This window comes from Streptomyces sp. NPDC002888, assembly GCF_042888465.1.
Taxonomy (GTDB): domain Bacteria; phylum Actinomycetota; class Actinomycetes; order Streptomycetales; family Streptomycetaceae; genus Streptomyces.
The window spans coordinates 114663-337953 of record NZ_JBIAPU010000008.1; the positions used below are offsets into that span (position 1 = coordinate 114663).

Here is a 223291-nt window from a genome sequence, read left to right on the forward strand (position 1 = left end):
GCCGGGGCCGGGGTACGGGGCGGCAGGGCCTCCCGAGCGGGCCCGGCTGCCTCGGCGTCCACGTTCCCCGCCGGGTCGCCGGGCGCCTCCAGGACCACGACCTCGTGCGGGATCAGCACGATCGCCGTGGTCCCGCCGTACGGCGAGGAGCGCAGCGTGACCGCGATGCGGTGCCGGTGGGCGAGCCGGGAGATCACGAACATGCCCAGCCGCAGGTCGTCCGCGAGCCCCACCACGTCGAACTGGGGAGGCTCCGCCAACTGGGCGTTGAGCGAGGCGTAGTCGTCCTCGGACATGCCCAGGCCCCGGTCCTCGATCTCGATGGCGAGGCCCTTGGCCACCATCGCGGCCCGCACCCAGACCGGGCTGGGCGATGGGGAGTACACGGTCGCGTTGTCGATGAGCTCGGCCAGCAGATGGATCACGTCCGCGACCGCCGGCGGCGCCAGGCACACCTCCTCCTGGGTGTGCACCTCCACCCGCCGGTACTCGGCGACCTCGCCGACCGCGCCGCGCAGGATGTCGATCAGCGCGACCGGTTCGCTCCAGTTGCGCCCCGGCCGCTCGCCGCTGATGATGACGAGGTTCTCCTCGTAGCGGCGCAACTGGCTGGCCGTGGAGTCCAGTTCGTACAGGCCCTTGAGCACGTCGGGGTCCTGATGCCGGCGTTCCAGCGCGTCGAGCTTGCTGAGCTGGAGGTTGACCAGGTTCTGGCTCTGCCGGGCGATGCCGAGGATCACCTTCTGGAAGCCGCGCCGGGTGTCGGCGAGTTCGACCGCGGTGTGCACGGCGGTGCGCTGCGCGGTGTTGAACGCCTGAGCCACCTGACCCAGTTCGTCGTTGCCGTAGTCGAGCGGGGGCGTCGCCGAGTTCACGTCGACCTTCTCCCCACGGTCGAGCCGCGCAACCACATCGGGCAGCCGTTCCTGCGCCAGGCTCAGCGTGGCCTCCCGCAGACCGCGCAGCCGCCGGGACAGGGACCGGGTGATCCGCCAGGACATGCCGACGCACAGCAGCAGGGCCACCAGGCCGGCGGTGCTCAGCGACGCGGCCTTGAACAGCAGTCCGTCGGCCCGGTCCGAACTGCGTTCGAGGAGTGCGGTCGTCTCCTGCTGGATCAGGTTCGAGTAGTTCTGGGAGAGCTTCGTCATCGCGGTGCTCCACCGCTTCTGCGCGTCCGGCAGAACGATCGTGCGACCGTCGCCGCTCGAGGTGCGGGCGGCGAGCACCTGGTCCTCCACGGACTCCAGGGTCTGCCACTCGGGGCTCCGCAGTATCCGCTCGGTCTCCGCCTTCGCTCCGCCGGTCAGCGCGGGGACGACCTGGTCCTGGACCAGCCAGCGGCGCGCTTCCACGAGCTGCGCGTAGGTGGTCCACGTCTTGCCGTCCATCTGCCCGGACGGCCAGGCCAGGGTGAGCTGGGCGTCCTCCTGGGAGACCAGCTCCGCCGCGTGCTCCAGCGCGACGAGCGGACCGGCCTGCGAGGTGAGGTCGCCGTCGTCGACCTGGGAGAGCTCCTGGAAGGCGTGGACCTGGTCGTCGATGATCGACGTGTACTGGCCCAGCGCCTGCTCGGCGGTGATGTCGCTGGGGTGGTCCACCTGCCCCCGGTAGTACTCCAGGCTGCCCACCGACGCGACGACCGAGTACATCCGGTCCGCGACCCGGGCGGGAGCCTTCTGGATGGCCTCGGACTGGCTCACCAGCTTGGCGACCGCCTCGTCGGTCTGCTTGCGAGCGGCGTCCAGGGCGGCCCGTGAGCCCTTCGGCGAGGCCAGCCACGCCGCCGACAGACTGCGTTCCGCCTGCAGGGCGAGCGTGGCGTCGGTGCCCATGGCGCCGGTCGATCTGCTCAGTTCGGTCTGCGCGCGCAGCCGCATCCCCTCCGAGAACATCTGGATCGTCGTCACGCCCCACATGGCGGCGAGGGTGACGCTGGGTACCAGAGCCAGCAGGATCAGGGAGAGACGGATGGAGCCGAGACGGCGGCGCCGGGCACCTTTCCGTGGAGACATCGTCATCCTTGGGCGATCAGCGGGGAGCTGGGGGAGGGGACAGGGAGAGGGGACGGGGGAGGGGGAACCGCCAGGTCAGCGGGTTCCGTTGGCGGCGAATCCGGCTACCGCGGCGACGTTCGCCTTGGTGACGAACGCGGGGCCGGTGAGCACCGGCGCCACACTGCCGCCACTGATGTTGCCGTTGGTTCTGTACAGCCACAGCGCGTCCACGGCGAGGTAGCCCTGGAGGTACGGCTGCTGGTCCACGGCGAACTGCACGTCACCGTCACGGACCGCCTCGACGAGGTCCTTGTTCAGGTCGAAGGTCGCCACGCGCGCCCGGCTGCCCGCCTTCTTCACCGACTTCACCGCGGCGAGCGCGAACTGCGCGCCCATCGTGACGACCTCGTCGATGCTCGGGTCCTGCTCCAGGCTCGAGGTGACCGCGGCGGACATCGCGTCCATGTCGCTGCCGTCCACGTAGAGCATGTCGGTCTCGCCGCCGAACGTCTTCTTCACGCCCGCGCAGCGCGCCTCCAGGCTGATGTTGCCCCGCTCGTGGATGACGCACAGGGCGTGCTTGGCCTTGAGCGCGTTCAGCTTGTCGCCCACGGCCCGGCCCGCGACGCTCTCGTCCTGGCCGAAGTACTCGAGCACCCCCGCGGACTGCCAGGCGTTGACACCGGAGTTCAGGCCGACCACCGGAATGCCCGCCGCCTTCGCCTCGGTGACCGGTGCCTTCATCGCCTGCGGCTTGGCCAGGGTCAGGGCGATGCCGTCGACCCGGTCGTGGACCGCCTCCCGTACCAGCTCCGCCTGCCCCGCCGCGTCGGAGTCGCTCGCGTACGTCAGGTCGATGTCGTCCTTCGCGGCCGCCGCCTCGGCGCCCTTGCGCACCAGCTCCCAGAAGTCGTCGCCACGCCCGCCGTGGGTGACCAGGGCGATCTTCAGCCGCCCGGTGTCCGCCCGGCCCGCCGCGTCCGCGTTCGCGTCGGACGGCGTGTCGCCGAAGGCGGAGCAGCCGGCGAGGAGGAGGCACACAGCGGCGGCGAGAGCCGTGACGCGCACGGATCTGCGGGGGGAGGGAGGTGGGAGGGGAGTGTTCATCGGGGGGTGCACCTCGCTGTGCGGCAGAGCAGGAGGAAGGAGTGAGCACGGTCGGAGCCACCGGAAGGGCGCCGTCCGAGACACATTCGCTGGCTCGGAGCCAACCGTGTGTGACCGCCGGTAGTCAAGTGAGCAACCACGTGCAGTGAGTTGCCGCTGCCGCATCGTGATCTGCGGTGCGGGATCAAATATCCTTTTCTCGGGGCGAGTTCGTGCATCCACTCGATATCCGGACGCGAGTTTTCCTCCCCACGGTCGCCCCCGGCGCAGGAAGTTCTCCACAACTGAGCCCTGGCCGAAACCAGTCGGTGTCCCGCGCTGGTCTCGCCGGTGGGGCAGGAGACGGGCACCCAGACCGTTCCGGATCCGCGACGGGACGCGGACCGGGCGCAGGAGGCATGAGGCGGTGGCGGTCGGCAGGAGCGGCAAGGGCGGCGGGAGCTTCGAGGATCCGTCCGCCGACGTGCTCGCGCGGGCGGCCGAGACCTTCTGCTCAAGGCCGCCACCACCCGCTGAGCCGATCACCCCGAGCGGCCGAAGACGCCGCCGCGCCGACCCCCGTCACGGGGGTCGGCGCGGGCATACGACGGTCAGGCGGGTCCGCCTGCCTGCTGCTCGAACGACGTCGGCACGGCGGCGGCCTTGGCGTCCCGCGCGGCATCGTCCTTGCGTCGGCGGCGGCTGCGGCGCGGCTCCTGGTCGGGCAGCCATCCGAAGGCCAGGCAGCTGCCCACGACTCCGAGGAGCAGGCCGATGAGGAAGCCCCCGAGGTTCGAGGTGGGCCACGTGCCCAGGGAGACCAGGACGCCGATGATCGAGTAGAACAGGCGCTGCGACGGGTTGAACAGGATCAGCAGCCCGATCAGCAGCATCAGGGTCGGCAGGAGGTAACCGGCCAGGCCCTGCATGCCGATGTGCAGGATGACCGGCAGCGGTGCCTTCATGGTCACCAGTATCTCCGTGCCGCCCAGAACGAGCAGCAGCCCGCCCGGAAAGGGGCGGCGCGCGCTCCACTGCCGGAAGCGGTTCACTTCGAGCAACCCTCGCTGCTGAAACTCATGTGCAGGTCGGGAAGCTTGAAGACGGCCGCGGTGGCGGCGTAGTTGTGCTGGTACAGGTCGGTGATGACGACCTTCTCGGCCTGCTGGCCGTAGACGCCGGGCATGCCCCGGGTGTCGACCTTGTCGAAGGTGCTGGCGTCGCGGCCGATCTCGATGTTGTTGAACGTGGCGTTGCCGGTGATCTCGTCGGAGTCGATGGCCAGGTTCTTCACGCCCACCTTGGTGCCCTTGTTGCCGGCGGTGAGGACGAGCTGGATGCCGCCGAGGTCGACGCTCTGGCAGAGGTTGGTGAGCTTGCCGTCCTTCACCACCGAGGTGACGACCAGCACATCACCGCCGGTGTCGCCCTGGTTGGGGCTGTTCTCGATCATGTGGTCGAGCGAGCCGAACTGCGCGAAGCCGTTGCCCTCGAGCTTGTCGGCGGTGACGACGAACGGCATCCCGGAGATCGAGAACTGCACCCCCAGGGCGCCCTGCGAGGTGAGGATCGCGAGCCCTGCGACGACGCAGGTGGCGGGCACCGCCATCACGGCGGCCCGGCGCGCCCGGACCCGGCCGCGTCTCGCTGCGGAACCGCTTACGGGGCTCTCGGGGGTGTTATCGGCGGACGACGTGACGTCCGAGGACGAGGCCATGTCTGCTCCCATGGGCATAGTCATGCGGGTTGGGCTTCAAATGGCACGTTGTCCTGGCGCGGACAGCGGCTGTCGCGCACACCTCCTCACAACTCCCGGAAATCGCAAGGGCTTTCTCGGTTACGCGTCAGTAGCCATCTCGGAAGTTACCGATGGTTACACTCAGGGGTCAAGGGCATTGTGAAAAAAGGGTGTCCATTGTGTGTCACCTGTCGGCCGGATGCCAAACAAAGATCGACAAGGCCTCACTCTTCGCACAACTTCCCTACTACTCCTTGACGCTGACTGATCCTCAGGTCTACAACTCTCCCTGGCTCACCGGATCCGTGGCGCCGGATCCGCAGCGCGCCGACCACAGGCGCGCACTTCCCGGACTTACTTTCCTCACGGGCATTTCCTGCCCCCGAGTCCGCACGTTCCAGCACCTCCTGGCACCGGCACGGCCGCCCTTCCCTTCCAGGGAACCGTGTCCGGTCGCCCCTCCTGCCCGGCCCGGCCGGAGGCCACCCCCAGCGCCTCCGGCCGGTCACCGGCCGCCGCCGCTGCCGGTCCGTCACGTACGGAGAAGGCGTCACGGACCGGCGGCGGCGGACACCGAGCCGCGCCGTCCCCACCAGCTCCTTCGGGAACGCACGCCCCCACCCCGAAGCCCCCCCCACGCGCACGACCATCCCCCACTCCCGCACGCCCAAGTCCACCCCCACCCCCACGAGTTCAGCCCCCCACTCCCAGAAATGAGGCACCCGCATGCGTACGCGTTCTCTCCTCACCCTCGTCGGCACCGTCGCCGCCCTCTCGCTGCCCGCCGTCACCCCCGCCTCCGCCGCCGACACCGCGGTGCTGACCGCGGGCGGCGAGGCCGTGGCGGTCGGTGACGTCCTCACCGCGTCCCTGGCCAGTGGCACGGCAGCCACGCTCTACTCCAGCGCCACCGGCACCAGCGGAGTCTCCTGCTCGTCCTCGCAGTTCACCGCCAAGGTCACCGACAACCCGACCGCACCGGGCACGGCCACCGAGTCGCTCACCGCGCACACGTTCGGCAACTGTTCCGCGAACGTCGTCGGCGTGCTCGGCGTCACCAGCATCGCGGTCAACAACCTGTCGTACACGACCAGCGTGTCCTCCGACGGCACCGTCGCGGTGACCCCGGCGGCCGGCTCCACCATCCAGACCACGGTCGTGCTGCGCACCCTGCTGGGCAGCATCTCCTGCGTCTACCAGGCGCCCAAGCTGACCGGCGCGGCGAGCAACGCCGACAACAGCATCACCTTCACCGCCCAGGAGTTCACGAAGGTGTCCGGCTCGTCCCTGTGCTTCGCCAAGGGCTACTTCACCGCCAAGTACGCCCCGGTGACCGACGGGACCACGGCGGTCACCGTCAACTGACCCTCGTAGAGGACGAGTTCAGCGCCGACGCAGGCGCAGGACCAGGGCGGCGCCGCCGGTGAGCACCAACACCGCCGCGGCGCCGCCCGCCAGCGTGGGGGCCGACGGACCGGAGTCGGCGTCGCCGGTGGAGGCCACCGGCGCGCTGTCGGGTGCGGTGCTGCGGGCCTGAGCGGCGGTGGTCGCCGGGGCCGGCGCGGAGGGCGTCGGCGTCGGCGAGGTGGCCTTCGCGGACGCGGGCGGCTTGCTCGCGGCCGGGGTCTTCGTCGCCGGAGGCGCGGCCGGTGCCTTCGCCTCCGGGAACACCACGTCGGAGCACGAGTAGTACGTGTCCGGCGTACTGCTGTTCTGCCAGACCGTGTAGAGGACGTGACGCCCCGTCCGGTCGGAGGGCAGCTTCGCGCTCAGGCGGTACGCGCCGTCCTTCAGCGCCGGGTCCGTCACCTCGGCGAACGGCCGCTCCGGCAGGTCGGACCAGGTCAGCGGCTTTGTCGGGTCGTAGCCGGATGTCGTCAGGTAGAACCTGAAGGTGCCGGTGTGCGGGATCGTCGAGACGTATTTCATGTTCAGCGTGGAGCCCGGCGTGAGGCGTGTCGACGGCCAGTCCGAGCGGGCGAGGTCGAGGCCCTTGTAGGCGGGCAGGCCGCCGCTGCACAGCTCGCCGTCGGGGATCGTCTGCCGGTCCCGGCCGTTCACGTTCGCGACGCGCAGGTTGTCCCAGGCCGTGAAGGGCGCGCCGTTGGCGGCGACGGCCGCTTTGCAGGCCGCCGTCCCGGTCCGCTCGCCGCCTTCGGGGGAGCAGGCCACCACCCGGCTGACCGGATTCGTGGGGGCGCCGTGCGCCTGGGCGGGCCCGGCCGCCCACACCCCGAGCAGAAGCGGGCTCGCGGCGGCGGCCGTCAGGACAGCGGTGCGGTGTGCGGTCATCCGGGGCATCCGGAACGTCTCCTCGGCCGGCACGGGAACGGTCTGCTCCCCTGGAGTACGGGCGACCGGCCCGGCGCGTTCAGTACGCATCGGCGCGTCCCTCACGTGTCCACCCTCCGCCCGTCGCGCGGGCGAAGCGGGGCATTCGCTGTCAACCGGCCGATGTCGAGGGTGGGTTTCCGGCCGGATCGAGGGTTTCCCCTGTATCCCTATGACCTCCGCTTTGCCTATCGTTCCAGCACAGCTGACCCACAGGTAACCCCTGGTCCGGTCGGCTCCCGTGCCTGGCCGGCCACCGCTCCGCTTTTCGACGCACCCCCCTGCGCTTCGACGACGAAGCGAATCGAACCGCGCCACTCCGCGCTGCCCGGAGTACGGCCACGAAAGGCAAAGCCCTTGCGTACCTCTCCCTCCCTCAGACGGAAGCTGATATCCGTCGCCGCCCTCTCCGCGGCCCTGCTGACGACCGGCACCGCCTCCGTCGCCGTCGCCCAGGAATCCGCTCCCCGGGACGCCTCCGCCGTCCCCGCCGCGCAGACCGAGGCCGCCCCCGGCACCCCCGCCGAGCGCCTCATCGTCGGCTACAAGTCCGGCGCCGATGAGGCGAAGTCGAACCAGGCCGCCGAGGCCGACGCCGCCGCCAAGGGCAAGGAGGCGGGCGAGGACGTCGACTTCCAGCGCCGCCTCGGCACCGGTGCCGCCCTCGTCGACCTGGGCTCGGACCTCACCCGGGCCGACGTCGCCGACGTCGTCGCCGAGTACCGGGCCGACCCGCAGGTCGCCTACGTCGTACCGGACCGCCTGAACAAGCCCAAGGCCGACCCGAACGACACCGAGTACGGCAAGCAGTGGGACCTGTTCGAGGCCACCGCCGGCATGAACGTGCCGGGCGCCTGGAACACCACCACCGGCACCGGCGTCACGGTCGCCGTCATCGACACCGGCTACGTCACCCACTCCGACGTCGCCGCGAACATCGTCGCCGGCTACGACTTCATCGGCGACACCGCCGTCTCGGTGGACGGCGACGGCCGTGACAGCAACCCGGCCGACCCGGGCGACTGGTACAACGCGAACGACTGCGGCTCCGGCATCCCGGCCAGCAACTCCTCCTGGCACGGCACCCACGTGGCCGGCACCATCGCCGCCGTCACGAACAACAACAAGGGTGTCGCGGGCATCGCCTACGGCGCGAAGATCTCCCCGGTCCGCGTGCTCGGCAAGTGCGGCGGCTACGACTCCGACATCATCGACGCCATCACCTGGGCGTCCGGCGGCACCGTCTCCGGTGTGCCCGCCAACTCCAACGTCGCCAAGGTCATCAACATGAGCCTGGGCGGCGACGGCGCCTGCACCTCGGCGACCCAGAGCGCCATCACCGCCGCCGTGAACCGCGGTACGACCGTCGTCGTGGCCGCCGGCAACGAGAACGACAACGTGGCGAACCACTCGCCGGGCAACTGCAACAACGTCATCTCGGTCGCCGCGACGAACCGCTCCGGCGCGAAGGCGTCCTACTCCAACTACGGCTCCCTCGTGGACATCTCGGCGCCCGGCGGCCAGACCAGCACCGGCACCGCGAACGGCATCCTCTCCACGCTGAACTCCGGCACCAAGACGCCGTCCACGGAGTCGTACGCGTACTACCAGGGCACCAGCATGGCCACCCCGCACATCGCGGGCCTGGTCGCGCTGCTGAAGTCGGCGAACTCCTCGCTGACCCCGGCCCAGATCGAGTCGGCCATCAAGGCCAACGCCCGTGCGCTGCCCGGCTCCTGCTCCGGCGGCTGCGGCGCGGGTCTGGCGGACGCGGCGAAGACGGTGCAGGCGGTGACCGGGGGCTCCGGCGGCTCCACGGGGGGCACCACCTTCACCAACACCACCGCGGTCTCCATCCCGGACAACGGCTCGGCGATCGAGTCCTCCATCGCCGTCAGCGGCCGCAGCGGCAACGCGCCCTCGACCCTCCAGGTCGGCGTGGACATCACCCACACGTACCGCGGTGACCTGGTCGTCGACCTGGTCGCGCCCGATGGGACCAGCTATCGCCTGAAGTCCTCCAGCACCTCGGACTCCGCGGACAACGTCAACACCACCTACTCGGTGAACGCCTCCAGCGAGGTCGCAAACGGCACCTGGAAGCTGCGCGTCCAGGACGTGGCCGCGCAGGACACGGGCCGGCTCAACAGCTGGAAGCTGACGTTCTGACCTCGAGGTCGACGACGGCGACGCCATGAACGGGCGGGCCGACCGGTGCGGATGGGCGCCGGCCGGCCCGTCTTGCGTTCTGCGCCTTCCTGGGCGTCACGCGGGCGTGGGCTCGCGCTCCTCCGCGTCCACCGGGTCGAGCGAGGCCAGGACCCGGGCGCCGCGGTCGGCCGCGCTGTCCAGATGCTGCAGCAGACCCGGCACGGCGATGCTCGGCAGGATGTGGGACCACAGCACCGACAGCCGCTCACCCAGGTCAGCGCGGCCGGCCAGCGCCCGTGACATCAACTGGATGCCGGTGAACGAGCCGACGAGCATCTCCACCGTCTCCCGCGGCCGCACCGTCGGCAGCAACTCGCCCCGCTCCCGTGCCAGTTCCAGCAGTCCCGTCAGCCGCTCGGCCCACTGTCGGAACGGCTCGCCATGATCGACCCCCGACGGGGTCTCCTGGTCCACCGCGAGCCGGACGCTGCCCCGCAGCAGGGAGTTGCTCAACAGCCGCTGGCCGACCACGAACGTCATGTCGATGATCTCCTGCACCTTGCAGGTCTGCGGCGGTACGGCGCCGAACGGCACCTGTTCGTCCAGCACCGCCTGGGCGAGGGACTCCTTCGACGGGAAGTGGAAGTACAGGGCGCCCTTGGTGACTTCGGCGCGCTCGAGGACCATGGAGATGGTCGTGGACGTGTAGCCGTGCTCGTCGAAGACCGCACCGGCGGCTTCCAGGATCGCCCTGCGCGTCCTGATGGCGCGCTCCTGTTTCGCCATAAGGCCCCTCCACGGCGCCGAGCCAGTCTGTTTTTGCCGTCGTCTGCCGGAACGGCCCGATCATAGAGGGTCTTCGACTGATCTCCATTGAAAACAAACCGGTCGCCTCGTACTCTAACGCTCACCGGAGTGGACGGCCCACCGTCCGCCATGGCCTTCGGGGACCGTAGGGAGCGAGATGACTCGACCGCGGCAGGTTGCCGATGCCCCGCACATGACGGCGACCGTCCCCCGTCAACTCGTACACCGCGCGGCGGTCGCGGAAACCTATCTGACCGGCTGGAACAGAACCGGGGCCGACCGGTTCGCCGTGTCGGCACAATGGCCGCGAGCGCACGGGTTACACGTGTCGTCCGACTGGTCGGCCTACGATCCGCTGCTCGTCGTGGAGACCGTCCGGCAGAGCGGCACGCTCCTCATGCACACCGGCTACGACGTCCCGCTGGATCACCAGTTCGTGCTCCAGGAATTTCAGGTCGACACGTTCCCGGCGCACTTGGCCGTCGGCCCGCGGCCGGCGGAGCTCGTCGTCGAGATCGACTTCACGGAGGTGCGCTACCGCGGCACCCGCCCCGTGTCCGCCCGCTACAAGGCAAGCGTCCTACGGGCCGGCGCCCTGGTCGCGACCGCCGACGTCGCCTTCACATGTGTCGGGGCGGCGGTCTTCCGCCGACTGCGCGGCGGACGCACCCCGGATACGGTCCAGGCCGTGCCCGTCCCGCCCGGGCTGTTCGCCGCCGCCGTCGACCGCGTCCAGCCCGGGGACGTCGTCCTCGCGCCCGGCGACCGCTCCGACCGCTGGCAACTCCGCGTTCATACCGGACACCCCGTTTTCTTTGATCACCCCCTCGACCACGTCCCCGGCATGCTGCTCCTGGAGGCCGCCCGCCAGGCCACCCACCTGCGTATATCCGACGGCGAAACGCCCGTGTCGTACCACGCGACCTTCCACCGCTTCGCCGAACTGGATCAACCCGCCTGGATCGAGGTGAGCGGAGGGAACGGCGCGAAGGTGCAAGTCGTGGGAACACAGGGGGAGTCGACGGTCTTCGAATGTGTGGTCGCCACCACCGCAGGGTGAGTTATGGTGTGCGGGGGGTAAGAAACAAACGGCATGACCCGTTCTTTACGTCCCCAGGAGTGTCCAGCCGATGGCGAGGCAACTACGCGCCGAGCAGACCCGAGCGACGATCCTCAAGGCGGCCGCCGACTTGTTCGACCGTCATGGGTTCGAGTCGACCAGTCTGAGCGACATCGTTGAGCACGCCAACGTCACCAAGGGCGCGCTCTACTTCCACTTCGCGGCCAAGGAGGACCTGGCCCACGCCATCATGGAGCTGCAGTCCCAGGCCTCCCGGCGACTGGCGGGCGAAGTGGACGAGCGGGCCTGCTCCTCCCTCGAAGCGTTGATGCGCCTGACGTTCGGCCTCGCCCGGCTGTCCGTCGAGGGCCCCATCACCCGGGCCGGCCTCCGGCTCGCCACCGGGGGAGTCGAGATGCGCGCGCCGCTGCGGCACCCCTTCACGGAGTTGCTCGACCTGATCTCGCGCCGGCTCGTCGGCGCGGTCAAGGAGGCCGACCTCCACCCGGACATCGACGTCGACGCCGTCGCCCACTCCCTCGTCAGCTTCTTCGTCGGCACCCGGGTCGTGGGCCGCACCACCGAACCTCCCACCCGACTCCCGCGCAGGGTGGCCGAGATGTGGCACGTCCTGATCCGCGGCCTGGTACCCGTGACCCGCCGCCCGCGCTATCTGACCCTGGCGACGCGGCTGGAGCGGGAGATCAGGGTGTACGAGATGCAGTGAAGGGCCGGGGCGAAACCTCGGGGTCTCACGGGCCGGGGCGGGTCCTCGGAGTGTCCCTGTCCGGGCGGTACGGTGAGGCGCATGCCCCACACCCCCTCCGCACCCGTGATCCTCGGCGACGAGCCCGGCTCCTTCCCGCACAGCGTGCTGGCCGAGCGGCACCCCGCGATCATCCACCAGGTGCGGGAGGCCTTCCCGTACGGGCCGGAGCAGCACCGCGCCCTTGACGCACTGCTGGAGAACTGCGTCAAGGGCGTGATCGAACCGCTGCCCGCCGACGCACACGACGGGGAACGATGGCGGGCCTGGGGCCTCGATGAATACGCGGGCCGGCCCTGGTTCGACGTGCCGTGGCTGTGGTCGGAAAGCTACTTCTACCGCCAACTCCTGGATGCCGTCGGCTACTTCGATCCCGGCGCCTGGCAGGGCATCGACCCCTTCCGGCCTTCCAAGCTCGCCGAACTCGACGCCCCCGAGACGGACGAGGAGCTGGCCGCACTCGACGACCTTCAGGCCCGCCCGGCCGAGGAACGGGCCAAGGCCCTCCTGCACGGCTCCCTGTGGGGCAACCGCGCCGACCTCGGCTTCCGTCTCTCCGCCGGTGGCGCCGACACCCCGGCCCCCGCGCCCGCCCTGGTCGCCGACCACAGCGACGCCCTCTGGTCGCTGCTCCCCGCCTCCGGCACGGGCACCCTCTGCCTGATCGCCGACAACGCCGGCCGCGAGCTCATCCCCGACCTGCTCCTCGTCGCCCACCTCCTGGACGAAGGACGCGTCGGCCGGGCGGTCCTGCACGTCAAGCCGTACCCGTACTACGTCTCCGACGCCACGACCGCCGACCTGGTCGACGCACTGCGCCGGCTGACGGCGGCCCCGGGCGCGGCGGCCGCGTACGGCAGGCGTCTGTGGTCCGCCATGGCCGACGGCAGCCTCACGGTACGGGCCCACCCCTTCGCCGCCGCCCCGCTGCCGTTCGAGGCGATGCCCGCCGACCTGCGCGCGGAGTTGGGCGCGGCGACGCTGACGATCGTCAAGGGCGACCTCAACTACCGCCGCCTCGTGGGCGACCGCCGTTGGCCCCCGACCACCCCCTTCGCCGATGTGACCGCCCACTTCCCGGGCCCGGTCGCCGCCCTGCGCACCCTGAAGTCCGACGTGATCACCGGACTCGACGCCGCGGCCGAGGCCGCGCTGGTGGCCGCCGAGGGGCAGCGCTGGCGCACGGGCGGGACACATGCGCTGATCCAGGCCCGGGGGTAGTTCAAGTCGAGCGCCGTGCTCTCATGAATCCCGGGCCGGTTCACGCGATGGTGTGATCATGTGTCGCCCGGCGGATGGCCGTCCAGGGCCACGGGTAGGGCCCGGCCATGACGCAGCCGTTCGAACTCCCGCACTTCTACATGCCGCACCCCGCGCGGTTGAACCCGCATGTCGACGAGGCCCGCGCTCACTCGACGCGGTGGGCGCGCGACATGGGCATGCTGGAAGGGTCCGGGATCTGGGAGCAGGCCGACCTCGACGCGCACGACTACGGGCTGCTCTGCGCCTACACCCACCCCGACTGCGACGGCCCCGCCCTCTCCCTCATCACCGACTGGTACGTGTGGGTGTTCTTCTTCGACGACCACTTCCTCGACATGTACAAGCGCACCCAGGACCGCGTCGCGGGCAAGGACCACCTGGACCGGCTGCCGCTGTTCATGCCGCTGGACCTGTCGACGCCGGTGCCCGAGCCGCAGAACCCGGTCGAGGCGGGGCTCGCCGACCTGTGGGCGCGCACGGTGCCGTCGATGTCGGCCGACTGGCGCCGCCGCTTCGCCGTGGCGACCGAGCACCTGCTGAACGAGTCCCTGTGGGAGCTGTCCAACATCAACGAGGGGCGGATCGCCAACCCCGTCGAGTACATCGAGATGCGCCGCAAGGTGGGCGGCGCCCCCTGGTCGTCGGGGCTGGTCGAGTACGCGACCGCCGAAGTGCCCGCGGCCGTCGCCGGGACACGGCCCCTCAGGGTCCTCATGGAGACGTTCTCCGACGCCGTGCACCTGCGCAACGACCTCTTCTCCTACCAGCGCGAGGTCGAGGACGAGGGCGAGAACAGCAATGGCGTGCTCGTCCTGGAGACCTTCTTCGGCTGCACCACCCAGCAGGCCGCCGACACCGTCAACGACATCCTCACCTCGCGCCTCCACCAGTTCGAGCACACCGCGTTCACCGAAGTGCCCGCCGTGGCCCTGGAGAAGGGGCTCGCACCGGACGAGGTCGCGGCCGTCGCCGCGTACACGAAGGGCCTGCAGGACTGGCAGTCCGGCGGCCACGAATGGCACCTGCGCTCCAGCCGCTACATGAACGAGGGCGCCACCTCCACCACCCCCTGGCAGAGCCTGACCGGCCCCGGCAGCTCCGCCGCCGACGTCGGCGCCCTGCTCGCCTCGGCCGCCGCCGAACGCCTGCGCGCCTACCGCCACGTGCCCTTCCAGAAGGTCGGCCCGTCCCTGCTCCCCGACTTCCACATGCCGTTCGAGGTGGAGCTGAGCCCGCACCTGGAGGGTGCCCGCCAACGCCTCACGGGCTGGATGCATCGCACGGGCATGCTGGAGGAGGGTGTCTGGGACGAGGACAAGCTCGCCGCGGCCGACCTCCCGCTCTGTTCCGCAGGCCTCGACCCCGACGCGACACCGGAGGCCCTCGACCTCAGCTCCCACTGGCTCGCCTGGGGCACCTACGGCGACGACTACTACCCGCTCGTCTTCGGCGCCCGCCGCGACCTCGCCGCCGCCCGGCTGACCACGGCCCGTCTGTCCGCCTGCATGCCCGTCGACGGCGAGGAGACCGTCGTCCCCGTCAACGGCATGGAGCGCGGCCTCATCGACCTGTGGGCGCGCACGACGGCGGAGATGACCCCCGACCAGCGGCGCACCCTGCGGGACTCGGTCGACGTGATGACCGAGAGCTGGGTCTGGGAGGTGTCCAACCAGATCCAGAACCGCGTCCCCGACCCGGTCGACTACCTGGAGATGCGACGCGCCACCTTCGGCTCCGACCTCACCCTCAGCCTGTGCCGGATGGGCCAGGGCCCCGCCATCCCGCCGGAGGTGTACCGCAGCGGCCCCGTCCGCTCCCTGGAGAACGCGGCCATCGACTACGCCTGCCTCGTCAACGACGTCTTCTCGTACCAGAAGGAGATCGAGTACGAGGGCGAGATCCACAACGCGATCCTCGTCGTGCAGAACTTCTTCGGCTGCGACTACCCGACCGCGCTCGGCATCATCCACGACCTGATGACCCAGCGCATGCAACAGTTCGAGCACGTGATCGCGCACGAACTCCCCATTCTCTACGAGGACTTCGAGCTGTCGGACGAGGCCCGTGACGCCATGCGCCACTATGTGGCCGACCTTCAGAACTGGCTGGCGGGCATCCTGAACTGGCACCGTACGGTGGACCGCTACAAGGCCGACTTCTTGGCGCGCCGCACCCACGGCTTCACCCCGGACCGCCCACCCGCCCCGGCGCTGCCCGCCCGCCCCTGACACCCCGGCTCACACGGGCTGACCCGCTCGCCGTGCGGCGTGCTCGACCGCGGCTCGCGCCAGCCCCCGCACGGCGGGGTGCGGGCGCGAGCCGTCGCCGTACAGCTCCGGCTGGAACAGCGTCGCCAGGAAGAAGGGGTGGCCGGGGAGTTCGGCGATCCGGACCTGCCCGGCCGCGTCCCGGCCGGAAAAGCGCAGACCGTGCGCGCGCAGGGTGTCGAGGTGGCGGGACGGCCCGTACCGGCAGGAGTAGCACTCGACCGTCCGCTCCACACCGAACACGGAGTGGGCGAGCGAGCCCGGTTCGACGAGGACGACGTCCTCGTGGCCGGCCAGCGAACACGCCAGCGGCTCGATGAGGAAGTCCTCGGCGTCGGGGTCGTTCTCGGCGTGCGCCACCCCCGTCAGTCCGCAGACCCCCCGGGCGAACTCCAGCAGTGCGTGCTGGAACCCGCCGCAGGTGCCGAGGAAGGGGATGCCCTCCTCGCGCGCGGTGCGGATCGCGGCCAGCACGCCGGCCTCGCTGCGGTACGGGCTGCCCGGTACGACCCACACCGCGTCGAATCCGCGTACCGCGCCCTCGGCCTCGGCGTCCTCGGACGGGATCCAGTAGGCGTCGAGGACGAGCCGGTCGCGCGAGGCGAGCGCGTCGAGCAGCAGAGGGACGCGGGTGTGCGAGACGACGTTGGGGGAGCGGTCGCCGACGAGGGCGACCTTGGCGATCTGAACGGCGCTGTCGGTCATGGCCTCATCCTCGGCGCGACCCGTGTTCACGTCCAACGATGATTCCTGCACTCCCGATAAGCAGAACTGATGCCGGTGCGATCCTGGTGCGCATGGACCCGCACCTCCTGCGCACCTATGTCACCGTGGCCCGCCTGGCCTCCTTCTCCGAGGCCGCCCGCGAGTTGGGCTACACCCAGTCCGCGGTGTCCCAGCACATCGCGGCCCTCGAACAGGACCTCGGCGCCCCGCTGCTCACCCGCCGACCCGTCGCCCCCACGGCGGCCGGCGAACGGCTGCTCGAACACGCGGGTCCGCTGCTGCTGCGCCTGGACGCGGCCCGTGCCGACGTCGCCCGGATGGCGACCGCCCCCGAGCACGGGCTGAGCCTCGCGGCGACACCGACCGCGCTCGGCCCCCGCGTCCTCGCCGCGCTGCCCGCGGCCGGCGTGACGCTGCGCGTCCTGGCCCGCGAGGAGATCCCCGGCGCCGTCGCCACCGGCACGGCCGACCTGGGCCTGGTCGACGGCCTGGCCGCACCCAGCGACCCGCTCCGACTGCCGGACGTGGCGCCGCTGACCACGCACGCGGTGGCGGAGGAGCCGGTCTGCGTCCTGCTGCCGGGCACCCATCCGCTGGCCCGGTGCCCCGCGCTGCGCCTCGGCGACCTCGCCGACGCCCGCTGGCTCGACGCCCCCGACGTGGGCCTGCCGCTGGCCCAACTGCGCGCCGCGAACGGCGGTCGCGGCTTCCGCCCTGCCCTGCGCTACGACGGCATCGACCTGCGCACCCTGACCGCCCTGTCCGCCGCCGGCCACGGCCTGACCCTGCTGCCGACCTCGACGGCCACGGGAATCCCGGGCACGGTCGCCGTCCCCATCACCGAGCCGCGCGTCGTCCACCGCGTCGAACTCGTCCACACGGCCACTTTGAGGGGAGCGGCCGCGCGTCTGGCGGAGGCGCTGTGACCGCTATGGCTTCCCGCTCCTGAGCCCGCGTCAGTCTCACTCGTTCGTGGTACGTCGCGCGCCGGTGCGCCGGGTAGTGCACCCTCCGGCGGCGATCCGCATCCGCCGGAGGCGGCCCGCACCAGCCGGAGGCGATCCATGGAACAGACAGCGCTGCGCCCCAAGCCGATGCCGGGCGGGGAGCCGGGCGGCGGCACGAATGCGGGCCCCGCCCGGCGCCCGCATGCCGCGCGCCGTCGAGGCGGACGGCCGGCGACCCTGCTGTGCGGCCTGCTCGTCGGGTCCGTGCTGGTCCTGTCCGGCGTCGGACTCGGCGGCGCGGGCGCCATGGTGATCGGCATGAGCAAGCTCGCGGAACTGCAACGACAGGCCGGTCGGATGGCGCCGGGGAGTGCTTCCGCATCGGCCGGTTCGAGCGGGCCGTCGGCGGCGCAGTCCCCCTCGCCGGCGCCCGTCCGCGCGACCCTGGGCCTGGAGGCCGTGGACGCCGAGAAGGTGGGCGCCGTGGTCGTGGGCGTTCACGTGCCCGGCCCCGGCTACGCGGCCGGGCTGGTCCGGGGCGACGTACTCCTCGCCCTCGGCAGAACCCGTATCGACTCCGCCGCCGACCTCGCACGCGCGGTCGCCCGGGCCCGACCGGGGGCCGAGGTCGTCCTGACGGTGCGCCACCGCAGCGGCGGCTACCAGCAGCTGAAAGCCGTCCCCGGCGTCGTCATCTGAGTCAGTTGAGCGGCCCGAGTCATCCGAGCCCGGGCGCCACCTGAGGCCCCTCACACGGTCCGGAAGTGGCTCGTGAGCCGACCCTCGGTGTCCAGGACGTGGAAGGCCAGCCCCACCGGAGCCTCCCGGTCCGCCACCTGCTCGCCCTCCCACGGCAGCCGCAGCGTCCAGGTCACCCCGGGGCCGACCACCAGCGGTCGCCCGGCGAAGGAGGTGGCGGCGGGGGTGTGCGCGTGTCCGGTGACCAGCCCGGCGATCTCGGGGCGCCGCTCCAGCAGCGCGGCCAGCCGGTCCGGCGCGCCCAGCCGGTAGGCGTCGGGGAGCGGGTGGTGGAGTGCCACGGGCGGGTGGTGGAAGGCGAGCAGCGCCGGAACGCTCCCGTCGAGCTCGTCGAGCGTCGCCTCGATCCAGTCGTACGTCTCCTCCTCCAGGGCCCCCTCGTCCCCGCCGGGAATGCTGGAGTCGCACATCAGCACCGCGCCGCCGTCGAAGACCTGCACGCTGTTGACCGGCCCGTCGGCCGTGGGCAGGCCGAGCAGGGCCTTGCGGTACGGGGCTCGGCTGTCGTGGTTGCCCGGGCAGGTGAGCACCGGGAACGGGGTGTCGCCGTCGCGCAGCCCCAGGATGCGGGCCGCCTCCTCGTACTCCGCCTCGGTGCCGTGGTCCGCGATGTCCCCGGTCACGAGCAGCGCGTCCACCTGCCCCGGAAGCTCCCACAACCGGTCGCGCACCCGCTCGGCACGCTCCGTCGCCCGCGGGCTTCCGTCCAGATGCAGATCGCTGATGTGTGCGAGTACGAGCACGGCGGTCGGCCCTCCCTTGATCGTCGTTCGGACATCGTTGAGTAATGCCTGATCCGCATCAAACCATTAGTGCTAATGGATTGGCAATCATCAGCCGTTAGTTCGCCTCGCTCGACCGTCAGGACTCCGGAAACCCCGTTCAACCGGCTCGCGCAGGCCCCTCCGTCCGGGCAGGATGCTGCCCGTAGTCCCATACATCCGCTCAGGGAGGCCCGGATGACCGGCAGTACGCCCGCGCACTTCACCGCCGACGACTACCGGGCCCGCATGGAGCGCGCCGCGCGGGCGGCCGCCGACGCCGGACTCGCCGGCCTGCTCGTGGCGCCGGGCCCGGACCTGGTGTGGCTCACCGGCTACACGCCCACCGCCGTCACCGAACGGCTCACCGTCCTCGTCCTCGTCCCCGGCCACGACCCCGTCCTCGTCGTCCCCGCCCTGGAGGCCCCCGACGCCGCCCAGGCATCCGGAGCCGGCGCCCTCACCCTGCGAGACTGGACCGACGGCAAGGACCCCTACGCCGCCACCGCCGCCCTCCTCGGCGGCACCGGCCGCTTCGGCGTCAGCGACAACGCCTGGGCGATGCACCTGCTGCGACTGCAGAAGGCGCTGCCCGGCACCTCCTACGCCTCCCTCACCGACGCCCTGCCCATGCTGCGCGCCGTCAAGGACGCGGCGGAGCTGGAGCTGATGACGGCCGCCGGCGCCGCCGCCGACGCGACGTTCGAGGAGATCCGCACCGTTCGCTTCGCGGGCCGCAGGGAGTCGGAGGTGGCGGCGGACCTCGGTCGTCTGTTGCTGGAGCACGGACACGCGGTCGTCGACTTCACGATCGTCGCCTCCGGTCCGAACGGCGCCAACCCGCACCACGAGGTCGGCGACCGCGTCATCGAACGCGGCGACATGGTCGTCCTCGACTTCGGCGGCCTCAAGGACGGCTACGGCTCCGACACCTCCCGCACGGTCCACGTCGGCGAACCGACCGACGAGGAGCGCCGGGTCCACGACATCGTGCGCGAGGCCCAGGAGGCGGGCTTTTGCGCGGTACGGCCGGGCGTCGCCTGCCAGGAGGTCGACCGGGCCGCCCGCGCGGTCATCGCCGACGCCGGATACGGCGCGTACTTCATCCACCGCACCGGGCACGGCATCGGCGTCACCACGCACGAACCGCCGTACATGATCGAGGGCGAGGAACAGCCCCTCTTGCCCGGCATGTGCTTCTCCGTGGAACCCGGCATCTATCTGCCCGGGCGCTTCGGCGTGCGCATCGAGGACATCGTCACCGTGACCGAGGACGGCGGCCGCCGCCTCAACGACACCACCCGCGAGATGGTCATAGTGGACTGAGCGACCCAGGAGCCCCCGCACACCCCCGAGCGACAACGGCGCGACCATGACCCAGGCACCGACACCCACCGCGGACACCGTCCACCGGCTGGTCCGTTCCCTGCTCAAGGACACCAAGAACACCAAGGAGGGCAACGAGGGCAAGGAGGGCAAGGAGGCGAAGGCCGGCACGGCAGTCAGCAACGGCAACGGCAACAGTGGCGTGAGCGCCGCCGCCGGGCCCGATGTCCGCCCCGTCGCCGAGGGCGCCGAGCACTCCACCTGGTGGGTCGGCACCCGCCACGTCCTGCGCCTCGCCCCCGACCGTGACGCCGCCGTCCGCCAGCGCCGCGAACTGCGCCTGCGCGACGTCGTCCGCCCGCACGTCCCGGTCGCGGTGCCGACCAGCGTGGCGCACGGCGAGTGGGCGCCCGGCCTGACCTACACGCTGGACACCAAGGTGCCCGGCGGTACGGCGGAGCAGTACGACGTGTCCGCGGTCGGCGAGGCCGACCTGGCCGGACTGCTCACGGGGCTGCGCGAGGTGCCGGCCCGCCAGGCCGAGACGCTCGGCGTCCCCCGGGCCGCCCCGCGCTCCCTGGAGGCGCTGCGCCGGATGGCCGTGCCCGCCGCCGCGGCCCTCGCGGAGGCCGACGAGTTCGATGCCGCGCGCCTGACCCAGCTGACCCCGCCCGGCGCGGCCCAGCTCGCCGCCCAGCCGGCCGGCGCCGTCCTCGTCCATCACGCGCTCCGGGGCGAGCACCTCGTGGTCAGCGCCGACGGCCGGATGCGCGGCGTCCTCGACTGGACCGACGCCGTCCTCGGCGACCCCGCCGAGGACATCGCCGGACTCGCCCTCGCCGTCGGGTCCGGCGCCGCCGTGCGCGCCGCCACCCTCGCCGGGTACGGTGCCCGTCCCTGCCTGCGCGGTCTGTGGCTCGCCCGCTGCGACGCCCTCATCCGCCTCGCCGCCCGCGTCGAGGGCCGCGACACCGGGTCGCTGCCCCTGCTGCGGACCCAGCTGCGGCGTGCCTGGGAGGCGATCCTGCTGGAACGCGTGAGCGAATTCCGCGAGGACGACACGGGCGAAGAGCTGTAGGCGGCGCTCCGGGGGAGGGACGTAAACGATCGCGCAAACGCTTACGCCGTCACTCCCTCCACCGGCCCGTCACTCCTGCACCAGAACCACGCACGACTCCCCGGGCAGCCGCAGCACCCCGTCCGCCCCCGGCGCCTCCACCGGCTCCCACGCGGCCAGGACCTCGATCGGGCGGGTGCCCAGGGGGATCTTCGCCGGCTCCTTGCCGAGGTTCACGGCCACGCGCACGTCGCCGCGCCGGAAGCCGAACCAACGGGCGGCCGCGTCGTAGGCCACCTTGGTGTCGGCGAGGTCGGGATCGGTGAGGTCCGCCTGCGCGTGCCGCAGGGCGATGAGCCGGCGGTACCAGTCGAGCACGCGCGCGTGGGGCTCGCGCTCCGGTTCGGACCAGTCCAGGCAGGAGCGGTCGCGGGTCGCCGGGTCCTGCGGGTCCGGTACGTCCTCCTCGGCCCAGCCGTGCGCGGCGAACTCCCGCCGCCTGCCCCGGCGTACGGCCTGAGCCAGCTCCGGGTCGGTGTGGTCGGTGAAGAACTGCCAGGGTGTGCCGGCCGCCCACTCCTCGCCCATGAACAGCATCGGGGTGAACGGCGCCGTCAGCGTCAGTGCGGCCGCGCAGGCCAGCAGTCCCGGCGACAGCGTCGCCGAGAGACGGTCACCCTGTGCCCGGTTGCCGACCTGGTCGTGGGTCTGGCTGTAGCCGAGCAGCCGGTGCGCCGCCACCCGCGCGCGGTCCAGGGGGCGTCCGTGGCCGCGGCCCCGGAAGCTGGAGTACGTGCCGTCGTGGAAGTAGCCGCCCGTGAGCGTCTTGGCGAGCGCCGCGAGAGGAGTGCGCGCGAAGTCGGCGTAGTAGCCCTGGGACTCGTCGGTCAGCGCGGTGTGCAGGGCGTGGTGGAAGTCGTCGTTCCACTGTGCCTGGAGGCCGAGGCCGCCCTCCTCGCGCGGGGTGACGAGACGCGGGTCGTTCAGGTCGGACTCGGCGATGAGGAACAGCGGTCGGTCCACCTCGGCGGACAGGGCGTCCACGGCCGTCGACAGCTCCTCCAGGAAGTGGCACGCGCGCGTGTCCTTCAGCGCGTGCACCGCGTCCAGCCGCAGCCCGTCGATCCGGTAGTCGCGCAGCCACGCCAGCGCGCTGCCGATCAGGTAGGCGCGCACCTCGTCCGAGCCGGGCGCGTCGAGGTTCACGGCGGAGCCCCACGGGGTCTGGTGCCGGTCGGTGAAGTACGGCCCGAAGGCGGGCAGGTGGTTGCCGGACGGGCCCAGGTGGTTGTGCACCACGTCGAGGACCACGCCCAGGCCGAGTCCGTGCGCCCGGTCCACGAAGCGCTTCAGCGCCTCGGGTCCGCCGTACGGCTCGTGCACCGCCCACAGCGAGACGCCCTCGTACCCCCAGCCGTGCCGTCCCGGGAACGGGCACAGCGGCATCAACTCGACGTGGGTCACGCCCAGTTCGGCGAGGTGGTCGAGCCGCTCGGCGGCGGCGTCCAGGGTGCCCTCGGGCGTGTAGGTGCCCACGTGCAGCTCGTACAGGACCCCGCCCTGCAGCGGCCGCCCGGCCCACTGGGCGCGCCACGCGTGGCGACCTTGGTCGACGACCGCGCTCAGCCCGTCAGGACCGTCCGGCTGCCGGCGCGAGCGCGGGTCGGGCAGGACGGGGCCGTCGTCCACCGCGAAGCCGTACCGCGTGCCGTCCCGCGCCTCCGCCTCGCCGGTCCACCACCCCGCCCGCTCCGGAGCGCGCTCCAACGCGCGCGTGGCGCCGTCGCACTGGAGCGTCACACGATCGGCCTGCGGTGCCCACACCTCGAACTGCACGGACGGTTCCCCTTCGTCTGCTCACCGTGATGTAGCCCGTCCATCGTCCTTCAAACGAGATCAAACCGCTTTCGAATCACCCCTTTACCGGCGGGTCACGTCGGCCACGCGCGTGTGGCCGACGTTTCTCCGTTTTCTGGACACCCAAGGTTTACTGACCGACAATCACCAACGTGACGTCGTCCTTCGAGTTCAACACGTACCCCGCGCGGCTGTCCGACGCGGAGCGCGACAAGGCGCTGAAGGTTCTGCGTGACGGCGTCGCCATGGGCCGCCTGTCGCACGACACGTTCATCCGGCGCATGGAGCTGGCCCTCGTGGCCCGACGCTCCGACGAACTCGTGGCGCTGACCGCCGACCTCCCTCAGGAGAAGCGCCTGGCACGCCTGGTGTTCGGCACCGTCGAGGCGGTCTCCGGTTTCACCGTGCGGCTGCGCCGGGCCTGGCAGGCCGAGCGGCTGCCCAAGCTGCTGCTGCCCCACCCCGGCCACGGCCACCCGCTGCGCATCGGCCGCGACCCCGCCAGCGGACTGCGCCTGAACCACGAGACGGTCTCGCGCGTGCACGCCGAACTCAGCCGGCAGGGCGGCATGTGGGTCCTGCGGGACCTCGGCTCGACCAACGGCACGACCGTCAACGGGCGCCGGGTGATCGGCGCGGCCGTCGTCCGGGAGGGCGACCAGGTCTCCTTCGGGCACATGGCGTTCCGGCTCTCGACGGACTGAGCCGCCCCCGACCCCCCAGCGCTGGCCAAGGCTTCACGCCTCGAATTGGGTCAAGTGCCGTCCCGTACGGCGGTGTTGACGTAGTTCGCGAGCCGTGACTCACTGTGCGTACACCATGTACATCAGGTGAACCGACGGCACCACAGTGTGGAGGTGTGTTCGCTGCCGCCACTCCTCCGCTATCCGACCGTCGACGAGCTGGGCGCCCGGGCTGCCGCACTCGTCGCCCGCCGCCCGCGGGACGCCCGACTGCGCCGTATCGGCACCTCCCGCGCGGGCACCCCCTTGTGGCTGCTCTCCGTGGGCCACGGCAGCCGTCACGTGCTCGTGGTCGCCGGACCGCACGCCAACGAGCCGGTGGGTGGCGCCACCGCCCTGCGGCTCGCCGAACGGGCCCTGGCCGACCCCCGGCTCACCGAGGGCGCCGACGCCACCTGGAACCTGCTGCTGTGCGTCGACCCCGACGGTCTGCGCCGCAACGAGGGCTGGCTGCCGGGCCCGTACACCCTCGGCCACTACTTCCGGAACTTCTTCCGGCCCGGCTTCCTCGAGCAGCCCGAGTGGCTGCCCGACGGCGCGGCCGGCGCGGCGCTGCCCGAGACCCGCGCGCTGCTGGAACTCCAGGACGAACTGCGGCCCTTCCTCCAGTGCTCCCTGCACGGCGTCGACGTCGGCGGCGGCTTCGTCGAGCTCACCCACGACCTGCCGGGCCTCGCTCAGCGCGTCGCGCACACCGCGGCCCGCCTCGGCATACCGCGCGAACTCGGCCCGTACGACACCCTGTACTGGCCCGGCCTCGGGCCCGCCGTCTACCGGATACCGCCGCCGCGGCGGGGCGACCTGGCCGCGGCCATCACCGAGGCGGCCGTCGAGTCGACGTGGTTCCACCCGCACCGGCACGGCACGGTCACCGCGGTCGTCGAGGCACCCATGTGGGGCGTGGCCGCGGTGGAGGACGGCTCACCGCCCGCCGACCGGGACGCGGTGCTGCGCACCGTCAGCAACACCCTGCGCCATGACACCAGCGCCCTGGAGCGCATCCTGGCCCGCCTGAGGCCCCACCTGGCAGATGCCCCGGACGCGGCGCGCCTGCTCGCACCGGTCGACGACTACATCCTCGTCTGCCCCGGGCTCGCCGACGCCTGGGACCCCGACGCCGGCGACCGGGAGCGTCCGCTGCCGCCGCTCAGTACCGCCCACCTGGCCGCCCTGCGCATCGCCGGGCGGCGGCTCGCCCTGCGGACGGCGGGCCTGCTGCACCAGCTCGTGACCGGCCCCGGCCGCGACCCGTCCGGGGTGCTGCCGGAGCTGGACCGGCTCGTCGACGCGTGGTGCGCCGACTACAGCGACGGCTGCGGGGCGCGCTGGATACCGGTCGCACGCCAGGTCGAGTACCAGTCCCGGGTGGTGCTCGCGACGTTCGAACTGGCCGCGCGGTACGCGCCCGCGTGCTCCCGTTCGGGTGAGCCGGGCTGGGGGAGCGGGGCCGCCGTGCCGATGCATCGGGAATGACGCACACCGCTACCGCGAAGACGACAGCCGTACGGGGTGGGCTGCTGACGGCGGCCGCCCTTCTGCTCGCCACCGCCGCCCCGGCCCGGGCCGCGGACCTCCCCGCCGACTGGCTCTACCTCACGGTCACCCGGGGCGACGCCCGGGTCGACGACACGCGCGGCACCCTGCTGCTGTGCGACCCGCCCCAGGGCCACGCGCGTGCCGCCGACGCCTGCGCGGAACTGAGGGCGGCGGGCGGGGACATCGGCCACATCCCGCCCAAGGACGCCATCTGCACCATGCTGTACGCCCCGGTGACCGTCCACGCGCGCGGTGAGTGGGGCGGGCGGCAGGTCGCGTACGAGCGGACCTTCTCGAACAAGTGCGTGCTGGCGGCGCGCACGGGGGCGGTCTTCGCACTGGACGAGTGAACCGACGAGTGAACCGGACGAGTGAGGGCCGGCCTTCCGGCTCATGTCTCCCTCTCGCGCGCGTGCAGCGCCGCCGCGACGACCGTGCGGGACTGGTGCTCGACCTGGTGCTCCAAGGGCACCCAGCGGGCCCGGAAGCGCTCTGCGAAGGCGTCGCTCCAGGTCGCCACGAGCCGCTCCATGCGCGGCGCCACGTGGTCGTCGCTCTCCCGCAGGACCCGCAGCAGCATCGCCGCGGCCCGCAGCGGCAACCGCCGGCCGAACGCGTCCACGCTGCCGACGTACGCCATCGTGGCGTCGGCGGGCGGCGTGTGCATCCAGTCCGCGGCCAATCCCGGTATCAGCTCCAGCCCCCACATCGCGGACCGCAGCAGCGGCCCGTCGACGCCCTCCAGACGCGGCCGCGCCTCGGCGAGCACCCGCTCCACCGCCAGCGCGTCCCGCAGCAGCCGGTGCGCCAGCCGCCGCATCGCCGCGGCCGGCGCGGGATGCGGCGCCGGGTCGTCCACCAGGTCGCTCGCCCACATCGGCACCTCGACCACCGCCGTCAGACCGCCGTAGCGGTGCGTGTGGTACCAGGTGCTGCGCCGGGCGTCGTCCGGCATGCTCGGGTACACCGCGCCCGCGTCGGGCTCGGGCATCACGTGCACGCCGGGCCCCGAGGCGGGCCAGCCCGCGGCGTCCGAGGCACCGGTCTCCACCGGGATGTGCAGCTCGGCCGCCGACTTCGCGAACGGCTCCGCGAGACCGGGAATGTCCTTGGTCAACTGCACCCAGCTGCCGCCCAGATCGGTCCCGTGCAGAGTCACCTGGAGGTAGGGCCGCAGCTCGTCGATGACAGCGGTGAGGGCGCGCGTCTCCGGGGGCAGCCGGTCAGGCGGCAGCACGGCGGGCGACCACTCCGGCTGCTCGGGACCCGCCGGGCGGAAGAACCCGAGGTGGTACTCCAGCAGGCTGCGCGGCGCCGGCGTCACATGCAGGATCGCCCCGTCGGGGTCCGCGCAGAGCAGGAAGTGCCAGGACATGCCGTCCCGCAACTCCCGCTCGTCCAGCACCCGTTCCGCGAGGGTGAGGAGCGTGCGGCCCCCGGTCGGCTCGTTCGCGTGGGCACCCGCCACGACGAGCACGGCACGCCGGGCGTGGCCCACGGACAGCAGCTGCAGGGGTCTGCCCGCGCGGGAGACGCCCACCTGTCTGAGGGTGCACAGGGCAGGCCGACGTGCGGCCAACGCCCGTGCGCAGGAGACCAGTTCGGCGAGCGTGGGGTAGCGCAGCTCCGGCAGTGGACTCACCCCCGTCATGTGTCCGCCCGGCTTCGCAATCCGCAGTACCCCACGGTCTCTGTGAACTGTCAAGGACACGAACGGGGAGGCTCCAGGGGGCGCCCGGAAGCATTCGCCGGCCGCTGAGCGGCCCTGACCAAGTCCGCGGCGGTTCGGCAGCGCCCTGAAGGGGCGCGGGGCTCTGTCCATCTGCGGCTGCGCCGCGGGGCGCGACGAGCCGCGACAGGTCGGAAGACGATCGACGGCCCGTCGCGGCACTTCCCGCCAAGCGCTCAGTCCCCCGTCCGCTCCAGCAGCGCCACCGGCAGTGGCGCGAACAGCTCCGCCACGCGCGGGTGCCCCGTGAACTCCCGCTCCGGAGCGAGCGCGTCGACCCACCGCCCCGGCGGCAGCGCCAGCCGGGTCTCCCGCCAACCGCCCGCCTCCGCCAGCCGCAGCGACAGCCGCGTCATGGCCGCGACCACCTCACCGGAGCGCGCGAACGCCAGGCAGTGGGCCCCCGCCGGGCCCTCGGCGCTCAGCGGCGCATACGTCGCCGACTCCCCGAAGACACCGGGCCGCCGCCGGCGCAGCCGCAGCGCGGCCGTGGTCACCGCGCCCTTGTCGCCGGCGTCCTGGGGCGGGAAGTCCACGGCCCGCCGGTTGTCGGGGTCCACCAGGGCGCGGTACTCGCCCTCCGTGCCTTGGTAGACGTCCGGTACGCCCGGCATCGTCAGATGGAGCAGCGCCGCGCCGAGCACGTTCGCCCGGACATGCGGCTCCAGGGCGTCCCGGAAGGCGGCCACATGGGCGCCTGGCGGCCCGCACGGGCCCGCCGCGAGGAACGCGGCCACCGCCTCCTCGTACGGCGGCTCCTGCTCCGTCCAGCTCGTGTACAGGCCCGCCTCGCGCACATGCTTCAGCAGCGCCTGTCCCACCCGGTCCGCCGTGGCGGGCCCGAGCCCGAACACCGTCTGCCAGGCCGCCCACGCCAGCTGCGCGTCCGGCACGCCCTCGCCGGTGCGGGTCACCTCGGCCAGGACGTCCGCCCAGCGCTGCGGGCACTCGGTGAGCACGGCCAGCGCCGCCCGCACATCGGCGCTGCGCTTGGTGTCGTGGGTCGACACGACGGTGCCGGTGGCTGGCCAGTCGCGCTGCACGCGCGCGCAGTACGCGTGGAACTCCTCCGGCGAGAGGGCCGGCCGCCCGGGGTTCTGGCCGACCTCGGTGGCCGACAACAGCGGCACGTACCGGTAGAACGCCGTGTCCTCCACCGACTTGGCCCGCAGCGCGGAGGCGGTCTGCGCGAACCGCGTGCGGAACTCCACCTGCTCCGGACCGTCGCCGCCCGCCCGCCCGAGCAGCAGATCCCGTACGACGTCGACGGCACCGCCCTCCTCCGGCACGACGAAGGCCAGCCGGGCCTGAGTGGCAGCCTCCTCGGTGACGACCGAGGCCGCGTCCTGGGAGGCGTACGGGCGGTAGACCTCCAGCCGCACCAGCAGCTCCTCCAGCGCGGTACGCAGCGTCCAGGGCGCGCGATCGCGCAGCGCCGGATCCGGCGACGTCTCGCACAGGCGGTGCGCGACCCGGGTCAGCCGGTCCACCTCGGCGGCCAGCTCGTGCGACAGCACCCGGTACGCGGCACGCCGTACCGTCGCCTCCCACTGGCCGCCCCGGTCCGTCTGCGGGGCCGCGAACCGCCGGTACTGGCCGAGCAGTTCGCCGGCGCCCGCCGGGTCCGTGAGGACGCCGTCGACATGCCGCAGGGCGTCGTAGCCGGTGGTGCCCGCGACGGGCCAGGAGGCCGGCAGGTGCTCGCCGTCCGCGAGGATCTTCTCCACGACCGTCCAGCGGCCGCCGGTCGCCTCGTGCAGCCGCTGGAGGTAGGCGTCGGGGTCGGCGAGCCCGTCGGGATGGTCGACGCGCAGCCCGTCGACCACGCCCTCGTGCAGCAGCTGGAGGATCTTGGCATGCGTGGCCTCGAACACCTCGGGGTCCTCGACCCGCACCCCGATCAGCTCCGAGATGCTGAAGAACCGCCGGTAGTTCAGCTCGGTACGGGCCAGCCGCCACCACACCGGCCGGTACCACTGCGCGTCCAGGAGCTGCGGCAGCGGCAGCCCCTTCGTGCCGTCGCGCAAGGGGAACGCCTGGTCGTAATAGCGCAGCACGTCCCCGTCGACCCGCAGGTTCCCGACCTCCGCGCCCAGGGGTCCGCCGAGCACCGGCAGCAGTACCTGGCCGTCCTGCGCCTCCCAGTCGATGTCGAACCACCGCGCGTACGGCGACTCCGAGCCCTCACGCAGCACCTCCCACAGGGCGTGGTTGTGCCGAGGAGCCATGGCCATGTGGTTCGGCACGATGTCCACCACCAGACCGAGACCGTGCTCCCGCGCGGTGCGCGACAGCGCCCGCAGCCCCTCCTCGCCGCCGAGCTCGTCACGCACGCGCGCGTGGTCCACGACGTCGTAGCCGTGCGCCGACCCGGGAACGGCCTGAAGGACGGGGGACAGGTGCAGGTGCGAGACGCCGAGCGAGGCCAGGTACGGCGCGGCAGCCGCCGCGGCCGCGAAAGGGAACTCGGGCTGCAGCTGCAGCCGGTAGGTGGCCGTCGGCACCGCCGTGTCCGGTCGCTCAGATGTCATGCAGACCTACGTACCCGCCCCACCGCCTTTTGTGTCATGGACCCCGCCACCTGCCCCGCCACCTGCCCCGGCACTGGCCCGCACGAGGGACGTGCGCGGTCAGACCCCCTAGTCCGGCCGCTGCAGCACCACCATGCTCCGGTCCACCAGCGTCAGTCCGTCCCCGGCCTGCACCTTCGCCCCCGTGCCCGGCGCCAGGCCCTCCGGAAGCGCGGTGTCCACCACGACCTGCCACTGCCGGCCGTGGTTGACCGGGACCACGAACTCCAGGGTCTTCGGCGAGGCGTTGAACATCAGCACGAAGGAGTCGTCGGAGATGCGCTCCCCGCGCGCGCCGGGCTCGGAGATCGCGTTGCCGTTGAGGAACACCGTCAGCGCCGAGGCCTGCGCCGAGTCCCAGTCCCGCTGGGTCATCTCCTTGCCCTCTGGAGTGAACCAGGCGATGTCCGACAGCTCGTCGTGGGTGCCCTCCACCGGCCGGCCGTGGAAGAAGCGCCGCCTGCGGAAGACGGGGTGTTCCTTGCGCAGCCACACCAGCGCGCGCGTGAAGTCGAGCAGCTCGCTGCCGTCCTCGGGCCACTGCACCCAGGCCAGCTCGCTGTCCTGGCAGTAGGCATTGTTGTTGCCGTGCTGGGTGCGCCCGAACTCGTCGCCGTGGCTGAGCATGGGCACGCCCTGGGAGAGCATCAGCGTGGCGATGAAGTTGCGCATCTGGCGCCCGCGCAGCTCCAGCACGCCCGGGTCGTCGGTCTCGCCCTCGGCCCCGCAGTTCCAGGACCGGTTGTGGCTCTCCCCGTCCCGGTTGTCCTCGCCGTTGGCGTCGTTGCGCTTGTGGTCGTACGCCACCAGATCGTGCAGCGTGAACCCGTCGTGGCAGGTCACGAAGTTGATCGAGGCCAGCGGACGGCGGCCGTCGTCCTGGTACAGGTCCGACGAGCCCGTCAGCCGGGACGCGAACTCCGCGAGCGTGCGCTGCTCTCCCCGCCACATGTCCCGCACGGTGTCGCGGTACTTGCCGTTCCACTCGGTCCACAGCGGCGGGAAGTTGCCCACCTGGTAGCCGCCCTCGCCGACGTCCCAGGGCTCGGCGATCAGCTTCACCTGGGAGACCACCGGATCCTGCTGCACCAGGTCGAAGAACGACGACAGCCGGTCCACCTCGTGGAACTGCCGCGCCAGCGTCGCCGCGAGGTCGAAGCGGAACCCGTCGACGTGCATCTCGGTGACCCAGTACCGCAGCGAGTCCATGATCAGCTGGAGGACGTGCGGGGACCGCATCAGCAGGGAGTTGCCGGTCCCCGTGGTGTCCATGTAGTAGCGGGGGTCGTCCGCGAGCCGGTAGTACGACGCGTTGTCCAGGCCCCGGAAGGACAGCGTCGGGCCCAGGTGGTTGCCCTCGGCGGTGTGGTTGTAGACGACGTCCAGGATGACCTCGATGCCGGCCTCGTGCAGCGCCCGCACCGCCGACTTGAACTCCAGGACCTGCTGCCCGCGGTCGCCCCAGGAGGCGTACGCGTTGTGCGGGGCGAAGAAACCGATCGTGTTGTAGCCCCAGTAGTTGTTCAGGCCCATGTCGACCAGCCGGTGGTCGTTCACGAACTGGTGCACCGGCATCAGCTCCAGCGCGGTGACGCCCAGCTCCACCAGATGCTCGATGAACGCCGGATGCGCGAGCCCCGCGTAGGTGCCGCGCAGCTCCTCCGGCAGCCCCGGGTGACGCATCGTGAGGCCCTTCACATGGGCCTCGTAGATCACCGTGTGGTGGTATTCGGTGCGCGGCCGCCGGTCGTCGCCCCAGTCGAAGTACGGGTTGACCACGACCGACGACATCGTGTGCGGCGCCGAGTCGAGGTCGTTGCGCCGCTCGGGCGAGCCGAAGTGGTAGCCGTACACCTCCTCGCCCCAGCGGACCGAGCCGCTGATCGCACGCGCGTACGGGTCGAGCAGCAGTTTCGCCGAGTTGCAGCGCTGCCCGTGTTCGGGGGCGTACGGCCCGTGCACCCGGAACCCGTACCGCTGCCCCGGCATCACGCCCGGCAGATACGCGTGCCGCACGAACGCGTCGCTCTCCCGCAGTTCCACCGCCGTCTCCGAGCCGTCGTCGTGCAACAGACACAGCTCTACTCGGTCCGCGGCCTCCGTGAAGACCGCGAAGTTCGTGCCGGCGCCGTCGTACGTGGCGCCGAGTGGATACGCCTCTCCAGGCCAGACCTGCATGGACACGACTCTTCCAGGTGTGTGGCGCGCCCGGTGGCGCCTTGCTCCGAGTCTCCCCAAAAGTGAGGGAACCACCTATGACTTACACCCCTCTTACCGGCCGACCAGTGCATACGCGGTATGCCGAAGATGTGGGGCAGAAACGAATACTCCCAAGGGACACAGGGGGAGTAGGGAGAAAACGTGCGCAAGACAGTGCACCGCCATCTGGGCAAGGTGGTGGCCGGTGCGGCCATAGCGGTGGCGGGGACCGCCGTGATGGTCGGGATCACCCTGCCGGGCACGGCGGGCGCCCGGGAAACGGGAGGGACCAGCGGCAGCCCGACCTCCGAGCAGGCGGCGCAGCAGCAGGGCGGCCCCGCCGCCGCGCCGCAGGCCGGCGTCGTCGAGGAGGCGCCCGCCGAGGGGACGAAGGGCAAGGGTCTCGACCCGCTGACCGACGACGAGACCGAACGCGTCGAACAGCTCGCGGTGAACCGGCAGCTGCTCAACTCCAGCGAGAACGTCGAGGGGGCCCGCGGCCCGCAGCGCCTCACCGTCGACATCGCCGAGCCGGAGGCCGGCGAACTCGACGCCACGAACGCGCCCCGGCGCGCGGTGGTGACGTTCTACGACTACAAGAGCGACGAACTCGTCACCAAGACCGTCAACCTCGACACCGGCAAGGTCGAGCAGACGACCACGCAGCACGGCGTCCAGCCGCCGCTCAGCCGCGCGGAGAACGTCGAGGCGGCACAGCTGCTGATCGCCGACCCGCTGGGCGCGGACCTCAAGGCGGACTACAAGGACGCCACCGGCAAGGAGCTCACCTCGCCGGACCAGCTCCAGCTCAACGCCGCGATCTACCGCGCAACGCCGGGCGCCCAGTCCGCCGCGCTCGACAAGTGCGGCGAACACCGCTGCCTGCGGCTGTTCCCGAAGGTGAAGAACGGGCCGTGGATCGACGCCCGCCACCTCGTCGTCGACCTGAGCGCCCGCAAGGTCGCCGAGCTCGACCGCGGCTGAGCCCGCACTCCGTCCACTTTTCCAACTTTCCCTCCTGCAAGGGAGTCACTTCTTCATGCGCGTGAACAGCAACAGCCGTGCCCGCGGGCGCACGGCGCTCGGTCTCTCCCTGGCCGCGGTGGCCGCCGGTGTGACGACGGGCGCCGCCGGACCGGCCACCGCCCAGCCGAAGGCGGCCCCCGCGCCCGCCGCCGAGTGCAGCGCGGCCTACCGCATCGAGCAGAAGCTCTCCACCGGCACGACCTGGCGGATGTGCTGGCGTTACGACAGCAAGGCCGGCCTCGTCCTGGACAACATCTCCTACCAGCCCAAGGGCGAGACCAAGCCCATCAAGGTCCTGGAGAGCGCCAGGCTCGGCCAGATCGACGTCCCCTACGACGACGGAAGCGTCGAGTACGACGACCTGACGGGCTTCGGCTTCGCCCAGGGCCTGGTGAACCTGGCGGGGGCCGAGTGCCCCGGCGGCACCATCAAGACCATCAAGGTCCCGGACGCCGTGTACTCGAACACCCCCAACATCAAGGGCCTGTGCACCACCACCCGCGCGCGCGGGCACGCCTACCGCATGCAGGCCGACAACAACAGGGACGTGTACCAGGCCCAGGGCAAGGACCTGCTCCTCTACACCGTCAACAAGGTCGGCTGGTACGAGTACATGACCGAGTGGCGCTTCCAGGACGATGGCACGATCAACATGAACGTCGGCGCGACCGGCAGCCTCTCGCCCGAGGACTACGACGCCGGCGACGGCCGCGGCTGGCCCATCGGCAAGGGGTCGCGGTCGAAGGCCACCAGCCACAGCCACAACGTCTTCTGGAAGCTCAACTTCGCCCTCGACGGCTCCTCCAAGAACACCGTCGAGCAGTACGACTCGGTCGTCAGCGCGCCCGCCCGCGGCCAGGAGGCGCCCACCAACAAGACGACCCGCACCAAGGTCACGAAGGAACTCGCGGGCGACGCCAAGAACATGCGCTGGTGGCGCGTGGTCAGCGCCACCGGCAAGAACAAGGACGGCCACGCGCGGTCGTACGAGATCGTCCCGGGCGCCACCAGCAAGTACCCGGGCCGCAGCTTCACCAAGCACGACGTCTACTTCACCGAGTACAACAAGTGCGAGCTGTTCGCCAGCAACAACCCGGGCTGCGCGAACGGCCATCCGCGGTTCGTCGACAAGTGGGTGAACGGGCAGGCCCTCACCCGACCCGTGGCCTGGGTGAACGTCGGCTTCCACCACATCGCGCGGGACGAGGACCAGCAGCCGATGCCGGTGCACTGGCAGGGCTTCTCCATCGCTCCCCGGGACGTGACCGCTATGAATCCGCTCACTCCGGCCGCCCTCGCTGATCAGAACGGCCAGTCCAGCAACAGGTAGTTGGGAAACTACCGTGCCCATCCGGCTGCACCGCCGACCGCTCGCGGAGTACCCTTCCTTGATCGTTGGGACGGGGAGTGCTCGGGGGAGCGGAAGGCGGTGCGCGGGTGGGCTCGGGAGGGCTGGAGCTGCCCCCTGGTGACGAGGGTCACGAGGGGAGCTCCACAGAGGTCCCGCCCGGCACGGTGTCCCTGGCACGGCCGATGGACGCGGGTGCCATCGGGCCGGAGCTGGACTGGGACGCCGACGCCTGGCGCGAGGTGCGCACGCGCGCTCAGCGGGCCGGCCGGGCCTACATCTGGCTGAACCTCGTCGAACAGCGGCTGCGCGCGGTCGTGGCCGCCGTGCTGCGCCCCATCTACGAGCCCGTCCACGGCGAGGAGTGGGTCGTCGCAGCGGCCGGCCCCGCCGGACAGGAGTGGGTGCAGCGCGCGGTCGCCGTCCGCGAGGTCAGCCGCCGCAAGGGCTATCTGCTCGATCCGGCCGACGACAACGTGATCAGCTTCCTCACGCTGCCGCAGCTGCGCGAGCTGATGGTGCAGCACTGGCCCTGCTTCGAGCCCTACTTCGACGAGCGCCGCGACCTCGAACTCGCCCTGGACGAACTCGAAGTCACCCGCAATGTCGTCTCGCGCAACCGGGCCCTGTCCGAGGCCGTCCTGAACCAGGCCGAACGGGCCTCCGCGCGCCTGCTGGAGATGCTCGGCACGGGCGGCGACGTACCCTCCGCCCGCCGGCTCCCCGTCGACGCCGTCGAGGATCTCGTCGGCGACCGGTACGCCGACGTGGTCGCCGTGCACTCCGACCGGGTGCGGCTGATGCGCCGGTTCCCCGCCGAGGACATCTTCGGCGGCGCCCGCCGCCTCGACGCCATCGGTATCGGCCTCAACCTGCTCGTGCAGAACTTCTCCGGGCGCCGGCTGGTCCGGATGGCCGAGACGGGCGCCCGCGTCCGGCTGCTGTTCCTCAACCCCGCCTCCAGCGCGGTGAAGCGGCGCGAGCGGGAGCTGGGACTGAAGCGGGGCGAGCTGAGCCGCTCCGTCGAGATGAACATCCTCCACATGCGCCGGGTGCGCTCCCGGCTGCGGGACCCGGGCGCCTTCCAGATCCAGGTCTACGACGAGACACCGCGCTTCACCGCCTACCTCGTCGACGGCGACGGCACCGACGGCGTCGCGGTCGTGCAGTCCTATCTGCGGCGGGCGCGGGGCATGGAGGCGCCGGTGCTGGTGCTGCGCAACGGCCACCGGGTGCTCAAGTCGGACGAGATCGACGAAGGCGGGCTGTTCTCCGCCTACCGCGAGGAGTTCGAGACGGCTTGGGTGGATTCGCGTCCGGTGTCCTGAACCGCCCCTGAGGTTCGAGGCGCCGGTGGCCGGGCAAGCGGAACGCGGACCTCTGATTGTCAGTGGCGCATGCGATGGTGGAGGCCACTGGGGGAAAGCACCACCGAGAAGGGGGGCCGGTATGGCCTGGCACCGGGAGCTGATCGTCGGCTTCGACCTGGAGACCACCGGGACGGATCCGCGGGAGGCACGCATCGTCACGGGCGCCGTGATCGAAGTCAGGGGCGGGCAGGTGCTGGGGCACCGGGAGTGGCTCGCGGACCCGGGCGTGGAGATCCCGGCGGACGCGGTCGCGGTGCACGGCATCAGCAACGAGCGCGCGGCCACTCAGGGGCGTCCGGCCGACCAGGTCGCGGACGCCATCGCCGAGGTCCTCGCCACGTACTGGAAGTCGGGCGTCCCGGTCGTCGCCTACAACGCCGCCTTCGACCTCACCCTGCTCTCCGCCGAACTCCGGCGGTACGCACTGCCGTCCCTGAGCGACCGCCTCGGCGGCCTCGACCCCGCGCCGGTCGTCGACCCCTACACCATCGACCGCTGGGCCGACCGCTACCGCCGCGGCAAGCGCAACCTCGAAGCGGTCTGCGCGGAGTACGGCGTCGCCCTCGACACCGCCCACGACGCCACCGCCGACGCCCTCGCCGCGGCGCGCCTGGCCTGCGCGATAGCCGACCGCCACCCCAAGATCGCCGCCCTCGGCCCCGCCGAACTCCACCGCCGCCAGATCGACTGGTATGCCGACTGGGCAGCCGACTTCCAGGATTTCCTGCGCCGCAAGGGCAACGCGGAAGCGGTGGTGGACGGGACGTGGCCCCTGCGCGAGCCGGCGGACAGCCCCTCCGTGTGAGCCCCGCTCAGAACGGATACCACCGCACCGACTCGTCACCCTCCCGCAGTGACGCCACCCGTCGCTCGAACTCGGCCAGCGCCTTGGGGTTGCTCGGTGCGTGCTGTGCCACCCAGGCGCAGCTCGCCGTCTCCCGGGCCCCGCGCAGCACGCCGCAGCCCTCCCAGGCACGCACGTCCCACCCGTAGGCCTCGACGAAGGAGTCGTACGCCTCGACGGGCAACGCGTAGCGGTCGCGGGAGAGGGCCATGACCACCAGGTCGTGCTCGCGCAGGTCGGCGGAGAAGGTCTCCAGGTCCACCAGGACGGGGCCGTCCGCGCCGACGTGCACATTGCGGGGCAGCGCGTCGCCGTGGATCGGCCCGGGCGCCAGCTGCGGGGTGAGTGCCGCCGCGGCCGCCGCGAAGCCGTCGCGGCGCTCCCGCAGATACGCCGCGTCCGCCGGATCGATCGCGTCACCCGCGAGCCGCAGCCAGCGTTCCACACCGCCCAGCAGATCGCGGGGCGGCAGCTCGAAGGAGGGGGAGGGCAGTGCGTGGACGACCCGTAGCAGTTCGGCCAAATCCCGCGGCTCGGCGGGCCGTACGGGATCCGGCAGCCGATGCCACACCGTCACCGGGTGCCCCTCCACGAGCCGCGCCTTCGGCTCCGCCGCCCGCACCGCCGGGACACCCGCTTCGGCGAGCCAGCCCGCGACGGCCAGTTCGCGCCGCGCCCGGTCGAGGAGTTCGGCGTCGCGGCCCACCTTGACGACCAGCTCACCGGCGGCGAACACCGCGTTCTCGCCCAGGGCGAGGAGCCGCGCGTCCCGCGCCGGACCGGGCAGCACCCCTGCCGCGTCCAGTACGTCCCGCGCCCGTGCCTCGTCCATCGTCCGCCTCCGTCCTCGCCGCCACACTGGCTGCCCCACCGGGCACAGGTCTCCCGACCCGCACGGCACGGGGCGCTCGACGCCGCCCATGCGCCCGCGCGCACGCCGTCGCGTTCTCGCCATTCGTCGGCCAGTGTCGCATCCGCACAGGTCGGGCGGTGTGCACGGTGCCTTGACGCGGCACATGACCTTCACGACCATGACCAGGCCCGTCCGAGCCGTGCAAAGGGGCTGATTCCGTGACATCCGTGAGCGAGGTGAGCGAGGTGAGGCGGCCGGCGCGCGGTGCGCCGAGCCAGGGCCGACGGCGGGGTGTCAACGGTCGCGGCGCCTGGTTCCTCGTCCTGCCCGCGCTGCTGCCCATCCTCGTCCTGAGCGTCGGACCGCTGCTGTACGGGATCCTGCTGGCCTTCACCGACGCCCAGTCGGGCCGTACCGAACCCACCCAGTGGATCGGCGGACTCAACTTCCGGGACCTGCTGCACGACACGCTGTTCTGGGAGTCGTTCCGGATCGGCCTGGTCTGGGCGGTCGGGGTGACGGTCCCGCAGTTCGTGCTCGCCCTCGGCCTCGCCCTCCTGCTGAACCAGGAGTTACGGCTGCGCTGGCTGGCGCGCGTCCTCGCCATCGTCCCCTGGGCGATGCCCGAGGTCGTGGTCGGCATCATGTGGCGCCTCGTCTACAACCCGGACGCGGGCATCCTCAACGAGAGCCTGCGCGACGTGGGTCTCGGCGACGGCCGGGACTGGCTCAGCGGTCTGGCCACCGCCCTGCCCGCGGTGATCGTCGTCGGGGTGTGGGCGGGCATGCCGCAGACGACGGTCACCCTGCTCGCCGGGCTCCAGAACACCCCGCGCGAACTGCACGAGGCGGCCGCGGTGGACGGCGCGGGCGCCTGGCGCCGGTTCCGCACGGTCACCTGGCCCGCCCTCAGACCCATCGCCCTCGCCATCACGGCCCTCAACTTCATCTGGAACTTCAACAGCTTCGCCCTGGTCTACGTCCTGACGAACGGCGGACCGGGCGGCCGCACCCGGCTGCCGATGCTCTTCGCCTACGAAGAGGCCTTCCGCTACGGGCAGTTCGGGTATGCGGCGGCGATGGGCTGCGTGATGGTCGCGGTGATCGCGCTGTTCCTCGCCCTCTTCCTGGTGGGCCGGCTCAAAGGAGGCGATGACACATGAGGACCGGTCCGGCGGCCCGCGCGGGCCAGTACGCCGCCCTGCTCGCGTATCTCGTCTTCCTCGCGTTCCCCTTCCTCTGGCTGGTCTCCACCGCGTTCAAGCCGCCCCGCGAACTGGGCAGCCTGCACCCCACGTGGATACCGAAGAACGCGACTCTCGCCAACTTCAGGCAGGCCTTCGACGAACAGCCCCTGCTGCACGCCGCGTTCAACTCCCTCCTCGCCGCCCTGGGCGCCGCCCTGATCGCCGTGGCCGTCGCGACGCCGATGGCGTACGTCATGGCCCGGCACCGCACACGGCTCGCACGGGCGGCGAGCGGGTGGGTGGTGGTGAGCCAGGCTTTCCCGTTCGTGCTGGTGATCATCCCGCTGTTCCTGGTGCTGAAGAACCTGCGGCTGATCGACTCCGTGCCGGGGCTGGTGATGGTGTACGTGGTGTGGGCGCTGCCGTTCGCGCTGTGGATGCTCGTCGGATACGTCCGGGCCGTCCCCGTGGAGCTGGAGGAGGCGGCCGCGGTCGACGGCGCGGGGCGGCTGCGGACGCTGGTGTCGGTGACGGCGCCGCTGCTCGCGCCGGGGATCGTGGCGACGGCGCTGTTCGCGTTCATCACCGCGTGGAACGAGTTCTTCTTCGCGCTGGTGCTGCTCAAGACCCCGGAGAAACAGACCCTGCCGGTCGTCCTGACCCACTTCATCGGGGCGGAGGGCGCGGCGGACCTCGGGCCGCTGGCCGCCGCCGCGTTCCTCGCCACGCTCCCCTCGCTGGTCGTCTTCGCCGTCATCCAGCGGCGGATCACAAGTGACCTGCTCTCCGGGGCGGTGAAGAGCTGATGCGGACCCGATGGATCCTGGTGCTGGTCGTGACGCTGCTGCTCGCGGGCTGCTCGTCCGGCGGCGGGCGCGACGACGGCCGGATCACCCTGCGCTTCCAGTCCCTCGCCTGGCAGGAGGAGTCCGTAGAGGCCAACAAGGAACTGGTGAAGGAGTGGAACGCCACCCACCCGGACGTCAAGGTGAAGTACGTCCAGGGGAGTTGGGACAGTGTCCACGACCAGCTCCTCACCTCCTTCGAGGGCGGCGAGGCACCGGACATCATCCACGACGCCTCCGACGACCTCGCCGACTTCGCCTACGGCGGCTACCTCGCCGATCTGACCGACCTGCTGACCGAGCGGCTGAAGTCCGACATCCCGCAGCGCAGTTGGGAGACGACGACCTTCGGTGACGGCGTCTACGGCGTGCCGTTCCTCCAGGAGCCACGGGTGCTCGTCGCCAACGCGGCCTGGCTGAAGGAGTCCGGCGTACGAATCCCGACGCCCGAGAGGCCCTGGAGCTGGGACGAGTTCCGGCAGGTCACCGACCGGCTCAGCGGCAAGGGACGATACGGCGTCGCCTGGCCGCTGAAGGAGCCCGTCTCCGCCACGCTCAACCTTTCGCTGTCGGCGGGCGGACAGCTCTTCCACCGGGGCGCCGACGGCCGGGTGACCGTCCGTTTCGAGGCCGGCGACGAGGTCGTACCGCGCACGGTCCACGACCAGGTGAAGACCGACCGCAGCGCCTCACCCACGACGCTGGGCAGCGGCGGCTCGGACACGCTGCCCGGGTTCTTCGGCGGCAAGTACGCGATGGTCCCGCTCGGGTTCTCCTACCGCCAGCAGATCGCCCAGCAGGCGCCCAAGGGCTTCGACTGGCAGGTGCTGCCCGCCCCGGCGGGCGCCGACGGGCTCGCCCAGGGCGTCAGCCCGCAGACGCTGTCCGTCGCGGAGGACAGCCCGCACAAGAAGGAGGCCGTCGCGTTCCTCGACTTCCTGCTGCGGCCCGAGAACATGGTGCGACTGGCGCTCGGCGACTGGATGCTGCCCACCGGCACCCAGGCGCTGAAGGACCCCGCCCTGCACACCACGAAGGACGACTGGGCCACCGGCACCGCCCTCGCCGCCCACCTCCGCCCGGCACCCGCGCAGTCGGTCCGCGGCTACCCGGAGTGGAAGGACAAGGTGGCGACACCCGCCTTCCAGGAGTACTACAGCGGCGCCATCGGCCTCGACGAGCTGCGCGGACGTCTGGAGAAGGACGGCAACCTGGTCCTCGCCCGCTATCAGCGCTGAGCGGCACGCAACGCCAAAGCCTCCTGGAAGTCCGCGTGGGCGTCGGCGAACCGCTTGTCCGTGATCCATGCGCTCGCCCGGTCGAAGAGGGCCCGGGCGAGTGCGGCGGCCCCGACCGCGGGGTCGAACGTGTGCGGGTCACGGGCCAGGGCGACGCCCTCGTCGAAGAGGGGACCGACCAGGTCCAGGTACCGGTAGCCCCGCCGGTGCACGGCGTCCAACGTGGCGCGGACCCGCAGCCTGCGGTGCAGCCGGACCCGCGCGACGGGGTCGGACGACGCGTCGAAGGCCTCCCGCAGGGCGGGCACTTCGCCGAAGTGGGCGTCGCGCACGTCGCGTGTCCATCGCTCGACGCTCGCGCCGAACGGCGGTCCCGGACAGCCCGGCACCGCCACCTCGTCACACACGCCGGACAGCCCGAACAGCACCGCCCAGTACGAGTAGAGGTACGAGCCCTGGTTGCCCCGGCTCGTTCCCCCGGCGAGCCCGCCGAGCAGTTCGGCGGCCTCGTCGTACGCGGCCGTGGCGTGCGTGAACTCCCCGTACTCGTCGCGGAGTTCCCCGAGCCGGACCAGGGCGAACAGCAGGAGCTCCGGCGACATGTCCCGCTCGGCGATCTCCCCCCGCTCCATCTCGACCAGCTCGCGGGTCGCGGCCACCGCCGTGTCCCGCAGCCCCGCCGCCTCCGCCTCGGCCATCCACTCCAGCAGGCTCCAGGCGAAGGCGCCGCACTGCGCCCCGTGCGGCCGGCCGATCCGCACCGACTCCTCGTGCAGCTCGGCCGCCTCCCGGTGCCGGCCCTCCTCGGCCAGGGCGCGCGCCCACGGGCCCAGCCAGCGCCGGACGGGAGCGTCCGGGTCGGTGCCCAACGCCCGGCGGCTCACGGCCGCCATCTCCTCACGGACCGCCAGCGCCTCCGGTCGCCGCCCCAGTTCGAGCAACGCGTACTGCCGCGATTCCAGCGCACTCAGCAGGGTCTCCGCACGCATCGGATCGGCCTCGTCCATCGCGTATGCGGCCTCGCTCGCCTCCTCGTACAGCGCCAGCTGCACACCGGGCTTCTCGCGCAGTTCCATCGCGCCACCGAGATGCGTCAACGCCCGTGACAGCCGCGGCAGATACGTCGCCGGACTCACCTTGGCCAGCACCCGGCAGGCGTCCACCTCCTGACGCGGGCTCGGCCGCCCCGAGCCCAGCAGCACGTTCCGCGCCCACAGGACCGTGTCCTGGTCGACGTCCTCAGTCATGAGCCCCCCGTCCACGCTTTTGACCGAACGTTTATACGCCATGGGGTGGAGTTCGCGTGCGGCGACAATCGAGTTGCACGAGACGTATCGTCTCGCCTAGGGTCCGGTCATGACCACCCCCGCGCACATCGCCATGTTCTCCATCGCCGCCCACGGCCACGTGAACCCCAGCCTGGAGGTGATCCGCGAACTCGTCGCACGCGGGCACCGGGTCACCTACGCGATCCCGCCCCTGTTCGCGGACAAGGTCGCGGCCACCGGCGCCGAGGTGAAGCCCTGGCATTCCACGCTGCCGGGGCCCGACGACGACCCGTCGGCCTGGGGAACCACACTCCTCGACAACGTCGAGCCCTTCCTGAACGACGCCATCCAGGCGCTGCCCCAGCTGATCGAGGCCTACGAGGGTGACGAACCCGACCTCGTCCTGCACGACATCACCGCTTACCCGGCCCGCGTCCTCGCCCACCGCTGGGGCGTGCCCGCGATCTCCCTCTCGCCCAACCTCGTCGCCTGGGAGGGCTACGAGAAGGAGATCGCCGAGCCGATGTGGGCGGAGCCGAAGAAGACCGAGCGGTGGCAGGCCTACTACGCCCGCTTCCAGGCGTGGCTGGAGGAGAACGGGCTCACCCTCCACCCCGACGACTTCGGGGGCCGCCCCACCCGCTCCCTGGTCCTCGTCCCGAAGGCGCTGCAGCCGAACGCCGACCGCGTCGACGAGAGCGTCTACACCTTCGTCGGCGCCTGCCAGGGCGACCGCACCGCCGAGGGCGACTGGGAGCGCCCCGCCGGTGCCGAGAAGGTCGTGCTCGTGTCGCTCGGCTCGACCTTCACCAACCAGCCCGGCTTCTACCGGGAGTGTGTCGAGGCCTTCCGCGACCTGCCCGGCTGGCACCTGGTGCTCCAGGTCGGCAGGCACGTGGACCCCGCAGAGCTGGGCGACGTACCGGCGAATGTCGAAGTGCGGTCCTGGGTGCCGCAGTTGGCGGTCCTCAAGCAGGCCGATCTGTTCGTCACGCACGCCGGGGCCGGTGGCAGCCAGGAGGGGCTGGCCACCGCCACCCCGATGATCGCCGTACCGCAGGCCGTCGACCAGTTCGGCAACGCCGACATGCTCCAGGCGCTCGGCGTCGCCCGCCACGTTCCGACCGAGGAGGCCACCGCAGAGACCCTGCGCGCGGCCGCCCTGGCCCTCGTAGACGATCCGGAGGTCGCCCGCCGCGCGAAGGACGTCCAGGCCCGGATGGCCGAGGAGGGCGGCACGCGCCGGGCGGCCGACCTCGTCGAGGCCGAACTGCGCGCCCGCCAGGCATGAGCGAGGGCCCGTCGGTCTCCCTCCCCAACGGGAGACCGACGGGCCCTCTGTCCAAGGCGAGGGATCAGACCCTCAGCGGCTCGCCCTCGTCGTCCCGGGCCGGCAGCGCCACGGCCTCGGGCGACTCGTCGTGCGTGAAGTCGGGCAGCCGGTGCAGCCACTTCGGCAGGTACCAGTTGCGCTCGCCGAGCAGCGCCATCACCGCCGGGAGCAGCACACCCCGGATGACCGTCGCGTCGATCAGGACCGCGGCCGCCAGGCCCACACCCATCTGCTTCATGGACTGCATGGACAGCGTCCCGAAGATCGCGAAGACGGCGACCATGATGACAGCGGCGCTGGTGACGACACCGGCCGTGGTGACCACACCGTGCTTGATCGCCTCGTTCGTGGTACGGCCCCGCATCCTCGCCTCACGGATCCGCGAGACCACGAACACGTGGTAGTCCATCGACAGGCCGAACAGGATCACGAAGAGGAACAGCGGCAGCCAGGTGACGATGGCGCCCACGCCCTCCGCGCCCACCAGCGACGCGCCCCAGCCGTGCTGGAAGACGGCGACGAGGATGCCGTACGCGGCGCCCACCGACAGCAGGTTCAGCACGATCGAGGTGATCGCCACCGTCAGCGAGCGGAACGACAGCAGCATCAGCAGGAAGGCGAAGACCACGACGAACGCGAAGACCGGGGCGACGGCTCCGGCCAGCTGGTCGTTGAAGTCCTTCGAGCCGGCGACCTGTCCCGTGATCGGCGCCTCGACGCCGTCGACCTTGCCGAGCGTGGCCGGCCGCACCTCGTCGCGCAGCTTGTCCAGGCTCGCGCCCGCCTTGTCCAGGTCGGAGCCGCCGACCAGCGGAACGTACACGTAGGCGAGGTTCTGCGCGTCGTGCAGCTTGATCTCGACCGGGCCGCGCGAGGCACCCGAACTGATTGCCTGTTCCCGGAAGTCGGCGAGTGCGGACTTCACTTCGGGAGCGTTGATGTCCTTCGCCTTGACGACGACCTCGGCGGGCTCGGAGCCGCCCGGGAACGCCTCGTTGAGCCGGTTGTACGTCTGGACGATGGGCAGCGAGTCGCCGAACTCCTGGTCCAGGGTGAGCTGCTGGGTCTTCATGCCGAGCGCGGGCGCCGCGATGGCGAGCAGCGCGCCGGCCGCGACGACCAGTGAGACGGCGGGCTTGGCGAGCACGACCTTCAGGACGGCGCTCCAGAACCGGCTGCCCTCGCCGGTGGCTCGGCCGTTTCCGTTCTTGCGGCGCTTGTCGGGGTGCAGGAACGGAATCCGCCCCTTCTCCACCCGCTCGCCGAGCAGCGACAGCAGCGCGGGAAGCACGGTCACCGAGCCGACCATGGCGACCGCCACCACCATCAGGGAGGCCAGGCCCATGGCCTCGAACGTGGTGAGCCCGGTGAACAGCATGCCCGCCATCGCGACGCACACGGTGACCCCGGAGACGATCACGGCACGGCCGCTGGTCGCCGCGGCGATCCGCAGCGCGGTCTGCGCATCCCGGCCGGCCGCCCGCTCCTCGCGCTCACGGCGCAGGTAGAACAGGCAGTAGTCGACGCCCACGGCCAGACCGACCAGCAGCATCACGGAGCTGGCGGTGTCGTCCATCGGCTGGAAGTGGCTGGCGATGCCCATCAGACCCATCGTCGCCATGATCGCGGTGATCGCGAGCGCCACCGGCAGCAGCGCCGCCACCAGCGCGCCGAACGCGATCAGCAGAATGCCCAGGGCCACCGGCACCGCGGAGTACTCGGCCTTCTGGAAGTCGTCGCCGAACGCGTCGTCGAACGTCTTCATCATGCTGGCGCCACCGATCTCCTCGATCCGCAGCGAGGAGTGGTCCTTCTGGACGCCTTCGACGGCCTTGAGCACGGGCTCGACCCGCTCGCCCGCGGTGTCGGAGTCGCCGCGCATGTCGAACTGCACGAGCGCGCTGCGGCCGTCCTTCGAGATCGTGTTCGCGTCGTACGGCGAGGTCACGTCGGTGACCTTGCCGGTCCCCTCGACGGCCTCGACCACGGCGGCGACGGCGTCCTTGAACTCCGCGTCCGGGGCCTTGATCGAGCCGTCCTTCGCCTGGATGAGGACGGTCTCACTGGCCGGCTCGTCGATGCCGGCGTCCTCGATGATCCGGGCGGCCGTATGGGTCTCGCCCCCGAGCTGATCGCTCTCCTTGACCTTGACCGTGCCCGCCGCCGAGCCGATCCCCATGGCCAGGACGACGAACAGTACCCAGATACCGACGGCCGCCCATCGGTGCCGGGCGCTCCAGCCGCCGGCCCGGGCGGCGATCCCCCGCACCCGCGTATCTGTGTTCCCCATGACGGGCCTGCCCCCTTGTGCACGGTGACAGCCCCCTGCCGCCACCTTTCAGTTCGAAGGTATGGGTCGGATAAAGCCATCTCCTCGTGCTGACCGGTGAAGTGCGACGGGCGCGGGTCCTCCCGACGGACCCCGTCTCCTCCCCACTGGGGAGGACCGTGGCCCCTTACATCTATATGACGGATTCAGGGGTCGTGATCAGGGGCGGGGCGCGAGGGCCGCCCTATGGTGTGCGGATGACGACGAAGACGTATGCGGCGCTGCTGCGCGGAATCAACGTGGGCGGCAGCAAGAAGGTCCCGATGGCCGAGCTGCGCACCCTCATGGAGGGCCTCGGCCACGAGTCCGTCCGCACCTACCTCCAGAGCGGCCAGGCCGTGTTCACCTCCGCCCACGGCGACGAGGAGTCCCTCGCCGCCGAGCTCACCGGGGCGGTCGAGAAGCGCTTCGGCTTCTCGGCCGACGTGATCGTGCGCGACCACGCCTACCTGCGGGCGATCGCCGACGCCTGCCCGTTCCCGGCCGCCGAGCTGGAGGCCAAGCAGCTCCACGTCACGTACTTCTCCGCGGCCGTCGACGAGGAGCGCTTCGCGGAGATCGACCGGGCCGCCTACCTCCCCGAGGAGTTCCGCCTGGGCGACCGCGCGCTGTATCTGTACGCCCCCGACGGCCTGGGCCGCTCCAAGCTCGCCGAGCACCTGTCCAAGCCCCGCATCAACAAGGGCCTGATCGCCACGAGCCGCAACTGGAACACGGTCGTCAAGCTGGTGGAGCTGACGGAGCAGCCCTGACCGCGAGAGCCTCCAGGTCGGACTCCGACAGTCGTACGGCGGCCGCGTCGAGGTTCTCCTCCAGGTGGACGAGCGACCCGGTGCCCGGGGTCGGACAGAGCACGGGCGAGCGGTGCAGCAGCCAGGCCAGGGCGACCTGGCCCGGAGTGACCCCGTGCGCGGCGGCGACCGACGCGCACGCCGGGTCCGCCGTCAACGTCCCGTTGCCCAGCGGGAACCACGGCAGGAACGCGATCCCGCGCGCCTCGCACAGCGCCAGCAGGGACTCGGAGGCGCGGTCGAGGAGGTTGTAGCGGTTCTGGACGGCCGCGACGTCCGTCGACTCCAGTGCGGCTTCGAGCTGTTCGACGGTGACGGTGTCGAGGCCGAGGTGCCGGATCTTGCCCTCGTCGCGCAACTCATCGAGCACCCCCAGCTGTTCGGCCATCGGCACCCCGGGATCGAGCCTGTGGAGCTGATACAGGTCGATGGTCTCCAACCGCAGCCTGCGCAGACTCGCCTCGCACATCGCCCGCAGCCGCTCCGGCCGCCCGTCGACGTGCCAGGCGCGGTCGCTCGTGCGTACGACCCCGCCCTTGGTGGCGATCAACAGCCCCGCCGGGTAGGGGTGCAGGGCCTCGGCGACCAGCTCCTCGGCGACCGACGGCCCGTAGTTGTCCGCGGTGTCGATCAACGTCACCCCCCGCTCGACCGCCCGCCGCAGCACCGCCACCGCGTCCCGGGCGTCGCCGCGCGGGCCCCAGTAACCGGGCCCGGTGAGCTGTGCGGTCCCGTAACCAAGGCGACGGACGGTCAAGTCCCCGCCGAACGTGAAGGTTTCCTCGATCATCTGACGGAGCGTACACACGCCTGTGCGAAGCTCGTCCCATGCGTTACATCATCATCGGGGCAGGAGCGGTAGGCGGCACGATCGGCGGCCGGCTGGCGGGTGCCGGACACGAGGTCGTCCTGGTCGCGCGCGGCGCGCACCACACGGCGCTGCGCGAGGGCGGACTGCGGCTCAGGGTGCCGGAGGGCGAGCTGACGTACCGGCTGCCGACGGTCGACGGCCCCGGCGCGCTGGGCGAGCTGCGCGCCGACGACGTCCTGGTCCTGGCCGTCAAGACGCAGGACAGCGAGGCCGCCCTCCAGACATGGGCCCCGGTCCCGGTCGAGGGCGGGGGCAGCGCGGCCGAGCGACTGCCGCTCGTCTGCGCCCAGAACGGCGTGGAGAGCCAGCGGCTCGCCCTGCGCCGCTTCCGGCACGTGTACGGCGTCTGCGTCTGGCTGCCCGCGACCTACGTCGAACCCGGCGTCGTCTCCGCCGCCGGCACCCCCCTCACCGGCGTCCTCCACCTCGGCCGCCACCCGCACGGCACCGACGAGACCGCCCGGCTGATCGCCGCCGACCTCGAGAAGTCCAAGTTCGAGGCCCCGGTCGTACCGGACGTGGCCCGCTGGCAGTACGCCAAGCTCCTGGGCAACCTCGGCAACGCCCTGGAGGCCGTCGCCGGCCCCGTCGACAGCGACGAGGCCACGTCCTTCTACGCCAGGGTCCGCGCCGAGGGCGAGGCGGTGCTGGATGCGGCGGACATCCCGTACACGAGCGTCGAGGAGCAGCAAGCGGTCCGCGGCGACAAGATCACCCTCGTACCCCTGCCCGGCACCCCCCGCGGCGGGGGCTCCTCCTGGCAGTCCCTCACCCGCGGCACCGGCACGATCGAGGCCGACTACCTCAACGGCGAGATCGCCTTCCTGGGCCGCACCCACGGTGTTCCGACCCCGCTGAACGAGCTGCTCCAGCACCTCGCCAACACCTTCGCGCGGGAGCGGCGCGCGGCCGGCTCGATGCCCCTGTCGGAACTGGTGAGCCTGGCCGAGCGGGTCAGTGGGTGAGGAGGGCGCCGGTGACGGTGGGGTGCTTGAGGTAGTCGAGCACGCTGTGCGGCCACAGGGGCGCGATGCTGATCTCCGGCAGTTCCTCCACGTCCGGGAAGACCCGGGCGAGTTCACCCTTCGGTACGGCGACGAAGTCCCCGACGTCGGCGACGTTCACCCAGCGCCGCACTCCCGGCGGCCCGCTGCCCAGGCCCTCCCGGGGCGCGGGGTCGAGTCGGTGGAAGACCGCGTGCGGCAGGGCTAGCGGTGACCCGAGGGTGAGGAACAGCCGCACGTCGAGTGCGCCGGCCAGGTCGTGCAGCGCCTCGTAGGCGACGACGCTGCCGAGGGAGTGCGCCACGACGACGTCGGGGCGGTGGCGGAGGAGGGCGGTGCGGACCCGGTCGCGTACGACCGCACGCCGACCGGCGAAGTAGCGGGTCACCTCCGGGAAGAACAACCTCACCGTCCTCTCGACGAGAGCGGGCCGCTGCCCGGTCCGCCGCGCGACCTCCCCGCAGATCCAGCGGAGCCAGCCGGTGGCCCGGCCCTGGACTCCGGAGGGGGTGACGCCGTGGGACAGGGCCCACTGCTCGATCAGCGTGAGTTCGGCCTCGGCGAGTTCCTCGCTCTGGCGTTCGCTGCGCAGAAGGTCGGCGTAGTAGGCGGTCTCCAGGTCGAGGGCGGGGATCGTGCTGCCCAGGGCGGTGAGCCAGTCGGCGGTGAGGCGTTTGGCGCCGAGGGCGGGGGCGGAGTCGGTTGCCTTGTAGTTGCGGACGCCGTGGACGCCGAGGATGCGGGTCATGCGGAGGGTGCCTCCGGGTCCGGGAGGGTGAGGCCGTAGGTGCCGATGGCGCCGTTCACGACGGCGTGGATCCGGTCGGGGCCCGCGAATCCGAAGGAGCGTGGGGATCCGGCCAGCGGAATCCTCGCGCAGAGCCGTAGGGTCTCGGCCTCCCAGACCATGAGGACGTAGGTGTTGCTGCGTTCCTCCAGGGCCATCCCGATGAGTCTGCTGTCGGGGGAGAAGACCAGCGAGGGCTCGGCTGTGCGGTAGCCGTCGCAGCGGACGGTCCCGGCCTTCGAGAGCGGACCGGAGCCGGTCCGGAAGACATCCAGGCGTCCGTGCGCGACCGCCGCCAGCATGCGGCCGTCCGGGGAGAAGAAGAGCCCGGACGCCGCGGCCGTCAGAGGATGGTCGGCGACTTTCTCGCCGGTGGCCGGATCCCGGAGTGTCAGCAGCCTGTTCTCGCCGTCGTGCACCGCGATGAACCGACCCGTCGGCGACCCCACGACCCGTCCCGCGCCGAACTGGGCCAGGGAGGGGGTCTCCGCCTTCTGTGTGAAGTCCTTCCACAGACGCAGTTGCCCATCGCCGTCACCGCTCACGAGAACCGGCGATGTGGGGTGCACGCCGACGGCCGTGAGCCGTCGCCCACTGACCGGGAGCCGGTTGACCACGGTCGCCGAGGACACGTCGACGATGGTCAGGGACCCCAGCGAACCGACGATCAGAAGGGACCCGTCCGGTGTGAAGGCAAGGGTCCTGCCGTTGGCGTACTCCAGATCGACGTTCCTCACGGTCGTGAGCTTCTCCACGGAGTGGAGGGCGACGCCGTCAAGGCCGGTCACCGCGAGGAGGAGGCCGTCGGGGGAGAATTCGACGGCCACGACGCTGTTCTCGCTCAGCGACGTCCACCGGTCGTGCTCCGGTTCCCACAGCGTCACCCCGGCCGTGCCGCACACGGCCAGGAGGCGACCGTCGGGGCTGAACGCCACGTCGGAGACCTTCTCGATGTCCCGCACGTGCTCGCCGGGTTCGCGCCGCGCCCGCTCCACCGGACGGTCCCCGGTGACGTCCCAGACGGAGACACCGTGTTCCCTGCTTCCCACCGCGAGCCACCGGCTGTCGGGGGAGAAGGCCATCGCCGTGGGGGTGCCGGTCCTGCCGGGCCAGGGCGGTCCGCAGAGCACGCGGTGGTGGACGTCCCACAGTTGGACGCTTCGCGTGAAGGTTTCCCTTCCGAACGCGAGCAGACGACCGTCCGGGGAGAAGGCCACCGTGGTGATCCCGTCCCAGACGCGTCCGAAGGGAGGGGCGACCGACCGCCAGGTCTCCGTCTCGACCAGCTGGACCCCCCTGACGGTGGCGGCGGCCAGCAGGGTGCCGTCCGGCGAGAACGAGAGGTCCATGACCTGGGAGCCGCTCGTACTCTCGATGAAGCGACTGCCCGCGGCCACCTGACCGCCCTCCGACCAGAGCAGGCTGTACGTGGCCTCCTCCGGCCGGACCGCCACCTGCCGGGCGATGCGGCCGAAGCTCTCGCGCAACTCGCGCAGGCTCAGACGGTCGGCGTCGAAGGAGAACACGGATGCCCGGTCCGACGCGCTGCGCAGCCGGGCGTGTGTCGTCCAGGAGGCGGTGAGAAGACGCAGACACTCCCGGGCTCGCTCGGACCGGACCAGGTCCATCGCGCGATGGTCCTCCCGCAGGTCGAAGCGGATGAGGAAGTACGGATCGGTGAGCAGGGACTCGGCGTGCGGCACCGAGTCGGCCCGCGCGGCGTGCCCCAGGGCGTGACGCAGTACGTAGGGCTCGTCCTCGGCGGCCTCCCAGGGATCCTCGTCCGAGTCCGAGGTGAACGGGCCGACGAGCTCCGACAGCAGCCTGCGTTCGACGTCCAGGCTCTCCGCCCCGTCCAACGGATCCTCACTGACCGGATGCTCACGCAGATAGTCGGCCAGGCCCTGGTGGAAGAGCCGGTACAGGGTCTCCCCGCTCTGCGGGTCGGCGCCGTAGCGAAGGAACGGCGAGGCCTCCCACAGGGTGTCCCGGAACTGCTCGTCGTCGATGCCGTCGGCGTCCAGGGCCTTCAGGCAGCGCCGCAGCACCGTGCGCGGCATGCCCTCGCCGCGCGACCGGGCCAGCACCGCCAGCACCGCACGGAGGGCCGGGAAGTCGTGCCGCCGGGTCTTGAGGATCGACTCCAGCAGCGCGGGCAGGTCCGCCGACGCCGACTTCGCGTAGGCGTCGGCGCCCGCCTCGTCCTGGGGCGGGTGCTTCAGGGTCAGCAGGTAGTGGACGTACAGGCCGGCGAGGAGGAACGGACCCCAGGGGCCGTTCGGACGTGGATCGCGCGCGATGCGCTGGGCACCTCGCTTCGCCAGGAGGTCGACGAACTCGGCGGGCGGGCCGGTGGCGTAGGGCTCGCGCGTGGTCAGCATGCGCTGGACGTAGTGGCGTACGTCCTGCTCGACCGTGCGGCGCTCCGCGGTGTCCAGGTCGATGTGGGCGGCCTCGATGTCGGCGACGTGCTCCAGGGCGGACAGCGCGGTGACCACTTCCCGGCGGCCGCCGAGGAGGATCCTGCACGGCGGCGGGACGGATCCGTCGGTCTCGCGTGGCGGCGCGAGCAGGTCGGCGACCACCCGCAGCACCGCCTGGGGCTCGGTGCTCTCGTCCACCGCGTCGAGGACGACGAGGCGCTGTCTCTGCTCGCGCTCGAGTGCCGCGCGCAGTTCGGTGGTGCCCCAGGAACGCGGTGGCGAGCCACCGGTGCGGCCGTCGACGCCCGCCGACGGTCCTGCCACCCCTGCCAGCCCGGCGATCGCGTCGATCACCTGCTGCGCCGACCGCTGCCGGGCATGCACGGCGATGATCCCGGGCACCTCGGGCAGCTCGATCCCGGCCGACTCCCACAGCTCCCGGAACCGGCGCCGCAATCCCGGATCCGCCGAGCAGACGATCACCCCCAGGAGCCCGGACTTGCCCGCCCCCGCCGCCCCGGTGACCGTCAGCAGACGCCCGGCACCCGACACCCACTCCACGTACCGCCCCAACTCCGCGGCACGCCCCGAGAAGAAGCCGACCCCGGTGTCGGTGGGGACGAGGCCCCGCCCCGACGCGCGGTCGGCGAAGTAGCGGGCGTCGTCGACATGGTGGGCCGAGCCGGGCTGCACCGCGAGGTCGCCCTCGCCCGGCACATGTCCCAGCGAACGCCGCCGCAGCTGGATCTCCTCGGAGGTGAGCGTGACCGTCCGTGGATTCGGCAGGAACGGCCAGTCCGCGTCGCCCTGTTCGACGCTGAAGCCGAGTGACACACGGCGGTCGGCCGGATCGCTGCGGCTGACCCTGATGAGTTCCCGTACGAAGCGGCTGAACGTGATCGCCTCCTCGTCCAGGTTGAAGTCCCGGTCCGCCAGGCGGTGCAGGGCCGCCGCGACCCAGCTGCTGAACTTCCCCTGTTCCGTGGGCGAGTCACTGACGCACGCTCCCAGGGCCCACACGCCCCGGTCGACGTCGAGTTCGGTGAACGGCTGGCGTCCCGTCGCCGCGCCGGCCGAGCAGGTGTCCACCAGGAAGACGACGCGGCGACCGTGCCCGCCGCGTTCGACCTCCCGCTGCGCCCGCGAGATCCAGTGGTCCACGTCGACCTCGCGGTTGTCGCGGGCGACGAAGGAGAGCCGGTGCCCCCGGTCGACCTTGCCGTGTCCGATCAGATGGACGACGAGCACGTCGAGGGAACCCGGTTCGTCGACGAGCCGCTCGCGCAGCAGCGCCTCGATCTCGCGCTCGGTCGGGTCCAGCGAGCGCTCGACCTCGGCTCCCAGCCTCACGAACGCCCTGGTCATCTCGTCCAGGCGGGCCGGGACAAAACCGAGATCCTCCACGTCCGAGCCCTCGTCGAAGCTCCCCACCCCGATCGACAGCACGGCCACGCCGGGAGCGCGCCGGCGCTCGGTCGACTCTTCCAACGGGTCTCCTGGGCAGATCAGTTGGCACGGCGCCGAGGCACGTTGCCGTCCTCGGTGTGACCCACTGACGCTACCGGACCAGGTGACCGATCAGCCCCCCGACCTCCGGTCGGCACCGTCAGGCCGTCCGGCCTCCGGTCGGCACCGTCAGGCCGTCCGGGAGAGTGCTCCCGCTGCCGCCGCCGAGTCCGCTCGCTCCAGCAGCACCTCGGCCACCTCCCAGGCCGCGCCCAGCACCTCGCTCAGGGCGTCCGCCTCGGCTGCCCCCCGCGCGATGCGGTCCGGCAGGAAGCCGGGGGCGAGGACGTACGGGGCGACGGCGACCTTCTCGCAGCCCAGGGCGCGGAGTTCGCGCACGGCGTCCTCGGTGCGGGGGAACCCCGCGGGAGAACCAGCGGAGGCGAACGCAGGTCGCACGGCGCACCAACCGGTGTGCCGCCACTCCCGCGCGATATCTGCGATCACTGCGATCGCCTCCGGGTCGGTGGACCCCGCCGAGGCCAGCACGACCCCGGTCGAGGGCTTGTCGGCGGGGGTCAACCCCGCCTCGTACAGACGTCGTTCGAGGGCGGCCAGGAGCAGCGGGGACGGGCCCAGCACCTCGGCCTGCCGGATCCGCAGCTGCGGCGGCGCGTCCCGCAGGACCGCCGGGATGTCGGCCTTCGCATGGAAGGCGCGGGTCAGCAGCAGGGGGAGCGCCACGACGTCACGCACGCCCTGTGCCGCCAGGGACTCCAGCACTCCCTGCACGGACGGGATGTTGAAGTCCAGGAAGCCGGTCTCCACGCGCAGCCCCGGCCGCAGCGACCGTACGCGCCGCACGAGGGCGTGCACGGTCGCGGCGTGCCGTGGGTCACGGCTGCCGTGGGCGATGACGAGGAGAACCGGCTTGTGGAACACGGGACGTCAGCTTTTCACCAGCAGGCCGCGGTTGCGCAGCACCCAGCGCTCCAGCGGGCTGAAGATCAGCAGGTCGATCGCGATACCGACGAACAGGATCAGGAGGATGGCCTCGAACACCATCGCCATGGAGCTGGCGTTGCGGCCGTTCTCCAGCAGCGCGCCCAGACCGATGCCCAGGTCGGGCGAGGAGGCGATGATCTCCGCGGCCATCAGCGAGCGCCAGGAGAACGCCCAGCCCTGCTTCAGACCCGCCAGGTAGCCGGGCAGCGCCGCCGGCATGACGATGTGCCTGGCGCCCTTGAGGCCGGTCGCGCCCATCGTGCGGCCCGCCCGCAGGAACAGCGGCGGCACCTGGTCGATGCCGGAGACGAGGCCGTTGGCGATGGACGGCACGGCGCCGAGCAGGATCACCGCGTACATCATCGAGTTGTTCAGGCCCAGCCAGATCACGGCCGGCGGCACCCACGCCACCGACGGCAGCGACTGCAGACCGGACAGGATCGGACCGATCGCCGCGCGCACGAACTTCACCCGGGCCACCAGCAGCCCCAGCGGGGTGCCGATGGCGAGCGCCAGCAGGAAGCCCAGCAGACCGCGCGAGACGCTGGTCCAGATGTACCCGAGGAGCTTGCCCTCCAGCCAGGCGTCCTTGAACTCGCCCCCGACGTCGGAGGGCGAGGGCAGTTTCGTCGGATCGTCGACGATCTTCAGCGAGACCAGCAGCTGCCAGACCACCAGAACCACGACGACGGCGACGATCGGCGGCAGGATCTTCTGGGTGAACGTCTGCCGGAAGGGGGTACGGCTTGTCGCCGAGGTCTCCAGGGCGTCGAGGCCGGCCTCCAGACCGCCGAGTCCGTTGTTGCCCTTGGCGCTGTCTTCGGCGCTGTCCTTGACGGCGGCGTCCGCCGCCGTGCCGGTGGTCTCAGTGCTGGCCATGACGGCGGATCTCCCCACGCAGTACTTCGGTGATCTCCAGGGACAGTTCGGCCACGGGCGCGTCCTCGATGCGGCGCGGCTGCGGGATGTCCACGGTCCATTCGCGCGCCACCCGCCCCGGCCGCGACGACAGCAGAACGACGCGCTGTGCCAGCCGTACCGCCTCGCGCACGTTGTGCGTCACGAACAGGACGGACACTCCGGTCTCTGCCCAGATCCGGGTGAGCTCGTCGTGCAGCACGTCCCGGGTGATCGCGTCCAGCGCCGCGAACGGCTCGTCCATCAGCAGCAGGCGGCTGTCCTGAGCGAGCGCACGGGCCAGCGCCACGCGCTGGCGCATACCACCGGACAGCTCGTGCACCCGCTTGCCGTAGGCGCCCTTCAGCCGGACCAGTTCGAGCAGCTCCTCGGTCCGGCCGCGCCGCTCGCTCTTCGCGACTCCGCCCAGCTTCAGGGCGAGTTCGATGTTCTTGCCCGCGGTCAGCCACGGGAACAGGGCGTGCTCCTGGAACATCAGAGCGGGGCGCCCGTCGGTCGTGATGCTGCCGGCGGTGGGCCGGTCGAGGCCCGCCACCAGGTTCAGCAGGGTGGACTTGCCGCAGCCCGAGGCACCCAGGAGGGTGACGAACTCGCCCGGTGCGACATCAAGGGTGATGTCGTCGAGGACGAGCTGCTGCCCGGTGGGCCCGGCGAACGACTTCGATACGTGCTCGATACGGGCGGCGTGCTCCACCGTCTGTGAGCCTTCGGCGGCCTTGGCGAGGGCGGTTGCCATGGTCGTCACCTCCTGGGAACTCTCGGGATTCGGGGCTTACTTGGCGCCGAGACCGGCGTCGTCGACAGTGCTCGCGCCCTCGGCCTTGAGGACCTTGTTCAGCGGCGTGAGGTCATAGATGCCGTCCAGCTTCGGGTTCTCCAGCAGACCGGCCTTGACCGCGTGCTCCGCCTCGGTGTTGAGGGTGGCGGCCAGCGGGTCGTCGGTGAACTGGATGGACTTCCACGCCGGGTCCAGGACCTCGGCGGGCAGGGCCTTGCCGGAGTCCGTCTTGAGCTGCGCGTTCGCCGCGGTCTTCGCCGCGTCCGGGTTGGCGTTGATCCACTTGTTGGTGTCGACGGACGCCTTCAGCACGGCCTCGACGGCCTTCGGGTGCTCCTTGAGGAAGGCCTGGCGCACGATGATGTTCGTGATCACGAACTTCTTGTCCGGCCACAGGTCGCCCTCGTCGAGCAGCACCTTCGCGCCCTCGGCGACCAGCTTGGACGCGGTCGGCTCCGGAACCCAGGCGCCGTCGATGGAACCGGACTTGTAGGCGTCGGGGGTGACCTTGTTGTCGGTGCGGACGACCGACACGTCGCCCTTGCCGCTCTCCGCGTCGACCTTCCAGCCCTGCTCGGCGATCCAGTTGAGGAACGCCACGTCCTGCGTGTTGCCGAGCTGCGGCGTCGCGATCTTCTTGCCCTTGACGTCCTTCAGGGACTTGATCTTCTTCGGGTTGACGACGAGCTTCACACCGCCGGACGCCGATCCGCCGATGATGCGCAGGTTGTTGCCGGCGGACTTGGTGTAGCCGTTGATCGCGGGGGACGGGCCGATCCAGCCGATGTCGATGGCCCCGGAGTTCAGGGCCTCGATCTCGGACGGACCCGCGTTGAAGACCTGGTACTTGGCCTCCGTGGCGCCGAGCGCCTTCTGGAAGTTCCCCTTGTTCCGGCCGACGAGCGCGGTCCCGTGGGTCAGGTTGCCGAAGTAGCCGATCTTGACGGAGTCGAGACCGTCGATCTTCTTCGCCCCGGCGGCGACCTTCTGCGCGGACGAGTCGTCGTCGGCCTCGGAGCCGTAGCCGCAGGCGGCGAGGGTCAGCAGGGGAAGCGCGGCGATCACCGCGAGGCCGCGGCGGAATGCGGTTGTGGCAGGCACGGGAGGTGTTCCTCTCGTTGGCCCGGCGGTCACGGTCTCTCAGGTCGTGGCCGGGAGGTCGGCAGGTCTTCGCTTGCGGTGGGGGGTGAGGGCGCGCAGGCAGTGCGCGTACGTCACCGCACACATCGCGCGACCCCGCCCTGCCCGCTGCCGAGGGCGCCGCTGCCGACGCGGCCGCCCTCCTTCGCGAAGGTCGAGTAGTAGTCGGTGGTGTTCATGCTCAGAAGTCCCACCCGTCGTCGTCGGCCTCGTCCTTGACCGGCTCCGGGGAGGCGAACGACTCTCCGACCATGCCCGCCGTGAGCGTGGTGCCGTCGGACGGGTCGATCAGGATGAACGAGCCGGTGCGGCGCGAGTCGGAGTAGGAGTCGACCGGCAGCGGCTCGGCGGTACGGATCTTCACCCGGCCGATGTCGTTGGCGACGAGCTGTCCCGGGTGCGGGTGCAGGGACAGGTCGTCGAGCGTGAGACGGGACGGGATGTCCTTGACGATGGCCTTGACCGTGCGGGTGCCGTGCTTGAGCAGCACGCGGTGGCCGACGGTCAGCGGGGCGTCGGCGACGTGGCACACGGTGGCCTCGACGTCCTGCGTGGTCGCCGGCGCGTCCTTGCTGGGCACGATCAGGTCGCCGCGCGAGACGTCGATGTCGTCCTCGAGGAGCACGGTCACCGACTGCGTGGTCCAGGCGACGTCGACCGGCTCGCCGAGCAGGTCGATGCCCGAGATCCGCGTCGCACGACCGGAGGGCAGCACCGTGACCGGCTCGCCCACCCGGAACGAGCCGGCGGCGATCTGGCCCGCGTAGCCCCGGTAGTCCGGGTGCTCCGCGGTCTGCGGGCGGATCACGTACTGCACGGGCAGGCGGGCGTGGCAGTGCGCCAGGTCGTGGGCGACCGGGACCGTCTCCAGGTGCTCGAGCACCGTCGGACCGCCGTACCAGTCCATGTTCCCTGACGCGTCCACGACGTTGTCACCGGCGAGCGCCGAGATCGGGATCGCGGTCACCTCCGGGACGCCCAGCTCGGTCGCGTACGCCGTGAACTCCTCGGCGATCGCGGCGAACACGGACTCCTTGTACTCGACGAGGTCCATCTTGTTGACGGCGAGGACGACGTGCGGGACGCGCAGCAGCGCGGCGATGGCGGCGTGCCGGCGGGTCTGCTCGACGACGCCGTTGCGGGCGTCGACGAGGATCACCGTCAGCTCGGCGGTCGACGCGCCCGTGACCATGTTCCGCGTGTACTGAACGTGGCCCGGCGTGTCCGCGAGGATGAACCGGCGGCGCGGGGTGGCGAAGTAGCGGTAGGCCACGTCGATGGTGATGCCCTGCTCGCGCTCGGCGCGCAGACCGTCCGTGAGCAGCGCGAGGTCCGGGCCCTCGGCGCCACGGCTCGCCGAGGCACGCTCCACGGCCTCCAACTGGTCCGTGAGGATCGACTTGGAGTCGTGCAGCAGCCGGCCGACGAGCGTGGACTTGCCGTCGTCGACGGAGCCCGCGGTGGCGAACCGCAGCAGGGTGGTGGCCGAGAGCGCCTCGGTCGTGATCGTGCTCATGCTTAGAAGTACCCCTCGCGCTTGCGGTCTTCCATCGCGGCCTCGGAGAGCTTGTCGTCGGCGCGGGTGGCGCCGCGCTCGGTGAGCCGGGAGGCGGCGATCTCGGTGATGACCTGCTCCAGGGTCAGGGCGTCGGAGTCGACGGCACCCGTGCAGGACATGTCACCGACGGTCCGGTAGCGCACGAGGCGCTTGACGACGGTCTCGTTGTCGCGGGCCCCGCCCCACTCACCGGCGGTCAGCCACATCCCGGCCCGCTGGAACACCTCCCGCTCGTGCGCGAAGTAGATCCCCGGCAGCTCGATGCCCTCACGGGCGATGTACTGCCAGACGTCCAGCTCGGTCCAGTTGCTGAGCGGGAAGACCCGCACGTGCTCGCCGGGCGCGTGCCGCCCGTTGTACAGGTTCCACAGCTCGGGCCGCTGCCGGCGCGGGTCCCACTGCGAGAACTCGTCGCGCAGCGAGAACACCCGCTCCTTGGCCCGGGCCTTCTCCTCGTCACGGCGCCCACCGCCGAAGACCGCGTCGAACTTCTCCGACTGGATCCTCTCCGTCAGCGGGAGCGTCTGGAGCGGGTTGCGGACCCCGTCGGGACGTTCGCGCAGCACACCCCGGTCGATGTAGTCCTGCACCGACGCGACGTGCAGCCGCAGCCCGTGCCGGGCGACCGTACGGTCCCGGTACTCGATGACCTCCGGGAAGTTGTGCCCGGTGTCCACGTGCAGCAGCGAGAAGGGAACCGACGCCGGCGCGAACGCCTTCAGCGCCAGGTGCAGCATGACGATGGAGTCCTTGCCGCCGGAGAACAGGATCACCGGGTTCTCGAACTCGCCCGCCACCTCGCGGAAGATGTGCACCGCCTCGGACTCGAGCGCGTCCAGGTGGCTGAGGGCGTACGAGCTGTCCGTGCCCTCGTCGCCCTCGTTGACCTTCGCGACGGTCGTCATGCCAGTCCCCTTTCGCTGAGCAGGGCGTACACCGACGCCGCGGACTCCTGCACCGTCTGGTTCTGGGACTCGATCCGCAGATCGGGTGACTCGGGCTCCTCGTACGGGTCGTCGACCCCGGTGAGCCCCTTCAGCTCGCCCGAGGCCTGCTTGGCGTACAGGCCCTTCACATCGCGCACGGAGCACACCTCGACCGGGGTCGCCACATGCACCTCGAGGTACGGCGTCCCGCCGGTCTGGTGCCGCTTGCGCACGGCGTCCCGGCTGTCGGTGTACGGCGCGATGACCGGGACGAGCACCTTGACGCCGTTACGGGCCAGGAGCTCGGCGACGAAGCCGATGCGCTGCACGTTGGTGTGCCGGTCCTCGCGGGTGAAGCCGAGGCCCGCCGAGATGAACTCGCGGATCTCGTCGCCGTCGAGCACCTCGACGAGGTGGCCCTCCTCGCGCAGCCGGCCGGCCAGCTCGTACGCGATGGTGGTCTTGCCGGCACTCGGCAGACCCGTGAGCCAGACGGTGGCTCCGGTCGTCACGTGTGACTCCTGGTTCGTAGAAGGCTTCGGGGACGGAACGGTCATGGTCAGCCGTGCAGTCCGCACTCGGTCTTGGAGCGTCCGGCCCAGCGGCCGGCCCGCGCGTCCTCGCCCTCCAGGACGCGGCGGGTGCAGGGGGCGCAGCCGACGGACGCGTAGCCGTCCATCAGCAGCGGGTTCGTCAGCACCCCGTGCTCGGCGACGTAGGCGTCCACGTCGTCCTGGGTCCAGCGGGCGATCGGCGAGACCTTGACCTTGCCCCGCTTCTCGTCCCAGCCGACGACCGGGGTGTTCGCCCGGGTCGGGGACTCGTCGCGGCGCAGACCGGTCGCCCAGGCCCGGTACCCCTTGAGCCCTTCTTCGAGCGGCTGCACCTTGCGCAGCTTGCAGCACAGGTCGGGGTCGCGGTCGTGCAGCTTCGGCCCGTACTCCGCGTCCTGCTCGGCGACCGTCTGGCGCGGGGTGAGGGTGATGACGTTGACGTCCATCACGGCCTCGACCGCGTCCCGGGTGCCGATGGTCTCGGGGAAGTGGTAGCCGGTGTCGAGGAAGACGACGTCCACGCCCTTGAGGACACGGGACGCCAGATGCGCCACCACCGCGTCCTCCATCGAGGAGGTCACGCAGAAACGCGTGCCGAAGGTGTCCACCGCCCACTGGAGGATCTCCAGCGCGGAGGCGTCCTCTAGGTCGCGGCCGGCCTGCTCGGCCAGCGCCTTCAACTCCTCGGCGGTGCGCTCTTCCTGAGAAGCCGTGGTCATATTCGATCCCCTCCGGTCTCGGCTCGCTGAACACCCCGGGCCAGCAGCCCGAGGAACTTCAGCTGGAATGCGCGGTTGCACGCCGCGCATTCCCAGGCGCCGTGGCTCTGCTCACTCGGACGCAGGTCCTCGTCGCCGCAGTAGGGGCAGTAGAAGGGGGCGGCCCGCTCGCTCACGACAGCGCCTCCTCGGAGGCCCGGGTGGCCCAGGTCGCGAACCGCTCGCCGTCCTCGCGCTCCGCCTGGAACCGCTTCAGGACACGCTCGACGTAGTCCGGCAGCTCCTCCGCGGTCACCTTCAGACCGCGGACCTTGCGGCCGAACCCGGCCTCCAGGCCGAGGGCGCCGCCCAGGTGCACCTGGTAGCCCTCGACCTGCTCACCCCGGTCGTCGAGCATGAGCTGGCCCTTGAGACCGATGTCCGCCACCTGGATACGGGCGCAGGCGTTCGGGCAGCCGTTGAGGTTGATGGTGATCGGCTCGTCGAAGTCCGGGATGCGGCGCTCCAGTTCGTCGATCAGCGAGGCGCCGCGCGCCTTCGTCTCGACGATGGCGAGCTTGCAGTACTCGATGCCGGTGCAGGCCATGGTGCCGCGCCGGAAGGGGGAGGGCTTGGCCGTGAGGTCCAGCGCCTCCAGGGCCTCGACGAGGGGCTCGACCTGCGCCTCCTCGACGTCGAGGACGATCATCTTCTGCTCGACGGTCGTACGGACCCGGCCCGAGCCGTGGGCCTCCGCGACCTCGGCGATCTTCGTGAGCGTGGCGCCGTCGACGCGGCCGACGCGCGGGGCGAAACCGACGTAGAAGCGGCCGTCCTGCTGCCGGTGCACACCGATGTGGTCGCGCCAGCGGCCCACGGGATCGGTGGGCGCGGGACCGTCGACCAGCTTGCGCTTGAGGTAGTCGTCCTCGAGGACCTGACGGAACTTCTCCGCACCCCAGTCGGCGACGAGGAACTTCAGGCGGGCGCGGGTGCGCAGGCGCCGGTAGCCCCAGTCGCGGAAGATGCCGACCACACCGGCCCACACCTCGGGCACCTCGTCCAGCGGCACCCAGGCGCCGAGCCGGACGCCGAGCTTCGGGTTGGTGGACAGGCCGCCGCCGACCCACAGGTCGAAGCCGGGGCCGTGCTCGGGGTGCTCGACGCCGACGAACGCCACGTCGTTGATCTCGTGCACGACGTCCAGCAGCGGGGAGCCGGAGATGGCCGTCTTGAACTTGCGGGGCAGGTTGGAGAATTCCTTGCTGCCGATGTAGCGGTCGTGGATCTCCTCGATCGCCCAGGAGCCGTCGATGATCTCGTCCTCGGCGATACCGGCGACCGGCGAGCCGATGACGACGCGCGGGCAGTCGCCGCAGGCCTCGGTGGTGGACAGGCCGACGGCCTCCAGGCGCTGCCAGATCTCCGGCACGTCCTCGATGCGGATCCAGTGCAGCTGGATGTTCTGCCGGTCGGTGATGTCGGCGCTGCCGCGGGCGAACTCCTGCGAGATCTCACCGATCACGCGCAGCTGCTGCGTGGTGAGACGGCCGCCGTCGACGCGGACGCGCAGCATGAAGTACCTGTCGTCCAGCTCCTCCGGCTCCAGGATCGCGGTCTTGCCGCCGTCGATCCCGGGCTTGCGCTGGGTGTACAGGCCCCACCAGCGCATCCGGCCGCGCAGGTCGGTGGGGTCGATCGAGTCGAAGCCCCGCTTGGAGTAGATCGTCTCAATACGTGTCCGTACGTTGAGACTGTCGTCGTCCTTCTTGAACTGCTCGTTGCCGTTGAGCGGGGTGAAGTGGCCTGCGGCCCACTGACCCTCACCGCGGTGACGGCTCACCTTGCGGCGGGGCGCGGAGGCGGCAGGGTTCTGCGGGGTGGCGGCCATGGTTGTTACGTCCTTCGGGACAGGCGGAAAGCGGCTCTGACCTGCGCGTGCGGGCGCGTGCGGGCATAGGTGCGCGTCATTGCGCAGCGGGATGCCGGATCAGGGGATGTCTGCGGGGCTGGAGCTGTCAGCTCGCCCGACAGATGGCGCTGGACATGCGGCCGAGGTCGACGTGCCGCCGACTCACCAAGGCAATTCCAGTTCCAGACATGACGGAAGCGTGTCATGGCGATCTGGACACAGTCCAGCTTCGTCCACCATGCGGACACCCTTGTCTCGACATGCAAGACAAGGGTGTTGTCGGTCACACGGCGCGACCGCGGTCTTGTCCCCGCAGGTCAGGCGGGGTAGGCACCGGACCAGGGGCCTGGCGCGGGTACTTCCCGCTCCTCCTCGACCTTGGTGTCGAACAGCTTGAACCCTCGGCGCTGGTAGTTGTCCATCGCGTGCTCGCCGTCCTTGCTGCAGGTGTGCAGCCACACCCGCTTCGTCTGCGCGAGCCCCGGCCAGCGGTCCGCGAGGTCCCAGGCGCGGGCGGTGCCGTACGACAGCAGGTGGCCGCCGATCCGCCGCCCGCGGAACGCCGGAATCAGCCCGAAGTACGCGATCTCCACGACCCCGTCGTCCTGTGGCTCGAACTCCACGTACCCGGCCGGGGTGCCGTGGTCGTAGGCCACCCAGGTCTCCACGCCCGGCCGGTCCAGGTGCTCCCGCCAGCGCGCGTACGTCCAGCCGAGCCGGTCGATCCAGCGGATGTCGCCGCCCACGGAGGCGTACAGGAAGCGGCTGAACTCGGGCGAGGGCACCTCGGAGCGGACGATGCGGACGTCGCCCTCCGGCGCGGCGGCCGGGAGGAGGTCGCTCGGCGCGGTCTGCTCCAGGGACCAGGTGGTGACGGCGATGTTGGTCATGCCCGTCAGAGAACCATCCCGCTCACCGATCTGTCGATCGGCCCCTACTCCAGAGCCTTCTCGATCGACGCCAGCGGCAGCGCGAACAGCGTCTGTCCCGACTGCGTCCAGACCTCGCCGGTCGACTCCCAGTAGGACAGGGACTCCGTCTGCCCGCTCCAGCAGCGGTGCGTCTCGTCGGCCCCGCACTTCGCGGCCTTCGCGCCGTCGCCGTCCTGCCGCCACAGTGTCCCGTGCCCGTCCCGCGCGCCGTCCGTCGTACGGCTGACGTACCAGGTGGAGCGGTACGACAGCACGCCCCGGACCTCGTCCGCCTTCGTCCCGTACACCTCGTCGGCGTCCGCGTGACCGGCGGCGTCGGTGGCGAGGAGCCCGGCGCGGTCGTCGCCCGGGCTGCCCGGGCTGAACGAGTAGCGCCACAGCCGGGCCCGCCGGTCGCCGTCGTCGAGGGTCCACTCGCTCGCGACCAGGCTGTCCGGCGCGGTGCTGCGGTCGAGGGAGACGGATCCGGGATGCGGGGCGTCCTCGCCGCCGGCCACCCGGTAGGAGCCGACGGCCGGCATGGCGTACCGGTATCCGTGCGCCGACCAGCCTCCGCGCACCCGGCCGACGGCCTCGTCGGTCGCGGTGGCGCGCTGGATGCGGGCCATGTCGTAGACGTACAGCGCGTTGCCGTCCCCGTCGTCGGCGGTGACCAGCAGCTTGCCCTGGTACCAGACCATGCCGGAGACGTGCGAGGTCAGCGGACGGTAGTCGCGTCCGCCGTCGACCGGGACGACGAGCAGTACCCAGGTGTAGGTGAGGTGGCCGGGGTCGTCGGCGTCCACGAAGGCGACCCGGGCGAGGCCCTTGTCGGCGGCCGGGCCGCCGCTGTGGGTCCAGCCGGAGAGGATGACGCGGTTCGCACCCCAGCGGCCGTCGTCGTCCGCGTCCCCGGAGGTGGTGATCGCGCCGGCCTGCCAGCCGCGGGTGTCGTCGGCGTCCCAGCAGTACGCGCTCGTGGCCACCGGGGCGACGGGCAGCGCCCTGCGCTCGGCGTCCGTACAGTCGATCGCGTCGCGCAGGCTGCGGTCGGTGCTCTCCAGGACGGTGGTGACACCGACGGGCCGGCCCATCTCCTCGGCGAGCCGGTCCAGGGAGGCCTGCGGCACGGGCTCCTCCGTCAGCCGCAACGGGCGGATGTCGGCGGACGAGGTGAGCTGCTTCAACGCCCCGGGGCTGCCGCTGACCGTGGCCTGGGACGCGCTGATCATGGTGGCGGCGGCGGTGAGTGCGAGGGCGGTCCCGGCGAGGAAGGCGCGCAGTGCCCTGCCCCGTCGGCGTCGGCGGTGTCTGCCACGATGCTTCATCGATCCTCCCGAGGCGGGCCAACTGCGCCTCATGATCCGTACGTTGACCGAGGAACAGGTGGGGTGACCCGTAGGGGGATGCTACGGCAGTCGGGAGCCCCCTCGGAGGAAGACTGCGCAAATATGCGGAAGATGCCACCGGGTGACCCATTTACCGGGTCCGACCCGCGGAACTGCCCTAGGGTGCTGCCCTAGGCCCGGGGTGTCGCGGAACGGGAGACCGACACCCGTCCTTCCCGCACTCTCGGCGCCGTCGAGTGCGGCAACAGGTCGCGCGGGTCGGCCGGGAGGCGCACCTCGACCTCCGCGCCCTCGCAGAAACGATACGGCCGGTGTTCCAGCAAACCCCCCAGATACCGCCGTACCCGCGACATCTCGGCCCGCACCGTCACCGTACGGCCCGGATCGCCGAACACCTCCTCGGCCAGCCGCGCGGCCCCGAGCCCCGGGCGGTGCGTCGCCAGCAGGAACAGCAACTCGGCGTGCCGGGGACTCAGTTCGTGCGACCAGGCGCCCGCCTCCCCCGACACCGTCACCGACCAGCGGCGCGGCTGCGTCAGATCCATCACGATCCGGGTCGCACCGCGCGCCACCGGCTCGTCGGTGGTCCGCACCAGCCAGCCCCCCGCCAGCGGCTCCACCGAGCACGCCCCGAGTGCCGGCAGCCACCTGCGGCCCGCCGCCAGCGACTTGGGCAGCGCCACCCGGCTCGTGTACGGCATCCCCGTCACCGCCGCCGTCCAGCCGTCCCGGTCCACCACCACCGCCCGGCCGCCCAGCCGCGCCAGCACCGGCGCCGCCACCGCCCGCAGCCGCTCCAGGGAGGACAGATGCACCTCGCGCAGCCGGGCCTCCGCGAGCTTCGCCACCGAGGAGACCCAGGCGAGCGTGGCCGGATGCATCGTCTCCAGGGGGCCGCTCACGTCCACGACACCGATCAGCCGCCCGTCCCGGGGATCGGTGATCGGCGCACCCGTACACGTCCAGGTCGTCTGCGTGCGCACGAAGTGCTCGCCGGCGAACACCTGCACGGGCCGGCGTACCACCGCCGGAGTTCCCACACCATTGGTGCCCACCACGTCCTCGCGCCAGTCGGCGCCGAGCTCGAACCCGATGCCGTCGGCCTTGCGCAGCACGGGGGAGGAGCCCTCCCGCCACAGCACCCGGCCCTCCGCGTCGGCGACGACCATGATGTGGTGGGTGACGTCCGCGACCGCCAGCAGCCCCTCCCGCAGCACCGGCAGCACATGCCGCAGCGGGGTCTCCTCCCGGCGCCGCCGCACCTCGTCGGAGGCGAGCAGCCCCGGTGTGAAGCCGTGGTCCGGATCGACGCCGCTGCGCAGCACACGCTGCCAGGACTGCTCGATCACCGGGCGGACGGGAATGCGCGCGCGCTGCCCGGCGAGCTTGGCGGCGCGCACCTCGCTGAGCATCCGCGCCGCCCGCGTCGCGTCCACGGCGGCGAGTTGCGTCACGTTGATCGGCGGGTTCGCCACTGGTCCTCCCCAGGCAGGTACGGACAACCGGTTGTTCAGCCATCCGGACGACGGTTTCCGGCCCTGGCTGTGCGTCTCATACTGCCGTCCTGCGGTGACGGAGGGACACACTCCGGACACAGAGACCAGAAAGTTGCAACCCCCTGCAACCCTGGTGAACGTTCATACGGTGGCAGAGACTTGAACCACGCCGTCCCGAGCGGCGTTCAGGCCTCGCAGGGCCTATGCGGCGGGGGTGGTGCCGTGTCGGCGCAGCACCACCCCCGCTTTCTGTTCTCGCAGCTCAGGACACCGGGCGTGCCCGTTCCACCAGCGCCGCCAGGTCAAGGGTGTGCGGCAGCGTCCCGAAGGCCGCGCCCCCGTCGCCGCCCAGCCGCGACGCACAGAACGCGTCGGCGACCTGCGGCGGCGCGTACCGCACGAGCAGTGTCCCCTGGAGCACCAGTGCGAGCCGCTCCGTCAGCCGCCGGGCCCGGCCCTCCACCCCCTCCAGATCGGCCAGTTCCGTCAACAGGTTCTTGATCGCCCCGTCCAGCCGGTGATCGGCACCACGCGCCTGCCCGATCTCCTTCAAACAGGCGTTCAGCGCGAGCGGCTCACGGCGCAGCGCCCGCAGCACGTCCAGCGCCTGCACATTGCCCGCGCCCTCCCAGACCGAGTTCAGCGGCGACTCGCGCACCAGCCGCGGCATCCCCGACTCCTCGACGTACCCGTTGCCGCCCAGGCACTCCGCCGCCTCCACCGTCACCGGCGCACACCGCTTGGTCACCCAGTACTTGGCCGCCGGCACCGCGATCCGCAGGAACGCCCGCTCCTCCTCCCCGCCGTCGTCGTACGCGGCCGCGAGCCGCAGCGCCAGGGTCGTCGCCGCCTCCGACTCCAGCGCGAGATCGGCCAGGACGTTGCGCATCAGCGGCTTGTCGATGAGTTTTCCGCCGAACGCCTCCCGGTACGCGCAGTGGTGGACCGCCTGCGCCACGGCCTGCCGCATCAGCCCCGCCGAGCCCAGCACACAGTCGAGGCGGGTCGCCGCGACCATCTCGATGATGGTCCGTACCCCGCGCCCCTCCTCACCGACCCGGCGCGCCCACGTCCCGTCGAACTCGACCTCGGCCGAGGCGTTCGACCGGTTGCCCAGCTTTTCCTTCAGCCGCTGGATGAGAAACGTGTTGCGGGTGCCGTCCTCCAGCACGCGCGGCACGAGGAAACAGGTGAGCCCGTCCGGTGCCTGGGCCAGCACCAGGAACCCGTCCGACATGGGCGCGGAGCAGAACCACTTGTGCCCGGTCAGCTCGTACGCCCCGTCCTCGGCGAGCGGCACGGCCATCGTCGCGTTGGCCCGTACGTCGCTGCCGCCCTGCTTCTCCGTCATCCCCATCCCGAACAGCACCCCCGCCTTCCGGTGGGCGGGCCGCAGCTCACGGTCGTAGATCGTGGACGTCAGGAGGGGCTCCCACGCGGCGGCGAGAGCGGGATCCGTGCGCAGGGCGGGCACGGCCGCGTGGGTCATCGACAGCGGGCAGCCGTTGCCCGCCTCGACCTGCGTCCAGACCAGGAACCCGGCAGCCCTGCGCACATGCCCGCCCGGACGTGTCCAGGCCGCGGTCAGACCCGCCGCGACGCCCTTGCCGAGCACACGGTGCCAGGCCGGATGGAAGTCGACCTCGTCCAGGCGCCGGCCCTGGCGGTCGTGCGTACGCAACCGGGGCGGGAACTCGTTCGCCTGCGCCCCCCACTCCTGCACCTGCGCCGACCCGGCCGACTGCCCGAGCCCCGACAGGGCGCTCAGTGCCTCGTCTCGCAGCCCCGGATCGAGATGTCGTTCGACCGCCTCCGTCAGCGCACGGTCGGCCGAGAAGACGTCGTACCCGACCAGCGGTGGCGGCTGGTTGCTCACCGTGTGCGTGCTGCGTGCCATGTCAGCGAACCTACCGTTTGTAAGGACTGAGCGGGAGCGAGTCCTGTTTCCATGACTCGTGCTCAGCCGAGCGCCCCGAACGGTGTTGGGCGTTCTGGTCCCCCGCGTTCGCTCCGCATCCGGCGCGCACGGATCGTGTCCGTGGTCCGGGGATGTGGGGGCGGGTTCCCTCACGCCCAGGGGCCTCCGATCGGGCCTGGACGGTCCGATGCCGCGCACGATCGCTCTGGTCGTGCGGGGGCGGTGCCGTCCGTCGCCGGATCGGGTGTCCCTGGGCGCGTCTTCCGATCGCCACGGCGGCCGCGTCGCGGCGAGTGGTCTTACGGGTGTTGCTGGTGAGGGGTTTCTGCCAGTGCTGGGCGCCCCAGCGGCTGGTGTAGGCCGGGTCCACGGCAATGACCGCGATACCGGTCTGGTCGGCCATCGGAGTGAGCCGAGCGCGGAGCCTGGCGGTGGGCATGCCGGAGATCAGCCGCCGGAACCTCTTGTTGCGTCCGTGCTTCTCACGGGTCTTCTCCGCGCCGAAGTCCAGGTCTTCGATCGCGATCGCCTTCACCCCGCAGGCCCGGGCCCAGTGCAGCAGGCGTTTGAGGGTGTGGCGGACCTGGGCGTCGCGGTGCTGCGCGGTGCCGGACAGGTCGTAGAAGAAGCGGCGGGGGCTTCCGACCGGGTTGCCGTGGACATCGAGGTGCCAGGCGGCGAGGTGGTCGGCGTTGGCGTCGACACCGATCACGCCCTGGGCTAGCGCGGCATCGAGGGGGATGGCCGGGGTGGGTGGGATCTGCCAGGAGGCGGTCAGGTACCAACGGTTCCGGTCTGTGTCGTAGTGGATGCGGTAGGCCACGGCCCGGTTGGCTGCGACGCGGTCGGCCCACTCGGTGCCCCGGTGTGGAAGGTGACGCGGCAGGCGAGGACGTACCGGCCGTGCGGGGCATTCGCCAGATGCGCGAGCGGTGCGGGAAGCTTGACGCTCACCTCGCCCTCGGGGCTGACGCGGATGGTCTCGTTGCCGTGGCGCTTGCCGGACTCCCCGTCGGCGGCGAGGAACCACCGTTCGGCCTCCCATCGCTTGCGCCACTCCGGCTCGGTGAGCCGGGCAGCGTCCAGGTGGTGCCGAGTGCGGGCCAGGCGCCTGCCGCCGCGAATGACGCGCACAATCCCGGCATCGCGGTCGGCCCTCTCCCGCTCCAGCCGGTGCTCCAGCACGTGCAGGCGGCGTTTCTCGGCGTGCTACTCCTGCCGGGACCGGTAGCCTCCGGGCGCCCTTTTGGAGCGTTTCTCGCCGACCGGGAGGGACAGTCGGTGCGCGATGGTACGAATGCCCGCTTCCAGGTTCAGGATGTGCGCCCACTGGCCACGGCGGGCCAGCGCCCACTGATCATGAGTGGCCTTGGTGATGCTGCCCGCCCAGCGCGACGACGACAGGGGCGTCAGTTCCCGCTTGCGGGCCGCCCACGTGTCCGTGGAGTGCTCCAGGCCGTCCCGGCATCGCGCCTTGAGGTCCCTCGAGGCCAGCGCGCCCAGATGCGCACCGACCAGGCACAGCACCTTCTCATCCGCCGGCGTCGGCTGCTTGAGCCGGGTGCGGACGGCCACGCCACTCGGGCCCAACGCGACGAACGGCTCCGCCAGTGTCCTCAGCCCGCCCACCCCGTCACCCCCGTACGGCTCCACACGAAAACCTGTCACCGCATCCAACGAGGCCCGCCTGTGAAAGTCACGCATTCGACGCACGCATGTCTGTTCCCTCCTGAGGAATCGACGTCGCGGCCGACCGCAGGCATCAGCAAAGCCACCGCTACGCGCTCTCACGCCCGGCCGTCCGACCGGGTTGGGAGCCGACACCACTGGATACCCGGCCGGGCAGGCAGCCCGGTGGCCGGGATGAGTGAGGGCTCGCGTGGCGGATACCTTTAGGGCGTGCAGTCAGCAAGCCAGTCACCCGAGCAACCCGAGAGCGCCCCGGGGCGTCTCCATCGGGCGCGAGTCCTCTACCGCAACGTCTCCAAGCGCAGGACCACCTGGCTGCTCCTGAAGGACACCGTCAATTCCTGCATCGAGTACCGCATCCTCGGTCTCGCCGCCGAGGCCGCCTTCTTCACCCTGCTGTCCGTGCCGCCGCTGCTGCTCAGCCTCATCGGCCTGCTCGGCTACGTCGACGACTGGAGCGGCACCGACTCCATCAGCAGCCTGGAGAGCAACCTCCTGGAAGCCTCCCGCACCGTCCTGTCCGACAAGGGCGTACGCCAGATCGCCCAGCCGATCCTGGACGACGTGATGAAGGGCGGCCGTCCCGACGTCATCTCCATAGGCTTCCTCTTCGCCCTGTGGTCCGGCTCGCGCGCGGTAAACGTCTTCATCGACACCATCACGGTGATGTACGGCCTCGACGGCGTCCGGGGCATCGTCAAAACCCGGCTGGTGGCGTTTCTGCTGTTCATCGCGGCCCTGCTGATCGGCTCGGTCGCGTTGCCGCTGATGGTCGCGGGCCCGGACGCGGTGGTGCGGATCGTGCCGTGGTCGACGACGGTGGTCCAGGTCCTGTACTGGCCCGTGGTGATCGTCCTGTCCATCGCCTTCCTGACCACCCTGTACCACGTCTCCGTCCCCGTGCGCTCCCCCTGGATCGAGGACGTGCCCGGCGCCCTCGTGGCCCTCGGCATGTGGGTCCTCGGCAGCTTCCTGCTCCGGATCTACCTCCAGAGCACCATCGAGGGCGCCACGATCTACGGCTCTCTGGCCGCCGCCGTCGCCGTCCTGCTGTGGATCGGCGTGTCCGCGTTCGCCGTCCTCGTCGGCGCCGCCGTCAACGCGGCGATCGACCGCGTCTGGCCGGCCGCCGCGACGGCCGCGGCCCGCGCGGCCAACGAACGCGCGCGCGAGGAGGAGGCCGCCGAGTACGTCGCCCGCATCGCCGCGGCCCGCGCCCACGACGACCCCGACGACCCCGACATGCCGTCCGAGTTCCCCGAGCGATGGTCCCGGTTCCTGCCCCCGGAGGACGTCACGGGCCGCCTACGGACGCATGCGAAGAGTTCACCCAAGGGGAACGGGGAGCAGGAGAAGCCCCCGGAGAAGTGATCGGCACCCACCTGATGCGGGCGAGATCAGCGGCCGCTTGCTGCAGGCGCTGCCCACCCTCCTGACGCCGGCCTCCGAGGCGCCTTCTCGACCTGCTGGTGACCCCCGCGCTCAGGGCCTGGTTCTCCCGCCCCGGGGCGGAGACGTCCGCCTGGTACCGGCCCCTCGCCGACCCGGTCGGGGGCCGCGCCCTGCGCCTCCTCCAGGCCGACCCGGCCGACCCCTGGACGGTCGCCGCCCTCACCGCCGACCGCCCTCCGCGGCGGACGGGGGGATGGGCTTCGCCGTTGTTCGCCGGGGCGGCGGCGTAGCCTGGCGTACGTGTATGTGGAGCGGCCGTCCCGGCTGGCCGGTGCCGTGGTGTGGACGAACAGCCCGTCGGCGCCCGGCGCGCGTCCCGTGCTGCCCGACGGCTGTATGGACCTGCTGTGGAGCGAGGGGCGGCTGCTGGTCGCCGGCCCGGACACCCGCGCGTACGCCCCGAAAGGCCCCGTCGCGCAATGGGCGGGCGTCCGCTTCTACCCGGGCGCGGCGCCGGCCCTCCTCGGCGTACCGGCCCACGAGCTGCGGGACAGCCGCGTGGAGTTGGCCGACCTGTGGCCGGCGGCGGAGGTGCGACGCCTGCGCGACCGTGTCGAGTCGGCGCCGGACCCCGCGACGGGCCTGGAGGAGGCGGCGCTGCGGCGCGCGGCCGAGGCGATCCCACCCGACCCCCTGCTACGACGGCTCGTCACCGCCCTGGACGCGGGCCGCCCCGTCGCCGCGACCGCCGACGAGCTCGGCCTGGGAGCACGCCAGTTGCATCGCCGGGCCCTGACCGCCTTCGGCTACGGCCCCAAGACGCTGGCCCGCATCCTGCGCCTGCAACGGGCCCTCGCCCTCGCCCGCGGAGGCACCCCGTTCGCGGCGACGGCGACCGGCGCCGGCTACGCGGACCAGGCCCACCTGGCGCGGGACGTACGGCAGTTGACGGGCATGACGCTGACGGACCTACTGGGCTGAGAGACCTACAGGGCCGAGAGACCTATCGGACTGAGAGACCTATGGGGCTGACGGCGCGAACAGGTCCACGCCGTTGCCGTCCGGGTCGAGCACGACGGCGTACCGCTGCCCCCAGAAGGCGTCCCACGGCTTCAGCTCCCCGCGGTAGCCGGCCCCCACCAGCTCCTCGTACACCGTGTCGACCTCACCCGCCCCCGCGCACCGCAAGGCCAGGGAGGCCCGCCCGCCCCCGGCCGGCGCCTGCCATTCCGGGTGGAAGGACCGCACGGTCTCCTCGGTGTCCAACAGCAACCGCACCCCGCCCGGCAGCTCGGCCTCGGCGTGCGGCGCGGTCTCGGAGCCCTCGGGGAAGGCGAACCCGAGGCGACGGTAGAAGGTGACGGAGGCGGCCATGTCGGAGACGACCAGGCCGATGGCATCGAATCGTGGAGTCATGAGGCCACCGTAGGCAGCGCCCCGACCGCCGGTCTTGAAGGAATCGGACACCTTGCGAGCCGGTCCGTCGGCCTTTGTGGGGCATGATGATCGGATGCTTCCGACCTTCGCCGGCACCGCGGATCTGCCCGGGACCCCTGCCGTCGCCGTCGTCGTCGACGTGATGCGTGCCTTCACCGTGGCGGCCGGGGCGTTCGCGCAGGGGGCCGAGAAGATAGTCCTCGCCGAAAGCCGTGACGAGGCACTGCAGTTGAAGGACCGTCACCCGGGGTGGCTCGCCTTCCAGGACGGTCCGCCCCTGCCGGGGTTCGACCTGGCGAACTCGCCCGCCCAGCTGCGCTCGCTCGACGTACGGGGGCGCACGGTGGTGCAGAAGACCACCGCGGGGACGGTGGGCGCGCTGGCGGTCGCCGACGCGGAGTTGGTGCTGTGCGCGAGCTTCGTCGTCGCGGAGTCCACCGCGCGCGTGCTGCGGAGGCGGCGTCCGCAGGAGGTGACGTTCGTGATCACCGGGGAGGACGGACGGGCCGACGAGGACCTGGCGTGCGCCCAGTACATCGCCGGGGCTGCCGTCGCGCCGGGCGTGGAGGCGGGCCCGTTCCTGGAGCGGGCGCGGAACTCGAACGGCGCCGCGCGACTCGCCGACGGCGTACGGCGCGGGTATCGCGGGGTGCATCCGGACGACGTGGAGCTCTGCCTGGAGGTGGACGCGTACCCGTTCGCGATGGTGGCGGCGCGGGAGGACGGCCATGTGGTGGTGCGTCCGGTACGGGCGTGACGACCGGCGGACGGCGGACGGCGATGAGTGGGACGCGATGACGGACGGCCGGGTGTCACCTGTCCGTCGGTGACGCCCGGCCTCCGCGCTCGTTCGCCTCAGTCCCTCAGTCCCTCAGTCCCTCAGTCGTCTCCCTGGTCCGGGCCGCCGACCAGTGCCTCCATCATGTCGACGGCGCTGCCGTCGTGGTCGCTGCCCGCGGTGCCGCTGCTGCCCTGCTGGACGTTGGCCGACCGGTCGACCTCGAGGATCGAGTCGGCCTGGGAGTTGTCGATCACGGTGATCAGACTCTCCGTGGCGACCGCGGGTGCCGCGGCGGCGCCGAGCAGCGCCGCCGTCAGGGCCGCGGCCGTACGCAGCCGGGGCGGGGCCGGGCTCACGCGCTCACGCCCTCGGGCTCGGTGCGCAGCCGGGCGATGTTCCGCTCCAGCAGCTCGGTGGCGGCGCGGACGCCGACACCGCCCGCCGCGTCCACCTCGGGCAGCCGGCCGTCGGCCCGCTTGAGCCCGGCGAGCGCGGAGTGCATCGCCTCGTGGGCGGCGAAGAGACAGGGTGTGCTGTAGATCGCGACGTTCACGCCGAGGTCGGACAGCTCGCCCAGGGAGAGCCGGGGGGACTTGCCGCCGGCGATCTGGTTGAACAGCAGTGGTTTGTCGCCCACGACCTCCCGGATCCGGCGGATCCACTCCACGCTGCGCACCCCGTCGACCAGGACGACGTCCGCCTCGGTGGCGGCGAGCGCCTTGGCGCGGTGCAGGATGTCGTCCTCGTCGGTGGCGTCCGTACGGGCCACCACGACCAGGTCGCGCCGGGTGGCCAGCACCATCTCCAGTTTCGCGAGGTACTCGTTCAGCGGCAGCACCTGCTTGCCGTCGGCGTGCCCACAGCGGCGCGGCCGCTTCTGGTCCTCCAGGATCACGCCGGAGGCCCCGATCCGCTCCAGGCCCTCCACCACGTGGCAGGCGACCTCCGGATCGACGTACCCGTCGTCGATGTCCACCAGCAGGTGGTGCCGCGGGAAGGCGCCCCGCAGCCGCTGGACGAACGCCACCATGTCCGGCCAGGCGATGAAACCGATGTCCGGCAGTCCGTAGTACGAGGCCGCGAAGCCGAAGCCGGAGACGAACATGCCGTCGTAGTGCTCCGCGGCGATCGACGCCGAGTACATGTCGTACACGCCGATCAGCGGGGTTGTCTCCGGGCTGGCGATCTGCTCCCGCAGCTTGTTGCCGTAAGTCACCGTCCGGCTCCTCCCATGGAGTCGAGGGGTCAACACACCAGACGCAAGAAAGCCGCCGCGACACGACAGCTCTTTGCCAAGACAAAAGCATCTCTTTGTCGACGGACGACTTTCTCGTTACGAGGACTTTGCTCACCCCAATGGCGCAACCGGTTCACCGGAGAAACGTCACTGGTCAGTCACTTCTCGAGTCGCGCCGACCAGTCGATGCCGCCGCGCAGGTGGGCGCGGAAGTCAGGGTCGAGGTAGGCCTCGGAGGCGTGCCCCAGCGCTGTGTAGAAGACACGGCCCGCGCCCTGCTCGCGGCACCACACCAGCGGGTGGTTGGCGCCCATGCCGCCACCGTCGTACGAGGTCTCGTCGGCGACGGCGAGGACCCGCACGCGTCCGCGCGGGTTGGCCCGGAAGTCGTACCACTCGTCGGTGAAGTCCCAGACGCCGGGCAGGTGCCGGGTGGCGGGGTGTCCGGGGTCCTCGATCACGGCCTTGCCCGGCTGGTACGCGGGGTGCCGGTCGAAGCGGGCGCCGAGCAGGTCGCCGTAGTACGGCCAGTCGTACTCCGTGCAGGTCGCCGCGTGGACGCCGACGAAGCCGCCGCCCGACTCGACGTACGCGGCGAGACGTTCGCGTCCGGCGGGGGTCAGCACCTCGCCGCTGGTGGAGAGGAAGACGACCGCCGCGTACCCGTCGAGCGGGGTCTCCAGGGCCGCCGGGTCCTCGGTGTGGTCGACGTCGTACTCCGCGAGCGTGCGGACGGCGGCGACGGCGTCCGGGATGGAGTCGTGGCGGTAGGCGGTGGTGCGGGTGTAGACGAGGAGGCGGGCAGTCATGGGAGCGAGCGTAGGGCTCCGCGGTGTGTCCCTCCCAGCGAAATGATCAAGCCGAAAATTTCGAGCGGGCGACCGCTGCCTCCGGGGCGCTCAACCGCCCACGTCCACGTTGTTGTTCGGGGCTCCGTCGCCGACCGGGGGCAGGTCGCCGCGCTCGACGGGTTCGGTCTGCTGTGCGGCGGCCTCGGGCAGGAGGGTGTCGAGTTCGTCGGCGGAGGGGCGGTGGACCTCGCGGGCGGCCTCGCTCAGCACCTCGCGCGGTACGCCCTCGCCGCGGAGCCGGATGACGTGGCCCTCCTTCGGTATCGCGTACTCCTTCTGCTGCCCGTTGCTGCGGTACCAGGCCTCGCCGTCGCGGGTGCAGGTGGTGTGCGCGCCGCCCGCGTCGCCGACCGGCTGCTGGGGGCAGTTCTCGGCGGTCAGTGTGCCGCGGTCGACGGAGAGTTGGAGTTGGGTGTTGGTCTTCTGCGACCAGTAGACGGCGGAGAAGCCGTCGTCGCCGAGTACGCCGACGGACTGCTGGGCGAGGGTGTATCCGGGGGCCCCGGTGATGTAGACGAACTCCGGGGCGATGCCCAACGCCTGTGCGCGGGCGGCGAGTTCCGCCGAGTCCGCGGGGCTCGCGTCCGCGCTCCCGGTGCCGCTGCCCGCCGTCCCGGTGCCCGCCGCCCCTGTGCCGGTGTCCGACTTCTCCGTGCCGCAGCCGGTGAGGAGGGCGGGGAGCAGCAGGGTCAGCGACAGGGCTCGCGCGGCACGGATCATGGCCTCATCCTGCCGCACAGGTGTTCCAAAGGCGGCGTCTTTTCGCGGAGAGGGCGCGTAATGTCACCCGCGATGAACACGATTCCCGCACTGCTCGATCACTTCGTCTTCGCGACCCCCGATCTGGCGGCGACGGTCGCCGAGTTCACCCGGCGTACCGGTGTGGTCCCCGCCCCCGGTGGCGCGCACGTCGACCTCGGCACCCGCAATCACCTGGTCGGCCTGGGCGGCACCGCCTACCTGGAGATCATCGGCCCGGACCCGGAGCAGACCGGATCCGACGGTCCCCGCCCCTTCGGCGTCGACGGGCTCACCGTCGCGCGGACGATCACGTGGGCGATCAGCCCACCCGACCTGGACGCCACGGTCGCGGCCGCCCGCGCCCGGGGCTACGACCCCGGTGACGTACGGGCGATGAGCCGCCGCCGTCCCGACGGCACCCTGTTGGAGTGGCGCCTGACGGACGGGTCCGCACACCCCTCCGGCCTCGTCCCGTTCCTCATCGACTGGGGCGGCTCGGTACACCCGTCGGCGTCGGGCCTGCCCGTCACCCCTCTGCTCCGGGTGTCGGCGACGGCCCCCGACCCCGACGAGATCCGCCCCGCACTCGCGGCGCTCGGCACGGAACTCGCCCTCAGCACGGGGCCGGTGGGGATGTCGTTCACGGTGCAGACGCCTCGCGGGGCGGTGACGTTCGACTGAGAGGCGCTCCACTCGTGCTCGGCCGTGGCCGTTCCCGGAGGACCGCGGGCACACTGGCCCCCATGCCTGTCTCACTGCATCACATCGTCATCGACGCGCACGACCTGCCCGGCCTGGCGCGGTTCTGGGCCGAGGTGCTGGGCTGGCGGATCCTGTCCGAGCGGGAGCGGGAGGTCGTGATCGGGCCGGACGTGACCGCACCGGTGGGTATCTGCTTCATGCCCGTGACGGACCGCAAGGTGGTCAAGAACCGCCTGCACCTCGGTCTGACGTCCCCTGCTCAGGACCGGGAGGCCGAGATCGAGCGCATCCTCGCACTCGGCGCCCGCCGCGCGGACGTCGGGCAGACCGGCAGCGAGTCGTGGACCGTGCTGACCGATCCGGAGGGGAACGAGTTCTGCGTGGTCCGCCCGAAGGAGACTCTCATCGGCTAGGGCCTGCCCTTGGACCCGCCCTGGGTTCAGTCCAAGAAATCGGCGACGAGGGTGGCGAATTCGTCGGGGGTGGACAGACGGACGCCGAGGGTTTCGGCCTTGGCGCGCTTGGAGCCGGCGCCTTCTCCGGCGACGACCAGGGTGGTCTTCTTGGAGACGCTGGAGGAGGAGCGGCCGCCGGCGCGTTCGATGAGCTCGTTCATCTGGTTGCGGCTGAGCTTCTCCAGGGGGCCGGTCATGGCGCCGGTGACCACCACGGTCATTCCGGCGAGCGGCCCGCCGACCGGTTCCGCGGTCGCCGTGGTGGCGTCGGTGTCGCCGTCCGTGGTGGCGGCGGGTGGGGTGGCGCCGGGCTCGGTCATGTTGACCCCTGCCGCGGCGAGTTTGTCGATGAGCGGGGCGAGTTCGGCGAGTTCGGCGACGATGGACGGAGCCTTCTCCGTGCCGATGCCGTCGACCCGCTGGATCGATTCGGCGTCGGCGGCGCGGAGGTTGTCCATGGTGGCGAAGTACCGGGCGATACGGCGGGACATGGAGCGGCCGGTGCCGCGCACGCCGAGCGCGCACAGCACCCGGGACAGCGGCTGGTCCTTGGCGGCGGCCAGCGCGGCGAGGAGGTTGTCCGTGCTGGTCTCGCCCATCCGCTCCAGGCCGAGGAGCTGGTCGCGGGTGAGGGTGAACAGGCCGGCGAGATCCGTGACGAGGCCGGCCTCGACGAGCTGGACGACGCGGGTGTGGCCGAGGCCTTCGATGTCGAGCTGGTCGCGGCCGGCGGCGTAGGAGAGGGAGGCGACGAGGTGGCAGTTGCGGCCGTTCTCGCAGCGCCAGCGCTGCTCGCTGGTGTCGATGCCGGATCCGCAGCGCGGGCACACCTCGGGGAAGGTGATCGGCTGTTCGTCGCCGGTGCGCAGGTGGGCGACGGGGGCTTCGACGCGGGGGATGACGTCGCCGGCCCGGTGCACCATGACGTGGTCGCCCAGGCGCAGGTCGCGGCGGGTGATGTCGGCCGGGTTGTGCAGGGTGGCGTAGGTGATGGTGGAGCCGTCGATCTCGACCGGCTCCAGGACGGCGCGGGGGGCGATGATGCCGGTGCGGCCCACGTTCCACTCCACCTCCAGCAGCCGGGTGATCTTCTCGACGGCCGGCAGCTTGTAGGCGATCGCCCAGCGCGGGGCCCGGGAACCCGATCCGGCGGCCCGCTGGTCGGCGGCCAGGTCGGCCTTGATGACGATGCCGTCGATCCCGAACGGCAGTGAGGCGCGCAGCGCGGCGATCTCGGCCACGCGGGCCAGGACCTCCTCGACGGTGGCGGCGGTGATGCCGGGCACGGCGGTGGAATCGGTGGTGTTCACGCCGAGCTCGGCGGCCCGCGCCATGAGGTCGCTGTGCGCGCTGTCGTCCAGCCGGGCGGCGAGCGCCGGCGCGGTGTCGGCCAGGGGGAGCAGGCCGTAGCCGAAGAACGTCATCGGCACGGTGTAGGCGCGCTCCCTGGCGCGCAGCGTGCCGGCCGCGGCGTTGCGGGGGTTTGCGAACGGCTGCCCGCCGTGCGCGGTGCGCACCTCGTTGGCGTGCTCGAACTGGGCTGTGGTCATCAGGACTTCGCCGCGCACCTCGACCGTGACCGGCTCGGCCAGCTGCGCCGGGAGGCCCTCGATGGTGCCGATCGCGTGCGAGACGTCCTCCCCGGCCGTCCCGTCGCCCCGCGTGATCAGCCGCGTCAGGCGGCCCTGGGTGTAGCGGGCCGCGATCGCCAGGCCGTCCAGCTTCGGCTCGACGCTGAACCGCTCCGCTTCGTGGCCGATGCGCCGGGCCAGCGAGGCGGTCCACGTGGTGAACTCCTCGGCGGAGAACACGTTGTCCAGGCTCAGCATCGCCACCGTGTGCGGGACGTCCCCCTCCACGGCTCCGCCGGCGACCTTCCCGGTCGGCGAGTCCGGCAGCACCTGCTCGGGATGCTCGGCCTCCCACACCGCGATGCCGCGCACCAGCCGGTCGTAGGCGTCGTCGTCCAGTACCGACGTGCCCCCCGAGTAGTAGGCGGCCGACGCCTTCACCGCGTCCTCGACCGCCTGCGCGTAGGCGGCGGCATCCACGATCACTGCAACAGATGTGGTCATGGACGTCATCCTGCCGGGCACCACTGACAATGCCGTCGCAGCGCCTCGTACGCAGCGCTCCATCCGTGGGAAGACCCGGCACGCGACGTCACGTTCCCCGAGCGGTCGGCCCCTCGACGCACCTCAAGAGCGCGTCCGCCCCCGCACGGGCGCAGTGCTCTCCCGTTCCACCAGGCGGGTCGACAGCTCCGTCCGGGTCCCCTCCGGTCGCTCCCCGTCCATCATCCGCACGAGCAGCCGCAGCGCCGTCGCCGCCATCTCGGCGAGAGGCTGGCGGACGGTGGTCAGGGCGGGGGCGGCCCAGCGGGACTCGGGGAGGTCGTCGAAGCCGACGACGCTGATGTCGTCGGGGACGCGCAGGCCACGCTCGGCCAGGGCCTCGTAGACGCCGAGGGCCATGCGGTCCGAGCAGACGAAGACGGCCGTGGGAGGCTCGGGCAGGTCGAGGAGTTCGCGCATCCGGTGCCGGGCGACGCTCTCGTCGAAACCGCCGTAGCGGACGTACTCGGGGCGGTGGGCGACCCCGGCCGAGGCGAGGGCCGAGCGGTAGCCGGCGATCCGGGCGCTGCTGCACATCTTGCGCCGCTGGCCGGCGACGACGGCGATGCGCTCGTGGCCGAGCGACAGCAGATGCTCGGTCGCCGTCACCCCGCCCTGCCAGTTCGCCGCGCCCACCGACACCACACCCGGCGGCGGTTCGAGCACCGGGTCGATCATCACGAACGGGATGCGGTGCTGGTCGAGCCAGGCGAACTGGGACTCCGTGAGCTCGGCCAGGTTGAACAGGACGCCGGCCGAGCCGCGCACGGTGAGCTTGTCCAGCCAGCCCCGCTGCGGGCGGGCGGCCCGGGTGCGGGAGAGGGCTGCCGAGACGACCACGTCCAGACCGGCGTCGTGTGCCGCCTCCTCCACCCCGTGCAGCACCGCGCCCGACCAGGAACTGTCCAGCGAGTGCACCACCAGGTCGACGAGCCGGGGCGGCCTGGCCGCGTCGAAGCGGGGTCTGCGGACGTAGCCGAGCCGGTCGAGCGCCTCCGTGACCCGACGGCGGGTCTCGGGTGCGACGTCCTCCCGGCCGTTGACCACCTTGGAGGCGGTCGGTACGGACACTCCCGCCTCGCGGGCCACGACCGCGAGCGTCGGCCCGGCCGTCGCCACGCTCGGACTCCCCGTACGGACCATCGGGAACCACCTCTCCGGCCCGCCCGAGGGCCAGCGAACGCCCGACCGGCACCGTGGGGGAAGCCGCTCGGGACACCGACGCGCAGAAAGCGCTTGCTATCCTATGTGCGCGTCAACGCGACGTGAAGACACCGGGAATGACGGGATCTTGCCGGTCACCACTCGGGATCTTGCCGGTCGCCCCTTACGGCACCGCGACACGGCACATATCCGGGCGATCGACCCGTCACGACCCCGGGCGACCGACGCGTTCCCGACCCCGGGCGACCGACGCGTTCCCGAACCCGGGCGATCGACAAGGCCCCAGGCCCCCACGGCCGATCGACCCCGTCGCTCACTCCGCCGCGCACTTCAGCCCGAAGTCCCTGAAATCCGCCGTGAACCCCGCCTCGACCAGATCCCACGCGTGGATCCCGGCCATCGCCCCCGTGAACCGCAGCCGCCCACCGTGGTCGTCGGACAGCCGGCTGAAGTCCAGTGCCGGACCGAGCAACGTCCGTACGCCCTCCCGCACGTACCAGAACTGCGCCTGCGCCCCCTCGACGGTCACGCCCAGCCTCACCGGCGCCCCCGCCGGCACCTCCGCGACGGCCACCCGTCGCGGGCCCTGCTCGTCGCGGTCCACCAGGCTGAGCACCGTACGCCCGCCGCCCCGCCACTGCTGCCCGCGCTGCTCCTCGCCCTCCGGCTCGGCCCAGGTCAGGTCCAGGGCGAGATACGCCTCGGCGTCGTAGCGCAGGACCAGGCCGGCACCGTGGGTGAAGGTCGACGGACGGGCCTGCACGGTGACCGCGGCCTCGGCCCGGTGCTCGGTGATGCGCTGGGCCAGCAGGCTGTACGCCCACCGCGACTCCGGACCGTGCCGCCCGCGCAGCCTGATCCAGCCGGGCCGGCTCAGGGCGTCGGCCCAGGAGGGATCGGGCGCGGCACGCAGGGTGCTCCAGGGCCACCCCAGCGGGTCGGGGGAGGCGAGGGGGCGGACGAGAGGCCGGGCCTGTGTCGGTACCTCGACCTCGACCGCCGGATGCCAACCCCCCTGCGCCAGCCGCGGCCACCCCTCCGCGTCCCACGTCACCGACTGGATCGCCGTCTCCCGGCCGAGCGTGCAGCGTGGGCCGTGCGGGGTGTCCAGCGGGCGGGCCGCGAGATGACCGAGCACCCACTCCCCGCCCGGCGTCTCGACCAGTTCCGCGTGCCCGGCCTTCTGCAACGGCAGCGAAGGATCGTCCCGTGAGGTGAGCAGGGGACGGTCGTCGAGCTCGTACGGGCCATGGATCGCGCGGCTGCGCGCGGTCAGCGCACCGTGCTCGAAACCGGTACCCCCCTCGGCCAGGACCAGCACGAACCAGCCGTCGCGGTGCAGCAGCTTCGGGCCCTCGACCAGCCGTTCGTGCTGCAGCAGCAGGTGTGTGTCGCCGACCCGGGCGAGGGTGTCGCGGTCCAGCTCGGTCAGGACGATCCCGGCGAAGCGCCGGCCGCCGGGGCGGTGGTCGTTCTGGAGGTTGAGCAGCCACAGCCGGCCGTCGTGGTGGAAGAGAGCCGGATCGAAGCCGTGGCTCGCGAGGCGGCGCGGGGAGGTCCAGGGCCCGGCCACCTCGGGGGCGGTGGAGACGTACGTGTCCACGTCGAAGTACGGCGTACCCACCGACCGTACGACGGAGTACACCACCCAGAACCGGTTCCCGTCCCAGCTCAGCGACGGCGCCCAGACGCCACCGGAGTCGGGGACGCCGGCCAGCGAGCCGCCGGGGGCCGCGCCGCGGACGTGACCGGCGTACTCCCAGTGCGCGAGGTCCCGGGAGCGGTGGATCGGGATGGTGGGGAACCACTCGAAGGAGCTGGTCGCCACGTAGTACCAGTCGCCGGCCCGGACCAGGGAGGGGTCCGGGGCGAAGCCGCGGATCACCGGGTTGCGCAGCACGGTCACTTGAGCGCCCCCAGCGTCACTCCGGAACGCCAGTAGCGGCGCATCGCGACCATCATGATCGCCATCGGCACGATGGACAGCAGCGCGCCGGTCAGGACCAGGCTCGTCAGGTCGACGCCCGACTCCAGACGCTTGCCGGACCAGTTGTACAGGCCCAGGTTGAGCGTCCAGTTCTCCTCGCCGCGCAGCACCGTGAGGGGGAGGAAGAAGGCGTTCCAGGTGTTGACGAAGGCCAGCAGGAACACCGTGGCACCGCCCGTCGTCATCATCCGCAGCACGATGCTGAAGAAGATCCGCAGCTCACCGGCGCCGTCCAGGCGGGCCGCCTCCAGGAGTTCGAAGGGGATCGTGGCCTCGGTGTACACCTTGGCCAGGTACACGCTGAACGGGTTGATCAGGCAGGGGATCAGCATCGCCCAGGGGGTGTCGACCATGCCGATCGCCGAGAACAGCAGGTACAGCGGGAGCGTGAGCAGGGCGATCGGGATCAGGAACGAGCCCACCACGCACGCGAACACCAGGTTGCGGCCCGGGAATTCGAAGCGCGCCAGGCCGTACCCCGTGGCGAGCGCGATCAGCGTGCCGCCGAGGGAGCCGACGCCCGCGTACAGCAGCGAGTTCGCCGTCCAGCGCAGGAAGATGCCGTCCTCGTAGGTGAACAGCTGGTGCAGGTTGTCCCACAGGTGCCAGCCGGAGAACCACAGCCCGTTGCTCTGGTAGAGGCCCGTGCGGTCCTTGGTCGCGGCGACGATCAGCCACCACACCGGGAACAGGCTGTAGGCGCTCGCCAGCACCAGCCCGACGAGCAGGAACCGCTGCCCGCCGCGCGAACGTGCGGCGGGATCCGGGGCGGTGAGGCGGCGCACTGTACGGTCCGGAACCTTCTCCGCGCGGTGTTCGGTGAGCGTCATCAGTCGGCCTCCCTCGAAGTCAGCCGGTAGAAGAGGAAGGAGGCCACGCCGAGGATCAGCGCGAGCAGCACCGACAGGGCCGCGGCGTAGTGGTAGTTGCCGGCGTTGAACGCCTGGTTGTAAATGATCATGATCGGGGTGAAGCTGTCGTTCACCGTCTGCGGGGTGACGTTCCTGAACAGCGCGGGCTCGTTGAAGATCTGCAGCATCTGGATGATGGAGAGCAGCCCGGTCAGCACGAGCGCCCCACGTACGAACGGCACCTTGATACTGCGCGCGATCCGGATCTCCGAGGCCCCGTCCAGCCGCGCCGCCTCGAACAGCTCACGCGGCACGGCCTGCAGAGCCGAGTAGATGATCACCATGTTGTAGCCGATGCCGTGCCAGGTCAGCAGGTTGCCGATGGACGACCAGACCATGGAGGGCGAGAAGAAGTTCCAGTGGAACCCGAGCACCTCACCCATCGGCGTCAGCGGACCGACGTCGGGGCTGTAGAGGTTGATCCACACGATCGCCGCCACGACGCCCGGGATCATGTACGGCACCAGCAGCAGGATCCGGAACCGGCCCGCGATCCGTGAGGTGACCGCGTCCAGGAGCAGCGCCAGCACCAGGCTGATGGACAGCATCACCGGGATCTGCACACAGGCGAACAGCACCACCCGCAGGATGGAGCTCAGGAACGCCGAGTCGGTCAGCCCCTGCTGGTAGTTGTCGAGGCCCGAGAACTTCTCCGTCGCGCCGCCGAGACCCAGCCCGGACTGCTGCGCGCGGAAGAGGGACTGGTAGACGGCGTAACCGATCGGGACCAGGTACAGGAAGACGAAGCCGAGCTGGAAGGGCACCGTGAACGCGGCACCCTTCCAGCGCAGGGAACGAATCATCTGTTCTGCCTCAGCCCTTGACGCTGATGCCGCGGGACTTCAGGTCCTTGACCGTCCACTCCTGCATGTGCGCGAGCAGGTCGGTCACCTTCTCCTCCTTGTTGATCACCTTCGCCCAGCCCGCCTGCATCTCCGTGAACATCGCGGTCCAGTCCGGCCCGAAGGTCCAGTCGGTGGTGACGGTGTTGAGGCTGTCCTTCACGACCTGCTGGGCGGGCTGGTAGTTGCTGCCGAGCAGCTTGTCGGAGATCGCCTCGGGCACGTAGGTGTCGCTGTCGGCCAACGCCGGCATCACCCCGTTGCCGGTGGTCGGGCTGGCCATCGTCTTCACCGCGCCCGAGTCCGTGGACATCCACAGCGCGGCCTGAGCGGCCTGCTGCTGGTGCTCGCACTGCTTGGTCACCAGCGTCACGCTGCCGGTCAGGTTGGTACCGGCCGGCGTCTTGGCCGCCTCACCGGCGTACGTCGGCCAGGGCGACAGCGCCCACTTCCCGAACGACTTGGTGAAGTTCTGCACCATGCCCGCCATCTGCCAGGTGGAGATCTGCCGGGTCGCGGTGCCGCCGTTGTCGTAGTTGCGCTGCACGGCCGCGTAGTCGGCGAAGGACAGCTTGGAGTTCAGGTCGTTGTCGATGATCTCCTGGATCACCTTGGCGGCCTTGAGGGTGCCCTCGTCCTGGAAGTCCACCTTCCAGGCGTTGCCGTCGATGGCGTACCAGTGCGCCCCCGCCTGCATGGCGAGCACCTCCAGCGTGCTGGGGTCCTCACCGGCGAAGTTGGTGATCTTCACGCCGTGCTTCTTCAGCTCCTTGCCCGCGGCGACGAAGTCGTCCCAGGTGGCAGGCGGCTTGATGCCGTACTTCTTGAAGATGTCGGTGCGGTAGATCGTGAAGTTGGGTGCCGAGCTGGTCGGAACCCCGTAGAGCTTGCCCTGCACCTGCGCGCCGGCCCAGGAACCGGCGTTGAACTTGTCCTTGCTGGGCTCCACGTACTTCGTGATGTCGGCGAGCGCGCCCTGCGAGACCCAGCTGGTCACGTACTCGGCGGTGTTCTGCACCAGGCACGGCGCGTTGTTCGCCTTGACCGCGTTCGTCAGCTGCTTCTGCATCGTCAGCTGGTCGGTCACCTTGGTGTACTTCAGCTGGATGTCCTTGTGGGAGGCGTTGAACGCCTTGACGACGGCCTCCTGGCCGTTGGCCCAGCCCCAGAAGGGGAGGGTGACCGGGCCCGAGGACTTCGAGGACGAGTCGTCCCCGGACCCACCGCAGGCGGAGAGCAGACCTGTGAGCGCAAGACCCGCGACAGCGGCGCGGGCGAACCTTCTCCGGGGGCTGAGGGAGTTCATCTGACCGTGATCCTTCGGAAGTAGGCGTCTCGGAAGAGGGACGGCGGCTCGGTACTGGCCAGGAACGGCGGCCGGAGAACATCGGCTCGCGGTTGCGGGGGGTTCGGCCAAGCGGAAGCTGTAGAAACCGGTTGCTGGGAAGGTAGGCCGTGAGGTCCGGCCATATCAAGAGGTGTGCGGGAAATTTGTTACGGCGGGTTGTCCGGCGGGCGGGCGCAGGCCGGCCCAGGATTGTTGCGGCGCAGATCGAATCAGCACAGGTCAAACCGCATGTCGACGGATCGCTGCGCGACGGTCAGGAACCCGTCGAAGGGCGCCCCACGCCTCGAAAAACTCTAGGAAACCGTTTACGAAACGAGATCAGCCACGCCGCGCGGGCGGACGCACGGAATCCCGTACGACGACATGGGTGCCCAGCACCAGATGCTCCCCGTCGCTGCCCTTGCGCCGCCCCGCCCCGGCCTCACGCCGGTCGGCCACGGCACGCAGCGCGACCCGCCCCATCTCCTCGTACGGGACGTGCACGGTGGTCAGTTGGGGGGTCAGCTGCGAGGACAGGGGGATGTCGTCGTACCCGGTGATGGACACGTCCTCCGGCACCCTCAACCCCGCCGCACGCAGCGCCTGCAGGGCACCCGCGGCCACCACGTCCGTGCCGGCCAGCACCGCCGTGAACCGCAGTCCCTCCCGCAGCGCCGACTCGACCGCCCGATACCCGTGCTCGTCGTCGTACGGCCCGTGCCGCACCGCCTCCGGATCGAACGGCACCCCGTACGTCTCGAAGGCCCGCTGCGCCCCCCGCAACCGCCCCTGGGCGGTGGTGAGTCCGGCGGGCCCCGGCAGCACCAGGATCTCCCGATGCCCGGCCGACAGCAGATGGCTGGCCATGGCATAGGCCCCGGACTCGTTGTCGTAGTCGATGGTCGTGGCGGGCACATCACCCTCCAACGGCGGCCTGCCCACCAGCACGAGATGCGAGCCCGCCGCGTCCAGGGAGCGGGCGAACCGCGCCATGCGCAGCTGGTACTCCTCGTAGTCGTAGGCACCGCCGAGCAGCACCACCGCGGCGACGCCCTGCTGGCGCATCATGTTGACCAGCGCCAACTCGCGCTCCGGGTCGTCGCCCGTCGTCCCCACCAGCGAGAGCCAGCCCCGCAGGGTGGCCGCGCCCTCGACTCCCTTGGCCACATGGGCGAAGGCCGCACCGGTGATGTTGTTGATGAGGATCGCCACCGTCGGAGTGCCGCCCCCCGCCAGCGAGCGGGCGTGCGCGTTCGTGACGTAGTCCAGGTCCCGGACCACCTTCATCACACGCCGGCGCAGCTCCTCGGAGACCGGATAGTTGCCCGACAGCACCCGCGACACACTCGCCACGGACACGCCCGCGCGCTCCGCCACGTCCCGGATGGTCGCCCGTCCGGCGTCCACGGGCGCCTTGCGCTGACTCACCGTTGCGGCTCCTTCACCGTCGTGGGCCGATCACCGGGAAGGCGGCCGGTGCGGCGCCTCTCGCCGGTGCGGAAACCGTATCCCATGGTTCCTCCAGGTGGGGGTGGTGTGGAGGGCGGATGGTGAGGGGGAGTGCGGGGTGGTCTTTTCCGGCCGGTGGGTGACTGAGGGCGGCGGGTGGCTCAAGGGGTGTGGGGGCGGGGCGCCATTCCGGCGGGCGGGAGTGTCTGAGGGACAGGCGGACGGTGAGAGCCGTACAAGGGCACGTGTCCCCACGCCCCGGCCGGGAGTGAGCCGAAGGGGTGCGCCGGTGTCGAGACCACGACCACGCGCAGGCCCGAAGGGTTGAGCACGGTCGTGGTCTCGACACCGGCACAAAGCGCCCCGTAGGCGAACGATCCATGATCACGCAACTCGAGCAAGGTCGGCATGGCGCACCTCATGAGCAAGCGCCGCCCCCGCCGCCAGCCGCTCCAGCTCCTCCACCACGATCTGCCCCAACCGCTCCAGCTCGTTCCCCAGTGACCCCGCGATGTGGGGCGTCAGGAACACGTTCGGCAGGGTGTACAGCGGCGAGTCCGCCGGCAGCGGCTCGGGCTCGGTCACGTCCAGTACGGCGTGCAGGCGTCCGGAGACGAGTTCCTCGGTCAGCGCCTCGTGGTCGATCAGGGCTCCCCTGGACGTGTTGATGAGCACGCCCCCGTCCCGAATCAGACCGAGCCGCTCCCGGTCCAGCATGTGATGGGTCTCGGGAATGTCGGGAGCATGCAGGCTGACGATGTCGCTGCGCCCCAGCAACTCCTCCAGCGACACCGGTTCGGCGCCGAGCGCCGCGGCCTCGGCGGGGTCGACGTAGGGGTCGTAGAGCAGGACCTGGAAGTCGTACGGCCGCAGTAGTTCGAGGAGGCGGCGGCCGACGCGCGAGGCGCCGATCACGCCGATCCGGCGGCCGACGTTGCCGATGGCGGCGGTCTCGGCCTGGGTCGGCTGGGCGTGGGTGGCGCGGAAGCGCTCGCGGTGGGTGAAGGCGTCCTTGCCGGCCAGCAGGATCATCGCGAGCGTGTATTCGGCGACCGGCAGGGCGTTGCCCGTGACCGCGCTGGAGACGGTGGTCCCGTGCTTCCACAGGGCCTCGCCGACCAGGGAGCGGACGGAGCCCGCGGCGTGCAGGACCGCGCGCAGCCGGGGTGTGGCGGCCAGGGTGTCCGCGTCGAGGTGGGGGCAGCCCCAGCCGGTGATCAGGATCTCGGCGTCGGCCAGCACGTGGGCGGTGGCGGGGTCGCTGAAGTCCCGTACGACGAGCGCGGGGTCGATGCGGGCCGTCCGCTGGAGCCGGGCCAACAGGGGCGCCGGGAAGAGCAGCGGGAGGTGCACCGGATCCATGGCGAACACGGCCCTGGGCAACTGGGCGCTGGGCATGACTCTCCTGAGGGGGGCTGGGAAACGTTTTCTGAAAGCGTCTTCTACCGTAGATCTGTCCCCGAGGCAGGGTCAATCACCGGAACGGGCCACTGTCCCGGGAAATTTTTCGACCGAGGTCGGGAGCAAACACCCACGTCACAGCGGGGTTTGGCGGGTGGAAGGGTGCCGCCCGCCGCATCTGCGCCCGGATCAGGGCGCCGTAACGCGTTTCCGAGAAGCAATTCCTCGGCAGGCCGGCAGGGTGTACCGCGGTCGCGGTCACAACCGGTTGCCGTCCCGTTCGTGGCGACCGTGGCAGGTTGCCCGAGCATGCCGACCGCTCGTCCCGTGCGTCGACGGCGATGACGACGCGCGCCGGAGCAGCTGAATAACCCCAGCTCAGTGGCCATCCGCTGGATCTCGTCGCGCCCTCCCGCCCCGCGATCCACCCGCCCGCGCCCCCTGTGCAGAGTTTTCGAAAGTCTGCGAAGACCCTTGACGTGCCCCCTCGACAGCAAGAAGCTCTGCCCACTCGGTCGTAGCAACCGGTTGCTACTTGTTACTGCGGCCGATCGAGCCGCATTCCCCGAACAGAACGTGAGGCCTCCATGCGCTCCTACGCCGGTGCTCCTCCCAGTCGCCGCCGATTCCTCGCCCTGTCGGCCGGCGGCGCAGTGGCCGGTGCGGCGGCGCTCAGCGGGTGCGCGATGCAGGTGTCCACCGGGGTCAGTGGCCCGGGCGACACCGTCACCGTGATGGTCAACTCCGGGGACATCCTCCCGGAGCAGATCCAGCAGGCCAGGAAAGACCTCGGCATCAAGATCGTCCTGGTGAAGTACGACATCACCAAGCTGATCGCGATGCTCACCAGCGGCAACCCGCCCGACCTGGTGCGCGGCGTCGGCGCCGTGGACCTGCCGTTCTTCGCCGCGCGGGACGTGGCCGAGGAGCTGGACCCCTACTTCGCCCGGAGCAGCGTCCTCAAGCTGGACGATCTGGACCCCGTCAACGACCTGTGGCGGTATGACGGCCGCACCCAGGGCAAGGGCGCGCGCTACGGCATGGCGAAGGACTTCTCCCAGGACTCCATGTACTGGTACAACACCGCGGCCTTCGACAAGGGCGGTGTCGACTATCCGCCGGAGACCGAACCGGCCACGTACGAGGAGTGGCTGGAGCGGGCCAAGCGTCTCGTGCAGCGCAAGAAGGGCCAGATCACTGTCTTCGGCGGCAGCTACGGCGGACTGACCCGGTCCACGCTCCTGACGACCATGACGGCGTCCGCCGGCGGCAGTCTCTTCAGCGACGACTTCTCCCGGGTCGACTTCACCACCCCCGAGGCCCGCAAGGCCCTGACCTGGTACATCGACTACTGCAAGACCAAGGTCGGGACGAGCCTCATTCAGCCGGACCCCAACGGCTGGGACGGACCCACCTACCAGGCCGGGCGACTGGCCATGTCGAACTCCGGCTACTGGCTGGGCGGCATGATCGGCACCGACAAGAAACTGGCGGAGGTGTCCCGGCTGGCACCCGCCCCCGTCTTCGCCGGCGGCCCCCGGATCAGCGCCTGCCAGGGCGGCACCGGCCTGTGGATGCCGAAGAAAGCGAAGAACAAGGACGCCGCGTGGCGGGTCTTCGAGTGGTTCTTCGGTGAGGAGCCGGCCAAGGCGCGTGCCTCCGGCGGCTGGGGCATCCCCACCCTGAAGTCGCTGCGGTCGCTGATGCCGGCCAAGGAGGACTACCAGAAACGGGTGCTGAAGGTACAGGAGAACGAGCTGAAGCACTTCTCGGTGGTCTCCTTCACCCCCTACACCAGGGCGGACGCGCTCGACGCCCTCTTCAACCAGATCGCCCCCGCCGCGATGAACGGCCAGATCTCCGTCGACACCCTCGCCGGGCGCCTGAACTCGGCCATCAACGAGCAGCTGAAGCGCGGTAAGGAGCAAGTGGGATGACGGTCGACCAGATCTCCTCCGTCGCGGACCGGCCCGGCGCCGCCGCGAGCACCTCACGCGCACCGGCCGCCGACAGGCCACGGACCTCCATGACCGCGCGCAGGCACCGGGCGTTCTACATGTTCACCTCGCCCTGGATCATCGGGTTCCTGCTGCTGACCATCACGCCGATGGTGTACGCGCTGTGGCTGAGCTTCACCACGTTCGACGGCATCTCGCCCAACTGGCGCTACGTCGGACTCGGCAACTACCGCGAGCTGCTGAACGATCCGGTCACCTGGGACGCGCTGGGCCGCGCGGGCCTGTTCGCGGTGACCTCGGTGCCGCTGTCGATCATCGCGGGGCTCGGTCTCGCCGTACTGGTCAACCGGCCGATCAAGGCGCGCGGCCTGTTCCGCACCCTGCTCTATCTGCCCGCCGTGGTGCCGCCGGTGGGCGCGGGCCTTGCCTTCAAGTTGCTCTTCGACCAGAACTCCGGTGCCGCCAACGGCGCTCTGACCTTCTTCGGCATCGACGCCGTGGGCTGGCTCGCCGACCCCTACGCCCGTTACGTGCTGCTGATGACGGTGCTCTGGGGCGCCGGAAACGTCATGATCATCTCGCTGGCCGGGCTCCAGGACGTACCCCGGGAACTCCACGAGGCGGCCCGTATCGACGGGGCGAGCGCCTGGCGCACCTTCCGCAGCATCACCGTGCCGCTGCTGTCGCCGGTCCTGCTCTTCCAGACGGTGACCGGCATGATCGCCTCGGTGCAGACCATCATGCCGCTGCTGCTGGCCCCGCTCGGCGACACGAGCGGCATCACCACGGTCCCGCAGTCCAACTACCTCTACATGATGCACGTGTTCGCGCAGTACTTCGCGCTCGGCCGTTACGGCTACGCCTCAGCGCTGCTGTGGGTGCTCTTCGTCCTGATCCTCGTCGTGACCGGACTCATCTTCAAGTTCACGTCCGGCGCGGTGTTCTACAACGTCGACCCGGAGGCGAAGAAGTGACCGCGACCACCCTGCCGCCCAAGTCATCGACGCCCGAGGTGCGCGTGCGGCTGCGCGCCAAGCGCCTCGTCCTCTACACGGTCCTCGTCTCCGTCACCGGGCTGTTCCTCGGCCCCTTCGGCTGGCTGATCCTCTCCGGCCTGAAGACCCAGGGCGAACTGGCCGCCTCGCCGGTGCACTGGCTGCCCGACGTCTTCCAGTGGCACAACTTCGCCGACGCCTTCGACCAGATCGACTTCCTCGGCTACGCCCGCAACTCCTTGGCCATCGCCCTCATCTACGCCACGCTCGTCACCCTCAGCTCCGCCTGGGTCGGCTTCGGTTTCGCCCGCCTCGACGCACCCGGCAAGAAGGTGCTGTTCGGCGTCCTCCTCGGCTCGATGATGCTCCCCCAGATGGTCACGCTGCTGCCGACCTACCTGATCTTCGCCAAGCTCGGCATGGTCGACACGTACTGGCCGTGGGTGCTGTGGGGCCTGTCCGCGGCGCCGTATCTCGTCTTCCTCTTCCGGCAGTTCTTCGCGGGCATGCCGCGCGAGCTGGAGGAGGCCGCGATCGTCGACGGCTGCGGATACGCGTCGGTCTTCTGGCGGATCTTCCTGCCGCAGTCCTGGCCCGTGCTGTCCGCGAGCTTCATCATCGCCTTCACCTGGACCTGGGGCGACTACATCGCCCCGCAGCTGCTGCTGTCCACCGACCGCACCACGCTCGCCGTCGCCGTGATGACCACCTACGTCAGCGAGGCCGGCACACCCGTCCCCGAGCTCCAGGCCGCGGCCTCCGTGATGTACGTCGTACCGATCCTGCTGATCTTCCTCGTCGCCCAGCGCGGCTTCGTCGCCGGGATGTCGACGTCCGGGCTCAAGTGACCTCCCCGTCCTCCCCGTATCTCTCATCTCTCTCTTGCCGAAGGAACGCTCCATGAACGACGCCCAGAGCACCGGACTGTCCCGGCGCACCCTTCTCCAGGCCGCCGGTGCCACCGCCGCGGCGTACTCACTGATCGGCGCGACGGCCGGTACCGCGAGAGCCGCCGGCACGTCCGGAGCGCCCGACAAGCTGGTGGTGTACCCCATCCCGAGCGGGGTCCCGACCAACTCGAGCTACTCCGTCAAGGCCCGCACGGCGGGCGGCGAATGGCAGACGGTGCCCGTCTACCGCGCCCGGGCGAAGATGATCGACGCGAACACGGGCAGCGGTCCGGTCTTCAACTCCTCCGTCGCCATGTTCGACTTCGACGGCACCGTGGAGGTCGCCGTCACCTCGGCCAAGGGCGCCATCGGCACCGCGCGGATCCGCCCCCTGTCGTACGACGTCGACTTCACGGTGGACGGCGCGACGGTGAGCTTCACCCTCACCGAGCCGCGCAACCTCTCCATCGAGGTCGACGGCGACATCTTCAACAACCTCCAGCTGCACGCCAACCCGATCGAGTCGCACGTACCGGACCCCGATGACGAGGACGTCATCTACTTCGGCCCGGGCCTGCACAAGACCACCGACGGCGTGGTGAAGGTGCCCAGCGGCAAGACGGTCTACCTGGCCGGTGGCGCGGTGCTCACGTCCCGGGTGGAGTTCCACGAGGTGGAGAACGCCCGGCTGCGCGGCCGCGGCGTGATCTACAACTCGGCGAACGGTGTCCTTGTCGAGTACTCCGAGAACATCGAGATCGACGGCGTCACGGTGCTCAACCCGAGCAGCGGCTACGCGGCCACCATCGGCCAGTCCAAGCAGGTCACCATCCGCAACTTCCACTCCTACAGCCACGGCCAGTGGGGCGATGGCATCGACGTCTTCTCCAGCGAGGACGTCCTCATCGACAACGTCTGGATGCGCAACGCCGACGACTGCATCGCGATCTACGCCCACCGCTGGGACTACTACGGCGACTGTCGCAACATCACCGTCCGCAACTCCACCCTCTGGGCAGACGTCGCGCACCCGATCAACGTCGGCACGCACGGCAACACCGACAAGCCGGAGACCATCGAGAACCTCGTCTTCAGCAACATCGACATCCTCGACCACCGCGAACCGCAGATGAACTACCAGGGCTGCATCGCGCTCAACCCGGGCGACAGCAACCTGGTGCGCAACGTCCGCGCCCAGGACATCCGGGTGGACGACTTCCGCTGGGGTCAGCTGATCAACATGCGGGTCATGTTCAACAAGAGCTACAACACCTCTGTCGGACGAGGCATCGACGGGGTCTTCATCCGGAACCTGACGTACACCGGCACCCACGCCAATCCGTCGATCATGGTCGGCTACGACGCGGACCACGCCATCAACAACGTCACGTTCCAGAACCTCGTCATCAACGGCAAGTTCATCGGCAACGGGATGAAGAAGCCCGGCTGGTACACGTTCACCGACATGATGCCGGCGTACGCCAACGAGCACGTGCTGAACACCCGGTGGCTGAACTCCACGGAGGCCACCTCCAGCGACGCGCCCGAGCTCACCAGCCCGGACACGGCCACGGCCACCAAGAACCAGATCTTCAACCACCTGATCACGGCCAGCGGGCTGCCGACCTCGTTCAACGCCGACGGCCTGCCGAAGGGGCTGGCGATCGACACCGCCACCGGTCTGATCTCCGGGACCGCCAGGGACAACGTCGGCACCTTCACGGTCGCCGTCTCGGCCACCAACAGCGTGGGCACCGCGACGAAGAACGTCACGCTCACCATCGCGCACGCGTGACGCGGCACCACTGAACCAGGAGACACCCGTGCATTCCCTCAGCCGACGGTCGTTCCTCGGCGCGGCGGGGCTCACGGCCGTGGCCGCGGGCGGACTGCTGTCCGCCTCCGCCACGGCCGCGTGGGCCCAGACGGCCGCCGAAGCGGCGTTCTCGTTCAGACACCCCGGTCTTCTCCACTCCCAGGAGGACCTGGACCGGATGAAGGCCGCGGTCGCCGCGCAGGAGTCCCCGGTCTACGACGGCTACCTCACGTTCGCCGCCCACGCCCGGTCGAAGCCCACGTACGCGATCCAGAACACCGGCCAGATCACCTCCTGGGGCCGCGGCCCCACCAACTTCCAGAACCAGGCGGTCGCCGACTCGGCCGCCGCCTACCAGAACGCGCTGATGTGGTGTGTCACCGGCAACCGCGCCAACGCGGACAAGGCGCGGGACATCCTCAACGTCTGGTCGAGGTCGCTCACCGCGATCACCGGGGCCGACGGTCCGCTCGGCGCCGGGCTCCAGGCGTTCAAGTTCGTCAACGCGGCCGAGCTGCTGCGGCACAGCGGCTACGACGGATGGGCGGACTCCGACATCGCCCGCTGCGAGCGCTCCTTCCTGGACGTCTGGTATCCGGCGGTGTCCGGCTACATGCTCTACGCCAACGGCAACTGGGACCTGACGTCCGTCCAGTCGATCCTCGCCATCGGCGTGTTCTGCGAGGAGCCCACGCTCTTCGAGGACGCCCTGCGGTTCGCCGCCGCCGGCGCGGGCAACGGCAGCGTCCGCAACCGCGTCGTCACCGACGCAGGCCAGGGCCAGGAGAGCGGCCGCGACCAGGGCCACGAGCAGCTCGCCGTCGGCCTGATGGGCGACGCCGCGCAGGTCGCCTGGAACCAGGGCGTCGACCTGTGGGGCTTCGACGACAACCGCATCCTCGCGAACGCCGAGTACGCCGCCCGCTACAACCTCGGCGGCGACGTCCCCTTCACCCCCGACCTCGACCGCACCGGCAAGTACATCAAGAAGACCGTCTCCGCCACCGGACGCGGCAACCTGCCCCCGATCTACGAGATGTACTACGCCCACTACGCCGGCGTCCGCGGCCGGGACACCCCGTACACGAAGGCCGCCGTCTTCCGCGGCACAGGCGGCGCCCGGGTCGTCGAGGGCAGCAACGATGACCTGCCGAGCTTCGGCACCTTCGCCTACGCCGGCGCGAAGGCGTCCGCACCGACCGTGCCCGCGACTCCGGCAGGCGTCACGGCGGTCGGGGAGGACAGGGCCGTCACCGTCGGCTGGCTGCCGTCCGCCTGGGCGAGCGCGTACACCGTCCAGCGGGCCACCGGCCCCGACGGGCCGTACGAGGAGATCGCCTCCGGTATCGACAAGCCCACGTACACCGACACCGGCGCACGCACGGGACGGACCTACTACTACCAGGTCGCCGCCTCCAACTCCCAGGGAGCAAGTGCCAGTTCGGGATGGGTGGCGGCCACTGCCGGCCTGCCCGAGCCGTGGGCGACCCGGGACGTCGGTGACGTGGGGCGTGCCGGTTCCACCCACTTCGACGGTGAGCGGTTCGTGCTGGAGGCGGGCGGCACCGCGGACTCGTACCGCGTGGTGCATCTGCCGCTTCCCGGCGACGGTTCGGTCACCGCGCGCGTCGTGTTCCCGCTCAGCTCCCAGTACTCCAGGATCGGGGTCACCCTCCGCGGCTCCCTCGACGCGGACGCCGCGCACGCGTCGATGCTGATCCAGGGGCTGCCGCTGCACACGTGGAGCGGTGTGTGGGCCGTACGCCCGAAGGCCGGGGCATCCGTCTCCGGCACGGGCAGCACCCCCGTGCCGCCCAGCCAGCAGGCGGCCATCACCACCAGCGCGTCCTTCCCGATCTCCAGCCTGGGGGAGCTGCCCGAGTCGGCGACCCCGTTGGAGGCCCCGTACGTCGAAGGCGCGGGCGACGGCTACCGGCTGCGCATGCCGTACTGGGTGCGCGTCACCCGCAAGGGCCGGCGCTGCACCGGGGCCATCTCCCCGGACGGCGTCCGCTGGACCGAGGTCGGCTCCACCGAGGTCGACCTCGGCCGCACCGCGTACGCCGGACTCTCCCTCAGCTCCTGCCTGGGCGTCGACCAGGAGTACGCCGAGACCGGCACCGGCGCCTTCGACAGCGTCACCGTGACGTCGTCGGCCAGGGGCGAGGTGTGGGGCACCCCGTGCCCCGGACGTGCCGCCACCGACCTGCGGGCGACCACCGGCGCGGACGCGGTGGAGCTGGCCTGGACCGACCCGGACCTCTCGGCCCGGTACAAGGTGCTGCGGGCCACCGACGCGGACGGCCGGTACGAGACGATCGCGACCGGCGTCGGACCGGTCGGGTTCGGCACCCGCATCCAGTACGCGGACGCGACGGGGACGCCCGGCACGACGTACCACTACGCCGTAGCCAAGTCCAACGGCGGCGCGCGCGGCCCCCTGTCGAAGTCCGCCGCCGCGCCGATGCCGACCCCGTCGCTGCCGGAACTCACCTCCGCGACCACCGCGTTCGCGAACAGGGGGGTCCCCTTCCGGCACGTGCTGCGGGCCTCGCACGAGCCCGTGCGGTTCACCGCCGACGGACTGCCCGACGGCCTGCGCCTCGACAAGCGCACCGGTGTCGTCTGCGGAACACCCACCGAGACGGGCGAGTTCACCGTCACCACCACCGCGGGCAACGCCGCCGGTGACGGCACCGGCACGCTGAAGCTCACCGTCGGCACACCCCCGCCCGACCCGTGGACGTACGGCGACCTCGGCGACGTGGTCCTCGACGACCGGCCCTTCGGGACGTTCGGCGTGGTCGCGATCATGACTCCCGGCAGCACGGCGTACGAGGACGGGACCCTCGTCGTCCGCGGTGCCGGAGTCGACCTGAACGTCAACGGCCAGGGCATGACAGGGCAGTTCGTACGACAGCCGGTCACCGGTGACTGCGAGATCACCACCCGGCTCGTCTCCCGCGACGGGGCGAGCGGCGACCGGGTCGGGCTGCTCATGGCCAAGTCCCTGTCACCGTTCGACCAGGCCGCCGGAGCCGTCGTCACCGGCGGCACCACCGCGCAGCTCATGCTGCGCAAGACCGTGGCCGGCGCCTCCGCCTTCTCCGGCGGCGGCACGGTCACCCAGCCCACCCTGCTGCGGCTGAAGCGCACCGGCACCACCTTCACCGCGTCCTTCTCCACCGATGACGGCGTCAGCTGGACCCCCCTCGCCGCGGGAGACATCCCCGGCTTCGGCGACGCCCCCTACTACGTGGGCCTCGTGGTCTGCTCCCGCAGCCCCCTGGTCCGCAGCACCACGCGATTCAGCGAGGTGAGCATCACCCCCATGTAGACCCATCTGATGGGAGCCGCACTGCCATGAGCCGCATTTCCCCCCACGAGCACCTCCAGCGCGGCGAGGTGAGCCGCCGCGGTCTGCTGAAGACCGCCGGCGGCGTCACCGCCGCCCTCGCACTCGGCGCCACGGCCACCGCCACCACGGCGGACGCCGCACCGGCGACCTTCACCCACCCCGGCATGCTGCACAACTGGGGTGACATCAACCGGGCCAAGGTCAGGGTCGCCGCGGGCGACGACCCCTGGCTGTCCGGCTGGAACAAGCTGACCGCCAACTCCCACTCCCAGTCCACCTGGACGCCCCGGGCGACCGCGACGATCATCCGCGGCGGCACCGGGGAGAACTACAGCCTCCTCTACAACGACATCGCCGCCGCCTACCAGAACGCCCTGCGCTGGCAGGTCGCCGGCACCGCCGCCAACGGGGACTGCGCGGTCCGCATCCTCAACGCCTGGGCGAACACCCTCACGTCCGTCACGGGCAACGCCGACCGGTTCCTCGCCGCGGGGATCTACGGCTGGGAGTTCGCCCAGGCCGCCGAACTCATGCGCGGGTACGCCGGGTTCGACCTCGGCGCGTTCCAGGACATGATGGTCAACGTCTTCTACCCGCTCAACAACCAGTTCCTGAATAACCACAACGACGCCTGCATCACCAACTACTGGGCCAACTGGGACCTGTGCAACATGGCCTCGATCATGGCCATCGGGATCCTCACCGACAACGCCGCGAAGTACGACCAGGCCGTCAACTACTTCAAGACCGGCGCCGGCAACGGCTCCATCCAGCACGCGGTGCCGTTCCTCTACGGCAACGTCGACGGCTACGACCTCGGCCAGTGGCAGGAGTCGGGCCGCGACCAGGGCCACACCGTCATGGGCATGGGCCAGATGGGCGCGATCTGCGAGATGGCCTGGAACCAGGGCGACGACCTGTACTCCTACGACGGCCGACGGTTCATGAAGGGCGCCCAGTACGTCGCCAAGTACAACCTGGGCATGGACGTGCCCTACACCACCTACACGTGGGGCAGCGGCCAGAACTGCAGCCAGCAGTCGCAGACGGTGATCGGCTCCGGGTCCCGCGGCCAGGTCCGTCCCGTGTGGGCCATGCTCCACTTCCACTACAACCGGCGCCTGTCCCTGGACGACAAGTACATCTCGCAGATGTACTACGACCTCGTCGCCCCGGAGGGCGGCGGCGGGGACTACGACTCCACCAGCGGCGGCTACGACCAGCTCGGCTTCGGCACCCTGATGTACGCCAAATAGCCCCCTCGCAGGCTCGTGCACCGGAATACCACGCGTCGATGTGGTGCTCTGGAGTTACCGGTGCACGAGCACGGCGAAGGGCTGGTGGGCGTATGACGGCAGAGCAGGAGAACCCCGTGGCCGCCACGCCCTACGGGGCGGTACGCGGCAGATACGAGCACGGTGTCGCGGTGTTCCGCGGCATCCCGTACGCCGCCCCGCCCTTCGGCCCCCGCCGTTTCCGGCCCCCCGTCCCGCCAGAGCCGTGGGACGGGGTGCGGGACGCGGGCTCCTTCGGTCCGACGCCGCCGAAACCGCCGTACTCGGAGGCGTTCGCGCAGTACCTGTCCGACCCGGTGGTGCCCGGGGACGACTGCCTCAATCTCAACGTGTGGACACCGGAGCCGGGCCCTGGGGCCCGGCTCCCTGTCATGGTGTGGCTGCACGGCGGCGCCCTGACCAGGGGCTCCTCGGCCGTGCCGGTCTACGACGGGTACCCCTTCGCGCGCGACGGGATCGTCCTGGTCTCGGTGAACTACCGGCTGGGCGTCGAGGGCTACGGACTGTTCCCGGACACCCCCGCCAATCCCGGACTGCGCGACCAGCTCGCCGCCCTGCGCTGGGTCCACGAGTCCATCGAGGCCTTCGGCGGCGACCCCGATCGGGTGACCCTGTGCGGCCAGTCGGCCGGCGCCATCAGCATCGGCGCCCTGATCGCCGCCCCGCAGGCGCAGGGCCTTTTCCGGCGGGCCGTGCTGCAGAGCGGGTCGCCCGAGGCGAGCGACCGCGACAAGGTACGGCGCCTGGTGCGCCGGATGGCGACCCGGCTGAAGATCCCCGCCACCGCCGAGGCCTTCGCCGCCGTCGACCGCGACCTGCTGCTGCGCGCCCAGGCCGAGGTCGGCCGCCTCAGCAGCCCCGTCCTCGGCGGGCCCGCCTTCGGCGTCGTCGTCGACGGCGACCTCGTGCCCCGCGACCCGCTGGAGGCCCTGGTCGACGGGGACGCGGCCCGCGGCATCGACCTGATGATGGGCTGGACGCGGGACGAGTACCGGCTGTGGCTGGTCCCGGGCGGCCTCCTGGAGCGCGTCGACCGGCTCGGCGCGGTCGCCCTGGCCGGTGCCATGGCCCGCTGTCACTGCGGCCACGAGGTGGTGCGCGGCTACCGCACCCTGCACCCGCAGGCCGGGACCGCCGAGACCGTCGGCCAGCTCGTCACCGACCACCTGCTGCGGCTGCCGCTGCAGCGTCTGGCCGACGCCCGGTCCGGATCCTCGTACGTCTACGAGTTCGTCTGGTCCTCGCTGCTGCCCGGCCTCGGCGCCTGCCACGCCCTGGAGCTGGGCTTCGTCTTCGACACCGGTGACGTACCCGAGTCCGCCAGGCTGGCCGGCGAGGGCGCCCCGCAGGCGCTCGCGGACGCCATGCACGGGGCGTGGGTGCGGTTCGTCGCCGAGGGGGATCCCGGGTGGGAGCCGTGGGACGCCTCGCATCCGGTGCGGGTCTTCGGCGACGGTGGACCGGATACCGTAGACGATCCCTATACCGCATACGGTCTACGGGATCCGGAACGCGTTCTGTGGGCCGCGGCCGACGCCACCCGCGCCCTCACGTCTGAGGAATCCACACCCGCATCGGACCCGGTCGACGGTTCGCCCACGCGCAGTACGGAACTGCGGTCAGTGGTACGGCGGCTCCGTCGCTCCGGCGCCGTCCGTCGGCAGTGATCACGCTCACCCCGCCCAGCAGCTCCGGCGCGGGCGTCACCGTCAGATGCCCGCCGTCCGGCAGCGTCAGGTCGTCGAAGCGGGTGCCCGGCTCCTGGTCCACCCCCTCCAGGCAGTACACGAGCGGCCCGCGCTCGATCGCGACACAGCCGCGGACGGCGTCCACACAGGGGTCGGGGCGGGTCAGCCGGGCGCCCAGGTCCAGATCGAGGGAGAGGGTGTCGCCGGGGCGCCAGCGGCGGCGCAGACGCAGCCAGCCCGGGCTGGTCTCGGCGGGCGGGTCCCCGTCCGGGGCCGCCGCGGTGAAGGCCGTGCACCAGGACGGGATGCGCAGGCTCAGTGTCCAGTCGGTGTCCTCGGGCGCCTCCTCCACCGTGACCGCGATCCGCCCGTCCCACGGGTACTCCGTCGCCACGCGCACCCGGCCGCCGCCCGCCGCGTACACGCCCGTCGCGTACTGGTGCAGCTGCAGCCCCTCCTCGTCACCGCTCGCCAGATAGTGGGGGAGCGAGGCGAGCAGCCGCATCACGTTCGGCGGGCAGCAGGCGCAGCGGAACCACGGGGTGCGGCGGGCCGCCTTGTCGTCCTCGTTGGCCCCCTCGTACTCTTCCCGCACCTGGAGCGGGTTGACGTACAGCCAGCTGTCGCCGTCCAGGCCGACACCGGACAGGAAGCCGTTGTAGAGGGTACGTTCGACCAGGTCGGAGTACTTCGCCTCGCCGGTCAGCAGCGCCATCCGCCACGACCACTGGACGGAGGCGATCGCCGCGCAGGTCTCCGCGTACGCCCGGTCCGGCGGCAGCTCGTACGCCTCCCCGAAGGACTCGCCCTCGTGCCGGGCGCCGACACCGCCGGTGAGGTACGTCTTCGTGGACACCATCGCGTCCCACAGCCGCTCGGAGACGGCACGCAGTTCCAAGTCCCCCGTCTCGGCGGCCAGATCGGCCACGCCGGCCAGCAGGTACAGCTGCCGTACGGCGTGACCGGCCACCGTCGTGGCCGCGCGCACCGGGGTGTGGTCCTGCCAATAGGCCTGCCCCAGGTGGGGGTTGGCGTCGGCGTCGAGGAGGCCCTGGCCGCGCCGGTCGACGAAGTACGCGGAGAGGTCGAGCCAGCGGCGCTCGTCGGTCTCCCGGTACAACTCCACCAGCGCGGTCTCGATCTCGGGGTGGCCGCACACCCCGTCGACCATCCTGCCCGCGCCGAACGTCGCGTCGACGTGTTCCGCGAACCGCACGGCGACCGTGAGGAGTTCGGGCCGTCCGGTCGCCCGGTGGTGCGCCACGGCGGCCTGGATCAGATGGCCCGCGCAGTACAACTCGTGCCCCCAGGCCAGTTCCTGCCAGCGCCGGTCGGGGTGGGCGACCTGGTAGTAGGTCTGGAGATAGCCGTCCGGTCGCTGCGCGGCGGCGAGGAGGGCCGTCAACTCGTCCACTTGCGCGGCCAGTTCCGCTCGATCCGGTGCCTCCGCGAGCTGCCAGGACGCCGCCTCCAGCCACTTGTGCACGTCGGAGTCCTGGAACGGGAAGTCACCGTTGTAGGCACCGTCACCGCCCGCGGCGGCCCGCAGGTTGGCCAGGTTGCCGGCCTGCTCCAGTCTCCCGGGGCCCTGAGGGACACTCACCTCGGCGTTGGTCCGCCGCCGCCCCGCCCAGAACCCGCCGGTGACGCGCGCGTCGGTCGCGGGGCGCAGGGCGGTGTGGGCGCGGCGGGTGGGACGGATCGGGCCGGAGGTCATGGGGCGCACTTCCCTGTCTGCCGTGCGGACGTGCGCGCGCCGGCACGGACGCGTAGAAACCGGTTGCTGTCCTGGTCGAGGATAGGAACGCGTCGTGAGGTGGGGCAAGATCCCGAACGGGTCGGTTGCGGGCGCGCGGTGGCTCGGCCCCGGCTCGCGATCACGGAGTACTGGCGCCGTAGTGGACCGTCCCGGGGGTGAGGGGGCCGCGCGACCAGCCACCCACCCACCCAGCCGCACGCGGCCTGCGACCATGACCCCGCGACGCTCAACGCCCGGCGTCACCCACGGCCGCCACCGAGTTCCGCACCACCACATGCGTGCCCAGCAGCAGGTGTTCGGCCGGCGCGTCCGCGCTCCTGCCCAGGGCCGTGCGGACGGCGAGGCGGCCCAACTCCTCGTAGGGGACGTGGACCGTGGTGAGCGCGGGGTGCAGGTCGCGCGCGAACGGGATGTCGTCGTAGCCCGCCAACGACACGTCGCCCGGCACGTTCAGGCCCGCCTCGTGCAGGGCGGTGAGCGCGCCCGCGGCGACCATGTCGGTGGCGGCGACGACCGCCGTGAACTCCAGCCCCTCCCGCAGGGCGTGGCGCATCAGACGGTGGCCCGCGTCCCGGGTGAAGTCGCCGTGCAGCAGCAGGGCCGGGTCGGGCTCCAGACCGCGGGCACGGTGGGCGGCCAGGTAGCCGCGCTCGCGGCCCTGCGCCGTGGTGTGGTCCGCCCTGCCGCCCAGGAACAGGATCCGCCGGTGACCCTGGGCCAGGACATGGGCGACGAGGGCGTACGCGCCGCCCTCGTTGTCGTACTCGATGACCGTCACCGGCGCCCCGGGGCCCAGCGGCGGACGGCCGCACAGCACCAGGCGGGAGCCGACCGCCGCGAGCGAGTCGGCGATGCGGCGCGTGCGGTCGCGGTACTCCGGGGTGTCGGCGGCGCCGCCGACCAGGATCACGGCGGCGGCCCGCTGGGCCCGCATCATCTCGACGAACTCCAGTTCGTGCCGGACGTCGCCCTCCGTGCCGCACACCAGGCACAGATGGCCGAGCCGGCTCGCCTCCCGCTCCACGCCGTGCGCCATGTGCGCGAACGACGGACCGGTGATGTCCTCCAGGACGAACGCGAGCGTCGGCGTCCCCACGCCCGCTATCGCCTTGGCGCGTGCGTCGGCGACGTAGTCCAGCTCCCGCACCGCCCGCATCACACGCGTCCGGGCCGCCGAACTCACCGGATACGCCCCGCCGAGCACCCGTGACACCGTCGACGCCGACACGCCCGCCCGGGCGGCCACGTCCCGGATGGTGCTGCGCCCCGCGTCCCCGTTCTTCCTGGTCATTCCCCCCGGCCCCTCTCCCCGTGGGAACAACGGCCGCGCCAGGGCAACCGGTTCCCGCTGCGGAGGCTAGCAGTGGGGGGCGGGAAGCGGCATGTGTTGCGTCGGTGTGGGTGTGGGTGTGGGTGTCAGCGTCACGGCGGGGTCCGCATCAGGCCGACGGGGCCGGTGTCGGCGTCCGCATCAGGCCGAGGGCGCCGGTGTCAGCGTCCGTGCGATCGCCCCGATCGCCTCCGGCCCCACCCGGCAGCAGCCGCCGATCAGCCGCGCCCCGGCCGCCTGCCAGCCCCGGACCTGCTCGGCCGTGAACGTGGAGCGGCCGTTCCAGGCGCGGGTCTCGGCGTCCCAGGCCTCGCCGCTGTTCGGATAGACCACCACCGGCTTCCCGGTCACCCGCGCGGCGATCGCGGCGGCGCCGTCCACGTCCTCGGGGGCGCAGCAGTTCACGCCGACCGCGATCACCTCGTCGGCGTCGGCGGCCAGGGCGAAGGCCTCCTCCAGCGGCTGCCCGGCCCGCGTACGGTCGCCGGACACCGTGTACGACAGCCAGGCCGGCACCCCGAGACCGCGCGCCGCCCGCAGCAGCGCCCGCGCCTCGTCGGCGTCGGGGACCGTCTCCAGGGCCAGCACGTCGGGACCCGCGTCGGCCAGTACTTCCAGGCGGGGCCGGTGGAAGCGCTCCAGCTCGTCGACGCTTCTCCCGTAGCGCCCCCGGTACTCGGAGCCGTCGGCCAGCATCGCCCCGTACGGGCCGACCGACGCGGCCACCCACAGCGGACGCGCCACGCCCTTGGCCCGGGCCTGCTCGGCCGCCTCGCGGGCCAGCTCCACGCTCAGCCCGAGCAGCCGGACCGCCTCCTGGTGTTCGATGCCGCGCTGTGCGAAGCCCTCGAAGGTGGCCTGGTAGCTGGAGGTGATCGCCACGTTCGCGCCCGCCTCGAAGTAGGCGAGGTGCGCCTCGGTGATCGCCTCGGGCCGCTCGGCGAGCAGCCGCGCGGACCACAGCGCGTCGCTCAGGTCGTGCCCGGCGGACTCGAGCTGGTTGGACATGCCGCCGTCGAGGACGACGGCCCCGGCGGCGAGCGCTTCGGCGAGGGACGGTGAGGCGGGCCGGGGTGCGGAGGAAGGGGTCTGGCTGGTCATGTCACGACGCTAGTCGAACGGCCCGGCGGCAGGTCGGATGTGTCCAGTACATGAACAGATCGCCCACGATGTGGGATGCCGGGTTACGATCACGCCCTCCCCGCCACCCCCCGAAGAAACCTCCCCCGGACCGCCAGGAACCGCCATGACAGCCCCCAGCCCCACCGAAGCCACGGAACCGTCGGAACCGGCGGACCCCGAGGCGAAGCCGCTCCCCACGCGTCGCCGCACCTTCGGTCTGGCCGCCGCCACCGCCCTCGTCATGGGCAACATCATCGGCGGCGGCATCTTCGCGCTGCCCGCCGCCGTCGCCCCGTACGGCACGCTCAGCCTGCTCGCCTTCGGCGTCCTCTCGGTCGCCGCCGTACTGCTCGCCCTGCTCTTCGGCACCCTCGCCCGACGCAGTCCTGTGACCGGCGGCCTGTACGTCTACCCCCGCGACGCGTTCGGCCCGTTCGCCGGCTTCCTGTCGGCGTGGTCGTACTGGACGATGTGCTGGGTCAGCATCGCCGCGCTCGCCGTCGCGGTCGTCGGCTACGTCGACGTCCTCATACCGCTGCACGGCAACCACGCCCTCGAAGCGGTCGTCGCGCTCGGCGCGCTGTGGCTGCCGGCCGTCGCGAACTTCGCGGGCACCCGCTGGGTCGGCACGGTGCAGATCGTCTCCACGGTGCTGAAGTTCGTCCCCCTGCTGCTGGTCGCCACCGTCGGCCTGTTCTTCGTCGACACCGACAACTTCGGCCCGTTCAACGCCACCGGCGACAGCGTCCCCGGCGCCCTCGCGGCCTCCGCCGCGCTGCTCCTGTACAGCTTCCTGGGTGTCGAGTCGGCCGCGGTCAGCGCGGGTGAGGTCGAGGACCCCGAGCGCACGGTGGGCCGCGCGAGCGTCCTCGGCACGCTGGCCTCCGCCCTCGTCTACCTCCTCGGCACCGTCGCCGTCTTCGGTCTCGTCCCGCACGACAAGCTGGTCGACTCCGGCGCGCCCTTCGCCGACGCGGTCAACGCGATCACCGGTGGCTCCTGGGGCGGCACCGCCATCGCGCTGGTCGCCGTGGCCTCCATCACCGGCTGCCTCAACGGCTGGATCCTGCTCGCCGCGCAGATGCCGTACGCCGCCGCCCGCGACGGACTCTTCCCGGCGCCCTTCGCCAAGGTGAACAAGGGCGGGGTGCCAAGCTTCGGCGTGTGGGCCGTCGCGCTCCTCGGCACGGCCCTCATCGGCCTCAACTACACGGCGGGCCCGGACACCACGTTCCGCGTCCTCGTCCTCATCACCACGTTCACCGGCTGCGTGCCGTACCTCCTGTCGGCGGCGGCCCAGTTGTACTGGCTGGCCAAGGGCACGCGGGAGCAGGTCCGCCCCGCCGGTCTCGTCCGCGACCTGATCGTCGCCGCCCTCTCCTTCGCCTTCTCCTTCTGGCTGATCGCGGGCGCCGGCTACGCGGCCGTGTACCAGGGCGTGCTGTTCCTGTTCGCGGGCATTCCGGTGTACGTGTGGCTGCGCGGGCGTGCGGAACCGGCTCAGACATCGGCCTGAAGCCCGGCCGTCGCCGTCGCCGTCGTACGAACCCGGCGGCGGCCAGGGCGCTGACCATGTGGAGAGAACGCGGGAGCCAGAACGCCTGCTGACCTCGATGCCAGGACTCTGTCGTCTGGTGGGCCGCTAGTCGTCGTCCGGCTCAGTCGGCAGGGCGGGCCGGGGGCCCTCGTCGGGCACAACTACCAGGCGTACGGCCATGTGCCGTGAGTCGGGTGGGTGGTCACCGGGCTCCGTCAGGTATTTGCGTAGAAGCGCCTGGTACTCCTCGACGAACGTGGCGACCTGCTCCTTCGTCATCCGCAATCCGGCGCGGTAGATCTGGTTCCAGCCTGCGGAGGAGTCGTACCCGGCGTATGCGCTCACGACCAGGTTCAGGTCATGGGTCATCTTGAGGGCGCCGATCTTCACCGCGGCCTCGCGTTCGTCGGCCGTCAACTCCAGGCCCGGCGGCGTGAAGATGTCCGTCATGAGTGACTTCCACCAGCGTTCCCGGCCGGTGGACCGCTCCTCGATCTCGGCAATCAGCTTGAGGTCGGCGAGTTTGCGCAGGTGGTAGCTGGTGGTGCCGGTGCTTTCTCCGAGGGCCTTGGCGACGCTGGTGGAGTTCGCCTCGCCGTGCTCGCCGAGGTAGCTCAGGATGTCGCGGCGCACCGGGTTGGACAGTGCCTTGTAGAAGGCTTTGAGGTCCGGGCCGGTGAGCACTCTCTTCTCGGGGCGCTCGACCATGCCGACCAGCGTACTGCAGAGACTCTCTGCAGTTATTGCAGAGATTGTTTGCAGAATAGCTCTGCAATCGCTACTTTGGTGCGGGAGGCGCCGGCGGGCGCCGGGACGCTCGGGGGTCGAGATGCGAAAGAACCTGGTCAGTAGGCTGTTACTAGCTGCGGGGCTGGCGCTGGTGCCATGGCTTGCGGTGCTGTGGACGACACTGCCGGACATCTATCCAGCGCGGCACTGGCGGGCCGCCTGGGTCGGCTTCGATGCGTTGGAGATCGCCGGTCTGCTGACGTCGGCGGTCCTGGTCCGGCGCAGTGACCGCCGGGCGCCGCTGGCGTCGATCGCGACAGCCGTGTTGTTACTGGTCGACGCCTGGTTCGATGTCATGACGGCTGGACACGACGTCGTCATCTCGCTGGCTCTGGCCTGCGCGCTGGAACTGCCCCTGGCGGCATTGTGCGCTGTCGTCGCGCTGCGGCCGCCGGCGGTGGCTTCCGTTCGGGCGACTGCGGTGCAGCGGGTGGCCGTCCATGTCTGAATCACTGGATGCGCAGATGCGGGACGAGATCGACGATCAGGTCGCGGAGGCGTTCGACGCCTACCTGGCCGACAGGCTGGCCGCGCCGGGGCCACTGCGCGCATCACTGACATCGAGGCGCAGCGCCGCGGTAGTGCTGGGCACGGTCGGGTCGGGTGCCCTCGCCACAGCGTTGGCGCCGGACGAAAGCGCCGTCACCTGCTGGATCTGGGGGGCGATCACGGTGATCGATCTGGCCTGGTTGCTGACCGCACGCCGCCGTTGACGGTCCGTGGACCAAGTCCTCGCCCACCAGCCGACCGCACTTGGACGGTTGGCGCCCGCCCGCCCGCCTCGTCGCCGCCCGGAGTCGTCGTCATGGCGGGCAACGCCGGCCAGGCGTGGATCGTGGTCAATCCAATATCGACGCGAGCAGCTCCCCGAGCTTGCCGAGACCCTGAGTCCAGCCCTCCTCGTGGAGAGCCCGCCGCCGCTCCGTGGCGAAGTCACCCTGGTCGACGATCAACTCGGCCCGTGTGTCGTCGATGTCGCGAAGCGACAGCGTCACCACCGTCTCCCGGTCCTCGGGGTCGGGATCCTCCCAGCGGAAGGTGTACGACAGGCGTACTGGGGGCTCGACCTCGAGGAATTCGCCCACCAGGTAGAACAACTCGCCTTCCGGCGGCTGCATCGCGATCCGGTAGCCACCACCTGGCCTCAGGTCGCTTTCCACACTCGGGACGGTGAACCCGTCCGGGCCCCACCAGCGGGCCAGTTCCCGCGGGTCGGTCAGCTCGCGGAACACGACCGGGCACAATGCGTCCAGGACGCGCCGCAGGTGCAGTCTCAGCTCGCCGTCGTGCGTCATCACGCACCTCCTTCGGCCCAACGCGCCGAAAGCGACCACCATGCTCATCGTACGTTTCCCGGCCGTAGATCACGACCTCACCGGGCAGCGCAGGACCCGCGGTCGGCGGCCCTAGTGCCCCGACAGGCAACGTTCGCCCCGTCGCGACGCCCGGCACGCCCTCTCGCCGCACCGGCCGAAAACCCAAGTACATCCAGTACGAGGGCTTCCGGCCGGCACGCCGAGAGCACGCTCCCCCACTCTCGGCTTCGCTCGAGCGGGAGGGACCCCCACGACGCCGCTCCTTGACGGGCAAACGTTGCCTGCCGGGGCCCTAGCCTTGGGGAATGCTGCCTGACACCGATGTCGCGTACGCCGAAGTCAAGGAAGTGCTCGGCCCGTTCAGCGGGCCGGCCCGCTTCGAGCTGCTCACCCACAACCCCAGGAACGGCGTCACGCGCGGGGTGTGGAGGGCCCGCGCCGGGGACCGGTCCGCCGTGCTGAAGGTGCTCACCCGCACCAAGGAGACCGACGAGCGCTGGGCGGCCTCGGACGACCCGCGGCACTGGAACCACTGGCGGCGCGAGGCGCACGTCTACGAGTCCGGGCTCGCCCGGCTCTGGCAGCCGTACGGCATCCGCGCGCCCCGGCTGCTGGCCTGTGCCGAACGGGCCGACGGGGACGTGGCGTTGTGGCTGGAGGACGTGCCGGGGGAGCCCGCGACGGAGTGGACGCTCGACCGGCACGTCGAGCACGCCCGTCGGCGCGGCGCAGGCGGCCGTCGGCGAGGTGGACCGGCCGTGGCTCAGCCACCGCTTCCTGCGCGAGTACGTCGGCACCAACCTCCTCGGTCAGGAGCTCCTCGACGACGACGAAGCGTGGCAACAGCCCCTCGTCCGTGACCACTTCCCGCCCGGCCTGCGACGGGACATGGTCCGGCTCCACCACGACCGCGAGTGGTTCCTCCAGGTGATGGAGACCCTGCCTCGCGCCTTCTGCCACCTCGACATGTGGCCCGCGAACGTCCGCTCCGACGGCCCCGACTCCGTCGCCCTCGACTGGGCGTTCGCCGGCGACGGCGCGCTCGGCGAGGACCTCGGCAACCACCTCCCCGACTCCGTCTTCGACCTGTTCCTCCCGGCCGCCCGCCTGCCCGAGTACGCGGACAGGGCCTACGACGCCTACCTCCACGGCCTGCGGAGCACCGGCTGGCGCGGCGACGAACAGTTCGTACGTCTCGCGGTCTGCGCCTCGGCCGTCAAGTACGACTGGCTCACCGCCCTGATGCTGGCCCGCGCGAGCGAGGAACAACTCGACTACGGCGGCGCCCGCACGGTCTCCGCCGAACTCCGTTACCGCGAGCGAGGGTTGACGCTGGCCTTCCTGGCGGAGTGGGCTTCGAAGGCACGCGAACTGGCTCCACGGCTGGGGTTCCCGGCGGCACCGAGCGGGCGGACAGGGACCTAGGTGTGCTGTGGTTGGTGCTGGTCACGATCCGATCGCTGCGGTGTTTTCGGACCGCTCCTCAGCTGATCCGCCAGGGACGGAGCTTCTCGGGGTTTCGCACCGCCCAGATATGCCTGATCCGGTCGCCCGCGATCTCGAACGCGAACACGGTCACGATGGTGCCGTCCTGCCGCGCCACCAAGCCGGGCAGGCCGTTGACCGTGCACTCCAGAAACGTCGTGCGGCCGTCCCACAGACGGGCGATCTCGGCGTAGGCATGTGCGATCCGCTGACCGCCCACGATCGGGTGCAGGTGGGTGGCGGCCAGCCCGCCGCCGTCGGCGGTCGCGGTGGCGTCGGGGTCGAGCAGGCTGATCAGGGCGTCGATGTCCTTGGCCTCCCACGCCGTTCTGAACTGCCTGACGATGCCGGCCTGTCCGGCACCCGGGCCCGCCGGGGTCTGCGCGGTGCGGATGCGACGGCGGGCGGACGAGGCCAGTTGGCGGCACGCCGCCGGAGTGCGGCCGACGATCTCGGCGACCTCGCCGAAGGGGTAGCGGAAGACGTCGTGCAGGACGAACGCGACGCGCTCGGCCGGGGTCATCGAATCGAGGACGACCAGGAAGGCCATCGTCACCGACTCGTCGAGGGTGACACGGTCGGCCGGGTCGGTCCCGTCGGCGCCGGAGCGCCCGGTGATCCACTCCGTGGGCTCGGGCAGCGGTTCCGGGATCCATTCGCCCACGTACGTCTCCCGCCTGGCCCGCGCCGAGCCGAGCAGGTTCAGGCAGATGCGGCCGGCGACCGTCATCAGCCAGGCGCCGGGCGACTCGATGGCCTGCTGCTCCCGTGCGGACATGGCGTACCAGCGGGCGTAGGTCTCCTGCACGACGTCCTCGGCGTCGGCAAGGGACCCGAGGAGTCGATAGCCGAGGTTGAGCAGTTGGCGCCGCTCGCTCATGATCGCGCTGACGCCCGGATCGCTCTGATCGTTGCCGGGCTCGGCTCTGGTGGTCATGGTCAGGCGTCTCCCTCGCTCGCTTCTGTGCCTCTGCCCGTTACGACAAGACAGCGCACCGGAATGTGACGCCGACGCGCCGCCTCACATTCCGAAGGGCTGCGTTGTCGTACTGGTGAGGACGACAACGAGACGGAGAGGGGAGTCCCATGAATGACTTCCAGGCCATTGCGGACCGCGTCGAGATCGAGGCACTGCGGGGGGAGTTCACCGACGCGGCGATGATGCGCGACCGACCCCGCCTGGCGTCGCTGTTCACACCGGACGGTGCCCTGCGCATGCCCAACATCCCCGTCGAGCAGGTCGGCCGCGAGGAGATCCGTGCCGGGGGCGAGCGGCTGCAGAGCCAGTGGGACTTCTTCGTACAGAACACACACCCCGGCACGATCATGCTCGACGGCGACACCGCGACCGGCCGCGCCTACATCCAGGAACTCGCACGCACCCTCGACGGACGCCAGGGTCTGAACTACGCCGTCTACCACGACCGCTACCAGCGCACCGCGGAGGGCTGGAAGTTCGCCGAGCGGGTCTACGAGGTCAGGTATCTCGACACCTCCCCGCTTGCGGGCACGGCGCCCCGCGCGGCGCAGGGCTCCGGGACCAACCCGGCAGACGCCACGGCCACCCCGGCTCCGGCCGCGTCCTTCGCCCACCCGGCATCGGACGAACGACTGGAGCGGGCAGCCGCAGCGCTGCGTGCGGGCGGCTTCGCCGCCGAGATCCTCGACGACGCCGCGGCCGCGCGCGCCCGCATCAAGGACCTGCTCCCCGAGGGCGCCAGCGTGCTCACCGGAGCCAGCGAGACCCTCCGACTGTCCGGCATCGACGAGGACATCAACACCGGCGGCCGGTACGACGCCATCAGGCCGCGCGTCCTGGCCATCGACCGTGCCACCGGCGCCGACGAGATCCGAAGGCTGGTCGCAGTCCCCGAATTCGTCGTCAACAGCGTCGCCGCGGTCACCGAGACCGGCTCGCTCGTCCTTGCCTCGGGCAGCGGCAGCCAACTCCCTGCCAACGCGGGCGGCGCCGCCCACGCGGTCTGGATCGTCGGCGCGCAGAAGGTGGTGCCTGACCTGAGCACAGCGCTGCGCCGCGTCGAGGAGCACGCCCTCCCGCTGGAGAACGCCCGCGCCCAGGCCGTGTACGGGATGCCCAGCGCAGTCAACCGCCTGCTCATCCTCAACGCGGAACCCCGCCCAGGGCGCGGCACCGTGCTGCTTCTCCGAGAGACCATCGGATACTGACCCGGCCCAGGGTCTGTTTGACTCACGGGCTCAGAAACAGTCATTGATGTCAGGAGGTGCCGTTCGGATCACGAGTGGAGCGTGGCGTTGGCCGGCGCGAGGATGATCCCGTCGCTGTTGCACTCGCCCTCGGACGAGATGACGAGCTTGACGACACTTGTCACGTCCACGGTCACGGACTGCGGCCGGTTGATCTCCGCTCCCACGGTCACCCCGTTCTGGCCGTCTCCCTCGACCTTCGCCTTGATCAGGTCGGCTGTGCCGTTGTCGTCCAGCCCGAGGGTGAAGGCGAGCGACTTGTAGCGCTCGTGATGCTGTATCTGACGACCGGCCCATCACAGGGGTCGGCCAACACCATGGCCTGCTCGTAGGACTTCGCCCCCATGGTCACCGACCTGAGGCTGATCACGTCGCCGCCATCGAGGGGCGACAGGTTGGTCAGCGGCACAGTGCCCGACGGCAGCGGTGCTGGGCTCGACGGCTTCGCCGAGGTCGTCGGCGGTACCGGACGGGCTCGGGGCGGGCGCGGTCACCGTGGCCGTCGCCGTCGCGGTGAACGTCACGGTCTGCGCCGTGGGCGAGTTGACCACGGTCGGCAGACCGAAGAAACCGAGGCTACCCGCGCGCCGCGTGCCGCCCGCCCCCGCGCCGTCCCCCGCCCCGCCGCTTCGTCACCGGCAGGACCAGCCCGATCAGCAGCCCCACCGCGAGCGCATAGGGCCACCAACCCAGCCCACTGCTCGCGGTGTTCGCCGTACGCGTCGTCTCGGCCGCCACCGGGCCGGCAGTCGCCTTGCCCCGCGCCGACGGTGTCGGACTCCCGGCGACGGCGGTGAGGACGACGTCATTCCCGTCGCCACCCCGGTAACTGATCCGGTAGACCATGTCCGCGAGCTTCACCTCACCGCCCTCGCGCAACCCGCTGAACATCCCTGTGGTCTTCGCGGATCCCGTGTGGTCGAGGACGCGGATCTCCCGCGCGGGCGCGGTCCCGGCCGCCGACAGGTCGAGCTCCCCGGCCAGCCGCACCGCACCGCCCACCTTCAGCGGCTTGTCCCGCAGGACCAGTTCGCCCTTCCCGCGCTGGGTGAAGTCGCCCGTGACCGTGACACCGCCCGCGACCACGCCCTCGTTCGACACCGCCCCCTTCACCGTGCCCTTGCCGGTGAGCGCCCCGGTCACGAGCAGCGCGGAAGACCCGGCGTCCAGTCGCGCCCCCGCCGAGGTGAGCCGGATCGCCTTGCTCCTCGCGAGGGTCGCCCCGTCCCGCAGGGCCAGCGTGCCCTTGGAGACGGTCGTCGTGCCGGTGTACGTCACCCCGCTCCCGGTCAGCGTGGTCGTCGCGGCGCCGGACTGGACGAGGGAGCCGCGGCCGCTGACGCGGGACAGGGAGATCGCGGTCTTCCCGTTCTGCACGACGAGCGTCCCGTCGTTCACGACCGAGCGCCGCGCGCTGCCCGTCAGCAGCGAGCCGTCCCCCTGCGCCGACCCCAGCCGCAGGACCGCCCCCTGCTCGACGGTGGTCGACCCGTCGTAGTGCTGCCCGGCCGCGAAGGTCACGTCGTTGCCCCGGGTCCCGGCGATGACGACGTCCCCGGCGCCGGGCGCGGCCAGCGTGTCGTGGTACCTGCCGCCGCCGATCGGCGCGCCCAGGGTGACCGGCCCGTTGTAGTCGAAGGTCAGCCTGGACCGTCGCCCGCTCTTCTCGTGCAGGTTGATGTACACGGTGTCCGCCGTACCCGGCATGAAGATCCGGTGCGTGCTTCCGTCACCCCACTGCACGTCCGCACCCTCGATGTTGGTGCCCCGCTTGTTCAACTGGTGAGGGATCGCACGCCAGTTGATTCCGGCGTCGCTCAGTGACGGGTTGGTGTCGCCACCGCGGTCGCTGTAGCTGTACTGCCCCGTGAGCACCACCTTGCTGCCGGGCCGCGTGTGGACGTTGACGTCGCTGCCGTACTCGCGCTGGTAGAAGTCCTGCCGCAGTGTGATCGTCTGGTACAGCGGGGTGTCGATGATCCAGGATCCCTGGTTGAGGATCGCGCGGACGTCGGGCAGGGCGACCGGGTACTCGGGGCGGCCGACGGCCATCCCCGTGCCGTTGTCGATGACCCCGGAGAAGGGGTGGGTGCCGGCCAGGTCGAGGGTGCCCCACATGTTGCGGGGCTGGGTGACCAGGCCGAAGCCGCTGATGGTGCCGATGTTGAAGGTGCGGGTCAGGGAGAGCCTGAGAGTGCCGTCGACGCGGATGTTGAGCTGGTTGAGCTGATATCCGGGCGTGTTGTACGGGAAGTGCCCGATCAGCCCCGTTCCGCCGCCCGTGCCGTACTGCAGGGTCGCCCCGCGCTCGACGGTGATCGCCGGCGGGTCGGGCCGGGTGACCGTGGTGTACGGGTGGTGGCCGCCCTGGGTGCGCACCACCTGCCGCTGCCGGGACTTCGGCAGCGTGAAGTCGCTGTCCTTGGTCAGGACCAGCGTCCCGCTGCCGCGCACGGTCAGCGTGCCCTCGCCGCGCAGGACACCGTCGTACGTCGTCGTCCCCGACGGCACGGTGACCACGGTGTCGCCGGTGAGGGTCACGTCCCGGTCCGCGAGCACGTCGGAGGTGACGTCCCGCGAGCCCGCGGCCACGGCCGGGGGAGCCGTGGTCAGGAGGGCGGCGACCGCCGCGAGGGCGCCGACGGCCGCTGCTGTGGTGTGGGTATGGCTGCGCACACCGGTGGAGACGGGGCGGGGCCCGGACGATAACAGAAAGTTGGCTCCGGGCAGGGTTCTGAAAGGGCTTTCCCCTTCGTCTCGCCCGACCCGTTGACCTGGCCGTAACGCGCCCTTACCTTTTCGGCGTTCGGAATGACAGAAGTTGTGCGATATGCCGAACATTTCTGTTCTCTTTTGTGTTTCCTGTGTCCCCCCACTCCGAGAGGCAGTGCGCATGAGCCGCGACGAATCCCCGAACCGAAGACTGCTGCTGAAGGGCGCCCTGGCCGCCGGCGCCCTCACCGCGATGCCGGGCGTGGCGCAGGCCGCGAGCTCCCCGGCGGGCGCGGGCGCGGCCGCCCCGTACGCCAACCCGCTGGTCCGCAACCGTGCCGACCCCCACATCCACCGCCACACCGACCGCCGTTACTACTTCACGGCCACGGCCCCCGAGTACGACCGGATCATCCTGCGCCGCTCCCGCACCCTGCGTGGACTCGCGACCGCCGACGAGGCCGTCATCTGGCGCAAGCACGCGACCGGTGCCATGGGCGCCCACATCTGGGCACCGGAGATCCACCACATCGACGGCAAGTGGTACGTCTACTTCGCCTCCGCGCCCGCCGAGGACATCTGGGCGATCCGCATCTGGGTCCTGGAGAACTCCCACCCCGACCCGTTCAAGGGCACGTGGGTCGAGCGCGGGCAGCTGAAGACGGCCTGGGAGACCTTCTCCCTGGACGCCACCACCTTCACCCACCGCGGCAGCCGCTACCTCGCCTGGGCGCAGCACGAGCCCGGCATGGACAACAACACCGCGGTCTGGCTGTCGAAGATGGCCGACCCGGTGACTCTGACGGGTCCTCAAGTACGGCTCACCACACCGGAGTACGACTGGGAGACCATCGGCTTCAAGGTCAACGAGGGCCCCTCGGTCATCAAGCGGGGCGGCCGCCTGTTCATGTCGTATTCGGCCAGCGCGACCGACTACCACTACTGCCTCGGGCTGCTCTCCGTCGACGCCGACGCCGACCTCATGGACCCGGCGAACTGGACCAAGTCGCCGACGCCGGTCTTCACCAGCAACGACACCACCAAGCAGTACGGCCCCGGCCACAACTGCTTCACGGTCGCCGAGGACGGCCGCACCGACGTCCTCGTGTACCACGCCCGCCAGTACAAGGAGATCGTCGGCGACCCGCTGAACGATCCCAACCGCCACACCCGCATCCAGCGGCTGGGCTGGAAGGCCGACGGAACGCCGGACTTCGGCATCCCCGTCGCCGACACCCCCACTCGCGGCGTCCAGGGAGAGTGACCGAGATGAGACGTGCGTACGCGATCCTCCTCGCCGTCTGTATGGCGGTGGCCGGAGCGCTCGTGACGGCCGGCCCCGCCCAGGCGGCCCCGCAGACCGTCGCCAACGGCATACAGTTCACCGACACCTCCGGCGCCGCCCTGCACGCCCACGGCGGCGGTGTCATCAAGGTCGGCAGCTACTACTACTGGTTCGGCGAGGACCGCAACGCCGACAACACCTTCCGCTCCGTGGACGTCTACCGCTCCACCGACCTGAAGAACTGGGAGTTCAGGAACCGCGTCCTGACCCAGTCCAGCGCCGCCGAGCTGAACACCGCCTACATCGAGCGGCCCAAGGTCATCTACAACGCGTCCACCGGCAAGTTCGTGATGTGGATGCACAAGGAGAACGGCACCGACTACAGCGAGGCCCGCGCGGCCGTCGCCGTCTCCAGCACGGTCGACGGGAACTACACCTACCAGGGCAGCTTCCGCCCGCTCGGCCAGCACATGTCCCGGGACATCACCACGTTCGTCGACACCGACGGCACCGGCTACATGATCTCCGCCGCCCGCGAGAACTACGACCTGCAGATCTACCGGCTCACCGCCGACTACACCGGCATCGCGAGCCTGGTCGCCAACCCCTGGCCGGGCGGCCACCGCGAGGCGCCGGCGCTGTTCAAGCGGGGCAACGTCTACTTCATGCTCACCTCGGGCGCGACCGGCTGGAACCCCAACCAGCAGCAGTACGCGACGGCGACCTCCCTGTCCGGCCCCTGGTCGTCGATGACCGACGTCGGCGACTCGACGGCGTACGGCTCGCAGACCGCGTACGTCCTTCCCGTGCAGGGCACTTCGGGCACCTCGTACCTCTACATGGGCGACCGCTGGGGCAACTCCTTCAGCGGCACGGTGAACGACTCGCGTTACGTGTGGCTGCCGTTGACCTTCCCGAGTTCGACCACGATGTCCATGTCCTGGTCCCCGGAGGTCACCATCGACGCGGCAGCCGGCACGATCGGCGGCACGAGCGCCACGTACAACACGCTGATCGCCCGGCACTCCTCCAAGTGCGCCGACGTCACCAGTCAGTCGCTGTGGCAGGGGGCGCAGCTCAAGCAGTACGACTGCAACGGCGGCAACAACCAGAAGTACTGGTTCAAGTCCGTCGGCAGCGGCTACTACCAACTGGTGGTCCGCAACAGCTCGTTGTGCGTGCAGGAGAACACGAACACGGTCACGCAGGAGAACTGCAACGGCTCGGCGACCAGCCAGCAGTGGTCGCTGACCACCACGGGCTCCTACGTGAACGTCAAGTCCCGTGCGAGCGGTGAGTGCCTGGACGTGAACGGCGCGTCCACCGCCAACGCCGCCGCGATCATCACGTACACGTGCAACGGAGGGGCCAACCAGCAGTGGACGCGCGGAACCTGACGTCAGGTCAGGCGAGCAGGTCGATCGCGTCGATCGAGGTGCCCGCGCTGAGGTAGGAGGTCGTCCCCGAACCGCTCACCACGTTGATCTTCAGCACGTTGTACTGGCCGGTGTCCGTCAACCAGGCACTCGCCGGGACGCTGTAGGTGAACGTGTGGTTGTTGCCCCGGTAGGACCCGTTGGTCAGGGACCGGGTGCTCGGCTGGGTGGGCGGGGAGGGGATGGCCGACGTCCAGTCGTTGACCGCGATCTGCGGCCGGCCGTTGGCGTAGGCCGTCGTCACGCCGATGCGCAGGGTGTGCGCGGCGGCGGCCTGGGCCGCGGTCAGCTTGAAGTACACGAGCAGACCGCTGTTGACGTCCTTCCAGATGTAGCAGGGGAACGCCGAGGTCTCGCTGCCACTGCCGATCACCACGTTGCCGGTCCAGGCGGCGGCCCGGGAGTCCGACGGATGCGCGTACGTCATCAGGTCGGCGTTCTTGAAGCCGCTCGGCGTGCCGGTCCAGTCGCCGATCCGCCAGATCGCGCTCGCGTTGCCCGGGTCGTTGGAGGACGGGATCGCGATCGAGTTGAGGGTCGTGGCCGACCCGGCGGACACGGTCACCTGTGTGCTGTACACCGCCAGCTCGCTCTTGAACACGGTCAGCGTGTACGTCCCCGGAAGGACACCCGCGATCGAGTAGTAGCCGTCCGAGGACCGTGCCGAACCCCAGTACTGCGCGGCCGAGTTGGCGAGCCCCACCGTGTACGCGTGCGCCGTGTTGCGCCCGGTGATCCCGACGCCCGCGACGCGGCCCCGGCCGCTCGCGCCGACGTACCCGGAGATGCCGAGGGAGTCCGCCCACGAGGTGGTCAGCGTGCCCGGGAACAGCGACGAGGAGGGCGCGCCGCCGTCCGTGAAGGCGATGACGTAGGGGCCCTGGAGGCCGAAGCGCTGGTCCTCGGTCTGGTTCTGGCCGTAGTAGAGGATCTCGTACAGGCCGCCGCCGTCGGCGCTCTGGTGGCGCAGCAGGGAGCGGTAGAAGGGGCCGCCCGAGGCCTTCTCGTGGTTGCTGCGCACGATCCACAGACCGACGCCGCCGGCGCTCCAGCCGAGGTAGTCGTAGTCGATCACGCGTCTCTTGGAGAAGTGCTTGGAGCGGGTCTGGCCGTCGGACTTCGCGAACACGTCCGAGGCCTCGATGGTGGAGGTCGTGTACGTGTAGGAGTCCGGCTCGTCGTTGAGGAAGAGGCCCTTCTTCACGCGGACGATGTAGCGGGTGGCGGAGACGGACGTGTCGGCCTTGTTGGTCCACAAGTAGACGTTGTTCTCGCCGCTGCGGGCCGCGTAGTAGTGCTTCAGGGTGCCGTGCGTGACGGAGATCAGGATCGTCGAGCCGGACTGCTTGATCGACACGGTGGAGGAGCCGAGGCCGGACTCGATGTGCGAGTTCATGCCGCCGTAGCCCTGGTACTCCGTGCCCTTGTACACCAGCGAGGACAGGTCGCCGTTGGACTTGTTGACCTTGAAAACCAGACTGGCGCCGGTGTCGACGACGTAGTTGGTGCCGTCGTCGCTGTAGCCGAAGCCCGCGGCGGACGCGGCGGTGGCGTGGGGGCCCGCGAGCGCGGCGGAGCCGACGGCGGCCGCGGAGCCGAGGACGAAGGTGCGGCGTCGGACCGGTCTGTTCACGGATCCGGACATGTGGGGGTGCCTCCTTCGGGAGGGTGGGGGGTGCGGGTGGTTGGTCAGAGTGGCAGTTGAATCGATTTCGCGAAAGGGCTTTCGCGAGCAAGGGGTTGGCAATCTTGTGAAATCACTCCAGGGTCTAGAAAGCGCTTGCCAACAGCGGTACGGTCCAGCCGCCAGGTCTTGCCCCCTGCCCGAGGAGCCGCGAATGAGACGTTTCAACCTCGCCGTACTGGCGGCGGTGACGCTGAGCACCGGCCTGACCGCCGTACCGGCCCAGGCACACGGGGGCCAGCGGCCCCTCGGCCTCGAGAACTGCACCGCCACCGCCTGCCACTTCGACGTCCCGCCCGGCACGTACGACGTGAAGGTCCTCCTCGGCGGCGACGCCGCGTCCAGCACGAGCGTCTCCGGCGAGACCCGGCGCTCCCTGCTCCCCGAGACGGCCGCCGTGGCCGGGATGGGGGTCCCCCCGCTCGAGCGAAGTCGAGAGTGGGGGAGGGTCGCCCGCAGCTTCACCGTGAACGTTCGCACCCCCGAGGGCGAGCCCACCGGCCCCGACGGCACTCCCGGTCTGGACCTCGTCCTCGGCGGCTCGGCGCCCGCGCTCGCGGACATCCGCGTCAGCCCCGCCCGGCGCGCCCGTCAGATCTTCCTCGTCGGCGACTCCACGGTCTGCGACCAGCCCGGCGACCCGTACTCCGGCTGGGGCCAGCAGCTGCCCCAGTACCTGCGCAAGGGCGTCTCCGTCGCGAACTACGCCGACTCCGGCGAGAGCACGGTCACCTACCTGTCGAACCCGCAGCTCTGGGCCACCGTCCAGCCGCAGATCCACCGCGGTGACCTGGTCCTGATCCAGCTGGCCCACAATGACAAGACCACCGACGAGGCGACCTACCGGGCGAACCTGGAGGCGCTGGTGGCGGGCGTGCGGGACAAGGGCGGCAGGCCCGTCCTCGTCACCCCCATCGTGCGGCGCTGGTTCAACGCCGACGGCACCCTGAACAACAACACCGCGCTCCTCGTCAACGGCCTCGGCGTCGACCACCCGGCCGTCATCCGCTCGGTCGCCGCCGCCGAGAACGTGCCCCTGATCGACCTCACCGCGAAGACGAAGGCACTGGTGGAGTCCCTGGGCGTCGAGGGCTCCAAGGCGCTCTACCTGTACAACGAGAAGCGCGACAACACCCACACCTCCGTCCACGGCGCCACCGCCTACGCGGGCCTGGTCCGCGACGAACTCCTCGCCCTGCATCTGGTGCCGGAGGGCCAGGTCCGGGTGGGATGAACTCCTGGGGCGCCTCGACCGGAACCGGGGCGTCCCAGGGCTCTCACCCGAGGGCGAACGAAGCGTTCCGGGCGTACCGCGCTCTCTGAGCGTTCCGAGCAGGGAAAGAGAACCATGCAGCTGCCTCCCGAAGACCGCACCCTCAGCCCGCGCACCGGCTACACCCGCGCCCACTGGGAGGCCGCCGCCGACGCCCTGCTCGCCGCGACCGAGCCGTACGCCACCGCCGACCGCGCCCTCTATCACTTCCCCGGTGACCACCAGAGCTGGTCGGGCCGCCTCTCCGACGGCCTGGAAGGCTACGCCCGGACGCTGCTGCTCGCAGCGTTCCGCCGCGACGAGACCGCCCTGGAGCGCTACGCCGACGGCCTCGCGGCGGGCGTCGCGGGCGTCTGGCCCCGCATCGAGGACCGGAGCCAGCCCCTGGTCGAGGCCGCGTCGATCGCCCTCGCGCTGCGGCTGACCCGGCCCCTCCTCTGGGACCGCCTGGACGACGCCGTACGGCAGCGCGCCGCCGCCTGGCTCGGCGACGCCCTCACCGCCGAACCCTGGCCCTGCAACTGGGAGTTGTTCCCCGTCACGGTCGGCGGCTTCCTCCAGGAGATCGGCTACGAGACCGAGGCGTCCGGCAAGGCGGTCGACCACCACCTGGAACGCATCGAGCAGTGGTACGTCGGCGACGGCTGGTACACGGACGGCGACGGCCGCAAGTTCGACTACTACAACGGCTGGGCCATGCACCTCTACCCGGTGCTGCACGCCTGGCTCGCGGACGACGCCCGCCTCCTCGACCTGTACGGCGGCCGCCTGGAGGCCCATCTCGCGGACTACGCCCGCCTGTTCGGAGGCGACGGCGCCCCCATGCACCAGGGCCGCTCCCTGACGTACCGCTTCGCGACGACCTCCCCGCTGTGGCTCGGCGCGCTGACCGGCCGTACGCCGCTGTCGCCGGGGCAGACCCGCCGGCTGGCGTCGGGCGCGCTGAAGTACTTCCTGGACCGGGGCGCCGTGGACGATCACGGCCTGCTCACGCTGGGCTGGCACGGCCCCGACGAGTCCGTGCTCCAGGGCTACTCGGGCCCGGCGTCCCCCTACTGGGCGAGCAAGGCCTTCCTCGGCCTGCTCCTGCCGCCGGACCACGAGGTGTGGACGGCGAGGGAGGAAGCCGGCCCGGTGGAGCGGGAGGACGAGGTGCGGCCGGTCGGCCCGCCCAACTGGCTGCTCCAGTCGACGAGTTCGGACGGCCTGGTCCGCCTCCACAACCACGGCAGCGAGGACGTCCGCTACGACCCGTACTACACGCGGCTCGCATACTCGACGGTGACGGCGCCCTCCACTGCGCACGACGTGTCGTACGACAACAGTGTGATCGTCGGCGGGGATCCGCGCCGGACGGACATCGAGCCGCTGGGCGTGGGCGAGGGGTGGGTCGCGTCCCGTCACACGGCCTGCGGCGGAGCGCGGGTGACCAGCCTCGTGCTCGCGCGCGGGGCCGTGGAGGTGCGAGCCCATCTCGTGGCGGGAGCGGCGCCCGGGACCCCGGTGCGCGTGACCGGCTGGGCGGCGCCGGAGGGCGCCCGGGCCGAACTGCGGCCCGCCGTCGGTCTCACCGACGAGCTCACCGGAGTCACGTCCGAGGACGCCACGCTCTTCGTCGCCCTCGCCCGCCTCACCGCCGAGCCGGACCCCGTACCCCTGGAGGAGTCGGTGTCCGTGCGGGTGGAGGGGACGGGCGAGCTCCACGTCCGCTGGAACGGCGGGCCCGAGGTGCGGGCCCGGCTGACGGACGGAGCGGTCGCGTCCGCGGACCTCGTACCGGTCAGCGTTCCCCGCGCGGAGGCAGCCGGGTGACCGCGACGAACGTCGTCAGGGCCACCAGGGTCACGACGGCGAAGAGGGCGTACGAGTTCCAGGCCTCGTTGGGGCCGGGTGCGATGTCCGGGGCGAGCCACAGCAGGGCATAGAGGAGCGCCAGGGACCCGACGAAGGCCGGCCAGCGGTGCCGTACGCCGTTGGTCACGTCGTCGAGCATGGACCAGATGGCCACGAGCAGGATCACGGTAGGCGCCTCCTCCCAGCCGAGGGCGGTGGCGCCGGCCCCCACGGCCAGGCCGAACAGCCAGACCCGAAGCATCGGCACGGGCGGGGAGGCGCTGCGTGGCGTTCCCGGCGGGATCCCGAACAACCGCCGCATGCTTCCCCCTACGCCGTGCTTCTCCTCGCCGGACATCGACCGACTCCCCCCCCCCCGTCAGCGCGCACCGCAGAAAATGAGAAGCGCGGACGGGGGCATGTGGTTGTACGGCGGCGGGGTGAACGTCAGGGTGTGAGGCGGGCGATCCGCAGAGTCGTCGTGGTCGGGGAGGCTCCCGTGAGGGGAGTGCCGTAGGACGGCGTGACGGGCGCGTACGCCCAGGTCAGGGTGCCGTCCTTGAGGACCGCGATGTCACCGCCGACACGGGCGTTGACCACCTTGTCCGCGCTCTGGAACTTGCCGCTCCAGTCGATGAGACGCAGGTGGGTGCCCGTGAAGGTGCCGGTGCAGGTGCCGTTGGCGCACTTGGCGTTCTTCAGGGACTCCCAGGACAGCAGGAGCCGGTCCTTGCCGTACGGGGCGAGGTGGACGTTGACGTGTTCCGTGCCCGGCGTGTTGGAGAGGCGGATCGCCTTCCCCGGGCCGGAGTTGCGGTTCTTGAGGAAGGCGACGGCCACCTGGTGGGTGCCCGTCTGTGGCTTGACGGTCCAGCCGCGTCCGCTGGAGTCGTCCGGGTTCTTCTTCGCGGAGGCGGCGCCGCGCGAGGCGAAGGCGGTGGCGTAACGGCCGCTCGCCGACTTCACCAGGTCGCCGGTACGGCCGGGGAAGGTACCGCCGCAGTACCCTGCCCAGCACTGCTCGCGCTGCACGACCGGGGCGTTGTCCGGGGCCCCGATCCCGGTGGAGACGAAGAGGCCCGAGCGCCAGTCGTCGAAGCAGAGGGAGGTGAAGGCACCGGTCTTCTCGGGGTGCAGGGCGATGCCCTCGTTGTGGCTGCACCCCCAGCTCCAGCCGCCGCTGAGCCCCGCGCCCTTGGCGCTGACGTACGACAGCTTGTCGCCGTAGTGGCCGTCGGCGAACCCGCCCGCGCCGTGGACGACGAAGTAGGCGCCGTACTTGCTGCCGTTCCAGGTGAGCTGGCCGTCCAGCAGCGGGGCGGTGTCGTGGGAGGAGGTGCCGGTGAGCTTGGTCCGCCAGGTCTGCTTGCCGCCCGTGTAGCGGACGATCGCGGCCGCCGTCTCCTTCCACTTGTTCGTGTCGGAGACGCGGGTGAGCAGCGCGAAGCCGTCGTTGTGCGCGACCAGGCCGCCGACCTCCTTGGCGCCCTTGACGACGGTGTCCGCGCCGGAGCGCTTGCCGGCGGCGGTGAGCGGGGTGACGTGGATGCCGTCGGAGGCGGGCCAGGCCACGCGCAGCGTGCCGTTGGGGGCGACGGCGGTCGTGGTGCGCGTCCACTCGCGGGTGTTGTTGTAACCCGCCGAGAGGTACGGGAACTTGGCGGTCAGGCTGACGGCGGTGGTGCTGACCGTGAGGCCGCCGGCGGGGGCCGGTGCGGCACCCGCGGTCGCGTACCACGCGCCGACCAGGGCGGCGGTGGCGGCGAGGCCGGCGATGAGGGGCTTGCGAGCTCCCCGTACACGGCGATGTCTTGTGGTGCCCGTGTCGCTTGTGGTGCGTGAGGTCATGGCCTGTAGTGGCCGCCAAGGCCGGAAAGGTTGCCTCCCTTGGCCGGAAGAGTTGCTTCCCGTTGCCCGATGATCACTCGTGCACAAGAATCCGCGCATGACTTCCGCCATCCGTCACATGACGATCGACAGCGCCGACGCCTATGCCCTTGCCACGTTCTGGTCCCAGGTCCTGGGCATGCCCCTGTCCGACGACGACGAGCCGGGCGACGAGGAGGCGCTCATCGAGGGTGCCGGCCTGCTCTTCGTCACCGTGCCGGAGCCCAAGACCATCAAGAACCGCATCCACGTCGACCTCCAGCCCCAGGACCGCACCCGCGACGAGGAGGTCACCCGCCTCCTCGCCCTCGGCGCGACCCTGTTCTCCGACCATCGCAGGCCGGACGGCACGGGCTGGGTGACGCTCGCGGATCCGGAGGGGAACGAGTTCTGCGTGGAGCGCAGTGCGGGAGAGCGAGAAGGCGGGGCCTGAGCCTTCCGGCCGCTCGCACACTTCGGCCGGCGCCGAAACGAGTGGGCCATAGCGTGCCGGTATGACCGAGCACCCGCAGGAGACCCCCGCTCAGGCCGTCACCGGCATGGTGGACCACGTCCTCGCTCTCGCCGCCACCTGGACCGCCTGGGACGGCAAGCCCGCGCACGTGGACGACCGTGTGTACACCCCGCACAAGGCGATCCGCCGGGTCGCCGATCATCTGGTCGACCACTTGGCGGAGTTGGAGGACCGGCTGGTGGGGGAGGAGCCACAACCGGACCACTGGCACGCGTCCGCCGTGACGAGTGAGGCTGACCTCGCACCCTTCACCGGGGAGGACCTCGACGAGGCCCGCAGCCGCCTCGCCCGGCTTGCCCGCATCTGGGTGAACCGCCTGGACGCGCTGACCGACGAACAGCTCGACGCCTCGCCCGGCGAGGGCTGGAGCTTCCGTGAACTGGCCCTGCACCTCAAGGAGTCGACGTACTACGCCGACGCCGTGGGAGACCTCTCATGACCCCCTTCGCCGCCCTCCATCACGCCGCCGAGCCCCTCCTCCTGCCCAACGCCTGGGACCACGCCTCCGCGCTGGCCCTGGCGGGGCAGGGCTTCCGGGCGGTCGGCACGACGAGCCTCGGTGTCGCGGCGGCCGCGGGCCTGCCCGACGGGGCGTCCGCGGCCCGCGACGAGACCCTGAGGCTGGCCCTCGCTCTCGGTACGGCGCCCTTCCTGCTCTCCGTCGACGCCGAGGGCGGCTTCAGCGAAGACCCCGACGAGGTGGGCGAGTTGGCGCGCGAGCTGTGGGCAGCCGGGGCCGTCGGCATCAACCTGGAGGATGCTCTCGGCCCCACCGAGCGCCACGCCGCGAAGATCGCCGCGGTGAAGTCCGCGGCACCCGGCCTCTTCGTCAACGCCCGTACGGACACGTACTGGTTGGGCGAAGCCGAGGAAAAGGAAACCCGGACCCGCCTGGACGCCTACCAACAGGCGGGCGCCGACGGTGTGTTCGTCCCCGGCCTCACCGACCCGCGCCGGATCGCCATCCTGGTCGAGCACCTCGACGGCACCCCGCTCAACATCCTCCACTCACCCACCGGCCCCACCCTCACCCACCTCACCGACCTCGGCGTACGACGCGTCAGCCTCGGCTCGCTGCTGTACCGGCGGGCCCTGGGCGCGGCACTGGAGGCGGTCGCCGACATCCGGGCGGGGCGAGCACCTCGGGGCACGACGCCGACATACGACGAGGTTCAGCAGCTTGTCACGGGATCTGGCTGATCTTGTGGGATGCCGGTCGGCTGACGGTGACATCGTCCCGATCGGGCCGGTCGAACTTCGGTGGCAGAAGGTGTCACGGGACCCTGCCGAGGTCAAAAGGCAAGATGAGTGCCTGTTCCTGCTCCCTGATCGCCGGACCAGCGGGTCCGCTCCGCGACCAGCCTGCCATCGCCCGTACACCGAGGCCGATGGCTCGCTCGTCCGGGGCGAAGTCGGAGTAGTGCGGGTAGCTGGTGGTGATGGGGGCGCTGGGAGCACGGACGCCGAGGAAGGTGAACGTGCCGGGGATGCGGTCCAGGTAGAGGGCGAAGTCCTCGCCGCTGAAGGGCGGGAACGCGGCTCGGAGCAAGGTCGGAGCCGTTTCGGGTGGCGGGCGAGGAGGTCGAGGGCGGCGATGGCGCCGGAGCTGGTGCCGAGGACGAAGGCGGAGTCGTCGTCGGCGAGTACGGCGTTCAGGACGCGGTGCGCACCCTCGCTCCAGTCCTCGACGCGCTGGTCGGCGACCGGCTCGCCGAGGCGGCCGTGGGCGAGGCCGAGGGGGTCGTGGGTGACGACGGTGAAGCGGTCGGCGAGGGCGTCCGTCAGGGGGTCGAGGCCCATGGGGTGGCCTGCGCCGCCGGGGATGATCAGGAGCACGGGGCCGCTGCCGCGTACGTCGTAGTGATCGGCGGGCTCAGCCATCGTTCTTCTCCTCGTGCGGCCAGTGGGTGAGCGCCACGTGCAGGGCCTCGATGGCCCGGTCCCAGGATCTGCGTACGTCGCGGGGGGCGCCGAAGCCGCCGGTGGCCTCCAGGGCGCAGTAGCCGTGGAAGGTGCTGCGCAGCAGGCGGACGGCGTCGGTGAGGTCGGGTTCGGTGAGGCCGTAGGCGCGGAGCATGCCGTAGGTGATCTCGGCGGTGCGGCGCAGGGCGGGGGACTCGGCGACGAGGGCCTGGTCGACGCGGATCTGGGTCGCCGCGTAACGGCCGGGGTGCTCGAGTGCGTACGCGCGGTACGCGCCCGCGAACGCCGCCAGCGCGTCCTTGCCGGCCCGTCCGGCGACGGCGGTGGCGATCCGGTCGATCATCTCGCCGCCGGCGAGGAACGCCATGCGGGTACGGAGGTCGTTGAGATTCCTGACGTGCGAGTACAGGCTCGCGTCCTTCACGCCGAAGCGGCGCGCCAGCGCGGACACCGTGACGTTCTCGAAGCCGACCTCGTCGGCGAGATCGGCGGCCGCCGCGACGACCCGGTCGGTCGTGAGGCCGGCTCTGGGCATGGAGTCACCACCCTGCGTGCACTGAAACCTAGGGGCTCTAGGAAATAGCCTAGCCGGTCCGTCGGCGGGACCTCGAGGTGGAGGGGCGCGCGCCGAGCCGCTTCCCCGACTCGGCGCGCTGAAGGGTCATACGTTCACGTCCGCCGCATTGTTCGACGGAGACGGGGTTGTGTCAGCTGATCGGCGCGTACAGCACGCCCAGCTTGTCGAGCTCGTCACCCGCGCGGCCCGTGAAGCCGACGATCTGCCAACCCGTGGGGGCCGCGAAGGTCTTCGTGTCGGACGTCGCCGTCCCGGTGGAAAGAGTGCGGCCCTTGTCCGTGGCGAACGTGGCGGAGAAGAGGCGGGTACGGCCGTCCTTCTGGCCCTGCGTCAGTTTCAGCGAGGTCAGGTGTTCGCCGGTGGCCAGGGTCAGTGACGTCGCCGTGCCGCCCGTGCCGCCGTGCGGCACTGCCGTACCGCCGTCGTGCGTGAGCGACACCGCGTCGAGGCGGGAGCCGCCTCGGAGGGTGAGGGTGCGGGGGGACACGCTCGACGGCAGGTCGTCCGCGTCGGTGAAGGCCGTGCCATGGGGGCCGCCGAAGAAGTCGCTCGCCCGGAGGGCCGGGTTGAGGGTGTAGGAGAAGCCGGTCGTGTGCGGGAAGTGGTCGGAGAGGTTGCCGCCCGCGGAGTCCAGGAAGGACGCCCACTCGTTGTTGTAGCTGGTCGCCGTCAGGGAGAGCAGTGTGCTGCCGCGGTAGAGAATCTTGTCGACGACCTCGCAGCCGTTGGTCGGGGCCGACGTGGGGCACAGGAGCGGGTCGGCGCCCGACGGCGGCGGTGTGCCGCCCTTCGCCAGCTTCACCCAGGCGTCCGTGAGACCGTTCTCGTCGACGAGGGTGCGGATGTTGTCGCCGGTCCGCGTGTACCGCGTGTTCGTGTCGCCCATCACGATCACCGCGTTGCCCGCGGAGTTCGCCTGGATGAAGTCCGACAGCTGCTCGACGTTGGCGCGGCGGGCGGCGAGGGCGTCGTCCGTGTCGTCCGCGTTGGTGTGGACGTTGTAGAGGTCGACGAACACGCCCTCGGCGAGGCGGACCCGGGCGAGGGTGAAGCCCTTGGGGGTCAGGCAGTTGGTACCCGTGCAGGTCTTCCACTTGACTCGCTCGAAGTCCTCGAACGGCAGGTCGGAGAGGGTGTTGAGGCCGTCGCCGAAGGGCACCCCGCCGCTGGTCGCCGTGCGGTACGGGTGGTCGTCGCCCGCGTACAGCGCCGCGTGGTAGTTGAAGTCCTCCTGGACGTTCACGATGTCGTACGGCGCCAACCTCGGTGAGATCAGCGGGGTGTTGGTCGCCGGATGGCCGGAGCTCAGGCCCTCCGGCAGGCCCGCGACGTTGTACGTCAGGACGTTGAAGGTGCCGGACGCGGGGGCGGCGGCCGCCTGCGCCGAAGCGGCGGTGGTGGCGGTGGCGGCCGTGGCGGTGGTCGCGGCGGTGAGGCCGGCCAGCGTCAGCGTGCCGGCCACGACGGTGCCGAGGAGTCTTCTCATGGTGGGGGAGTCTCCGGTCAAAGGAACGGGGGGACGAGCGGCGATCCCCCCAGGGTCCCCGGCAACTGGCGTGACATACAAGGGCTGTTGGGAAAACAGTGGCCGACGGTGAGCCGCTCGCCCTGCCGGACGCTCCTCACCCCACGCGGATCCCCACGATGCACGTGTCGTCGTCGGTGTCCGACCTGCTGTAGGTCAGCAGGCGGTCGAGTTGCTGGTCGAGCGTGCTGGGGTCGGTGCGGGCGGTGCGGGCGGTGGTGAGGAGGTGGGTCAGGGACTCCTCCACGGAACGGTCGCGGCGCTCGATCAGACCGTCCGTGTACATCAACAGGGTGTCCTCGGCGTTCAGTTGGATCTCGTCCTCCTCGTACGCCACCTCGGGAAGCACTCCGAGGAGCATCCCCTTGAGCAGGGGCAGGGGAGTCGCCTCGGTGCCCCGGACGAGCACGGGCGGCAGGTGGCCCGCCCTGGCCCAGCGGAGCGTGCGCCGGGCCGGGTCGTACAGACCGCACACCGCCGTCGCGGTGATGCCCCCGGTCAGGTTGTGCGCCACGATGTTGAGCCACGACAGCAGCTGGCCCGGCCCGGCGCCGGTCACCGCCAGGCCGCGCAGCGCGTTGCGCAGGACCACCATGCTGGTCGCGGCCTCGATGCCGTGTCCGGCCACGTCGCCCACGCACAGCAGCACCATCCGGGACGGCAGCACGACGGCGTCGTACCAGTCGCCGCCCACCAACTGCTCGGTCTCCGCAGGCCGGTAGCGGACGGCCACCTGGAGGTCGGGCACCCGCAACGGTGCCTGGGTGGGCGGCATGATGGCGTGCTGCAACTGGAGGGTCAGCCGGTTGCGTTCGGTGGCCTGCTGTTCGGTGTGCGCCAGTTGGTCGCGGGTGGCGGCGAGCGCCACCTCGGTCCAGTGCTGGGCCGAGATGTCCTGGCAGGCGCCGCGGACGAGGAGGAGCCGGCTGTCGGTGTCGAGGACCGGTTCGGCGACGACCCGGATGTGGCGGGTCACCCCGTCCGGCCGCTGGAGCCGGAAGGCCGCGGACGCCGGCCGCCGGTGGTGCAGCAGCGTACGCAGGAAGTGGCGGATGGACGTGCCGTCGTCCGGGTGGGCGTGGGCCGGCAGCTCCTCCAGGGCCACCGGCGTACTCGACTGCGGGCGCCCGAAGAGGTCGAACAGCTGCCCGTTCCAGGTGATCTCGCCGGTCAGCACGTGCTGCTCGAAGCCGCCGATGCGGCCCAGGCGCTGGGCGTGCTGGAGCAGGCTCGCCAGTCGAGCCGTCTCGTCCTCGATGCGCCAGATGAACAGGACGGCGGTGCCGTGCCGGCTGACGCTGATGTCCGCGACCGCCGCGAGCGGGACCTGGTCGACGAGGGCGGTGAGGTTCATCCGGCGCGCCCTGAAGGGCTCACCGGTGGCGTACACGCGCTCGATGCGCTGGAACAGCTCGCTGTCCCCGGCGGCCATCGGGTAGGCCTCGAGCAGCAGCGCCCCGCTGACGACGGCACGCGGCCGGCCCGCCGGATCCAGGAAGCGGTTGTTCACGTGCTGGATGCGGAAGTCCACCAGGTGGCCCGCGCCGTCGAGGTGCGGAACCAGGACGAGGGCGGGGTCGTGCAAACCATCGGCCAGGTCGATCAGTTCCGCGGCGTCGGGCAGGAGGCGCGGCTCCTGGGTGGGACCGAGCGGCAGCGTGTACGTCTCCAGCGTGTGGGCGCACAGTTCGGCCAGCGCCTCCACCTGGCGAACGATCTGCGGCGGCTGCGGGGGCAGGGGCGTCGGCCAGGCGATCTCCAGCACACCGTGGATACGCCCTCCGACCCCGGCGGGTACGGCCGCTCTGCCGCCGTCCGGATGGTGGTGCAGGCCGATGCTGGGCAGTCCGGTCTCCGCGAGGGACGCGATCCACTGGCCCGCGCGTTCGGTGAGGCCGCACCGCGCCACCGTCGCCACGTCCGGGGGGACGTAACGCCAGCGCGTGGCCTCGGCCGGGGAGAACCCGGCGCTGCCCGCCAGGGTGAGCGAACCGTCGGAACCCGCGGCCCAGATCGCCACGGCCACCGCGCCGAGCGGGCGCAGCGCCTGCTCCAGCAGGGCGTCGGCGACCGCCTGCGTGTCGTCCGCGGCCAGCGCGCCGCTCTCGGCCGCGCGCAGGCGTACGGCGGCCGAGTCGGACTCCGTGTCGTCGGCGGCCCTGGTGGCGGCGAGGAACGCGTCCGCCACCTCCGACATCCGGTCCCGGGCGGCCTGGTTGATGACGTCGACCGCGAATTCCAGGGAAGTGAGCTGGGCCTGTTCGGCCAGTTCGGTGAGCTGCCGGGCCGCCTGGGCGGGCCCGCACCCCAGCCGTTCGACCAGGATGCCCTTGGCGAGTTCGATCAGGGCACGCCCCTCGGCCTCCGCCTGGGCGGCCCGCACCTCCCGGCTGAGCCGTTCCACGGTGGCCGCCAGCCGGCCCACCGGTGAGGCGGCCGCGGCGCCACCGAAGCCCGCGGGCGGCCCGTCGGCGCCCACCGACCGGGAGGACGCCCCCGAGGCAGTGGCGGACTCGAGTGTCGGCTCACCGCCCCGACCCGGTTCAGCCGGTTGCTCGGACATGCTCACGATGTTGAGGCTCCTCGGCTTGAGCGCCGGGCGGCGCGGAACGGGAGACACTGCGCGGCGCCCGACCCCGCGGACGCACGGGGCGGGATGCGCCGCGTGGCACCAGGCCCTGCTGATGCGGGGGTCGGCGGGCGCTGGGGAGTGCCCGGTTCGGCCGGTGTGCGGGGCGGGATACGCCGCGTGGCGCCTGACCCTGCGGATGCGGGAGTCGGCGGGCGCTGGGCAGCGCCTGTTCCCGCCGGTGTGCGGGACGGGATGCGCTGCGCGGCGCCTGGCCCCGCGGATGCCCGAGACGGCGGGCGCCGGGGAGTGCCCGGTTTCGCCGGTGGGCGGGAGGACGGCACGCGTTGCGTGACGCCCGGTCGCGGCGGTTTGCCGTACGGGAGGCGACGCGGGGCGTCCGGGCAGACGGGGCGCGGGAGGGGAGTCGGTGTGTTCACGCGGGCAACCAGCGGCGGACGCAGGCGATGAGGTCGCGTGTGTCGACGGGCTTGGTGACGTAGTCGCTGGCGCCCGAGGCGAGGCTCTTCTCTCGGTCGCCGGGCATGGCCTTCGCCGTCACGGCGATGATGGGCAGCTCGGCGTACTGCGGCATCCTGCGGATCTCGGCCGTCGCGGTGTAGCCGTCCATCTCCGGCATCATCACGTCCATCAGTACGAGCGCGACGTCCGGGTTGTCCACCAGCGCCTCGATGCCCTTGCGCCCGTTCTCCGCGTGCAGCACCCGGAATCCGTGCAGCTCCAGGATCCCGCTGAGCGCGAAGAGGTTGCGGGCGTCGTCGTCGACGACGAGGACGGTGAGGCCGGCCGACGGCTCGTCGACGGGCACCGGACTCCGCGGTTCCTCGGGCCGGACCAGGGACAGCACCTCGCCGGGCTCCTCCGCCGACAGGTGCAGGGCGATGCGCTCGCGCAGTTCGTCGAGACTGGACAGGAACTCCAGTGCCCCGCCCGCCGAGCGGGACCGCAGCGTCTCCTCCAGGGCCGCGTCCGTGGGGTGACCGCTGTGCACCAGCACCGGAACACTCGCCAGCGCCGAGTCACCCTCCAGGGCCTGCAGGAACCGCGACGCCTCGCCGTCCCGCAGGCCCAGCTCCACCACGACGCAGTGGCACGGCTCGGCCGCGAGCGCGCCCGCCGCCTCCTGCGCCCCGACGGCGGTGATGACGTCGACCGCGGGCCGCTGCCCGCCGTCCTCACGGCCGTGCGTCAGATCCGTCACGACGCTCTCCGCGACGAGCGTCAGCAGCCCGCGCGGCCGCTCCTCCACGACCAGCAGGCGCCTGGGACGCGGGCCCGGCCCGATCTGGGCGACCGGCACCGGCCGGGCCGACCCCTCCGCGAGGATCTCGGCCGAGGAACGCTCCGGGATCCTGTCCTGGCCGAGCAGATCCTCGAAGTCGGCACGGGCCACGGGCAGGAAGAGCGTGAACGTGCTGCCCTGCCCGGGTGTGCTGTCCACCGTGACGGCACCGCCGAGCAGATGGGCGATCTCCCGGGTGATGGACAGACCGAGACCCGTGCCGCCGTACTTGCGGCTCGTCGTGCCGTCCGCCTGCTGGAACGCGCCGAAGATCGTCTCCAGGTGCTGCTCCGGGATGCCGATGCCGGTGTCCTTCACCCGGAAGGCCACCACGGCACCGCCCCGGATCACGCCCTCGGGCACCTCGTCGTCCGCCGCCGGCTCGATGCTCAGCTCCACGCTGCCCCGCTCGGTGAACTTCACGGCGTTCGACAGGAGGTTGCGCAGCACCTGGCGCAGCCGGGAGTCGTCCGTGAGCAGGTCGGCGGGCGCGCCGGGAGCGGTCGTCACCGTGAAGTCGAGGCTCTTCTGCGTCGTCATCGGCCGGAACGTGGCCTCGACGTACTCGATGAGCTGCCGCAGCGCCACCCGCTCGGGCGCGACGTCCATCTTCCCGGCCTCGACCTTCGACAGGTCGAGGATGTCGTTGATCAGCTGGAGCAGGTCCGAGCCGGCGGAGTGGATGATCTGCGCGTACTCGACCTGCTTCTGGGTGAGGTTGCGGGAGGGGTTCTGGGCCAGCAACTGGGCCAGGATGAGCAGGCTGTTGAGCGGGGTGCGCAGCTCGTGGCTCATGTTCGCCAGGAACTCCGACTTGTACTTCGAGGCCAGCGACAGCTGCTGGGCCCGTGTCTCCAGCTCCTGCCGCGCCTGCTCGATCTGCAGGTTCTTCGCCTCGATGTCCCGGTTCTGGTCCGCGAGCAGCGAGGCCTTCTCCTCCAGTTCCGCGTTGGAGCGCTGAAGCTCCTCCTGCTGCACCTGCAACTCGGCCGAACGGGACTGGAGTTCACCGGTCAGACGCTGCGACTCGACCAGCAGCTCGTCGGTGCGGGCGTTGGCCACGATGGTGTTGACGTTGACGCCGATGGTCTCCATCAACTGGGCCAGGAAGTCCTGGTGGATCTGTGTGAAGGCGGTGACCGACGCCAGCTCGATGACACCGAGGACCTGGCCCTCGACCACGATGGGCAGCAACACCAGCGCGGTCGGCACCACCTGGCCGAGCCCCGAGGAGATCGTCACGTAGTCGGGCGGCAGCTCGTCCACCGTGATGGTGCGCCGGCTGCGTGCGGCCTGGCCGACCAGGGTGCGGCCGAAGGCGATCCGGGCGGGCCGGGTGTCGTCGTCGGGGTAGCCGTAGGAGCCGACGAGCCGCAGCTCGGGCCCGCCGTCGCCCTCCTCGGCCAGGTAGAAGGCGCCGTACTGGGCCGACACCAGGGGCACCAGCTCGTCCATGATCAGCTCGGCGACGACGGGCAGGTCACGATGGCCCTGCATCAGGCCCGAGATCCGGGCGAGGTTCGTCTTGAGCCAGTCCTGCTCCTGGTTGGCGCGGGTGGTCTCGCGCAGGGACTCCACCATGGAGTTGATGTTGTCCTTGAGCTCGGCGACCTCGCCGGACGCGTCCACGGTGATCGAACGCGTCAGATCGCCCTCGGCGACGGCGCTGGCCACCTCGGCGATCGCGCGGACCTGCCGGGTCAGGTTGCCCGCCAGCTCGTTCACGTTCTCCGTCAGGCGCTTCCAGGTGCCCGACACGCCCTCCACCTCGGCCTGGCCGCCGAGGCGTCCCTCGGTGCCGACCTCGCGGGCGACGCGGGTGACCTCGTCGGCGAAGGCGGAGAGCTGGTCGACCATCGTGTTGATCGTCGTCTTGAGTTCGAGGATCTCGCCGCGCGCGTCCACGTCGATCTTCTTCGACAGGTCGCCCTTGGCCACCGCGGTCGTCACGAGCGCGATGTTGCGCACCTGACCGGTGAGGTTGTTGGCCATCGAGTTGACGTTGTCGGTGAGGTCCTTCCAGGTGCCCGCGACGTTCGGCACGTGCGCCTGGCCGCCGAGGCGTCCCTCGGTGCCGACCTCGCGGGCGACACGGGTGACCTCGTCGGCGAACGCCGACAGCGTGTCCACCATCGTGTTGATGACGTCCGCCAGCGCGGCGACCTCGCCCTTCGCCTCGACCGTGATCCGCTGCGACAGGTCGCCGCGCGCCACCGCGGTGGCGACCTGGGCGATGGAGCGGACCTGGCCGGTCAGGTTCGACGCCATCACGTTGACGTTGTCGGTGAGGTCCTTCCAGGTCCCCGACACGCCCCGCACCTGGGCCTGGCCGCCGAGGCGTCCCTCGGTGCCGACCTCGCGGGCGACGCGGGTGACCTCGTCGGCGAAGGCGGAGAGCTGGTCGACCATCGTGTTGATGGTGTTCTTCAGTTCGAGGATCTCGCCGCGCGCGTCGACGGTGATCTTCTGCGAGAGGTCGCCCTTGGCCACCGCGGTCGCCACCAGCGCGATGTTGCGGACCTGGCCGGTGAGGTTGCCCGCCATGAAGTTCACGGAGTCGGTGAGGTCGCGCCAGGTCCCCTTGACGCCCTTGACGTCCGCCTGTCCGCCGAGGCGTCCCTCGGTGCCGACCTCGCGGGCGACGCGGGTGACCTCGTCGGCGAAGGCGGAGAGCTGGTCGACCATCGTGTTGATGGTGCTCTTGAGTTCGAGGATCTCGCCGCGCGCGTCGACGGTGATCTTCTGCGACAGGTCGCCCTGCGCGACCGCCGTCGTCACCTGGGCGATGGAGCGGACCTGGCTCGTGAGGTTGCCCGCCATGTGGTTCACGGAGTCGGTGAGGTCGCGCCAGACGCCGGCCACGCCCGGCACCTGGGCCTGTCCGCCGAGGCGTCCCTCGCTGCCGACCTCGCGGGCGACGCGGGTGACCTCGTCGGCGAACGCCGACAGCTGGTCGACCATCGTGTTGACGGTCTCCTTCAGCTGAAGGATCTCGCCGCGGGCCGGCACGTCGATCTTCTGGGAGAGGTCGCCCTTGGCCACCGCCGTGGCCACCTGGGCGATGTCGCGGACCTGGGTGGTCAGGTTGCCCGCCATGGCGTTGACCGAGTCCGTCAGGTCGGCCCAGGTGCCCGAGACGCCCGGCACCTCCGCCTGACCGCCGAGCGTCCCCTCGGTGCCGACCTCGCGGGCCACCCTGGTGACTTCGGAGGTGAACACGGACAACTGGTCCACCATGCCGTTGAAGACCTTGGCGATGTCGCCCATCAGGCCGTCGGCGTCGTCCGGCAGTCGGGTGCCGAAGTCGCCGTCCCGGACGGCCGTCAGGCCCGCCAGGAGCTGGCGCAACTCCTGATCACCCCAGGCGGCGTCGACGACTCCGGTGCTGTTGCTGGTCATGCGCACCCTCGTTCCGCTCCCCAAGAGTCCTCACCGTCGAGAACTCGGAACCCCTCCGGACCGATCCGCGGCCCGGCAGTCGTGCATGCATTTTCGCAGTTCACGGATCTGCGCGATGAGAAAATACGCCGCAGGCTAACCCACCTTCCGGACCCGTCACCAAGTTTGGGGGAAGGTCGTCAGCCAGGGCGACGAAGACGGGGAGAATCGTGCATGGCACCGCGAAACAGGGGTACTGGCACAAGTTTTGGGCAGCGGAAGGCAGCGAAAGGGGGAACCCACTGATGGGTGGTCACGGGTCCGACGGCATAGCGCCGCTCTTGTCCCGGATCGCGTACGGGAACGAGGACAGCGCCCGGCTCGCCGTCGACGAACTCGGTGACGCGATCTGTGCGTTGGGGTTCGTGGTCAACGAGACTACGGCCCCGACGGTCCCGCGCCTCCTCGACCTGCTCGCGGCACCGCACGTGCCGTGCAAGGCCGAGCTGCTGGACCTGCTGGAGAGCATCTGCCGCACCGAGCAGTGGCACGCGGCCGCGGCGGCGAGACGCGGCAGGCACGGCGCGGGCTACCGGGAGCAGCCCGGCTGGGAGGCAGCCGCCAGGGCGGCCGTGCTGGCGGGCCGCCCGGTCGTCGAAGGGCTGGCCTCGTCGGTGCGGCCGGAGGAGGCCGAACCCGCACGGAGACTCCTGCGGGCGATGGACGAGGTGCCGCCGTTCCCGCATGTCTGAGCGGCCTCAGGCGGGTGCCCGGCCGCGCCGCAGATACCGCAGCGCGGACGCCGCCGCGTGCGCTCCGCACATGCCGTGGGCGCCCGCGCCCGGCGGTGTGGCGGCGGAGCAGAGGTACATGCCCGCAACACCCGTGCTGTACGGGTCCAGGGCCAGGCGCGGGCGGGACAGGAGCTGGCGGACGGTGTTGGCGCCGGTGACGATGTCGCCGCCGACGTAGTTCGGGTCGTACGCCTCGAGCGCGGCCGGTCCGCGCACCGCCCTGCCGACGACCCGCTCGCTGAAGCCGGGGGCGAACCGCTCGATCTGGCGGACGATCGCCCCGGTCGCGTCACCGGCGTAGCCGTACGGCACGTGCGCGTACGTCCACACGGGGTGCACGTCGCCGTTCGAGCGGCCGGGGTCGGCCAGGTACTGCTGGCCGACCAGCATGAACGGCCGCTCCGGCATGCGCCCGGCGTGGACCGCGCGTTCGGTGGCAGCGACCTCCTCGAAGGTGCCGCCGAGGTGCACGGTGCCCGCCCGCCGGGCCGCCTCGTTGGTCCACGGCACACCGCCCTCGACGGCGAAATCCACCTTGAACGCGGCGGGCCCGTGCCGGTACCGGCGGTAGGCGCGGGCGACCCGGGGCGGCAGCCGGTCGCCGAGGATGTCCGCGACCGCGCCCGGCGCGAGGTCGAACAGGACGACGTCCGCCGGGGGCAGCTGGGCCGGGGACCGCACGCGTACGCCGGTCTCGATCCGGCCCCCGAGCTCACCCAGCAGGGCCGCCAGCGCGTCCGTGATCGCCCGCGAGCCGCCCGCCGCGACCGGCCAGCCGTGACGGTGCCCCGCCGCGATGATCGACACCCCGATGGCGGCGGTCACCGGCCGGTCCAGCGGCCGGAAGGCGTGCGCGGCGGCCCCGCCGTAGAGCGCCCGGGCGGTGTCCGAGCGCCATACGCGGGCCACGGCGGTCGCGGGCAGCAGGGCCGCCGTGCCGAAGCGCGCCATGAGGAGGGGGTGGTGCGGAACGCGTGTGAGCGGGCCCAGGAAGTCCTCCGCCAGCGCGTCGAACCCCTCGGCGAGCGGCCCGAACAGCCGCCGCCACCGCCGCCCGTCGACCGGGCCCAGGCCGTCCGCCGTCTCCCGCACCGACCGGCGCAGCACCCCGGCCTCACCCGAGTCGAGGGGATGCACGCAGTCGATCTCCGGCAGGCACCAGCGCAGCCCGTGGCGGCCCAGGTCCAGCGTGCGCAGGAACGGGGAGCCCACCGCCATGGGGTGCGTGGCCGAGCAGTGGTCGTGCCGCAGGCCCGGCGTCAGTTCGCTGGTGCGGGTGCCGCCACCGATCGTCGCGGCCGCCTCCAGGACGGTGACCGCCACACCCGCGCGGGCGAGGCGGACGGCCGCCGCGAGCCCGTTGGGCCCGCTGCCGACGACGACGGCTGTGCTCATCGGGGCTCCTCGTCGAGAGTCGAGAAGGTGCCGTGTCTCCGATGCTAGGTCACGCGTTCGAGTTGAGCCCGTTCGACAGCCCGGTGTACGCCGGCTTCGCCGCATAGCTCTCGTTGTAGGGGAGCGCGGCCCCGTACCCGCTGAACGTCCCCGGCACCCACGAGTACTTGTCGGTGATCCCCCACACCGTCACCCCGGCGCACCGCGGCACACCCAGGCAGTTCTCGCTCGCCGTCTTGTAGTCCGTGGACTGCTGGGCGAGTTCGGCGGAGGAGGCGGGCAGCGGGATGCGGATGTCGAGCTCGGTGACGGAGACCTCCAGGCCGAGGTCGGAGAACCGCTTCAGGTTCGCCTTCATCGACGACGGCACCTGCCCGACGACGAAGTGCGACTGGAAGCCGATGCCGTGCAACGGCACTCCCTGCGCGAGGAGTTGCTTCGCCAGCGCGTACAGGGCGTCGCTCTTGGCGTTGTCCGCCTCGATGTTGTAGTCGTTGATGTACAGCTTCGCCGAAGGATCCGCCGCGTGCGCCCAGCGCAGGGCGTTCGCGATGTAGCCGGTGCCGAGCTTGTCCTGCCACAGCGAACCGCGCATCGAACCGTCGTCGTTGAACGCCTCGTTGACCACGTCCCAGGCGTAGATCTTCCCCTTGTAGCGGCCGACGGTCGTGTCGATGTGGTTCTTGAGGATCGTGTTCAGCTGGGACCCCGAGAAGTTGCCGTTCTTCAGCCAGGAGGGCAGCTGCGAGTACCAGACGAGCGTGTGACCGCGTACCCCCTGGTTGTGCGCGGCCGCGTGGGAGACGAGACGGTCCGCCGCCGCCCAGTTGTAGCTGCCACGGCTCGGCTCCAGGGCGTCCCACTTCATCGCGTTCTCCGCCGTCACCGAGTTGAACTCCCGGTCCAGGGCGGCTGTGTACGACCCGTCGGACGTCAGCGGGGTGTCACCGACCGCCGCGCCGATCTTCACGCCGCGCCCGTCGGCGTAGCCGCGCAGGGTCGTCGCGGCCGAGGCGTCCGGCGTGAAGTGGGGCAGCGCGAGGGCCGCCGTGGCGACCAGCGCGCCCGCGACGGCGAGCGGAAGGGGGCGGAAGAGACCGCGGCGGCGGTGCGTAGCTGGTGCGTGCGGCATGACAATTCCTCGCAGGGGTGGGTGTGCGGGTGCTTCCGCCGTGTGTCGTCGCCGGGCGGCATAAGGTTGCCGGGGTTTCGGGGAGGGGAGGGGCCTGCGTGACGCACGCGGCGAGCAAAGCGGACGAGCCGCTCGATGGTACCCGGGGCACCGACCCCGCATCGCCCCAACCCCTGTGGCGACAAAGGGACTTCGGCGTCTTCTGGGCCGCGCAGACCCTCTCCTTCCTCGGTGACTCCTTCGCCCTGATCGCGCTTCCCCTGCTGGTGCTCCAGGCCACGGGTTCGCTCGCGCGCATGGGCCTGCTCACGGCCGTCGGCGGAGCGGCCTCGGTCGTGGCGGCGGTGTTCGCCGGGGCCGTGGTGGACCGGGTCGACCGGCGCAGGCTGCTCATCGGCTGCGATCTCGTGCGCATGGTGCTGTACGGGGTGATCCCGCTGGTGTGGCTCTTCGGCCCGCGGGTCTGGCTGCTGTACGTGATCCTGCCGCTGGGCGAGGCCGTCGGCATGCTGTTCGCCGTCGGCTACGTCACCGTCGTACGGGGCCTGGTCGGCACCGCACGCCTCACCGAGGCCAATGGGCGGCTCAACGCGACCGCCGCCGCGGCGGGCGTCCTCGGACCGCTGGGCGCGGGACTGGTCGCCGCCTGGACGGGCCCGGCCGCGGCCATCGGCGTGGACGCGGCCAGCTTCGGCGTCTCGGCGGCCTGCCTGGCCGCCGTACGGCTGCGTCGACGCCCCGCGGACGACGAGCGCCCCGCGGACGACAAGCGGCCTGCCGAGCGGACCGGACTGTGGCGGGACCTGCGGGTCGGGGTGACGTTCTTGTACGGGCATCCGGTGCTGCGCACGCTGACCGTCCTGCTGTTCTTCTTCAGCTTTCTCACCCTCGGCCTGACCGACCTGGTCATCTACCACCTCAAGCACGACCTCGGCCACGACGACGGCACCGTCGGCACCGTCATGGCGGCCGGCGCGCTCGGCACCGTCGCCGGCTCGCTGCTGGTGGCCCGGATCCGCCGTCGGCTCGGCTTCGGCACGACCTGGAGCGGTTCGACCGCGGTGTGCGGGCTGGCCTTCGCCGGGCTGGGCTGGGCGCGTGAGGTGCCCGTCGTTGCGGCCCTGAGCGCGGCCTTCCTGGCGTGCGTCGCCATGGCGGGCACCTGCTCCATGTCCCTGCGCCAGGAAGTGACTCCCGAGCCGCTGCTCGGGCGGGTCACCTCGGCGTTCTGGACCCTCCAGTACTCGGCGGCCCCGATCGGCGCGGCCGTCCTCACCTGGGCGGCCGAGCACCACGGCACCGCCCCCATCGCCCTCCTCGCCGGCGCCTCCTGCGTACTGATCGCCCTCACCGCCCAGTTCACCCCCATCCGCCGCTCGCCCGCACCTTGACGTGTCCCCGTACGCCGGGATCGGGAGTTTCACGAGATCGCGGTTAAGGTGGACGGCGTCGGAGGGTGGGTGGACAGGTGGATGCGTCGGGCAAGCGGCCCACGATGGCGGACGTCGCCCAGAAGGCCGGCGTCTCCCGGGCGCTCGTGTCGATCGTCTTCCGCCGTCAGCCGGGGGCGAGCGAGGAGACCCGGGAGCGGGTGCTGCGGGTCGCCGACGAGATCGGCTACCGCCCCGACAGCGCGGCCCGGCTGCTCGCGCGCGGCCGCAGTCGCACGCTCGGCGTGATGTTCATCGTGCACCAGACCTTCCACACGGACCTCATCGCGGGGATCTATCCGGCGGCCGAGCAGCTCGGCTACGACGTCCTGCTGTCCGCCACCACCCTGGGCCGCAGTGAGGGCAAGGCCATCGAGGCGCTGCTCAGCCACCGCTGCGAGGGGCTGATCCTGCTGGCCCCGGACGCGGACCCGGCGTACCTCGACGAGCTGGGACACCGCGCGGCGACCGTCTCGGTCGGCCGCCGTGCCCCCGGTGCCCGTGTGGACTTCGTCCACACCGCCGAGGGCAAGGGCGTACGCCAGGCCATGGACCACCTCGTCGAACTCGGGCACCGGCGGATCGTGCACATCGACGGCGGCCGCGGCCCCGGTTCGGCCGAGAGGCGGCGCGCCTACCGGGCGGCGATGCGCCGCCACGGGCTGGAGTCCGAGATGCGGGTCGTCCCCGGCGACCACACGGAGCAGTCCGGCATCGAGACCGGCCGTCTCCTGCTGGCGGAGCACGACCAGGGACAGCCGCTGCCGACGGCGGTCCTCGCGGGCAACGACCGCAGCGCGATGGGTCTGCTGATGTCCCTGACCCGGGCCGGCGTCGACGTCCCGGGCGACCTGTCCGTCGTCGGCTACGACGACAGTCACCTCTCCCACCTGATGCCGATCGGTCTGACCACCGTCCGCCAGGACGCGGTGCTCCTGGCGGAGCACGCGGTGCGGTTCGCGGTGGAGCGGCTGGAGAACCCGGCACTGGAGCCGCGGGAAGCGGTCCTGGACCCCAAGCTGGTGGTGCGGGGGACCAGCGGGCCGCCGCCGGTCGGCTGAGACCCGGTGCGCCGAGGCCACACAGCGGGGCCGGCACCGCGGTCGCGATGCCGGCCGTCTGCGGCGCTGAAGCCGACCAGAGCGGTCAGCGCGTTCCCTTCGCGGCGAACTCGGCGACCGCGTCGACGTTGTCCTTGGTGATGAAGGCCGGGCCCGTCAAAACGGGTGCGGTGCTGCCCCCGCTGAAGTTGCCGTTGGTCCTGTACAGCCACAGCGCGTCGACGGCGAGGTAGCCCTGGAGGTAGGGCTGCTGGTCGACGGCGAACTCGACGTCGCCGCTCTGGACGGCCTTGACCAGGTCCTTGTTGAGGTCGAAGGTCGCGACCTTCGCCTTGGTGCCCGCGTCGGACAGCGACTGCACGGCGGTCATCGCGATGGGGGCGCCGAGGGTGACCACCTGGTCGATGGAGGAGTCCTGCTTGAGCTTCGCGGTGATCGTCGACTTCACGGAGGGCATGTCGGTGCCGTTGACGTAGAGGATGTCGGTCTTGCCGCTGAAGCCCTTCTTCAGGCCGGCGCAGCGGGCCTCCAGGGCGACCTGCCCCTGCTCCTGGATGACGCACAGGGCGTGCTTGGCGCCGAGCTGGTTCAGGCGCTGCCCGAACGCCTGGCCGGCGATGGTCTCGTCCTGGCCGAAGTACTCGAGCATGCCGAGCTTCTTCCAGTCGGCCACGCCGGAGTTGAAGCCGACGACCGGGACGCCGGCCGCCGTGGCCTTGGCGACCACGTCCTTCATCGCCTGGGGCTTGGCCGCGGTGAGCGCGATGCCGTCGACCTTCTGGTCGATGGCGTTCTGCACGAGGTTGGCCTGGTTGCCGGCGTTCGGGTCGGACGAGTAGACGAGCTTGATGTTGTCCTTGGCCGCGGCGGCCTGGGCGCCCTTGCGGATGAGGTCCCAGAAGGTGTCGCCGGGGGAGGCGTGGGTGACCATGGCCACGGTCATGCGTGGGGTGGTGGCCTTGCCCGCCGAGGCGGCGCCGCCGCCTTCCTCGGACTTCTTGCCGCCGGAGCTGCTGGAGCAGCCGGCTGCGGACAGGACGCCGACGAGGATCGTGGCGGTCAGGGTGGCGGCTCGGCGATGTCTGTACATGTCCGTAGCACCTCGCTGTGCTGGTGAGGGTGGGTGTGGCAAGGCCGGGGGCCTGTCGCTGGAGCGCTTCACTAGTGCGCTCTAGTGGCACGTAACTATGGGACCGCCCGCCGACGGTGTCAATGGGTTTGTCAGGACGTTCCAACAAGGCACCGCGGGGCCTTCCGGGGCCCCGCGGTGACCTTCGCATACGGCATCGGCATCGGCATCGGACCGGTCCGGCGAGCGTGAGCGGTCGTCAGCCGTTCACCCCGGTGTAGTGGCCCAGGCTCCACTGCCACAGCAGCCGTGCCGCCAGGTAGGCGAGCAGGCCCAGCAGGGGGGAGGCGGCGGCCAGCCAGTAGGGGACGCCGGTGTCGTGGCCGTGGCCGGTGAGGACGGCGGCCGGGAAGTAGGCGACGAAGGCGAGCGGAAGGCCGTAGGTCAGAAGGCCGCCCACCGCTCTCGGCAGGACGTTCAGCGGGTAGCTGCCGAACGTGCCGAGGAGTTCCTCCAGCCAGCGGCCCCAGTAGTCGGCGGCCGGGAAGCGCAGGGAGGCGCACGCCACCACCGTGAACAGAGCGGCCTCCAGGAGCATGCCGCCGAGGACGGCGGCGATCAGGTACGTGATCTGCCCGGCCGTCCAGTCCAGGTCGCTGCGGCTGACCGCGCCCACCATCAGGCCGGCGGCCACCGTGAGGTCGCCGATGGCGTTGGTGGGGAAGAACTGCAGCTGGACCTGGCGGTGGACCGGCATCGGGCGGACCAGGTAGGTGTCGATCACGCCCTCCTGGATGAACCGGCCGAGGGCGTGCACCCGGCCCAGCACCAGCACGAACAGCCCGTGCGCGAGCATCCGCGTCGCCGGGATCAGCAGGACGTCCGAGCTGTCCCAGCCGCCCATCCCGGTGAACCGGGTCAGCAGCACCGTGGCGAACACGATCACCGACACCTGCCAGATCGCGCCGATCGCGATCATCATCAGGAACTCGGAGCGGTATTCCAGCTGGGCGCGGAAGTTGAGACGCGTGATGCGCCACGCGATCCGGACGGCGTTCACGGGCCTCAGCCTCCCTGGGAGATGACACGACGGGCGGCCCGCCGCCACAGGAACCGGGTGAACAGGCCCAGCAGGACGATCCAGCCGGCCTGTACGGAGAGCTGGAAGGCGGCGTCCGAGAGCGGGATGCGGCCCACGTACAGCGACAGCGGCACGCTCAGCGTGGCCTGGAAGGGCAGGAAGGAGCTGAGGGTGATGAACCAGTCCGGGAAGAACCAGAGCGGCGCGTACACCCCGGACAGCAGGTTCTGCGCGAAGATCAGGATGAGCATCGCGGCGCCGTTGCGCATCGTCCAGAAGCACAGCTGGTCGATGACGAGCATGACGTAGTACAGGACCCACTGGCCGAGCAGCAGGCTCAGCGCGAACACCCCTGCCACGGCCGCCGACTGGGGCGGCTGCACGACCCCGGCCGCCAGGCACACCGCGTATCCGGCGAGCGACCAGGCGAGCCCGTACAACTGCTCGCCCAGGGCGCGCAGCGCGTAGTAGCGCTGGGGTGGCAGCGGGCGCAGGTACCAGTAGACGATCGTGCCGAAGTGCATGTGCTGGAGCACGGTGTCCCGGCCCGCGAACTGGTCGATCTCCCGCAGCCGGGAGGCGAGGACGGCCAGTACGGCGTACGTGACCGCCTGCTCGCGGTCGAGGCCCGCGGTCGTGCCGGTCGCCGCGTACAGGCCGTGCCACAGGGACGCCACCAGGACGATCTGCACGGTCAGCCGGAGCAGGGCGGCGGTCATGCGGGGCGGGGTGTGCAGCTCGCCGAGCGGGGTGACCCGGCCGACGCGCCAGGAGTGCGGGAGGGCCATCACACCGCCTCCGCGTGCGCGTACGCGGCCCGCATCACGTCCTCCAGGTCCGCCTCGTCGATGGCGATGCCCGTCAGCTCGTACCGCTCGATGACCAGCTTCAGCGCCTGGTGGACCGAGAGCGCGTCCGGCCCCGGGCCCTCGGGGCCGAACACCACCTGCGGGCCATCCCTCCGCACCACGGCGACACCCGGCAGCGGGACGACCTCGGCGTGCGGATCGGCCAGCGTCGCCCGTACCTGCCAGGTCGAGCCGAACCGGCGGCGGATCTCGTCGAGGGGGCCGTCGAGGACGAGCCGGCCGTGGTTGATCAGGACGACCCGCTCGGCGAGCCGCTCGACCTCGGTCATGTCGTGCGTGGTCAGCAGCACCGTACGGCCGCGCTCGGTGACCTGGTGGCGCAGGAACTCCCGGACCTGCTCCTTGACCACCACGTCCATGCCGATGGTCGGCTCGTCGAGGAAGACGACCGGCGGGTCGTGCAGCAGCGCCGCCGCGAGGTCGCAGCGGACCCGCTGGCCGAGGGAGAGGTGGCGGACGCGGGTGTCCCAGAAGGACGACAGGTCGAGGAGGTCGTCGAACTCCTTGAGACGGGCCGTGTGCTCGGCCTTCGGCACCTCGTAGATGTCGCGGAGGATCGCGAACGACTCGCGCACCGGCAGGTCCCACCACAGCTGGGTGCGCTGCCCGAACACCGCGCCGATGTTGCGGGCGTTGCGCTCCCGCTCCTCGTACGGCACCACGCCCGCGACGCGCGCCGTACCGGAGCTGGGGGTGAGGATGCCGGTGAGCATCTTGATGGTCGTGGACTTGCCGGCGCCGTTCGGGCCGAGCAGGGCGAGGAGCTCGCCCTGTGCCACGTCGAAGGTGATGTCGGAGACGGCGTCCTTGGCGACCTTCTCCGGGTTGACGAGGGATCTGAGCGCGCCGGCGAATCCGGGGCGGCGGACGGTCGTGTGGAAGGTGCGGCACAGCCCGCGGACTTCGATTTGTTGTGCGGTCCGCCTCCGGGGCGCTCCAGCCGGTGTCGAGGGTGCGACCGTGCTCAGCCCTTCGGGCCTCCGCGCGCTCGCACCCTCGCCTCCGGCGCGCTCCTTCGGCTCACTCGCGCTACTGCCGCTCACTCGGCGTACCTCCGGGTCAGTGTGATCAGCCAGACGGTCGCTGCCAGGGAGGCCGCGGAGAGGCCCGTGAGCAGCAGGGGTACCGCTTGGATGCCCGAGGCCTCGATGCCCACGCCCAGTAGTGGTGGGGCGGCGACGCCGCCCACCATCGACGCGGCGATCACCCAGGCACCGGCCCGGCTCGCCTGCGGAAGGGCGCGGTTGAGCCACGGCAGGCCGGTGGGGAAGACCGGTGCGATGAACAACCCAACACCCGCGTAGGCCACTGGCGCCACACCTTTTACGAGGGCTAGAAGGAGGCACGCCGTCATCCCGGCCGCGCAGATCGTCAGGATCCGCTCCGGGGAGTACTTCAGCGTGAGCGGCACGACCAGGAAGCGGCCCGCCGTCATCATCAGCCAGTACACCGAGGTCGCCGACGCGGCCACGGTCGCGCTGTAGCCGACGGTCTCCAGATGGGTGGGCTCCCAGCCGCCGACGCCCGCCTCGACGGCGACGTTGAGGATGTACAGGGCGAGGAAGCCGATCAGGATGCGGGGGAGGCCGAGCCCGCGTCCGGGGGCGCTCGACACCCCTTCCTGCCGCGGTGTCCGCACGCCGCTCGACCCCAGCACCACCAGCGCCGCAGCCAGTGCCGCGCAGCCGCCGAAGGCGTACGCGTACCCGTCGGGACCGACCCACGCCACGAGCGCGGGTCCGAGCACCGCGCCGATGCCGAAGTGGGCGTTGAGGATGTTCAGCATGGCGGTGGACTTCTCGCCGAAACCGGCCGCGAACAGCTGGTTGAGGCCGTAGTCGATGCCGCCGAAGCCGAGACCGCCGAGGAAGGCGGCGGCGAGGGCCAGCGGCCAGTTCGGGGCGAACGCGAAGCCCGCGCCACCCGCCGCCATCAGCGCGTAACTCGACGCGAGCAGCGTCCTGTTGCTGATCCGGGAGTGGACGGCGTTGAAGGCGAGGACACCGGCCACGCCACCCGTGAAGTGCAGGCTCAGGCCGAGTCCGGCGGCGGACGGGGACAGGCCGTACTCCTCGCGCAGGCCCGGGACGGCCGGGCCGTACAGCGCCTGGAGCATGCCGATGAGGACGAAACCGACGCAGGAAGCGACCGCGGCCGGCCGGCTGAAGAGCCGACCGGCCGCGCCCGTCCTCAGGACCGTGTCAGTCAACTGGTCTCCGGGGTGGTCTCCGCGTCGATCTGCGAGAACACGAACGAGAACTCCGCGTGCTCGGCGTTCAGGTAGTACTGCGGCAGCGGGCCCGGACCGCACGACTGGGAGCCGATGCCGTGCTGGCCGTGGTCGAGGTTGACCCACACTGTGTCGCCGGCCGTGAGGTCGCTGCGGTGCGTGGCCGCGTCCAGCTGCTCGGTCGTCCAGCGGCGCGCGCTGAAGAAGAACTCCGGGTCGCCCTCGATCCTGAGGCCACCGAGCTCCACCCAGCGGACGTCGGCGCGGGCGCCGTTCTCCTGCGGGCGGACGTACGGCGTCTGGAGGTCGTCGACCGTCGACTCCCAACGGCCCAGCTGAGCCGCCGTCTTGGTGTCCGGGTAGGCCTCGCCGGGACCACCGCCGTACCAGCGCACCCGGTCGGCCGCGGGAAGCCCCAGCCGGATGCCGAGGCGGGGCAGCGGCACCGTCCAGTCGCCGTCGGGCGCCACGGACACCGTCAGCTTCAGCCGGGCGCCGTCGGAGGTCCAGCGGTACGTCGTCGCCAGGCCGAACTCCCAGGCGGCGGGCGCCACCCGGGTCCGCACGGTCAGGGCGTCGTCGCCGAGCTCCACCGCGTCGATGCGGTGGCGCATGCGGTGCAGGCCGAACTTGCGCCACAGCTGGCCGTAGCGGATGTCGGTCTGCCAGGCCGCGCCGTCGTCGTTGTCGGTGGTCGCCCGCCACACGTCCAGGCGCGGGGCGCTCACGTCGACCCCGCCGATGGTCCTCAGCGCGCCCGTGCGGGCGTCGAAGGACGCCGGGCCGAGGGTGATCACACCGTCACCGCGGGCGGGGCCGTCGGTCGGCGCGACCGAGGGCAGCGGCCGTGCGGCCGCCGCGAACTGGCCCCAGGCCACCGGGTGGTCCTTCGCCGCCCACGCGGTGTCCTCCGCGAGGACCGCCCGCACCGTCCAGTACGCCTCGCCACTGCGCGCGTTCGCGGGCGGCTCGGGCAGCTTCACGTCCACGGACTCGCCCGCCGCGAGCGCCGGCACGGACAGGCTGCCCGCCTCGACGGTCTCGCCGTCGACCTGGTACGACCACTCGAAGGCCAGCGCGGACAGGTCGGCGAAGTCCTGCTTGTTCACCACCCGCACGGTGCCGTCCGAGCCGTCGCCTTCAAAGCCGACCGGCTCGATGACCTTCTTGAACTCGACCAGACCGGGGGAGGGCGTGCGGTCCGGGAACAGCAGCCCGTCGCAGACGAAGTTGCCGTCGTGCAGCTCCTCGCCGAAGTCGCCGCCGTAGGCGAAGCCCAGCTCGGCGTGCTTGATGCCGTGGTCGATCCACTCCCAGACGAAGGCGCCCTGGAGCCGGTCGTACGTCTCGAAGAGCTGCTGGTACTCGGCGAGGCCGCCGGGACCGTTGCCCATGGCGTGCGCGTACTCGCAGAGGATGAAGGGAAGCTCACGCCTCTTGTGGGTGCCGCCGTCCAGGCCCCGGCCGATCTGCTCGACCTCCTCGTGGGAGGCGTACATCCGGGAGTACATGTCCGTGTCACGGCAGTCGATGTCACCCTCGTAGTGCACGAGGCGTGAGGCGTCGCGGCCGTGGATCCACTCGGCCATCGCGGTCAGACCGCGGCCGGTGCCGGCCTCGTTGCCCAGGGACCAGATGACGACCGACGCGTGGTTCTTGTCCCGCTCGACCATGCGGGCGGCACGGTCGATCAGGGCCGGGGTCCAGCGGTCGTCGTCGACGGGGTTGTCCCGCCAGGCCTGCTCGGTGAAGCCGTGGGTCTCCAGGTCGCACTCGTCGATGACCCACAGGCCGTACTCGTCGCACAGGTCCAGGAAGGCCGGGTGCGGCGGGTAGTGCGAGGTGCGCACGGCGTTGACGTTGTGCCGCTTCATCAGCAGCACGTCCTCGCGCATGGTCTCCAGGTCGAGGGCGCGCCCCTTCTCGGGGTGCCACTCGTGCCGGTTGACGCCCTTGAACAGGACCGCCTTGCCGTTGACCTTGATCAGGCCGTCCTCCAGGACGACCGTGCGGAAGCCGATCCGCAGCGGCACGCTCTCGCCCTCGGTGGCGAGGACCCCGTCGTAGAGGCGGGGCGTCTCCGCCGTCCACGGCTGGACGGCGACCGTCACCGGCTCTCCGGTGGCGACGTCGATCCCCAGCTCCGGCACGGTGACCCGGCCGTCCACGTCGGAGTCGACGCGCAGGGTGCCCTCGCCGGCGACGTGGTCGTAGGAGGCGTGCACGAAGTAGTCGAGGACGCTGCCCGCCGGGCGGTGCAGCAGCGTGACGTCACGGAAGATGCCGGGCAGCCACCACTGGTCCTGGTCCTCCAGGTACGAGCCCGCGGACCACTGGTGGACCCGAACCGCGAGGACGTTCCCGGACGGCTTCAGCAGGTGCCCGACCGCGAACTCGTGCGGCAGCCGGGATCCCTTGAACTCACCGATGTCCGTGCCGTTCAGCCACACCCGGGCGCAGGACTCCACGCCGTCGAAGCGGATGACGGCAGCGCCGTCCCCGGGCCAGTCCGCCGGCAGGTCGAAGACCCGCAGGTGGTCACCGGTGGGGTTCTCCGTCGGGACGTGCGGCGGGTCCACCGGGAAGGGGTAAAGGTGGTTGGTGTAGATGGGCGACCCGAAGGCCCCGTCGCCCTGCAGGACCCAGTGCCCGGGAACCGTGACCTCGGCCCAGTCCCCGGCGTCGTAGCCCTGCTCGGCGAACGAGTCGTCCTCGGCGTCGATGGTCGCCGACACGCGAAGGCGCCAGCTGCCGTTCAGCGACAGGGACTTCGCGTCCGAGGACGCGTACCAGGCGCGGGGCGGGAGGGCCCCGCTGCCCGGTGAGACGTCCTCGACGTAGTCGGTGGCCGTGGGTGTGCGGAAAGACATCGGTCTCCAGGTCGTGAAGAGAGGCGTCAGCCCTTGATACCGGTCTGCGCGATCCCCTGGACCAGCCAGCGCTGGAGGAAGAGGAACACGAACACCAGGGGCAGGATGGAAATGGCCGTGGCCATGAAGATCAGGTGGTAGTTGACGGTCTGGTTCGTCATGTACGACGAGAGCGCGACCTGAACCGTCCAGGCGCTCGGGTCCTGGCCGATGACCAGGGGCCACAGGAAGGCGTTCCAGCCGTTGATGAAGGTGATCGTGGCGATGGCCGCGAAGAAGTTCAGCGAGTTCGGTACGACGACACGCCAGTACGCGCCCCAGTAGCCGAGCCCGTCCACGCGCGCCGCCTCCTCCAGCTCCTTCGGGAACCCGAGGAAGTACTGCCGGAACAGGAAGCACGTGAAACCACTGAACAGGCCCGGGACGATGAGACCCTGGTAACTGTCCACCCAGCCGAGGGACGAGACGAGCACGAAGCTCGGCACGAAGGTGACGGCCGTGGGAACCATCAGCGTGGCCAGGACCGCGTAGAACACCTTGTTGGCATGCCTGTACGGGATCCGGGCGAGGCCGTACCCGGCCATCGAGCAGATCAGCAGGATGCCCGAGGTGTGCAGGACGGCCACGACCACGGAGTTCCACAGGGACCGGGCGAAGTCGACGGTGACGTCGTCGAACGGCTCGGTGATGTTGCCCCACTGGATGTCGGTGGTGAACCACTTCCAGTTCTCGCCCGTGATCTCCGGGTCCGTCATCAGCGCGTTGCGGATGATCAGGTAGAAGGGGATCAGGAAGAGGAGGCCGGCGACTCCGGTCGCGATGTACAGACCGGTGTTGCCCATGACGCCGCCGCCGCGCTTGGCCTTGGCCGGCTTGGTGACCTTCTTCAGGTCGGGTGCCGTGGTGGTCACTTGGACTCCTCACCCCTTCCGAAGCCCATGATCTTGCCCTGGAGCAATGAGACGACGCAGATGAGCATGGTCAGGACGACCGCGCCCGCGCTGCCCGCGCCGTAGTTCTGGTTCTCGCCGAGGGCCATCTTGTAGAGCTCGACCAGCGGAGGCTGGCCCCAGGTGGCCTTGGGGAGCAGGTTGAAGAACTCGTCGAAGGCCTGGTAGGCGGCGATCAGCAGGAGCAGGATCACCGCGGTGGACGTGGCCCGCAGCTGGGGCAGTGTGATGTGCCGGAAGGTCTGCCAGCCCGGCTTGGCGCCGTCGAGGGAGGCGGCCTCGTACAGTTCCCGCGGAATGTTCTGCAGCGCCGCCAGGAACAGGATCATGTAGAAGCCCGACTGGAGCCACAGGCGTACGGTCACGATGACCAGCCAGTACCAGGGCGGGTCGGGGTTCGCCAGCCAGGCGACGTTGTCGATGCCGAACCAGCCGATGATCGTGTTCATCAGGCCGAAGCGGACGCCGTTGAAGATGGACATCTTCCAGATCAGGGCGGCGGCGACGTAGCTGACCGCGGTGGGCAGGAAGAACACCGACCGGAAGAACGCCCGCATGAACCGCAGCCGGTTGACCAGCAGCGCCAGGCCCAGTGAGAGGGCCCAGGTGGCGGGCACGATGAACGCGGCGAACACGGTGAACGTGACGAGCGAGTTCCGGAAGTCCGTGTCCGTCAGGATCTGCTTGTAGTTGTCGAAGCCGACGAAGTCGCTCGGCGTGACGGTGAAGCGTGCCTCGAAGAAGCTGAGATAGATGCTCCAGCCGATGGGCACGAAGACGAAGATCACCAGGCCGATCAGGAAGGGGCCGGTGAAGAGCCAGAAGTTGAAGGTGCTGTTCGCCTTGACGCCCCGCCGCGGCCGGGCCTTGGAGACCTCGGCCGGGGCGGGGTTCTTGGCGACCCCGGGTGTGGTGGTGGTCGACATGTCGAGATCCGTCCGGTGGTCTAGCCGAAGAGCTTCTTGAGCTCGGCGTCGACCTTCTTCTCACAGGCGGCGAGCTGGGCCTTGGGGTCGCCGTCCTTGCGGACGGTGTTGGCGATCACGTCCCAGAACGCGGCGATCATGGCCTGGGTCCAGCCGATGTTGTCGAAGTGACCGAACTCGTTGAAGAGCTTGACGCCCTCGGCCGGCAGGCCGGACTTCAGCTTGGTCGCGGACGCGGCGAGGGAGGTGCGCGGCGGGATGTGGAAGCCGTAGGAGGTGGCGAAGTCCTCCTGGTACTCCTTCTGGTCGATCCACAGCCACTTCACGTATTCCTTGGCCGCCTCGACGTTCTTGCCCTTGGCGTTGACGAACATCGACCAGCCGCCGTTGTAGACCGACTGCTTGCCGGCGGAACCGACCTTCGGGAAGGGGAAGATGCCGATGTCGTCGCCGAGCGCCTTCTGCATGGCCGGCATGGCCCACATGCCGCACCACTGGATCGCGGTCAGGCCCTGGATGAGGGCCGAGGGGTCCCACGAGTCGGCGGGGGCGTCGAGGAGCAGGTTGCCACTGGTGAAGAGGCCGCGCATCTGCTTCAGGCCCTCGGCGACGGCGTCGGTGTTGAAGGCGGGCTTGTTGTCCGCGGTGAGGGTGTCGGCGCCGGCCGACCAGATCAGCGGGCGGTCGATCGAGGTCAGGTCGTTGCCGAGGAAGATGCCCTTGACCTTGCTGGTGGTCAGCTTGTCGGCGGCCTCGATCAGCTCTTCCAGCGTGGTCGGGACCTCGATCTTCGCCTTCTCGAACAGCGAGGGCCGGTAGAAGAGGAACTGCGGGTCGTCGATCATACGGACGCCGTATATCTTGCCGTCGACCGTGTGCGACTTGATGTCGGCCGGGTTGAAGTCGTCCTTGACCGGGTCGATGATGTCGGTCAGGTCCGCCACCTGGCCGCTCTTGACCATCTGGATCTGCGGGTGGAACTCGAACACGTCCGGCGCGTTCTTGGTGAGCAGCGCGGCGAACAGCTTCTGCTCGAAGTTGTTGCCGGTGATCCACTGCGTGGTCACGTTGGCCTTGTCGTAGGCCTTCGCGTACTTCTTGACGGCCTGCTCCACACCGGCCTCGCCGTACGCGTGGAAGTACTGAGTCAGGGTGTCGCCCGACCCGGACCCCCCACCACGTCCGTTGTTGCCGCCACACGCGGCAAGGGTGCCCGCGGCGGCCATGCCCGCGGCGGCCCGGAAGATGGACCGGCGGGACCAGTTGCTGTTGCTCATTGCCGACATGGCGACGTCCTTGTCTCGAGTACGGCTCACGGCTCACGGCTCCACGGCCGAGCGGCCGGTGGCTCAAATTGCTTTGCGGTGCGGGACGTTAACCTTCGGCTAAGGCTTCGGCAAGGGGTTGGACGAAGTCTGCGCGAAACGTTGTGTCCGGTTCGACATGACGAACGCGGGGTTCGTCAGGCGGTGGCGTGGGGGATGAGGGCCGCCGGGTCAAGGGGCCGGCGGCCCTCGGTCAGGGGGCGCTGCGCGGAGCTCCAGGCCCCGTCGGGGCCTCCGCCGCAGCGTCATGAGGATGGTCCGGTGCGGCTCCTCGCGAGGGTGCGTTTCGCGGACCTCTGCCCGACGGACTGCAGCGAGCCCTCCAGCGCGAACGTGGCCGCGCCGAGGCACACCGGGTCGGTGGGGATCGGGGAGAGGACGATCTCGGTGGCGGCCAGCGGCCGCTTCAGCGCGTGCCGGGCGACGGCCTCGCGCACTTCGTTCAGCAGGGGCTCGCCCAGCCGGCCGGCGACCCAGCTGCTGAGCACGACCACCTCGGGGTTGAGCAGGTTCACCAGGTCGGAGATGCCGGCGCCGAGGTAGCGGGCGGTGTCGCGGACCACCTTGACGGCCACCGGGTCGTGCGCGGCGACCCCGCGGGCCAGGGCGTCGATGGTGGCCGTCTGGTCCTCGGGATGCAGCAGCGGGCTCTGCGGGCTCAGCTCCCGCAGGTTGAGCATGATCCCGGGCGCTCCGACGTACGTCTCGACACAGCCGTGGTTGCCGCAGTGGCACAGGCGCCCGTCGAGCACGAGCGTGGTGTGGCCCCACTCTCCGGCGCTGTTGCTGACGCCCCGGTGCAGCCCGCTGCCCAGGACGAGTCCGGCGCCCACGCCGGTGCCGAGGTTGACCACCACGGCGTCGCCGTGTCCGCGGGCGGCCCCGAACCACAGCTCGGCGACCGCGCAGGCGCGCAGCGGGTTGTCCAGGTAGAGGGGATAGGCGATGTACTCGGAGAGCAGGTCGAGCAGCGGCACGTCGTGCCAGTCCCAGTTGGGCGCGTACTCCGCGATGCCGGTGGTCCGGTCGACCTGGCCCGGCACGCTCACGCCGACGCCGAGGACCCGGGCCGCCTCGACCCCGGCCTGCGCGACCACCGAGCCGACGGCGGCGGCGACATGGCCGACGACCTGCTCCGGTCTGCTCTCGCCGGGCCGCATGTCCTCCTCGGCCCGGGCCAGCACGTTCAGCCCCAGGTCGAACAGCTCGACATGCACGTATGTCTCCGCGATGTCGACGCCGATCAAGGCGCCCCCCGACGCGTTGACGGCCACGAGGCCCCGGGGGCGGCCGCCCGCCGAGTCCTCGAACCCGACCTCCGTGATCATCCGCAGGTCGAGCAGCTCACCGACGAGGGTGGCGACCGTGGCGAGGCTGAGGCCGGTGGCGGCCGCCAGCTCCTGCCGGGAGGTGGGGGACGTGGCGATGATCTGGCGCAGCACCTCATAGCGGTTCGCGGTGCGGATGTCGCGTGATGTGCGCTTCACCGGGGTTGCCCCATCCCTTCCATGCCGGGCCGGGGCTATGACGGCACCGGCGCGCGGCAAGGCTATGGGGCTGCGAGGACTTTCGACAAGGGGTTAGGAAAGGGGGTTTATAAAGTCTTACGCGTCAGTGGCCGAGGACGTTCGCCACGAACGTGTTGGTGAACTTACCGGCCGGATCCAGTTCCCGTACCAGCGCCGCGAAGTCGGCGAGCCGCGGATAGCGTCCCCGCAGCGTCTCGGCGGGGACGGTGAACACCTTCCCCCAGTGCGGCCGCGCCTCGAAGGCGTCCAGGGCCTCCTCCAGTCGCCGCACCACGGGCAGCACCCTCGCGGTGTCCTCCACCCAGGTGAAGTGCAGCGCCACGGTGTCCCGTCCGTAGGAGGGGCTGAGCCACTGCTCGTCGGCGGCGACGGTACGCACCTCACAGGTCTGCAGTACGGGGGCGACCGTCTCCCGGATACCGTCGATCGCATCCAGTGCGTCGACGGCGTACCGGCGCGGCAGCAGGTACTCCGACTGGAGCTCGGCGCCGCTGCTCGGGGTGAACTCCGCCCGGAAGTGCGGCAGCCGCTCGTGCCACGGCCCCGGCGCCCCGAACTGTTCCGTGCAGTTGACCGCGGGCATCCCCGGCACCGGGTGCAGCGCCACGGTCGCGGGCGCGGCCCACGGGAAGGCGTGCAGCGGCTGGTCGGTGCGCCGCTTCAGCCAGACCTGCCGGAAGCCCGGCGCACGCCAGTCGGTGAACAGGCTCACGCTGTACGCCGCTGCCGCGACGGTCTCGAAGTCCAGCCCGTCCAGGGGGAGTTCGGTGAACAGGTGCTGCTCGACCTCGAAGGCGGGCTCCAGGTCGAGGGTGAGCGCCGTGACGACCCCGAGGGCGCCCAGGGAGGTGACGGCCCCGCCGAAGCGCGTCTCGCCCCGGCCGACGACGACCGTCGAGCCGTCCGCCGTGACGATCTCGACCTCGCGCACGGAAGCCGCGAGCGGCCCGTTGCCGACGCCCGACCCGTGCGTGCCGGTCGCCACCGAACCGGCCACCGAGATGTGTGGCAGCGACGCCATGTTGGGCAGGGCCAGCCCCTGCTCGTGCACCCGCCGGGCCAGCTCCGCGTACCGGACGCCGCCGCCGACCCGTACCGTACGGGCCGCCGTGTCGACGTCGGCCTCGGCAGGCAGGGCGTCCAGCGACAGCAGCGCCCCGTCGGCGCCCGGCTCGGCGAGCTCGTTGAACGAGTGCCCGCTGCCCAGCACCCGCACCCGCCCGCTCGCCGCCACGAGCGAGCGCAGCGCGTCGAGGGAGTGCGGCCGGAGCAGTTCCCTGGCCGCGAACGTGATGTTGCCCGCCCAGTTCGTCACGGTATCGGCCATGCGGTCGCCCTCCCAGGGATCAGCATCCAGCTTTCTCGCCGGAACCTATCCCGTCGGCAGCAGGGCCCTCACTCCCGAGTCTCCCTTCCGTGCGTAGTAGTCGATCGCGCAGTCCCCGAACCGGTGCAGGGAGTGGACTGTGAGGGCCCCGCCCACCAGGGGGCCGATGAGCGGGACGAAGCGGTTCGCGGTCCGTTTGCCCGCTTCCGAGAGCACCTTCGCGCTCACGGCTTCCGCGACTTCCGGAAAGGCGGCGGCGAGGGCGGCGAGTGCGGACATCGGCTTGGCGGCCGTCTCAAGGACCTGCAGGGTCCCCGACATCGTCGAGGCCATTTCGCCGCCGATGACCCCCGCCCACAGCCCGGTCACCGCGAAGAGGTCGTCGAGCGGGTCGACCTCGCTGCCCATGAGGTGGCCGATGCCCCAGGCGGTGTGGGCCATCTTCCGGTAGGAGAAGCCGACGTCGAGGAGGACCGTGCCGACGCCCACCGGGCCGAGGGCCGCCGAGCCGACGGTCATCGCCGTCGCCTGGGTGCCCTGGTACCAGCGCCAGGTGGTGACCGACTGGAACTCCTCCACCTCTTTGATCACTTGGTCGGCCTCGCCGACGATGCCGAGAACAATGGTGGTGAACACTTCGGCGCCGCTTGCATTCCGCATTCCACGGGCTCCCTGGATGTGAGTGATCTCCTGGCTTTCGGGCTGGTGTCCAGTGACCTGCCAGCAGTGTTCTGGCCCAGCCCCTCACCTGCACAAACGCGCGACACGCGGCGACCGGGTGCACGCCGGGGCGTATCCGCGAACGTGTGCGTAAGAGGTGTGACACGAGTGCCGCCCCGCCGCCACGCCGGGCCCCGCCCCCACGCCCGCGCACCCGGGGGCATACCGTGAGGAGTCGTACGCCTGACGCCGGGAGGGTCGTACGCCTGACGCCGGGAGGAGAGACGGATGGGCAGCCGCACCGAGCTGGTCGAGGATCTGATGGAGCGCTTTCCGCACGTACCGCGGGAAGCCGTCTTCAAGGAGGACCTGCTGCGCGGCGGTGTCGCTTTCGACGCGTCGGCGCTGAGCGACAACGAGAGCGGTGAGGTGAAGCCGAAGTCGTACTTCATCTTCTCCTTCGACCACGGCACCCTGCCCGAGCTCGGCGAGGCCGCCCTCAGGCGCCCGCCGGAGGAGATCATCCTCACCGGCGGCCCGTACGACCTGCGGCGCACCGTCGTCTCCGTGCGCGTGAATCCGTCCTCGCCGTACCGGGTGGCCGCGGACGGCGAAGGGCTCCTCGGGCTCTACCTCGACGGCGCCCGCATCGCCGACGTGGGCGTGCCGCCCATGCCCGAGTACTACCGGCACACCCTCTCCAACGGAAAGTCCGTCATGGAGGTGGCCCCGACCATCCAGTGGGGCTACCTGATCTACCTGACCGTCTTCCGGGTGTGCCAGTACTTCGGCGCCAAGGAGGAGTGCCAGTACTGCGACATCAACCACAACTGGCGCCAGCACAAGGCGGCCGGGCGGCCGTACACGGGTGTCAAGGACGTCGAGGAGGTGCTGGAGGCCCTGGAGATCATCGACCGCTACGACACGGCCAAGGCCTCCACCGCCTACACCCTCACCGGCGGCGCCATCACCAAGACGGTCGCCGGGCGCGACGAGGCCGACTTCTACGGCCACTACGCCAAGGCCATCGAGGAGCGCTTCCCCGGCCGGTGGATCGGCAAGGTCGTCGCCCAGGCGCTGCCGCGCGACGACGTGCAGCGCTTCAAGGACTACGGCGTGCAGATCTACCACCCCAACTACGAGGTGTGGGACCGCCGCCTGTTCGAGCTGTACTGCCCGGGCAAGGAGCGCTACGTCGGCCGCGACGAGTGGCACAAGCGCATCCTCGACTCCGCGGAGATCTTCGGCGCCCGCAACGTCATCCCCAACTTCGTGGCCGGCGTGGAGATGGCCGAGCCGTTCGGCTTCACCACGGTCGACGAGGCGATCGCGTCGACGACCGAGGGCCTGCGCTTCTTCATGTCGCAGGGCATCACACCCCGCTTCACCACCTGGTGCCCCGAGCCGACGACCCCGCTCGGCAAGGCCAACCCGCAGGGCGCGCCGCTGGAGTACCACATCCGCCTCCTGGAGGCCTACCGGGCCACCATGGACGACTTCGGCCTGTCCTCCCCGCCCGGCTACGGCCCGCCCGGCCCCGGCCGCGCCGTCTTCTCCGTCAGCTCCTTCATGGACAGCCTCCCGGCACAGGGGCCGGCACAGGAGCCGGCCGAGGTGACGGCCGAGGCGTGATCCGTTCCGCTCCGTAGGGCACAGAAGGGTGTCGGAGTGGTGGTGGCGGTCGTACACTCCGACCCCTGGACTGACACACCGGCAGGACAAGCACGGCGGCCGGGTCCGCGCGGCCCGGCTGCCCCACGGTCACCGACCGCGGGATTCGCAGACTCCGCTTGTCAGTTGTGTCGGAGACGTGAAAGGCTCTGGCCCTGCCGCGAGGTTCCCCCCAACTCCATTGCCGATATGGCGAGTTGACCTCGCTCGTGGATGCAGGAGACTCATGCCAGACCTGCCGACTCCTCAGGACGACACCGAGGCCGCGCTGTTCTCCGAGTGCTGGGACGCCGTCCTCTCCTATGCGGACCTCTGCACCTCCGGCTCGACCGCCGCCCAGCAGCTGGCCCGCGAGGCGTTCGCGCTCGGCACACGAGAGGCCCGCGAGGCCGAGGCCGGGACCCGCAGGAGCGCCGGCCGCCGGTCCCCCGTCCTGCCCCGCGTCCCCCTGCTGCTGACCGCCGTACGCGCCACGGCGGCCGCCTGGGAGGCCGAGGGCCAGGGGCACAAACTCGACCCCGACCTGCGCCTGTGGCTCAACTCCGAGAGGGCCGCCCGCTACACCGGGCCGCCCCTGCACCGCCCCATCGCCCTGCGCGGCCTGCGCGACATGCAGGAGCCCGACGCGGCCCTGCTCTGGCTGGCCGAGGTGGAGGCGCTGCCGCTGTCCGGGGTGGCCCGCCGGCTCGGCCTCGACCCGGCCGCCGCGTCCGACGAACTCGACCAGGTGCGCGACCTGTTCCGGGCCCGCTGCCACCGCCACCACCTCGACACACCGCTCGACGCGGAGTGCCGCGGCTACGTCCGGCTGCTCGACGCCGTGACCCGCTCGCCCGGCGCCGACACCCCCGAGGACCTCTCCCGGCACCTCGCCACCTGCGTGGAGTGCGCGGAGGCCGCCGCCTGTCTGCGGCTGCACGGCGGCGGACTGCCCTCCGCCCTCGCCGGCGGGGTCATCGGCTGGGGCGGCCTCGCCTACCTGGAGCGCCGCCGCCGGGCCGCCGAGGTACGCCTGGGCGTCGGCCGCCCCGACCGGCCGGACCCGGAAGGCGAGGCGACGACGGACGCGGCGGCCAAGGCACGGGTCGCGCGCAACGGACTCCTCGTCGCCGCCGTCCTGGTGTCCCTGCTGGCCCTGGCCGTGTCGATGATGCCCTTCGGCAGCACCGGCGACGACGTCGCGGGCGGCACCGACGCCGACCGCCAGCCCGTCGCCGACCCTGGCCCCTCGCTGTCCCTGGCCAAGACGCCCCCGTCGGCGACCCCGTCGGCGGCGTCCCCCTCCGCGAGCCCGAGCCGCACGCCGAGCGGCGGCGCCACGACCAAGTCCGACGACAAGCAATCCCAGCCGCAGCCCCAGGGCACCTCGTCCTCCACCGCTCACGGCGAGGACAGCCCCGCGGCCCCTCCGCCCGCGGACCACGAGCCGGTGACCTGCCGGGTCGCGTACGACCTCGTCAACGAGTGGCCCGACGGCTTCCAGGCCACCGTCACCGTCACCACCAAGGAGCCCCTCGACACCTGGCGCCTCGCCTGGACCTTCCGCGACGGCCAGCAGGTCGGCCAGATGTGGGACGCGAGCGCCTCCCAGAACGGCTCCCGCGTCACCGCCACCGCCGCCGACTACAACAAGACGGTCCCCGCCGACGGCTCCGTCTCCCTCGGCTTCCTCGCGTCGTGGCACGGGAAGAACTCGGCACCGGTCGACTTCACGCTGAACGGGCGCGACTGCGGGGCCTGAGGGGTTCTTTAAATGCGTTGACCCGGCACCATGGGGTCCGGCTAGAGTTACGACGACTTCGACAGCGGCCTCGCGCCGCCGTCGCCGAACGAATGAGGACGAGGAGGTGTCGACCGATGGCTGTCACTGAGATGGGCGCTGCCCGCATCCAGGAGTTCATCAAGTCCACCTCCGTGGCCACCGGCTGACCTCACACTCCTTCGCGCGCCGAACAGCGCGCTCGCCGGGGCCGCCCCTGTGAAGGGTCACCCTTGACTTCCCACTCTGCCCCCTCCTCCGCTTTCTCTTCTGCTTTCTCCGCGTTGGCGCTCTACGGCTGGGACCAGGACTGGGCCGACGCGTTCACCCCGTACGACGCCGAAGGGCTGCTGCCCGGGCGCGTGGTGCGGGTCGACCGCGGGCAGTGCGACGTGGTCACCGCCGACGGAACCGTGCGGGCCGACACCGCGTTCGTCACGCCGCACGACCCGCTGCGGGTCGTCTGCACCGGCGACTGGGTCGCCCTCGAAGCCTCCGGGAACCCGCGCTACGTACGGACTTGCCTGCCGCGCCGTACCGCCTTCGTGCGCTCCACCTCCTCCAAGCGGTCCGAGGGGCAGATCCTCGCGGCCAACGTCGACCACGCGATCGTCGCCGTGTCGCTGGCCGTCGAACTCGACCTCGCCCGCGTCGAACGGTTCCTGGCGCTCGCCTGGGAGTCCGGGGCACAACCCGTGGTCGTGCTCACCAAGGCCGACCTGGTCCCGGACGCGGTCACCCTCGCCCACCTCGTCCAGGACGTGGAGACCAGCGCGCCCGGGGTCACGGTGCTGGCCGTCAGCGCGGCGGCCGGGGACGGCCTCGACGTCCTCGCGGCCGTGGTCGGCGGAGGGACGTCCGTGCTGCTCGGGCAGTCCGGCGCGGGCAAGTCGACGCTCGCCAACGCGCTGGTCGGCGAGGACGTGATGGTTGTGCAGGCCGCCCGTGACGTGGACGGCAAGGGACGCCACACGACGACCACCCGCAACCTGCTCGCGCTGCCCGGCGGCGGCGTGCTGATCGACACCCCCGGGCTGCGCGGTGTCGGACTCTGGGACGCCGAGAGCGGCGTCGGCCAGGTGTTCTCGGAGATCGAGGAACTGGCCGCCCGCTGCCGCTTCCACGACTGCGCCCACGAGTCCGAGCCCGGCTGCGCGGTCCTCGCCGCCATCGACACCGGCGAACTGCCCGAACGACGGCTGGACAGCTACCGCAAGCTCATGCGGGAGAACCAGCGCATCGTCGCCAAGACGGACGCGAGGGTCAGGGCGGAGATCCGACGGGACTGGAAGCGGAAGGGGGCGGAGGGGAAGGCGGCGATGGAGGCGAAGCGGGGGCGTTGGCAGTAGAGGAGCCATAGGCCGGGGCTGGGCGGGAAGGGGCGAGCTCACCGGCGGCGGCCGGTGCCGCTGCGCACGGGAACACCGCCATGTCCGATTCCCGCCAGCCCCAACCCCCGCCCCTCACCCACACTGGAAGGCATGACGGACGAAGACACCAGGTACGAAGCCGTGCGGAGCCGGGACGCCCGGTTCGACGGGGAGTTCTTCTTCGCCGTCGAGACGACCGGGATCTACTGTCGGCCCAGCTGCCCTGCGGTGACGCCGAAGCGGTGCAACGTGCGGTTCTTCGCGACGGCCGCCGCCGCGCAGGGCTCGGGGTTCCGGGCCTGCCGGCGGTGCCGTCCGGACGCCGCGCCCGGCTCCGCGGAGTGGAACGTGCGCGCCGATGTCGTGGGCCGGGCCATGCGGCTCATCGGGGACGGCGTCGTCGACCGGGAGGGCGTCGCCGGCCTCGCCGTACGGCTGGGATACAGCGCCCGGCAGGTGCAGCGGCAGCTCACCGCCGAACTGGGCGCCGGACCCGTCGCCCTCGCCCGGGCGCAGCGGGCACACACCGCTCGGGTGCTGCTCCGGACGACGGACCTGCCGGTCACGGAGATCGCCTTCGCGTCCGGGTTCGCCAGCGTGCGGCAGTTCAACGACACGATCCGCGCGGTGTACGCCCTGACGCCGAGCGCGCTGCGGTCCGCCGCGCCCCGGGGCGGCCGTACGGTCCGCCGCGCGGCCACGCCGACCGCGGGGATCCCGCTGCGGCTCGCCCACCGGGGCCCGTACCACGCCGGCGCGGTCTTCGACCTCCTCCAGCGGGAGGCCGTCACCGGCGTCGAGGAGGTGAGCGGCGCGCCGGGGGACCGTACGTACCGCCGTACGCTCCGGCTGCCGTACGGCACCGGCATCGTCGCCGTCGACGAGCGGCCGGGCGCGGCGAAGGAGGGGCTCGCCGCCCACCCCGGCGGCTGGCTCGACGCCCGGCTGCACCTCACCGATCCACGCGACCTCACCACCGCCGTGCAGCGGCTGCGGCGGCTGTTCGACCTCGACGCCGACCCGTACGCCGTCGACGAGCGGCTCGGCGCCGACCCACGGCTCGCCCCGCTGGTTGCCGTACGGCCCGGCCTGCGGTCACCGGGCGCCGCCGACCCGGAGGAACTGGCGGTACGGGCGCTGGTGGGCCCGGCGCGGGCCGCTCGGCTGGTGTGCGCCTACGGCAAGGCGCTGGACGCCCCCTGCGGCACCCTCAGCCACGTCTTCCCCGAGCCCGCCGTCCTCGCCGAGGCCGAACCGCACGGCACCCTCGGCACGCTCGCCGCCGCCCTCGCCGACGGCACCGTGCGCCTGGACGCGGGCGCCGACCGCGACGACGCGCAACAGGCGCTGCTCACGCTGCCCGGCCTGGACGCCGCCACGGTCGCGCTCATCCGCGCCCGCGGCCTCGGCGACCCCGACGTCGCCCCACCGAACGTGAAGGCCCCCGACAGCTGGCGCCCTTGGCGCACATACGCCCTGCACCATTTGCGCGCGGCGGGGGAGACGCCCTAAATGTGCTGCGCGGGGACGTTGGTGACAGGGCGAACAGCTCGGCGATCTGCTGGACGGTCTTCTCCCGGGCGTCGTAGAGCTGCCGGGCGAGCGCGGCCTGGTCCGCCGTGAGCTTCGGCCGGCGCCCGCCCGCAGCCCAGCGTCCGTAGCAGCGGCTGCAGCATCTGCCGGTATTACGAGGCGTACGACGAGCGCAGCGTGGTGCAGACTTGGCCTTGAACGCGAGCCGGAAGAGGATGCCCTCCTGCCCCGCAACTTCTTCAGCTCCGCCGTCAACTCCCGCTCCACCCGACGCTCGGCACGGGCGTTGATCTTGTGGACCAGAGCACGAGCAACTCCACCAGAGCGTCGGTGATCTCGGCCTGCCGGGTCGCAAACAGCGCGGCCAGCAGCGTGGTCCGTACGTCCTCGCCCGCGTCCCGGAAGCCCGAGGGATACATCCTGATCGCCCGCGCCCACCACGCGGCCACCAGTTTCTCCGAACTCCTCTTCTCGCGGAATTTGCGAAGGTATTGGGGTGGTGATGTCCTGGAAGAGGGAGGCCTTGAGGAGTCATAACGAAACGGTCGTAGTACTGGCGGTCTGCATTAAGGAGCCGCCTCGCGGGCCCGTGACGAAGCCGTCCAGCCCCAGTCACGAAGCCTGCGCCTAGCTAGCCAGGCCATGCCTGTGCACCCTGCGCATGGAAGAGGAATCGCGATGACACCACGCAACGTGGACATTCAGCCTTGGCACCCTGGGTGGGACCTCACGCGGGACACCTTGTCTGCTGAGGAAAGGGAACTACGGCGCTTCGTCACAGACGCACGCACACATCCGGAGAAATATCCGCCTCACGGTAATGACGCAGGCGCTGTCATGCCGCCTGGGGTCCCGGACTTCATGCTTTCGGGAGCGCTGACCCAGATAGCGCGCGCCCACAGTAACTTCTTGAAAGACCAGGACAAGGTCTGGGTTACTGAAGATCAAAACATGCACCGTGGACCTGACGGAACACTGGTTTGGGCGGCTGGACAGCCGATGCATCAGGCGGGTTACCACACCTGGCGGTCGGAAAACGTAGCCATGGGATTCGACACCGCAGAGAAAGTCGTGCGCTTCTGGATGCAAGATGATGAGAGGTGGGGCTGGGGACATCGCAATGCCATCCTGTTTGATGACTGGTTTACGCCGGACGACATCCGCGAGGCCGGCTTCGGCTACTGGAAGGGTGGCCCATGGACCCACTATTGGACGCTGGACATGGGTAGGAAAACAGGGCCGTTCTGATGCGGTCCGGGTCCACTTGTCGACGTTCAGCTTCACCCGGCCGCTCTCGGTGGTCTCGATGCTGACCTTCGCGGCAAGCGCCGCCACGGCATGTCCGGTCGGCGGCCGAGAACGGCAGCGGTGCGGCGCCCAGGCCGTCGGCGGCGCCTGCAGCGGCGGGCCCGCAGCGGCCCGCTGCCCTTCAAGCGACCATGTCACCAGTATGAAAGCGGGGGGCTGGGGTAGGCGGCGGTGGCGAGTTGAGGTGGGCCGGCGTCGGCATGGCCGACAGGGAGGGACACATGATTGCGGACACGGCAGCGGTGACGGTGGATGCGCAACGCGCTGAACTGCCGGAGGTGGCCAAACCGTTGAAGGTCACTCCGAAGGACGCGCGTGAGCTCAGCCCCCTGTTCTTCCGGCAACTCGCCGGGCTGGAGGAGGGCACGCCGGAGTACCAGTACGCGCGCAACACGCTGATCGAGATGAACATCTCCTTGGTCCGCTACGCGGCATCCCGTTTCCGCAGCCGGGACCCGGAGGAGATGGAGGACATCGTCCAGGTCGGAGTGATCGGACTGATCAAGGCCATCGACCGTTTCGAGCTCTCCCGCGAGGTGGAGTTCACCTCCTTCTCGATCCCCTACATCGTGGGAGAGATCAAGCGGTTCTTCCGGGACACCACCTGGGCCGTGCACGTTCCGCGCCGTCTGCAGGAGGCCCGCGTCCAGCTGGCGCGCGCCACCGAGGAGCTGAGCAGCCGCCTGGGCCGCACGCCGACCGTGGCGGAGCTGGCCCAGCTGATGAACCTTGACGAGGAGGAGGTCATCGAGGCGCGGCTGGCCTCCAACGGCTACCGCTCCTCCTCCCTGGACGCCGCCATAGGCAACAGCGAGGACGGCGAGACGGCCCTGGCCGACTTCATCGGCAACCATGACGGCGCGCTGGAGCTGGTGGAGGACTTCCACGCCCTCGCTCCGATGATCGCCGATCTCGACGAGCGCGCGCGCAGGATCCTGCACTGGAGGTTCGTCGAGGAACTGACCCAGGCCCAGATCGGCGAACGGCTCGGCGTCTCACAGATGCACGTCTCCCGGCTGCTGTCGCGCACCCTGGCTCAGCTCCGAGAGGGCATGCTCACCACCCACTGACACCGCCACCTCCTGAGCCTGGCCGCAGCCGACTCGGTCCGCCTGTCAGCTGAGGGTGAAAGCCCCAGCTCCCCCAACCCGGGGAGCGCGTTATGTCCGATTCATTCGCATTGAACTGGGCACTTGGCTGTGCACCGAGGCAGAACTCGCGGAGGTGTGGTGTGGCGGTACGGCATCGTCTGATCAAGGTGAGTCCGCAGACCGTGTGGGCCGTCCTCACGGATGGCAGCCGATATGCGGAGTGGGTGGTGGGAACGTCGGCCTCCAAGCCGGTGCGGGGGCAGTGGCCGCAGGTGGACTCGGCTATCGGCTACGAAGTTCGCGTAGGCCCGCTGCGCCTTTCCAACGAGACGGTTGTCCGGCATTGCGAGGAGGGCTCCGAGCTGGGGCTGGAGGCGCGAGCAGGCGTGCTGGGAACGGTACGGATCGCCATCCGGCTGCTTCCTTGGGGAAGGCACTGCCTGGTCATCGCAGACGAGCACCCTCTGCAGGGAGCAAGCGGACGGCTCCACAACGTAGGGGTGGAGGCGCTGATCCAACTGCGACATCGCGCGATGCTGGCCCGGCTCGCCCGGGTCTGCGAGGCGCAGGCCCGTGCCGAACAGCCAGAACACCTTCAGGGACGGCGCGAGGCAGCAGCTCACGGCGGCGGCGGCCATGCCTGACGCGGTGGTGATCGGAGCCGGCCCGAACGGGCTGGTGGCAGCCAACCTGCTGGCCGACGAGGGATGGAGCGTTGAGGTGCTCGAGGAGCAGCCCGAGCCCGGTGGCGCGGTGCGCCACAACAGGGAGATCGACCCCGATTTCGTCAGTGACCTCTTCAGTTCCTTCTATCCCCTCGCCGCCGCGTCACCCGTGCTGGCGCGTCTTGGTCTCGAGGATCACGGTCTGCGCTGGGATCACGCGCCACGCGTGCTGGCGCACCCCCTCATGGACGGCAGGTGTGCGGTGCTCGCCCGCGACCTCGACGACACCGCCGACTCTCTCGACGCCTTTCATCCGGACGACGGGGATGCCTGGAGACGCCTGCACGGGATGTGGGAACGTCTTGGGCCCGATGTTCTGGACGCTCTGTTCACCCCCTTCCCGCCATTGCGCGCTACGGCCCGCCTCGCCGTAAGGCTGAAGGCAGCCGGCGGCTTGCGGATGGCCCGCACTCTGATCCTGCCGGTGCGTCGCATGGGGGACGAGGAATTTCAGGGGGAAGGCGGCAAACTGCTGCTGGCCGGGAACGCGCTGCATGCCGACCTCGCGCCGGACGCCGCGGGGAGCGGGGGCTTCGGATGGCTGATGTCCATGCTCGGACAGACCTACGGCTTCCCCGTGCCGGTCGGTGGTGCCGGGGCGCTGACGGGGGCCCTCGTCCGCCGACTGCGCGCGCGTGGCGGCACTCTCCGCTGCGGGCAGCGTGTTTGCGGCATCATCGTGCGTGACGGGCGAGCCGCGGGTGTTCTCACCGCCGACGGTGGGACGGTGGCCGCACGTCGCGCCGTTCTGGCAGACGTGTCGGCATCGGCCCTGTACGGCGAGCTCGTCGAGGCGGAGCACCTCCCGTCCCAGCTGGTGACCGACCTGAAGCGCTTTCAGTGGGACTTCGCCACTTTCAAGGTCGACTGGGTGTGCGACGGTCCGGTGCCCTGGCAGGCCGAAGCGGCGGCGCAGGCCGGAACCGTCCATCTGGCCGACGGGATGGACGAGCTCACCCGTTTCGCAGCACAGATCGCCATGGGACAGGTGCCTGACCGTCCCTTTGCCCTGTTCGGTCAGATGACGACGGCGGACCCGTCTCGCTCGCCCCAGGGCACCGAGGCCGCATGGGCGTACACACACGTACCGCACGTGATCAAGTCCGACGCGGGCGACGAGGGTCTGACGGGCGCGTGGAGCACCAAGGAGCAGGAGGTGATGGCCGACCGGATCGAACGCCAGGTCGAGCGGTTCGCGCCCGGTTTCCGCTCCCTCATCCGTGCCCGGCGCGTCCTGGCCCCGCCCACGCTCCAGTCGCTCGACAGCAATCTGCACGGGGGCGCCATCAACGGCGGCACCGCATCCCTGCACCAGCAGCTTGTCTTCCGCCCCGTGCCCGGCACCGGCCGTCCCGAGACACCCGTACGCGGTCTCTATCTCGCCTCCGCCTCCGCCCACCCGGGCGGCGGGGTCCACGGAGCCCCGGGAGCCAATGCCGCACGCGCGGCACTGCGCCGGCACCGGCTCCCCGGCCTCACCCGCGCCCAACGCGTCCTCGCCCACCGCGACCGCACCGGACGAAAACCACGGCTCACCCGCTGACGCCCCCTGCCACTTCTCCGCACAACAGCAGCTCTGCCACGTAAAGGGCCCAAAGCCCTGACACGAGGGACGGACGGAATCATGGACATGCATGACAACGGCCCAGACCAGGCCCACCGGCGCCCAAAGGGCGTCAGTGACGAGACCGTGGAAGCGCTCGGGGCGCTGTCCAAGGCGCTGGAAACAACCGAACGTGCCAGAGGCCACCTCTACAGCTTCCACCAGATGACCGGCACCGCAGACCTCCAACTGGACCGAGCGGTCGAGTTGCTGCGCCGAGCCGGCCACCCCGAGTGGGCCGACAAGCTGCAGTCCGAGATTCTGGGCCGAAACGTCATCCCGGGGCACTGGACCTTCCAGATCGTCGAGGCATACGACACCACCTACCACCAGCCGTTCACGCTTTTGAACCGTGAGGCCGTGAATCAACTGGCTGGGGGCCGCGACCACCTCTACGAGGCGGAGATGAAAGAGGCACGTCGCACCACCAGTCATCCCGACCACACCGCCCACCCGCCCGGCGGCCCCCAACACCTGGAATGAGTACCGTCCGGGCGGCCGTCCACCGGGAGACGACCCGGCCGAACCACTGCCGGGAAACCAGAAGGGACCAGCCGTGGATGACAGCCCTGTCAAGGACCGCACCGTCGTGGTCACGGGAGCCGCACGCGGCGTGGGAGCGGCGCTGGCGCACGCGCTCGCCCGGCGAGGTGCGCGGCTGGCCCTGCTCGACCACGACGGACCGGCGCTGGAAACGACGGCCGCCGCGCTGCCCGGCGCGGCGCTGGCCATCCGGGTCGATGTCACCGACGACACCGCTTTGCACGTTGCCGCCCAGGAGATCCGCAGGCGTCTGGGCCGGCCGTCGGTCGTCGTGGCGAACGCGGGAATCGCCGAAGGCGGCCCCTTCGCCCTGTCAGACCCCGCGACCTGGCGCCGTGTGATCGACGTCAACCTGATCGGCAGCGCCCAGACGGCTCGGGCGTTCCTGCCGGACCTGATGCGGACCGCCGGCTATCACCTTCAGATCGCTTCGCTGGCATCGATCGGCGCCGCCCCCATGATGAGTGCCTACTGCGCCTCCAAATCCGGCGTGGAAGCCTTCACGCACACCCTGCGCGCCGAGGTGGCACACCACGGTGTGGCCGTGGGCATCGCCTACCTCGGCTGGACCGACACGGACATGATCCGCGACGCCGACCGATACGCGGCCCTGCGGGAGCTGCGCGCCCACATGCCGCCTCCCGCCCGGCGCATCCACTCGGCCGAGGCCGTCGCCGCCCGCTTGACACGCGCCGTGGAGCAGCGGCGTACCGCCGTGTACGTCCCCGCATGGCTGCGCCTGACCCAGGTGACCCGAGCAGCGATCCCGCCTCTCGTACTCCGTCGATCTCGGCATGAACTGCCCCGTCTGGAGAGCGAGGAGCCATTGCGCCCCACAGGCCTGTTGGGTGCCGGTGGTCACGCCGACCGGGCCGCTGTCCTGGGCCGGTAGAGCACACAGCCCTCATGGCACCGTCCGCTCAAGCCACCCGCCCATACAGCGCGGTCAACAGTGGTCAGCACGATCGGCCTCCCCTCTCCTGCTGCCCAGTGTCCGCGATTCCCGCCCGACCCCCGGCACAACGGCGGGTTCACCGGCCGGTGAGTGCGTGCCGTGGCCCACGGCGCGATGTCGGGCACGCTGGGGAAGACCGGCATACACGTCCCGGTCCTTGCCGACCAGTGCCGAGAGGGGGCTGCGCGGCCGTACGGATGCGTCAGGCGCTGCGCGGCCTGGCGGTTGACGCTCCCGCGTACCGGCGCGGTCTGGTTCATGGCATCCAGTACTGGTGCACGAGGTACGGGCCGCTGACCTGCAGCAGCGTCCACAACACTCGAAGCCGGCACACAGCGCTCGCAGGCCGGCCCCCGATCAGCCGACTGTCGGACGACGCCGTCGTTCCTGTCGTCCCGGTCACCCCCACACCACCACCGCCAGCCACGCCGCCGCGATCAGCTGGCAGGTGAACAGCTCCGCCAGGATGCTCCAGCCGCCCGCGCGCATCACCGTGCGCAGGGCCGCACGTGCCGCGCCGTGGCGGCCCAGGCGGAGCCGCTCGGCGAGGTAGAGGCCGCCCACGAAGCCGGGGATCGCGCCCAGCACGGGGACCAGGAAGAAGCCGAGGAACGCTCCGGCCGCGGCGTACACCGTCATCCGCGGGGTGAGATCGCCCGGGCGCAGTCGTCGGGGCGGCAGGGCCCAGCGGACCACCTGGGAGAGGAGCAGGGCGACGGTGGCCCCCACCAGGACGCCCCAGGCGACCGGCTGCGCATCCTCCAACGCCCACCACAGGACCGCGGACCACACCAGCCAGGACCCCGGCACGCCGGGCACCAGCACTCCGCACAGGCCGAGCAGGATGACCAGACCGACCAGCAGGAGTTCCCACACTCCCATCTGTTCAGCCTGCCCGAGTGAGGGAGACCTCGCAGGTCAAGCCCCCGTACCCGCGCTACCGCCCCCGTGTCACCCACCCACGCTCGTACGCGTGCCAGCCCAGCTGGAGCCGCGTCGTCACCCCGGCCAGCTCCATGAGCCGCTTCACCCGGCGCTGTACGGTCCGCAGGCCCAGGTCGAGCTGCTTGGCGACGCTCGCGTCGGTGAGGCCGGCGAGGAGCAGGGAGAGGATGTCCAGGTCGATGGGGTCGGGGGCGGCGGGGGCCGCTTCCTCGACGCCGACCGTTCCGGACGGCAACGGCAACGGCAACGGCAACGGCAACGGCAAGGGCAGGGGTGCGGCCTCCCGCCACACGGACTCGAACAGTGCCGACAGCAACTCCAGCAGCCCACCGGCGTGCACCACGAGCGCGGCGGGCTCCACGCCACGGCCGGCGAGCGGCACCAGCGCGAGCGTGCGGTCGGCGATCATCAGCTCCGTCGGCACCCTGTCCACGACCCGTATCTGCGCGCCCCGCCCGAGCGCGGTGATCGCCTCGGTCATGCCGTGCGGCCGACCCAGCGCCGCCCGCTCGATCACCACCCGGTGGCGGACCCCGGCACGGTCGGCCGACCGTACCTCCGCTTCGTTCGCCACGCCGGACACCGCGACCGGGCCGTCCGCGACCAGTGCGCAGAGCTCCTCACCCGCCCCCAGCCGGACCTGCCGGAAGCGGTGCGCGACCGCCGCCGTGCCGGTCACCGTCTCGGCCGTCGCCGCAGCCCGGTACGCCGGCTCGTGCGGGTCGTGCAGACCTCTCGCTCCCTGCATCGGCTGTGACGTCCCTCCCCGGTGAACCCGTTTGGGCACATCATGGACGTGCAACCTGTCACTCTGCCAAGACGTCGTCGCAGCAGCACCTCACGTGAGCATCCGCCCCCTCACCCTTCGCATCACCGTTCGATGTGTCGAGCCGCGCCGGATTTTCCCGATGCCCCGTTTCCATCCGGGCCGTGCGGTGGACAATTGGGGGCATGAGTCAGCAGGGGGGAAGGCCCACCGGTCACGAGGACGACTGGTGGGGGCTGTTGTACGACGACTCCACCGAGGACACGGGCCCCACGGTCGGGGCCGACTCGCTGGACGACCGGTTCGCCTCCGCGGCGGGGACGCTGGCCGTCGAGGGGCGGGGCGCGGACGACACGGTTCCGCCGGACGGCCGGCCCGCCCCGGACACTCCGCCACGGCCTGCGCAACCGCCGCCACCGCCGCCCGCGGAACCCCGGGTCCCCGCGCCACGATCCCGGACCACCGCCGAGACCGGCCCCGCTCCGAGCGCCGGCACACCCCCGCGCCGACGCGCCCCCTGGGAGCCCCCGCCCGACCCGCCCACGGGCCCCGCGACCTTCCCACCCGGCCCCCTCCCCCCGGGCTTCGACGAGCGACCACCCCACGAGCCCACTCCGCCCCGGCCCGCCGGCCATACGCCGACGGGGGCGCCCGGCCCCACAGCCGCCCCGCGCGCCCCCGACTCTGCCCCGACCAGTGGTCGTACGTCCAAGGGGCCACCCCCCGTCGCCGCGGACCCGGCCCCAGCCCCCGCCTCCCCGACCCCGGCGCCCCCCGCGTTCCCTCCAGGAGCCGCCGACCCGGACGGCCCCCCACCCACCTCGCCGGACGCCCGCACCGCCACCGCGCTCGACCTCCCCGTCCCGGTCCCGGTCTCCAAGGACTACGTCGGCTCCGGTCCGCCCACCTACGACGCAGAGCCCACCGCGCTGCCGCCCGCCGACCCCGACGACCTGGACGACCTGGTCCCGGACACCGTCCTCGACGGTGCCCGCTACGGCGCCTGCACGCTGCGAGCCGTCTCCGTGCGCGGGGACTCCGCCCGGTACCGGGGTGAGCTGCGTCGTGACTCGCTCCTCACCGCCCGGTTCGGCAGCGGCGAACACGCGCTGCTCCTGGTCGCGATGGCCACCGGTGCCCGCGCCACCGCCGGCGCGCACCGGGCGGCCGCCGAGGCCTGCCAGTGGATCGGGCGGGCCGTGGGCCGCAGCCACATACGGCTCGCCGAGGACATCCGGGCCGGCCGGCGCGGCGACCTGAAATCGGGACTGCACCGCCTCACCGACCGCAGCCTCGGCAAGCTCCGCGCCAGCGCCGTCGAACAGGGCGTCGAACCGGACGAGTACGCGGCCACCCTGCGCTGCCTCCTGCTGCCCGCCGACCCCGAGTGCCGTACGCGCGTCTTCTTCGGCGTCGGAACGGGCGGACTGTTCCGCCTCCGGGACGCCGAATGGCAGGACATGGAGCCCGGGGTCACCGACGCCACCGGCGAGCCCGTGGTCGGCTTCGGCTCACTGCCCTCCGAGACACCCGAGGGCGACCGGCTCACCATGGACCTGGGCATCACCACACCCGCCGGCCCCTACGAGGAGGACCCCGGACCGCCGCGGGACCCCTTCCGCTTCCGCGCCTCCGTCGCCCACCCGGGCGACACCCTGCTGATGTGCACCGCCGGCCTGGCCGACCCGCTGCGCGGCGAGCCGGAGCTGTCGGCGTACCTCACCCGACGGTGGTCGGGGCCCACCGCACCGGGACTCGCCACGTTCCTCGCCGACGCGGGGGTCAGGGTCAAGGGGTACGCGGACGACCGTACGGCCGCGGCCGTTTGGGAGGCCTGACGGCGTTCCCCGGGAATGCGTGGAGCGTGAGTTCTTCCCTAGTGCCCCGACAGGCAACGTTCGCCCCGTCGCGACGCCCGGCACGCCCTCTCGCCGCACCGGCCGAAAACCCAAGTACATCCAGTACGAGGGCTTCCGGCCGGCACGCCGAGAGCACGCTCCCCCACTCTCGGCTTCGCTCGAGCGGGAGGGACCCCCACGACGCCGCTCCTTGACGGGCAAACGTTGCCTGCCGGGGCACTAGCTGTAGGGGCGCCAGTGGCGTTCCGAGGTGTCGTACACGTACCGGGGCAGGCCCTCGATGCCGCTCGTGCGGAACGGGCGGCCGTGGTCGTCGATGCGGACCGTGCCGGTGCGGCCCTGGGAGGACCAGTCGAGCTCCAGGTACCAACTGCAGTCGCAGCCTTCCGTCCGGGCGGTGACCAGCAGCACCTCGGGATCCTCGGCGGAGACGCGGTACGGCAGCTCCACCGCCGGGATCGGCGTGCCCTCGTCGCTGCCGGCCATCGAGCGGGCGACGGGGCGGTCGGCGTCCAGGTCCACCGCGAAGTAGCGGGGGCTGATCGAGCCGCCGCAACCCTGGTCCATGGCGTAGGAGTTGCCGGGGGCGGGCTGCGCACGCCCGACGACCCGGACCCGGAGCGCCTCCAGGACGACGGCCGTGGAACTGCGCCCCTGCACCGAGATCTTCACGTTCGTATCCCGACCGTGCACCGCGCCCTGCGTCGCCGCCCAGGTACCGGCGTCCTGCGCGGCGGGAGGCGGAGGGACCTGGGCGGGTGACTTGTCGATGACGTAGTCGTGGCCGCAACCGAGCTGCCACACCTGGGAGTCGGCGGTCCACGCGAGCGGCACGGCCGTCGGCGCCTTCGCACTCTTGGTGGGGCCCGTGCTCGGGGTGAGTGAGGCGGAGGGCTTGTGCCGGGTGCCGGGTGTGGGGGTGGTGCTCGTGGAGGCGGAGGCGGAGGCGGCGGGGGAGGGGGACGGGCTCGGTGTGGCCGAGTGGTGGTGCTGCGAGGCCGTGGGGGTGGGCTGTGCGCTGGACGCGCCCGGGGACCGCAAGGTGTCGGACGCGGAGGGACGGTCGGACGGCAGGGCGGACAGGCTGCCCAAGGTGGCGAGCAGCGCACAGGCGACGGCCGCGCTGACGGCGACCCGCCGACGGCGGTACCACGGGCGGGGGGCCGGGGCGGGCCGAGGGCCGCTTGCGAGGGGGTTGTTGCTGTTCGTGGCGGGGCCGGCCGTCGGGTTGGTGGGTGCCGGCGACGCGACCGGACCCTCAAGGTCATCCCCGGCGGGCCGTAACGCGTCCTCCGCCGACGTCTCCGCCGACGTCTCCGCAGGCGCCTCCGGCGCGCCCCCGACCCGAGGCCGCTGTCGTGCCGCCACCGCCAGCAGCCAGCGGCGGTGGAGTTCCAGGCGTTCCTCCGCCGACGCCCCGCAGAAGACGGCCAGTCGCTCCACGGGGGCGAAGTCCTGGGGTACCGCCTCTCCGGCGCAGTACCGGTGCAGCGTGGAGGTGTTCATGTTGAGCCGGCGTGCGAGGGAACCGTAGCTGCGGTCCGTGCGCGCCTTCAGTTCCGTCAGCAGCGCCGCGAACTCCGCGACGTCGTCACCGCTCACGCTCGACACCGTTCCCTCGCGTCCCTCCGACCCGGGACGGCATCCCAGGCTCTCCTATACCTGCACGTCAGAAGGGATGGGATGGTTCCAGGGCGGCAGATCGGGCGAGAACCGTTGCACCCGGCCACCGTGACCGCTGATGCTTCTGGTGTCGCACCGACCAGGGCCGGACCGACCACACCGGCGTCGCGGCGACCATCCACACCCACGCACTCACCGCACTCATCGCACTCACGGGGGACAACCATGCCCAAGCGCACCCGAGCAGGCGTGCTCACCGCACTCGCTGCCGCAGGCCTCGTCCTCGGCACCGCGCTCGCCGCACCGGCGGGGGCCGCCACACAGGCGCCCGGATTCCTCTCGGCCAAGGACCTCCCGCCGCACTCCACCTCGTCCTGGACGGCTGGCCCGGTCACCACCGGCGTACCGGAGGAAGTGGAAGTGGACACCTGCCTGAGCATGGCGCTCGGCGGCGGCCAGGACACCTGGTACCGCGACTTCCGCACCGACCTGGACACGACCGCCCGCCAGGTCAGCGTCGAACTGTCGAGCGTCAGCGCGGCGAAGGGCCGCTTCTCGCGGCTGAACCAGGACATCAATTCCTGCCCGGCGTGGATCGAGGAGGCCGACCCGGAGATCGAGGTCACGCTCAAGGACTACGGCACGCTGCCCGTCGAGGAGGGCGCCCACGTCTACGGCCTGCACACCGAGACCTCCTGGGGCGCGACCGACATCCGCCTCCTCTCGGTCGGGCGGGACGGCACGACCGTGACGGTCGTGGACTGGGGCCAGATGGGCGACTTCGCCGACGCTCCGGTGAAGGCGTTCAAGAAGACCACCACCACAGCCGTCAACAAGCTCCACTGACCGACGGCACACGAAAGCCGGGCCGCCGCCCTCCCGCCACGGGGGTCGGGAGGGCGGCGGCTCCTCGCCCGACCACTGCCCACGGCAGAAGCAGCAGCGGCAGAAGCAGCAGCGGCAGAAGCAGCAGCGGAAGCAGCAGCAGAAGCAGCAACAGAAGCAGAAGCCGAAGCAGAGGCAGAGGCAGAAGCCGAAGCCGAAGCCGAAACAAGCAGACTCAGAATCAGAAACGAGGAACACCACACATGTACAGCAAGAACGCCACGCGCCGCGCCGCCCTGGCCGCCGGTCTCGCCCTGGCCCTCGGCGTCGGTCTTTCGGCCCAGGCGTCCGCCGGCGCACCCCGCTCGGTGAGCGGCAAGCCGTCCGACTCGGTCACCCGCATCGCCGACTTCTACGGCGCCTACATCGACGCCAAGAGCGACCCGGACCACGGCGGCAGGCTGGCGGAGGAACTGCGGAAGTACTACGTCAACGCCGCCTACCTGAAGAAGCTGACGGCCTGGGAGGCGAAGAACGGCGTCGACGGCGTCCTGCACGCCCAGAACGTGCCGGTCCAGTGGAAGGTCACCGACAACGGCACCGCGAACTACACCGAGGCCGGCATCACGCTGACCTGGGGCGACGGCTCCACGACCAAGCTGGTCGTCGACATGAGCCGCAGTCACCGGATCATCCACATCGGCACCAAGGGCATCGAGGGCTCCTCGTAAACCACACCCGCACCCACACCCGCCGCAGCCACACCGTCGGACTCGCTCCAGCTGAGTTCCTGGGTGAGGGACCTACGGATTCCGGCCAACTTCGCCGGCCGCGGGAAGTCGGCGGTGCAGCCGAAGGAGTCCGCCAGCCGGACTCCTTCGGTCTCGCAGGCATGCACCGCTTACTTCTCGGCGGCTCGGAAAGCGGTGTCAGGAGGTCTTCCACCCGACCCGGGACCGATCCGGACACCTGCCGGACATGCGGGGGACGTCGCCGGTATGGCCGAACACCCGGTCGTTAACGCTTGGACATGACTGGCCGCGTGCCCATCGGGCAAGGATCCCCGTGAACGTGTTCGAGCAGGAGGGGAACCGACATCGGCACGCGGGCGGGGGTCATGAAGAGGCAGGCACGGGGCAGCGGTTCCATGGCGATCGCGAACACCTCGGCGAAGACGGAGACGGCGGAGGACGAGACCGAGGGCGCCGGGGACCAGGCGCAGCCGCCTCAACTCAGGCGCAGACTCGGGCGGGCGGACCTGCGGGAGGTGCCCGAGGCACGCCGGGCACTGCGCGAGCTGCTGCGGCAGTGGGGGAAGCCCGGACGGTCCGACATCGCGGAACTGCTCACCAGCGAGCTCGTCACCAACGCGCTCGTCCACACCGACCACGACGCTGTCCTGACGGCGACCGTCGGGCCCCGTGGCCTCCATGTGGAGGTACGGGACTTCGTGGGGCGCAGACCCCGGTTGTGCGTACCGATCGCCGACGAACGCACCCACGGGAGGGGCCTGGTCCTGGTGCAGTCCCTCGCCGACGCGTGGGGCGTACGGGCGCACGGCGTGGGCAAGGCGGTGTGGTTCGACCTGGACGCCGAGGCGGCGTGAACGAGTTCGACGACCAACAAGACGGACGGCAACGGGAAGGGGCGTGACCCCGCGGGTCACGCCCCTTCCCGTTGTGCTCGTTCGCTCGGTCAGCCGAACTGCTGCTCCAGGTCCTTGAGCTTGCGCTCGAGGGAGTCGAGCCGCGGCAGGGCCATGGTGTCGTCCTCCGCGGTGAGGTCGACGGTGAGCGCGTCAGAGCCGTGGCGGACGGGCTCCAACGAGGGCCTGGCGCGTACGGGCAGCTCCTCCGCGCCGGATATGGCAGGCTCCGCGGAGACCGAAGTGGAGGCGCGCTCCAGGGCGGCGGCCTCGACCTGGCGTCCGGTGCCGCGGCCGGCGAAGCCGCGGTGGCCCCGGCTGATGGCCTTGAGCTGCGCCCGCTCGACCCGCTGCTGGCCGCGCCGACGCTGCCGGGTCTCCTCCTTCTGGCGCTTGTCCTCGCGGACCTCCTCGACCGCCTCGTCGAGGCTGCGGACACCTTCCAGGAGCATCAGCGACCAGGCGCCGTACGTCTCACGCGGGGCCCGCAGCCAGCGGACGATGCGGATCTGCGGCAGCGGCCTGGGCACCAGGCCCTGCTCGCGCAGGGCGGCCCGGCGGGTCTGCTTCAGTGCCCGGTCGAAGAGCACGGCCGCGGAGAGCGACATGCCGGCGAAGAAGTGCGGGGCACCGGCGTGGCTCGCGCCGCGGGGCGCGTGCACCCAGTTGAACCAGGCGGCGGCGAACGCGAACGTCCACACCAGTATCCGGGAGCCGAGCGCCGCGTCACCGTGGCTGGCCTCGCGCACGGCGAGTACGGAGCAGAACATCGCCGCGCCGTCCAGGCCGAACGGGACCAGGTACTGCCAGCCACCGGTGAGGCCGAGGTTCTGCTCGCCGAAGCCGACCAGGCCGTGGAAGGAGAGTGCGGCGGCGACGGCGGCACAGCAGAAGAGGAGGACGTAGGAGGCGGTGGCGTAGATGGCCTCCTTGCGCCTGCGGCGCTCCTCGCTGCGCTCCCACGAGTCGTCCGCGCTCGTGTCCTTCCCCGAGGTGCGCTTTCCGCGCGCGAGCACCGCTACCGCCGCCAGCATGCCCAGGAACAGTACGGCGCCGGGAAGCAGCCAGTTCAGCGATATGTCGGTCAGTCTCATCTGGGGTCCCTTGCATTGGGATAGGGCATAACGCCCGCCATAGTGGCCCAATCCCGTCGGCCCTCAGGGGTTTTCGGGGCAAGAGGCCGCCAAGGAAGTGCAAGGGAATGCCCAGGGCGACGTTCTGCTCGAACTGCCGCTTGAGGTGCGGGAGTTGCGTTCGAATAAGACTACCCGCACGGGTGGTTCCACGGAAAGTTCCCGTGACAAGTGAGGAAGTTGTGAATCGCCCGTAACCCGCGGGGTGTCCCACTCGCGGGTGATCCTACGGGGCCGTCCGGGTGATCCTGCCTGAGGGGTCCTCAACTGGCGGCGGCCAGCAGCCTGGTGACCCTCTCCGCGTCGCAGGTGCGGGGGCAGGTGGCGCAGGTGTCCTTCGGGCGCACCGTGTAGAACATGCAGCAGCTCGCCCGGTCCCGGGTGGGCAGCGACTCGCCGTCCGGCCCGGTCAGCTCGCGGAAGGACGCCGAGCCGACGTAGGGCTTGGTCGCGCCCGGCAGCAGCAGCTCCAGCTCGCGCTGGGCCCGCGCCTCCTCGCCGAGGAGGTGGGCGACGTACCAGAGCCCCTCCACGACCTCGTCGGTGGCCATGCCCCACAGCGCCCGGCCGCGCCGCCGCATCCGGGGCCCGAACCCGGCGAGGACCGGTTCCAGGTGCTCGGCCACCGCCGCCCGCACCTCCGCCCGCAGCGCCTCCTCGTCCGGGACCACCCGGGCGCCGGGCAGCGCGGCCGCCGGATCGTCCGGCAGGCAGGCGAAGGTGGTGGCCCGTACGGCCAGGCGCATCTCTCCCGGGGTGCTCCGGTCGTACGAGACATGCGTCACGGGGAAGCGGGGGACCCGGCGGAGTGTGAACCACGGGACGGTGATCAGCAGGCAGGCCGGCCAGGCGTACCGGTGCAGTCCAAAACTGGCGACGACGTCCGGGCGGGCCTTCTGCCCGTAGTCCCGCAGGACCTGGGCATCGTCCCAGGCCAGGAACGCTTCCAGGGCGGCCCCGCCCCGCGCGAGCTCGGCGGCGTCGACCCAGCCGCCGCCGCGCGGGTCCGGATCGCGCGGGCCCGGCTCGGTGACGGTCAGTCCTGGATACGCCCTGGTGAGGCGTGCGTACGCGTCCGTGAGGGCCGAAGCGGGCACAGGCATACGGGACCACCGAATTCAGAGGGTGACGTCATGGCTGACAGAAGGCAAGGCTTACCTTACCCGGGATGTTCGAGATTTGAACTGGCGCTCGATACGCCTAAGGTGCTTGACGGGTGAGTAACAACCGCCCGTAATGACCCCAAGTGCTGACAACCCCGGAGGAGGGCCCGTGAAGCAGGGTGCGCAGGGCTCCGCCGGTGTGGGGGGATCAGGGACGGGCGAGGTGTGGGCGGCGCGGGTGCCCGCGCAGGCCACCGCCGCGGACGCCGGGGGCGGGCGCCGGGACGTGGGTGGCGCCGTCCGGGGCGAGCACACGCACAGCGAGCCGCCCCTGCCGCGCCCTCGTCCCCCTGTCGTGCAGCGCTCCTCCGTGCGCGGCCAGATCCTCGACGCGCTGCGCTCCGCGCTGGTCGGCGGGGACCTCAAGCCCGGCGAGGTGTACTCGGCACCGGTGCTGGGCGAACGCTTCGGGGTCTCCGCGACGCCCGTGCGCGAGGCGATGCAGCAGCTCGCGCTGGAAGGCGCCGTCGAGGTCGTCCCCAATCGGGGCTTCCGGGTGGTCGAGCGCGGGATGCGGGAGCTGGCGGAGCTGGCGGAGGTACGCGCGCTGATCGAGGTGCCGGTGATGCTGCGGCTGGCGCGCACGGTGCCGGGGGAGCGCTGGGCCGAACTGCGCCCGCTCGCCGAGGCCACCATCCGCGCGGCCTCCTCCGGCTGCCGGGCCACGTACGCGGAGTCCGACCGGGCCTTCCACTGTGCGGTGCTGGCCCTTTCGGGCAACGAGCAGTTGGTGCGCATCGCGGAGGACCTGCACCGGCGGGCCCAGTGGCCCCTGGTGGGCGGGCCGGTGACACGGGGGCGCGCCGACCTGGTGGCGGACGCGGCGGAGCACATGGCCCTGCTGGAGGCCTTGGGCGCCGGGGAGTTGGACGTGGTGCGGGGGCTGATGGGGGAGCACTTCGCCGGGGCGCGGTGACGGAGTCGTCTCGGGGCGCCGCTCAGGCCACCGACCCGATCCGCCCCACCGGCCCGGTCTCCGTGTCGTGGTGGATCGGGGTGTGTGCGCCGGTGAGGGAAACACCGCTGCCGCCACGCCGGTTGGCGACGATCTCCGACGCGATCGACAGGGCCGTCTCCTGCGGGGTGCGGGCGCCGAGGTCGAGGCCGATGGGCGATCGCAGGCGGGCCAACTCCAGCTCGGTGACGCCGACTTCGCGCAGCCTGGCGTTGCGGTCGAGGTGGGTGCGGCGGGAGCCCATGGCGCCGACGTACGCCACCGGCAGGCGCAGCGCGATCTTCAGCAGGGGGACGTCGAACTTGGCGTCGTGGGTGAGGACGCACAGGACCGTGCGGGCGTCCACCTGCGTGCGCTCCAGATATGTGTGCGGCCACTCGACGACGATCTCGTCGGCCTCCGGGAAGCGGGCCTTCGTCGCGAACACCGGGCGGGCGTCGCACACCGTCACGCGGTAGTCGAGGAACTTGCCGATGCGGACGAGCGCCGACGCGAAGTCGATCGCGCCGAAGACGATCATCCGGGGCGGCGGGACGGAGGACTCGACCAGCACCGTGAGCGGGGCTCCGCACCGCGAACCCTGCTCGCCGATCTCCAGGGTGCCGGTGCGGCCGGCGTCCAGGAAGGCGCCCGCCTCGGCGGCGACCGTGCGGTCCAGTTCGGGGTGGGCGCCGAAGCCGCCGTCGTAGGAGCCGTCGGAGCAGACCAGCAACGCCCGCCCGGTGAGTTCCGCCGGGCCCGTCACGATCCGCGCCACCGCCGCCGTCCCACCGCGCGCGGCGGCGGACAGCGCGGCGACGACCACCGGGCGGACCGGGTCGCAGGCCCGGACCGGGGTGACCAGGATGTCGATGACGCCGCCGCAGGTCAGGCCGACGGCGAAGGCGTCGTCGTCGCTGTAGCCGAACCGCTCCAGGACCGACTTCCCGTCCGCCAGGGCCTGCTGGCACAGGTCGTAGACCGCGCCCTCCACGCAACCGCCGGAGACCGAGCCGATCGCCGTGCCGTCCGCGTCCACCGCGAGGGCGGCGCCGGGCCTGCGGGGCGCGCTGCCGCCGACGGCCACCACGGTGGCGACGGCGAAGTCACGGCCCTGCTCGACCCACCGGTGCAGTTCTTCGGCGATGTCCAGCATCTCTCGGTCTCCTTGACAGCGGTTGCGTGGAAGGCGGTTCGGCGGGTGGCTAGTGCACGCCCAGCCAGCCCTCAATGGGACTGAGGGCGAAATAGACCAGGAAGATGCCTGTCAGGGCCCACATGAACGCCCCGATCTCCCTCGCCCTGCCCTGGGCGGCCTTGATCGCGACGTACGAGACGACACCCGCCGCGACGCCCGCCGTGATCGAGTACGTGAACGGCATGATCACGACCGTCAGGAAGACGGGGATCGCGGTGGCCCGGTCGGCCCAGTCCACGTGCCGCGCGTTCATCATCATCATCGCGCCGATCACCACCAGCGCCGCGGCGGCCACCTCGCCCGGCACGATCGCCGTCAGCGGGGTGAAGAACAGACAGGCCGCGAAGAAGAGCCCGGTGACGACGGAGGAGAGGCCCGTACGGGCTCCCTCGCCGACGCCCGTCGCCGACTCCACGAACACCGTCTGGCCCGAGGCGCCGGAGACGCCGCCGATCGCGCCGCCCGCGCCGTCGATGAACAGCGCCTTGGACAGGCCCGGCATCCGGCCCTGCTCGTCGGCCAGTTCGGCCTCGGTGCCGACGCCGATGATGGTGGCCATCGCGTCGAAGAACCCGGCGAGCACGAGCGTGAACACGATCATGCCGACCGTCATCGCGCCGACCTCGCCCCAGCCGCCGAACTCGACGTGGCCGAAGAGCGAGAAGTCCGGCATCGACACCGCGCTGCCGTGCAGTTCGGGGGCTCCGCTCGCCCACTGCTTCGGGTCGATGACGTCAAGTGCGTTGAGAACGACCGCCAGTACGGTGCCGCCGACGATGCCGATCAGGATCGCGCCGGGGACGCCGCGGGCCTGCAGCATGAAGATCGCCACCAGCGTCGCCGCGAACAACAGCACCGGCCAGCCGGCGAGTTCACCGGCCGGGCCGAGGGTGACCGGGGTCGCCTTGCCCTGGTGCACGAAGCCGGCCTTGTAGAAGCCGATCAGGGCGATGAACAGGCCGATGCCCATGGTGATGGCGTGCTTGAGCGCGAGCGGGATCGCGTTCATGATCATCTCGCGCAGGCCGGTGACGACGAGCAGCATGATGACAACGCCGTAGATCACGCACATGCCCATCGCCTGCGGCCAGGTCATCTGCGGGGCGACCTGCGAGGACAGCACGCCCGAGACGGACAGGCCGGCGGCGAGGGCGAGCGGGACCTTGCCGAGGAAGCCCATCAGCAGCGTCGTGAGCGCGGCGGCGAAGGCGGTCGCGGTGATCAGGGCCTGCCGGCCGAGGGTGTCTCCCGCGGCGTCCTGGCCGGACAGGATCAGGGGATTGAGCAGGAGGATGTACGCCATCGCCATGAAGGTGGTGACGCCGCCGCGCACTTCGCGTGCGACCGTGGACCCTCGCCGGGATATGTGGAAGTAGCGGTCGAGCCAGGACCGGCCGGCCGGGACGCGGGTGCCTTCGCCCGCGTCCTCCGGTGTGCTCCTGGGCTGCAGTGACTGCTGGGTCATGGTGCCGTCTCCCAAGTTTCACAGGGGGTTGGGATGTGCACGACCCGGGGGACGGCCCGAGACGAACGATCCGGGTTGAGGTGCTACGCCGTACCGGTGAGGTGTTCCGGGCGTACCGGCGTTCTGTTCAGCTCCAGGCCCGTCGCGTTGCGGATCGCCGCGAGGACGGCTGGAGTCGAGGACAGCGTCGGGGCCTCGCCGATGCCGCGAAGACCGTAGGGGGCGTGGTCGTCGGCGAGTTCGAGGACGTCGACAGGGATGGTCGGCGTGTCGAGGATGGTGGGGATGAGGTAGTCCGTGAAGGACGGGTTCTTCACCTTCGCGGTCTTCGGGTCGACGACGATCTCCTCCATGACCGCCACACCCAGCCCCTGGGTCGTACCGCCCTGGATCTGGCCGAGCACGGACAGCGGGTTGAGCGCCTTGCCGACGTCCTGGGCGCAGGCCAGCTCGATGACCTTCACCAGGCCGAGCTCGGTGTCCACCTCGACGACGGCGCGGTGCGCGGCGAAGGAGTACTGGACATGGCCGTTGCCCTGGCCGGTGCGCAGGTCGAAGGGCTCGGTCGGCCGGTGCCGCCACTCCTCCTCGACCTCCACGGCCTCCTCACCGAGGACGTCCACCAGGTCGGCGAGCACCTCGCCGCCGTCGGTGACGACCTTGCCGCCCTCCAGGAGCAGCTCGGCGGTGGCCCAGGCCGGGTGGTAGGAGCCGAACCTGCGGCGCCCGATCTCCAGGACCTTCTCGCGGACGATCTCACAGGCGTTCTTCACGGCACCGCCGGTGACGTACGTCTGGCGGGAGGCCGAGGTCGAACCCGCCGACCCCACCTGCGTGTTGGCCGGGTGGATCGTCACCTGGCCGACGCCCAGCTCGGTGCGGGCGATCTGCGCGTGCACGGTGACGCCGCCCTGACCGACCTCCGCCATGGCCGTGTGCACCGTGGCCACAGCCTCCCCGCCGACGACCTCCATCCGCACGCGCGCGGTGGAGTAGTCGTCGAAGCCCTCGGAGAAGCCCACGTTCTTGATGCCGACCGCGTAGCCCACCCCGCGTACGACGCCTTCGCCGTGCGTGGTGTTGGACAGACCGCCGGGCAGCTGCCGTACGTCCGCGCCCTCGCTGCTCTCCCACTGACGCTCCGGCGGCATCGGCATCGCCTTGACACGGCGCAGGAGTTCGGCGACCGGCGCCGGGGAGTCGACCGGCTGCCCGGTCGGCAGAAGGGTGCCCTGTTCCATGGCGTTGAGCCGCCGGAACTCCACCGGGCCCATGCCGAGTTCCTTCGCCACCTTGTCCATCTGCGCCTCGTACGCGAAGCACGCCTGGACCGCGCCGAAGCCGCGCATGGCGCCGCAGGGCGGGTTGTTGGTGTAGAGAGCGATGGCCTCGATCTCGACGTCGTCGACGACGTACGGGCCGACGCCGAGCGAGGAGGCGTTGCCGACCACGGCCGGGCTGGCGGAGGCGTACGCGCCGCCGTCCAGGACGATCCGGCACTTCACGTGGGTGAGCTTGCCGTCCCTCGTCGCCCCGTGCTCGTAGTACAGCTTCGCGGGGTGGCGGTGGACGTGGCCGAAGAAGGACTCGAAGCGGTTGTAGACGATCTTCACGGGCTTGCCGGTGCGCAGGGCCAGCAGGCAGGCGTGGATCTGCATCGACAGGTCCTCGCGGCCGCCGAACGCGCCGCCGACGCCGGCCAGCGTCATCCGCACCTTCTCCGGCGGGAGGCCGAGCACCGGGGCGATCTGCCGCAGGTCGCTGTGGAGCCACTGGGTGGCGATGTAGAGGTGGACGCCGCCGTCCTCCTCCGGCACGGCGAGGCCGGACTCGGGGCCGAGGAAGGCCTGGTCCTGCATGCCGAAGGTGTACTCGCCCTCGACGATCACGTCCGCGCGCTCCCGGGCCGCGGCGACGTCGCCGCGGATGATCGGCTGGCGGTGCACGATGTTCGGGTGGGAGACGTGGCCGACGTGGTGGTCGGTGCGGTTCTCGTGGACGAGGATCGCGTCCGGGGCGGTCGCGGAGGCCTCGTCGGTGATGACCGGCAGCTCGCGGTACTCGACCCTGATCTTGGCGGCGGCGCGGCGCGCGGTCTCCGGATGGTCGGCGGCGACGACCGCGACCGGCTCACCGTGGTGACGGACCTTGCCATGGGCGAGGACGGGGGTGTCCTGGATCTCCAGGCCGTAGTTCCTCACCTCGGTCGGCAGATCGTCGTACGTCAGGACGGCGTACACGCCGGGCGTGGCGAGGGCCTCGCCCGTGTCGATGGAGACGATCTCGGCGTGGGCGACCGTGGAGCGCAGGATCTGGCCCCAGAGCATGTCCTCGTGCCACATGTCGGAGGAGTACGCGAACTCGCCGGTGACCTTGAGGGTGCCGTCCGGGCGGAGCGTGGACTCGCCGATGCCGCCCCTGGTACCAGTGCCCTGGGTGATCTTCGTGGGAGCGCCGTTCGTCGGCATCGTCAGACCGCCTCTCCCTGCCGGGCGGCCGCAAGGCGGACCGCGTCCATGATCTTCTCGTAGCCGGTGCAGCGGCACAGGTTCCCCGAGAGGGCCTCGCGGATGTCCGCGTCGGTCGGGTTCGGGTTGCGCTCCAGCATCTCGTCGGCGGCGACGAGCAGACCCGGCGTGCAGAAGCCGCACTGGACGGCGCCGGCGTCGATGAACGCCTGCTGGACGGGGGAGAGCGCGGTGCCCCCGCCGGTCCGGGAGTCGGACGGCTCCGCCGCGTCGGGTGACGTGCCGCGGGCCCGCTGCTCGGCGTACTCGGCCAGGCCCTCCACGGTGACGACCTCCCGGCCCTCCACCTGACCCGCCGCCACCAGGCAGGAACACACGGGCACACCGTCGAGCCGCACGGTGCACGACCCGCACTCGCCCTGCTCACAGGCGTTCTTCGAACCGGGAAGGCCCAGGCGCTCCCTGAGCACGTACAGCAGGGACTCGCCCTCCCAGACGTCGTCGGCTTCCTGGGGGCGTCCGTTGACAGTGAAGTTGACGCGCATCACGCAGCTCCCTCCGTGGCGTGGCGGGCGCCGCGGTACGACTCCCAGGTCCAGGTCAGCGTGCGGCGGGCCATGACGCCGACCGCGTGGCGGCGGTAGCTCGCGGTGCCCCGGACGTCGTCGATCGGGTTGCAGGCGGCCGAGCACAGGTCCGCGAACTGCTTGGCGACCGACGGGGTGATGATCTTTCCGTTGTCCCAGAAGCCGCCCTCGTCGAGCGCCGCGTTCAGGAACTCCTCGGCGGTCTTCGCCCGAACGGGGGTCGGGGCGGCGGAGCCGATGCCGGTGCGGACCGTGCGGGTCCGCGGGTGCAGGGCGAGGCCGAAGGCGCAGACGGCGATGACCATGGCGTTGCGGGTACCCACCTTCGAGAACTGCTGCGGGCCGTCGGCCTTCTTGATGTGGACGGCGCGGATCAGCTCGTCGGGCGCCAGCGCGTTGCGCTTCACGCCGGTGTAGAACGCGTCGATCGGGATGCGCCGCGAGCCCCGTACGGACTCGGCCTCGACCTCGGCGCCGGCCGCGAGGAGGGCGGGGTGGGCGTCGCCGGCCGGGGAGGCGGTACCGAGGTTGCCGCCGACGCCGCCGCGGTTGCGGATCTGCGGGGAGGCGACCGTGTGGGAGGCGATCGCCAGGCCCGGCAGCTCGGCGCGCAGGTGCTCCATGATCTGCGTGTAGGGCACGGAGGCCCCGAGCCGCACACTGTCCTCGCCGACCTCCCACTCGTAGAGGTCGCCGACGCGGTTCAGGTCGAGGAGGTACTCGGGCCGCCGGTGGTCGAAGTTGATCTCGACCATCACATCGGTGCCACCCGCGATCGGCACAGCGGTGGGGTGCGCTGCCTTGGCGGCGAGCGCCTCCTCCCAGCTGGCGGGGCGAAGGAAGTCCATGACCGGCTCTCTTCTTCGTCTTGTGGGTCGTACGGATCGAGCCAGATCGGGTGCGGCGGGCCCGGCTCGTTCAAGTGCTGTTCACGTGGAGTGAGGCCAGTACACAGCGTGGTGCTCCGACCGGGTCAGTCACGGAAACCATGAAGGAGTTAGCTGGCCAGGGTGGGCATCTTGTAGATTCGTATGAACGGAGGTCATCGGTAACCCCACTGTTTTCCCGCGGAAACAGCGCCCTCACGCTTCATCGTAGATTTCGAGACACAGAACGGCGGCGACGAGAATGCGGCTGCGCGCACTGCTGGACACCGACGCGCTGGGCCTGCGGCTGCTCGGCGGCGAGGACGAGCTGGATCGCACCGTGCGGGGTGTGATGACCACCGACCTCAGGGACCCCAGCCGCTACCTCTCGGGCGGCGAGCTGGTCCTGACCGGCCTGGCCTGGCGCCGGGGCGCCGCGGACTCCGAGCCTTTCGTACGACTCCTGGTGCAGGCCGGGGTCGCCGCGCTGGCCGCCGGCGAGGCCGAGCTCGGGGACGTGCCCGACGACCTGGTCGTGGCATGCGCCCGGCACCGGCTGCCGCTGTTCGCGGTGCACGAGTCGGTGGCCTTCGCGACGATCACCGAACACGTCGTACGGCAGGTGTCCGGCGAGCGCGCCGGGGACCTCGCGGCCGTCGTGGACCGGCACCGGCGGATGATGACCTCGGGCCCGGCGGGCGGCGGCCCAGACGTCGTCCTGGACCTGCTCGGCTCCGACCTGGACCTGCGCGCCTGGGTCCTGTCTCCCGCCGGCCGCCTCATCGCCGGCCCCAAGGAGGCGGGGCCCGAACTGCCCGCCGACGTGTGCGCGCGGCTCGCCGCCGAGCACCTGTCCACCGCTCGCACGGGCCGGCGCGGACCGCACCGGCTGACGCTGGGCCCGACGACGTACAGCCTCTTCCCGATCCGCAGCTGGGGGCACCGCCCAGCGGGAGCTGGGGGAGGCCGCTCCCCGCAGGCCGCCCGGGACGTGCGCGAGACGGTGCTGTCGGACTGGCTGCTGGCCGTCGAGGCGGACGCCGGGGACTGGCCCGAGGAGCGCCTGGACCTGCTCCAGGGCGTCACCCAGCTGATCGCCGTCGAGCGGGACCGGCGGGACGCGGCGCGCACGGTGCGGCGACGCCTCGCCCAGGAGGTCCTGGAGCTGGTGCAGACGGGCGCCGCGCCCGCCGAGATCGCCGCGCGGCTGCGGGTCGCCGCTCCCGTCCTGCTGCCCGGCCTCGGGGCCGCCCCGCACTGGCAGGTGGTCGTGGCCCGCGTGGAGTGGAACGACGGGGAGATCGAGGGCGGCCCGGTCGCCCAGTCGCTCCTGGAGGAGATCCTCGTCGACCCGCAGGCCACCGGACCCGAGCCCTCCGACCGCATCGCCGTGGCCCACACGGGCGACGAGGCGATCGCGCTCGTCCCCCTGCCGGCCGTGTCGGCCGAGCACGACGGCTCCGAGGCCGGAGTCCTCGCCGACGTGCTCCTGGAGGCCGTAGCGGACCCGCTGTCGGCCGGGCTCGACGAGGACGGCCGGCTCACGCTCGGCGTCAGTGCGGCCGTGCACTCCGCGGAGGGGCTGCGCGGGGCACTGGAGGAGGCGCGACACGCGCGGCGGGTCGCGGCGGCGCGCCCCGGGCGGGTGTGCGCGGCGGGCCACCAGGAACTGGCGTCGCACGTGCTCCTGCTCCCGTTCGTCCCGGACGACGTCCGCCGGGCCTTCACCGCCCGGCTCCTCGACCCGCTGCGTGAGTACGACCGCCGCCACCGCGCCGAGCTGATCCCCACCCTGGAGGCGTTCCTGGACTGCGACGGCTCCTGGACGCGCTGCGCCTCCCGTCTCCACCTGCACGTCAACACACTGCGCTACCGGGTCGGGCGGATCGAGCAGTTGACGAGTCGGGACCTGTCGCGGCTCGAGGACAAGCTGGATTTCTTCCTGGCACTGCGCATGAGCTGAAATCTTTGACGCCGATGAGTCCCACGACTTTGTGAAATCCTTCACCCACCCTCTTGGCCGGGCCGGTCGATCCGTGCTGAGATGCGGCCACCACTCAAAGCTCGATGGCGTGCTCGGGGAGGGCAATGTGGCGCATCCCGCCATGTCTGGTACCGGAACGACCGCTGGTGACGATCCCCTCCAGACCGCGGTATGGCGGTTGCGCTCGCGGGCCTGCTGGGCCGACGCGGCGGCTCTGCTCCAACCGGTCACCGCGGCGGCCGCGGTGCAGCGGACCGCGCTGCTCGTCGAACGGTGCCTGTACACGGAGCAGGGCTGGGAGGAGGCCGAGGACGCGCTGCGTACGGCGGAGGCGCAGGCCCACACCGACGAGGAGCGCGGCGCCGCGGCCTGCGAGCGCGGTCAACTGGCCTACGCCGCCACGCTGCACGGGGTGCGCGACCGGGCGGACGAGGCGCGGGCCGCGCTCGGGCGGGCGGCCGCGCTGATCCCTCCGGGGGCGGCCGGGCGGGCGCTGCTGGACTTCCGTCGGGGCCTGCTCGCGGAGAACCTGGCCGACTCCCCGCAGGCGGCCCGCGCCGCCTACCGCCGCGCCCACACGGGCGCCGCCGCCCACTCCGACGCCCTCCTCCTCTCCTTCACCTGGCGCCACCTCGCCGGACTCGCCCTGCGCGACGGCGAGTTGACGGAAGCCCGCCACGGCTTCGCCGAATCCCTCCGCATCCGCGAGGAGTTGGGCTACCTGGTCGGCACGGCCCCGGCACTGGCGTCCCTGGCGGACGCGGAGGTGGAACCGGAGGCGTCACGCCTGCGGGAGGAGGCCCGACGGTTGTTCCGCCTCCTGGGAGGCGTCCCGACCTGGCTGGCCCGCCAGTTGGCTCCGCCGGCGGCTACGGCCTGACCGCCGGGTCGCTATCCGCGAGACGAGGTAGGGACGGCTCCTGAGGCTCTATGCGCCTCTGACGATGGGGGGCAGGCCATGCCCCCCATTGAGCGTTCCGTCTCGGGTGTCCGTCCGCAGGCGTACGTGTGCGTCCGCCGTTGTTCGTCCTGCTCTACCGCGATGTTCGTGGCGACGGTGCGGCTAGTGTCGTCGTCAGGTGATCAGAGTCATGACTGGGGTGAGCACGGATGGCGACCTGGCAGGAGTTGGAAGCCGAGCTGGTGGACCGGTTGGCCGGTGCGCCCCCGGATGATCGCCTTGTGTTCGCAGTCGGGGTGGCGGAGCGTCTGATGCGGGCCCAGGAGGCTCTGCCGGCCGATGAGCAGGCGGAGTACGCCCTCGGACTTCGACCGATGCTCAATGCGTTGTGGGAAGCCGCGTTGGGTAATTCAACGGCATTCGGAGAGGTCAAGCACGGGATGGGCGAGTACCTGCTGAGCGAGTACTGCCACAACGATGGGCAGGATGGTCCCGGAGACGCTGACGAGCCGGCGGCGGCCGCGGTGCTCTACGCCGCGGTGGCCTACTTGTTCGGCACAGACGATCTGACCTCGGTGGTGAGCAGCCGTGCCGTAGAGGCTGTGGACGAGCGCTTGAACACAGAGGACAGCTATGCCGACGACCCTGACGAGGTTCTCACCGCCGAGTTGCACCGTCAGCTCCGTGACCTGGCCCTCATCAGTCAGCACAGCACATCCTTGCGTCACGCGAGCCTGGGGCTCGACATCGAGACCTCCGCCCGACTGCACCGTGTCCTGCGCATCCCCCTGTCATCCATCGAGGCTGGCGCATAGATTGCGCACACGGCTCCGGAGCCCAGGTGAGAGCGAGGGGCCCTGGGGGCTCTGACCGGCGGGAGAGTGGTGTCAGAGGACTCCCCAGACGAAGATCATTACGCGCCCCTATTACGCGGTACGGAGTGCACAGCGGAGGGAATGGAAGTCGTCCTCCGCGAGGCGTGCGAGGCGGCCGGACTGGACTCGACCGGGGCAGAGCTGCTGCGTCTGGGATCCAACGCGGTCTATCGGCTGGTGTCCTTACCGGTCAGGAGGACTTGGTACCTGGCGTGCCCTACGTCCGCGGTTGGAACCGAGCACGACGAAGCGCCGGCACCTCGGCCGATCAGCTTGTGCGGCTCGGTCTGGACTCCGACTTCCCCGGCCTTGTGGCTGATGTGAACGTCGTTGGTGACGGTGTGGTGCACCTCGGGACCGTTCGCCATGAAGCGGCCGAACTGCTGGCGAAACTGATCACGGCAGGACTGCGAGCAGAACTGCACGACGCGACGGCTGAATCTCCCGCGACCGCTCGGCAGGCAGCACCTGCGACCTGAACCGTTCCGCGAAGGCGGGTTGACGAGCAGCAGACCGACTGGCGACATCAGCTTGGGAACCCTGGGCTCCTTGCGGGCGGTTTCCGGGCTGTACTGGGACGGAGAAGCACTGGGCCTCAGTGAGCCAGCACCTTGTTCCCCGGTGTTCCCCGCTAGATCTGACACGAACCAGGTGCTTCGCGGAGGCTGCATTCAGCGCACAGAGGAGCTTCCGTCTGGGGCTGTCGAGCGCCGTGACCATCGATGCCATCGGTCAGTAAAAGATCGATTGGCAGAAAGGCGGCCCGCATTGGGGCGCCTTTCTGCCATCGTTGACCAAGAGCACAATGTGACGGTTGAACCTGCTGGTTGGCGCAGGGTAATGGGGCATCAGAGGGGGGATCGTGCCATTCTTCATACCAATCATTCTTATTGGTGTCGGTGTGGCAACCGGCGGTAGCGGGGTCGCCCTTGGCGGCAAAGGAGCCCACGACCTCAAGCGTTCGAAGGACCGGCTCAAGGAGGCGGGCCAGGAATACGAGCGACGCCTAGCCCAGGCCGAGGAGGCACTGGCAGCGACGAACACTGTCCTCGATGCGTTGGGGGAGCAGCAGAGGCAGGCGCTCGTCGATGTCGTCGTACGCATGGGTGACTTCCTGCGTCGCCACGAGCGACAGGTGCGTGAGAGCGAGCGGCTGCTGGTGGAGGGCATCGACGTCACCATGACTACGATGCCCGGGCTTCGCGGCCTCGATGTCGACGCCGTGGCATGGATCAGCGGGGCTCTCGGATCCGCGGCGGCGGGCGCGGGCGCGGGCGCTGGGATCACGGCGGCGGCGAGCAGCTTCGGAGTTGCGAGCACCGGGGCGGCGATCTCGGGGTTGACGGGCGCTGCGGCTGAGAGTGCGACCCTCGCCTTCCTCGGCGGTGGGTCACTTGTGTCGGGTGGCGGCGGGATGGCCCTGGGAGCTACGGCGCTCAACTTTGTCACCATCGGTCCCGCGCTGCTCGTCGGTGGATTGGTCGTCAAGGGCCGAGGCGCGAAGGCGATGACCCGGGCGACGGAGTTCGAGGCGGAGATCGCCGTGGCAATCGCTGAGCTTGACGAGACGGACGCTCACTTGAAGGGCGTCGACGCCCGCGCCGCGGAGCTGCGCGAGCTTCTCACGGACCTCACCTTCCGAGCGCTTGAGGCGCTGGAGCGCCTGGAGTCTGAGCCGTTCGATCCGCTGAGGCACGCGGCGCGCTTCCAGCGGGCCATGACACTGGTTATGGCGGTCCGTGACGTAGCGGCGACTCCGATTGTGGACGCCGAAGGCAAGTTGGACGAGCGCAGCGCGAACCTCACCATTAGGTACAGACCATTGACTGAGGAGACTCAAGATGCCTGACCAACCCAAGGTGCATGTAGGAAGGGTCGTCAACGCGGCTAAGGGTTCAGTTTGGGCGACGGACGGCTTCGCTGCGCTGAACCAGATTGTTGAAGCCGCCCGTGAGTGCATCCACATCCACGAGGTTGAGAGCACCAAGAGAGCCCGGATAGAGGCCTACGAAGCCACGGAGGTCGCTCGGATCCGGGCCGCTGAAGCCGTCCTCAAGGACTACTTCGCACAGGCATTCGCGGAACGCCGCAATATCTATGAGGAGATGTTCGCCCGGCTGGACAGGGCACTCGACGAGGGCAACGGCGACGTGCTGCAGACCGTCGTGCGTGGAATCGTCGACATCGCCAAGAGCTCGCCGCTCGCGGACATCGGAGACCTTTCACAGATCCGGGCGGCACTGGACGATCCAGATCAAGTATGGGAGCTCTGACCGCGACGCGTTCGGAATGACACCGCCGCCGGGACGCGAGCTGGTCCGGCGGCGGCGCAGGGCGGAGAGGCAGGTCCAGCGGCGCCGTGGCGTCCTCTACGGCGACGATCCCAAGAGTCGCCGTCGCCGCGCCGTCCCGCTGCCCGCTCTCTGCATCGCGCCCTTGCGCTGGCACCGCATGCGGCAGGCGGACGCTCGCGCCAGGGTGGAGGAGAGGTGGCAGGAGTCCGACTACGTCTTCGCCACCCGCACGGGTCGTCCCGTCGAGCCGCGCAACCTCTACCGCTCCTTCACCCGCGTCGCCGAGTCCGCCGGCCTCCGCGTGATCCGGCTGCACGACGCCCGCCACGGGACCGCGACGCTCCTCACGGCGGCCGGAGTCGCTCCCCGCGTCGTGATGGAGATCCTCGGGCACAGCCAGATCAGCATCACTATGGACGTCTACACTCACGTCGTCCAGGACACGCAGCGCGAAGCCATGAGCCACATGGACCGGCTGCTCAGGAAGAGGCGTCCCGGTCGTGCGTGACCACCGGCGTTGATGTCAAAAGTAGATGTCAAAGGCCCCGGACCATGATCGGTCCGGGGCCTTCTGCCTGGTGCCCCCGGCAGGATTCGAACCTGCGACACCCGCTTGAGGAGTTTTCCCTGGGCGGGGCTGTGACCTGCGAAAATATCGAGTGCATGGTGTCTGGCCTGGGAATACTCGTCTCCGTAGTTCTCAAGCGTTCACGGGGTTTCCCGGCCTCATGTGTGCTGAATCCGTTCCTCACGTCACCATCCAAAGGCCCTCGGCCGCCTGTGCCATTGGCGCAGGGAGGGGACCGCCTTGGTCTTGGCGTGGAGTTCGCCGAGGTCGCGACGGGCTTACGGAATCGTCATCAGGCCCCGGCTCAGCCGAAGCGCCGAGCCAGGGGAGAACGGGAGGTTCCTTCCCTCATCCACCTCTCGCGAGGCGGTACACGATGTCCCAGCCCTTGTGCGTGATGCGTGGATCGTCGTTGGGCGTGGGGGGCCGGCCCAGAAGGTGCTCCCGGTTCAGTCTGGAGACCGCCTGGCAGGTCTTGGGGCCGTAATGATCGCTCTCGACAACGAGTTGGTCGAGGTATCCGGCCCGCTTCAAAAGTCTCTGCAACAGTTCGACGTCCGCGTGGACGCGGCCGGGCGCAAGGCGCCGCGGGAACGGCGGGACCATGAAGTGCCGGCGGTCGGATTGGAGCGGGATGCTCAGGGCCTGCCCCTCGCGGATGCTGTACGGGACCCGGAGGTCGTTCTCGACGAGGATGCCCGCCTGACGCACGCCATAGCGTTTCGCAATGTCAGAGACGGTCTCATCGCGTTTGACGACATACATCACGTGCGTGTGGGCTGATGGCTGGTAGGCGAAGCGCTGCCGCGGCCACCACGGCCACCAGGGCTCCGCGGGTTTGGTCTGCTTCCGTGCGGTGCGCAGGGCGGCGGCGAAATCCTTATGGATGGAAGCCCGTTGCTCCAGGTACCGGGCGCAACCGATCTGCGAACGCTCCTCCAGCCCGATGATGAGCTGGGCCTGCGCCGTCATGCTCCACTCGGCGACGACCGCCCTGAGTACCTTGTTGGACAGGGTGTTGGCCTCTGCCTTCTCCAGGCTGTCCACCATCGTGACTACCTGGTGCACGGGGCGTCCGGTAATGCTGAGTAGCAGTTCTGACTTGTGTGGAAGAGAGCGCTCCAACGCCAAGGCGAGCCGGGCGAAGTCACTCGGCGGGCGGGTCTGCAAAAGGTCGGACACCTCGGAGTCGCTGAGGAACCGTGATCCCGCGTGGTCCAAGTGGCGGAGCATTCCGGCGGCGTGGCCCACGGGGCGGTGGAGGCTTAGCCAGAAGATACGGTCCGCCGGTCCGTCCTGCCCCGCGGCGTCTAGCTTGGTCACCAGGTAGGCGGCCTGACTGGACGAACACGCTCGGGCCGCGTCGTCCAGCAGCTCTCCCATTGTCTGGTCGGCGATCAGTTGGGTGAGGTGCGAGGTGATGGAGGCGAACTCCTCGACCGTCCGCTCCCGCGCTGTGTCCACGGCTGCCTCCAGCGCGTGCTGGTGCTGGCCGACCGCCAGCAGATGCGCGATGAACTGAGAGACCTCCTCTGTGGACCAGCGCTGTACTGCCAGGAACCGGGCAGTGGCAGCGGCGTCGACCAGCCGATTTGACTGCAAGGCCGCGACCAGTTCCGCCAGGTACTCGGGGCCGCGTTGGCTCATACCGACCGCGAAAATCTGCCGTGCTTCCTGTTCGTATCCTTCGCGCACGAGGACTGAGATCATCTCGGCGGCATCGATGGCACTGCGACTCTCCGCGACGATCTGGGAAAGGAGGGCTGCAGTGTCTCGCATGTCGTCCACGTACAGCGGCAGGAACAACGCCGTGACGTCGGAGGCCGCGCGGCGCTCGGAGACGGATCGCGCAACCTCGATCAGCAGATCGGTCAACTTGCCGTGGGCCAGCTCCTGCATCAGCTGGAGAGTCTCTGTTACGTCCCTTGTCAGTGCGAAACCTGTGAGGAGCACACGCGCGTGTTCGGCGAGGTCCGCTCGGCACAGAGCCTCGGCAAACTGGACAGCCTGCCGTGTCGGCTGCAACCGCACGGAAAGCTGCAGCAAACTGACGACACACTCGTCCGCGGACATCGCGTGCAGCAGGTCCACTAGATGCGCGGTTTCCTCCACGGGCCGGGCCAGGCACAGGGTCGGCAGCGCGGCCTCGGCTGGGGCACGAAGGCCGGCTTCGAAGAGAGCAGCCAGAAACGGGGCAAGTTCAGCGACCGCTCGTACCTGGAGAGCCGTACGGACGAGGTCGCCAGCGGTGGCCGTGCGTTTCTCGCTCAGGAGGCTCACCGACGCCACTAGCTGGGAGATTGTCGCAGTGCGTGGCGTCGACTCCAGGACATGCAGCATGTCGTTTTGTGCATCGGTCGGGGGCTCGGTAGGCACATAGGCGCTGTTGCGGATGAAGGGGGTGGCGCCCAGGCTGTTGCGGTCCAGGTCCAGCGGCGTGGGCCGACTCCGGGCCTTCAGGCGTCCCCGTACATTTCGGAAGATGACGTTGAGGTCGAGCAGCTCGCCCGCACCCGGCACGCCCTTGCTCAAGGTCTCGATGAGTTCGGCGGTGAAGGCCGTGAAGGTCTCCCCTGGCGGGGAGAGAGCTACGGCCGTTTCTCTCGCCGCGGCCATGACATAGGTGCCGTCCACCTCCGCGAGGTCGATGACCGACTCGGACTGGACGCCGAACGCCCGTGCGCCGTAGCAGCAGTCCAGGATGACGATGCGGCGGGCGGCTCCGGTCGACTCGATGGGGCGCCTGATCCAGTCGTAGGGGACGGCCGTGTCGTAGACGGAAGCATTGTCGCTTTGCGGTACAGCCAGGTGCAGGTCGCCCTTGTCGTCGAGGAGACCGTGCCCCGCGTAGTAGATGAGAAGTGTGTCGGTCGCCTCGCGTGCTGCTTTCTGCACGGCCTTCGACACCTCGACGGTGGTGGCCGGGTCAACCAGGGCAGCGCAGTTCTCCGTTCGAAACGGCGCGTCGGGCCCGCACAGCAACGCCCTCAGGGCGGGCACGTTGGCCTGCACGGCGGGCAGATCGTCCAGGTGGGAGTAGCTGCTGGCGCCGATGAGCACGGCCCGTGAACGTTCAGGGGAGGGAAGATGGTCCACAACTCGGCCGCGCCTAGTCGAGCCCGAGCCGTTCGAGGAGGACGCGTGCCTCCTCTGGCGAGCCGGTGTTGACCTCGACGGTTGTTCCGTCGGGTCGGCGAACCGTCAGGGTGGGCTGTTGCGGTCGTGTGGCGCGCCAGCTGATCAGGCTCAGAGCTAATGACGCGGCGTTGAAGGCTGAACCGAGCACAAGTGAGAGGACATCGATCACCGACCCCTGTGCTCCTGGTACGGGTGGGTCCACTGCCCCTAACTGCGGGGCCGTGAGGCGCCTCGTGTGCCGGTCCGAATGAAGCCAACTGTGCAGAGATCTCAACTCGGCTTCTCGCACACGGTCGTTCACGCCTTCAACACTGATCTGAACCCGCATGATCCCTCCCTTTCCGCCCCTTGCGTTCATGGTCCACAGACGTCGGCGTCGACGCTCCTGGTTCCTGACGGACTGGGGCTTCGGCGTATCCCCTGTCTTGCCGGACGGCTACCGCTGGGGGAAACCCGCTCCCTCGCACGGCCCAGGGCGGCAAGTCACGCCGACCGGGCCGTAGGACGCGGCGTCCCCGTCCGCCTTCTCAGGGCACTCAGCGGCCTCGTCGAGACGGACTTGAACCTTCCCGAAGACGGTTGGGGGCTCGGCGCTGCTCCACCGAACCCGCCCGACGGTCGGCAAGCAGTGGACCGATTCGGGGGAGACCCACGACGACGGCGGGCTGAAGAACCGACCGACGGAGGACGTCCGGCGGGTGCCTGTCCCGGCGAGATACGGCCACGCGGCGGCTCAGTTTGCCGCGGTGTGCGGCAGATCAGTGCGGTTCAGTAGGTCGTGGAGGCGTTCGGGGGACAAGCGCGGGTTGGCCGCCGCTGCTTCTGCGGTGTCAGGGGTGTCCAGAAGCGTCTCGATCAGATCGAGGGGCAGGAGCGGGTTGGCGGCGGCGGCTCGACGTACGTCGGCGTCTGCGTCGGTGAGCAGGTGGGTGGGGGGCCGGTCCAGTGTGGTGTCGGCGGCGGCCAGTCCGCGTACGTCCGGGTCTTCGTGGTTGAGGAGATGCCGCAGACCGGTGCGAGGCAGGTGAGGCAGCGTCAGGAGGTACGGGCGCTGCTGCGGAGTGGCGATGAAGGCGTCGAGGACGGTCGCGGGCGGCGCGAGCGGGTGGTTGTAGGCGAGCAGGTGCCGCACGTCCGGGTCGGGGTCGTCGGCCAGACGATGCACCAGTTCCTGGGGAAGTCCGGAGTAGGTCGCAGCGACTCGGCGGAGCAGGGGATGCGTGGATACGCAGCATGCGCTGTACCAGTCGGTGTCCGGCTCCACCCGCATCTCGGCGACCGGGCCGATGGCCTCGGCGGTGCGGCCGACGACCTGGTCAAGGGCCTCACGCTGGGCCCAGGTGCGTGGCAGAGGATGCACCAGTGCCCGTGTCCGCACGGTGTCGTCCGGGTCCTTGGCGAGGACCTCCAGCAGTGGGGGATCGAGGTCGGCCCGGCCGGCTACGCGCTCACGTACGTGGGGATCGGGATGGCGTGCAAGGCACGCGACCGCGTCAGCGGGCGTGTAGCGGTTGTGGGCCAGAGCCCACAGGTTCCGTCCGCCGGCGAGGCACGCTTCGGCCACGGTGCGGGAGACGGCGTAGTTGACGAGCAGGAGTGACCGGTGGTGGCAGTCGGCTTCCGGCAGGTCGGCCTCCATGGCTGCGGGATCCAGGATCCGACTGTGCCTGCGCGCGGCGTCGCGTACGGCAGGGTCCGGATCGGCCAGTAGGGCATTGCGTTGCCCGGGAGTCAGCCAGAGCCACGAGCCGGCTCCCTGTACCCGCAGTTCGGGGTTCTTGTGAGCCGGCATCTCACGGTAGAAGGACATGGGTATCTGCCCGGAGAACGCCAGCTCTTGTCGGATTTCGTCAGCCGTGACCGGCTGAGCGTGATCAGGGTCGTCCTGCCTGGTCAGCAGGGTTTCGATGACGTCGTCGGGGAGTGCCTCGACTCGCCCCGTCCGCAGGCGGGGGCCGGAGGCGAGGTCGGCGCGTACGAAAGCATCAGGGTCGTCGACCAGCCGACTCCGCTGCGCCGGGGCGGCGTAGGGGTTGCGGGCGAAGGCCCGGCGGACCGACCGCTCCGGATGCCCGATCACCGCGTCGATCACGTCCGCGGGGAGGGCGCGCTCCTGGCACAGGACCTTCCAGGCCGCGCGTGCCGCCGGGTGCAACAGGCGCAGCAAGACGTCGGACGGTGCGGCCGGGTTGGCGGCGATGCCGCGAAACCACAGTTCCGTGAGGGAGGAGGGCATTGAAGCATCGTGGCAGCGATCACTTGAACGTGTCGACGGACCGGCAGTCCGGGCCGGGTGTCCGGGCACAGGGAGGCATACGGCTGCACATACGCGAACCTGCGCACACGGCTCCGGAGTCGCATCACTTCCAGCGGCCTCAGCAATATGCGTTCCGCTCCGGCAGCTCCGTCATCGCAGGCCATTGAGGAGACGTGGATCACATTTCGGGGGTGGATGTCACACCCTGGGACTCGGATCGCTCTCAGTTCCGAACGCATCCGCGACGAAAGGCCCACGATGTCCGACGCCCCGCCAGACTCCACCGCGACACAGGTGTTCAACGACCACCGTGAGCTGCTGTTCTCCATCGTCTACAACATGCTCGGCAGCGTCGCCGACACCGAGGACGTGTTGCAGGAGACCTGGCTGTCGTGGACGACCAGGCACCGGGCGCGGAGCCGATCGACCACCCGCGCGCCTACCTGGTGCGGATCGCGGTGAACCGGGCCCTCGCCCACCAGGCCGTCATCAGCCGCCGCCGTGAGACCTATGTCGGGCCATGGCTGCCCGAACCGCTCGTCAGCCCTCTCACCGACGTACCCGTACCCGACGATGAGGCCGTGCGCGCCGAGTCGGTGTCCATGGCGCTGCTGGTGGTCCTGGAAACCCTCACTCCGCTGGAACGCGGGGTGTTCGTCCTGCACGAGGTGTTCGGCTACGCCCACACCGAGATCGCGGACATCCTCGGCCGCAGTCCCTCGGCTATTCGCCAGCTCGCCCACCGCGCCCGCGAGCACGTCCACGCCCGACGTCCCCGCTACGAGCCCGAGCCGCACGTCCGGCAGCAGGTGACCGAACGGTTCCTGGCCGCCGCGCTCGGCGGTGACCTCGACGCCCTCCTGGAGATCCTGGCGCCGGAGGTGACCCTGTGGGGCGACGGCGGAGGCAAGGCGGCGGGGGGCCCGCGACCGCTCCACGGCCGGGACAAGGTCGCCCGCCTGCTCGCCGCCGTCGCCCCCCACTCCGGCAAGGGCCTCGACATCGCCTACCGCAGCGTCAACGGCGCGCCGTCAGCGCTGCTGTTGGTCGGCGACACCCCCTACGCCGTCCTCGTCCTCGACCTCACTGAGGACGGCGACCAGGTGTGCGGGATCTACGCCGTCGCCAATCCCGACAAGCTCTCGCACGTCAACTGAACACGGGGGAATCCACATGGTGCGGAAACTGGCGTCCCTGCCCGGTGGCAGGGTGGCGAAATGGGTCGTCCTCGCCCTCTGGACGGCCCTGCTGGTCCCGGCCCTCATGCTGGCCGGGCAGCTCGGCGACGTCGAGGAGAACGACAACTCGGCCTGGCTGCCCGGTAACGCGGAGTCGACCAGGGTCGTCGAGCGGGCCGAGAAGTTCCAGCCCGCCGACACGCTGCCGGCGATCGTGGTCTACGACCGGCCCGGGGGCATCACCCCGGCCGACATGGCCAAGGCCCGAGCCGACGCCGAAGCCTTCCAGGGCATCGAGAACGTCGTGGGGCAGCCGCAGGGCCCGTTGAAGTCCCAGGACGGCAAGGCCATCCAGACCGTGGTCCAGGTCCACAAGGACAAGACGGGCTGGGAGGGGATCGGCGAGGTCGTCGACGCGATGACCAAGGCCGGCGAAGAGAACGCCGACGGTCTCGGGTTCCACGTCACCGGACCGGCCGGTTACGCATCCGACTCGATCAAGGCCTTCAGCGGAGGCGGCGGCCTGACAACGATCACTGCGGCGGTGGTGGTCGTGATCCTGCTGCTCACCTACCGCAGCCCGTTGCTTCCCCTGCTGCCCCTGATGGCCGTGGGCGGCGCCCTGGTCACGTCGGAAGCGGTGATCTACCTGCTGGCGAAGAACGCCGGACTCACCGTCAACAAGCAGACCAGCTTCATCCTGACCGTGCTGGTGTTCGGCGCCGCCACCGACTACGCACTCCTGCTCATCTCGCGGTACCGAGAGGAGTTGCAGCGGCACGAGGACCGGCACGAGGCGATGGCAGAGGCACTGCACCGCTCCGGTCCCGCGATCATCGCCAGCGCCGCCACCGTCGCGGTCAGCCTGATGCTGCTGATGCTGGCCACCCTCAACTCCACCCAGGGGCTCGGGCCGGCCTGTGCCGTCGGCATCCTCGTCGGGCTGCTCGCCATGGTCACCCTGCTGCCGGCCCTGCTGGTCATCTGCGGCCGCTGGATCTTCTGGCCGGTGAAGCCGTCGTACGGATCGGCCGGGGCGACCAGGGAGAGCATCTGGACCCGGGTCGGCACCGCCGTCTCCGGCCGGCCGCGAACCGTGTGGATCGGCACCGCGCTCGCCCTCGGCGCCGTGGCGATCGGAGTGTTCGGGCTCAAGGCCGACGGACTCTCCAACAAGGACCAGTTCACCGACAAGCCGCAGATGGCCGTCGGCGAGGAGATCCAGTCCAGGCACTTCCCGGCCGGGTCGGGCGATCCCGTCTACGTCGTGGCCAAGGCCGCCTCGGCGGAGCAGGTGAAGACCGCGCTGTCCGGCGTCCCAGGATTCGCCGGCGTCTCGACGCCGATGGTCAAGGACGGTGAGGCCATGGTGCTCGGGGAGCTCGAGGACGATCCCAGCAGCACGGCCGCGATGCGCACCGTCGAGCAGGCCAGAGCCGCGGTCCACGAGATCGAGGGAGCGGATGCCCAGGTCGGCGGCAACACGGCGATCATTGTCGACACGCAGGATGCGGCCGCCCGCGACTCCAAGGTGATCATCCCCATCGTGCTGGTCGTGGTGCTGCTCATCCTCGCGCTGCTGCTGCGGGCGATCGTGGCACCACTGCTGCTCATGGCGACGGTGGTGCTGTCCTTCGGAGCGGCCCTCGGCGTGAGCAGTCTGATGTTCAACCACGTGTTCCACTTCGCCGGGGCGGAGGCTTCCTTCCCGCTCCTGACGTTCGTGTTCCTGGTCGCCCTGGGCATCGACTACAACATCTTCCTGGTCACCCGGGTGCGCGAGGTGACCCTTCTGCACGGCACCCGGCACGGCGCGCTGACGGGTCTGTCCGCCACCGGGGGTGTGATCACCTCAGCGGGTCTGGTGCTGGCCGGGACCTTCGCGGCGATGGCCTCGCTGCCGCTGGTGTTCGCGGCCGAGCTCGGGTTCGACGTGGCGTTCGGCGTGCTGCTGGACACCATGATCGTCCGCTCGGTGCTGGTCACCGCGCTGACCCTGGACGTGGGGCGCTGGATGTGGTGGCCCAGCCAACTGTTCAGGCATCACGACGCCTCCCTGCCTCCGGCGGGCAAGCCCGACCTCGAACCCGCTCTCAGGAGCATGTGACTACGCTTCGCCGCCCACTGCGCGGCCCGCGGCGAAGCGGTGTTCCCAGTGGGCCCGCTCGGCGGGCATCAGGGGCGTCTGAGGAGGGCGTTGGCCGCCCGCCCGAACACCGAGCGCGCGGCAGCCTTGAGGGCCGGGTCGAAGAACGCGGGCAGGAAGCGGAGGCGGATTTCCTCCCGCCACACCACGCGGGTACGGCCGCCCGGGCCCGGACGGACCTCGATCTCCGCCCAGCCGAGGACGACCCGGCCCCGCTTCTCCAGCCGGCACAGTCCCGGTTCGCCGTCCGCCGGCGGGCGCCACACGGTGACCTCCATCCGGTCGTCGAAGGAGAGCGGGCCGAGGCCGGAACGGGCCACGAGGACCGTGCCCTCGCGCGTGGGAGGGGGCGTGACCACGGTGACGCGGGTCAGCGGGACCACGTCACCGTGCCGGGGCCACTCCGTGAGCCTGCGCCAGGCCTCGTCGAGGGGGAGCGGTGCCGTGCGTTCCAGGAGGAAGTTGACCACATGAGGATCTTAGGGGCCCGCCGCGTCAGGGCCGGTACACCTTCCCCGGCTCCGCCTTGCCGGGGGCCAGCAGCTGAGGCACGGTCACGAACACGTACCCGCGCTCCTTCAGCGCGTCGATGATTCCGGGCACCGCGGGCACGGTCCCGTCGTAGATGTCGTGCAGCAGGATGATCCCGTCCCGGGACGCCTGCGCGAGGACGCGCTTCTGGATCAGGGCGGAGTCGGTTGTCTTGTAGTCCTTGGCGGTCACGCTCCACAGGACCTCCGAGAGGCCCAGCTCGCGGCAGATGTCGTGCACGGTGTCGTTGGTGCGGCCCTGCGGCGGGCGCATCAGGGTCGGGCGCTGCCCGGTGAGGCGCTCTATCTCCTCGTTCGGGCGTTCCAGCTCCTCGCGTATCTCCTCGGGCTTCAGGCGCGTCAGGATCTTGTGGTCCCAGGTGTGACTGGCCACCTCGTGGCCCTCGTCCGCCATGCGCGTGACGAGCTCCGGGTACTTCTCGATGTGCCGCTTGCCCAGCAGGAAGAAGGTCGCCGGCACCTGTCTCTCCTTCAGGATGTCCAGCAGACGGGCGGAGTTCTCGCTCGGCCCGGCGTCGAAGGTCAGCGCGATGCACTTGGCCTGGCGACAGTCGACGGTCCCGAAACGGGCCTGTGCGGTGGCGGCGCGCGCGGAGCTCGGCGCGGTGGTGTCGGGGCCCGCGCAGCCGGTGAGGGCCAGTGCCAGACCGAAGGCCGCCGAGAACATCCGGGCGGCATGGAACGGGGTCCCCGTTTTCTTCATCTTCTTGGTCGGAGAAAGCATGCCGGGACTATACACAGCGAGTATATACTGAGTGCATAGTGGGCTTTTCTTCCCAAAATGTCGCCAAGCGTTTGAGACAGCCCCCCGCGCGGCACCCGCGTCACCATGCGCATCCTCGGCATCAACGCTCTGTTCCACGACCCGGCCGCCGCCCTGGTCGTCGACGGGCGTGTGACCGCGGTCGCCGAGGAGGAACGCTCCAGCCGCGGCAAGCACGGCAAGCGCCCCCAGCGGCGCGCCGGGCTGCCCGTCGTCGTCAACACCAGCCTCAACACCGCCGGACGGCCCACGGCCGACGATCTGCGTGACGCCCTCGAGTGCTTCGGCTCCGCGCCCGTGGACCTGCTCGCCATCGGACCGTACGCGGTGCGCAGGGGAAGGGCGTACGCATGAACAGGGCCTATTCCGTGGTCATCCCCACCGCCGCACGGGACACGCTCGCCGACTGCCTCGCCGCGCTCGCCGCGGCGACCGGGCCGCGCCCCGCGGAGATCATCCTCGTCGACGACCGGCCCGACCCCGAACCGGGCCCACTGGAGCACCCATTGAGCGTCCTCGGAGACCTGCGCAGGCGCACCACCGTGCTGCACAGCGACGGCCGCGGACCCGCCGCGGCCCGCAACACCGGCCTGCGCGCGGCCACCTCGCCGTGGATCGTGTTCCTCGACGACGACGTGCAGTGCGGCCCGCACTGGTACGACCAACTCGTCCACGACCTCGCCGAGGCGTCCCCCGACACCGCGGGCGTCCAGGGCGTGCTCGCCGTACCGCTGCCCGGCGAACGCCGGCCCACCGACTTCGAACGCGGTACCGCCGGACTCGCCCGGGCCCGCTGGATCACCGCCGACATGGCCTACCGCACCGAGGCCCTCAAACAGGTCGGCGGCTTCGACGAACGCTTCCGGCGCGCCTTCCGCGAGGACGCCGACCTCGCACTGCGCGTCCTCGACGCCGGCTGGCGGATCCGGCAGGGACGGCGGACCACCCTGCACCCGGTGCGGCCCGCCGGCCGATGGGTGTCACTGCGCGCCCAGCGCTGCAACGCCGACGACGCGCTCATGCGGAGCCTGCACGGCCCCGACTGGTGGCACCGGGCACTCGCCCCGCGCGGCCGCCTGCGCCGCCACCTCGCGATCACCGCCGCGGGCGCGGCCGCCTGCGCGCTCGCCGCGGCCGGACGCCGTCAGGAGGCCCTGACGGCCGGGCTGATCTGGGCCGGCGGAACCGCCGAGTTCGCGTGGGCGCGCATCGAGCCCGGCCCGCGCACCCGGTACGAGGTCGACACCATGCTCGCCAGCAGCGTGCTCATCCCGCCCGTGGCCACCTGGCACTGGCTGCGGGGACTGTGGCGGCACCGCGGGACCGCCCCCTGGCAGGAGGTGGCACCGTGACCCGGGTGCGGGCCGTGCTGTTCGACCGTGACGGCACCCTCGTCGAAGACGTCCCCGACAACGCCGACCCCGCGCGCGTCCTCCCCACCGAGGGCGCCCGCCAGGCCCTGGAACTGCTGCGCCACGGGCGCATCGGCACCGGCTTCCTCACCCACCAGCCGGGCATCGCGCGCGGGACCCTCACCGAGGCCGACGTGCGCCGCGTCGACACCCGCGTCGACGAACTCCTCGGCCCCTTCGACGTGCGGGGCATCTGCCCGCACGGCCCCGACGACGGCTGCCACTGCCGCAGCCCCGAACCCGGCCTGCTGCTGTGGGCGGCCGGACGGGTGTGCACCGGACCCGAGGGGATCGTCGTCATCAGCGGCCGGGGCGCCGACGTCGAGGCCGCACGGCGGGTCGGCGCCCACGGCGTCCTCGTACCGACACCGCACACGCCACCCGAGGAGACCGCGGCCGCCGAACACGTGGCGCCCGACCTGCTGACCGCCGTCCGCGCCGTGCTCCTGGGGCCGCCGCGCGGACACGTCCTGGTCGACGAACGGCCCATCGAGGCGGCGTACGGGACCGGGGCACCGCAGTCCGGAGAAGAAACGGAAGGGCCCCGGTGAACCACACCCTCGAGGAGGAGGCCCGATGAGGATCGCCATGGTGTCCGCGCACGCCAGCCCGCTCGCGTCGGTCGGCGGCGTCGACACCGGCGGCCAGAACCTGTACGTCGCCCGCCTCGCCGAGGAACTCCAGCGGCGCGGCCACGACGTCACCGTGTACACCCGGCGCGACGCCACCGACCTCCCCGACCGGGTGCCCCTGCCCGGCGGCGCCGTCGTGGAACACGTGCCGGCCGGGCCGCCCGACCCGCTCCCCAAGGACGACCTCTACCCGTACATGACCGGCTTCGGCGCCCACCTCGCGCGCGCCTGGGACCGCGAACGGCCCGACGCCGTGCACGCCCACTTCTGGATGTCCGGCGTGGCCGCGCGGACCGGCGCCCACCCGCACGGCATCCCCGTCGTGCAGACCTTCCACGGCCTCGGCACGGTCAAGCGCCGCCACCTGGGCCGACGGGACACCAGCCCCTACGAACGCATGGGCTCCGAGCGCGAGTTGGGCCGCGGCTGCGGGCGCGTCCTGGCGTCCTGCACCGACGAGGTGTACGAGCTGGCCGACATGGGCGTACCGCCCCGTCAGGTGTCCGTCGTCCCGTGCGGTGTGGACGTCGAGCACTTCCGTCCCGGCGTGCGCGGCACCGACGTCCCGGAACGGCAGCGACGGCACCGGCTGCTGGTCTGCGGCCGCCTCGTCCGCCGCAAGGGCTACGACCGGGCCGTCCGCGCCCTCACCGAGATCCCCGATGCCGAACTCCTGGTCGCGGGCGGACCGAGCGCCGACCTGCTGGAGACCGACCCCGAGGCGGAACGCCTGCTGTGGCTGGCCGACCAGGCGGGCGTCGCCGACCGGGTGCGGCTGCTCGGCGCCGTGGACCCCGCCCGGATGCCGGCGCTGATCGGCAGCGCCGACGCGATCGTGTGCACCCCGTCGTACGAGCCGTTCGGCATCGTGCCGCTGGAGGCGATGGCCTGCGGGGTGCCGGTCGTCGCCACCGACGTGGGCGGCCACCGGGACACCGTGGCCGACCGGCGCACGGGCCGGCTCGTGCCGCCCGGTGACACCGCCGCCCTCGCCTCCACCGTCCGCGACCTGCTCGGCGACGAGGAACTGCGCCGCCGCTACGGCGAGGCGGGCCGCGAACGCGTCCTCGCCCGCTTCACCTGGCAGCGCGTCGCGGACGGCGTGGAACACGTGTACCGGCAGGTCGCCGCCGGCCACGCGCTGCCCTCGGAGGTGGCGTGACGGTGCCCCGGGCGTCCCGGGGCACCGTTGCTCACTGGGCGTAGAACGTCGCGTCCGCCTTGTCGGTGGTCGTGCTCGGAGGCTGGACGTACAGCAGGTAGTTGTAGTGGCGGATGTAGCGGCCGGTGGCGTTGTAGGACTCGTAGGAGATGCCCGCGGAGTCGGCGAGTCCGGCGCGCTTGTAGAAGGTCGCGTCCGACGCGAACTGGGCGGTGCCGTCGTTCTTCTCCACCCACACCTCGTAGTTCTTGTGCCGCAGGTAGTAGCCGGGGAAGTTGGCCGACTCCAGGGACACCGTGCCGCTGCCGGCCAGGCCGGGGACGACGCGGAACTGCGAGTCCGCGAGCGGGGAGACGTCGGCCTCGATCTTGGCGCGGAACTCCCAGTGGCGGATGAAGCGGTCGGCGAAGTTGTACGACGAGAAGCGCTGCGGGGTCACCCCGTCGGCCACGGGAATGCCGAAGTCGGGGGTGCCGTCGGCCTTCCAGTACACCTTCTGGACGCGGGTACGGCGGTTGGGGTCGTTGAGCGGGTCGCCGCTGATGTCCTTGTAGCTGCGGTCGTGGTAGACGAGGATGTCCGACTTGCCGTCCTCGGAGACGGTGAAGGAGTTGTGGCCCGGACCGTACTGCGAGGTCGCGTCACTGGTCTTGAAGACCGGCTGTGTGCCCTTCGTCCAGGACGCCGGGTTGGTCAGGTCGGCACTCGCCGACGCGGTCAGCATGCCCAGGCAGTAGTTGGCGTCGGTCGCGCTCGCCGAGTAGGTCATGAAGACCTTGCCGCCGTGCTGGATGACCGCCGGACCCTCGTTGACCTTGTAGCCGACCGTCTCCCAGGACAGCGTGGGCTGCGAGATCTCCGCCGGAGTGCCGGTGAGGGTCCAGGGGTTGGCCATCTTCGCGATGAACAGGGACGTGTTGTTGTTCTCGGCCGGGTTGCGCTGCGCCCAGGCCAGATAGCGGACGCCGTTCACGGCGAACGTGGTGGCGTCGAGGGAGAAGCTCTCCCACGTGGTCTTGATCTGCCCCTTCTCGGTCCAGGTGGCGGTGAGCGGGTTGGCGCCGGTGCCCTCCAGGACGTACATCCGGATCGCCCAGATGTCGTTGGTGGCGCCGGCCGCGAAGTACACGTACCACTTGCCGTCGATGAAGTGGATCTCCGGTGCCCAGATGTGGGCGCCCATCACACCGCTGGCGTGCTTGGTCCAGATGGTGACCTCCGGGGCCGTCGACAGGCCCTGGATGGTCGTCGCCCGGCGCAGCACGATGCGGTCGTACTCGGGGACGGTCGCGGTGAAGTAGTAGTAGCCGTCGGTGTGCTTGAAGATGTGCGGGTCGGCCCGCTTCTCGGCGATCGGGTTGGTGTAGGTCACGGCGGGGGAGGCGGGCACGGCGGCCTGAGCGGCGGGGCCCGGGCCGACCACACAGGCCGCGAGCGCGACCAGTGCGGCCAGGAGCAGGCGAACGGCGTTACGTCTCAAGGAAGTTCTCCAGGACAAGGGGGGGATCAGGTGGTGGGCACGAGGCGCCACTGCTGGCAGTTGTTGTTCAGCCACGCCCACTGGCGTACGTCGGTGCCGTTCGCGGTGCCGCAGTTGGCGACGTCGGCCACCTTGCCGGTGCTCTCGTTGACGATCCGCACGTAGTCGCCGCTCGCGGTGAACACCAGGCGGTAGCGCTGGCACTTGTTGTTGAGCCACGACCACTGCCGGATGTCGGCGCCGTCGGCGCTGGAGCAGTCGGCGGTGTCGAGCACCTTGCCGGTGGCGACGTTGACCAGCCGGTTGGTGTCGTCGGCGAGGTCCTCGACCTTCCACTTCTGGTTGGCGCCGCCGGTGCAGCTCCACTGGAAGACGTTCGTGCCGTCGGCGGTGTTGCCGCCCTCGACGTCCAGGCACTTGCCGCTGTTGCGGTTGACGAGGGTGTACGCCGTCGGGGTCGCCGCCGTCTCGCCGGACGGGCCGGGCAGTGACGTACCGAGCGTGACGGGGGTGCCGAAGTTCGGGGTGCCGTCGGCGTTCCAGGTGAACTTCTGCGCCCTGGTCGTCCGCCCGTTGCCGCAGCCGCCGTTCGCGGAGGAGTTGGCGTGGTAGACGATCCAGTTCTCGGTGCCGTCCGGTGACGTGAAGAACCCGTTGTGGCCCGGCCCGTAGACACCGTTCGCGTCACTGCGCTGGAAGACGGGCGTCTGCTTCTTCGTCCAGGAGGCCGGGTTCAGCGGGTCGGAGCCGGTCAGCTCCAGCTGGCCGAGCTTGTAGTCGGCGGTCTGGCAGGAGCTTGCGGAGTAGGTGAGGAACGTGCGGCCGTCGTGGTAGAGCGGCTCGGGGCCCTCGTTCACCGGGGAGCCCGAGGTCTCCCAGCTCAGCGTGGGGCTGGAGATCACGGTGAAGGTGCTGCTCGCGAGGGTGTACGGATTGGTCATCGGCGCGATGACCAGGCTCTGCTTGCTGCCGTTCACGAACCCGCTGCCGACGAGGTAGAGCTTGCCGCCCGTCTGCAGCACGCTCGCGTCGATCAGCCAGCCGCCCGGCGTGAGGTTCGAGCCGGTGAGCGAGCCCTTGTAGGTGTACGGGCCCAGCGGGTCGGTGCCGGCACTCTCCAGGACGTGCGTGCGCTGCGAGTCGCAGCAGGCGACGCCGCTCTGACCGGCCGAGTAGTACAGGTACCAGTGGCCGTTGATGAGGTGGATCTCCGGCGCCCAGATGTTGGTGTTGCGCGTGGACGTGGTGTCCGACCACACCTGCACGTTCGGCGCGGTGGCCAGACCCGCGAGGGTCGGCGACTTCCGCATGCCGAGGATGCCGGTGAACGTGGTGGTGATCAGGTAGTAGTTGCCGTCGTAGTACTCCAGCCAGGGGTCGGCGCCCTTCGACGACTTCAGGGGGTTGGTGTACGGGCGGCCGTCGGCCGCGGACACCGGCTGGGTCGCCGCCACGAGGGCGACGAGGAGCGCGAGCACGCAGACGAGCAGGGGTCTGCTGCGGGTTCCGAGGCGCTTTAGAAAGATCCGAGGCATACGAGACCGTCCCTTGGCCGTACTTCTCTGGTTGCTCTGTTCGTGATTTCGAACACAGTTCGTAACTTCGGCCAGAAGATAAAGGGCGCGCATGTTCGCGTCAATGGTTTGGACAGGGGTGCCATCTGAGCCATTCGGACCCGACCGGCGAGCCCTCACCCGCCGCCTCCGACAGGGTGCTGCATGGAGAGACAAGGAGGGAAGGATGGCCCACGGCCTGCGCGTCACCCCGACCGGTACCCGGCGGCCCGGACCGCCGACCGTCACGTCCCTGCGACTGTGGCGCGACGGATGGCTCACCCTGGTCGCGGCCGGCTTCACCCTGGCCCAACTCGTGCTCGTCCGCCCGGGCATGGGCCTCGGCTGGGACGAGTCGGTCTACGTCAGCCAGGTCAGCGACCACGCCCCGGCCGCCTTCTTCAGCGCACCCCGCGCCCGTGGCGTCCCGCTGCTGGTCGCCCCGGTCGCCGCCTGGTCGTCGTCCACCCCGCTGCTGCGGATCTACCTGGCCCTGCTGTCCGGACTCGCCCTGTTCCTGGCGCTGCGCGCCTGGCGCGGCCTGTTCCCGGCCCGGGTCGTCGCACTCGGGGGCGCCCTGTTCGCCTCGCTGTGGATCACCCTGTTCTACGGCCCCCAGGCCATGCCCAACTTCTGGGTGGCGATCGGCGCCCTGGCCTGCGTCGGCTGCTTCCTGCGCGCCCGGGCCGAACCCGGCGACCGGGCGGCCCCGTGGGGCGTCTTCGCCTCCGTGGCCCTGATGGCCTGGATGCGGCCCATGGACGCCGTCTGGACCGTGCTCCCGCTGCTCGCCCTGACGGTCGCGGTACGGCGGTCGCGGCGCCCCCGGCTGCTCGCGGCCCTGCTGGTCGGCCTGGTCGCCGGGGCGGCGCAGTGGGTCGTGGAGGCTCAGGTCGCCTACGGCGGGCTCATGCAGCGGCTGTCCGACGCGTCCCGGATCCAGGGCGGCCTCGGATGGAACCTTGCCTTCGACGACCAGTTACGCAGCCTGGGCGGTCGCTCACTCTGCCGCCCCTGCGTGGGTGCGATGCCGCACCCGGCGGTCACGGTCTGGTGGTTCGCACTGCCCGTCCTCGCCGTGCTCGGGCTGGTCCTCGCGGTCCGGGCCCGGCGCACCGCACGCACCCTCGTGCCGCTGGCCTGCGCTGTCACGGCCGCCGTCCCCTACCTCCTGCTGATCGGCTACGCGGCCCCCCGCTTCCTGCTGCCCGCCTACGCGCTGCTCGCCCTCCCGGTCGCCGACGCACTGGTCCACCTGGTCACCGCGGCGCGCGGCGCCTGGCGACCCGTCGTCGTGACCGCGGCGGTGCTGGGACTCGCCGGGCACCTGGCCGTCCAGTTCGCGGTCCTGGAAGGCACCGTGCACCGCACCACGGTCGCCCACCGCGACTGGGCCCGCACCGCCAACGACCTGCACCGCCTCGGCGTACGGCCGCCCTGCGTCCTCACCGGCCACGAGGCCGTCCCGATCGCCTTCTACACCGGCTGCGCCTCCCGCCAGCCCCGCGGTCACGACACCAGCATCACGGAGGCCGGCCTCGTGCGGGCCGCCCGCGCCACCCCGGTCGCCGTGCTCACGAAGCCCGGCGCCGAGCCACCGGCCTTCGCCCGCACCTGGTCGGCCCGGCAGGCGGGCGAACTGACCGTGTACGTGGCGCCGTTCGTGCTGCGCGAGGGGTGAAGCGGCCCGTGCGGTGGGGGCGAGGACCCGAGGCCTGCACCCCCACCGCACGTCAGCTCGCCGTCGCGCGCACCGCCTCCAGGATCACGTCGGCGACCTCCTTGGGCCGGGACACCGCCACGGCGTGGGACGCGCCGTCGATCTCCACGACCGTCGCCCCCGCCCTCTCACCCCCGAAGCGCTGCACATCGGGATTGATCGCCTCGTCCGCGCCGGCCACGATCACCCACGAGGGCTTCGTCCGCCATGCCGCGGCCGCCGCCGGCTCGGTGAACGCCCCGGCGGCCAGGGGGCGTTGGGAGACGGCCAGTACGCTGGTGACCGCCGCCGGGACGTCCGCGGCGAAGATGCCGGGGAAGGCCTCGGGGGTGATGGTGACCTCGACGGCCGGTTCCGCGCCCTCGACCGGGTACGTCCACTCCCTGAGGTTGCCGACGAGCGTCGACAGCGGGAAGCGGCCCTGCAACTCGCCGAGACTCTCGCCCTGTTCGGGGACGTAGGCCGCGACGTAGACCAGTCCGACGACGTTCTCGGCGGTACCGGCCACGGAGATCAGCGCACCGCCGTAGGAGTGGCCGACCAGGACGACCGGACCGTCGATCTGGGCGGCCACCGAGGCGATGTACGCGGCGTCGGAAGCGAGGCCGCGCAGCGGGTTGGGCGGGGCGGCGACGGGGATGCCCGCGCTCCGCAGTTCCGCCACGACACCCGCCCAGCTGCCGGCGTCCGCGAACGCACCGTGTACGAGAAGTGCCGTGGGAGTGGTGGACATGACTGAGCTCTCCTTCCTTTTCCCGGTCCGGATCAGTGGCCGTGCAGCGCCGTGCGCAGCGTGTCGACGGCCATCGAGATCGCGGCCTCGGCGGCGTGCGTCTCGCGCAGCGCGTTGAGCATCACGAAGTCGTGGATGACGCCCTGGAAGCGCACGGAGGTCACCGGGACGCCCGCCTCGCGCAGCTTGTTCGCGTACGCCTCGCCCTCGTCGCGCAGCACGTCCGCCTCGCCGGTGATGACCAGCGCCGGGGGCAGGCCCTGGAGCTGCTCGGTGGTGGCGCGCAGCGGGGAGGCCGTGATCTGGGCGCGCTCCGCCTCGTCGGCCGTGTACTGGTCCCAGAACCACTGCATGCCGTCACGGCGCAGGAAGTAGCCGGTGGCGAACTGGTGGTACGAGTTGGTGTCGAACGCGGCGTCGGTCACCGGGTAGAACAGAACCTGCTGGACCAGGGGCACGTCACCGCGCTGCTTCGCCATCAGCGTCAGCGCGGCCGTCATGTTGCCGCCGACCGAGTCGCCCGCGACCGCCAGCCGGGAGCCGTCCAGGTCCTTCGACGCGCCCTGTTCGACGACCCACCGGGCCACCGCGTAGTTCTGCTCGATGGCGACCGGGTAGCGGACCTCGGGGGAGAGGTCGTACTCGGGGAAGACCACCGCGGCGTTCGCGCCGACGGCGAGTTCGCGCACCAGGCGGTCGTGGGTGTGGGCGTTGCCGAAGACCCAGCCCGCGCCGTGGATGTAGAGGATCACGGGCAGGGTGCCCCGGGCGCCGGCGGGCTTGACGATCCGCGCCCGGACACTGCCCGTGGGGCCGCCCGGGACGGTGATCCACTCCTCGTCGATCTGCGGCTTGTCGATCTCACCGGACTGCACCTCGTCGACCGCCTTGCGGCCCTCGGCGGGCGGCAGGTCGAAGAGGTAGGGCGGGTTGGCGGTGGCCTCGGCGAACGCGGCGGCCGCCGGCTCCAGGACCGGTTGGACGGGCTGGAACGACTCGGCGATGTCGGACATGGGTTTCTCCTGAGAAGTCGCGCGTGATCTGCGGGTGCGTCGAGCGGCACGCTAAATCCGGAAAGTCGCGGGGAATGGTCCGCGAGTGCACCGGAACCGGCCTCACAGCGCACGGAAAAGGGCGCCCGCCGTGTCCGTCCCGGCCGCCGAGAAACGAGTGCGCTGTCAGTACGCATTCGGTGCACTCGCGGGACACAGCGGCCCGTCCCCCGTGAATAGCGTGACGGCTCTCGTCAAAAGCCCTACGTCCCGAGGAGGTTGGCCACGGTGTCCACGATGCCGGTCGGCGGGCTCGTTCCCCGCGTCACCGACGACGCCGCGGACCTGGTCGTCCGCAACGCGAAGATCCACACCGCAGACCCGTCCCGCCCGCACGCCGGGGCGATCGCGGTCCGCGCCGGTGTCGTCACGGCCGTCGGCGACGACAAGGACATGGCTCCCCTCGTCGGCCCGGACACGAAGGTGGTCGACGCGCTCGGCCGCCGCGTGGTGCCCGGCCTCAACGACTCCCACCTGCACGTCATCCGCGGTGGCCTCAACTACGTACTGGAGCTGCGCTGGGACGGCGTACCCACCCTGCGCCAGGGCCTTGAGATGCTGCGTGAGCAGGCGGCCCGTACGCCCAAGGGACAGTGGGTGCGGGTGGTGGGAGGCTGGTCGGCCGAGCAGTTCGCCGAACGCCGGCTGCCGACCGTCGCCGAACTCAACGCCGCCGCGCCCGGCACGCCCGTGTTCGTGCTGCACCTGTACCAGTCGGCCGTCCTCAACCGCGCGGCCCTCAAGGCCGCCGGATACACCAGGGACACCCCCGACCCGAAGGGCGGCCAGATCGTCCGCCGCCGCGACGGCGAGCCCACGGGGATGCTGCTGGCCGCGCCCAGCGCGCTCGTCCTCTATTCGACGCTGGCCAAGGCACCGGTCCTGGAAGGCGAGGACAAGAAGACCTCCACCCGGCATTTCCTGCGGGAGCTGAACAGGTTCGGGCTCACCTCGGCGATCGACGCCGCCGGCGGATTCCAGAACTTCCCCGACAACTACAGCACGGTCGTCGAACTCGCCGAGGCCGGCCAACTCTCCCTGCGTATCGCCTACCACCTCTTCCCGCAGACCCCGGGCCAGGAAACAGCGGACCTCGCCCGCTGGATCGAAACGGTCCGCCCCGAGGACGGCGACGCATGGCTGCGCCTCAACGGGGCGGGTGAGAATCTCACCTGGGCGGCCGCGGATTTCGAGAACTTCACCCAGCCGCGCCCGGAACTCACCGATTACGAGCCCGAATTCGAGAAGGCCGTACGGCTCCTCATGGAGAACGGCTGGGGATTCAGGCTGCACGCCACCTACGACGAGACCATCCGCCGCGATCTCGCGGTGTTCGAGAAACTCGCCGCGGAAGGGCTCTTCCCGGCCGGCAACCGCTGGCTGTTCGACCATGCGGAGACCGTCTCCCCGGCCAGCCTCGACCGCATCGCCGCCCTCGGCGGAGCCATGTCCGTGCAGAACCGGCTCTCCTTCCAGGGCGAGGCGTTCGTACGCCGCTACGGCCCCGGAGTCGCCGCGGACGCCCCGCCGATCCGGGCCATGCTGGACCGCGGCCTGACCGTCGGCGCCGGCACCGACGCCACCCGCGTCTCCACCTACAACCCGTGGATCGCCCTGCACTGGCTGGTCAGCGGCCGCACCGTCGGCGACCTGACGATCCGCCCGCCGCACAACCGGGTGGACCGGCGCACGGCCCTCGCGATGTTCACCGAGGCCGGTGCGGCGCTGACCGGCGAGTCGGACGTCAAGGGCGTCCTGCGCCCGGGCTTCCTCGGCGACCTCGCCGTCCTCTCCGAGGACTACTTCACCGTGCCCGAGGCGGACATCGCCCACATCGAGTCCCTGCTGACGGTCGTCGGCGGCCGCATCGTGTACGCCGCCGCCGAGTACGAGGGCCTCGACGAGGAACTGCCACCGGTCAGCCCCGACTGGAGCCCGGTGGCGCACTACGGCGGCTACCAGGCCGCACACCGCACGGGCCGCTCGGGCGCCCGCCAGGCCGAACTGCTCGGCCAGGCAGCTCTGGAGTCCGAGCAGCACCGTCAGTGGCGCGCCCGCCGAGGGCTCGCCCCCGAGAACGCGGATCCGGTCGCCCTCGACCCCTGCTTCGCGCTCTGACCCCTCACCCCTCTCTGACGAAAGGCACCCCCATGGTCGACATCGACAACGTCACCGCCGCCCCCAGCCCCGACCTCCTCACCCCCGACAACGCCGCCGTGCTGTTCGTGGACCACCAGCCGCAGATGTTCTTCGGCACCGGCAGCGGCGATCGCACCGCGATCATCAACGCGACCGTGGGCCTGGCCAAGGCGGCCAAGGTCTTCGACGTGCCGGTGGTCCTGAGCACGGTGGCCGCCGAGTCCTTCTCCGGCCCGCTCCTGCCGCAGCTCGCGGACGTCTTCCCCGACCACAAGGTCGTCGACCGCACCACGATGAACGCGTGGGAGGACCTCGCGTTCGTCGAGGCGGTCAAGGCGACCGGCCGCAAGAAGCTCGTCATCGCCGGCCTGTGGACCGAGGTCTGCATCGTGCTGCCGACGCTGTCCGCGCTCGCCCAGGGCTACGAGGTCTACGTCGTCACCGACGCCTCCGGCGGCGTCAGCCCCCAGGCCCACGAGCACGCCGTCCAGCGCATGATCCAGGCCGGTGCCGTCCCGGTGACGTGGGTGCAGGTGCTGCTGGAGCTCCAGCGCGACTGGGCGCGTACGGACACGTACGTCCCCACCACGGAGGTCGTGAAGGAGCACGCCGGCGCCTACGGCCTCGGCGTCGTCTACGCGCAGGCCGTCATCGGCGCCCACGCGGCCGGCTGAGACCGCCTCATCCCCTCGGGCGTCAGGAACGGACAGGAACACGATGGACACCGGACTGTTGGTCCTCCGGCTGGTGGTGGGTCTCCTCATCGCCGGGCACGGAGTGCAGAAGGTCAGTTTCCGGCTGGGCGGCAACGGCCTGGCGGGCGGCACCGAGGAGTTCCGCCACGACGGCTTCCGCGGCGGCCGCCTCACCGCGCTCGCCGCGGGCGCCGGCCAGATCGGCTCCGGTCTGTTCCTGGCGGCCGGGTTGCTCACCCCCGCGGCGGCGATGACCGCCATGGGGGTGATGACGGTCGCCGGCACCGTCAAGTGGCATCACGGGCTCTGGGTGCAGAACGACGGGTACGAGTACCCGCTGGTCCTTGTCGTCGTCGCCGCGGCGCTGGCGCTCACCGGCCCCGGCCGCTGGTCCGCCGACCACGTCCTCGGGCTGACTCCGTGGCCGCTGTGGGTGTCCCTTGCGGCCATCGCGGTCGGCCCGGCCGGCGGACTGCTCACCCGTGTGGTGCTGCGCCGCCCGCCCGCTTCCGGCAGGGGGACCCCGTATGCGCAAGCTGCTGAGTGACGCGGCCCGCACGCTCGCACCGCCCCGGGAGGACCCGCACGGCCCGCTGCCGCCGCTCATGCTGACGCTGACGGTCGTGACGGGGCTGGTCGACGCCGTGAGCTATCTGGCGCTCGGGCACGTCTTCGTCGCCAACATGACCGGAAACGTGGTCTTCCTCGGCTTCGCCCTGGCCGGCGCGGAGGGGCTGTCCGCGAGCGCCTCCCTCGTGTCGATGACGGCGTTCCTCGCCGGGGCGCTGGCGGGCGGCCGGTTCGGCACACGGTTCGCGGCGCACCGGGGGCGGCTGCTGGCCGCGGCCACTGCACTGCAGTCGGTGCTCGTCGCCGCCACCGGCGTCATCGTGCTGGTCTCGGACGGCGAGGTGACCACCGTGGTCCGGTACGCGCTCATCGTGCTGCTCGGCCTCGCCATGGGCCTGCAGAACGCGGTCGCCCGGCGGCTCGGCGTCCCCGACCTGACCACGACCGTCCTGACCCTCACCCTCACGGGCCTCGCCGCCGACTCCACCACGGCCGGCGGCGCGGCCCCCCGCCCCGGCCGACGCGTCCTGTCCGTCCTCGCCATGTTCCTCGGCGCCCTCATCGGCGCCGCCCTCCTCCTCCACACCGACCTCACCCTCACCCTGCTCCTGGCGTTCCTCCTCCTCATGACGGTGTCGGGAACGGCGTACCGCCTCTCCCTCCCGGACTTGCTCTGGAGGAGACCCCCGTCCTGACCGTCCGACCCCGCACCACGACCGACCGGCCAGTGCGGGGCCCCGGCCAACAGCCGGCACAGGGCGCCCTGCCGGCAACCGGCCCCGCCCCGCCTGCGGGCCGAGCCCCCACACTTCCGTCCGCCGGGCTTGTGAGCTTCCGCTTGCCGGGCTTCCGCGCGCGTTGGTTGGCGGGTGTGCCGACTGTCGGTCGTGGCGCCGTGCCGCCTACCGGGCCGGAGCTCCTGCGCCGCGGCCCGCGCTGTCGCGCCACTCGCTGGGGGACATGCCGTAGGCGGCTCGGAAGACGCGGCTGAAGTGGGTGGCGCTGAGGAAGCCCCAGCGGCCCGCGACGGCGGCGATGGTCTGCCGGCGGCGGACGCGGTGCAGGAGGTCGCGGCGGCACTCCTCGAGGCGGCGGCGCTGGATCCAGCGGCCGACCGTCGTGCCCTCGTCCTGGAACAGCTTGTGCAGGTAGCGCACCGAGATGTGGTGGGCCCCGGCGATCACCTCGGGGGAGAGGTCCGCGTCGGCCAGATGCAGGTCGATGAACCGCAGGATGCGGGACAGCAGCGGCGACCGGGCCTCGGGCAGGCCCGCCGCGTCCTGGCCGAGTTGGTCCGCGGCCAGGGTGGCCAGCAGGTTCACGGCGTTCCAGGCGAGCATCTCGCCGACCGACGGCTGCGACGAGGAGACCGTGTCCGCGAGCTCCGACAGGAACGGCGACAGCAGCGCACCCAGTTGGGACGACCGGCTCACCGGCGCCGCCAGCACCCGCTGTACGTCATGTTCCTGAAGCCCCAGCGCCTCGCGCGGCACGAGGAAGACCTTCAGCCGGCAGTGCTCCGGGAAGCCCAGTTGGGGCGGCCGGTCCGCGTCGTAGAAGCAGATGTCCCCGGGCTCCACCAGGGGAGTCGCGCGCTCCGGTGTGTCCACGGCCCGGCCGCCGCCACGTATGCCGACGAAGAGGTACTCGCCGCTCGCCCGGGCGACCAAGGGGCGCCCGGGGGACCAGGGCCCCTCTCCGGGCAGCCGTGCGGGCTGCGCACCGGTGACGACGACGTCCAGACCCATCGGCATCCGGCACACCGTCCCATTCATTTTCGTCGCCTCCGAGGCCAACCGAACAAACCACCGTTCACATCGACGTTCACTTCGAACGGAGCGTAGAAAGGCGGATGTGCAAAAGAAGTGACAACGGAGTGACAGCGGCGCCCACGAGCCGGCACTACCCGCGGCCGGTGCGCGTGAAATGGTCCAGCAGGCGCTGCCGCGCGGCCCGCCGATCCGTCAGGGAGTCCTGCGCCTCGGTGAGTTCGGCGGCGAACACGCGCAGCAGGTCGTGCGGGGCGTACCGGCCGGGTGCGTGTTCGGTGACTAGGTGGGCGTCGGCGAGGTCGTCGAGGATCAGGCGGGCCGTGCGGGCGGTCAGGCCCGCGAGGGCAGCGACCGTGTCCGGCGTGAGGTCCGGGCCGGGGTGCAGGGACAGCAGGCGGAACAGCCGGGCGCTCTCGGGCGGCAGACAGCGGTAGGAGGAGGCGAACGCGAGACGGGCGTCGGCGGCACCCGCCGGTCCCGCGAACGCGTCGAGACTGCCCCGGGACTCCCGCAGCTCCGCGGCGATGGCCGTGAGCGGGAAGTCCGGGCGGCCGGTGGCGCGGGCGGCCACGACGGCCAGGGCCAGCGGCAGCCGACCGCAGCGCGCGATGATCTCGTCGGCCGCCGCGGGCTCGGCGGCCAGTCGCTCGGGGCCGGTGCGCAGGGCCAGCACGGCCCGCGCGTCCGCGGCCGACGGCAGCCCCAGGCGCAACGGGTGGGCGCCCGAGGCGACCAGACTGGGCAGGCCGTTGCGGCTGGTCACCAGCGTCAGACAGCCCGGCGACGCGGGCAGCAGCGGCCGTACCTGGTCGGTTTCGAAGGCGTCGTCGAGCAGGACGAGCAGCCGACGCCCGGACAGCACGCTCCGGTACAGCCCCGCGAGGGCGTCCAGGCCGCTCGGCAGCCGACCGGGAGGCACACCGAGCGCGGCGAGCATGCAGCGCAGCGCCTCGGCCGGGTCCAGGGGCGCCCGGGACGGGTCGAAGCCACGCAGCTCCACGAAGAGCTGACCGTCCGGAAACCGGTCGGCGACCTCGTGCGCCCAGCGCACCGCGAGCGTGGTCTTGCCGATGCCCGCCATCCCGCCGATCAGCACCGTCGCGGGCGCCCCGGCGGAGTCGACCGCCGCCTCGGTGACCTCCAGCAGGCTGCCCAGCTCGGCCCGCCGACCGGTGAACACCATGAGATCAGGCGGCAGTTGGGCCGGCCGAACCACCGGCTCCGACACCTCGGGGGGCGCCGCCCGCGTGCCCGGCCCGGATGCCAGACCCGTCGGCCGCAGCTCCTGACGCAGCACCCGGGTGTGAGCCGCGGCCAGCTCCGCGCCGGGCGACACCCCCAACTCCTCGGCCAGCAGCCGTCGTACGCCCTCGTACGCCGCCAGCGCCTCGGCCTGCAGCCCGCAGACGGCGAGGGCCATGACGAGCCTGGCGTGCAGCGACTCGTTCAGGGGGTCGAGCTCTGTGGCCTGGCGGAGCCGGGACAGGACGGGCTCGGTCCTGCCGCACAGCAGCGCCGTGTCGGCCGCCATGACCGTGGTGTGCACGAGTTCGCGCTCCACCGCGGCGAACACGGCGTGCTCCCGTACGGACGCGGGGATCCCCATCGCCACCGGGCCCCGCCACTCGCCCAGCGCCTCGACGAAGTGCCGCAGCGCCACCTCGGGCCTGCCCGTGGCGGCCGCCCGCTTGCCCCGCTTGGTCAGGCCACGGAACCGCAGCAGGTCGACCTCGTCCTCCCCCGCCTCCAGCAGATAGCCGCCGGCCCGGCGCAGCAGCCGGCGGCCGGGGGCCCGGGGCGGCAGGTCGGGTTCGAGCAGCCGCCGCAGCGCGCCGACGTAACGGCGGACCACGTTCAGTGCGCTGGCCGGCGGACGCTCCGACCAGAGCACGTCGACGATCTCGCCCGCCGGTACGGGCCGTCCCGCCTGCACCAGGAGCAGGCCCAGCAGGGCACGCTGCTGGGGGAACCCGAGATCGAGCTCCCTCTCCCCCTCGCACACCCGCATCGGACCCAGTACCTCGAACCGCTTCAACTCCGTGCAACCCCCTGCCGTCAACCCCCTGGCAGCAGGGTAGAAGCCCGGCCGGGGAAACGCCGCCGTGCACTGCGCTCGGGGACAAGAAGCAGTGCACTCTCGGTCACGTGGCGCCTGCCTGGCGGTGGCCGACGGCGGCCACGGTGAGCCGGCGGTGGGCGGGCGGTGGGCGGGCGGTGGGCGGGGCCAGGGAGTGGATCCGTGGTGTCACCGAACGTCACCGGGGTAGTCGAGACCGTCACTGAAGCGCCGGGCGGACAATGGCCACAGGAAGGGAGCGTCCAGGTGTTCTTCATCGACACCATCGAGACCGAAGGGCTCGGCAACCACGGCTGCCTCGCGGGAGCCGCGCACACGGCCGTCGCGGTCGACCCGCCCAGGGACGTGGACCGGGTGATCGCCGCGGCCGCCCGCAGAGGCGTACGCGTCTCCCACGTCGTGGAGACCCACGTCCACAACGACTATGTGACGGGCGGCCGATTGAACAGGGGGGGACGCCGTTGCCCAGCCCCCGGCTTCGGGACGAATGACGAACCGAGCCGGGGGCGGGACGACGTAGGGGTGCGGGTCAGAGGGCTGTGGCGGCTGCGTGGAGGTTCTTGGCGGCCAGGGCGAGTCCTTCGGTCTGGGAGTAGGCGGCGTCCTCGTGCTCGATGTTGACGGCCATGTCGGGGTTGATCTCGGCGAGGGCGCGCAGGAACTCCGTCCAGTAGGGGACGTCGTGTCCTTCGCCGACGGCGACGAACTTCCACGCCGGGTTCTCCGGCCAGGCGTTGCACCAGAAGCCGTAGCCGGTGGGAACCTTGCCGGGTGCGTCGGCGGGGACGCGGGTGAAGGAGGTGTCCAGTACGCCGCGGATGTCGGCGCCGGGGCAGAGGGTGGCGTCCTTGGCGGCGGCGTGGAAGACCAGCGGGCCGAGCCATTTGATGGAGGCGACGATGTCCATGCCCTGCCACATCAGGTGGGAGGGGTCCATCTCGGCACCGGTGTTGGTCAGGCCTCCCGCGTCGACGAGCCGCTTGAGGGTGATGGGGGAGAACACCACGTTGTGCGGGTGCATCTCGATGGCGACGCGGACGTCGTTGTCCCGGGCGAGGGCGTCGATCTCCTTCCAGAACTCGACGGCCACGCCCCACTGGTAGTCCAGGACGTCCATGTAGACGCCGTCCCAGGGGTTGACGACCCAGGAGGGGTATTTGGCGTCGGGGTCGGAGCCCGGCGTGCCGGACATGGTCACCACGTGCTTCACGCCGAGCAAGCCGGCGAGGCGGATGGTGCGGCGCAGGTCGTCGGCGTGCTTGGGACCGACTCCCGGGAGCGGGTTGAGGGGGTTGCCGTTGCAGTTCAGGCCCGTCAGTTCCATGCCGCGGTCGGCGAAGGTGGCCAGGTACTCCTCGCGCGCGGCGGCCGAGGACAGCAGTAGGTCGACGGGGCAGTGCGGGGAGGGGATGAAGCCGCCGGTGTTGACCTCCACGGAGGTCAGACCGTTCTCCTTGAGGATGTCGAGGGCCTCGGTGAGGGTGCGGTCGTGCAGGCAGGCGGTGTAGGCGCCGAGCTTGAGGGCCATGGGTGTCTTCTCCTTGAGTGCGGGGGGTGGTCAGGCGACGGGCGGAACCGCGGTGGCGGCCCCGTCGTTGCGGGAGGAGTGGACGACCGCCTGGATGATCTCCATGGTCCGCAGGGCGTCGGCGAAGGTCGCGCAGGCCGGGCGCGGGTCGGTGACGCCCGCGATCTGGTCGAGGAAGGCGCGGGCCTGGTAGGTGAAGTTGTCGGCGTTGCTGGCGCCCACGCCCGGTGCCTCCATCGGGACGCCGCCCGCGAAGTAGGGCAGGTTCGGTCCGGCGATGATCGTGCGGGCGCCGCGGGTACGGGCCTCGGGCTGGGCGTCGTCGAAGAGGTACTCGGCCGGCCGGTGCTGGTCGAAGGCTGCTCGGCCCCCGACACCCAGGACGTCGAAGGCGAGCCCGTTGGGCAGGCCGAAGCCGGTGCGCGACACCGAGAAGGTGCCCACCAGGCCGGACTCGAAGCGGGCGGTGAAGGAGGCGGTGTCCTCGTTCTCGACCTCGCCGAACTCGTCGGAGACGGGAGCCGCGTTGTGCCCGACGACCGCGCCCAGCGGCAGGGGCCGCTTGGGGATCTGCGTCGACAGCGTGGCACCGGAGACGGAGGCGATGGGCCCGGCGACGTACTCGGCGACGTCGATCACGTGCGAGCCGATGTCCCCGAGCGCGCCGGAACCGGGACCGCCCTTGAACCGCCAGCTCAGCGGGCCGTTCGGGTCGGTGGCGTAGTCGCACCAGTAGCGGCCGCTGAACAGGGTCAGATCCCCCAGCTCACCGCGCTGCACGTGGTCACGGATCGCGGCGATGCCGGGCGAACGCCGGAAGGTGTATCCGACAGCGGTCACGACCTCGGCTGAGCGCTCCAGCTCGGCCATGGCGCGGGCGTCGTCGAGCGAGCCGGCCAGCGGCTTCTCGCACAGCACGTGCTTGCCCGCCGCGACCAGCGCCTCGGCGATCGGCCGGTGCAGATCATTTCCGACGACGATGCTGACGGCGTCGATCGTCGGGTCCTCGGCGACGGCCTCCCAGCTCGGCAGCGCCTTGTCGAAGCCGTAACGCCGGGCGGCATCCTCGCCGAGCGCGACGTTGGCGTCCGCTATCGCGGCCAGCCGGATGGGCGGCAGACCGGCTCCGAAGACCGTGTTGACGTTGCGGTATCCGGCCGCATGGCTGCGGCCGGCCATGCCGGCCCCGATCACTGCGACGGAGATGGGCTTGGCGGACGTGGTCATGGCGTGTCCTTTGGGGAAGGGACGTTGAACGTCAGTTGGAGGTCGGGAAGTTGAAGCCTGCGGTCGTGTGCTGGGTGGGCTGGGGCCAGCGGGTGGTGACGACCTTGGGGCGGGTGTAGAAGCGGATGCCTTCGGGGCCGTGGATGGGGGAGTCGCCGATGAGGGAGTCCTTCCAGCCGCCGAAGGAGTAGTAGGACATCGGGACGGGCACGGGGACGTTGATGCCGATCATGCCGACCTTGATGTTGCGCTGGAATCGGCGGGCGGCTTCGCCGGAGGCGGTGAACAGGGCGGTGCCGTTGCCGTAGGGGTTGGCGTTGATCAACGCGATCGCTTCGTCGAGACTCTCCGCGCGGACGATGGCGAGGACGGGGCCGAAGAGTTCTTCCTTGTAGGCGTCCATCTCGGTGGTGACGTGGTCGAGGAGGGAGGGGCCGGTGAAGAAGCCGTCCTCGT

The 223291-nt window shown here is 71.1% G+C and carries 182 protein-coding genes and 7 pseudogenes (1 of these 189 running past the window's edge); 86 read left to right on the plus strand and 103 right to left on the minus strand.

Translation table 11 applies throughout. From position 1 onward, the window contains the following. The 4 genes from ACFYWX_RS15390 to ACFYWX_RS15405 all read right to left on the minus strand — a co-directional run. Positions 1-2015, minus strand: partial view of a nitrate- and nitrite sensing domain-containing protein gene (locus tag ACFYWX_RS15390; RefSeq protein ID WP_389424497.1) — the 5' portion only. 349 nt of this gene lie to the left of the window's left edge; only the first 2015 of its 2364 coding nucleotides appear in the window; the start codon lies at positions 2013-2015; its stop codon lies off the left edge, out of view. 75 nt (positions 2016-2090) lie between these two features. Then, positions 2091-3104 carry a substrate-binding domain-containing protein gene (locus ACFYWX_RS15395; RefSeq protein ID WP_389424498.1) on the minus strand — a complete coding sequence of 338 codons (1014 nt, stop codon included), beginning with the start codon at positions 3102-3104 and terminating at the stop codon, positions 2091-2093. A 590-nt stretch (positions 3105-3694) separates the two neighbouring features. Beyond that, positions 3695-4135, minus strand: a complete 441-nt coding sequence (locus ACFYWX_RS15400) for a DUF6114 domain-containing protein (protein ID WP_389424675.1) — start codon at positions 4133-4135, stop codon at positions 3695-3697. Then, on the minus strand, positions 4132-4800 hold the full coding sequence (locus ACFYWX_RS15405; RefSeq protein WP_389424499.1) for a DUF6230 family protein: 669 nt from the start codon (positions 4798-4800) through the stop codon (positions 4132-4134). The genes ACFYWX_RS15400 and ACFYWX_RS15405 overlap by 4 nt, the downstream gene beginning before the upstream one ends. 747 nt (positions 4801-5547) lie before the next feature. Here ACFYWX_RS15405 and ACFYWX_RS15410 point away from each other — a divergent pair. Then, on the plus strand, positions 5548-6186 hold the full coding sequence (locus ACFYWX_RS15410) for a Tat pathway signal sequence domain protein (RefSeq protein ID WP_389424500.1): 639 nt from the start codon (positions 5548-5550) through the stop codon (positions 6184-6186). An 18-nt stretch (positions 6187-6204) separates the two neighbouring features. Here the strand turns inward: ACFYWX_RS15410 and ACFYWX_RS15415 are convergent, their stop codons facing one another. Then, entirely contained in the window at positions 6205-7122 is a 918-nt protein-coding gene (locus ACFYWX_RS15415; protein WP_389424676.1) for a lytic polysaccharide monooxygenase, read from the minus strand. Positions 7123-7509: 387 nt separating this feature from the next. On the opposite strand from ACFYWX_RS15415, the gene ACFYWX_RS15420 reads away from it, so the two are divergent. Further along, positions 7510-9321: a S8 family serine peptidase gene (locus ACFYWX_RS15420; protein ID WP_389424501.1), complete on the plus strand. Its 1812-nt coding sequence runs from the start codon at positions 7510-7512 to the stop codon at positions 9319-9321. 96 nt (positions 9322-9417) lie between these two features. Here the strand turns inward: ACFYWX_RS15420 and ACFYWX_RS15425 are convergent, their stop codons facing one another. Further along, positions 9418-10089 (minus strand): ScbR family autoregulator-binding transcription factor, encoded by a 672-nt coding sequence (locus ACFYWX_RS15425; protein ID WP_389424502.1) that lies wholly within the window; start codon positions 10087-10089, stop codon positions 9418-9420. A gap of 214 nt (positions 10090-10303) precedes the next feature. Here ACFYWX_RS15425 and ACFYWX_RS15430 point away from each other — a divergent pair, with 214 nt between their 5' ends. The 4 genes from ACFYWX_RS15430 (at position 10304) to cyc2 (ending at position 15427) form a co-directional block, all read left to right on the plus strand. Beyond that, positions 10304-11170, plus strand: a complete 867-nt coding sequence (locus ACFYWX_RS15430; protein ID WP_389424503.1) for a ScbA/BarX family gamma-butyrolactone biosynthesis protein — start codon at positions 10304-10306, stop codon at positions 11168-11170. 70 nt (positions 11171-11240) lie between these two features. Then, entirely contained in the window at positions 11241-11897 is a 657-nt protein-coding gene (locus ACFYWX_RS15435) for a ScbR family autoregulator-binding transcription factor (protein WP_389424504.1), read from the plus strand. A gap of 81 nt (positions 11898-11978) precedes the next feature. Further along, positions 11979-13157 (plus strand): damage-control phosphatase ARMT1 family protein, encoded by a 1179-nt coding sequence (locus ACFYWX_RS15440; protein ID WP_389424505.1) that lies wholly within the window; start codon positions 11979-11981, stop codon positions 13155-13157. A 107-nt stretch (positions 13158-13264) separates the two neighbouring features. Beyond that, positions 13265-15427 (plus strand): germacradienol/geosmin synthase Cyc2, encoded by a 2163-nt coding sequence (gene cyc2, locus ACFYWX_RS15445; RefSeq protein WP_389424506.1) that lies wholly within the window; start codon positions 13265-13267, stop codon positions 15425-15427. A 9-nt stretch (positions 15428-15436) separates the two neighbouring features. On the opposite strand, the gene ACFYWX_RS15450 is transcribed toward cyc2, so the two are convergent. Next, positions 15437-16171, minus strand: coding sequence for a hypothetical protein (locus ACFYWX_RS15450; protein ID WP_389424507.1), 735 nt, complete (start codon positions 16169-16171; stop codon positions 15437-15439). A gap of 92 nt (positions 16172-16263) precedes the next feature. On the opposite strand from ACFYWX_RS15450, the gene ACFYWX_RS15455 reads away from it, so the two are divergent. Both ACFYWX_RS15455 and ACFYWX_RS15460 read left to right on the plus strand, forming a co-directional pair. Continuing rightward, on the plus strand, positions 16264-17118 hold the full coding sequence (locus ACFYWX_RS15455) for a LysR family transcriptional regulator (protein ID WP_389424508.1): 855 nt from the start codon (positions 16264-16266) through the stop codon (positions 17116-17118). 138 nt (positions 17119-17256) lie between these two features. Further along, positions 17257-17838: a PDZ domain-containing protein gene (locus tag ACFYWX_RS15460; RefSeq protein ID WP_389424509.1), complete on the plus strand. Its 582-nt coding sequence runs from the start codon at positions 17257-17259 to the stop codon at positions 17836-17838. Between the two features lie 50 nt (positions 17839-17888). On the opposite strand, the gene ACFYWX_RS15465 is transcribed toward ACFYWX_RS15460, so the two are convergent. Next, positions 17889-18641 (minus strand): phosphodiesterase, encoded by a 753-nt coding sequence (locus tag ACFYWX_RS15465; RefSeq protein WP_389424510.1) that lies wholly within the window; start codon positions 18639-18641, stop codon positions 17889-17891. 216 nt (positions 18642-18857) lie between these two features. Here ACFYWX_RS15465 and ACFYWX_RS15470 point away from each other — a divergent pair, with 216 nt between their 5' ends. Both ACFYWX_RS15470 and ACFYWX_RS15475 read left to right on the plus strand, forming a co-directional pair. Next, a complete protein-coding gene (locus ACFYWX_RS15470) occupies positions 18858-19985 on the plus strand; it encodes an aminopeptidase P family protein (RefSeq protein ID WP_389424511.1) in 1128 nt (375 codons plus the stop codon). Positions 19986-20031: 46 nt separating this feature from the next. After that, positions 20032-21063 carry an aminoglycoside phosphotransferase family protein gene (locus ACFYWX_RS15475; protein WP_389424512.1) on the plus strand — a complete coding sequence of 344 codons (1032 nt, stop codon included), beginning with the start codon at positions 20032-20034 and terminating at the stop codon, positions 21061-21063. Between the two features lie 69 nt (positions 21064-21132). Here ACFYWX_RS15475 and treZ read toward each other — a convergent pair whose 3' ends face one another. Further along, complete coding sequence (gene treZ, locus ACFYWX_RS15480; RefSeq protein WP_389424513.1) at positions 21133-22878, minus strand: malto-oligosyltrehalose trehalohydrolase; 1746 nt, start codon at positions 22876-22878, stop codon at positions 21133-21135. Between the two features lie 173 nt (positions 22879-23051). Here treZ and ACFYWX_RS15485 point away from each other — a divergent pair, with 173 nt between their 5' ends. From ACFYWX_RS15485 to ACFYWX_RS15495, 3 genes are all read left to right on the plus strand, one after another. Next, the gene (locus ACFYWX_RS15485; protein ID WP_389424514.1) at positions 23052-23603 is read left to right on the plus strand and encodes an FHA domain-containing protein; all 552 of its coding nucleotides are present in this window, start codon (positions 23052-23054) and stop codon (positions 23601-23603) included. A 147-nt stretch (positions 23604-23750) separates the two neighbouring features. Continuing rightward, positions 23751-25115, plus strand: a complete 1365-nt coding sequence (locus tag ACFYWX_RS15490) for a M14 family zinc carboxypeptidase (RefSeq protein WP_389424677.1) — start codon at positions 23751-23753, stop codon at positions 25113-25115. Next, on the plus strand, positions 25112-25528 hold the full coding sequence (locus tag ACFYWX_RS15495) for an SSI family serine proteinase inhibitor (RefSeq protein ID WP_389424515.1): 417 nt from the start codon (positions 25112-25114) through the stop codon (positions 25526-25528). The genes ACFYWX_RS15490 and ACFYWX_RS15495 overlap by 4 nt, the downstream gene beginning before the upstream one ends. Positions 25529-25569: 41 nt before the next feature. Here ACFYWX_RS15495 and ACFYWX_RS15500 read toward each other — a convergent pair whose 3' ends face one another. From ACFYWX_RS15500 to glgX, 3 genes are all read right to left on the minus strand, one after another. Continuing rightward, the gene (locus tag ACFYWX_RS15500) at positions 25570-26820 is read right to left on the minus strand and encodes a M14 family zinc carboxypeptidase (RefSeq protein WP_389424516.1); all 1251 of its coding nucleotides are present in this window, start codon (positions 26818-26820) and stop codon (positions 25570-25572) included. Between the two features lie 263 nt (positions 26821-27083). Continuing rightward, positions 27084-29438 carry a malto-oligosyltrehalose synthase gene (gene treY, locus ACFYWX_RS15505; RefSeq protein WP_389424517.1) on the minus strand — a complete coding sequence of 785 codons (2355 nt, stop codon included), beginning with the start codon at positions 29436-29438 and terminating at the stop codon, positions 27084-27086. A gap of 108 nt (positions 29439-29546) precedes the next feature. Continuing rightward, a complete protein-coding gene (gene glgX / locus ACFYWX_RS15510; protein ID WP_389424518.1) occupies positions 29547-31655 on the minus strand; it encodes a glycogen debranching protein GlgX in 2109 nt (702 codons plus the stop codon). Between the two features lie 183 nt (positions 31656-31838). Here glgX and ACFYWX_RS15515 point away from each other — a divergent pair, with 183 nt between their 5' ends. From ACFYWX_RS15515 to ACFYWX_RS15530, 4 genes are all read left to right on the plus strand, one after another. Further along, on the plus strand, positions 31839-32660 hold the full coding sequence (locus ACFYWX_RS15515) for a Tat pathway signal sequence domain protein (protein WP_389424519.1): 822 nt from the start codon (positions 31839-31841) through the stop codon (positions 32658-32660). 55 nt (positions 32661-32715) lie between these two features. Next, positions 32716-34032, plus strand: coding sequence for a copper amine oxidase (locus ACFYWX_RS15520; protein WP_389424520.1), 1317 nt, complete (start codon positions 32716-32718; stop codon positions 34030-34032). 107 nt (positions 34033-34139) lie between these two features. Then, the gene (locus tag ACFYWX_RS15525) at positions 34140-35378 is read left to right on the plus strand and encodes an SAV2148 family HEPN domain-containing protein (RefSeq protein WP_389424521.1); all 1239 of its coding nucleotides are present in this window, start codon (positions 34140-34142) and stop codon (positions 35376-35378) included. A 121-nt stretch (positions 35379-35499) separates the two neighbouring features. After that, positions 35500-36225 carry a 3'-5' exonuclease gene (locus ACFYWX_RS15530; RefSeq protein WP_389424522.1) on the plus strand — a complete coding sequence of 242 codons (726 nt, stop codon included), beginning with the start codon at positions 35500-35502 and terminating at the stop codon, positions 36223-36225. A gap of 7 nt (positions 36226-36232) precedes the next feature. Here the strand turns inward: ACFYWX_RS15530 and ACFYWX_RS15535 are convergent, their stop codons facing one another. Next, positions 36233-37096: a phosphotransferase enzyme family protein gene (locus ACFYWX_RS15535; protein ID WP_389424523.1), complete on the minus strand. Its 864-nt coding sequence runs from the start codon at positions 37094-37096 to the stop codon at positions 36233-36235. Positions 37097-37344: 248 nt separating this feature from the next. On the opposite strand from ACFYWX_RS15535, the gene ACFYWX_RS15540 reads away from it, so the two are divergent. From ACFYWX_RS15540 to ACFYWX_RS15550, 3 genes are read left to right on the plus strand one after another with little or no spacing between them, the layout of a single operon-like run. Then, the gene (locus tag ACFYWX_RS15540; RefSeq protein WP_389424678.1) at positions 37345-38280 is read left to right on the plus strand and encodes a carbohydrate ABC transporter permease; all 936 of its coding nucleotides are present in this window, start codon (positions 37345-37347) and stop codon (positions 38278-38280) included. Then, the gene (locus tag ACFYWX_RS15545) at positions 38277-39110 is read left to right on the plus strand and encodes a carbohydrate ABC transporter permease (RefSeq protein ID WP_389424524.1); all 834 of its coding nucleotides are present in this window, start codon (positions 38277-38279) and stop codon (positions 39108-39110) included. Before ACFYWX_RS15540 ends, ACFYWX_RS15545 begins: the two co-directional genes overlap by 4 nt. Continuing rightward, positions 39110-40387 carry an ABC transporter substrate-binding protein gene (locus ACFYWX_RS15550; RefSeq protein ID WP_389424525.1) on the plus strand — a complete coding sequence of 426 codons (1278 nt, stop codon included), beginning with the start codon at positions 39110-39112 and terminating at the stop codon, positions 40385-40387. Before ACFYWX_RS15545 ends, ACFYWX_RS15550 begins: the two co-directional genes overlap by 1 nt. Here the strand turns inward: ACFYWX_RS15550 and ACFYWX_RS15555 are convergent. Next, positions 40378-41634: a hypothetical protein gene (locus ACFYWX_RS15555; protein WP_389424526.1), complete on the minus strand. Its 1257-nt coding sequence runs from the start codon at positions 41632-41634 to the stop codon at positions 40378-40380. The two genes, ACFYWX_RS15550 and ACFYWX_RS15555, sit on opposite strands and share 10 nt — an antisense overlap. Before the next feature lie 109 nt (positions 41635-41743). Between ACFYWX_RS15555 and mgt the strand changes: the two genes are divergently transcribed. Further along, entirely contained in the window at positions 41744-42946 is a 1203-nt protein-coding gene (mgt, locus tag ACFYWX_RS15560; protein ID WP_389424527.1) for a macrolide-inactivating glycosyltransferase, read from the plus strand. A 64-nt stretch (positions 42947-43010) separates the two neighbouring features. On the opposite strand, the gene ACFYWX_RS15565 is transcribed toward mgt, so the two are convergent. Continuing rightward, positions 43011-45278: an MMPL family transporter gene (locus tag ACFYWX_RS15565; protein ID WP_389424528.1), complete on the minus strand. Its 2268-nt coding sequence runs from the start codon at positions 45276-45278 to the stop codon at positions 43011-43013. Positions 45279-45514: 236 nt separating this feature from the next. On the opposite strand from ACFYWX_RS15565, the gene ACFYWX_RS15570 reads away from it, so the two are divergent. Next, the gene (locus tag ACFYWX_RS15570) at positions 45515-46069 is read left to right on the plus strand and encodes a DUF1697 domain-containing protein (RefSeq protein ID WP_389424529.1); all 555 of its coding nucleotides are present in this window, start codon (positions 45515-45517) and stop codon (positions 46067-46069) included. On the opposite strand, the gene ACFYWX_RS15575 is transcribed toward ACFYWX_RS15570, so the two are convergent. Continuing rightward, complete coding sequence (locus ACFYWX_RS15575; protein WP_389424530.1) at positions 46038-46898, minus strand: aldo/keto reductase; 861 nt, start codon at positions 46896-46898, stop codon at positions 46038-46040. The two genes, ACFYWX_RS15570 and ACFYWX_RS15575, sit on opposite strands and share 32 nt — an antisense overlap. A gap of 38 nt (positions 46899-46936) precedes the next feature. On the opposite strand from ACFYWX_RS15575, the gene ACFYWX_RS15580 reads away from it, so the two are divergent. Further along, positions 46937-47944: a ketopantoate reductase family protein gene (locus tag ACFYWX_RS15580; RefSeq protein WP_389424531.1), complete on the plus strand. Its 1008-nt coding sequence runs from the start codon at positions 46937-46939 to the stop codon at positions 47942-47944. Here the strand turns inward: ACFYWX_RS15580 and ACFYWX_RS15585 are convergent. The 18 genes and pseudogenes from ACFYWX_RS15585 to ACFYWX_RS15670 form a co-directional block, all read right to left on the minus strand. Beyond that, complete coding sequence (locus tag ACFYWX_RS15585; RefSeq protein WP_389424532.1) at positions 47934-48731, minus strand: serine peptidase; 798 nt, start codon at positions 48729-48731, stop codon at positions 47934-47936. The two genes, ACFYWX_RS15580 and ACFYWX_RS15585, sit on opposite strands and share 11 nt — an antisense overlap. Continuing rightward, the gene (locus ACFYWX_RS15590; RefSeq protein ID WP_389424533.1) at positions 48728-52681 is read right to left on the minus strand and encodes a caspase family protein; all 3954 of its coding nucleotides are present in this window, start codon (positions 52679-52681) and stop codon (positions 48728-48730) included. Before ACFYWX_RS15590 ends, ACFYWX_RS15585 begins: the two co-directional genes overlap by 4 nt. Before the next feature lie 147 nt (positions 52682-52828). After that, a complete protein-coding gene (locus tag ACFYWX_RS15595) occupies positions 52829-53581 on the minus strand; it encodes a sirohydrochlorin chelatase (RefSeq protein WP_389424534.1) in 753 nt (250 codons plus the stop codon). Between the two features lie 6 nt (positions 53582-53587). Continuing rightward, positions 53588-54523 carry an ABC transporter permease gene (locus ACFYWX_RS15600; protein WP_389424535.1) on the minus strand — a complete coding sequence of 312 codons (936 nt, stop codon included), beginning with the start codon at positions 54521-54523 and terminating at the stop codon, positions 53588-53590. After that, on the minus strand, positions 54510-55298 hold the full coding sequence (locus tag ACFYWX_RS15605; RefSeq protein WP_389424536.1) for an ABC transporter ATP-binding protein: 789 nt from the start codon (positions 55296-55298) through the stop codon (positions 54510-54512). Before ACFYWX_RS15605 ends, ACFYWX_RS15600 begins: the two co-directional genes overlap by 14 nt. A gap of 36 nt (positions 55299-55334) precedes the next feature. Next, the gene (locus ACFYWX_RS15610) at positions 55335-56441 is read right to left on the minus strand and encodes an aliphatic sulfonate ABC transporter substrate-binding protein (protein ID WP_389424537.1); all 1107 of its coding nucleotides are present in this window, start codon (positions 56439-56441) and stop codon (positions 55335-55337) included. 220 nt (positions 56442-56661) lie between these two features. Next, on the minus strand, positions 56662-57996 hold the full coding sequence (locus ACFYWX_RS15615) for a sulfate adenylyltransferase subunit 1 (RefSeq protein WP_389424538.1): 1335 nt from the start codon (positions 57994-57996) through the stop codon (positions 56662-56664). 2 nt (positions 57997-57998) lie between these two features. Continuing rightward, the gene (gene cysD / locus ACFYWX_RS15620; protein ID WP_389424539.1) at positions 57999-58943 is read right to left on the minus strand and encodes a sulfate adenylyltransferase subunit CysD; all 945 of its coding nucleotides are present in this window, start codon (positions 58941-58943) and stop codon (positions 57999-58001) included. Continuing rightward, the gene (gene cysC / locus ACFYWX_RS15625) at positions 58940-59521 is read right to left on the minus strand and encodes an adenylyl-sulfate kinase (protein WP_389424540.1); all 582 of its coding nucleotides are present in this window, start codon (positions 59519-59521) and stop codon (positions 58940-58942) included. The genes cysD and cysC overlap by 4 nt, the downstream gene beginning before the upstream one ends. 2 nt (positions 59522-59523) lie before the next feature. Further along, positions 59524-60237 carry a phosphoadenylyl-sulfate reductase gene (locus ACFYWX_RS15630; RefSeq protein WP_389424541.1) on the minus strand — a complete coding sequence of 238 codons (714 nt, stop codon included), beginning with the start codon at positions 60235-60237 and terminating at the stop codon, positions 59524-59526. Continuing rightward, complete coding sequence (locus ACFYWX_RS15635) at positions 60234-60413, minus strand: hypothetical protein (protein WP_389424542.1); 180 nt, start codon at positions 60411-60413, stop codon at positions 60234-60236. The genes ACFYWX_RS15630 and ACFYWX_RS15635 overlap by 4 nt, the downstream gene beginning before the upstream one ends. Next, positions 60410-62107: a nitrite/sulfite reductase gene (locus ACFYWX_RS15640; protein WP_389424543.1), complete on the minus strand. Its 1698-nt coding sequence runs from the start codon at positions 62105-62107 to the stop codon at positions 60410-60412. The genes ACFYWX_RS15635 and ACFYWX_RS15640 overlap by 4 nt, the downstream gene beginning before the upstream one ends. Positions 62108-62234: 127 nt before the next feature. Continuing rightward, a complete protein-coding gene (locus ACFYWX_RS15645; protein ID WP_361451897.1) occupies positions 62235-62318 on the minus strand; it encodes a putative leader peptide in 84 nt (27 codons plus the stop codon). 127 nt (positions 62319-62445) lie between these two features. After that, on the minus strand, positions 62446-63018 hold the full coding sequence (locus ACFYWX_RS15650; RefSeq protein WP_389424544.1) for a GNAT family N-acetyltransferase: 573 nt from the start codon (positions 63016-63018) through the stop codon (positions 62446-62448). Positions 63019-63062: 44 nt separating this feature from the next. Further along, positions 63063-64367, minus strand: coding sequence for a hypothetical protein (locus ACFYWX_RS15655; RefSeq protein ID WP_389424545.1), 1305 nt, complete (start codon positions 64365-64367; stop codon positions 63063-63065). 191 nt (positions 64368-64558) lie between these two features. Beyond that, on the minus strand, positions 64559-65800 hold the full coding sequence (locus ACFYWX_RS15660; RefSeq protein ID WP_389424679.1) for a GAF domain-containing protein: 1242 nt from the start codon (positions 65798-65800) through the stop codon (positions 64559-64561). Between the two features lie 346 nt (positions 65801-66146). Further along, the gene (locus ACFYWX_RS15665) at positions 66147-67781 is read right to left on the minus strand and encodes an acyl-CoA dehydrogenase family protein (RefSeq protein WP_389424546.1); all 1635 of its coding nucleotides are present in this window, start codon (positions 67779-67781) and stop codon (positions 66147-66149) included. A gap of 10 nt (positions 67782-67791) precedes the next feature. Continuing rightward, positions 67792-69431, minus strand: a pseudogene (locus tag ACFYWX_RS15670) (IS200/IS605 family accessory protein TnpB-related protein). A gap of 270 nt (positions 69432-69701) precedes the next feature. Between ACFYWX_RS15670 and ACFYWX_RS15675 the strand changes: the two are divergent. The 3 genes from ACFYWX_RS15675 (at position 69702) to ACFYWX_RS15685 (ending at position 71864) form a co-directional block, all read left to right on the plus strand. Further along, a complete protein-coding gene (locus ACFYWX_RS15675; RefSeq protein WP_389424547.1) occupies positions 69702-70862 on the plus strand; it encodes a YihY/virulence factor BrkB family protein in 1161 nt (386 codons plus the stop codon). Between the two features lie 98 nt (positions 70863-70960). Continuing rightward, entirely contained in the window at positions 70961-71173 is a 213-nt protein-coding gene (locus ACFYWX_RS15680) for a hypothetical protein (protein ID WP_389424548.1), read from the plus strand. Positions 71174-71183: 10 nt separating this feature from the next. Beyond that, a complete protein-coding gene (locus ACFYWX_RS15685; RefSeq protein ID WP_389424549.1) occupies positions 71184-71864 on the plus strand; it encodes a helix-turn-helix domain-containing protein in 681 nt (226 codons plus the stop codon). Between the two features lie 39 nt (positions 71865-71903). Here ACFYWX_RS15685 and ACFYWX_RS15690 read toward each other — a convergent pair whose 3' ends face one another. Beyond that, positions 71904-72299 carry a VOC family protein gene (locus ACFYWX_RS15690; RefSeq protein ID WP_389424550.1) on the minus strand — a complete coding sequence of 132 codons (396 nt, stop codon included), beginning with the start codon at positions 72297-72299 and terminating at the stop codon, positions 71904-71906. Positions 72300-72393: 94 nt separating this feature from the next. Between ACFYWX_RS15690 and ACFYWX_RS15695 the strand changes: the two genes are divergently transcribed. Beyond that, positions 72394-73077, plus strand: a complete 684-nt coding sequence (locus ACFYWX_RS15695) for a 2-phosphosulfolactate phosphatase (protein WP_389424551.1) — start codon at positions 72394-72396, stop codon at positions 73075-73077. A 122-nt stretch (positions 73078-73199) separates the two neighbouring features. On the opposite strand, the gene ACFYWX_RS15700 is transcribed toward ACFYWX_RS15695, so the two are convergent. From ACFYWX_RS15700 to ACFYWX_RS15715, 4 genes are all read right to left on the minus strand, one after another. After that, the gene (locus tag ACFYWX_RS15700; protein ID WP_389424552.1) at positions 73200-73457 is read right to left on the minus strand and encodes a hypothetical protein; all 258 of its coding nucleotides are present in this window, start codon (positions 73455-73457) and stop codon (positions 73200-73202) included. Beyond that, positions 73454-74317 (minus strand): oxaloacetate decarboxylase, encoded by an 864-nt coding sequence (locus ACFYWX_RS15705; protein WP_389424553.1) that lies wholly within the window; start codon positions 74315-74317, stop codon positions 73454-73456. Before ACFYWX_RS15705 ends, ACFYWX_RS15700 begins: the two co-directional genes overlap by 4 nt. Positions 74318-74496: 179 nt before the next feature. Beyond that, a complete protein-coding gene (locus ACFYWX_RS15710) occupies positions 74497-75147 on the minus strand; it encodes a ThuA domain-containing protein (RefSeq protein WP_389424554.1) in 651 nt (216 codons plus the stop codon). 90 nt (positions 75148-75237) lie between these two features. After that, entirely contained in the window at positions 75238-75909 is a 672-nt protein-coding gene (locus ACFYWX_RS15715) for a hypothetical protein (RefSeq protein WP_389424555.1), read from the minus strand. Between the two features lie 72 nt (positions 75910-75981). Here ACFYWX_RS15715 and ACFYWX_RS15720 point away from each other — a divergent pair, with 72 nt between their 5' ends. Together ACFYWX_RS15720 and ACFYWX_RS15725 are read left to right on the plus strand one after the other, a co-directional pair. After that, positions 75982-76611, plus strand: coding sequence for a VOC family protein (locus ACFYWX_RS15720; protein WP_389424556.1), 630 nt, complete (start codon positions 75982-75984; stop codon positions 76609-76611). Between the two features lie 62 nt (positions 76612-76673). Then, a complete protein-coding gene (locus ACFYWX_RS15725) occupies positions 76674-77045 on the plus strand; it encodes a VOC family protein (RefSeq protein WP_389424557.1) in 372 nt (123 codons plus the stop codon). Positions 77046-77071: 26 nt separating this feature from the next. Here the strand turns inward: ACFYWX_RS15725 and ligA are convergent, their stop codons facing one another. The 8 genes from ligA to ACFYWX_RS15765 all read right to left on the minus strand — a co-directional run bounded on the left by ligA (position 77072) and on the right by ACFYWX_RS15765 (position 88279). Further along, positions 77072-79171, minus strand: coding sequence for an NAD-dependent DNA ligase LigA (gene ligA / locus ACFYWX_RS15730; protein ID WP_389424558.1), 2100 nt, complete (start codon positions 79169-79171; stop codon positions 77072-77074). Positions 79172-79285: 114 nt separating this feature from the next. Further along, complete coding sequence (locus tag ACFYWX_RS15735; protein WP_389424559.1) at positions 79286-80344, minus strand: LacI family DNA-binding transcriptional regulator; 1059 nt, start codon at positions 80342-80344, stop codon at positions 79286-79288. A 334-nt stretch (positions 80345-80678) separates the two neighbouring features. Further along, the gene (locus ACFYWX_RS15740; protein WP_389424560.1) at positions 80679-82271 is read right to left on the minus strand and encodes a family 43 glycosylhydrolase; all 1593 of its coding nucleotides are present in this window, start codon (positions 82269-82271) and stop codon (positions 80679-80681) included. After that, the gene (locus ACFYWX_RS15745) at positions 82268-83182 is read right to left on the minus strand and encodes a carbohydrate ABC transporter permease (RefSeq protein ID WP_389424561.1); all 915 of its coding nucleotides are present in this window, start codon (positions 83180-83182) and stop codon (positions 82268-82270) included. Before ACFYWX_RS15745 ends, ACFYWX_RS15740 begins: the two co-directional genes overlap by 4 nt. Continuing rightward, on the minus strand, positions 83182-84066 hold the full coding sequence (locus ACFYWX_RS15750) for a carbohydrate ABC transporter permease (protein ID WP_389424562.1): 885 nt from the start codon (positions 84064-84066) through the stop codon (positions 83182-83184). Before ACFYWX_RS15750 ends, ACFYWX_RS15745 begins: the two co-directional genes overlap by 1 nt. 10 nt (positions 84067-84076) lie before the next feature. Then, positions 84077-85411: an ABC transporter substrate-binding protein gene (locus ACFYWX_RS15755; RefSeq protein ID WP_389424563.1), complete on the minus strand. Its 1335-nt coding sequence runs from the start codon at positions 85409-85411 to the stop codon at positions 84077-84079. 360 nt (positions 85412-85771) lie between these two features. After that, positions 85772-86860, minus strand: a complete 1089-nt coding sequence (locus ACFYWX_RS15760; RefSeq protein WP_389424564.1) for a LacI family DNA-binding transcriptional regulator — start codon at positions 86858-86860, stop codon at positions 85772-85774. Positions 86861-87265: 405 nt separating this feature from the next. Further along, on the minus strand, positions 87266-88279 hold the full coding sequence (locus ACFYWX_RS15765; protein WP_389424565.1) for a hydroxyacid dehydrogenase: 1014 nt from the start codon (positions 88277-88279) through the stop codon (positions 87266-87268). Positions 88280-88869: 590 nt separating this feature from the next. Between ACFYWX_RS15765 and ACFYWX_RS15770 the strand changes: the two genes are divergently transcribed. The 7 genes from ACFYWX_RS15770 (at position 88870) to ACFYWX_RS15800 (ending at position 100261) form a co-directional block, all read left to right on the plus strand. Then, on the plus strand, positions 88870-90219 hold the full coding sequence (locus ACFYWX_RS15770; protein WP_389424566.1) for an extracellular solute-binding protein: 1350 nt from the start codon (positions 88870-88872) through the stop codon (positions 90217-90219). Beyond that, complete coding sequence (locus ACFYWX_RS15775; RefSeq protein WP_389424567.1) at positions 90216-91214, plus strand: carbohydrate ABC transporter permease; 999 nt, start codon at positions 90216-90218, stop codon at positions 91212-91214. The genes ACFYWX_RS15770 and ACFYWX_RS15775 overlap by 4 nt, the downstream gene beginning before the upstream one ends. After that, positions 91211-92083, plus strand: a complete 873-nt coding sequence (locus ACFYWX_RS15780) for a carbohydrate ABC transporter permease (RefSeq protein ID WP_389424568.1) — start codon at positions 91211-91213, stop codon at positions 92081-92083. The genes ACFYWX_RS15775 and ACFYWX_RS15780 overlap by 4 nt, the downstream gene beginning before the upstream one ends. Positions 92084-92135: 52 nt before the next feature. After that, positions 92136-93920 carry a glycosyl hydrolase family 28 protein gene (locus tag ACFYWX_RS15785; protein WP_389424569.1) on the plus strand — a complete coding sequence of 595 codons (1785 nt, stop codon included), beginning with the start codon at positions 92136-92138 and terminating at the stop codon, positions 93918-93920. Between the two features lie 28 nt (positions 93921-93948). Continuing rightward, positions 93949-97278: a putative Ig domain-containing protein gene (locus ACFYWX_RS15790; RefSeq protein ID WP_389424570.1), complete on the plus strand. Its 3330-nt coding sequence runs from the start codon at positions 93949-93951 to the stop codon at positions 97276-97278. Positions 97279-97304: 26 nt separating this feature from the next. Beyond that, complete coding sequence (locus tag ACFYWX_RS15795) at positions 97305-98555, plus strand: alginate lyase family protein (protein ID WP_389424571.1); 1251 nt, start codon at positions 97305-97307, stop codon at positions 98553-98555. Between the two features lie 92 nt (positions 98556-98647). After that, a complete protein-coding gene (locus tag ACFYWX_RS15800) occupies positions 98648-100261 on the plus strand; it encodes a carboxylesterase/lipase family protein (RefSeq protein WP_389424572.1) in 1614 nt (537 codons plus the stop codon). On the opposite strand, the gene ACFYWX_RS15805 is transcribed toward ACFYWX_RS15800, so the two are convergent. The 3 genes from ACFYWX_RS15805 to mmuM all read right to left on the minus strand — a co-directional run bounded on the left by ACFYWX_RS15805 (position 100143) and on the right by mmuM (position 104472). Continuing rightward, positions 100143-101999: a glycoside hydrolase family 127 protein gene (locus ACFYWX_RS15805; protein WP_389424573.1), complete on the minus strand. Its 1857-nt coding sequence runs from the start codon at positions 101997-101999 to the stop codon at positions 100143-100145. The two genes, ACFYWX_RS15800 and ACFYWX_RS15805, sit on opposite strands and share 119 nt — an antisense overlap. 268 nt (positions 102000-102267) lie before the next feature. After that, on the minus strand, positions 102268-103332 hold the full coding sequence (locus ACFYWX_RS15810) for a LacI family DNA-binding transcriptional regulator (protein WP_389424574.1): 1065 nt from the start codon (positions 103330-103332) through the stop codon (positions 102268-102270). A gap of 180 nt (positions 103333-103512) precedes the next feature. After that, complete coding sequence (gene mmuM, locus ACFYWX_RS15815; protein ID WP_389424575.1) at positions 103513-104472, minus strand: homocysteine S-methyltransferase; 960 nt, start codon at positions 104470-104472, stop codon at positions 103513-103515. Positions 104473-104617: 145 nt separating this feature from the next. Between mmuM and ACFYWX_RS15820 the strand changes: the two genes are divergently transcribed. Then, positions 104618-106009, plus strand: a complete 1392-nt coding sequence (locus ACFYWX_RS15820) for an amino acid permease (protein ID WP_389424576.1) — start codon at positions 104618-104620, stop codon at positions 106007-106009. Positions 106010-106135: 126 nt separating this feature from the next. On the opposite strand, the gene ACFYWX_RS15825 is transcribed toward ACFYWX_RS15820, so the two are convergent. Beyond that, positions 106136-106738, minus strand: coding sequence for an ArsR/SmtB family transcription factor (locus ACFYWX_RS15825; protein ID WP_389424577.1), 603 nt, complete (start codon positions 106736-106738; stop codon positions 106136-106138). 121 nt (positions 106739-106859) lie between these two features. Here ACFYWX_RS15825 and ACFYWX_RS15830 point away from each other — a divergent pair, with 121 nt between their 5' ends. Next, positions 106860-107267: a hypothetical protein gene (locus tag ACFYWX_RS15830; protein WP_389424578.1), complete on the plus strand. Its 408-nt coding sequence runs from the start codon at positions 106860-106862 to the stop codon at positions 107265-107267. Continuing rightward, a complete protein-coding gene (locus ACFYWX_RS15835; protein WP_389424579.1) occupies positions 107260-107532 on the plus strand; it encodes a hypothetical protein in 273 nt (90 codons plus the stop codon). The genes ACFYWX_RS15830 and ACFYWX_RS15835 overlap by 8 nt, the downstream gene beginning before the upstream one ends. Positions 107533-107658: 126 nt before the next feature. Here ACFYWX_RS15835 and ACFYWX_RS15840 read toward each other — a convergent pair whose 3' ends face one another. Further along, entirely contained in the window at positions 107659-108114 is a 456-nt protein-coding gene (locus ACFYWX_RS15840) for an SRPBCC domain-containing protein (RefSeq protein WP_389424580.1), read from the minus strand. A gap of 326 nt (positions 108115-108440) precedes the next feature. Here ACFYWX_RS15840 and ACFYWX_RS15845 point away from each other — a divergent pair, with 326 nt between their 5' ends. Continuing rightward, positions 108441-108995 carry a hypothetical protein gene (locus ACFYWX_RS15845; RefSeq protein WP_389424581.1) on the plus strand — a complete coding sequence of 185 codons (555 nt, stop codon included), beginning with the start codon at positions 108441-108443 and terminating at the stop codon, positions 108993-108995. After that, positions 108883-109560, plus strand: coding sequence for a phosphotransferase (locus tag ACFYWX_RS15850; protein ID WP_389424582.1), 678 nt, complete (start codon positions 108883-108885; stop codon positions 109558-109560). Before ACFYWX_RS15845 ends, ACFYWX_RS15850 begins: the two co-directional genes overlap by 113 nt. Before the next feature lie 58 nt (positions 109561-109618). Here ACFYWX_RS15850 and sigJ (ACFYWX_RS15855) read toward each other — a convergent pair whose 3' ends face one another. After that, a complete protein-coding gene (gene sigJ / locus ACFYWX_RS15855) occupies positions 109619-110557 on the minus strand; it encodes an RNA polymerase sigma factor SigJ (RefSeq protein WP_389424583.1) in 939 nt (312 codons plus the stop codon). Positions 110558-110706: 149 nt separating this feature from the next. On the opposite strand from sigJ (ACFYWX_RS15855), the gene ACFYWX_RS15860 reads away from it, so the two are divergent. Beyond that, positions 110707-111807: a nuclear transport factor 2 family protein gene (locus ACFYWX_RS15860; protein WP_389424584.1), complete on the plus strand. Its 1101-nt coding sequence runs from the start codon at positions 110707-110709 to the stop codon at positions 111805-111807. A 68-nt stretch (positions 111808-111875) separates the two neighbouring features. On the opposite strand, the gene ACFYWX_RS15865 is transcribed toward ACFYWX_RS15860, so the two are convergent. Then, positions 111876-112019: a hypothetical protein gene (locus ACFYWX_RS15865; RefSeq protein WP_389424585.1), complete on the minus strand. Its 144-nt coding sequence runs from the start codon at positions 112017-112019 to the stop codon at positions 111876-111878. Positions 112020-112422: 403 nt separating this feature from the next. Next, positions 112423-114522: an autotransporter gene (locus ACFYWX_RS15870; protein WP_389424586.1), complete on the minus strand. Its 2100-nt coding sequence runs from the start codon at positions 114520-114522 to the stop codon at positions 112423-112425. Positions 114523-114739: 217 nt separating this feature from the next. Here ACFYWX_RS15870 and ACFYWX_RS15875 point away from each other — a divergent pair, with 217 nt between their 5' ends. Continuing rightward, entirely contained in the window at positions 114740-115822 is a 1083-nt protein-coding gene (locus tag ACFYWX_RS15875) for a family 43 glycosylhydrolase (protein WP_389424587.1), read from the plus strand. A gap of 5 nt (positions 115823-115827) precedes the next feature. After that, positions 115828-117240 carry an RICIN domain-containing protein gene (locus ACFYWX_RS15880; RefSeq protein WP_389424588.1) on the plus strand — a complete coding sequence of 471 codons (1413 nt, stop codon included), beginning with the start codon at positions 115828-115830 and terminating at the stop codon, positions 117238-117240. A 7-nt stretch (positions 117241-117247) separates the two neighbouring features. Here the strand turns inward: ACFYWX_RS15880 and ACFYWX_RS15885 are convergent, their stop codons facing one another. Next, positions 117248-118924, minus strand: a complete 1677-nt coding sequence (locus ACFYWX_RS15885; RefSeq protein ID WP_389424589.1) for a rhamnogalacturonan lyase B N-terminal domain-containing protein — start codon at positions 118922-118924, stop codon at positions 117248-117250. A gap of 193 nt (positions 118925-119117) precedes the next feature. Between ACFYWX_RS15885 and ACFYWX_RS15890 the strand changes: the two genes are divergently transcribed. Together ACFYWX_RS15890 and ACFYWX_RS15895 are read left to right on the plus strand one after the other, a co-directional pair. After that, a complete protein-coding gene (locus ACFYWX_RS15890) occupies positions 119118-120197 on the plus strand; it encodes a rhamnogalacturonan acetylesterase (RefSeq protein WP_389424590.1) in 1080 nt (359 codons plus the stop codon). 114 nt (positions 120198-120311) lie between these two features. Further along, positions 120312-122048, plus strand: coding sequence for a DUF2264 domain-containing protein (locus tag ACFYWX_RS15895; RefSeq protein WP_389424591.1), 1737 nt, complete (start codon positions 120312-120314; stop codon positions 122046-122048). Here ACFYWX_RS15895 and ACFYWX_RS15900 read toward each other — a convergent pair. Together ACFYWX_RS15900 and ACFYWX_RS15905 are read right to left on the minus strand one after the other, a co-directional pair. Then, positions 122017-122427, minus strand: coding sequence for a hypothetical protein (locus ACFYWX_RS15900; protein WP_389424592.1), 411 nt, complete (start codon positions 122425-122427; stop codon positions 122017-122019). The two genes, ACFYWX_RS15895 and ACFYWX_RS15900, sit on opposite strands and share 32 nt — an antisense overlap. 89 nt (positions 122428-122516) lie before the next feature. Next, positions 122517-123917: a hypothetical protein gene (locus ACFYWX_RS15905; RefSeq protein WP_389424593.1), complete on the minus strand. Its 1401-nt coding sequence runs from the start codon at positions 123915-123917 to the stop codon at positions 122517-122519. A 97-nt stretch (positions 123918-124014) separates the two neighbouring features. On the opposite strand from ACFYWX_RS15905, the gene ACFYWX_RS15910 reads away from it, so the two are divergent. The 3 genes from ACFYWX_RS15910 to ACFYWX_RS15920 all read left to right on the plus strand — a co-directional run bounded on the left by ACFYWX_RS15910 (position 124015) and on the right by ACFYWX_RS15920 (position 125670). Then, positions 124015-124389: a VOC family protein gene (locus ACFYWX_RS15910; RefSeq protein WP_389424594.1), complete on the plus strand. Its 375-nt coding sequence runs from the start codon at positions 124015-124017 to the stop codon at positions 124387-124389. A 61-nt stretch (positions 124390-124450) separates the two neighbouring features. Continuing rightward, the gene (locus ACFYWX_RS15915) at positions 124451-124909 is read left to right on the plus strand and encodes a hypothetical protein (protein ID WP_389424595.1); all 459 of its coding nucleotides are present in this window, start codon (positions 124451-124453) and stop codon (positions 124907-124909) included. Beyond that, positions 124906-125670, plus strand: a complete 765-nt coding sequence (locus ACFYWX_RS15920) for an isocitrate lyase/phosphoenolpyruvate mutase family protein (RefSeq protein ID WP_389424596.1) — start codon at positions 124906-124908, stop codon at positions 125668-125670. The genes ACFYWX_RS15915 and ACFYWX_RS15920 overlap by 4 nt, the downstream gene beginning before the upstream one ends. A gap of 73 nt (positions 125671-125743) precedes the next feature. On the opposite strand, the gene ACFYWX_RS15925 is transcribed toward ACFYWX_RS15920, so the two are convergent. The 6 genes and pseudogenes from ACFYWX_RS15925 to ACFYWX_RS15950 all read right to left on the minus strand — a co-directional run bounded on the left by ACFYWX_RS15925 (position 125744) and on the right by ACFYWX_RS15950 (position 135766). After that, positions 125744-126019, minus strand: a complete 276-nt coding sequence (locus ACFYWX_RS15925; RefSeq protein ID WP_389424687.1) for a hypothetical protein — start codon at positions 126017-126019, stop codon at positions 125744-125746. A 2-nt stretch (positions 126020-126021) separates the two neighbouring features. Continuing rightward, positions 126022-126351, minus strand: a pseudogene (locus ACFYWX_RS15930) (alpha/beta fold hydrolase); the annotation flags it as partial. Beyond that, entirely contained in the window at positions 126344-126928 is a 585-nt protein-coding gene (locus ACFYWX_RS15935; RefSeq protein ID WP_389424597.1) for a TetR-like C-terminal domain-containing protein, read from the minus strand. The pseudogene ACFYWX_RS15930 and the gene ACFYWX_RS15935, both read right to left, overlap by 8 nt. Before the next feature lie 172 nt (positions 126929-127100). Continuing rightward, positions 127101-128456: a jacalin-like lectin gene (locus ACFYWX_RS15940; RefSeq protein WP_389424598.1), complete on the minus strand. Its 1356-nt coding sequence runs from the start codon at positions 128454-128456 to the stop codon at positions 127101-127103. 136 nt (positions 128457-128592) lie between these two features. Further along, positions 128593-131058 (minus strand): SpoIIE family protein phosphatase, encoded by a 2466-nt coding sequence (locus ACFYWX_RS15945; RefSeq protein ID WP_389424599.1) that lies wholly within the window; start codon positions 131056-131058, stop codon positions 128593-128595. Positions 131059-131500: 442 nt separating this feature from the next. Further along, positions 131501-135766 (minus strand): HAMP domain-containing protein, encoded by a 4266-nt coding sequence (locus ACFYWX_RS15950; protein WP_389424600.1) that lies wholly within the window; start codon positions 135764-135766, stop codon positions 131501-131503. Between the two features lie 284 nt (positions 135767-136050). Here ACFYWX_RS15950 and ACFYWX_RS15955 point away from each other — a divergent pair, with 284 nt between their 5' ends. Next, on the plus strand, positions 136051-136497 hold the full coding sequence (locus ACFYWX_RS15955) for a hypothetical protein (RefSeq protein WP_389424601.1): 447 nt from the start codon (positions 136051-136053) through the stop codon (positions 136495-136497). Positions 136498-136503: 6 nt separating this feature from the next. Here ACFYWX_RS15955 and ACFYWX_RS15960 read toward each other — a convergent pair whose 3' ends face one another. Together ACFYWX_RS15960 and ACFYWX_RS15965 are read right to left on the minus strand one after the other, a co-directional pair. Continuing rightward, positions 136504-137934: a phytoene desaturase family protein gene (locus ACFYWX_RS15960; RefSeq protein WP_389424602.1), complete on the minus strand. Its 1431-nt coding sequence runs from the start codon at positions 137932-137934 to the stop codon at positions 136504-136506. Positions 137935-137983: 49 nt separating this feature from the next. Continuing rightward, a complete protein-coding gene (locus ACFYWX_RS15965) occupies positions 137984-139066 on the minus strand; it encodes an endo-1,4-beta-xylanase (protein WP_389424603.1) in 1083 nt (360 codons plus the stop codon). A 173-nt stretch (positions 139067-139239) separates the two neighbouring features. Between ACFYWX_RS15965 and ACFYWX_RS15970 the strand changes: the two genes are divergently transcribed. Continuing rightward, a complete protein-coding gene (locus ACFYWX_RS15970) occupies positions 139240-140457 on the plus strand; it encodes an MFS transporter (RefSeq protein ID WP_389424680.1) in 1218 nt (405 codons plus the stop codon). A gap of 104 nt (positions 140458-140561) precedes the next feature. Further along, the gene (locus tag ACFYWX_RS15975) at positions 140562-141557 is read left to right on the plus strand and encodes a LacI family DNA-binding transcriptional regulator (protein WP_389424681.1); all 996 of its coding nucleotides are present in this window, start codon (positions 140562-140564) and stop codon (positions 141555-141557) included. Between the two features lie 85 nt (positions 141558-141642). Here the strand turns inward: ACFYWX_RS15975 and ACFYWX_RS15980 are convergent, their stop codons facing one another. From ACFYWX_RS15980 to ACFYWX_RS16035, 12 genes are all read right to left on the minus strand, one after another. Next, complete coding sequence (locus tag ACFYWX_RS15980; RefSeq protein WP_389424604.1) at positions 141643-142647, minus strand: sugar ABC transporter substrate-binding protein; 1005 nt, start codon at positions 142645-142647, stop codon at positions 141643-141645. Positions 142648-142885: 238 nt separating this feature from the next. Further along, positions 142886-143686 carry an ABC transporter permease gene (locus ACFYWX_RS15985; RefSeq protein WP_389424605.1) on the minus strand — a complete coding sequence of 267 codons (801 nt, stop codon included), beginning with the start codon at positions 143684-143686 and terminating at the stop codon, positions 142886-142888. A 5-nt stretch (positions 143687-143691) separates the two neighbouring features. After that, positions 143692-144495: an ABC transporter permease gene (locus ACFYWX_RS15990; RefSeq protein ID WP_389424606.1), complete on the minus strand. Its 804-nt coding sequence runs from the start codon at positions 144493-144495 to the stop codon at positions 143692-143694. Further along, positions 144495-145484 carry an ATP-binding cassette domain-containing protein gene (locus ACFYWX_RS15995; RefSeq protein WP_389424682.1) on the minus strand — a complete coding sequence of 330 codons (990 nt, stop codon included), beginning with the start codon at positions 145482-145484 and terminating at the stop codon, positions 144495-144497. The genes ACFYWX_RS15990 and ACFYWX_RS15995 overlap by 1 nt, the downstream gene beginning before the upstream one ends. A gap of 131 nt (positions 145485-145615) precedes the next feature. Further along, a complete protein-coding gene (locus ACFYWX_RS16000; RefSeq protein WP_389424607.1) occupies positions 145616-146785 on the minus strand; it encodes an MFS transporter in 1170 nt (389 codons plus the stop codon). Next, positions 146782-149676 (minus strand): glycoside hydrolase family 2 TIM barrel-domain containing protein, encoded by a 2895-nt coding sequence (locus tag ACFYWX_RS16005; RefSeq protein WP_389424608.1) that lies wholly within the window; start codon positions 149674-149676, stop codon positions 146782-146784. Before ACFYWX_RS16005 ends, ACFYWX_RS16000 begins: the two co-directional genes overlap by 4 nt. A 26-nt stretch (positions 149677-149702) precedes the next feature. Next, complete coding sequence (locus ACFYWX_RS16010; RefSeq protein WP_389424609.1) at positions 149703-150587, minus strand: carbohydrate ABC transporter permease; 885 nt, start codon at positions 150585-150587, stop codon at positions 149703-149705. Next, complete coding sequence (locus ACFYWX_RS16015) at positions 150584-151552, minus strand: carbohydrate ABC transporter permease (protein ID WP_389424610.1); 969 nt, start codon at positions 151550-151552, stop codon at positions 150584-150586. Before ACFYWX_RS16015 ends, ACFYWX_RS16010 begins: the two co-directional genes overlap by 4 nt. Before the next feature lie 20 nt (positions 151553-151572). Beyond that, positions 151573-152838, minus strand: a complete 1266-nt coding sequence (locus ACFYWX_RS16020) for an ABC transporter substrate-binding protein (protein ID WP_389424683.1) — start codon at positions 152836-152838, stop codon at positions 151573-151575. A gap of 284 nt (positions 152839-153122) precedes the next feature. Then, positions 153123-154364 carry an ROK family transcriptional regulator gene (locus ACFYWX_RS16025; protein ID WP_389424611.1) on the minus strand — a complete coding sequence of 414 codons (1242 nt, stop codon included), beginning with the start codon at positions 154362-154364 and terminating at the stop codon, positions 153123-153125. 124 nt (positions 154365-154488) lie between these two features. Continuing rightward, positions 154489-155733 (minus strand): D-arabinono-1,4-lactone oxidase, encoded by a 1245-nt coding sequence (locus ACFYWX_RS16030; RefSeq protein WP_389424612.1) that lies wholly within the window; start codon positions 155731-155733, stop codon positions 154489-154491. 45 nt (positions 155734-155778) lie between these two features. Beyond that, complete coding sequence (locus ACFYWX_RS16035) at positions 155779-156393, minus strand: hypothetical protein (protein WP_389424613.1); 615 nt, start codon at positions 156391-156393, stop codon at positions 155779-155781. Between the two features lie 288 nt (positions 156394-156681). Here ACFYWX_RS16035 and ACFYWX_RS16040 point away from each other — a divergent pair, with 288 nt between their 5' ends. The 4 genes from ACFYWX_RS16040 to ACFYWX_RS16055 all read left to right on the plus strand — a co-directional run bounded on the left by ACFYWX_RS16040 (position 156682) and on the right by ACFYWX_RS16055 (position 162705). Then, complete coding sequence (locus tag ACFYWX_RS16040) at positions 156682-158025, plus strand: radical SAM protein (protein ID WP_389424614.1); 1344 nt, start codon at positions 156682-156684, stop codon at positions 158023-158025. A 265-nt stretch (positions 158026-158290) separates the two neighbouring features. Continuing rightward, on the plus strand, positions 158291-159805 hold the full coding sequence (locus ACFYWX_RS16045; protein WP_389424615.1) for a cellulose binding domain-containing protein: 1515 nt from the start codon (positions 158291-158293) through the stop codon (positions 159803-159805). 251 nt (positions 159806-160056) lie between these two features. Next, positions 160057-161172, plus strand: a complete 1116-nt coding sequence (rsgA, locus tag ACFYWX_RS16050) for a ribosome small subunit-dependent GTPase A (RefSeq protein WP_389424616.1) — start codon at positions 160057-160059, stop codon at positions 161170-161172. 132 nt (positions 161173-161304) lie between these two features. Beyond that, positions 161305-162705 carry a DNA-3-methyladenine glycosylase 2 family protein gene (locus tag ACFYWX_RS16055; protein WP_389424617.1) on the plus strand — a complete coding sequence of 467 codons (1401 nt, stop codon included), beginning with the start codon at positions 161305-161307 and terminating at the stop codon, positions 162703-162705. 272 nt (positions 162706-162977) lie between these two features. Here the strand turns inward: ACFYWX_RS16055 and ACFYWX_RS16060 are convergent, their stop codons facing one another. Then, positions 162978-163175 carry a hypothetical protein gene (locus ACFYWX_RS16060; protein WP_389424618.1) on the minus strand — a complete coding sequence of 66 codons (198 nt, stop codon included), beginning with the start codon at positions 163173-163175 and terminating at the stop codon, positions 162978-162980. Between the two features lie 229 nt (positions 163176-163404). Between ACFYWX_RS16060 and ACFYWX_RS16065 the strand changes: the two genes are divergently transcribed. The 6 genes from ACFYWX_RS16065 (at position 163405) to ACFYWX_RS16090 (ending at position 168888) form a co-directional block, all read left to right on the plus strand. Continuing rightward, entirely contained in the window at positions 163405-163974 is a 570-nt protein-coding gene (locus ACFYWX_RS16065; RefSeq protein WP_389424619.1) for a CAP domain-containing protein, read from the plus strand. 281 nt (positions 163975-164255) lie between these two features. After that, positions 164256-165104 (plus strand): RNA polymerase sigma factor SigF, encoded by an 849-nt coding sequence (locus ACFYWX_RS16070; RefSeq protein WP_389424620.1) that lies wholly within the window; start codon positions 164256-164258, stop codon positions 165102-165104. Between the two features lie 161 nt (positions 165105-165265). Continuing rightward, positions 165266-165769, plus strand: a complete 504-nt coding sequence (locus tag ACFYWX_RS16075; RefSeq protein WP_389424621.1) for an SRPBCC family protein — start codon at positions 165266-165268, stop codon at positions 165767-165769. Beyond that, a complete protein-coding gene (locus ACFYWX_RS16080; RefSeq protein WP_389424684.1) occupies positions 165762-167393 on the plus strand; it encodes a phytoene desaturase family protein in 1632 nt (543 codons plus the stop codon). Before ACFYWX_RS16075 ends, ACFYWX_RS16080 begins: the two co-directional genes overlap by 8 nt. An 81-nt stretch (positions 167394-167474) precedes the next feature. Next, positions 167475-167936, plus strand: coding sequence for a hypothetical protein (locus tag ACFYWX_RS16085; protein WP_389424622.1), 462 nt, complete (start codon positions 167475-167477; stop codon positions 167934-167936). Positions 167937-168009: 73 nt separating this feature from the next. Then, positions 168010-168888 carry an SDR family oxidoreductase gene (locus ACFYWX_RS16090; RefSeq protein WP_389424623.1) on the plus strand — a complete coding sequence of 293 codons (879 nt, stop codon included), beginning with the start codon at positions 168010-168012 and terminating at the stop codon, positions 168886-168888. Between the two features lie 462 nt (positions 168889-169350). Here the strand turns inward: ACFYWX_RS16090 and ACFYWX_RS16095 are convergent, their stop codons facing one another. Both ACFYWX_RS16095 and ACFYWX_RS16100 read right to left on the minus strand, forming a co-directional pair. Next, the gene (locus tag ACFYWX_RS16095; RefSeq protein WP_389424624.1) at positions 169351-169833 is read right to left on the minus strand and encodes a DUF456 domain-containing protein; all 483 of its coding nucleotides are present in this window, start codon (positions 169831-169833) and stop codon (positions 169351-169353) included. A 55-nt stretch (positions 169834-169888) separates the two neighbouring features. Continuing rightward, positions 169889-170602, minus strand: a pseudogene (locus ACFYWX_RS16100) (winged helix-turn-helix transcriptional regulator); the annotation flags it as partial. Between the two features lie 245 nt (positions 170603-170847). Between ACFYWX_RS16100 and ACFYWX_RS16105 the strand changes: the two are divergent. Continuing rightward, the gene (locus ACFYWX_RS16105) at positions 170848-172500 is read left to right on the plus strand and encodes a protein phosphatase 2C domain-containing protein (RefSeq protein ID WP_389424625.1); all 1653 of its coding nucleotides are present in this window, start codon (positions 170848-170850) and stop codon (positions 172498-172500) included. Positions 172501-172740: 240 nt separating this feature from the next. Here ACFYWX_RS16105 and ACFYWX_RS16110 read toward each other — a convergent pair whose 3' ends face one another. Beyond that, positions 172741-174123, minus strand: a complete 1383-nt coding sequence (locus tag ACFYWX_RS16110) for a helix-turn-helix domain-containing protein (RefSeq protein ID WP_389424626.1) — start codon at positions 174121-174123, stop codon at positions 172741-172743. A 246-nt stretch (positions 174124-174369) separates the two neighbouring features. On the opposite strand from ACFYWX_RS16110, the gene ACFYWX_RS16115 reads away from it, so the two are divergent. The 3 genes from ACFYWX_RS16115 (at position 174370) to ACFYWX_RS16125 (ending at position 176575) form a co-directional block, all read left to right on the plus strand. Continuing rightward, the gene (locus tag ACFYWX_RS16115) at positions 174370-174990 is read left to right on the plus strand and encodes a hypothetical protein (protein WP_389424627.1); all 621 of its coding nucleotides are present in this window, start codon (positions 174370-174372) and stop codon (positions 174988-174990) included. A 242-nt stretch (positions 174991-175232) separates the two neighbouring features. Continuing rightward, positions 175233-175700: a hypothetical protein gene (locus ACFYWX_RS16120; protein WP_389424628.1), complete on the plus strand. Its 468-nt coding sequence runs from the start codon at positions 175233-175235 to the stop codon at positions 175698-175700. 416 nt (positions 175701-176116) lie between these two features. Next, positions 176117-176575 (plus strand): ATP-binding protein, encoded by a 459-nt coding sequence (locus ACFYWX_RS16125; protein ID WP_389424629.1) that lies wholly within the window; start codon positions 176117-176119, stop codon positions 176573-176575. An 89-nt stretch (positions 176576-176664) separates the two neighbouring features. On the opposite strand, the gene ACFYWX_RS16130 is transcribed toward ACFYWX_RS16125, so the two are convergent. After that, positions 176665-177708, minus strand: a complete 1044-nt coding sequence (locus ACFYWX_RS16130) for a DUF2637 domain-containing protein (protein WP_389424630.1) — start codon at positions 177706-177708, stop codon at positions 176665-176667. Between the two features lie 302 nt (positions 177709-178010). Further along, on the minus strand, positions 178011-178850 hold the full coding sequence (locus ACFYWX_RS16135) for a (2Fe-2S)-binding protein (RefSeq protein WP_389424631.1): 840 nt from the start codon (positions 178848-178850) through the stop codon (positions 178011-178013). A 169-nt stretch (positions 178851-179019) separates the two neighbouring features. On the opposite strand from ACFYWX_RS16135, the gene ACFYWX_RS16140 reads away from it, so the two are divergent. Further along, the gene (locus ACFYWX_RS16140) at positions 179020-179826 is read left to right on the plus strand and encodes a GntR family transcriptional regulator (RefSeq protein ID WP_389424632.1); all 807 of its coding nucleotides are present in this window, start codon (positions 179020-179022) and stop codon (positions 179824-179826) included. Positions 179827-179848: 22 nt separating this feature from the next. On the opposite strand, the gene ACFYWX_RS16145 is transcribed toward ACFYWX_RS16140, so the two are convergent. From ACFYWX_RS16145 to ACFYWX_RS16165, 5 genes are all read right to left on the minus strand, one after another. Continuing rightward, a complete protein-coding gene (locus tag ACFYWX_RS16145; RefSeq protein ID WP_389424633.1) occupies positions 179849-181000 on the minus strand; it encodes an XdhC family protein in 1152 nt (383 codons plus the stop codon). Positions 181001-181049: 49 nt separating this feature from the next. Further along, entirely contained in the window at positions 181050-182507 is a 1458-nt protein-coding gene (locus ACFYWX_RS16150; RefSeq protein ID WP_389424634.1) for an NCS2 family permease, read from the minus strand. Positions 182508-182590: 83 nt separating this feature from the next. Then, complete coding sequence (locus ACFYWX_RS16155) at positions 182591-184975, minus strand: xanthine dehydrogenase family protein molybdopterin-binding subunit (RefSeq protein ID WP_389424635.1); 2385 nt, start codon at positions 184973-184975, stop codon at positions 182591-182593. 2 nt (positions 184976-184977) lie between these two features. Beyond that, positions 184978-185520: a (2Fe-2S)-binding protein gene (locus ACFYWX_RS16160; RefSeq protein WP_389424636.1), complete on the minus strand. Its 543-nt coding sequence runs from the start codon at positions 185518-185520 to the stop codon at positions 184978-184980. Beyond that, the gene (locus ACFYWX_RS16165) at positions 185520-186410 is read right to left on the minus strand and encodes an FAD binding domain-containing protein (protein WP_389424637.1); all 891 of its coding nucleotides are present in this window, start codon (positions 186408-186410) and stop codon (positions 185520-185522) included. Before ACFYWX_RS16165 ends, ACFYWX_RS16160 begins: the two co-directional genes overlap by 1 nt. 280 nt (positions 186411-186690) lie before the next feature. Between ACFYWX_RS16165 and ACFYWX_RS16170 the strand changes: the two genes are divergently transcribed. The 7 genes and pseudogenes from ACFYWX_RS16170 to ACFYWX_RS16200 all read left to right on the plus strand — a co-directional run. After that, positions 186691-188391, plus strand: coding sequence for a PucR family transcriptional regulator (locus tag ACFYWX_RS16170; RefSeq protein WP_389424638.1), 1701 nt, complete (start codon positions 186691-186693; stop codon positions 188389-188391). 127 nt (positions 188392-188518) lie between these two features. Next, positions 188519-189292, plus strand: coding sequence for a hypothetical protein (locus ACFYWX_RS16175; RefSeq protein ID WP_389424639.1), 774 nt, complete (start codon positions 188519-188521; stop codon positions 189290-189292). 230 nt (positions 189293-189522) lie between these two features. Continuing rightward, the gene (locus tag ACFYWX_RS16180) at positions 189523-190128 is read left to right on the plus strand and encodes a hypothetical protein (RefSeq protein ID WP_389424640.1); all 606 of its coding nucleotides are present in this window, start codon (positions 189523-189525) and stop codon (positions 190126-190128) included. Between the two features lie 272 nt (positions 190129-190400). Next, on the plus strand, positions 190401-190667 hold the full coding sequence (locus ACFYWX_RS16185) for a hypothetical protein (RefSeq protein ID WP_389424641.1): 267 nt from the start codon (positions 190401-190403) through the stop codon (positions 190665-190667). A 383-nt stretch (positions 190668-191050) separates the two neighbouring features. Continuing rightward, complete coding sequence (locus ACFYWX_RS16190) at positions 191051-192037, plus strand: hypothetical protein (RefSeq protein WP_389424642.1); 987 nt, start codon at positions 191051-191053, stop codon at positions 192035-192037. After that, complete coding sequence (locus tag ACFYWX_RS16195) at positions 192030-192461, plus strand: hypothetical protein (RefSeq protein ID WP_389424643.1); 432 nt, start codon at positions 192030-192032, stop codon at positions 192459-192461. The genes ACFYWX_RS16190 and ACFYWX_RS16195 overlap by 8 nt, the downstream gene beginning before the upstream one ends. Before the next feature lie 70 nt (positions 192462-192531). After that, positions 192532-192990 (plus strand): annotated as a pseudogene (locus tag ACFYWX_RS16200) (tyrosine-type recombinase/integrase); the annotation flags it as partial. 408 nt (positions 192991-193398) lie between these two features. Here ACFYWX_RS16200 and ACFYWX_RS16205 read toward each other — a convergent pair. From ACFYWX_RS16205 to ACFYWX_RS16215, 3 genes are all read right to left on the minus strand, one after another. Then, positions 193399-196110 carry a caspase family protein gene (locus ACFYWX_RS16205; RefSeq protein WP_389424644.1) on the minus strand — a complete coding sequence of 904 codons (2712 nt, stop codon included), beginning with the start codon at positions 196108-196110 and terminating at the stop codon, positions 193399-193401. A gap of 49 nt (positions 196111-196159) precedes the next feature. Continuing rightward, positions 196160-196546 (minus strand): hypothetical protein, encoded by a 387-nt coding sequence (locus tag ACFYWX_RS16210; protein ID WP_389424645.1) that lies wholly within the window; start codon positions 196544-196546, stop codon positions 196160-196162. Between the two features lie 375 nt (positions 196547-196921). Then, positions 196922-198424 (minus strand): hypothetical protein, encoded by a 1503-nt coding sequence (locus ACFYWX_RS16215; protein ID WP_389424646.1) that lies wholly within the window; start codon positions 198422-198424, stop codon positions 196922-196924. A 279-nt stretch (positions 198425-198703) separates the two neighbouring features. Here ACFYWX_RS16215 and sigJ (ACFYWX_RS16220) point away from each other — a divergent pair. Together sigJ (ACFYWX_RS16220) and ACFYWX_RS16225 are read left to right on the plus strand one after the other, a co-directional pair. Beyond that, positions 198704-199602 (plus strand): annotated as a pseudogene (gene sigJ, locus ACFYWX_RS16220) (RNA polymerase sigma factor SigJ). A 16-nt stretch (positions 199603-199618) separates the two neighbouring features. Continuing rightward, positions 199619-201730, plus strand: a complete 2112-nt coding sequence (locus ACFYWX_RS16225; protein WP_389424647.1) for an MMPL family transporter — start codon at positions 199619-199621, stop codon at positions 201728-201730. Positions 201731-201798: 68 nt separating this feature from the next. Here ACFYWX_RS16225 and ACFYWX_RS16230 read toward each other — a convergent pair whose 3' ends face one another. Beyond that, positions 201799-202239 carry an SRPBCC family protein gene (locus ACFYWX_RS16230; RefSeq protein ID WP_389424648.1) on the minus strand — a complete coding sequence of 147 codons (441 nt, stop codon included), beginning with the start codon at positions 202237-202239 and terminating at the stop codon, positions 201799-201801. 25 nt (positions 202240-202264) lie between these two features. Further along, positions 202265-203023 (minus strand): polysaccharide deacetylase family protein, encoded by a 759-nt coding sequence (locus ACFYWX_RS16235; protein ID WP_389424685.1) that lies wholly within the window; start codon positions 203021-203023, stop codon positions 202265-202267. 249 nt (positions 203024-203272) lie between these two features. On the opposite strand from ACFYWX_RS16235, the pseudogene ACFYWX_RS16240 reads away from it, so the two are divergent. The 4 genes and pseudogenes from ACFYWX_RS16240 to ACFYWX_RS16255 form a co-directional block, all read left to right on the plus strand. Further along, positions 203273-203437, plus strand: a pseudogene (locus tag ACFYWX_RS16240) (carbamoyltransferase C-terminal domain-containing protein); the annotation flags it as partial. Then, positions 203434-204435 (plus strand): glycosyltransferase family 2 protein, encoded by a 1002-nt coding sequence (locus ACFYWX_RS16245; protein ID WP_389424649.1) that lies wholly within the window; start codon positions 203434-203436, stop codon positions 204433-204435. The pseudogene ACFYWX_RS16240 and the gene ACFYWX_RS16245, both read left to right, overlap by 4 nt. After that, a complete protein-coding gene (locus ACFYWX_RS16250) occupies positions 204432-205046 on the plus strand; it encodes an HAD-IIIA family hydrolase (protein WP_389424650.1) in 615 nt (204 codons plus the stop codon). Before ACFYWX_RS16245 ends, ACFYWX_RS16250 begins: the two co-directional genes overlap by 4 nt. A 25-nt stretch (positions 205047-205071) precedes the next feature. Continuing rightward, complete coding sequence (locus ACFYWX_RS16255) at positions 205072-206289, plus strand: glycosyltransferase (RefSeq protein ID WP_389424651.1); 1218 nt, start codon at positions 205072-205074, stop codon at positions 206287-206289. Between the two features lie 31 nt (positions 206290-206320). Here the strand turns inward: ACFYWX_RS16255 and ACFYWX_RS16260 are convergent, their stop codons facing one another. Both ACFYWX_RS16260 and ACFYWX_RS16265 read right to left on the minus strand, forming a co-directional pair. Next, entirely contained in the window at positions 206321-207769 is a 1449-nt protein-coding gene (locus tag ACFYWX_RS16260; RefSeq protein ID WP_389424652.1) for a family 43 glycosylhydrolase, read from the minus strand. 26 nt (positions 207770-207795) lie between these two features. Beyond that, positions 207796-209304: a family 43 glycosylhydrolase gene (locus tag ACFYWX_RS16265; protein ID WP_389424653.1), complete on the minus strand. Its 1509-nt coding sequence runs from the start codon at positions 209302-209304 to the stop codon at positions 207796-207798. 205 nt (positions 209305-209509) lie between these two features. Here ACFYWX_RS16265 and ACFYWX_RS16270 point away from each other — a divergent pair, with 205 nt between their 5' ends. Beyond that, complete coding sequence (locus tag ACFYWX_RS16270) at positions 209510-211003, plus strand: hypothetical protein (protein ID WP_389424654.1); 1494 nt, start codon at positions 209510-209512, stop codon at positions 211001-211003. A gap of 52 nt (positions 211004-211055) precedes the next feature. Here the strand turns inward: ACFYWX_RS16270 and ACFYWX_RS16275 are convergent, their stop codons facing one another. Continuing rightward, positions 211056-211775, minus strand: coding sequence for an alpha/beta fold hydrolase (locus ACFYWX_RS16275; protein ID WP_389424655.1), 720 nt, complete (start codon positions 211773-211775; stop codon positions 211056-211058). 32 nt (positions 211776-211807) lie between these two features. Continuing rightward, the gene (locus ACFYWX_RS16280; RefSeq protein WP_389424656.1) at positions 211808-212788 is read right to left on the minus strand and encodes an alpha/beta hydrolase; all 981 of its coding nucleotides are present in this window, start codon (positions 212786-212788) and stop codon (positions 211808-211810) included. A 276-nt stretch (positions 212789-213064) separates the two neighbouring features. On the opposite strand from ACFYWX_RS16280, the gene ACFYWX_RS16285 reads away from it, so the two are divergent. Genes ACFYWX_RS16285 through ACFYWX_RS16300 form a run of 4 tightly spaced genes read left to right on the plus strand, consistent with a single transcriptional unit; the run spans position 213065 to position 216926 of the window. Beyond that, positions 213065-214945, plus strand: a complete 1881-nt coding sequence (locus tag ACFYWX_RS16285; protein WP_389424686.1) for an amidohydrolase — start codon at positions 213065-213067, stop codon at positions 214943-214945. 32 nt (positions 214946-214977) lie between these two features. After that, positions 214978-215640, plus strand: a complete 663-nt coding sequence (locus ACFYWX_RS16290; protein ID WP_389424657.1) for a hydrolase — start codon at positions 214978-214980, stop codon at positions 215638-215640. Between the two features lie 43 nt (positions 215641-215683). Then, positions 215684-216208, plus strand: coding sequence for a DoxX family protein (locus ACFYWX_RS16295; RefSeq protein ID WP_389424658.1), 525 nt, complete (start codon positions 215684-215686; stop codon positions 216206-216208). Further along, the gene (locus tag ACFYWX_RS16300) at positions 216189-216926 is read left to right on the plus strand and encodes a YoaK family protein (protein WP_389424659.1); all 738 of its coding nucleotides are present in this window, start codon (positions 216189-216191) and stop codon (positions 216924-216926) included. Before ACFYWX_RS16295 ends, ACFYWX_RS16300 begins: the two co-directional genes overlap by 20 nt. Before the next feature lie 207 nt (positions 216927-217133). On the opposite strand, the gene ACFYWX_RS16305 is transcribed toward ACFYWX_RS16300, so the two are convergent. Together ACFYWX_RS16305 and ACFYWX_RS16310 are read right to left on the minus strand one after the other, a co-directional pair. Beyond that, a complete protein-coding gene (locus ACFYWX_RS16305) occupies positions 217134-217985 on the minus strand; it encodes a helix-turn-helix domain-containing protein (protein ID WP_389424660.1) in 852 nt (283 codons plus the stop codon). Positions 217986-218133: 148 nt separating this feature from the next. Continuing rightward, positions 218134-220038: a BTAD domain-containing putative transcriptional regulator gene (locus tag ACFYWX_RS16310; protein WP_389424661.1), complete on the minus strand. Its 1905-nt coding sequence runs from the start codon at positions 220036-220038 to the stop codon at positions 218134-218136. Positions 220039-220326: 288 nt separating this feature from the next. Here ACFYWX_RS16310 and ACFYWX_RS16315 point away from each other — a divergent pair. Then, a pseudogene (locus ACFYWX_RS16315) lies at positions 220327-220518 on the plus strand (MBL fold metallo-hydrolase); the annotation flags it as partial. Positions 220519-220609: 91 nt separating this feature from the next. Here ACFYWX_RS16315 and ACFYWX_RS16320 read toward each other — a convergent pair. The 3 genes from ACFYWX_RS16320 to ACFYWX_RS16330 form a co-directional block, all read right to left on the minus strand. Then, on the minus strand, positions 220610-221608 hold the full coding sequence (locus tag ACFYWX_RS16320) for a sugar phosphate isomerase/epimerase family protein (protein WP_389424662.1): 999 nt from the start codon (positions 221606-221608) through the stop codon (positions 220610-220612). 30 nt (positions 221609-221638) lie between these two features. Then, positions 221639-222835: a Gfo/Idh/MocA family protein gene (locus tag ACFYWX_RS16325; RefSeq protein ID WP_389424663.1), complete on the minus strand. Its 1197-nt coding sequence runs from the start codon at positions 222833-222835 to the stop codon at positions 221639-221641. Between the two features lie 31 nt (positions 222836-222866). Continuing rightward, positions 222867-223291, minus strand: a 425-nt coding sequence (locus ACFYWX_RS16330; protein ID WP_389424664.1) for an aldehyde dehydrogenase family protein, incomplete at its 5' end; no start/stop codon positions are given.

Excerpts from the sequence above, each read along its gene's own strand:
- ACFYWX_RS15545 (WP_389424524.1), top strand. The coding sequence starts at position 38,277 with ATGAGGACCGGTCCGGCGGCCCGCGCGGGCCAGTACGCCGCCCTGCTC.
- ACFYWX_RS16295 (WP_389424658.1), top strand. The coding sequence starts at position 215,684 with ATGGACACCGGACTGTTGGTCCTCCGGCTGGTGGTGGGTCTCCTCATC.
- ACFYWX_RS15415 (WP_389424676.1), bottom strand. The coding sequence starts at position 7,122 with ATGCCCCGGATGACCGCACACCGCACCGCTGTCCTGACGGCCGCCGCC.
- ACFYWX_RS16290 (WP_389424657.1), top strand. The coding sequence starts at position 214,978 with ATGGTCGACATCGACAACGTCACCGCCGCCCCCAGCCCCGACCTCCTC.
- ACFYWX_RS15800 (WP_389424572.1), top strand. The coding sequence starts at position 98,648 with ATGACGGCAGAGCAGGAGAACCCCGTGGCCGCCACGCCCTACGGGGCG.
- ACFYWX_RS16095 (WP_389424624.1), bottom strand. The coding sequence starts at position 169,833 with ATGGGAGTGTGGGAACTCCTGCTGGTCGGTCTGGTCATCCTGCTCGGC.
- ACFYWX_RS16160 (WP_389424636.1), bottom strand. The coding sequence starts at position 185,520 with ATGCGCGTCAACTTCACTGTCAACGGACGCCCCCAGGAAGCCGACGAC.
- cysD (WP_389424539.1), bottom strand. The coding sequence starts at position 58,943 with ATGACGACCGTCGCGAAGGTCAACGAGGGCGACGAGGGCACGGACAGC.
- ACFYWX_RS15645 (WP_361451897.1), bottom strand. The coding sequence starts at position 62,318 with ATGTCTGGAACTGGAATTGCCTTGGTGAGTCGGCGGCACGTCGACCTC.
- ACFYWX_RS15890 (WP_389424590.1), top strand. The coding sequence starts at position 119,118 with ATGAGACGTTTCAACCTCGCCGTACTGGCGGCGGTGACGCTGAGCACC.
- ACFYWX_RS16045 (WP_389424615.1), top strand. The coding sequence starts at position 158,291 with ATGCCAGACCTGCCGACTCCTCAGGACGACACCGAGGCCGCGCTGTTC.
- ACFYWX_RS15475 (WP_389424512.1), top strand. The coding sequence starts at position 20,032 with ATGACCCAGGCACCGACACCCACCGCGGACACCGTCCACCGGCTGGTC.
- ACFYWX_RS15825 (WP_389424577.1), bottom strand. The coding sequence starts at position 106,738 with ATGGTCGAGCGCCCCGAGAAGAGAGTGCTCACCGGCCCGGACCTCAAA.
- ACFYWX_RS16305 (WP_389424660.1), bottom strand. The coding sequence starts at position 217,985 with ATGCCGATGGGTCTGGACGTCGTCGTCACCGGTGCGCAGCCCGCACGG.
- mgt (WP_389424527.1), top strand. The coding sequence starts at position 41,744 with ATGACCACCCCCGCGCACATCGCCATGTTCTCCATCGCCGCCCACGGC.
- ACFYWX_RS16165 (WP_389424637.1), bottom strand. The coding sequence starts at position 186,410 with ATGGACTTCCTTCGCCCCGCCAGCTGGGAGGAGGCGCTCGCCGCCAAG.
- ACFYWX_RS15880 (WP_389424588.1), top strand. The coding sequence starts at position 115,828 with ATGAGACGTGCGTACGCGATCCTCCTCGCCGTCTGTATGGCGGTGGCC.
- ACFYWX_RS16320 (WP_389424662.1), bottom strand. The coding sequence starts at position 221,608 with ATGGCCCTCAAGCTCGGCGCCTACACCGCCTGCCTGCACGACCGCACC.
- ligA (WP_389424558.1), bottom strand. The coding sequence starts at position 79,171 with ATGACGTCCATGACCACATCTGTTGCAGTGATCGTGGATGCCGCCGCC.
- ACFYWX_RS15820 (WP_389424576.1), top strand. The coding sequence starts at position 104,618 with ATGACAGCCCCCAGCCCCACCGAAGCCACGGAACCGTCGGAACCGGCG.
- ACFYWX_RS16145 (WP_389424633.1), bottom strand. The coding sequence starts at position 181,000 with ATGCTGGACATCGCCGAAGAACTGCACCGGTGGGTCGAGCAGGGCCGT.
- ACFYWX_RS16005 (WP_389424608.1), bottom strand. The coding sequence starts at position 149,676 with ATGTCTTTCCGCACACCCACGGCCACCGACTACGTCGAGGACGTCTCA.
- ACFYWX_RS16235 (WP_389424685.1), bottom strand. The coding sequence starts at position 203,023 with ATGAAGAAAACGGGGACCCCGTTCCATGCCGCCCGGATGTTCTCGGCG.
- ACFYWX_RS16105 (WP_389424625.1), top strand. The coding sequence starts at position 170,848 with ATGAGTCAGCAGGGGGGAAGGCCCACCGGTCACGAGGACGACTGGTGG.
- treY (WP_389424517.1), bottom strand. The coding sequence starts at position 29,438 with ATGACATCTGAGCGACCGGACACGGCGGTGCCGACGGCCACCTACCGG.
- ACFYWX_RS15470 (WP_389424511.1), top strand. The coding sequence starts at position 18,858 with ATGACCGGCAGTACGCCCGCGCACTTCACCGCCGACGACTACCGGGCC.
- ACFYWX_RS15990 (WP_389424606.1), bottom strand. The coding sequence starts at position 144,495 with ATGGCCCTCCCGCACTCCTGGCGCGTCGGCCGGGTCACCCCGCTCGGC.
- ACFYWX_RS16030 (WP_389424612.1), bottom strand. The coding sequence starts at position 155,733 with ATGGCCGATACCGTGACGAACTGGGCGGGCAACATCACGTTCGCGGCC.
- ACFYWX_RS15715 (WP_389424555.1), bottom strand. The coding sequence starts at position 75,909 with ATGATCCGTGCCGCGCGAGCCCTGTCGCTGACCCTGCTGCTCCCCGCC.
- ACFYWX_RS15435 (WP_389424504.1), top strand. The coding sequence starts at position 11,241 with ATGGCGAGGCAACTACGCGCCGAGCAGACCCGAGCGACGATCCTCAAG.
- ACFYWX_RS16215 (WP_389424646.1), bottom strand. The coding sequence starts at position 198,424 with ATGCCCTCCTCCCTCACGGAACTGTGGTTTCGCGGCATCGCCGCCAAC.
- ACFYWX_RS15655 (WP_389424545.1), bottom strand. The coding sequence starts at position 64,367 with ATGAAGCATCGTGGCAGACACCGCCGACGCCGACGGGGCAGGGCACTG.
- ACFYWX_RS16125 (WP_389424629.1), top strand. The coding sequence starts at position 176,117 with ATGGCGATCGCGAACACCTCGGCGAAGACGGAGACGGCGGAGGACGAG.
- ACFYWX_RS16065 (WP_389424619.1), top strand. The coding sequence starts at position 163,405 with ATGACACCACGCAACGTGGACATTCAGCCTTGGCACCCTGGGTGGGAC.
- ACFYWX_RS16130 (WP_389424630.1), bottom strand. The coding sequence starts at position 177,708 with ATGAGACTGACCGACATATCGCTGAACTGGCTGCTTCCCGGCGCCGTA.
- ACFYWX_RS15455 (WP_389424508.1), top strand. The coding sequence starts at position 16,264 with ATGGACCCGCACCTCCTGCGCACCTATGTCACCGTGGCCCGCCTGGCC.
- ACFYWX_RS15450 (WP_389424507.1), bottom strand. The coding sequence starts at position 16,171 with ATGACCGACAGCGCCGTTCAGATCGCCAAGGTCGCCCTCGTCGGCGAC.
- ACFYWX_RS15710 (WP_389424554.1), bottom strand. The coding sequence starts at position 75,147 with ATGACTGCCCGCCTCCTCGTCTACACCCGCACCACCGCCTACCGCCAC.
- ACFYWX_RS15395 (WP_389424498.1), bottom strand. The coding sequence starts at position 3,104 with ATGAACACTCCCCTCCCACCTCCCTCCCCCCGCAGATCCGTGCGCGTC.
- ACFYWX_RS15520 (WP_389424520.1), top strand. The coding sequence starts at position 32,716 with ATGCGCGTGAACAGCAACAGCCGTGCCCGCGGGCGCACGGCGCTCGGT.
- ACFYWX_RS16245 (WP_389424649.1), top strand. The coding sequence starts at position 203,434 with ATGAACAGGGCCTATTCCGTGGTCATCCCCACCGCCGCACGGGACACG.
- ACFYWX_RS15905 (WP_389424593.1), bottom strand. The coding sequence starts at position 123,917 with ATGACCTCACGCACCACAAGCGACACGGGCACCACAAGACATCGCCGT.
- ACFYWX_RS16270 (WP_389424654.1), top strand. The coding sequence starts at position 209,510 with ATGGCCCACGGCCTGCGCGTCACCCCGACCGGTACCCGGCGGCCCGGA.
- ACFYWX_RS15580 (WP_389424531.1), top strand. The coding sequence starts at position 46,937 with ATGCGTTACATCATCATCGGGGCAGGAGCGGTAGGCGGCACGATCGGC.
- ACFYWX_RS16180 (WP_389424640.1), top strand. The coding sequence starts at position 189,523 with ATGGCGACCTGGCAGGAGTTGGAAGCCGAGCTGGTGGACCGGTTGGCC.
- ACFYWX_RS15495 (WP_389424515.1), top strand. The coding sequence starts at position 25,112 with ATGACGCACACCGCTACCGCGAAGACGACAGCCGTACGGGGTGGGCTG.
- ACFYWX_RS16055 (WP_389424617.1), top strand. The coding sequence starts at position 161,305 with ATGACGGACGAAGACACCAGGTACGAAGCCGTGCGGAGCCGGGACGCC.
- ACFYWX_RS15960 (WP_389424602.1), bottom strand. The coding sequence starts at position 137,934 with ATGAGCACAGCCGTCGTCGTCGGCAGCGGGCCCAACGGGCTCGCGGCG.
- ACFYWX_RS15410 (WP_389424500.1), top strand. The coding sequence starts at position 5,548 with ATGCGTACGCGTTCTCTCCTCACCCTCGTCGGCACCGTCGCCGCCCTC.
- ACFYWX_RS15405 (WP_389424499.1), bottom strand. The coding sequence starts at position 4,800 with ATGGCCTCGTCCTCGGACGTCACGTCGTCCGCCGATAACACCCCCGAG.
- ACFYWX_RS15940 (WP_389424598.1), bottom strand. The coding sequence starts at position 128,456 with ATGAGAAGACTCCTCGGCACCGTCGTGGCCGGCACGCTGACGCTGGCC.
- ACFYWX_RS15975 (WP_389424681.1), top strand. The coding sequence starts at position 140,562 with ATGGCGGACGTCGCCCAGAAGGCCGGCGTCTCCCGGGCGCTCGTGTCG.
- ACFYWX_RS15980 (WP_389424604.1), bottom strand. The coding sequence starts at position 142,647 with ATGTACAGACATCGCCGAGCCGCCACCCTGACCGCCACGATCCTCGTC.
- ACFYWX_RS15440 (WP_389424505.1), top strand. The coding sequence starts at position 11,979 with ATGCCCCACACCCCCTCCGCACCCGTGATCCTCGGCGACGAGCCCGGC.
- ACFYWX_RS16275 (WP_389424655.1), bottom strand. The coding sequence starts at position 211,775 with ATGTCCACCACTCCCACGGCACTTCTCGTACACGGTGCGTTCGCGGAC.
- ACFYWX_RS15910 (WP_389424594.1), top strand. The coding sequence starts at position 124,015 with ATGACTTCCGCCATCCGTCACATGACGATCGACAGCGCCGACGCCTAT.
- ACFYWX_RS15950 (WP_389424600.1), bottom strand. The coding sequence starts at position 135,766 with ATGACCAGCAACAGCACCGGAGTCGTCGACGCCGCCTGGGGTGATCAG.
- ACFYWX_RS15805 (WP_389424573.1), bottom strand. The coding sequence starts at position 101,999 with ATGACCTCCGGCCCGATCCGTCCCACCCGCCGCGCCCACACCGCCCTG.
- ACFYWX_RS15530 (WP_389424522.1), top strand. The coding sequence starts at position 35,500 with ATGGCCTGGCACCGGGAGCTGATCGTCGGCTTCGACCTGGAGACCACC.
- ACFYWX_RS15565 (WP_389424528.1), bottom strand. The coding sequence starts at position 45,278 with ATGGGGAACACAGATACGCGGGTGCGGGGGATCGCCGCCCGGGCCGGC.
- ACFYWX_RS15570 (WP_389424529.1), top strand. The coding sequence starts at position 45,515 with ATGACGACGAAGACGTATGCGGCGCTGCTGCGCGGAATCAACGTGGGC.
- ACFYWX_RS16015 (WP_389424610.1), bottom strand. The coding sequence starts at position 151,552 with ATGTCGACCACCACCACACCCGGGGTCGCCAAGAACCCCGCCCCGGCC.
- ACFYWX_RS15640 (WP_389424543.1), bottom strand. The coding sequence starts at position 62,107 with ATGGCCGCCACCCCGCAGAACCCTGCCGCCTCCGCGCCCCGCCGCAAG.
- ACFYWX_RS16080 (WP_389424684.1), top strand. The coding sequence starts at position 165,762 with ATGCCTGACGCGGTGGTGATCGGAGCCGGCCCGAACGGGCTGGTGGCA.
- ACFYWX_RS15725 (WP_389424557.1), top strand. The coding sequence starts at position 76,674 with ATGCCTGTCTCACTGCATCACATCGTCATCGACGCGCACGACCTGCCC.
- ACFYWX_RS15585 (WP_389424532.1), bottom strand. The coding sequence starts at position 48,731 with ATGACCCGCATCCTCGGCGTCCACGGCGTCCGCAACTACAAGGCAACC.
- sigJ (WP_389424583.1), bottom strand. The coding sequence starts at position 110,557 with ATGACCACCAGAGCCGAGCCCGGCAACGATCAGAGCGATCCGGGCGTC.
- ACFYWX_RS15745 (WP_389424561.1), bottom strand. The coding sequence starts at position 83,182 with ATGACGCTCACCGAACACCGCGCGGAGAAGGTTCCGGACCGTACAGTG.
- ACFYWX_RS15900 (WP_389424592.1), bottom strand. The coding sequence starts at position 122,427 with ATGTCCGGCGAGGAGAAGCACGGCGTAGGGGGAAGCATGCGGCGGTTG.
- ACFYWX_RS15430 (WP_389424503.1), top strand. The coding sequence starts at position 10,304 with ATGACGGCGACCGTCCCCCGTCAACTCGTACACCGCGCGGCGGTCGCG.
- ACFYWX_RS15460 (WP_389424509.1), top strand. The coding sequence starts at position 17,257 with ATGGAACAGACAGCGCTGCGCCCCAAGCCGATGCCGGGCGGGGAGCCG.
- ACFYWX_RS15695 (WP_389424551.1), top strand. The coding sequence starts at position 72,394 with ATGCTTCCGACCTTCGCCGGCACCGCGGATCTGCCCGGGACCCCTGCC.
- ACFYWX_RS15810 (WP_389424574.1), bottom strand. The coding sequence starts at position 103,332 with ATGACCAGGAAGAACGGGGACGCGGGGCGCAGCACCATCCGGGACGTG.
- ACFYWX_RS15835 (WP_389424579.1), top strand. The coding sequence starts at position 107,260 with ATGTCTGAATCACTGGATGCGCAGATGCGGGACGAGATCGACGATCAG.
- ACFYWX_RS15845 (WP_389424581.1), top strand. The coding sequence starts at position 108,441 with ATGCTGCCTGACACCGATGTCGCGTACGCCGAAGTCAAGGAAGTGCTC.
- ACFYWX_RS15535 (WP_389424523.1), bottom strand. The coding sequence starts at position 37,096 with ATGGACGAGGCACGGGCGCGGGACGTACTGGACGCGGCAGGGGTGCTG.
- ACFYWX_RS15555 (WP_389424526.1), bottom strand. The coding sequence starts at position 41,634 with ATGACTGAGGACGTCGACCAGGACACGGTCCTGTGGGCGCGGAACGTG.
- ACFYWX_RS15830 (WP_389424578.1), top strand. The coding sequence starts at position 106,860 with ATGCGAAAGAACCTGGTCAGTAGGCTGTTACTAGCTGCGGGGCTGGCG.
- ACFYWX_RS15840 (WP_389424580.1), bottom strand. The coding sequence starts at position 108,114 with ATGACGCACGACGGCGAGCTGAGACTGCACCTGCGGCGCGTCCTGGAC.
- ACFYWX_RS16085 (WP_389424622.1), top strand. The coding sequence starts at position 167,475 with ATGGACATGCATGACAACGGCCCAGACCAGGCCCACCGGCGCCCAAAG.
- ACFYWX_RS15665 (WP_389424546.1), bottom strand. The coding sequence starts at position 67,781 with ATGGCACGCAGCACGCACACGGTGAGCAACCAGCCGCCACCGCTGGTC.
- ACFYWX_RS15775 (WP_389424567.1), top strand. The coding sequence starts at position 90,216 with ATGACGGTCGACCAGATCTCCTCCGTCGCGGACCGGCCCGGCGCCGCC.
- ACFYWX_RS15765 (WP_389424565.1), bottom strand. The coding sequence starts at position 88,279 with ATGCCCAGCGCCCAGTTGCCCAGGGCCGTGTTCGCCATGGATCCGGTG.
- ACFYWX_RS15755 (WP_389424563.1), bottom strand. The coding sequence starts at position 85,411 with ATGAACTCCCTCAGCCCCCGGAGAAGGTTCGCCCGCGCCGCTGTCGCG.
- ACFYWX_RS15550 (WP_389424525.1), top strand. The coding sequence starts at position 39,110 with ATGCGGACCCGATGGATCCTGGTGCTGGTCGTGACGCTGCTGCTCGCG.
- ACFYWX_RS16155 (WP_389424635.1), bottom strand. The coding sequence starts at position 184,975 with ATGCCGACGAACGGCGCTCCCACGAAGATCACCCAGGGCACTGGTACC.
- ACFYWX_RS15895 (WP_389424591.1), top strand. The coding sequence starts at position 120,312 with ATGCAGCTGCCTCCCGAAGACCGCACCCTCAGCCCGCGCACCGGCTAC.
- ACFYWX_RS16150 (WP_389424634.1), bottom strand. The coding sequence starts at position 182,507 with ATGACCCAGCAGTCACTGCAGCCCAGGAGCACACCGGAGGACGCGGGC.
- ACFYWX_RS16115 (WP_389424627.1), top strand. The coding sequence starts at position 174,370 with ATGCCCAAGCGCACCCGAGCAGGCGTGCTCACCGCACTCGCTGCCGCA.
- ACFYWX_RS15690 (WP_389424550.1), bottom strand. The coding sequence starts at position 72,299 with ATGACTCCACGATTCGATGCCATCGGCCTGGTCGTCTCCGACATGGCC.
- ACFYWX_RS16280 (WP_389424656.1), bottom strand. The coding sequence starts at position 212,788 with ATGTCCGACATCGCCGAGTCGTTCCAGCCCGTCCAACCGGTCCTGGAG.
- ACFYWX_RS15935 (WP_389424597.1), bottom strand. The coding sequence starts at position 126,928 with ATGCCCAGAGCCGGCCTCACGACCGACCGGGTCGTCGCGGCGGCCGCC.
- ACFYWX_RS16265 (WP_389424653.1), bottom strand. The coding sequence starts at position 209,304 with ATGCCTCGGATCTTTCTAAAGCGCCTCGGAACCCGCAGCAGACCCCTG.
- ACFYWX_RS15915 (WP_389424595.1), top strand. The coding sequence starts at position 124,451 with ATGACCGAGCACCCGCAGGAGACCCCCGCTCAGGCCGTCACCGGCATG.
- ACFYWX_RS15615 (WP_389424538.1), bottom strand. The coding sequence starts at position 57,996 with ATGAGCACGATCACGACCGAGGCGCTCTCGGCCACCACCCTGCTGCGG.
- ACFYWX_RS16040 (WP_389424614.1), top strand. The coding sequence starts at position 156,682 with ATGGGCAGCCGCACCGAGCTGGTCGAGGATCTGATGGAGCGCTTTCCG.
- ACFYWX_RS16255 (WP_389424651.1), top strand. The coding sequence starts at position 205,072 with ATGAGGATCGCCATGGTGTCCGCGCACGCCAGCCCGCTCGCGTCGGTC.
- ACFYWX_RS16210 (WP_389424645.1), bottom strand. The coding sequence starts at position 196,546 with ATGAACGCAAGGGGCGGAAAGGGAGGGATCATGCGGGTTCAGATCAGT.
- ACFYWX_RS16170 (WP_389424638.1), top strand. The coding sequence starts at position 186,691 with ATGCGGCTGCGCGCACTGCTGGACACCGACGCGCTGGGCCTGCGGCTG.
- glgX (WP_389424518.1), bottom strand. The coding sequence starts at position 31,655 with ATGCAGGTCTGGCCTGGAGAGGCGTATCCACTCGGCGCCACGTACGAC.
- ACFYWX_RS15720 (WP_389424556.1), top strand. The coding sequence starts at position 75,982 with ATGAACACGATTCCCGCACTGCTCGATCACTTCGTCTTCGCGACCCCC.
- ACFYWX_RS15735 (WP_389424559.1), bottom strand. The coding sequence starts at position 80,344 with ATGGTCCGTACGGGGAGTCCGAGCGTGGCGACGGCCGGGCCGACGCTC.
- ACFYWX_RS16020 (WP_389424683.1), bottom strand. The coding sequence starts at position 152,838 with ATGTCGGCAATGAGCAACAGCAACTGGTCCCGCCGGTCCATCTTCCGG.
- ACFYWX_RS15955 (WP_389424601.1), top strand. The coding sequence starts at position 136,051 with ATGGGTGGTCACGGGTCCGACGGCATAGCGCCGCTCTTGTCCCGGATC.
- ACFYWX_RS15885 (WP_389424589.1), bottom strand. The coding sequence starts at position 118,924 with ATGTCCGGATCCGTGAACAGACCGGTCCGACGCCGCACCTTCGTCCTC.
- ACFYWX_RS15945 (WP_389424599.1), bottom strand. The coding sequence starts at position 131,058 with ATGTCCGAGCAACCGGCTGAACCGGGTCGGGGCGGTGAGCCGACACTC.
- ACFYWX_RS16135 (WP_389424631.1), bottom strand. The coding sequence starts at position 178,850 with ATGCCTGTGCCCGCTTCGGCCCTCACGGACGCGTACGCACGCCTCACC.
- ACFYWX_RS16070 (WP_389424620.1), top strand. The coding sequence starts at position 164,256 with ATGATTGCGGACACGGCAGCGGTGACGGTGGATGCGCAACGCGCTGAA.
- ACFYWX_RS16325 (WP_389424663.1), bottom strand. The coding sequence starts at position 222,835 with ATGACCACGTCCGCCAAGCCCATCTCCGTCGCAGTGATCGGGGCCGGC.
- ACFYWX_RS15575 (WP_389424530.1), bottom strand. The coding sequence starts at position 46,898 with ATGATCGAGGAAACCTTCACGTTCGGCGGGGACTTGACCGTCCGTCGC.
- ACFYWX_RS15660 (WP_389424679.1), bottom strand. The coding sequence starts at position 65,800 with ATGCTCAGCGAGGTGCGCGCCGCCAAGCTCGCCGGGCAGCGCGCGCGC.
- ACFYWX_RS16035 (WP_389424613.1), bottom strand. The coding sequence starts at position 156,393 with ATGCGGAATGCAAGCGGCGCCGAAGTGTTCACCACCATTGTTCTCGGC.
- ACFYWX_RS16300 (WP_389424659.1), top strand. The coding sequence starts at position 216,189 with ATGCGCAAGCTGCTGAGTGACGCGGCCCGCACGCTCGCACCGCCCCGG.
- ACFYWX_RS15875 (WP_389424587.1), top strand. The coding sequence starts at position 114,740 with ATGAGCCGCGACGAATCCCCGAACCGAAGACTGCTGCTGAAGGGCGCC.
- ACFYWX_RS15750 (WP_389424562.1), bottom strand. The coding sequence starts at position 84,066 with ATGATTCGTTCCCTGCGCTGGAAGGGTGCCGCGTTCACGGTGCCCTTC.
- ACFYWX_RS15965 (WP_389424603.1), bottom strand. The coding sequence starts at position 139,066 with ATGCCGCACGCACCAGCTACGCACCGCCGCCGCGGTCTCTTCCGCCCC.
- ACFYWX_RS16195 (WP_389424643.1), top strand. The coding sequence starts at position 192,030 with ATGCCTGACCAACCCAAGGTGCATGTAGGAAGGGTCGTCAACGCGGCT.
- ACFYWX_RS16225 (WP_389424647.1), top strand. The coding sequence starts at position 199,619 with ATGGTGCGGAAACTGGCGTCCCTGCCCGGTGGCAGGGTGGCGAAATGG.
- ACFYWX_RS15650 (WP_389424544.1), bottom strand. The coding sequence starts at position 63,018 with ATGACCAACATCGCCGTCACCACCTGGTCCCTGGAGCAGACCGCGCCG.
- ACFYWX_RS16120 (WP_389424628.1), top strand. The coding sequence starts at position 175,233 with ATGTACAGCAAGAACGCCACGCGCCGCGCCGCCCTGGCCGCCGGTCTC.
- ACFYWX_RS15920 (WP_389424596.1), top strand. The coding sequence starts at position 124,906 with ATGACCCCCTTCGCCGCCCTCCATCACGCCGCCGAGCCCCTCCTCCTG.
- ACFYWX_RS15605 (WP_389424536.1), bottom strand. The coding sequence starts at position 55,298 with ATGGCAACCGCCCTCGCCAAGGCCGCCGAAGGCTCACAGACGGTGGAG.
- mmuM (WP_389424575.1), bottom strand. The coding sequence starts at position 104,472 with ATGACCAGCCAGACCCCTTCCTCCGCACCCCGGCCCGCCTCACCGTCC.
- cysC (WP_389424540.1), bottom strand. The coding sequence starts at position 59,521 with ATGACCGTTCCGTCCCCGAAGCCTTCTACGAACCAGGAGTCACACGTG.
- ACFYWX_RS15600 (WP_389424535.1), bottom strand. The coding sequence starts at position 54,523 with ATGGCCAGCACTGAGACCACCGGCACGGCGGCGGACGCCGCCGTCAAG.
- ACFYWX_RS15795 (WP_389424571.1), top strand. The coding sequence starts at position 97,305 with ATGAGCCGCATTTCCCCCCACGAGCACCTCCAGCGCGGCGAGGTGAGC.
- ACFYWX_RS15630 (WP_389424541.1), bottom strand. The coding sequence starts at position 60,237 with ATGACCACGGCTTCTCAGGAAGAGCGCACCGCCGAGGAGTTGAAGGCG.
- cyc2 (WP_389424506.1), top strand. The coding sequence starts at position 13,265 with ATGACGCAGCCGTTCGAACTCCCGCACTTCTACATGCCGCACCCCGCG.
- ACFYWX_RS15860 (WP_389424584.1), top strand. The coding sequence starts at position 110,707 with ATGAATGACTTCCAGGCCATTGCGGACCGCGTCGAGATCGAGGCACTG.
- ACFYWX_RS16285 (WP_389424686.1), top strand. The coding sequence starts at position 213,065 with ATGCCGGTCGGCGGGCTCGTTCCCCGCGTCACCGACGACGCCGCGGAC.
- ACFYWX_RS15770 (WP_389424566.1), top strand. The coding sequence starts at position 88,870 with ATGCGCTCCTACGCCGGTGCTCCTCCCAGTCGCCGCCGATTCCTCGCC.
- ACFYWX_RS15425 (WP_389424502.1), bottom strand. The coding sequence starts at position 10,089 with ATGGCGAAACAGGAGCGCGCCATCAGGACGCGCAGGGCGATCCTGGAA.
- ACFYWX_RS15785 (WP_389424569.1), top strand. The coding sequence starts at position 92,136 with ATGAACGACGCCCAGAGCACCGGACTGTCCCGGCGCACCCTTCTCCAG.